Source organism: Enterobacter cloacae complex sp. 394I7, from assembly GCF_057320345.1.
Window position 1 is genome coordinate 798,950 of record NZ_JBXWCR010000001.1, and the last position, 226,229, is coordinate 1,025,178.

The window sequence follows — 226,229 nt, forward strand, 5'->3', positions numbered from 1 at the left end:
AAAGGGCGGGCGAACTAAGAGTTTTCAGATGACCTGGTTAAGGAATGCGCTATCAGAGCGATGCAGGGCGCGACGCGTGGGGGGAGGATCGGCTATCATAGAATTTTCCTGCTTCCAGAATGTGCTTTAGTGAACCCGTCGCTTATGAAACCTTTTCGTCAACAAAACCGCCCTGTCATTAGCTACGTGCCCCGCGTCGAACCCGCGCCGCCCGAACACGCCCTGAAGGTGGATGGTTTTCGTGATGTCTGGCAACTGCGCGGTAAATACGTAGCGTTTGTTCTGATGGGAGAACACTTCCGCCGTTCGCCCGCGTTTTCGGGGCCGGAGTCGGCCCAGCGATGGGCGAACCAGGTCCGCCAGGATGAAGAGATTGAAGAATAACAGCCAAAAAAAAACCGCCATCAGGCGGTTTTTTTTATTCATCCGTGATTAACGGTGCGCCAGTTCAGCGTCGTCTTCACTTTCCAGAATGGTTTTATCGGTCTGCTTCAGCCACTGGCTGGTCAACGTACCGGCGGTCATGGAACCGCTCACGTTCAGCGCAGTACGACCCATGTCGATCAGCGGCTCAACGGAGATCAGCAGGGCAACCAGCGTCACCGGCAGACCCAGGGCCGGCAGGACAATCAGCGCGGCGAAGGTTGCGCCACCGCCAACACCCGCAACGCCTGCGGAGCTGATGGTAACAATCCCGACCAGCGTGGCAATCCAAACGGGATCCAGTGGGTTGATACCCACGGTCGGAGCAACCATTACCGCCAGCATTGCAGGGTAGAGACCTGCGCAACCGTTCTGACCAATGGTGGCACCAAAGGAGGCAGAGAAGCTGGCAATAGATTCCGGTACGCCCAGACGACGGGTCTGCGCTTCAACGTTCAGCGGAATAGACGCGGCGCTGGAACGGCTGGTGAACGCAAAGGTCAGTACCGGCCACACTTTACGGAAGTATTTCAGCGGGCTAACGCCATTGACGCCCAGCAGGATACCGTGCACCACGAACATAATGCCCAGACCCAGATAAGAGGCGACGACGAAGCTACCCAGCTTAATGATGTCCTGCAGGTTAGAGCCGGCAACCACTTTGGTCATCAGCGCCAGAACACCGTAAGGGGTCAACTGCATCACCAGACGGACCAGCTTCATTACCCAGCTTTGCAGGGTATCGATAGCCACCAGCACGCGCTCGCCTTTCGGCGCGTCGTCTTTCAGCAGCTTCAGCGCCGCCACACCGAGGAAGGCCGCAAAGATCACCACGCTGATAATGGAGGTTGGGCTGGCACCGGTCAGGTCAGCAAACGGGTTCTTCGGCACGAAAGAAAGCATCATCTGTGGCACCGTCAGGTCAGCGACTTTACCCACGTAGTTGGTCTGAATCGCGGTAAGACGCGCCGTTTCAGCCGTACCCTGGACCAGACCTTCAGCGGTCAGCCCGAACAGGTTGGTGACCAGCACACCGACCAGAGCTGCAATCAGCGTGGTAAATAGCAGCGTACCGATGGTCAGGAAGCTGATTTTACCCAACTGGGTGGCGTTATGCAGACGGGCAACGGCGCTCAGAATAGAGGCAAACACCAGCGGCATAACGATCATCTGCAGCAGCTGGACATAGCCGTTACCGACGATGTTGAACCACTGAATAGAATCTTTCAGAACTGGATTATCGGAGCCGTAAATAGCCTGCAACGCCAGACCAAACACGACACCCATGGCCAGACCAACCAGCACTTTCTTCGCGAGGCTCCACTGTTTGTGGCGCGCTTGCGCGAGAAGCAATAGCAATACAACGAACACTACAATGTTCGCGATGAGTGGAAAATTCATCCCCGTTCTCCTGATTTATTATACGGTCGGTTTTTACCGATCCTGTTGGCGCAAGGTTATCAGAAGTGTGATGTGGCGCTTATATCCAAATGGAATGGGTTATGACAAATGGAAATAATTTGTGTGCTTAATGTTCAATCTGGTGATTAATGAAACGATTGAACTGAAATTGCAGCGAATTGATCATCTGGGATGACCAGCGCACTGCACTGTTTTCGGGCAAGGTTTGCGGCATCCAGACGGCGTAGGCAAAGAGCGCCATACACAACACACGCTCAAGCTGATTACCTTTCTGCGGCGCAAGAATGGGCAAACGGAAACGCCAGCGGCATGGCCAGAGCAGCGGCACGCCCGCAGGCGTCAGCATATCGGCAAGGATATGGCTTAAATAACCCAGCACCATTCCCTGGATAGCATCGGCGGGCACTATCCAGGTATCAGGGACTTTTAAATAGAACAGGGTGAGCAGGCCGAATACGGCCAGCAGGCTGTGGGTAAACCCACGGTGACCAAACGCGCGGGCGATGGGTTTTGATATCCACTTTAGCCGCTGTCCCAGGAATGACTTTGGATGGTCGATATCGGGCAGCAGACAGGTCAACACGGCGGACGGGACAATATGCCACCAGTCCCCCTGTGCGAGCACAGGGGTAAGTTCAGCGTTTTTCGCAAAAACTGCGCACGCAATGGAAAAAAGCAGATGGCCTTCCGCCGTCATGATAAAACCCACAAAACTGTCAATTCATACAGTATAGGGTTTTTATACAGTAGACGAAAGAGGTGACGGTGTAACTGTATGTCACAAACGCGCCTAGCGCGCCAGCCAGCCCCCGTCGACGGCTAACGTATGACCGTTCACGTAATCCGAGGCGGCGGAGGCTAAAAAGACCACCGGTCCCTGCAGGTCTTCCGGAACTCCCCAGCGCCCGGCAGGTATCCGGTCGAGGATCTCCTGGCTGCGCTGCTGATCATCCCGCAGTTGCTGAGTGTTGTTGGTCGCCATGTAGCCTGGCGCGATGGCGTTAACATTGATGCCGTGCGTCGCCCATTCATTCGCCAGCAGACGCGTGATCCCCAACACGCCGCTTTTGGACGCGGTGTAAGAGGGCACGCGGATGCCGCCCTGGAATGAGAGCATCGAGGCGATATTAATGATTTTCCCGCCCTGGCCCTGCGCAATAAACTGTTTAGCCACGGCCTGGGAGAGGAAAAAAAGCGATTTCAGATTCAGGTTGATGACGTCATCCCAGTCCTTTTCGCTGAACGCGAGAGCATCTTCACGGCGTATGGTCCCGGCATTGTTCACCAGAATATCGACTCGCCCCATCTCAGCAACCGCGCTGTCAACAACGTTCTGAAGACTCTCCTGCTGACTGAGATCGGCCCGAATCGCCCTGAACCGCCTTCCGAGTGCGGTAATGCAGGCAGCCGTTTCCTCCGGCGCTTTGCGGTTAACACCCACGATGTCGCATCCCGCCTGCGCCAGCGCAATGGCCATGGCTTGTCCCAGACCGGTATCGCATCCGGTGACGATGGCCACTTTTCCTGACAGAGTGAAGTTATCCAGTATCATACGCGCCTCAGAAGTAAGGTTATTGTCATTCTGACGCTAAGGATAGAAGCGGGGGATAAGAAAAGCAAACAAAATGAAACGATGTTTTGTTTTTAAAGCAGGCAGCCTGACGCTGCCTGAAAGGGGCGGGTTACTCGCCGCGCAGGTGCTGCGCCGTCAGCTCAACCAGTGAGTTCAGCTTCACGTCGGCAAGGGCAAAACGGGGATCGTGTCGGCCTTCCTCCGCGGGAACAACAATCGAGCGCATGCGCGCGGCCTTCGAGGCCACCATTCCGTTAACGGAATCTTCCAGCGCGACACAGCAGAGGGGATCAAGACCGAGCTTAGCGGCACAGTCGAGATAGACCTGCGGGTGCGGCTTGCTGTATGGCAACGTTTCCGCTGAGGCCAGCGCGTCGAAGCTGTCGCGCAGCTCAAACATGGTCAGTACTTTTTCCAGCATATGCAGCGGTGAAGCTGACGCCAGGCCAACTTTCAACCCCTGCGCTTTACACAGCGCGACGGCTTCACGCACGCCGGGCAGCAGGGGCTTGCTCTCTTCCACCAGTGAGATGGCGCGGCTGATAATGCGCGCGGTCACTTCGTCGCGATCGGGTCCCACCCACGGCTGCTGGGCATACCACAGGTCCACCACCATATCGATGCGCAGACCAAGCGTATCCGGAAGTTCATTACGGCGGCTGATATCAACGCCCAGGCTGGCGATAACGTCCAGTTCGGCGCGATCCCACAACGGTTCGGAATCGATCAGTAATCCATCCATGTCAAAAATTGCGGCAAGAATCTGGCGCGGTGTCGACATCACAACGTCTCCTTATCCAGGGTGTACGACAGACGATAAATGCTAAGTGCACTCTGCAATTTAGCATATTGCCTTTAAAGAGCGGGCGAAAATGATGGTCAGCAGGTAGACTTAGGCAGAAATAACGCGTCTTTATGAAGGGGAACTGATGACGTATCAACAAGCTGGACGCATTGCTGTCTTAAAACGTATTGCTGGCTGGGTAATTTTTATTCCAGCCGTCATTTCGACGCTGATCTCTGTGCTCAAATTTATGTACGATCACAGTGAAAAGCAGCCAGGTATTAATGCGGTAATGCTTGATTTTGCTCATGTCATGATTGAAATGATGCGTTTTAACACGCCGTTTCTGAATGTCTTTTGGTTCAATTCGCCGACGCCGAATTTTCATCAGCAGTTGAATCTCGGGTTTTGGGTGATCTACGCGCTGATCTTTATTGGTATGGCGTTGCAGGCCTCTGGCGCACGCATGAGCCGTCAGACGCGCTTTTTACGCGAAGGTGTGGAAGACCAGATGATTCTGGAACAGGCGAAAGGCCCGGAAGGAATGAGCCGCGAGCAGATTGAGTCCCGCATTGTTGTGCCGCGTCACACCATTTTCCTGCAAATTTTCCCGCTGTATATCCTGCCAGTCATTATCATCGTGGCGGGTTACTTCTTCTTTTCGCTGTTGGGATTTCTGTAACCGATGAGGGTGGCGACATAGCCACCCGTCCCGCCATTACGCGGCAAGCACACGTTCAAGTGCCCTCTGGGCATTGACCAGATGCTCTCCGCCAAACAGAATGGCGCGGTTCATCAGTGTGTAGAGCTGATACACCGGCTGGCGCTCAAGAAAACCCTGCGGCAGAGGCAGAACGGACTGATACCCGTCGTAAATTTGCGGCGGTTGCTCAGGGTGCAGTGGCAGCATCGCCAGGTCACACTCCCTGTCGCCCCAGTAACAGGCCGGGTCGAAGATATAGGGGCCGTCAGGACCCAGCGCGCAGTTATCTGACCACAAATCACCGTGCAGCAGAGACGCCTGAGGCTGGTGGGATGCCAGACGCTGCTGAATATGTTCGACGATGGCATCGATATTGCCAAACTCCAGACCTTTCTCCGCAGCCAGTTCCAGCTGCCAGCCAATGCGTTGCTCAGCAAAGAATGTCGACCAGCGTCGTTGCCAGGCATTGGGTTGTGGGGTGGTGGAGAGGTCGTTGTCAAAATCGAGACCAAACTGCGGCTGGTCGCTCCATTGATGCAGTCGCGCTAACTGTTGGCCGAGAATGAAGGCGTTATGGGCGTCTAACGGGCGGGCAGGAAGAAATTCCATGACCAGAAAACTGTAGTCGCGGTCGCTGCCCACGGCCCAGACCTGCGGGACCGTCACCGTTTTACTGCGCGACAACAGTTCCAGCTGGTCGGCTTCGGCGGTGAAAATCGGAAGCAGCTCTCGCTCATCGCATTTAACAAAGAGATCGCGCCCGGCGTAGCGTAAGTGCCATGCGGCGTGGATTTCTCCGCCTGGCAGCTCGTTCCGCAGTTCAATTTCACCTTCACCCAGTTGCTCACTTAAAAGATGACTGATAGCCTGCCACATGTTGTCTCTCCCATGTTGTCTGCCAGATCATAAAGTTAGCGCATAATTGCGGTAAAAAAATACGAACTAACGCACACCTGAGCGGTTTAAATTCATGCAGGGCACTTATTGTTCTTTTTTCTGCCAGTTTTCCCAGGTATCAAGATCAATTTCTGCTGTTTTGTCGGTCACGCTTTCGACCAGACTGGCCGCCAGAGCGTGAACCTCTTCTTTACTCAGGGCGCTGATCAGGCCAAACGTCAGGGTGCCTAAATCATGGATATTGCCCTCGTCATCCGTGAGTGTGAGCAGGAAATTGGCCCGGGTAAAGGCGTTGTTGAGCTCATTAAGCTCGGTCAGCGACGCTTGATGAATGTTGATGGTAACGACGTAGCGGGTGATGTCACCACTGCTCATAATTCACCTCATTGTTATCTTGGAAGTTTTCTTAGCATAGTCGATAGGCTGCGTTTGGCGACTATGCCGCGTATTTCCCCTTCACAGAGAAGGGGAATAGGGGGATTAATTTCGGGACAGGTAATCGACGATTTTTTGCGTGTCGCTAAGCGAACAGAGACGTGTGCCCTGGTTGATGGTGGCAGCGCTACCCGCTGCGACGCCGTAGCGTGTCATCTCCAGTAATGAAGCACCCTGGGCCAGTTTCAGGGTCATCGCTCCAACCATGCTATCACCTGCGCCCACGGTACTCTGGCTTTTCATCGGCGGCGGGACAACCTGAACGGACCCCGTTTCGTCCACGGCCAGGGCACCCTGCGGGCCAAGGGAGACCACGACCCGTCGCGCTTTGCCGCTGTGAACCAATTCCTGCGCGGCGGTGAGGACATCGTCCGGCTGGTTCAGTTCGCGGTTCACCAGCGCGCTTAACTCTTTCTGGTTGGGTTTAACCAGCTCAAGATTGCCCGGCGTCAGGGCTGCCTGCAGCGCCTCGCCGCTACTGTCGACAATGCAGCGGATACCGCGTTGCTGCGCGGCCCGAATCAGCGCCGTCAGTTTTTCCGTGCTGACACCGGGCGGCAGGCTGCCACTTATCACCAGCAGAGCACCGCTCTCAATGGCCAGCACCTTCTCTTCAAGCTGACGAAACTCATCTTCACTGAGTTTTGCACCCGGCATGACGAAACGGTATTGCTCGCCACTGGACTCCACGTGCACATGCAGGTTTTGCCGCGTCCAGTCTTTGGACTCGACGGTCTGCGAGGCCACCTGTTCATCGGCCAGCAGAGAGACCAGGTGCTCACCGGTCGCGCCGCCTGCGGGGAAAATTGCTGTCGCCTTTCCACCGAGGTGCGTTATGGCTCGCGCCACATTAATGCCGCCGCCGCCGGGCTCAAACACCGGGGCGCTGCAGCGCAATTTACCTTCCGGGTAAATCTGGGGCGTCAGGGTGGCGGAGTCGAGGGAAGGGGAGAGCGTCAGGGTGTAGATAGAAACCATCATTACCTCCTTTTAGTGTGGGTTCCTTTTAGTCTGGCACCATTTGTCAGGAAGGCAATGTAAATAACAGTATGATTTTAAATATGAATACTGACATAAAGTCTGCGGCGGCTTATATAAAATAAAACGCTTTTTGAGATCGTTCTTATTCAAAAAATGAAATAAGAAATCATTGCTATGTTATTTGCGGCTTTTTATAATTTGTTACCTTTCTCTGGACGCCTTGTCATTGATCCTCAAGAAAGTTTCCGGGACCGTGTGGTCTCTTTTTTTGTTGTACGGACTCCTTAATAAAATGAAGCTTTTGAAGACAGTACCCGCTGCACTGATGCTGGCGGGTGGCGTGTTTGCTGCAATGAACGCGACCGCAGATGATTCCGTTTTTACTGTCATGGACGATCCAGCCACCGCGCAAAAACCGTTTGAAGGTAACCTGAACGCTGGCTATCTTGCACAATCCGGTAACACGAAAAGCTCCTCTCTCACGGCGGACAGTACGCTGACCTGGTACGGTAATACCACCGCCTGGTCTCTGTGGGGAAATGCCAGTAACACCTCCGCGAATGACGAACGCTCTTCCGAGAAATATGCGGTTGGCGGACGTAGCCGTTACAACATGACCGACTTTGACTACCTGTTTGGTCAGGCCAGCTGGTTAACTGACCGTTACAACGGCTATCGCCAGCGTGATGTGTTCACTGCCGGTTACGGTCGTCAGTTCCTGAACGGTCCGGTACACAGTTTACGTTTTGAATTCGGTCCAGGTGTGCGCTACGACGAGTACACCGACGGCGAAACCAAAACTCAACCGCTCGGTTACGCTTCCGGCACCTATGCCTGGCAGATGACTGACAACACCAAATTTACCCAGGGGGTGTCTGTGTTTGGTGCCGACGATACGACGCTGAACTCAGAAACAGCGCTGAACGTGGCCATCAACGAACACTTTGGCCTGAAAGTGGCCTACAACGTCACCTGGAACTCTTCTCCTCCTGATTCTGCTCCGGATCATACCGACCGCAGAACCACGGTTTCACTGGGTTATAAAATGTAATATTCTCGGGCCGATTACGCTATCGGCCCGTTTTTTATTTTTTGAAACTGTGCTGTTTTATATTAAACACTGTTTTGAAATATCTGATCTGCTGATATCTCCATCATTTCTTCATAATGCATTTTCATTAATTTGCGGCTTATTTGACACGAATTGATAACGTAACAGGCTAGGCAAAAGTGTGATCTGGATCTACACTCTTAGCACGGGCAGAATTCGGCCTGAAGGTATTTAGCATTATTAGTATTAAATGTAGAAAGAGAAAAAACATTATGAAAAAAATCAAAACTGCCGCAGCAGCGATGGTGCTTTCCGCACTGTCTTTTGGCGTATTTGCTGCTGATGAAACCACCCCGACAGCCAGTGACACCCACAGCCAAATCGGCATTGCGAAAGCCGCTGACGTTGAAGCCGGGTCTAACATCGCGCCAGCCTCTCAGTCCACCGGTCAGTCTATGAATGATGCTTTTGACGTCCATAAACTGGTTGCAGGTGAATGGTCCTGATGGGTTTTGCCGTGTTGTTATTGACGTTTAAACGCTAATTCAACGCGCCAAAAAAACCGGATTTTGTGGTACCGGTTTTTTTAGCAGTAAACCTATTTGACGTAAACCTATCGTCCGTATTTCGTCCTGGCGGTGAATACCCGCAAAAGGGTATTACGGATAACGACGTTATTCCCTGCGCAGTTATTTATATCCCCGTTCAGCCCCAAATCATTGCCGCCCAACGCAGAAGCAGCATCGCGCCGCAGATGGCAATCAGCACCAGTACCATTTTCCAGTGTTTTACGGCAAAGCGTTTTGTTGGCATAACCTGATCCTTGTAAGTTGATGCGAACAGTCTACCAAACAGGGCGGGGAAATGCCCCTTCTCCAGTGGTGAATCAGGTTATGCCTGCTTCCGGTTCGGTTAGAACCAGTGGAATCGTTCTGCAAGAATCAACAATAAACCGGTGGCTGAAAGGATGTTCAATATCACAACCGTTCTACTTGATACGTTCATGGTATGCACCTTTGGGTTTAAAGACTTGTTCAAGAGTAGCCCAGCATCTCTGAAATGCGAGCACCGGAGATATGCGCCCTGCAAATTCATGCGAAAGTGCCAGCGCAGCAATCTGCCCGCAAAGGGTGCAATCTCTCTTTTGTTAGTGTTACCATTGCAGGGCTTGCCGTAAATCCGCATTTATCTGATTTTCGGCGGGTGAATGATCGCGAGCCAATTTGACGATTGTTGGTCAGATGGTGTCGTAATCTATTGTCAAATCACGATTATTTTCTTTGTATATGCTCTTATGTGTGGGGCATCACTGCAAATAAGGATATAAAATGCCTGTAATTACTCTTCCTGATGGCAGCCAACGCCATTACGACCACGCTGTAAGCCCAATGGATGTTGCCCTGGACATTGGTCCTGGACTCGCGAAAGCAACCATCGCTGGCCGTGTTAATGGTGAGCTGGTTGATGCATCTGACCTGATTGAAAGCGATGCGCAGCTGTCTATCATCACAGCGAAAGACGAAGAAGGTCTGGAGATCATTCGTCACTCCTGCGCGCACCTGTTAGGTCATGCGATCAAACAGCTGTGGCCGAACACCAAAATGGCGATCGGTCCGGTTATCGACAACGGTTTCTACTATGACGTTGATCTTGACCATACCCTGACTCAGGAAGATATCGACGCGCTCGAAAAACGTATGCACGAGCTCGCTGAAACTAACTATGACGTCATTAAGAAGAAAGTCAGCTGGCACGAAGCGCGTGAAACCTTCGTGAAGCGTGGCGAGAGCTATAAAGTCTCTATTCTTGATGAAAACATCTCTCATGATGACAAGCCTGGCTTGTACCATCACGAAGAATACGTCGACATGTGCCGTGGACCGCACGTGCCGAACATGCGCTTCTGTCATCACTTTAAGCTGATGAAAATCGCGGGCGCCTACTGGCGTGGCGATAGCAACAACAAGATGTTGCAGCGTATCTATGGTACCGCGTGGGCCGATAAAAAAGCCCTTAACGCCTACCTGCAGCGCCTGGAAGAGGCGGCTAAACGTGACCACCGTAAAATTGGTAAGCAGCTTGACCTGTACCACATGCAGGAAGAAGCGCCGGGTATGGTGTTCTGGCACAATGACGGCTGGACTATCTTCCGTGAGCTGGAAACGTTCGTACGCTCTAAGCTGAAAGAGTACCAGTATCAGGAAGTGAAAGGCCCGTTCATGATGGACCGTGTGCTGTGGGAAAAAACCGGCCACTGGGACAACTACAAAGATGCGATGTTCACCACCTCTTCTGAGAACCGTGAATACTGCATTAAGCCAATGAACTGCCCTGGCCACGTTCAGATCTTCAACCAGGGTCTGAAATCCTACCGCGATCTGCCGCTGCGTATGGCAGAGTTCGGTAGCTGCCACCGTAACGAGCCATCAGGTGCACTGCACGGTCTGATGCGTGTTCGTGGCTTTACTCAGGATGATGCGCATATCTTCTGTACTGAAGATCAGGTTCGTGATGAAGTTAACGCCTGTATTCGTATGGTCTACGATATGTACAGCACCTTTGGCTTCGAGAAGATCGTTGTCAAACTCTCAACGCGTCCGGAAAAACGTATCGGTAGCGATGAGACCTGGGATCGCGCAGAAGCGGATCTCGCCGTGGCGCTGGAAGAGAACGGCATTCCGTTCGAATACCAGCTGGGCGAGGGCGCATTCTACGGTCCGAAAATTGAATTTACCCTGTATGACTGCCTCGATCGCGCATGGCAGTGCGGTACTGTACAGCTGGACTTCTCCCTGCCGCAGCGTTTAAGCGCCTCTTATGTTGGCGAAGACAACGAACGTCAGGTACCGGTTATGATTCACCGTGCAATCCTCGGTTCTCTGGAGCGCTTCATCGGCATCCTGACTGAAGAGTTTGCCGGCTTCTTCCCAACCTGGCTTGCGCCAGTGCAGGTCGTGGTGATGAACATTACCGATTCTCAGGCTGAATACGTTAAAGAATTGACGCAGAAACTACAAAATGCGGGCATTCGCGTAAAAGCAGACTTGAGAAATGAGAAGATTGGCTTTAAAATCCGCGAGCACACTTTACGTCGTGTCCCGTATATGTTGGTCTGTGGTGATAAAGAGGTGGAAGCAGGCAAAGTTGCCGTTCGCACCCGCCGTGGTAAAGACCTGGGGAGCCTGGACGTAAGTGAAGTGATTGAGAAGCTGCAACAAGAGATTCGCAGCCGCAGTCTTCAACAACTGGAGGAATAAGGTATTAAAGGCGGAAAACGAGTTCAAACGGCACGTCCGAATCGTATCAATGGCGAGATTCGCGCCCAGGAAGTTCGCTTAACAGGTCTGGAAGGCGAGCAGCTGGGGATTGTGAGTCTGAGAGAAGCGATCGAAAAGGCTGAAGAAGCTGGAGTAGATTTAGTTGAAATCAGCCCTAACGCCGAACCGCCAGTTTGTCGTATCATGGACTACGGCAAGTTCCTTTATGAAAAGAGTAAGTCTTCTAAGGAACAGAAGAAAAAGCAAAAAGTTATCCAGGTTAAGGAAATTAAATTCCGTCCTGGTACCGACGATGGCGATTATCAGGTAAAACTCCGCAGCCTGATTCGCTTTCTGGAAGATGGCGATAAGGCCAAGATCACACTGCGTTTCCGCGGTCGTGAGATGGCCCACCAACAGATTGGTATGGAAGTGCTTAACCGCGTCCGTGACGATCTGAGTGAACTGGCAGTAGTCGAATCCTTCCCTACGAAGATCGAAGGCCGCCAGATGATCATGGTGCTCGCTCCTAAGAAGAAACAGTAAGGCCTTCAAGCAGCAAAACCTGTGGAGCCTTCGGGTCTCATAGGTTTTGTTCGCCTATGTTTCGTTTATTTAACAATGCGAAGTGGAAGTAATTAAGATGCCAAAAATTAAGACCGTACGCGGTGCTGCTAAGCGCTTCAAAAAAACCGGTGGTGGTGGATTTAAGCGTAAGCACGCAAACCTGCGTCATATTCTGACCAAAAAATCTACTAAGCGTAAACGTCACCTGCGTCCAAAAGGCCTTGTTTCTAAAGGCGATCTGGGTCTGGTTATCGCGTGCCTGCCGTACGCATAAGCCGTTAACGTTTAATTTTTTACTAAGAATATAGATACAGGAGAGCACATATGGCTCGCGTAAAACGTGGTGTAATTGCACGTGCACGTCACAAGAAAATTTTGAAACAAGCTAAAGGCTACTACGGTGCGCGTTCACGCGTATACCGCGTTGCCTTCCAGGCTGTTATCAAAGCAGGTCAGTACGCTTACCGTGACCGTCGTCAACGTAAGCGTCAGTTCCGTCAACTGTGGATTGCGCGTATCAACGCAGCAGCACGTCAGAACGGTATTTCTTACAGCAAATTCATCAACGGCCTGAAAAAAGCCTCTGTTGAAATCGACCGTAAGATCCTGGCTGACATCGCAGTATTCGACAAAGTAGCGTTCACCGCTCTGGTCGAAAAAGCGAAAGCAGCACTGGCATAAGCCAGTTGAAAGAGGGGGCTTCGCTCCCTCTTTTCATTTAACACCATCAGAACATTGACTTTTACCCGTGCAACCTTTTCAATAAGGTCTTAACGGTTTTTTACCACACAAGGTAACGCAAGCATGAATGCTGCTATTTTCCGCTTCTTCTTTTACTTTAGCACCTGAATTCAGGAGGCTAGCGCGTGAAAGATGAAACGAAAAACAGCGCCAGATAAGCCTCCTGATGGAGGCTTTTTTTGTGTCTAAATTCGAGAGAATAACTCCACCAAATCGGTGTCTGCACCGACATAATGAGGAAAATCATGTCACATCTCGCAGAGCTGGTTGCCAGTGCAACAGCCGCCATTAATCAGGCCTCAGATGTTGCCGCGTTAGACAATGTCCGCGTCGAATATCTCGGTAAGAAAGGGCATTTGACCCTTCAAATGACAACCCTGCGTGAACTGCCGCCAGAGGAACGCCCGGCAGCGGGTGCGGTCATTAACGAAGCCAAAGAGCAGGTGCAACAGGCACTGAACGCGCGCAAAGCTGAGCTGGAAAGCGCGGTGCTGAATGCGCGTCTGGCGGCAGAGACTATCGATGTCTCCCTGCCGGGTCGCCGTATTGAAAATGGTGGCCTGCATCCGGTTACCCGCACCATTGATCGCATTGAAAGTTTCTTCGGTGAGCTCGGCTTTACCGTGGCGACTGGCCCGGAAATCGAAGATGATTACCACAACTTCGACGCCCTCAACATTCCAGGCCATCATCCGGCACGTGCTGACCACGACACTTTCTGGTTCGACGCCACCCGTCTGCTGCGTACTCAGACCTCGGGCGTTCAGATCCGTACCATGAAGGAACAGGAACCCCCGATCCGCATCATCGCACCGGGCCGCGTGTACCGTAACGACTACGATCAGACCCATACCCCGATGTTCCATCAGATGGAAGGCCTGATTGTTGATAAGAACATCAGCTTTACCAACCTGAAAGGTACGCTGCACGATTTCCTGAACAACTTCTTTGAGGAAGACCTGCAGGTTCGTTTCCGTCCGTCCTACTTCCCGTTCACTGAACCGTCTGCGGAAGTTGACGTGATGGGTAAAAACGGCAAATGGCTGGAAGTGTTGGGCTGCGGCATGGTGCATCCAAACGTTCTGCGCAACGTGGGTATCGATCCAGAAGTCTACTCCGGCTTTGCGTTCGGTATGGGCATGGAGCGTCTGACAATGCTGCGCTATGGCGTGACCGATTTGCGTGCATTCTTCGAAAACGATCTGCGTTTCCTCAAACAGTTTAAATAAGGGCAGGACAGAACAATGAAATTCAGTGAACTGTGGTTACGCGAATGGGTGAACACCACGCTTGATAGCGAAGCGCTTTCCAACCAGATCACCATGGCGGGTCTGGAAGTTGACGGTGTTGAGCCGGTTTCTGGCGCTTTCAATGGCGTCGTTGTGGGCGAAGTGGTTGAGTGCGGTCAGCACCCTAACGCTGACAAGCTGCGTGTGACAAAAGTTAACGTAGGCGGCGATCGCCTGCTGGATATCGTCTGCGGCGCGCCAAACTGCCGTCAGGGCCTGAAAGTGGCCGTGGCGACCGTGGGGGCTGTACTGCCGGGCGATTTTAAAATTAAAGCAGCGAAACTGCGCGGTGAGCCGTCTGAAGGCATGCTGTGTTCGTTCTCTGAGCTGGGTATTTCCGACGATCACAATGGCATCATTGAGCTGCCGCTTGATGCGCCTATTGGTACCGACATCCGCGAATACCTGAAACTTGATGACAACACCATTGAAATCAGCGTGACGCCAAACCGTGCGGACTGCTTAGGCATTATCGGTGTGGCCCGCGATGTGGCCGTGCTGAACCAGACTGAACTGAACGTACCGGAAATCGTACCGGTTGACGCTACCATCAGTGACACACTGCCGATTCAGGTTGAAGCCGCTGATGCGTGCCCACGCTACCTTGGTCGTGTGGTGAAAGGCATCAACGTAAAAGCGCCAACCCCGCTGTGGATGAAAGAGAAGCTGCGTCGCTGTGGTATTCGTTCTATCGACGCCGTCGTTGACGTGACCAACTATGTTCTGCTGGAGCTGGGTCAGCCTATGCACGCGTTCGATAAAGATCGTATCGAAGGCGGTATTGTGGTGCGTATGGCGAAAGAGGGCGAAACCCTGGTTCTGCTCGACGGTAGCGAAGCAAAACTGAATGCTGATACGCTGGTGATCGCGGACCACGTTAAAGCGCTGGCGATGGGCGGTATCTTCGGTGGCGAACACTCCGGTGTAAATGATGAAACGCAAAACGTTCTGCTGGAGTGTGCGTTTTTCAGCCCGCTCTCTATCACCGGTCGCGCACGTCGTCACGGCCTGCATACCGATGCCTCTCACCGTTACGAGCGTGGCGTCGATCCGGCACTGCAGCACAAAGCGATGGAGCGTGCGACGCGTCTGCTGATCGACATCTGCGGCGGTGAAGCGGGCCCGGTTATCGACGTCACCCACGAAGCGACGTTGCCGAAGCGTGCGACCATTACCCTGCGTCGTAGCAAGCTGGATCGTCTGATTGGTCACCATGTTGCTGACGCACAGGTCAGCGATATCCTTCGCCGCCTGGGTTGTGACGTGACCGAAGGGCAGGACGAGTGGAAAGCCGTTGCGCCATCCTGGCGTTTCGACATGGAGATCGAAGAAGATCTGGTGGAAGAAGTGGCTCGCGTATACGGCTACAACAACATCCCGGATGAGCCTGTTCAGGCGGGTCTGGTGATGGGAAGCCACCGTGAAGCAGATTTGTCTCTTAAGCGTGTGAAAACCATGCTGAACGACAAAGGCTATCAGGAAGTGATCACCTATAGCTTTGTTGATCCAAAACTGCAGCAGATGATCCATCCGGGCCAGGAAGCGCTGATCCTGCCAAGCCCAATCTCCAGCGAAATGTCCGCGATGCGCCTGTCCCTGTGGACCGGTCTGCTGGGGACTATCGTTTACAACCAGAATCGTCAGCAAAACCGCGTGCGAATTTTCGAAAGTGGTTTACGCTTTGTACCGGATAATCAGGCAAATTTAGGCATCCGTCAGGATCTCATGCTGGCTGGTGCCATCAGCGGTAACCGTTACGAAGAGCACTGGGACCTGGCAAAAGGCACGGTTGATTTCTACGATATGAAGGGAGATCTGGAAGCAATTCTCGATCTGACCGGTAAATTATCTGAAATTGAATTCCGTGCAGAAGCGATCCCTGCGCTGCATCCAGGCCAAAGCGCGGCTATCTATTTAGACGGCAAACGCATTGGTTTCATTGGCGTTGTTCATCCTGAGCTGGAGCGCAAGCTGGACCTGAACGGCCGTACCATCGTGTTCGAGCTGGAATGGAGCCCGGTTGCAGACCGCGTCATTCCTCAGGCCCGCGACGTCTCACGCTTCCCGGCAAACCGCCGTGATATCGCGGTTGTGGTCGCGGAAAATGTGCCCGCAGCAGATATTTTGGCCGAATGTAAGAAAGTTGGCGTAAATCAGGTAGTTGGCGTAAACTTATTTGACGTGTACCGCGGCAAGGGCGTAGCAGAAGGTTTCAAGAGCCTCGCTATTAGCCTTATCCTTCAGGATACCAGCCGTACACTCGAAGAAGAGGAGATTGCCGCTACCGTCGCCAAATGTGTAGAGGCATTAAAAGAGCGATTCCAGGCATCATTGAGGGATTGAACCTATGGCGCTTACAAAAGCTGAAATGTCAGAATATCTGTTTGATAAGCTTGGGCTTAGCAAACGAGATGCCAAAGAGCTGGTAGAGCTGTTTTTCGAAGAGATCCGTCGTGCTCTGGAAAATGGTGAGCAGGTAAAACTCTCCGGTTTTGGCAATTTTGATTTGCGTGACAAAAACCAACGTCCGGGCCGTAACCCAAAGACGGGGGAAGATATTCCGATTACAGCCCGCCGCGTGGTGACCTTCAGACCCGGCCAGAAGTTAAAAAGCCGTGTCGAAAACGCAACGCCCAAAGCAGAGTAATATGAACTAACTAAAAAGGCCGCTCACGCGGCCTTTTTTCTTTGCGCTCTCTGGCAAACCCGCCGTAAAATCAATTACATCACACGCTACTAAAACCATGTCCATGCTTGATTATGCCCATCGCCAGCACCGTTTAGATCAACGACACCTGCTTTTGCTCGTGCTGCTGCTCATTGTTACCGCAGGCGTTAGCCTGTGCGCCGGGGAACAGTGGATAGGGCCTGAACACTGGTTTGAGCCTGAGGGGCAGCTTTTCGTCTGGCAAATCCGTCTGCCGCGCACGCTGGCAGTGATCCTGGTGGGTGCCGCGCTGGCACTGTGCGGCACCATTATGCAGGCATTATTTGATAACCCGCTGGCGGAGCCCGGGCTGCTCGGCGTATCGAATGGCGCGGGCGTAGGGCTGGTGGCGGCGGTGATGTTGGGCGGGGGGGAACTCTCCTCATGGGGGATTAGCCTCAGCGCCATTATTGGCGCGTTGCTGATAACGGTAATCCTTTTGCGCTTTGCCAGACGGCACTTATCAACCAGTCGGCTGCTGCTTGCCGGGGTGGCTCTGGGGATCATCTGTAGCGCGCTGATGACCTGGGCGGTGTATTTCTCCACGTCCTTTGACTTGCGTCAGTTGATGTACTGGATGATGGGCGGCTTCGGGGGCGTAGACTGGCGCCAGGGCTGGCTGATGGCACTGCTGATACCGGTCTTGCTGTGGGCAGGCCTGCAGGCACAGCCGCTGAATATTCTCGCGCTGGGGGAAACCTCGGCCCGCCAGCTTGGCATGCCGATAGGCTTCTGGCGTAACGTGCTGGTCATTGCCATTGGCTGGCTGGTTGGTGTGAGCGTGGCACTGGCCGGGGCGATTGGCTTTATTGGGCTGGTTATCCCGCACATGCTGCGTCTGTGCGGTATCACCAACCATCGAACCTTACTGCCGGCCTCGGCGGTTGCCGGGGCGGTAACGCTGCTGGTGGCGGATATCATCGCCCGGCTCGCCCTGACAGCCGCTGAGCTGCCAATAGGCGTGGTGACCGCCACGCTGGGCGCGCCGGTATTTATCTGGCTACTATTAAAATCCGGACGTTAAATCACTACCCGTAAGATAACCTGAGGGAATGCTATGCAGTCTGATATTTTGAATACCGAAGTGACCACCATTGAGGGTGAGAAAACCACGCTGGAAAGCTATAAAGGCAACGTGCTGCTCATCGTGAATGTGGCCTCCAAATGTGGCCTGACGCCACAGTACGAGCAGCTGGAAAACATTCAAAAAGCCTGGGAGAAAGACGGTTTCACCGTGCTGGGCTTCCCGTGCAACCAGTTCCTGGGCCAGGAGCCGGGCAGCGAAGACGAAATCAAAACGTTTTGCAGCACCACCTACGGTGTGACGTTCCCGATGTTCAGCAAAATCGACGTTAACGGTGAACATCGCCATCCCCTGTATGCGAAGCTGGTGGCGGCCGCGCCGACCGCCGTTGCGCCGGAAGGCAGCGGTTTTTATGAGCGCATGGCCAGTAAAGGACGCGCGCCGCTCTATCCGGACGATATCTTGTGGAATTTTGAAAAATTCCTTATTGGTCGTGACGGACAGGTGGTGCAGCGTTTTTCACCGGACATGACGCCTGAAGATCCGATTGTGATGGAGTCTATCAAGCTGGCGCTGGCGAAATAATGACGTTGCTGATGCAGCTCACGGACGTCGCCGATACGGGGCGTCTGGAGCCGATAACCGGTGCCATCAATGCAGGCGAAATCCTGCATCTTGTCGGGCCGAACGGCGCAGGAAAAAGCACCTTACTGGCGCGCATGGCGGGGCTGACCGCCGGCGCGGGGGAGATAACCCTGCTGGAGCATAACCTTGCTGACTGGTCGCCAGTCTCGCTGGCGCACAGGCGCAGTTATCTGGTGCAGCAGCAGGTCCCGCCCTTTGCGATGCCCGTCTGGCATTACCTGATGCTGCATCTGCACGATAAACAACATACGTCGCTGCTCACTGAGGTGGCGGCGGGATTAGGGCTAGAAGATAAACTGTCCCGGCATGCCAGCCAGCTTTCCGGGGGCGAGTGGCAGCGCGTGCGTCTCGCGGCCGTCATTTTGCAGATTCACCCGGCCGGCAATCCGCACGGCAGACTGCTGCTTCTGGATGAACCGATGAGCGGTCTGGATGTGGCACAGCAGGCCGCGCTGGACACCCTGTTAAGCTCCCTGAGCAGAAAAGGGATCGGTGTGGTCATGAGCAGTCATGACCTGAACCATACGCTGCGTCATGCCCACCGGGTGTGGCTGTTGGCGCGAGGAAAGATGATTGCCAGCGGCACGCGCGATGCGGTATTGACGCCGCCAAATCTTGCCCGCGCGTACAATATGTCTTTCCGCAGGCTGGATATAGAAGGGCATAAGATGCTGATTTCTACCGCGCAGGCGTAACCGTTTCTTGCCTGTTAACGCCGTTGCACGCTAAATTACGAAAAGAACAAAAAAAGCAGAGGATTCGTCTGAAAATGCGATTCTGGTTTCTCCTGATGGCCGCGTTATTTCTTGCGGGATGCAGTAGCCATCGTGCGCCGCCGCCTAACCCGCGGCTTTCAGATTCTATTACCGTCATTGCCAGCCTTAACGATCAGCTGAGCAACTGGCGCGGCACGCCCTATCGTTATGGCGGCATGAGCCGTGGGGGCGTAGATTGTTCTGGCTTTGTTCTGATGACGTTTCGCGATAAGTTTGATTTACAGCTTCCGCGCGAAACGCGCAAACAGGCGGAAATTGGCACGGAAATCGATAAAGATGATTTGCTGCCCGGCGACCTGGTTTTTTTCAAAACCGGCTCGGGTGACAGTGGGCTTCACGTCGGTATTTATGATACCGATAATCAGTTTATTCACGCCTCGACCAGTCGTGGGGTGATGCGCTCGTCGCTCGATAATGTTTACTGGCGTAAAAACTTCTGGCAGGCACGACGTATTTAGTCTGTCAAAGAGCAGTCTCTTATGATGGCATGATAACTAATAAATCATGCCATTTTTTCTCAAATAAGAGTTTTAAAGTTAAATTTACGAAAAATGACTTATCTCCTCAGGTGTCTGTTTTATCTAAAACTGGCTATTACTGAGCAACCAGGATAAGATTATTTTAGATTCAGGGATAAATCTGAAAAATAATACGGAACTAATGAAATTAATCTTATTAAAATCAAGACAGTGGAATTGTGTCGGCAATTGCTCCAGGATGTCCTCTCTCATCTTTAATGCGGGGCGAGTGCAATGATTATTACGCTAGATAATGCTTACCAGTCTGAACTGATGCTTCTGCCTGCCCGTAATAGCGCCGGCGAGCTTAAAGGTTTAGAAGTTCTGGTTAACTTTACTGGCGTCGGTACCCACGTTCGGATCCCCACCGAACTCGTTATCCCGCGGCTTTCGGCTGAAGAAGAGTTAGCGTTGTTTAACGAGAAATTGCAATTGCTTGATACCTGTAAACTGTTTTTTATTCAGCATCAGTTAATTGCATGGATCAATATTACACCTGTAATTGTTGAATTTTTATTAAGTAATGGGAACGCTGTTTCAATACTTGAGCGTTATCCGTTTCTTGAGTTTACTGTTAATGAGAATTATCCAGGTTTAAATAACGGGAAGGACGATCTGCAACTGGCGAGAATGGCAATCCATTTTCCGCTGGTGCTGGCAAACTTTGGCGCAGGCGCAGCGTCGTTGAAAGCCGTTTATGATGGATTGTTTAAACGGGTCATTCTCGACAAGGGATTTATCCAGCAGCGTGCTTCTGAACTCTCTTTTGAGCCTTTTATGCGCGCAATCCTCTGGCAAATAACGCCTCACTGTCAGTCCGTGCTCGTCGGCGGCATTGATGACCACGGTTTATTGCAGCGCGTCTTGTCCTTTAACTTCGGCGCAATGCAGGGGGCGCTCTGGCCAGCCGTCTCTGCAGAGCACGTCACCACGCTCGTTCAGTGATAACCCTCTCTTTCGCCCGTGTTTAAGTCCGGGTAAACCCTCTACACTAAAAGCAGGAGGACCTATGACCCTGTCTTTTACTGCTCACTGGCATGACGAGTTGCCGGGTTTTTATACCGCACTCAAACCCACACCGTTACAAAATTCCCGTCTTATCTGGCATAACGATCGGCTGGCAGATGAGCTGGCTGTTCCACCTGAGATGTTTCAGCCCTCCGACGGCGCTGGCGTCTGGGGAGGCGAAACGCTGCTTGCCGGTATGCAGCCTCTGGCTCAGGTCTATAGCGGACATCAGTTTGGCGTCTGGGCAGGACAACTGGGCGATGGCCGGGGGATCCTGCTGGGCGAACAACGGCTGCCCAACGGAGAGACGATGGACTGGCACCTGAAGGGTGCCGGCCTGACCCCTTACTCGCGAATGGGCGACGGGCGCGCGGTATTGCGTTCGACTATTCGCGAATGTCTGGCATCCGAAGCGATGCATGCGCTGGGGATCCCCACCACCCGCGCACTGTCGATTGTAACCAGTGACACCCCGGTGGCGCGTGAAACGATGGAAAAAGGGGCGATGCTCATGCGCGTTGCGCAAAGCCATCTGCGTTTTGGCCACTTTGAACACTTTTATTATCGTCGTGAGCCGGAAAAAGTCCGCCAGCTTGCGGATTATGCCATTCGTCATCACTGGTCTCATTTCCAGGACGAGGCCGATAAGTACATTCTCTGGTTCCGCGATGTGGTAGCCCGTACCGCAACCATGATTGCCCGCTGGCAGACGGTCGGGTTTGCCCATGGGGTGATGAACACGGACAACATGTCGCTTCTCGGGTTGACCTTTGATTACGGTCCGTTTGGCTTCCTTGATGACTATCAGCCGGGGTACATCTGCAACCATTCTGACTATCAGGGACGTTACAGTTTCGACAATCAGCCGGCTGTTGGCCTGTGGAACCTGCAGCGCCTTGCGCAAACTCTGTCGCCGTTTATCGACGTTGATGCCCTGAATGATGCGCTCGACAGCTACCAGGACATTTTACTGCGCGAATACGGCGCGTTGATGCGCAACAAGCTGGGGCTGGTGACGCAGGAGAGGGGCGATAACGACATCCTGAACGCTCTGTTTGCCCTCATGGAACGTGAAGGCAGCGATTACACCCGCACCTTCCGGATGCTGAGCCAGACTGAGCAACACAGTAGTGCCTCACCGCTGCGCGACGAGTTCATTGACAGGCAGGGCTTTGACGACTGGTTTGTGCTTTACCGTGCGCGGTTGCAGCAAGAGCAGGTCGACGACGCAACCCGGCAGGCGCAAATGAATGCGGCGAACCCGGCGATGGTGTTGCGCAACTGGCTGGCGCAGCGGGCCATTGAACAGGCAGAGCAGGGGGAGTATGACGAACTACATCGCCTGCATGTGGCTCTGCGTACGCCGTTTGCTGACCGTGATGACGACTATGTCAGCCGTCCGCCGGACTGGGGAAAACGCCTGGAAGTGAGCTGTTCGAGCTAGCCCGGGCGGACAAAACCTGACACCTTGCGGTGCCAGGTTTTTTTATGCCGATACCGCGGTCACTGTGCGACCCATCCGCCATCCATATTCCAGGCGGCGCCGCGGACCTGTACGGCGCTGTCACTGCACAAAAACAACGCCAGCTCGCCTAGCTGTTCCGGCGTAACAAACTCACCGGCGGGCTGTTTCTCTGCCAGCAGTTGCTCACGTGCGACATCCGGTGCGACGCCATCGGCAATACGTCTGTCGATTTGCTGCTGCACCAGCGGGGTCAGCACCCAGCCCGGGCAGATGGCATTGGCGGTAATACCGGTGCGGGCGGTCTCCAGCGCCAGGGATTTGGTAAAGCCCACCACGCCATGCTTGGCGGCAACATAGGCGGATTTCTCTTTCGACGCGACCAGCCCATGCACGGAGGCGATATTAATGATGCGCCCCCAGTTTTTCGCCTGCATCGCAGGCAGCGCCAGCCGGCTGGTGTGAAAGACGGAAGAGAGATTGATGGCGATTATGTCGTTCCATTTCTCCACCGGGAACGCATCAACAGGTGCGACGTGCTGTATACCGGCGTTGTTGATCAGAATATCGACTCCGCCATACCGGGTTTCGGCGTAGTGCATCATGGCTTCAATCTGCTGGACGTCACGCAGGTCCGCATCGTGATAGCCCGGCGTTTTACCCCGTTTCGCGATTTCGTCTCTTGCCGATTCACTGTCGCCGAAACCGTTAAGAATCAACTGCGCGCCGGCCTTCGCCAGCACGCCAGCGATCCCAAGTCCAATACCGCTGGTCGAGCCGGTCACCAGTGCGGTTTTACCGTTCAGATTCATTTTATTCTCCTTACACAATGCCGGTGAGATAGAACACGGCAATGACAAAAAGCACCGCCAGACTTTTGATGAGGGTGATAGCGAAAATGCCGCCATACGCCTGACGATGGCTCAGACCCGTAATGGCAAGCAACGTAATCACGGCCCCGTTATGGGGAAGCGTATCCATGCCGCCGCTGGCCATCGAGGCCACGCGGTGGAGAACCTCCAGAGGGATATTGGCTGCGTGGGCGGCCGCGACAAACGTATCGGCCATGGCCGCAAGGGCGATGCTCATCCCGCCCGACGCCGAACCGGTGATCCCGGCAAGCACGGTCACGCTGATGGCTTCGTTGAGCAACGGGTTCGGGATAGCGGCGAGCGCTTTGGATAAGACCAGAAAACCGGGCAGCGCAGCGATCACCGCCCCGAAACCATATTCAGATGCGGTATTCATTGCCGCCAGAATGGCGCCGCTGACCGCCGTCCGGCTGCCTTCTGCCAGCCGTCCCCGGATATTGCGAAATCCAAAAAGCAGTACCATGACAATACCCGCGATCAGCGCCGCTTCCACGGCCCAGATGGCGGTGATTTTGCTGACCTCGGTGACAATCGGCTTCGCCAGCCCGGGCAGGGTAAGCTCATGGCGCGTCCCGTACCAGCCGGGGATCCAGCGGGTAAACAGCAGGTTGAGGATCCCGACCAGCAGCAGAGGGGAAATGGCGATCAGCGGATGGGGCAGATTAATGTTGTCCGGCGTTTCAGGTTCATTTTTCAGATCGGAACCGTAACCCTCATTGTTGTTGAGCGCCTTTCGCCGCTGACGCTCCAGCCAGAGCAGGCCAAAACAGAGGATAAACAGCGAGCCAATCAGCCCAAGCCACGGGGCGGCCCAGGCGTTAGTGCCAAAGAAGCTGGTGGGGATAATGTTCTGGATCTGCGGCGTGCCGGGCAGGGCATCCATGGTAAACGAGAACGCACCCAGAGCCACGGTCGCCGGGATAAGACGTTTGGGGATGCCGCTCTGGCGGAACAGTTCGGCCGCAAAAGGATAGACGGCAAAGGCCACCACGAAGAGCGAAACGCCGCCGTACGTTAACAATGCACACACCAGCACAATGACCGGAATCGCATGGCGGCGCCCGAGGATCTGGATCGCTGCAGCGACGATAGCGCGTGAGAAACCGGAAAGCTCAATCAGCTTGCCAAACACGGCACCCAGCAGGAACACCGGGAAGTAGAGCTTGACGAAGCCGACCATCTTTTCCATAAACAGACCGGTAAACGTCGGGCCGACGGCCCCCGGATCGGTCAGCAGCACGGCACCCAGCGCCGCGATGGGGGCAAACAGAATAACGCTGTATCCGCGATAGGCCGCAAGCATCAGCAATGCCAGCGCCGCTAGGGCAATCAACACACTCATTATGACTCCTCACTATCATTGTTATATTCGGGTACCAACGAGATGTCCGGGCGCGGTTAGCGCGCAAGGGTTAATGCAATGCCTTGCCCACCTCCCACGCACAGGGTGACGAGCCCTTTTTTCGCGTCGCGGCGTTGCATCTCATGCAGCAGCGTGACGAGGATCCGACAGCCAGAAGCGCCGATAGGGTGGCCAAGCGCAATCGCACCACCGTTAACGTTCACCTTACGTTCATCCCAGCCGAGCAGCTTGCCAACGGCCAGCGCCTGCGCGGCAAAGGCTTCATTTGCTTCAATGACGTCCACTTCATCCAGCGCCCAGCCTGCCCGGGCCAGAGCCGTCTGGCAGGCGCTGACCGGCCCGATGCCCATCACCGAGGGATCAACGCCGGTCACGGCATAACTCACGACCCGTCCCAGGATCGGTAATCCGCTTTCACGCGCTTTTTCACCGCTCATCAACAGTACCGCGGCGGCACCATCGTTCAGGGTTGAGGCATTACCCGCCGTCACCGTTCCATCTTCACGACGAAAGGCAGGGCGCAACTGAGCGAGTTGCTCAGCGGTGGTTCCCGGCCGGGGTTGTTCATCACTGCTGACCAGGCGCGGCGGCTTTTTACCCTCGCTCACCGTGACCGGAGCCATCTCCGCGTCAAACAGACCGTGCTCAATGGCCGACGCCGCTTTTTGCTGCGACCGGGCGGCAAAAGCGTCCTGCTGCTCGCGGGAGATGCCATACTGGCGGGCAACGTTTTCCGCGGTGATGCCCATGTGATAATCGTTAAATGCGTCCCACAGGCCGTCCGTTATCATGCTGTCCTGCAACCCTGTATGACCAAAACGCAACCCTGACCGCGCACCGTCCAGCAGGTAAGGGGCATTGCTCATGCTCTCCTGGCCGCCAGCGATAACCACGTCGGCGTCGCCGCAGCGGATAGCCTGCGCGGCGAGCTGCACCGCTTTTAAGCCGGCACCGCACACCAGATTGACGGTTGTTGCGGGCGTACTGACGGGCAATCCGGCCGTGAGAGCGGTCTGACGGGCGGGGTTTTGTCCACACCCTGCCGTCAGCACCTGACCGAAAATCAGTTCGTCTACCTGATCTGCGCACAGCTGGCTGTTCTCAAGCAGGCGACGAACCGCTACGGCACCCAGTTCAACCGCGGAAAGGGAGGAGAGCGATCCGCGAAAACTGCCTACAGGGGTTCGCGTGGCCCCGACAATCATGACCTCATTCATGTTCAATCCTCAGTTGAAGCGCATCTCGCGCACGTCGTCCGCCACGATGATTTTCCCGGCTGTTTTACTGACGATGTCGTCAATACTGACGCCGGGGGCGTATTCCCGCAGAATGAACGCGCCGTCTTCAATCTCCAGCAACGCAAGGTCGGTTAACACCCGACGGATGCAGCCAGCGCCGGTCAACGGCAGCGTGCAGCGCGGCAGCAGTTTTGACTCTCCGTTTTTTGCGGCATGGGTCATCACCACAATGATGTTCTGCGCCCCGGCGACCAGATCCATCGCGCCTCCCATCCCTTTCACCATCTTGCCCGGGATCATCCACGAGGCGATGTTGCCTTCGACATCCACTTCGAACGCCCCGAGTACGGTCAGGTCAACATGACCGCCCCGGATCATGGCGAACGACTGGGCCGAGTCGAAAATGGCGGCACCGATCCTCGCGGTGACGGTCTGCTTACCGGCGTTGATCATGTCGGCGTCAAGGCTCTGCTCATCCGGAAAGGCTCCCATCCCCAGCAGGCCGTTTTCAGACTGGAGCATCACGTCCATTCCCGCCGGAATATAGTTCGCCACAAGGGTCGGGATCCCTATCCCCAGGTTGACGTAGTAACCGTCGCGCAGTTCTCGGGCGACGCGCATGGCCATCTGTTCACGGGTTAACATCTTCAGACTCCCTCTGCGCGCAGCGTGCGCTGTTCAATGCGTTTCTCGAACTGGCCGACAATCAGCCTGTCGACGTAGATCCCCGGGGTATGAATGGCCGACGGGGGCAGTTCGCCCGGGGCGACGATCTCTTCCACTTCCACTACCGTTATCCGGCCCGCGGTGGCCATCAGCGGGTTAAAGTTTTGCGCGGTATGGCGATAGATAACGTTGCCGTACCAGTCCGCTTTCCAGCCCTTGATCAGCGCAAAATCGCCGGTGATGGCCTCTTCGAGGACATAATGCTTGCCGGCAAACTGGCGAACTTCCTTGCCAGCAGCCACGGGGGTGCCATAGCCGGTGGCCGTGTAAAACGCCGGAATACCCGCTCCGCCAGCGCGAACCTTTTCTGCCAGGGTTCCCTGTGGGGTGAGTTCCACTTCCAGCTCGCCGCTCAACACCTGTTGCTCAAACAGCGCGTTTTCGCCCACGTACGACGCCACCACTTTTCGTACCTGGCGCGTCTCAAGGAGTATCCCGAGACCAAAACCATCGACGCCGCAGTTGTTTGAAACCACCGTCAGCCCCTGCACCTGACGGCGTCTGACTTCGGCAATCAGGTTCTCAGGAATGCCGCACAGGCCGAAGCCGCCTGCCAGCAATGTCATTCCGTCCGTCAGCCCGTCCAGCGCCTGCGCATAGCTGCCGACGCGCTTATCCAGTCCCGCCATAATCATCCCTCCCGTTATCCGTGCCGGTATCATTAGGGGCGGCGACTCATTTGTTAATTTTGAATTTGTGACCCACTCATTTGGTTTTTTTATTAATTCCCTGTTAACTAAATTTTTTCAATTAGTTAACAAGGTGAAAAATGAGAATGAGTGTCAAACAGTTACGCGCGTTTTTAGCGGTAGCTCACACTCTGAATTTCGCGCATGCCAGTGAACGGCTGAATCTTTCCCAGCCGGCGCTCAGCCTGACGATCAAGGGTCTGGAGGAGGCGCTGGGGGGACCGCTGTTGCAGCGCAGCACCCGCAAGGTGGCGCTGACGCAGGAGGGGGAGACCTTTTTACCGATGGCGCGGCAGCTGCTGGCAGACTGGGATAACGCCGAAGAGGCCATGCATCAGTGCTTTACGCTGCAGCGCGGCAAAATCTCAGTCGCGGCGATGCCGTCATTTGCGGCGAATGTCCTGCCGGAGGTGCTCAAGGCATTTCGCGATCGCCACGCCGGGATCAACGTCACCGTGCACGATGTTATCAACGAGCAGGTAATTGAAATGGTGCGGGAAGGGCGGGTCGAGATGGGGATCGCGTTTGAACCGGCGCCGACCCATAACCTGCTTTTTACGCCGTTGGGTCTCGATCGATTTGTCGCCATTGTGCCGAAATCATCCGCTCTGGCAGCCAAAAAACGCCTTTCATGGGAGGCGCTACTGACGCTGGATTTCATTACCCTGCAGCGCCCTTCGGCCGTTCGTCTGATGATGGAAGAGGAGCTGGCCCGCAGCGGTCGTAAACTGGATGTGGCGCTGGAGAGCCATCAACTGGTGACGGTAGGCAGAATGGTCGCCAGCGGCCTGGGCGGCAGTGCGGTCCCGGCACTGTGCGAGGCGCAGATGACCTCGTTAGGCGCGGTCTGTATTCCACTCGATAACCCGCCGATTGAAAAATGCATCGGCGTGATCCACCCCGGGCACACGCAGCTTTCAAAAGCGGCGCATGCCCTGCTTGAGACGCTGAAAGATTTTTATCAGCCCGGTCAGGGGGCGAGAAATACCTGCGGTGAGGCGTGAACCGGATGTGGGCCAACGTATACCTGCGCGCCATACCACCGGGCCAGCGCGTCGGCCTGTAAAACCGTTTCCGGCGTGCCCTGAGAAACCAGCGTGCCGTTATGCAGCAGCAGGATCCGGTCCGCCCACAGCGCTGCCAGATTAAGGTCGTGCAGCACCACGCACACGTGAAAATCGCCCTGACGGGTCAGGGATTTCAACAGCCGCAGCAGATGCTGCTGGTGGTAAAGATCCAGCGCGGAAGTGGGTTCATCGAGAAACAGCCAGCCGCGCGGACCGCCGTCATGCCAGAGCTGCGCCAGGGCGCGGGCGAGCTGGATCCGTTGTTGCTCGCCACCGGAGAGGGCCGAAAAGTGTCGGTCTGCGAGGGGCAGGCAGCCCGTTATCGCCATTACGGCTTCGACAACCGGGGCTTCCGGGTAGCGCGTCCAGGGCGCGCGGCCCATACCCACCACCGCGTCGACCGGCCAGTCGAACCCGAGCTGCGTATTCTGGCGCATCACTGCCCGGCGGCGTGAGAGCTTTTGCGGGTGCCACGCCTCAAGCGGCGTACCCGCCAGGCTGCATTGCCCACCTGAAGGCGTGAGATAGCCCGTGAGCAGGCGCAGTAACGTCGATTTTCCGGCACCGTTAGGCCCAATCAACGCCACCATTTCCCCCGGAGATAACGCCAGCGACACGTCGTTGATAAGCGTCCGTTGCCCGACCTGATAAACAAGGCGTGCCGCGCAGTAGCGTTCAGCCATGTGCGCCTCCACGACGAAAAATGAGCCACAGGAACCACGGCGCGCCGAAGAGACTGGTCAGTAAACCGACCGGCATTTCAGCCGGTGCGACCAGCGTGCGCGCCACCGTATCGGCAACCAGCAGCAGCGACGCCCCGGCCAGTACGGAGCCGGGGATCACGGCCCGGTGATCGGCGCCCAGCCACATCCGTATCAGGTGCGGCACCACCAGACCGACAAAACCAATCACCCCGCTAACGGCAACCGCGGCGGCAACCAGTAAGGCGCTGCACAGCAACAGGATCCGCTGTACCGTCGCCACCGCCACGCCAAGGTAGTGCGCTTCTTCTTCACCCAGCTGCAGTAAATTGAGCGCGCAGGCAAGACGCCAGATAATCAGAACGCCTGGCACCATCAGCGAGGTGACGGCCAGCAGCGAAGACCACTGCGCCTGACCCAGGCTGCCCATGCCCCAGAGGGAGAGCTGGCGAAGCTGGGCATCATTGCTGAGCCATGACAGTACGCCGACTGCCGCACCGCACAGGGCATTGAGGGCAATGCCTACCAGTAACAGACGTGAAAGTGTGCTGTTACGCTGCTGGCTAAGGACAAAAATGACGAAGGTGGCCGCCAGCGCCCCCCCAAATGCCGCGATCATGGGAGCGTAAAGCATCATCAGCGCGGGGAGCGAGAGGGGAATGACCACCCACAGCGCCACGGCCAGCGCCGCGCCGCTGCTGATCCCAAGCAGCCCCGGATCCGCCAGCGGATTACGAAAAAGCCCCTGCATTACGCAACCTGCCAGCGCCAGCGAGCCGCCGGTGACCAGCGCCAGCAGGACCCGGGGGAGACGAATGGTCAGCCAGATCTGACGCAGGGTTTCATCACTGCCGCGCCATAGCAGACTGACCGGCAGATGCAGTGCGCCAGCCCCGGAGGCCGCCAGCGTCATGATCGTCAGGATGGCGGCCAGCATCCACAGCGACAACGCGATCCGTCGGGACATCAGGGCAGTTGCTCCGCCCGGGTGCGCAATTGCTGTATGGCCTGCGGCGTGCGCACGCTAAAGCCCAGCAGCGCCATATCGTCGATGGCCAGCACCTGCCTGTTCCGTCCCGCCGGCGTTTGCGCCAGGCCGGGAAGTGTCCACACATTCGCTTCGCCGCCCAATGCCTTTACGCCATCCTGCGAAATCACCACAAGGTCAGGCTGGCTGGCAATCACGCCTTCCTGGGACAGCGGCTGATAACGGGTAAAGCCCTGCATCGCGTTTTGCAAACCCGCTGCGCGAATGGCAGCATCCGCGGCGGTCTGTTGTCCGGCAGCCATCGCGGTCATCCCGCCGTGGTTGAGGATAAACAGCACCCGTTTGTCGAGTGGCGAGGTGGGCAGGGCTGCCAGCGCCTGGCGCAGCGTAGCGCGCAATGCGTCACCCTGTGCTTCGCGATGCGTCGCTTCGGCAATGACTCGCACCTTTTCGTCAATCACGCTCAGGTCATGACTGCCGGGAACGGTGACGACACTGACGTGACTTTGCGCGACCTGTTTTAACGCCAGCGAGGGCTGCGCCTGGGCACTGGCCAGCACCAGCGTCGGGCGCATGGATAAGATCCCCTCCGCGTTAAGCTGGCGCAAATAGCCGACGTCGGGCAGGGCGTTCGCCGCCTGCGGCCACTGGCTGGTGCTGTCGCGGGCAACCAGTGACGATCCCGCGCCAAGGGCATAAACAATCTCAGTCACGTCACCCCCCAGGGCGACAATTTTCTGCGGTGTGGCCGCGAACGTCACCAGCGGCAGGGCGCCGAGCAGGGCGAGCCATTTTTTCATGCGGCCAGCCCTTTTCGGGTCAGGGCGTCGACCTGGCTGCGCCACTGACGCTGCTCTGGTTCACCTTCGCTGCGTTGACCGTACAGTTGAGCGATTTGCGTCCCGTCGGCGGCGAAGAGCTCCAGGCTGGTGACGTGCCCGTCAGCGGTGGGTTTACGCGTCACCCATGTTTCGGCGATGGACGTATCCCGCAGATGCAGGGTAAAGGTTGGGTTGAAGATGTTGAGCCAGCCTTTCATCGGGACGACGTTTTCCACCACGCCGGTAAAGATCTGCACGCAGCCGCGGTTGCCGACGAAGATCATCATTTCATTCCCCTCCAGGCGGACCGTTTCCAGCAGCTGTGCCAGAGCGGTGTTGTCTACCCTGCAGGCCAGATCGTCGCCCACCAGACGAAACGCCTGCTGGCGGCTCAGATTGTGGCGCTTCAGCAGGCCGAAGAACTGATGCACGTCGGTCATGGCGCGCCACTCCTGATCAACGAGGGCGGCATCAGCCTTTTCGTTGTGGGCAGGGACATCGGCATGCTTCAGCGCCAGTGGCGGATTATCGGCAAAGATAAAGCGCGTAAGCAGGTCGCCCCAGGCAGAAATATCGGTGTTATCGGTCGTGTAAACTTTCAGCAGGGCATCGCCCTGAAGGTCGAAGAACTGAATGCTCTGACGCTCACCGCGGGCGGTGGTTTCACTGATGTGGAACGCGCTCGCCCACTGGTTGAGAAACAGGCGCAGATCCAGCGCCCGCGGATTCAGTACCAGCCCGGCGTGGCCGCTAAGGTGTTGATGCGTAAACGCGCCCACCTGCTCGTGAACTGCATAGTCGTTACGACAGATGCATTTGGTCTCGCCCACGGCTTCCAGCGCACCGATGATTTCGCGGATGTCGCCGTGCAGGCGCCAGGCGTCGTGGCCCACGCGGGCGAAGGTCAGCTCTGCTTCGCTGATGTTCATTAAGCCTGCGATGTCACGTGCGTATTGACCTGGATTTTCTTCTTTCAGCGCAAGCCAGCGTGTGTAGTGATTCATTGTCTCTTCCTTTCGAATAAGGGCCCCGGCAGGCCGGGGCGTGGGGATTACCACTGGTAACTCACAAAAATCTTACCGTTGCGTCCGTCCTGAGGAATGCCCTGAGGAGACCAGTACGCCTTGTCGAACGCGTTACCCAGCACCAGCGTCGTGGTTACCCCTTTGAGCTGCTCCTGGCCTTTATAGCTTACGTAGAAATCGTTAACCGCATAGCCCGGCTGTTCGCTGTAGCTACTGCTGATATGGGTTGAGCGATCGACGAAGGTGCCGATCCAGCCCACGGAGAAACCGCTTTGCGCCACCGGGATATCCAGCTTGCTGGTGACGGTATCCGGGTTGATGCTGGAGATATACTCGCCCGTATCGGTATCTTTTCCCCGGGTGCGGTTGTAGGCGACGTCGAGGTTGAACAGGTCGGCCGTGTATTTCGCCATCACGTCCCAGCCCCAGATTTTGGCGTGGGGAACGTTCATGGACATGGTGGTCGCAGCCGCAAAATCGACGCTGGTGGAGATGTAGTCTTTGGCTTTGGTGTCGAAGTAGCTGGCCTTGAATTCCAGCGCATCGTTAGCAAGCATGACGTCGTCAAAGCGCAGTCCGAAGCCAAACTCCTGCGTTTCATTGGTTTCCGGACGCAGGTTCGGGTTCGGCACCCAGTAGTTAGTGTAAAAGCGGCCGATGGAGAAGTGTTTGGCGTCGTTATACATTTCACCCATGGTCGGCGCACGGAAGGCCTGTGCGTAAGAGCCGAACAGCATCAGCCAGTCGGTCGGGCTGATGGTCAGTCCGGCACGGGAGGACCATCTGTCCGCGTTCACATCGTCGTATCCTTCGCTGCTCCCGCGGTAATTATCGTAACGGGTACCGCCGAGAAGCGTGACCGGCAGGTCGCGCAGGGTGATCTCGTCCTGCAGCCAGCCGGAGCTGAAATCGATTTTAGCCTCCGGGAAGCCGGTGGTGGTGCCCCCCGGATGTTGCTCCTGATGGTAGTATTCGCCGCCATAGGTCAGAAGATGTGAGGCAAACGTGTCGCTGAACAGACGGGTGCGGTTTTCCACTTTGCCACCTTTGGTGGTCTGCTTGCGAAACTCGCCGGTGCCGTCAATGTTCTGGGCGTTAATGCGCGCTTCAGACCAGTAGAGTTTCGCATCGGCATTCAGCCAGTCGTTGCCCTGGGGAGCCAGGTGATAGCCCAGCTGAGCGTCTCGCTGAATGGTGGAGCGATCGGTCATGGGATTGCTGCTGGCGTCTGCGGCGGGGGTTTGCGGGTTTTTTGGCTCCTGCGCCGCGTTATTGTAATAGCGCAGGGATCCGCTCAGCGTCTGGGCCGGGTCGATTGCCCAGCGGCCTTTTGCCAGCATGTTGTTGATGGATTCGTCATTCGGTGCTGTTCCACCGTCGCTCTGGCGCAGATCGCCGCGATCGCGGCTCGACCAGGCAACCAGTCCGTCCAGGGTTTCGGTACGCCCGTAAGCGCTGGCCCCCATGCCCAGACTGTGATCGCCCGTCGCGCCCGTACCAAACACGCGGTAGCCGCTGTTTTTGCCCGGTTCCAGCAGGTCATTTGCATCGGCGGTGTCATACGCGATCACGCCCCCCAGCGCGCCGCTGCCGTACAGTAAGGCTGACGGGCCGCGAACCACTTCGATACGTTTAATCAGGGCCGGGTCGAGGAACGTGCTGTTCAGGTGGCCAGTGTCGGTCCCCTGGCGCACGCCATCCACCAGCACCAGCACGCCGCGGCGGTCGTAACCGCGCAGGTTGACGTCCTGACCATTGGTGCGCCCGGTGCCGTCAAGCATCAGGCCTGGGACGTAGCGCAGCAGGTCGGCGGCCGAGCTGGCGGTCTGGTTTTCCGGGGCTGCGGTGTCAATCACGCTGACCATCATCGGGGCTTCGAAGGCGCTGCGGGCGTTGCCGGTGGCGATAACGGTCATGTCATCTGTGGCCGCAAACGCGACGCCCGGCAGGGCGCTGACAACGGATAGCGCAAGGCAGGACGGGCGCAAAAATGCGGAATGCAGGTGTGGCATAGCAACTCTCCATAAAGAATCGAAAGCGCTGGCTGCCTGGGGATCACCTGGGTGGCTGGCGAAGGTATTGTGGTATTTATTTGGTGAGGATCAGCTTCCCGGCATGGGTCTGGCGCAACAGATAAAGCTGGCCGTCATGCTCGATGATCACGCGTCCCTCGTCCCCCAGCAGGCTTTTACTGTCGATCCGACGATCGGTGCGCGCTGGGGCAGGTGCTGTGTGTGTGTTTTCGGGCGTTGCCGCGTTGTTATCCGTACGTGACATAATGTTTATAAATAACAATCAATGTAACAATGATAATCATTATCAACAAAGTGAAAATTCACGGCAAGCGTTTTTGTGAAAAAACTGTGATGGGATCAAAACAGAAGAGGATGTGGCCTTGCGCGAACGTAGACCCTCTCCCGCAGGAGAGGGTAAAAGGCAAGGACTAAAAACGTGAATCGACCGCTGCCGCCAGTTTCTCCAGCAGCAGTTCGCTGTCTTCCCAGCTCAGGCACGGGTCGGTGATCGACTGGCCGTAAACCATTGGCTGTCCGGCTACGATTTTTTGCGTGCCTTCCCGGATAAAACTTTCGGCCATAATGCCCGCGATGGCGGTTGAACCGCTGACGATCTGCTGGCAGATCTCATCACACACGTCCAACTGGCGGCGATGCTGTTTCTGGCAATTGCCGTGGCTGAAATCCACCACCAGGTGTTCCGGCAGGTCGAACTCGGCCAGCGTTTCACACGCCGCAGCAATATCTTGCGCGTAGTAATTGGGCTTTTTCCCGCCACGCATGATGATATGCCCGTATGGGTTGCCGCTGGTCTGATAAATGGTCATCTGACCGCGCTTATCCGGCGACAGGAACATATGGCTGGCACGCGATGCGCGGATCGCATCAACGGCAATTCGCGTGTTGCCATCGGTACCGTTTTTAAAACCAACCGGGCAGGAGAGGGCAGAGGCCATCTCACGGTGGATCTGGCTTTCCGTGGTGCGCGCACCGATAGCGCCCCAGCTGATGAGATCGGCGATAAACTGTCCGGTCACCATATCGAGAAACTCGGTGGCCGTCGGTACGCCCAGCTCATTGACCTGCAAAAGCAGTTTACGCGCCAGCTCAATACCATAATTAACACGGTAGCTGCCGTTCAGGTCCGGGTCGGAAATCAGCCCTTTCCAGCCCACGACGGTGCGCGGTTTTTCAAAGTAGGTGCGCATGACAATTTCAAGGCGATGCTGGTATTTGTCCCGCAGTCCCTGAAGCCGTTTTGCGTAATCTATTGCGGCATCCAGATCGTGGATGGAGCAAGGGCCAATCACCACCAGAAGACGTTTGTCTTCGCCATTAAGGATTTTTTCAATGCGACGGCGGGATGCCGTGACATGTTCCGCTACACCCGCGGAAACAGGATGCCGCTGTGCCAGTTCAGCCGGTGTGACCAGGCTGTCAATGCGCGCAGTGCGGAGTTCATCGGTTTTATTCATGAAATGTCTCAGAAAAATTTTTGCTTCATCGGCAGACTACCGGGAAGTGATGGGCATCACCTTAAACCAATCCCTGCTGAATTCAAGTTCGGCGCGTCTGCGCGCCGAGGATGTGGTGATGATACCCGATTCTGAGTTATTGTACTAGCATGTTAGTACATTCGGCGGTTGAGTCCCATGATATCGAGGATTTTGGTGGCGATCTCTTCTACCGAATAGTTAGTGCTGTTTAGCCACGGGATCTGGTTTTTGCGGTACAGCGCTTCCACCTCGGAAACCTCCATTCGACACTGGCGCATTGAGGCGTAGCGGCTGTTCTCACGCCGTTCTTCACGTATTGCCGCCAGCCGTTCCGGGTTGATGGTCAGGCCAAACAGCTTGTGCTGGAGCGGCTTAAGGGCGGCTGGCAGCACCAGATTGTCCATGTCGTCAGCAATAAAGGGGTAGTTGGCGGCGCGGATACCGAACTGCATCGCCAGGTAAAGGCTGGTCGGGGTTTTCCCGCAACGCGAGACGCCCAGCAGTATCACCTGCGCCTGGTCGAGGTTACGCAGCGAAATACCGTCGTCGTGCGCCAGGGTGTAATCAATGGCGGCGATACGCGCATCGTATTTGGTCAGGTTGCCGGGGTTCAGCCCGTGCGTTCGGTGGGCGATAGGCGTCGGATCGAGTTTCAGTTCGCTCTGCAGCGGGGCCACCAGCGCCTGGACGATATCCTGACAGAACCCTTCACTTTGCAAAATAATCGCGCGAATTTCAGGGATCACGATGGAGTAGAAGACCAGCGGGCGGACCCCCGTCTGCTGGAAGATGGCGTCAATCTGGTCCTTCACCGCCTTTGCACGGCTCTCATTTTCCACAAACGGCAGCGTGATGCTGTTAATCGAAACCGGGAACTGCGACATCACCGCATGTCCCAGCACTTCGGCGGTAATCGCCGTACCATCAGAAATATAAAAAACGTGGCGATCGACAGCATTATCCATTTTACCCACCCTGAATATCGTACGTAATTGTCTGAAAGCATAAATTAAAAAAGTAAATTACACAGCAAAGAACTTATCCTAATTATAAATGAAACGGTGTTTTTGATTTTCCTGAAAAGTGGATTTCATTTTTCAATTAGCGACTTTATTTTTAGGGTTTTTGGCTGAATATATAGGAATCATCGGGTTAGCGGATGGTGGGAAAGTATCCGAAAAGTTGAAAATTTAAATTGCTTACACGATTCACCGTTTTTTTAGCGGAAATAATTATGCCAGTATAAATACGTAGTCAGGTGTTTCTTACTCCGATCAAATATCACAAAAGGATTGTTTCGATGTCCAACAATGGCTCGTCACCGCTGGTGCTTTGGTATAACCAACTCGGCATGAATGATGTAGACAGAGTTGGGGGCAAAAATGCCTCCCTGGGTGAAATGATTACAAACCTGTCGGGTATGGGTGTCTCCGTACCGAACGGGTTTGCCACAACCGCCGATGCCTTTAACCTGTTTTTAGACCAGAGCGGTGTAAACCAGCGCATTTATGACCTGCTGGATAAAACGGATATTGATGATGTGACCGAGCTTGCGAAAGCCGGTGCCCAAATCCGCCAGTGGATTATCGACACACCTTTCCAGCCGGAACTGGAAAAAGCCATTCACGAAGCCTACAACCAGCTCTCAGCGGATGATGCCCAGGCGTCGTTTGCCGTGCGTTCTTCTGCCACCGCGGAAGATATGCCCGATGCGTCATTCGCCGGACAGCAGGAAACCTTCCTTAACGTCCAGGGTTATGACGCCGTGCTGGTGGCGGTGAAGCACGTCTTCGCGTCCCTGTTCAATGACCGTGCCATCTCTTACCGCGTGCACCAGGGCTATGACCATCGCGGCGTGGCGCTTTCTGCTGGCGTACAGCGCATGGTGCGCTCCGACGTGGGCTCTTCCGGCGTGATGTTCTCCATCGACACCGAATCCGGCTTCGACCAGGTGGTGTTCATCACGTCGGCGTGGGGTCTGGGTGAGATGGTAGTACAGGGTGCGGTGAACCCTGACGAATTCTACGTTCATAAGCCGACGCTGGCCGCAAACCGTCCGGCGGTCGTTCGCCGCACGATGGGCTCGAAAAAAATCCGCATGATCTATGCGCCGACGCAGGAGCATGGTAAGCAGGTTAAGATTGAAGACGTACCGCAGGAAATGCGTGACCGTTTCTCCCTGACCGATGCAGAAGTGCAGGAGCTGGCGAAACAGGCGGTACAGATCGAAAAACACTACGGCCGTCCGATGGATATCGAATGGGCCAAAGATGGCAACACCGGCAAGCTGTTTATCGTGCAGGCGCGTCCGGAAACTGTCCGCTCCCGTGGTCAGGTGATGGAGCGTTATACCCTGCACGCACAGGGCAAAATCGTGGCGGAAGGCCGCGCGATTGGTCATCGCATCGGTGCCGGTCCTGTCAAAGTGATCCATGACATCAGCGAGATGAACCGTATTCAGCCAGGCGATGTGCTGGTGACCGACATGACCGACCCGGACTGGGAACCGATCATGAAGAAAGCGGCGGCCATCGTCACCAATCGCGGTGGCCGTACCTGCCACGCGGCAATCATCGCCCGTGAGCTGGGGATCCCTGCCGTTGTCGGTTGCGGTGATGCGACCGAACGCATGAAGGACGATCAGAAAGTGACCGTCTCCTGTGCGGAAGGCGATACCGGTTACGTGTATGCCGATATTCTCGACTTCAGCGTGAAGAGTTCAAGCGTCGATACCATGCCGGATCTGCCGCTGAAGATCATGATGAACGTTGGTAACCCGGACCGTGCGTTTGACTTTGCCTGCCTGCCGAACGAAGGCGTTGGCCTGGCGCGTCTGGAATTTATCATCAACCGTATGATTGGCGTTCACCCGCGCGCGCTGCTGGAATTCGACGACCAGGACGCGAAGCTGCAGAACGAAATCCGCGAGATGATGAAAGGTTACGACTCGCCAAAAGAGTTCTACGTCGGTCGTCTGACCGAGGGGATCGCCACGCTGGGCGCGGCGTTTTATCCGAAGCGCGTGATCGTGCGTCTGTCCGACTTTAAGTCAAACGAATACGCGAATCTGGTGGGGGGTGAGCGTTACGAGCCAGAAGAAGAGAACCCAATGCTCGGCTTCCGTGGCGCCGGACGTTATGTTTCTGACAGCTTCCGTGCCTGCTTCGCGCTGGAATGTGACGCCGTGAAGCGCGTGCGCAACGACATGGGACTGACCAACGTTGAGATCATGATCCCGTTCGTGCGTACCGTGGATCAGGCGAAAGCGGTGGTGGAGGAGCTGGCACGTCAGGGTCTGAAGCGCGGCGAAAACGGGCTGAAGATTATCATGATGTGTGAAATTCCGTCCAACGCCCTGCTGGCTGAGCAGTTCCTGGAGTACTTCGACGGCTTCTCTATCGGCTCGAACGACATGACGCAGCTGACGCTCGGTCTTGACCGTGACTCCGGCGTGGTCTCTGAACTGTTTGATGAGCGTAACGAGGCGGTGAAAGCGCTGCTGTCGATGTCCATCCGCGCGGCGAAGAAACAGGGTAAATATGTCGGGATTTGCGGTCAGGGTCCGTCTGACCATGAAGACTTTGCCGCATGGCTGATGGAAGAGGGGATTGACAGCCTGTCCCTGAACCCGGACACCGTGGTGCAAACCTGGCTGAGCCTGGCCGAACTCAACAAGTAACGCCATCAGCACCAGAAAAAGGTGAGGATATATTCCTCGCCTTTTTTTATTTCATGCCTTATTTGCTCCCCATCACAAATAAAGTAAAAAACCAAATATCATAATTTGTCTGTTAATTTAGACAATTGTTAGCGCGCAAAGCGTTGCTAATACTTGAGCCTTACCGCGCATTTCCCTCGCTGATGCGCAACTGGTTGAAATACGTTTTAACCTGATAAAAAGGCAAATAACAATGACAATCTCCTCTGTATTGCGTACCAAAGATAAAATAGGTTATGGCTTAGGTGATATGGCCAGTGCGCTGGTCTGGCAAACGGCAACCTTATTTCTCGCCTATTTCTATACGGATGTTTTCGGTTTGCCTGCGGCCATCATGGGTACCATGTTTTTAGTGGTGCGCGTGGTGGATGCTTTTGTCGACCCCTGCATTGGCGCGCTGGTCGACCGCACCCAGACGCGGCACGGTCGCTTTCGTCCCTGGCTATTGTGGTTTGCCATCCCATTTGGCGTAAGTTGCCTTATCACCTTCTATGTACCGGACGTCGGGCCGACGGCAAAAATCGTGTATGCCTGCGTCACTTACGCCATCTTAAGCCTTATTTATTCCGCGATTAACGTCCCGTATTGCGCCATGCCCGGGGCGCTGACGCTGGATCCGCGTGAGCGTCACTCGCTGCAGTCCTGGCGCTTCGGCCTGTCGTTCATCGGCGGGTTGATTGTGACGGTGATCGCCTTACCGCTGGTCTCGCTGTTAGGCCAGGGCAACGTTCAGAAAGGCTATTTCTATGCCATGAGCATGATGGGCCTGCTGGGTATTATTCTCTTCTTCTGCTGTTTCCTGATGACCCGCGAGCGTTATTCCCCGCGCAATGACACCTCGGGTTCGATGATCGGCGATTTAAAACTGCTGGCCGGAAATAGCCAGTGGCGAATTGTTTTCTTGTTTAATATTTTGCTGTTAACCGCAGTGGTGACGCGTGGTTCTGCCACCATGTATTACGTGAAATATGTGCTTCTGCGCCCGGAGCTGGTATTTGCCTTTATTGTTTCCGGGATGGTAGCGTCCTTAACGGGGGCATTATTATCTGAACGTCTGTTGGGGAAATTTGACCGCGTCCGCGCCTATCAGTGGACCATTATTTCCTTCGTGATTTTCGGCGCGCTGATTTTCTTCCTGCCGCCTTCGCAGATCTGGCTGATTTTTGGCCTCAACATTATCTTTAGCTTTATTCAGAACCTGACCACGCCGCTGCAGTGGACCATGTTCTCTGATGTGGTCGATTATGAGGAGCATCGCAGCGGCCGTCGTCTGGATGGTCTGGTCTTTTCTACCGCGCTGTTTGCCATCAAATTTGGTCTGGCGCTGGGCGGGGCGGTGGTTGGTTGGGTTCTCGGGGTGGTGGATTATGCGCCCGGTCAGGCAACCCAGGCACCGCACGTGCTCTCTACCATTAATGCGCTCTTCACCCTCATCCCCTGCGTGCTGTTCCTCTGTATGGTCGCGCTGCTGACCATTTACAAACTCAACAGCAAGCTCGTCAATTCCATCGCCCGCGAGCTGGCCAGCAAACGCGAGGTGCGAGACGAGACAGGACAACTCACCCCGGCCACCCATTCCGCAATACAGGAGTAACACATGACTGCGATTTATAAGGACGCGGGACGTCCCGTGCATGAACGCGTCGCCGACCTACTGGCACGCATGACCCCGGAAGAGAAGTTCGCCCAGATGCATGCCTACTGGTTGATCCTCGATGAAAACGGTAACCACCGCGAACGCAGCGATCTGAGCGATGAATTCGCGGGCGTGAGCGAACAGGCTGCGCTTAGCGAACGGCTGAAACTGGGGGTGGGACAGATCACGCGTCCACTGGGCACCCATATTGTTGATGCGAAAACAGGCGTGCGTGCCGCTAACCGCCTGCAGCGCATGATGATGGAAGAGACGCGCCTCGGTATTCCGGCGCTGTTCCATGAAGAGTGCCTGGTGGGGCTGTTGTGCAAAGATGCCACGCTGTTCCCGTCGTCGCTGAACTACGGTTCGACCTGGGATCCGCAGCTGGTGCAGCGTGCGGCAGAACAGATTGGCAAAGAAGCACGTTCCGTTGGCTGCCAGCAGGGGCTGGCCCCGGTGCTGGATGTCTCTCGCGACGTTCGCTGGGGACGCACCGAAGAGACCTTCGGAGAAGACCCGTGGCTGGTGGGGGTGATGGCCACGGCATACGTGAAGGGTTTGCAGGGCGATAAGCGCGATCTTCTGGCAACGCTCAAACATTATGTGGGCCACTCCTTCAGCGAAGGGGCACGCAACCACGCGCCGGTGCATCTTGGCTTTAGCGAACTGAACGACACCTTCCTGCTGCCGTTTGAGATGGCGGTGAAGCTGGCCAATGCCGGTTCGGTGATGCCTGCCTATCACGATATCGATAACCAGCCCGGACACAGCGACCACTTCCTGATGACAACCGTGCTGCGTGAACAGTGGGGGTTCGATGGGATCATCGTTGCGGACTACGGCGGCGTGAGCCTGCTGCACCAGCATCATGGCATCTCGCACGATGCCGCCGAATCTGCAGCGCTGGCCTTCAATGCCGGGCTGGATGTCGAACTACCAAAAGATGACTGCGCGCGTCATCTGGCAGAAGCCGTTGAGCGCGGACTGATTTCCATGGCGAAAGTCGATGAAATAGTGGCACGCGTCCTGACCGAAAAATTCCGTCTTGGCTTGTTTGAAAAACCGTATGCCGATGAACAGGGCATCGATTTGCAAAATGAGGCAACGCGTCAGGTTGCAAGGGAAGTGGCGACCCGTTCGCTGACGCTGCTTGAGAATAACGGCATTTTGCCCCTCGGCGGCAACCCTCGCGTGGCGGTCGTCGGGCCAACGGCAGACGATCCGCTGGCGCTCCTCAGCGGTTACAGTTTTCCGGTGCACCTAATTATTAGCGACATGGTGGAAGAGACCTCGCAGGTCACGACACCGCGCGCGGCGCTTGAGCAGTATCTGGGGGCCTCGCGGGTACGTTATGCCAAAGGCTGTCACATTATCGAAAAACGGATGGCGGGTGCGCCGGTGTTTCCGGGTGACAGCGGCGGTAAACCTATGCAGCAATCTCCGGTTTCGCAGCGTACCGACCTGATCCCTGAAGCCGTAAAAGCCGCACAGGAGAGTGACGTGGTGGTGGCCTGCGTTGGCGATCTCGCCGGGCTGTTCCAGAGCGGAACCGTCGGGGAGGGCTCTGATACCGACTCTCTGAATCTGCCGGGCGTACAGCAACAATTGCTGGCTGCGCTGGTGGCCACCGGCAAGCCGGTTATCGTGGTCATGACCGGCGGGAGGCCTTACAACCTTCAGGGGCTGGAAGATAGCGTCGCCGCGCTGATGATGGCCTGGGCGCCAGGGCAGGAGGGCGGCTGGGCGATTGCGGATGTATTAACGGGCCGCGCTGAACCGCAGGGGCGTCTGGTGGTCAGCGTGCCGAAAAGCGCGGGAGCAATGCCCTATTACTACAACCACAAGCTCAAAAGTGGCGGCACACCGTTCGCTTTCCATTTTGGCTCCCGCTATCCCTTTGGCTTCGGTCTCGGCTGGACGCAGTTTAGCTGGGGAACGGCGCGCGTGGCTGAACCCCGCGTTCCGATCGACGGCGAGGTGGTCGTAAGCCTGGATATCACCAATACCGGTGAGCGCAGCGGCAGCGAGGTGGTACAGGTCTATGTCCGGGATAACGTCGCCACGCAGGTGCGGCCACTGCAGGAGTTGAAGGCGTTCCAGCGCGTCACGCTCTCACCGGGTGAAACCGCCACGCTCACCTTTACGTTGCCCGTTGAGATGTTCAACTTTACCCGTCGTGACGGCAAACGGATCGTCGAGCCGGGTGAATTTGAGCTGCAGATTGGTGCATCGTCGGCGGATATTCGCGAGGTGGTGACGGTCAATGTGACCGGGGAAACCCGTGTATTGTCAACGGAATGGCGGATGCTCAGCACCTGTGACGTCAGCCGCGCGTAATCAGGATAAAAAAAAGCCCATCGTGGGAGATGGGCAAAGACTACACACAGCAATTCGTTGTTTCACTCAGGGGATTTCCATGCTTATAAATCAAGGTGTTGATTTATAACCGTGTCCTAATAGTAGGCATGTCAGCTTTTAGCGTCGATCAGATTCGTCTCAATAGTTAAAGAGACGTAAAGATTTCTTGAGGTTAATAGGGGACTTAGAGCCGTAATAGCGGGTCTGACCAGTGCGCAACGAATAAATACTTTAGCAACGTTTAAGTATTGAAGGGGAATATGTAGGCCGGGTACGCGACTGCGTTACCCGGCCTGTCCATTACTGCTTGTTCTTATCTTCGAGCTCTTCCAGTTCGCTCAAAATCACGTCCGGGTCCGTTCCCGGAGGCGGGATTTCGTGCACCCAGGCGGAGAACAGACGCCAGGTCACGGCCAGAAGCACCGGACCAATAAACAGACCAATCATCCCAAAGGCAATCAATCCACCAATTACGCCTGAGAGAATAAGGATCAGCGGCAGGTCTGCGCCCATGCGAATAAGGATGGGACGAATAACGTTATCCATGGTGCCGACCACGCAGCTCCAGACCAGCAGAACGGTGCCCCACGTGGTATCTCCGGTCCAGTACAGCCAGATAATGCTGGGTACCAGCACCAGCAACGGACCCAGTTGCGCAAGGCAGGTCATCAGCATGACCACGGTGAAGACGGTGGCGTACGGCACGCCAGAAATCGCAAGACCAATACCGCCCAGCACCGCCTGAACCAGCGCCGTTACCACGACGCCAAGCGCAACCGCGCGCACGGCCTGCGCCGCCAGCAGAACCGCGGCATCTCCCCGTTTGCCCGCCAGGCGAGTGGCAAAATGACGAACGCCCAAAGCCACCTGCTCACCGCGCCAGTACAGCAGGGCGCTAAAGACCAGCATCAGCGTACAGTGCATCATAAAGCGGCCAATGTGCGCCGCCTGACCCACAAACCAGGTGGTGGTAGTGCCAATATACGGGCGCACTTTCGCCATCAGCGCGCTGCCACCCATCTCCAGCAGGCCATGCCAGCCGCTGTAAAGTTTTGCGCCAACAACCGGAATGCTGTTAAGCCAGGCGAGATCCGGCGGCGTCAGATCGCCACTGGTCACGGCGCGAATCACCGGGCCGCTGGAGTCGACAAGGCTGTTGACCAGCAACGCAACGGGAATAATGAACAGCAGGAACAACAGCAACGTCATCACCAGGACCGCCAGCCCACGACGTCCGAAGAGCAGTTTCTGTAACCGTAACAGTAAAGGCCAGGTGGCAACCACAACGGTTGCAGCCCAGGCGAAGCCGAGAATGAAGGGTTGAACGATCCACAAACACGCAATAATCATGAGGGCCAGGAACAGCACCGACAGCAAAATTTGCGCAACATCCCTGGGCTGGCGAAGATTGACCATAAATGAAACTTTCCTTAATTGAACACCAGCGTGGCTGGCGGGAACGGAAAACCGCGATTCTCTAATCATTAATGATTTCAGCGATTTTTGACAGGCGAATTCTGCCTGTAATTCTGCAGAGCGTATAAGAAAAAAATGTGATAAAACTTTTACGATACACGCAAACGATTTCACACCTCTAATTAGGGTCGACAGTAATGATCCCACAGATTTCTCAGGCACCTGGCGTCGTTCAGCTGGTGCTTAATTTTTTGCAGGCACTGGAGCAACAGGGTTTTACAGGGGATACCGCCACACATTATGCCGACAGGCTGACAATGGCGACCGACAACAGTATCTACCAGCTTCTTCCCGATGCAGTCGTGTTTCCCCGTTCAACGGCCGATGTGGCGCTTATTGCGCGACTGGCAACGCAGGAGCGATTTACCTCGCTGGTGTTCACGCCACGCGGCGGCGGCACCGGCACCAATGGTCAGGCGCTGAACCAGGGCATCATCATTGATATGTCGCGCTATATGAACCGCATCATTGAGATCAATCCCGAAGAAGGATGGGTGCGTGTCGAAGCGGGCGTCATCAAAGATCAGCTTAATCAGTACCTCAAGCCTTATGGTTACTTCTTTGCCCCCGAGCTCTCTACCAGCAACCGTGCGACAATCGGTGGGATGATTAACACCGATGCCTCCGGGCAGGGGTCGCTGGTCTACGGTAAAACCTCCGATCACGTTCTTGGCGTGCGCGCGGTGCTGCTGGGCGGCGATATCCTGGATACCCAGCCGATGCCGGTCGAACTGGCGGAAACGCTGGGTAAAGACAACACGGCCAACGGGCGGATTTACCGCACCGTGCTTGAGCGCTGTCGCGATAACCGCCAGCTGATCCTCGACAAATTCCCTAAACTGAACCGCTTCTTAACCGGCTACGATCTGCGTCATGTCTTTAACGATGACCTGACGCAGTTTGATTTAACCCGCGTGCTGACCGGCTCCGAAGGGACGCTGGCATTTATTACCGAGGCGCGGCTGGACATTACGCCGCTGCCGAAAGTGCGTCGGCTGGTGAACGTCAAATACAACTCCTTCGATTCTGCCCTGCGCAATGCGCCCTTTATGGTTGACGCGCGGGCGCTGTCGGTGGAAACCGTCGACTCTAAAGTGCTTAATCTGGCTCGGGAAGACATCGTCTGGCACTCGGTGAGTGAGCTTATCACCGATGTACCTGATAAAGAGATGTTGGGTCTTAACATCGTTGAATTTGCCGGCGATGACGAAGCGCTGATTGAAAGCCAGGTCACCACGCTCTGTCAGCGGTTGGACGAACTGATTGCAGCAGGCGAAGGTGGGGTGATTGGCTGGCAGCTTTGCAGCGAACTCTCCGGCATTGAGCGTATTTACGCGATGCGTAAAAAAGCAGTGGGGCTGCTGGGCAACGCGAAGGGGGCGGCCAAACCGATTCCCTTTGCTGAAGACACCTGCGTCCCGCCTGAGCATCTGGCGGATTACATCGTTGAGTTCCGCGCCCTGCTGGATAGCCACGGTTTGAGCTACGGCATGTTCGGCCACGTGGATGCCGGGGTGCTGCACGTGCGTCCTGCGCTGGACATGTGCGATCCGCAGCAGGAGATCCTGATGAAGCAGATCTCCGACGATGTGGTGGCGTTGACCGCGAAATATGGCGGTCTGCTCTGGGGAGAACACGGGAAAGGGTTCCGCGCGGAGTACAGCCCGGCGTTCTTCGGTGAAGCGCTCTACGCTGAGCTGCGTAAGGTCAAAGCGGCATTCGATCCGGATAACCGTCTCAACCCGGGTAAAATTTGCCCGCCAGAGGGCGTCGATGCCCCAATGCTGCAGGTGGACGCCGTCAAGCGCGGCACCTATGACAGACAAATCCCGATTGCGGTGCGCGCCTCCTGGCGCGGTGCAATGGAGTGTAACGGTAACGGTCTGTGTTTCAACTTCGACGTGAAAAGCCCAATGTGCCCGTCGATGAAAATTACCAGTAACCGTATTCACTCGCCCAAAGGCCGCGCAACGCTGGTCCGCGAATGGCTGCGTCTGCTGGCCGACCGCGGGGTTGATCCGCTGAAGCTGGAACAGGAATTGCCGGAAAAACGCGCCAGTCTGCGCTCGCTGATTGAACGTACCCGCAACAGCTGGCATGCGAACAAAGGCGAGTATGATTTCTCCCACGAGGTGAAGGAGGCCATGTCCGGCTGCCTGGCCTGTAAAGCCTGCTCAACCCAGTGTCCGATCAAGATTGATGTGCCGGAGTTTCGCTCACGGTTCCTGCAGCTTTACCATACCCGCTATCTGCGTCCAATGCGTGACCATCTGGTGGCGACGGTGGAGAGCTATGCCCCGCTGATGGCGCGTGCGCCGAAGACCTTTAACTTCTTCATCAATCAGCCGCTGGTGCGAAAGCTTTCCGAAAAACATATCGGGATGGTGGACCTGCCGCTGCTGTCAGTCCCTTCGCTACAGCGTCAGCTCGTGGGGCACCGCTCGGCGAATATGACGCTGGAGCAGCTTGAGGCGCTGACCCCTGAGCAGAAAGCCAATGTGGTGCTGGTGGTGCAGGATCCGTTTACCAGTTACTACGATGCCCAGGTGGTAGCCGATTTTATCCGTCTGGTAGAAAAACTGGGCTATCAGCCGGTGGTACTGCCGTTCTCACCAAACGGCAAAGCGCAGCACATTAAAGGTTTCCTTACCCGTTTTGCGAAAACGGCGCGGAAAACCGCTGACTTCCTCAACCGGGTGGCGCAGCTAGGGATGCCGATGGTCGGTGTCGATCCGGCGCTGGTGCTCTGCTACCGCGATGAGTATAAGCAGACGCTGGGGGAGCAACGCGGTGATTTCCACGTCATGCTGGTGCACGAGTGGCTGCCGGCGGCGCTGCAACAGGCGACCGTGAAGGATGTGAGCGGTGAATCGTGGTATCTGTTCGGCCACTGCACGGAAGTGACGGCACTGCCGGGCGCCCCGGCGCAGTGGGCTTCTATCTTTGCCCGCTTCGGGGCGAAGCTTGAGAGCGTCAACGTGGGCTGCTGCGGCATGGCAGGTACCTACGGGCACGAAGTGAAAAACCACGAGAACTCGCTCGGTATCTATGAGTTGTCGTGGCATCAGGCGATGCAGCGTTTGCCGAGGAACCGCTGTCTGGCCACGGGCTACTCCTGCCGAAGCCAGGTGAAACGGGTTGAAGGGAACGGAGTGCGTCACCCATTACAGGCTTTACTGGAGATAATTGGATGATCTGGAAACGAGCCGTGACGCTGCAGGCGCTGAATGCCATGGGCGAGGGGAATATGGTAGGGCTGCTGGACATTCAGTTCACGCATATTGGCGAGGATGAACTGGAGGCCACGATGCCTGTCGATCATCGCACGCATCAGCCGTTTGGTTTATTGCACGGCGGCGCATCCGTCGTGCTGGCCGAAACCCTGGGGTCCGTGGCGGGTTATCTTTGCACCGAAGGGGAGCAAAAGGTCGTCGGGCTGGAGGTGAACGCGAACCATATTCGCTCGGTGCGAAGTGGACGGGTGCGCGGCGTTTGTCGCGCGCTACACGCCGGTAGCCGCCATCAGGTGTGGCAGATTGACATTCTTGACGAGCAGGATCGGCTCTGCTGCTCGTCGCGACTGACGACGGCGGTCGTGTAAAGTTTTCAGATGTTTTGCCTTTGGTCAAAAACTAGCCAGCCTCTTGTGATATACTGGTCAGGTTTTGTACATAAGCGAGGACATCATGGATACTGAAATAACCCCAACACAGCTGGCAATTGAATATTTACGTCGTGATAAAAGCAACCTGTCTCCGGCGCAGTACCTGAAAAAGCTGAAACAGCTTGAACTGGAGTTCACAGATTTGCTGGCGCTCTCTTCAAATGAGCTTAAAGAAGAGATCTACTTTGCCTGGCGGTTGGGCGTTCACGTCCATTGATCGTGACAGTAAAAAAAAGGCCGCGTCAGCGGTCTTTTTTGTATCTGACGTTCAGTACCGGGCAGGCAGTTTATTGATTTTAACGAGCCTGCCATCTTCTATCTCAATGAACCCGCCTGTTTTTAAATCCGCCAGAATACGCATTACCCCACTGCGCGACAGCTGGGTTTTTTCGCGAATATACCGCTCTGCGGTGATGGCGTTGCGATAACTCTCATCTTCATCCATCAGCTTTATCAATTGCTGGCGAATCATCTCATAGGCCGTGGGCGCGCCCTGAGGCATCACATTATTGTATAGCCGGTTATAAACAAACATCAGGTGCTTAGACAACAACCCCCATAACCCATTCTCTTTGATAACGGCTTCCACCTGAACGGTGGTAAGCATACCCGTCAGGCAGGGGGTCACGGTTTTAAGATAATCATTGAAGTAGATGTCTGTCAGATTGGCGAGGCCAAAAAGCGCCGGGCTACGTGCGGTGGTGAGCATCATGTTGTCGCTTCTGCGGTAGATAGCAACGGTGCCTTCGAGGATCAAATAGCACACGCTCTGGCCATTCACCTGGAGATCCAGCTGTTCGCCGGGAGCAACATTGCGCGTGGTACAGTAGGGTTGCAGGAATGAAATCAGTTCTCGCGCGTAAGGAGAACCACGATGCGTTTTTTCAGTAGAGGACATAACCTATAACCCGTAGCGATAACCCCCCTGATTATAGCGTTACTCCTTATCGTAAACACGAGGCCAATCAGTATTTACGTGGTAAATGACGGATTTCCAGCAGCACGCCACGCTCCATCGTGATGTACTTTCCGGTACGCAGTTCCGCGAGAATACGCATAATCCCACTGCGTGAAAGGTAGGTTCGACTCTTGATATACGCTGCTGCCGTGATGTTTTTCCGTACGGCATCTGGCTCCTGCATCAGTTCGACCAGCTGAAACCGGATAATGTCATAGGCTGACATCTGCGATATTTGCGCGCAGTGCTCGTATACCCGGGAGGCGGTATAGATGAGTAGCTTTGAAAAATGTTCCCATAAGTTTTTTTCCGCCACGATCTTATTAAAATTATCCAGAGAGACATGCGCTATTTCTGAGGTTTCAAGCGCTCTGACGTACAGATGTTCAGAGGAGAACTGGCTGCTGACACCCAGAATAAAAGGTGAGGACTCTGAGTTTAAAACAATACCATCGCCACGACGATGCAGCGCAACGCTGCCGTGTAACAGCAAAAAACAGAGGCGAACATCATTATTGTGATACTGAATAATTTCGCCTTTCGCGAGAATATGCCTTTCCGTAAAAGGCAGTACAGTACTGATTAACTTATCAATATGGGCATACGGCTTTAAATCCAGTACGGTAGATTTTACATCGGTGAGGACCGCTGTCATTCGCGTGTTCATAAGGTGCTCCACTGCTTTCATTGCGATCATGGGTGACCGGCGTAGAGAATTATCTTAAAAAACAGCGACTACGGGAATATGCAGCACAGGTCTAAAAGTAGACTTTCAATATTATCCTGACTAACATTTTGAATTTAATGATCTTAACACTCCGGTCTATTAATAGACTGCCTGTTATATGCATAAGGCATTCCTTATTTACAATGTTTTATTTTTGTTAATTACGGGTCTACGGAAAGACTCCGAAAATGATTGTCGACGTCAACGGAGTTGTATAAATTTTATTTCATCGACAGCAAGTCATATGCGTCTTCAGACGTTTAATGAAATAAAGTTATTTCATTTTTTTCGCTGCTGTCTGTAAAAGGCAAAACATTAAGCGGGTGAAAAAACCGACGCGTCTTTTTGTCTGAATGTTAATAATAAATAAAGTGATGCAGGATATAGCATGATGAAAAAAACACTTCTTCTGGCAACGATCGCAGCAGGTTCCGTACTGACAATGGCCAATGCGTTTGCCGCTGCAGGTACCGTTAATTTTAACGGAAATATTCTGGATTCTGCCTGTGATGTTGATGTGGCATCGCAGAACCAGGTGGTTGTACTTGGGGATTATTATAAAACAGAGTTTACCGCGACGGGGGCGAGAACCGCGGCAACGAAATTCGATATTATTTTGAAAAATTGTCCGGTCTCGGTCACGAACGCCAAAGTGCGCTTTGACGGTACTCCGGATGCGTCTAATAGCAATCTTCTGGCAATTGACACCTCCGTGGCGGGTGCCGCAACGGGCGTGGCGATCAACCTGATGACCGCGGATAAAGCCGACCTGCCTTTGCATGGCAGCAATGGTTACACCTACATGCTCAGCAGCTCCGCAGACAATACGCTCAATTTCTATGCCCAGTATATTTCGACCACGGCCAGCGTCACGGCGGGCCCGGCGAATTCTGTCGCCAACTTCTCGGTGGTTTATAACTAGCTCTTTTGCCTGAACGTCGGGGCCGCCCCGGCCCCCAATTTTATGAGGAACAGAATGTATTTTTTCAGAACCCCTTTACTGGCAACAGCGTTGTTATCTCTGATGCTGTCAACGGCTCATGCCGGCGTCATTATTGGTGGTACGCGCATTATTTTTGATGGCGCTAAAAAGGAAACGTCACTCAGTGTGAATAACCCTGATGGTACGCCGTATTTAATTCAGTCATGGATCGACGTGCAGGAAGGGGCGTCAGGCAAGGTGCCTTTTATTATTACGCCGCCTTTGTATCGTCTGGATGGCGGGCAAAAAAACGTTGAGCGCATCGTGATGACGGGGGCACTGCCTCAGGATCGGGAAAGTTTATTTTGGCTGAATATTAAAGCGATTCCGTCTGCCTCAACGCAGATGAACGCATTACAAATTGCGGTTAAAACGCGCATCAAACTGATTTATCGGCCCGCTGAGCTGCACGCGTCCACGCCTGACGAACAGGCCAGTCAATTACGCTGGCGCAGAACCGGGAATGAACTTCAGGTTAATAACCCGACCGCGTATGTCATCAATTTTAATGAAATCACCCTTGGGGGTAAAAAAATCGATGACGTGTCGTATGTCTTACCCGGTGGCTCAGTCCGTTTCACGTTACCGCAGGGGGCCAGCGGCAGTGTACTGACGTTTAAAGTGATTAATGACTTCGGCAGCCCTGGGGGCCCGCATCAGGCAACCTTATAACCGGTGAAACGCGGGCATTGCCTGTCATAAATGAGTTAAAAGCGATGGCAATACACTATTTTCGGGCTCGACCTGCACCCCTGGCGACAGTGATCGGATTAATACTTGCAGGTTCATCGCAGGCGCTTTTTGCCGGTGAGACATTTAATGCCGAACTGGTTGAACTTGATAATCCAGGAAGAGGGAGAACCGATTTATCGGCATTTGAATCCGGATCGCAGGCACCCGGCACCTATCACGTCGATATTGTTCTTGATGACCAGCTAATGGCGACCCGCGATATCACCTTTACTGCAGTAAAAGACGAAAAGGGCAATGACGTCCTCCGGCCGTGCCTGAGCCTTGACCAGTTAAAACAGTGGGGCGTGAGAACCACGCTTTTCCCGCAGCTGGCGGCGAACAACGGTGAATGCGCAAACCTTCAGGCGATCCCGCAGGCCAGCAGCGATTTTCAGTTTGGCGCACAGCGGCTGGTGATCAGCATTCCTCAGACCGCCATCGACCTGCCAGCCAGGGACGCGGTTCCGCCAGAGATGTGGGATGAGGGGATTAATGCCGCCATGCTTAATTACAGTCTGAGCGGAGCAAACGCGTGGGCGAAGAACACTCGTGGCAGCCAGAATGATAGCCAGTACGCCAACCTGCGCCCCGGGGTCAATATCGGGCCGTGGCGCTTACGTAATTACACCACCTGGTCACGGGATTCCACCGGTGAGGATCGGTGGGACAACGTGTATACCTATGCGCAGCGCGCCGTTATTCCGCTGAAAGCACAGCTGATTATTGGGGACAGTACCGCACCGGCGGATGTTTTCGACAGTATGCCATTTCGCGGCGGTCAGCTGGCCTCGGATGATGACATGCTTCCGGACTCTCTTAAAGGCTATGCGCCCGTGGTCCGCGGCATCGCGCGAACCAATGCGCAGGTGGTGGTCCGCCAGAATGGTTATCAAATTTATCAGAGCTACGTGGCGCCAGGCGCGTTTGAAATCTCGGACATGTATCCCACCGGCGGCGCAGGCGATCTGGATGTGACCATCAAAGAGGCTGACGGGAGTGAGCAGCATTTCACGCTGCCTTATGCCTCGCTGCCGGTCCTGCAGCGGGAAGGACGACTGAAGTATGCGGTGACGGCCGGGCAGTATCGCGCCTACAACAGCCGCGTGGAGAAAACGTCTTTTGGTCAAATCACCGGTATTTATGGGATTCAGCACGGCATCACCCTTTACGGTGGGATGCAGGGGTCTGATAAATACCGTTCAGTGGCGTTTGGCATCGGTAAAAACATGGGGGATATCGGCGCGATCTCTGCCGACGTGACCCAGGCCTGGTCAACGCCGAATAACACCGACAAAACATCCGGTCAGTCCTTGCGCGCGCGTTACAGCAAAAATATGGCGAAGACCGGGACAAACTTTTCAATTGCGGGATACCGATATTCAACCCGTGGCTATTACGGGATGCAGGACGTGCTGGATTCCTACGGCGACAGCAGTGCCCTGCAGGACCGGCGGCGTAACCGTGCTGAACTGACCATGAGCCAGGCGCTGGGCGGCGCGCTGGGTTCACTGACGCTCAGCGCCGCACGCGAGGATTACTGGAATTCTGGTCAGGCGATGGCCTCCTGGAGCGTGGGCTACAACAATGACTGGAACAACGTCAGTTACGGTTTGACCTGGACCTACAGCAAGAATGGACGCGGGAGCGCGCAAAACGCGGACCACGATCGGTTGCTGGCCTTTAACGTCAGCGTACCGTTGGACAAATTCTTGCCGCGTACCTGGGCTAACTATGGCATGAACGCCAGTAAGCACAACGGCACGACGCACGTGGTCGGGCTGAACGGCGTGTCTCTGGAAAACAGCGCCCTGAACTGGAACGTGCAGCAAGGTTATGGCACACAGGGCACGGGAAATACCGGCAACCTGAACGGCGACTATAAAGGCACCTATGGCGAAATTGTCGCGGGCTACAGCTACGACAAACACAACGAGCGCCTGAATTACGGGTTGCAGGGGGGCGTCATTGCTCACCGTGACGGCATCACGCTTTCGCAGCCGCTCGGTGAAACCAATATCCTGGTGAAAGCGCCGGGTGCACACGGTGTCGATATTCGCAATCAACCCGGGGTTCGTACGGATTTCCGCGGGTATACAGTGGTTAACAATCTGTCGGTATACCGAAAAAACGACATCACTCTTGAGCCGGAAACTATGCCGGATGACGTGGAACTTGAGATTAATACGCGCACCGTAACACCGACCCGCGGGGCGATAGTGGAAGCCGATTATAAGTCTAAAATCGGGCGCCGGGTGCTAATGACCCTGTCCGATGGGCAATATGCCGTTCCGTTTGGTGCGGTCGTCACGCTCAAAGGCGACAGCAACAGCAGCTTTATTGTGGGCGACCGTGGTCAGGTCTATTTAACGGGACTGCCCGGACAGGGAGAAATCGTGGCAACCTGGGGAAATCAACCCGGTCAGCAGTGCCGCGCACAGTTTAGCCTGCCTGCACAACCCACCTACGGCGGAATAACTGACGTTAACGCGCTTTGCCGCCAGGAAGGTTAAAAATGAAATTTGCTTCATCTCTGATCCTGCTCTGTTTACTGAGCGGGTGGAATAGCGCCCGTGCCGGCACCTGTACAACCATCACGCCGCAAATATCGACGATATCTGTGGGCACGATTAACGTGCAGCGTGATGCCCCTGTGGGCACCATTATTTTTTCTCGCGCCGCCTCATCAACGGGAACCTATTTAACGGGATGTTCTAACCCGCTGATGCTGGGATTCAGTATGCGATATAACAATGGGAACCTGAGCAGCTACGGTAACCATGTTTATGCCACCAATGTCAGCGGTATTGGTATTCGCTTTTCCTCGGGGAATTATTTTGAAAACCCGGCTTACACGTTTTCGTATAACGCGGTGACGTCGTATGTGGATTGGTTTGGTGGAAAAGTTGAGCTGGTGGTGACCGGCCCGGTAACGTCGGGCGCTTTAACGCCGGGCGTTATCGGAACCGTGGCGCTTCAGGGAAGTGACGGTGTTTATCGTGACGGTCTGACGGTCCAGTTAACTGACGGCACAATTAATGCGCTGGCATGCACGATAACGACGGCGCAGTTGACGTTCCCGATAGGCGATATTCCGGCCTCAACGTTTGGCTCCGTTATTGGAACCACGCCATCCGGCGCCCAAAATACGCAAAATCTGGGGTTAACCTGCAGTGCCGGCACCAATATCAGTGTGTCACTCAGCGGTATGCAAAATCCGGACAGCGCCAATACCAGCGTCATGGCATTAACCGGTCAAGGGAATGCCGGTACGGCAAAAGGGGTAGGGGTTCAACTGCTTTATAACGGTTCACCTTTGGTGATGAACGGTCGCCTGTTATTAAAACAGTCTGCGGGAGGACAGGAGACGCTTCCGTTAACCGCGCGCTATTACCAGACGTTAACCACCGTGGAGTCAGGCTCGGCAAATGCGTCAGCCACGCTCACGATAACCTATCAATAACCGGTGAGATGATGAAAATAATTCCCGCGGCGTTGCTTGTGTCAGGTTTACTGTGCGGCAAAGCGCTATGTGCAGACAGCGTAAATATCGGGGTCACCGGAAATATCGTGGCCTCACCCTGCCTGTTTAATAACGGCAATACGAATCTCGATATTAATCTGGGCAATATCCAGGCGAGTAATATGGTGACGCCTGGATCATCCTCAGACCCGGTTACGTTTGATCTGTTATTTACCCAATGTCCGGTGGGGACGCGTAGCGTCACCGCTACCTTTACGGGTACACCCGACCCTGTTGCCGGCGCCGACTATTACATTAACCGCGGTACGGCCACCCACGTGGCGATAGCAATGCGCGAGGCCGGAAGTGGCATACTGAAAGGGAACGGCTCCAGCATGACGGAATATGTTGCCTCAGACCGGACGGCGAAGATGGCCATGCAGGCTGCGGTTATATCCACCGGAGGCAGGGCGACGCCCGGCACCCTCAGCGCAGTGGTGGTCATTACGCTGCAGTACAATTAAGTCGCGCGGGATTTCTCGCGCATTTTTGCTTCCCGTCGGTGTGGTCTATGTTGAATATTTTAATTAGCGAGACGGATTCGTTATTTCAGTCTGGTCTGCAGTATTTTTTTATGGATTTCTTTTGGCGTAATTTTAATGACTGCATTCACTTTGATTATGAAATGACGCCGCATAACGTCAGCACGGCGGATATTATTGTCCTCTCTTTATGCCAGGGGGAAACCCTGACCTGTTTTCCGGAATTACAGTCACGGCAAAAAGGCATTGTGATCGGCTGGGTTGACGATGAGCAACGCTCTACGGCGTCGCAATCCTGTTATCAGGATATTATTTTCATTTCCCGCAGGGCCTCTCTTGACATGATTGGCGAGACGGTAGGGGGCGCGTGGCGTAAAGCGCAGTTGAAGGGGCATGTGCTGCAGAAAACGTCCTGTTTCGATTGCGAGCATAAGATATTATCACCGCAGCAAATACGCATCGTCATGAACCTGTATAAAGGCTTATCCGTTATGCAGACGGCAGACGCGTTACAGATCGGCTATAAGACCGTTTTTGCGCACAAATACATGATCATGCAAAAATTTAACCTGCGAAGTGATTATGAGCTTATCGCGCTGCTCAACAGGATGGTGAAGAAAAACGGCACCCCCAATATTTTTCGTGATTCTGTGAGACAGGGTTTACAGGACCGCCCCTGTCTGGAGGCGTAAAGGCACTTTTATTGATGACAGGAATAACGGAAACAAGTGTTCGGTTATGAAACTTTAGAGTTGCATCTGCAGCATGTTATTTTTACGTTTTATATAACGATTAATTAGCGATGCAAATTCATAAAACCCTGAAACCGATTTTTGTGACCAGGTTCAAGTGTGTGGGCCCGGAATGTTTAATTTCCTGCTGCCGCGGCTGGACAATTTCCATTGATAAAAAAACACATCAAAAATATCTTTCATCAACGCATCCTGGTATCGCTGCAATCGCCAAAGACAATCTGATTCTGCAGCGTAAAGGCAAAGTAAACTATTCCCGTATTAAACTGGATGAAAAAGGGGAGTGTCCGTTTATCGATGAAAATAAGCTTTGTATGGTACACCGTGATTTAGGTGAAAGTGCCTTATCGCACACCTGCAGTACTTATCCCCGAAGCTCCACCCGCTATCTGGATGAAACTCGCCACAGCATGACCCTTTCATGTCCGGAAGTGGTCAGGCGGGTTCTCTTCGACCCCGATGCGATGTTATTGCAGGAGCAGGATGAACTGCTGGCCGTTTATAAAACCAATCTGATTGGTCAGCGCCAGTCTATGCCTCAAAGCAGCCAGGTCATTCATCTCCTTGCGTGGAAAATAATCCAGTCGCCAGCGAGGAATGTTGAAGAAAATTTGATGGCGCTGGCTCAGTTGATCCTGACCTTACAGCATGTGAACTTCGATTTGCACAATCAGTATGAGCAGGTTGAACGCTTTTACGAAGCCTTGCTGGAAGCGTTGCAGAGCGGTAAATCGCTGCTCTCTGAAAGCAATGTCGGGCGATCAAATGCGATGAAATATCTGGCGTTGTCGATCCTCGGCACGAACGTGGCGCGAGATTCTGCACGGGATGGGTATATCAACGAAGGGCATCGGCAAATTGCTGACTTTTTGAATTTCAGCCATGACAGCGATCCCGCCAGGCTGGCGCAGAAATTCGACGCGATTAACCAGCAGTGGGGGAAACTTTGCCAGGAATCCTGTCTGTCAGAGCCGTACGTATTACGCAACTATCTGTTGTACAAACTCTACAGCGGCTATTTCCCGGGTAAGAATACCGCCACCATTATGCGTCAGTTTTATCGCATCGTTCTGGACTTTTTCTACCTGAAAGTTTTCCTGAGCGTCAAATCAATGGATGAACAACTGGACCAGCAGATGGTCATGAAAACCATCGCCAGCTTCTCAGAAAAGACCCTGCACAATCAGACCATTGATGCCCGTATGGATTTTGCTATCGATAAGATTAACGGTGGGGACGACCTCTCGTGCCTGCTGCTCATTGGCTAACGTATAACGAGGCTCGCCGTGGCGAGCCTCTTTTTCCTCAGACGTTCACCGCCGTGATTAACCGCGTCTTCATGGTCTGATAAGACGACGCCGCAAAGTCTTCCGCCCAGCGCTGATCTTCAATTGCCTCAAGCTTAACCGCACAATACTTGGTTTCTGGCGTTTTGGAGACCGGGTCAAGGTTATCCTGCGTCAGTTCGTTACAGGCGCCAATCCACCACTGGTAGGTCATATAAACCGCACCGGCGTTGATGCGCTCGCTGATGCTGGCACGGGTAATGACTTTGCCCCGACGGGAATGCACCCACACCAGCTGTCCGTCTTTAATGCCCAGGTTGTCCGCATCAAGGGGGTTCATTTGTACACGGCCTGGTTCGTCGGCAAGGCTTTGCAGCGCGGCGCAATTGCCGGTCATTGAACGGCAGGAGTAGTGGCCGACCTCGCGCACGGTGCAGAGCACCAGCGGATACGTTTCGTCCGGGATCTCGGCAGGCGCGCGCCAGGCTGCCGCAAAAAGCTGGCCTTTGCCGCTCGGCGTATCGAACTGGTTATCTTTATAGAGATACGGCGTCCCCGGGTGATCGAGCGTTGGACACGGCCATTGCACATGGCCCATTTCACCCATTTTTTCGTATGTCACGCCATAGAACAGCGGACAGAGCTCGCGCATCTCGTCCCAGATCTGCTGGTTGGATGCGTAATGCATCGGATAGCCCATTTCGGTAGCAAGCAGGCTGATGATCTCCCAGTCACGTTTCACGTTGCCGCTGGCCTCAATGGCTTTACCGAAACGCTGGAAACCACGGTCGGCACAGGTAAAGACGCCACCGTGTTCTCCCCACGATGTGGCAGGTAACAGAACATCCGCCACTTCCGCCGTTTTCGTCATAAAGATGTCCTGAACCACCACGAAATCGAGTGCTTCAAAACCGCGGCGCACCAGCCCCAGATCGGCTTCAGTCTGCAGCGGATCCTCGCCCATGATGTAATAGGCTTTTACCTTGCCTTCCAGCGCAAGGTGAGGGACTTCGGTGATACGCGTTCCAACCTCTTTGTCCATAATCCCGACATCGATTCCCCAGGCAGCGGCGAATTTCTGCCGGACCGCCGGGTTCGTAACGTCCTGATACCCCGGGAACATATTGGGCAGAACGCCCATATCACACGCGCCCTGAACGTTGTTTTGACCACGTACTGGCCCAACGCCGACAGCAGGTCGACCAAGATTTCCGGTCAGCAGTGCCAGGCTGGAGAGACCTTTGACCACGTCTACAGCCTGACCAAACTGCGTTACGCCCATGCCCCACATGACGGTGGCGGAAGGCGCAGCCGCGAACGTCCGCATCGCCTGACGCACATCCCGGGCTGGAATGCCGGTGAGATGTTCGACGTTTTCGGGCGCGTAGTCTTTGACCGTTTCCCGATAAGCGTCAAGCCCTTCGGTGAAGCGCGCGACGTAGTTTTTGTCGTACAGCTCCTCTTCCAGAAGGACATAGCCAAACGCATTGACCAGCGCCATGTTGCTGCCGTTTTTCAGCTGCAGGTGCTGGTCGGCAATGCGTGCGGTTTCAATGCGACGGGGATCGCAGACGATGATTTTCGCGCCATTTTCGCGGGCTTTTAAGACCCGACGGGCGACGATGGGGTGCGAATCGGCGCAGTTATAGCCAAACACCAGCAGGCATTTTGAGTTTTCAATATCGTTAATGGAATTGCTCATTGCACCGTTGCCGAGAGTTTCCTGTAACCCGGCAACAGAAGGGCCGTGACAGACGCGCGCGCAGCAGTCCACGTTGTTGGTATTCAGCACCGCACGGGCAAATTTTTGCATCACATAGTTCGTTTCATTCCCTGTTCCCCGGGAGGAACCGGTGGTCATGATGGACCGTGGGCCATACTGCTCTTTTATGCTCCTGAGTTTATGGGCGGTATAGCGGATAGCCTCTTCCCAGGTGACGGGGGTAAAAGCCTCTCCCTTGTGGTAGCGGATCATGGGCTGAGTCAGACGGGGGGTAAGCAGACGCGTATCGTTCAGGAAGTCCCAGCCATAAAAGCCTTTCAGGCACAGGGTGCCCTGGTTTGTTACGCCTTCGGCCGCTTCGGCACGGAGGATACGGTTATTTTCGACGACAAGGTTTAATTTGCAGCCTGCACCACAGTAGGGGCAGACGCTGGCGATTTTTTTCATCAATAACAGACCTGTTAAGAAATGAAGCAAAGTTGACTGGATAGCCCAGTCCCGTAAACGGGAGTAAGCAGGAACCATGCCACATTTACTTTGTAGGTTTTACAGGGTGTTATACGAGGAGGGAACGTGTCATCGTCAGCCCGATCGTCAGTTTTGACGATGACACGTTAGCCTTCACAGAGGGGAGGGTTTTTAGAGATCGTCCATGGTGTGACCCACAACGATTTCCAGGGTCTTACGAATGACATCTGCCTGCACAACGTCGTTTGTGGATTCCAGCGTCTGGATCAGCCACAGAATGATCGCTTTATTGGACAGGTGTCCTTCAGAAGCCAGAACACAGCGTACTGCAGTAGAAAAAACAGCGGACTCTTCAGCAAAACGATCGCCTGCGTGACGGAAATATTCCGACAGCGCGCTTTCTAAAAAAGCGGAATGGTATTCGGGTTGAAGCTGAATATTTTGTCTCATTTGTTCTCACCGTAGCTGTAAAATTGCAGTCAATGTATTTTCCTTGGATCGGACGGTTTTCCATTTCCAAATAACGGCACTACATTGTCTCTTTTAACGTTGAGAGATCCCTCTCTATCAGTTCGTCCTTGCGCGGTTCTGCGACGTTTCAGGGCGATGTTGTTTGAACCGATGTCGGCAATCACCATCGCAAGTGTCTCCCGCCGCTGGGGATCCTTTTCATGCGCTTTCATATCCCGCAGACGCTGAACCAGAGCTTCGGTTGTGACGGGGCCTCGCTCTTTCAAAAGAGAAAGAACGGCTTCACCGATAAGCTGGTCAATCAGTCGGTCTGCATCACTGCTGTTCATAACATTACCGTTCGAAAAGCAGACCAAGCAGCATGTGGTAATGCTGTTCCTCTTCAGGCCCATCGGCCTTTTCGAGGCGGCTTAAGAGTTTGGTACAGAGCGATTTGCGATTCAGATTTCGCCCGTCGCTAAGAATCTCAACCACGACCTGACCGAGCGTCTCCTGTTGGGTAGGAAGCGCGGCCTTCTCGAAGTAGTGCGCGATCGCTGCTGCTGAATCTGCGACATAATCCTTCTGCTGCATGTTTCGCTCCTGTAAAAAAATGTAATCACTAACGTTACATTTAAGGTATACATAATTTCCAAATCTGTACATAGAAAATGTACAATTTTTTAAAATAATTGTGATATATTTTATAAATTCTATGTTTATCAGGTGGTTGGGTCATGAAAATGAAGCATTTCCGTTACAGAATATATTGTACAATACGCACGGTGATGGATAAGTTGTACAACGCAGGAAACGGATGCGTTAGGTGCCGTAAATGGTTGAGATGTAAATTATTTGTCACGTAATTAATATGCTATAACAGATGTTTACCGACGTGTTTTTGTGGCCAACCCCTAACCCCCTTCAGGATAAGCATGCTTACAACCATCATATACCGCAGTCATATCTGCGAGGACGTTCCAGTGAAAGCGCTGGAAAACATGGTAGCTGCTGCAAATAGTAAAAACCGGCAATCCAATGTCACGGGGATCTTGCTGTTTAACGGCACGCATTTTTTTCAGTTGCTCGAAGGCCCAGCGGAAAACGTTTCATCCATTTACGAGCAGATTTGCCAGGACACGCGCCACCATAACGTGGTGGAGCTGATGCGCGATCACGGCCCCTCCCGACGCTTCGGCAAGGTTGGCATGGAGCTTTTTGACTTGCGTCAGTTCGACAGGGAAGAGGTGCTTCAGCAGGTTCTTGACAAAGGCACCAGCAGGTATCAGCTGACATATAGCGATCGCGCCCTGCAGTTTTTCCGCACCTTCGTGGAGGCCACGGAGAAAGCCAACTATTTTGAACTGCCGCCTGCAGATGCCTGGGATTTTATCCCGGAAGAGACGCCTTTATCGGCGCAACCGGAGGTGGTGGCTAAAGGTGCGGATTGCAGCTTTGCGTTCCAGCCTATCGTGGATCCGTTTATGCAGCAGGTCGTCTCCTGGGAGGCCTTGATCCGCACGCCCACCGGTGAATCGCCCGGGGCCTATTTTGCCCAAATTCCTCGTGAAGAGGTGTACGCCTCTGATTTGAAAAGCAAGCAGGTTGCGCTCTCCATGGCGAGCGCACTAGGATTACAGGATCAGACATTATCCATTAACCTGCTGCCCATGACGCTGGTCAACGTGCCTGGCGCCGTGGATTTCCTGCTGACGGCCATTGACGCGAATGGCTTTGTGCCGGAGCAGATTGTGGTGGAATTCACCGAGAGCGAAGCGATTTCCCGTTTTGAAGAGTTTACCCATTCGGTCAGGCAGCTAAAAAGTGCCGGTATCAGCGTAACCATCGATCACTTTGGTGCCGGTTTTGCCGGTCTGCAGTTACTGGCGCAATTCCAGCCTGACAGAATTAAGATTAACCGCGATCTGGTCGCGAATGTGCACAAAAGCGGCCCGCGGCAGGCCATCATTCAGGCGATTATCACCTGCTGTTCCTCGCTGGAGATCCAGTTCTGTGCCGTCGGCGTTGAGAAGCCTGAAGAGTGGATGTGGCTGGAGTCTGCAGGCATTTCCCAGTTCCAGGGGCACCTGTTTGCCAGCCCGCGTCACGGGGGAATTCCGGCGATCGCGTGGCCAGAGAAGAAGTTTGAATTTTGAGAAAGCTGTACATAAACCTGCAAGCTTGACTGTACGCGCGGCAAAATTTGTACAACAATACATTAACGGGTGAAGGAACTTGTATACCCTTCACCCGCTCAAAAAGAGGCCTTAGTTATACAAATGGTTTGTACAATCTGATAAGGTTGGTCTGGTTGGGTATGGAAGTTCTAAGCGTGAGGGAGTTAATGGCCTATTACAGTATCGGCGAAGTGGCCGAACGATGCGGTATCAACCCCGTTACGCTGCGTGCCTGGCAGCGCCGTTATGGATTGTTGAAGCCGCAGCGAAGCGAAGGGGGCCATCGTCAGTTTGACGATGAAGATATCCTGCGTATTGAAGAGATCAAACGCCTGATGAAAAGCGGCGTTTCGGTCGGCAAAGTCAAAGGCTTGCTGGAAAACAAAGAAGTGATGACTCAGGGTAACTGGGCATCAATCCAGGAAGAGATGATGACGGTTTTGCGTTATGCCAGCCCGGCAAAGCTGCGCGCCAAAATAGGCGAATTCCGCCGCGATCACGCGATGGATGCGCTTATCGATAATATTATTTCTCCCGTTCGTCAGCGAATGAATCAGGATCAAAATACGGTGCGTCATATGGCGAGCCTGCTTGACGGTGTGCTGATAGAATTTGCTGTCGCAAGCCTGGCGGAGTCACGTAAGAAAGCCGGTAAAGATGCTCTGCTTATTGGCTGGGAGTGCGATGACCGCACCCACCTGTGGCTTGAGGCTGCGCGTCTGGCACAGAAGGGGTGGCATATTGACGTGCTGGCCGACCCGATTGATTCCCCTCGTCCGGAGCTTTTCCCTGGGCAAAGAATTTTCGTCTGGACCGGTAAAGCGCCGACGCCGCGTCAGCAGGAACTGCTTGACCACTGGCGTGAACAGGGTTTTGTTGTCTCCTTTCATCATTAATTTCCGCAGGCCTTGAAGGCCTTTTTTTTTGCTCGTCGTTCCCCTGGATAAAATCTATCTTAAAAATAGGCATTTCCGATGCATATTTTACTTTTCCCCTTTACTCCGCTTTTCTGATTCGATAACCCATTATTTTTCAAAGTATTGAACAATTAAATCCATCCCGCCCGCATCCGCTGACAGGGTCTATGCTTAATAAAAGTATGCAAAAAGGGCGATTTAGCCCAATGCCCCTGCTGACAGAGGGTTGAAGTGATAATCGTTATCACTAACATGGTGTTATGCCCTGGGGCTTATTAGATGAGGTGGACCTATGGAACTGCATTCAGAAACCTTCAATCCTGCCGACTTCGCCTGGCGTGGCTTAACGCTCACGCCAGCGGCGGCGGCACATATTCACGAACTGGTGGCGAAAAAGCCAGAGATCCTCGGCGTGCGCCTGGGGGTGAAACAGACCGGCTGCGCAGGATTCGGTTACGTGCTCGATACCGTCACAGAACCCGAGAAAGATGATCTGGTATTCGAAACTGACGGCGCAAAATTGTATGTCGCCCTGCAGGCCATGCCGTTTATTGACGGCACGGAAGTGGACTACGTACGTGAAGGTTTAAACCAGTTATTCAAATTTCATAACCCGAAAGCCCAGAACGAATGTGGGTGCGGCGAAAGCTTTGGGGTATAGGCGGTACTATGTCACGTAATACTGAAGCAACGAGTGATGTTAACACCTGGAGCGGCGGCCACCTCAATTATAAAGAGGGGTTCTTTACCCAGCTGCAGACCGATGAACTGGCGAAAGGCATCAATGAAGATGTCGTCCGGGCGATCTCGGCCAAACGTAATGAACCTGAATGGATGCTGGAGTTTCGTCTGAGCGCCTTCCGGGCCTGGCTGGAAATGGAAGAACCTCACTGGCTGAAAGCGCATTATGACAAGCTGAACTATCAGGATTACAGCTACTACTCTGCGCCATCCTGCGGGAGTTGCGACGACACCTGCGCCTCACAGCCTGGCGCTGTGCAGCAAACCGGTGCGGACAACAGCTTCCTGAGCAAAGAAGTGGAAGAGGCATTTAACCAGCTGGGTGTGCCCGTTCGCGAAGGGAAAGAGGTGGCGGTGGACGCCATTTTTGACTCCGTCTCAGTGGCGACAACCTACCGTGAAAAACTGGCAGAGCAGGGGATTATTTTCTGCTCTTTCGGCGAAGCGATTCACGAGCACCCTGAGCTGGTGAAAAAGTACATCGGCACCGTGGTGCCGAGTAACGATAACTTTTTTGCCGCGCTCAACGCGGCGGTAGCGTCTGATGGCACCTTTATCTACGTACCAAAAGGCGTTCGCTGCCCGATGGAGTTGTCGACCTATTTCCGTATCAACGCGGAAAAAACCGGTCAGTTCGAACGCACCATTCTGGTGGCCGATGAAGGCAGCTACGTCAGTTACATTGAAGGTTGCTCCGCACCGGTCCGTGACAGCTACCAGCTTCACGCCGCGGTGGTTGAAGTCATCATTCATAAAGATGCAGAGGTGAAATACTCCACGGTGCAGAACTGGTTCCCGGGCGATGGCAACACCGGCGGTATTCTGAACTTCGTGACCAAGCGTGCGCTGTGCGAAGGCGAAAACAGCAAAATGTCCTGGACCCAGTCGGAAACCGGCTCTGCCATCACCTGGAAATACCCGAGCTGTATTTTGCGTGGGGATAACTCGATTGGTGAGTTCTACTCCGTGGCGCTGACCAGCGGCCATCAGCAGGCAGATACGGGTACCAAGATGATCCACATCGGTAAAAACACCCGGTCGACCATTATTTCCAAAGGCATCTCCGCCGGGCACAGTCAGAACAGCTATCGTGGGCTGGTCAAAATCATGCCGACGGCCACCAATGCCCGAAACTTTACCCAGTGTGACTCAATGTTAATTGGCGCAGACTGCGGGGCACACACCTTCCCGTACGTTGAATGCCGTAACAATACCGCCCAGCTTGAGCACGAGGCGACGACGTCACGTATTGGGGAAGATCAGCTCTTCTACTGCCTGCAGCGCGGGATCAGTGAGGAAGATGCCATCTCAATGATTGTGAACGGCTTCTGTAAGGATGTGTTCTCTGAACTGCCGCTGGAATTTGCCGTTGAAGCCCAGAAACTCCTCGCCATTAGTCTTGAACACAGCGTCGGTTAAGGAAAGCACATGTTAAGTATTAAAGATTTACAGGTTAGCGTGGAAGACAAAGAGATCCTGCGTGGTCTCAATTTTGACGTCAAACCGGGTGAAGTCCACGCCATTATGGGGCCCAATGGCTCCGGGAAAAGTACGCTCTCCGCGACGCTGGCAGGACGCGAAGATTACGAAGTGACCCACGGGTCGGTCGAGTTTAACGGCAAAGATTTGCTGGAGATGTCGGTGGAAGAGCGGGCCGGTGAAGGTATCTTTATGGCCTTCCAGTATCCGGTGGAGATCCCGGGGGTGAGTAACCAGTTCTTTCTGCAAACGGCGCTGAACGCGGTACGTAAATATCGCGGACTGGAAGCGCTGGACCGCTTTGATTTCCAGGACCTGATGGAAGAGAAGATTAAGTTGCTGAAAATGCCGGAAGACCTGCTGACCCGCTCGGTCAACGTCGGTTTTTCAGGCGGTGAGAAAAAGCGTAACGACATTCTGCAGATGGCGGTCCTTGAGCCTGAACTGTGCATTCTGGATGAAACCGACTCCGGTCTGGATATCGATGCCCTGAAGATTGTCGCCGACGGGGTGAACTCCCTGCGCGACGGCAAACGCGCGTTCATCATCGTCACTCACTACCAGCGTATTCTGGATTACATCAAGCCGGATTACGTCCATGTGCTTTACCAGGGGCGTATTGTGAAATCCGGTGATTTCACGCTGGTTAAACAACTGGAGGAGCAGGGTTATGGCTGGCTTACCGAACAGCAGTAATGCGCTCCAGCAGTGGCACCGTCTGTTTGAAGCGCAGGGCAATACGCGCTCGGAACAGGCGCAACAGCACCTGCAGCAGATGCTGCGTCTCGGTTTGCCGTCACGCAAGCAGGAGAACTGGAAATACACGCCGCTTGATGGCCTGCTGAACGGCGAGTTTGTCACCCGCCTGGCAGACATCAGCCCGGCGCAGCGCGATGCCCTGGCATTGACCGTGGATGCCGTGCGTCTGGTCTTCGTCGATGGTCAGTTCCGCCCTGAGCTGAGTGACAGCACCCAGGACAGCGGGTTTGAGATTGCCATTAACGATGACCGTCAGAGCCTGAGCGCCCCGGTACAGCCCGAGGTCTTCCTGCATCTCACCGAGAGCCTGGCGCGGAGCGTGACGCATATTCGCGTTAAGCGTAACCAGCGTCCGGTAAAACCACTGCTGCTGATGCACATCACTCAGGGAGCAGACGGCGACGAGATCAACACTGCTCACTACCGCCACCATCTTGAGCTGGCGGAAGGGGCGGAGGCCACGGTGATTGAGCATTACGTCAGCCTCAACGAGGCCCGGCACTTTACCGGGGCGCGTTTGACAATGCATGTTGCCGCCAATGCCCAGCTTCACCATATCAAACTGGCGTTTGAAAACCCGCATAGCCACCACTTTGCACATAACGACATGCTGCTTGGACAAGATGCCGCGGCATACAGCCACAGCTTTTTGCTGGGCGGCGCGGTACTGCGCCACAACACCAGCACGCAGCTTAACGGCGAGAATACAACGCTTCGCATCAACAGCCTGGCGATGCCGGTTAAAACGCAAGTGTGCGATACACGCACCTGGCTTGAGCACAACAAAGGCTACTGTAACAGTCGCCAGCTGCACAAAACCATTGTCAGCGACAAAGGGCGAGCGGTGTTTAACGGCCTGATTAACGTGGCGCAGCACGCGATTAAAACCGACGGGCAGATGACCAACAACAACCTGCTGTTGGGACGCCTGGCGGAAGTGGACACCAAACCACAGCTTGAAATCTATGCTGATGACGTGAAGTGCAGCCATGGCGCGACGGTCGGGCGAATTGATGACGAACAGATGTTCTATTTACGCTCCCGCGGTATCGACCAGCAGGCGGCGCAGCAAATGATTATCTATGCGTTTGCCGCTGAACTGACGGAAGCGCTGCACGATGGCCTGTTAAAACAGCAGGTGTTGGCCCGTATCGGGCAGCGTCTGCCTGGAGGCGAAGCATGAGTTTTCCCGTAGATAAAGTACGGGCAGATTTTCCGGTTCTGACCCGTGAAGTGAACGGTCTGCCCCTGGCGTATCTGGACAGTGCGGCCAGCGCGCAGAAACCGAATCAGGTGATCGAAGCGGAAGCGGAATTCTACCGCCACGGTTATGCCGCCGTGCACCGGGGGATCCACACCCTGAGTGCGGAGGCGACCCAGCGTATGGAAAATGTGCGTACCCAAATCGCCGCTTTCCTCAATGCACGCTCGCCAGAGGAACTGGTGTTTGTGCGCGGTACCACCGAGGGGATCAACCTCGTCGCCAACAGCTGGGGCAACGCGCAGGTCCACGCGGGGGATAACATCATCATCACCCAGATGGAGCACCATGCCAATATCGTGCCGTGGCAGATGCTCTGTGAGCGTGTTGGTGCGCAACTGAGGGTGATCCCATTGAACGTTGATGGCACCCTGCAGCTTGAGCAACTTGACGCGTTGCTGGATGCGCGTACGCGGCTGGTGGCCGTGACCCAGGTTTCTAACGTGCTGGGAACCGAGAACCCGGTGGCAGCGATTATTGAGAAAGCCCACCAGGCTGGCGCGAAGGTGCTGATTGATGGTGCGCAGGCGGTCATGCACCACGCGGTCGACGTCCAGGCGCTGGACTGCGATTTCTACGTCTTCTCCGGGCACAAGCTCTATGGGCCGACCGGGATTGGCGTGCTGTACGTGAAAGAAGATATTCTGCAGGCGATGCCACCGTGGGAAGGGGGCGGCTCGATGATTGCGACCGTCAGTCTCTCAGAGGGGACCACCTACGCACGCGCACCGTGGCGCTTTGAAGCTGGCACGCCGAATACCGGCGGGATTATCGGGCTGGGGGCGGCCATCGCCTATGTCACGTCTGTTGGCCTTGACGCGATTCAGGAGTACGAACACCTGCTGATGCACTACGCGCTGCAGGAGCTTGCCAGCGTACCGGCGCTGACCCTGTATGGCCCGGCGGACCGCCAGGGGGTAATTGCGTTCAATCTCGGTAAACACCATGCATACGATGTGGGCAGTTTCCTCGATAATTACGGCGTGGCCGTGCGTACCGGACACCACTGTGCTATGCCGTTGATGGCGTTTTACCAGGTGCCGGCGATGTGCCGCGCATCGCTGGTGATGTACAACACAACGGAAGAGGTCGACAGGCTGGTGGCGGGGCTTAAACGCATTCACCAGTTGCTGGGCTAACGGAGAGGCGAAAGATGGCAGATTTGCCGGATAAAGAAAAATTACTGCGTAACTTCGGGCGTTGCGCAAACTGGGAAGAGAAGTACCTCTATATCATTGAACTGGGCCAGCGTTTACCGCCGCTCAGCGAAGAGGCACACCACCCGGAAAATATTATTCAGGGCTGTCAGAGCCAGGTCTGGATTGTGATGGAGCAGACGCGCGACGGCGTGATCGAATTACAGGGCGACAGCGATGCCGCTATTGTGAAAGGGCTTATTGCGGTGGTATTTATTCTCTATCACCAGATGTCAGCGCAGGATATTGTCGCTTTTGATGTCCGCCCGTGGTTTGAAAAAATGGCCCTGACCCAACACCTCACCCCGTCCCGTTCCCAGGGGCTGGAAGCGATGATTCGCGCCATCCGCGCCAAAGCTGCAATCCTTAGCTAGACTTACAGAACAGCATTCATTCTGTTTCGCGAGGTGGTTCCCGCCTCGCTGGTTTTTCAGCTTTCTGGCATCCGGCCAGTGAATAAGGAATCTCAGCATGAAGCGCGCGTCTCTAATAACTCTATTACTCCTGGGTTCGTTCGGTGCTCTTAATTCGGCCCGCGCGATGGATTACCCGTTGCCGCCCGCAGGCAGCCGTCTGATTGGGCAAAATCAAACCTACACGATACAGGAAGGGGATAATAAACTTCAGACCATCGCTCGCCGGTTTAATACTGCCGCACAGCTTATCCTTGAAGCCAATAATACTATTGCGCCGGTAAACCCTGCGCCGGGGACGGTGATCACGATCCCTTCGCAGATGCTGTTGCCCGACACGCCCCGTGAGGGGATTGTCGTGAACCTGGCGGAGCTGCGGCTTTACTACTTCCCGCCGGGCGAAAACATTGTTCAGGTTTTCCCGCTCGGCATTGGGCAACTGGGACTGGAAACGCCGGTCACCACCACCCGGGTCAGCCAAAAGATCCCTAATCCTACCTGGACCCCAACACCGGGCATCAGAGCGCGCTCTCTGGAGCAGGGCATCAAATTACCGCCCGTGGTCCCGGCTGGGCCAAATAACCCGCTAGGACGCTTTGCATTGCGTTTAGGCGTGGGTCACGGGGAATACCTGATCCACGGCACCAGCGCACCGGACAGCGTCGGCCTGCGGGTCAGCTCCGGCTGTATGCGCATGAACGCGCCGGATATCAAAGCGCTGTTTGAGCAGGTGCGGGTCGGCACGCGGGTGCAAATCATTAATGAGCCGGTGAAGTTCTCCGTCGAGCCTGACGGTAAACGCTATATTGAAGTGCATCGTCCGCTGGCGCAGGTTGAGGGTGAAAACCCCCAGATGACACCCATTTCGCATTCCGCAGACTTTGCGACGTTTGTCTCGCAGTCAGGAAGTGATAAAGCGCTTATCGATAAAGCCTTGTCACGCCGCGCGGGGATCCCGGTAGCCGTGTCGGCCGATAACGGCGCGTCAGCGCGTCAGAACGTGTTGTCAGTACAGAACAGTCGGACATCCGCTGTGGTCGCGGAAAATGACGGTGAGAAGGTGACGCAGTAGGGGTTTGACGCAGACAAAAAAAATGGCGCACAATGTGCGCCATTTTATTAACAGGTACTATTACTTACGGTATTTAGTAGCCTGGTTGTCCAGACGCTGGTTAGCGCGAGCTGCGTCGTCTTTAGCAGCCTGAACGTCGGAACGCATTGCGTTCACGTCGTTGCTCAGCTGGTCAACTTTAGCGTTCAGAGTCTGAACGTCAGAAGACAGCTGATCGATTTTAGCGTTGCTGGAGCAACCAGCCAGCAGAGTAGAACCCAGGATTACCGCGCCCAGTACCAGTTTAGTACGATTCATTATTAATACCCTCTAGATTGAGTTAATCTCCATGTAGCGTTACAAGTATTACACAAAGTTTTTTAGGTTGAGAATATTTTTTTGATGGGAATACGCCTATTTTTGATCGTTCGCTCAAAGAAGCATCGAATCGGCCCTTTTTTGGCAAAAAGCTCTGTAAAAAAAGGCATTTTTCATCGGATTCATCTTAGATAATTCGCAATTAAATAGAGAAACCCGATTTGCTTTTTGAATGACTTTGGCTAATGCATGAAATAAAAAAAGCGTCCCGGAGGACGCTTTTTATGAAAATTAATTCGTTCGGGAATTATTACAGCACGTGAACAGATGCTGTGTTGGTGGTTCCGCTTGGTACCAGCGCACCAGAAACCATGACCACAACGTCGCCTTTCTGTGCCAGGCCGCTTTCCAGCGCCAGCGCTTTACCCTGAATGTAGAAATCGTCGGTAGACGCGATTTCTTTCACCAGATGCGCAACCACGCCTTTGCTCAGCACCAGCTGACGGGCAGTGGTTTCGTTGGTGGTCAGCGCCAGGATCGTCGCGTCCGGGAAGTATTTACGGACTGCGCGAGCAGATTTACCGCCCTGGGTGGCAACCACAATCAGAGGCGCTTCCAGTTTCTCAGCGGTTTCTACCGCACCGCGGCAGACTGCTTCGGTAATACGCAGTTTGCGGCTGTCGTTGTTGAAGTCCAGACGGCTGGTCATCACGCGGTCAGTACGTTCGCAAATGGTCGCCATGATGCCAACGGCTTCCAGCGGGTATTTACCTTTCGCGGATTCGCCGGACAGCATGACTGCATCGGTACCGTCGAGGATGGCGTTAGCCACGTCGCCAGCTTCTGCGCGGGTTGGGCGTGGGTTTTTGATCATGGAGTCCAGCATCTGCGTTGCGGTGATAACCACTTTACGCGCGCGAACACACTTCTCGATCATCATCTTCTGCGCGAAGATAACTTCTTCAACCGGGATTTCAACACCCAGGTCACCACGTGCAACCATGATGCCGTCTGACGCTTCGAGGATTTCGTCGAAGTTGTTCAGGCCTTCCTGGTTTTCGATTTTGGAGATGATCTGGATCTTCTCGCCGCCGTGCGCTTTCAGGTGCTCACGGATTTCAACCACGTCGGAACGTTTACGGATGAAGGATGCCGCAACGAAGTCGACGCCTTGCTCGCAACCGAAGATCAGGTCTTGTTTGTCTTTTTCAGCCAGGGCTGGCAGCGCGATGGAAACGCCTGGCAGGTTAACGCCTTTGTTTTCACCCAGGTCGCCGTTGTTCAGCACTTTACAGATAACCTTGTTACCTTCGATGGCGGTCACTTCCATGCCGATCAGACCATCGTCTACCAGCACGGTGTTGCCAACGGACAGGTCGCTGGTGAAACCTTCATAGGTGACCGCAACGATTTCGTTGTTACCGACAACAGTCTTGTCAGTGGTGAAGGTGAAGGTCTGGCCCGCTTTCAGAGAGACGTCGTTACCGCCTTCCAGTTTGATGGTGCGGATTTCTGGACCTTTGGTATCCAGCAGGATGGCTGCTTTTTTACCGGTCTTGCTCATCACGTTGCGCAAGTTCTGAATACGCTGACCGTGTTCAGCATAGTCACCGTGGGAGAAGTTCAGACGCATAACGTTCATGCCGGCGTCCAGCATTTTGCTCAGCATCTCTTCAGATTCGGTTTTCGGGCCGATAGTACAAACAATTTTCGTCTTTTTCATGACAGTCTTAGTCTTTAAGTTGGGAAGGATATGGAAATCTCGCTCCGGGGGCGCACCGCCGCGGAGTCAAACCTGTGTTGCAAAAGAGTATATGACACGCACTAAGGATAGGAGACATCAAATGAGCGTGCAGAAGAAAGTGTGCCTGAGTGACAGCCCAACGAAGGAGAGGAGTAGTTGTACGTTGTTTTTTGTATTCCAAGCGCTGAAACCATTCACCAGGGATTAGGCGCGCATTATACGCTGATTTTAAGATAAAAGGAAAATGAAAACAGCGTTTCAAAAATAATCTGTGCAGATCCACATGAGATTGTTATCAAGGCGTTAAGGTTAGATGACATCTTATCGCGGCAGGTGCGTGACCTGCCGCGTTTTGCTTAGTTTTTCAGCGCCTGGCTGAGGTCGGCAATCAGATCTTTGGCATCTTCAATGCCCACGGACAGGCGAATCAGCTGCGGTACTATGCCGTTGGCCAGCCGCTGTTCAAGCGGAATCGAAGCGTGAGTCATGCTGTAAGGCTGGCTGACCAGACTTTCCACGCCACCCAGGCTTTCGGCGAGGGTGAATAATTTCAGTGCGCGGATCACCTCTGTGGCCCGTTGCGCATCGCCTTTCACCACCAGAGAAATCATGCCGCCCGGCAGCGCCATCTGCGCGCGGGCAAGCGAATATTGCGGGTGTGATTCCAGCCCCGGATAAAATACCTTTTCGACCTGCGGCTGTTGCTCCAGCCATTGCGCAATGGCCAGCGCGTTGGTGCTGTGCTTTTCTACCCGCAGCGACAGCGTACGAATACCGCGCAGCGTCAGGAAGCTGCTAAACGGATCCAGTACACCGCCGACCGCGTTCTGCAGGTAGGCAAGCTTGTCCGCCAGCGCGGCGTTATTTCCCACAACCGCCAGTCCGGCGACCACGTCCGAGTGACCATTCAGGTATTTGGTGGCAGAGTGCACGACGATGTCGAAACCCGTTTCCAGCGGGCGATGGATGACGGGCGATGCGAAGGTATTATCGGCCACGCTGATGACGTGATGACGACGGGCGATGTCGGCGATAGCCGCCAGATCCGCCAGTTTAAGCAACGGATTGGTTGGCGTTTCAACCCATACCATCCGCGTATCCGGCCGAATGGCGGCTTCAAGACCGGCCAAATCGTCCGGCTTGACCCAGCTCACCTGCAGGCCGGTGCTACGTTTGCGCACGTTTTCAATCAGGCGCCAGGTCCCGCCGTAGACATCGTCAATGGCGACGATATGGCTGTCTTTGTCCAGCAGTTCAAGCACGGTAGAGATGGCGGCGAGGCCGGAAGCGAAGGCATAGCCGCGGGTCCCGCCTTCCAGTTCGGCGATGGCGGTTTCCAGCGCATGGCGGGTCGGGTTGCCGCTGCGCGAATATTCATAGCCGGTGTGCTCGCCAGGTGACGGTTGCGCAAACGTGGAGGTGGCGTAAATCGGGGGCATGACCGCGCCATGCCGATCGTTAAACTCACCGCTGTGTACGCTCAGGGTTGCCAGATTTTTCATCATGTATTCCTTTATTGCTGAAGACGGTTGCGCCAGGCGGTAAGAACATCGCTGCGCGTAATCAGGCCCAGGAAGCGGTCATTGTCATTAATGACCGCCACCAGACCGCGATCGAAAATGGCGTTCAGGGCGCTTTCCGGGGCGTTTTTATCGAGGAACTCCACCTGACGGGTCATTGCCGCGGTCACGGGAAGCGAGAAGCGGTCGCCATCGCCACCGATATGGCGCAGAAGATCCCACTCGTCGATGATGCCCACGACCTGACCGTTCTTCAGGACCGGCAGCTGGGAGATGTCATACAAACGCATCCGCGCCAGTACGGTGGAGAGGGTGTCATCCGGCGCGGCGGTGACGGTTGCGCCTTCATCATGGCGCAGGGCAATGTAGTCGGAGAGATCGCCAGCCTGCGGCCGGGAGATCAAACCCTGCTGGCGCATCCAGTCATCGTTGAACATCTTTGAGAGATATTTGTTGCCACTGTCGCAGGCGAAGGTCACAACCCGTTTCGGGGTGGTCTGTGCCTGGCAATATTTCAGCGCAGCCGCCAGCAGGGTGCCGCTGGAGGAGCCTGCCAGGATGCCTTCCGTTTTCAGCAGCTCGCGGGCGGTGGTGAAAGCTTCGCGATCGGTGATGCGCCAGGCACGATTCACCCCTTCGATGTGTGCCAGCGGAGGAATAAAGTCTTCACCAATCCCCTCCACCAGCCACGAGCCCGCATCCTGATAGCGTCCCGTTTCTACCTGATCGGCCAGGACCGAACCGGCCGGGTCGGCCAGCACAAATTCAGTCTGCGGTGAGTGCTCAGCGAACCACGCCTGTAGCCCACCCAGCGTCCCCCCAGACCCCACGCCGACGACGATGGCGTCAATCTTACCGTCAAGCTGTTCATACAGTTCAGGCGCGGTGGTGGTGCGGTGCGCCAGCGGGTTGGCTTCGTTATTAAACTGATCGATGTAATACGCCCCCGGCAGTTCATTCGCCAGACGTTGCGCGTAATCCTGATAGTAGGCAGGGTGGCCCTTATTGACATCGGAGCGGGTCAGTACCACCTGAGCCCCCAGTGCCCGCAGGTGGAAAATCTTCTCGCGGCTCATTTTGTCTGGCACCACCAGGATCAGCGAATAGCCCTTCTGCGCGGCGATCAAGGCCAGGCCAAGACCGGTATTTCCCGCCGTCGCCTCAATAATGGTACCGCCTGGCTGGAGCTGGCCGTTACGCTCCGCTTCGTTAATCATCGACAGTGCAACGCGGTCTTTAATCGAACCGCCCGGGTTCTGGTTTTCCAGCTTCAGAAACAACGAGCAGAGACCGGTATCAAGCTTATGCATCTGGATAAGCGGGGTGTGGCCAATCAGTTCGGTGACGGAGTGGTAAATCGTCATGGTGTTTTCCTTTCAGGAGGTCATGACAGGATGATAGGGCGGGGGAATTAACCCCTTAAAGAATCCTTCACTCCGTTTTAGAACAGAAAAGAATATAAATGTCGTTTTTGGATGGAGGGATAGCAAGACGTAAAGTGCTCTGGATGTGAGGATGGCTATATCAGTCAAAAATGCTGCAAAATTAACCGTTTTCATCAGGTGATGAACCGCTGATATGCACATGGCAGATAATCATTTCTGAAATTGGTCTAAATGCTTGCCGGTACGAAAATCGCTATTTATTCCTGCAAGTTATAACAAATTCCTTTTTGTTCATTTAAAAGGTGATAACGCCTGTTTACTATCATTTGGACATCCATACTGCTAAACCGCCATGTGCGGGACGGATTACACATAAGAATGATTGTACTCAGCAATATTTCGAAGGTTTTTGACAACGGGAAGGTTGCACTCACAGCCGTTGATAACGTCAATTTGACGATAGAGCAGGGGCAGATATACGGCATTATCGGTTACAGCGGCGCGGGTAAAAGTACTCTTATTCGTTTGCTGAATGGACTGGAAAAACCCACTCGCGGAAGTGTGACCATCAACGGACAGGACATTTCTGCCGCAAAGGGCGAAGCACTGCGCCAGGCACGTCTGAAGATCAGCATGGTCTTCCAGCACTTCAATCTGCTTTGGTCGCGCACGGTGAGTGAGAATATCGCGTTCTCAATGCAAATCGCCGGTGTGCCAAAAGCCAACATTAAGGCCCGCGTGGCCGAACTGGTCGATCTCGTTGGGCTGAAGGGACGCGAGAACGCCTATCCCTCGCAGCTGAGTGGCGGGCAAAAACAGCGTGTGGGGATTGCACGTGCATTGGCCAATAACCCCGACGTATTGCTTTGCGATGAAGCCACGTCAGCCCTCGATCCGCAGACCACCGATCAAATCCTCGATCTGCTGCTGGACATTAACCGCCGCTTCAGGCTGACCATTGTGCTGATCACGCACGAGATGCACGTGGTGCGCAAAATTTGCGACCGCGTGGCGGTGATGGAGAACGGCAAAGTGGTGGAGGAGGGGGAGGTGCTGAGCGTCTTTACCCGTCCGCAGCAGCCTATCACTCAGCAGTTTGTCCGCCAGGTGAGCCAGTATGCCGAGGAAGAGACGTTTAATACGGAGCTGGCAGCGGACCTTGAAGGTAGCGTCATCAGGTTGACCTTTACGGGCCACAGCACCCATAAGCCGATCGTGGGCGAGCTGACTCTGCGCTACGGCCTGCCGTTTAACATTCTGCACGGAAAAATGACCCAAACGGCCCACGGCGTATTTGGGCAACTCTGGGTACACGTCGTGGCATCGGATGAACAACTGAGCAATATCCTCGCCGACCTGAAGCACAGCGATATTGAAGGCGAGGTAATTAAACATGGCTGAGACGCTTTTTCCTCATCTGAAGTGGGAGCAACTCTGGGCGGCGACGCTGGAAACGCTGTACATGACTGCGCTTTCCGGCGTGGCAACCTTTGTTCTTGGGATCGTCCTTGGCCTGGCGCTGTTTTTAACCGCGCGCGGCGGGTTGTTCCACAACCGCGCGGTCTACAGCGTGATTTCAATTGTGGTGAACGTGTTTCGTTCTATCCCGTTCATCATTCTGATTGTGCTGTTGATCCCGTTCACGAAAACCCTTGTCGGCACCATTCTTGGCGCAAACGCGGCGCTGCCGGCTCTGATTGTCGGTGCGGCACCGTTCTACGCACGCCTGGTCGAAATTGCCCTGCGTGAAGTGGACAAGGGGGTTATTGAGGCCACGCGCTCAATGGGCGCACGACTGAGCACCCTGGTGTTTCGGGTTTTACTGCCGGAGTCATCACCTGCACTGGTATCAGGTATTACGGTAACGCTGATTGCGCTGGTGAGTTACAGCGCCATGGCGGGGGTGATTGGCGCAGGCGGTTTGGGAAATCTGGCTTATCTGGAAGGATTCCAGCGCAACCATGGCGACGTCACGCTGGTGGCGACGGTGACCATTCTGATCATCGTTTTCATTATCCAGTTCTGCGGCGACGTCCTGACCTCATTGTTAGATAAACGATAATCTCTAATAACACACAGGAACCATCATCATGAAAAAAACACTGACACTGATCGCCGCAGCAACCCTGAGCGCCCTGAGCTTTGCCACCTGGGCTGATACCCTGACCGTGGGGGCATCCAACACGCCGCACGCCGAAATTCTGGAGCAGGCGAAGCCTATCCTGGCGAAGCAGGGTATCGATCTGGAGATCAAACCTTTCCAGGACTACATTCTGCCCAACACCGCGCTGGCGGGTCATGATATTGACGCTAACTATTTCCAGCATATTCCTTACCTGAACAGCGTGCTGAAAGATCACGCCGGTGATAAGGATTATGATTTTGTCAGCGCGGGCGCGATCCACATCGAGCCAATCGGGATCTATTCCAAAAAATACAAATCCCTGAAAGATCTGCCGCAGGGCGGCAAAATCATCATGCGTGATGCTGTATCTGAAGAGGGCCGTATTCTCTCTATCTTCGAAAAAGAGGGGGTGATCAAACTGAAGCCGGGCATCGACAAAGTGACCGCGCGTATCAGCGATATCGTGGAAAACCCGAAAAAACTGCAGTTTACGCCTAACGTGGAAGCCTCTCTGCTGCCACAGATGTACAACAACGACGAAGGTGACGCGGTCGTGATTAACGCCAACTACGCGATTGATGCGGGCCTTGATCCTGTACATGACCCGATTGCGGTAGAGAGTGGTGAAAATAACCCATATGCCAACATCATTACCGTTCATCGTGGTGACGAGAAGAAGAAAGATATCGTCGCGCTGGTGAACGTTCTGCACTCCAAAGCGATCCAGGACTGGATCCGCACCAAATACAAAGGCGCAGTGATCCCGGTAAACCACTAATTTATTGATTTTACGAATGAAGCCCGGCGGGACTCTCGCCGGGCTTCTTTTTTGTATCCGGGCGATGAATCATTTAAGCTGAGAGTTTAGGGCAATGGAGTGATGACGATGGGTAATGTGACCAAAGACGAAGCGCTGTATCAGGAGATGTGTCGTGTGGTCGGGAAGGTCGTTCTGGAGATGCGTGATTTGGGGCAGGAGCCGAAGCATATTGTCATTGCGGGGGTGCTGCGTACGGCGCTGGCGAACCAGCGCGTAAAACGTAGCGAGTTAACCACCCAGGCGATGGAAACCGTGGTCAAAGCGCTGGCCGGTTGAAGCGCCAGCGTTTCGCAAGCTGCTCAAGGGAGCAGCAGAGCAGGTAATAGACCACACCCGTAAAGATAAAAATGGCTGCCGGGTAAATTTGCACCCGGTTGTTCACCTGGCCGGCCACCGTGGTGAGTTCAGGGACATTCACAATAAACGCCAGCGACGTATCCTTCAGCAGGCTGATAAAAATCCCCACCAGTGACGGCAGAATATTGCGCAGCGCCTGCGGCAGCAGCACGCGCGACAGCGTTTGCCGGGTACTGAAACCCTGAGACAGGGCGGCCTCGTACTGCCCTGACGGTAAGGCGCTGAGTCCGGCCAGTACTGAATGCATAACCGAGGCCGCGGTAAACCAGGCCAGGGCCAGCGTGACGGTGAGCGCCCCCGGGAGATCGCCGCCGGTGATGAGCGGCAGCAGATACCACATCCAGAAAATCACAAAGATTAGCGGGATCCCGCGAATTAATTCCGCCCATACAAAGAGCGCCTTGCGCACAAGCCCCGTAAAACGCCAGGCCAGACACGCGAGAGCAATTCCACCGGGCAGGGCGAGAGCCGCCGCGCCCAGCGCCATCAGCAACGAGAGCAAGACCCCGCCAGGCTCACCGACTGCCGCACGTCCCCAGAGCAGGTAATCCAGGTTATCGGTAATGACATTAAGTCCGGCAAGCATGGTTTCCCCTTCCTGAGATTGGGCCGAGGCGCACCAGCACCGCCCCCATCAGCATACCGGTAAGCAGGTACAGGACGGTGCCGACGGTAAACGCCTCCAGCGCATGGGCGTTGTAGCTTTCAATCTGTCTCACCTGATAGGTCAGTTCGGCAAAGCCAATGCCGCTGGCGAGCGATGAGAGTTTCATCAGATTGAGATACTGCCCGACAACGGGTTGCCAGGCGTTGGCCAGCCCTTGCGGCAGAAGGATGTAACGAAATAAGCGCCATGCGGAAAACCCCTGTGCGAGCGCCGCTTCCCGTTGCCCGGCAGGAACTGAACGTAGTCCCGATGCCACTTCCTCAATCAAGAAAGCCGAGGTGAATACGCCTAACCCCCATGCAGAGCATAAAAACTCGGGGGTAAACCACCAGACGTCACCGGGTAAAACGGACCAGCGGTGATCCGCATTCACGGCATCCCGGAACGCCTGCGGTAACCCGTTCCAGGCGGCGAAATACCAGAACAGCAGTTGCACCAGCAGCGGCGTATTGCGAAACAGCGACACCCAGCTACTGACGACCGCGTTCCCGACGCGTCCACCCGTCAGGCGCAGAAGCAGAAAAAGCAGCGCGAGCAGGGTTGCCAGCAGCATCCCCGCGAGCGTCACCCACAGGGTGGTGAGAAATCCGGATACGATCCACTGCAGGGGCTGTCCGGTCAGCACGCCCTGCCAGTCAAGTGTGGGCATTAGAGATGCTCCTGATGCAGCGGGTTCAGGACTTTTTGCAGGAATCGCTGAGCGCGTGGGTGCGACGGTTGCCTGAAAAATTGCTCCGGTGGCGCGGTTTCAAGAACGTGCCCGGCGTCGATAAACACAATCCGGTCGGCAATTTCCCGGGCAAATTGCATCTCATGCGTCACCACAATCATGGTAATCCCGCTGTGCGCAAGCGCCTTCATCACGAACAGCACTTCGCCAATCATCTCCGGGTCAAGCGCGGAGGTTGGCTCATCGAACAGAATGATTTGCGGTGAAGAGGCCAGCGCGCGGGCAATCGCCACGCGCTGTTGCTGACCGCCGGAAAGTTCGGCAGGGAAATGGTGTGCTTTTTCCAGCATCCCCACCTTTTCCAGCAGTGCCAGCGCCCGCGCCTGAGCTGGCTGGGCCTTCCAGCCGTGAACATGCTCCAGCGCCAGCGTGATGTTTTGACTGGCGGTGAGGTGGGCGTAAAGATTGAACTGCTGAAACACAAACCCGACGCGGCTGCGCAACTGACGCAGCGCGGTACCGGAGAGCCGTCCGGTGGGCTTGTTATCGATCAGGATCTCGCCACCGCTCAGGGTTTCAAGCTGATTGATAAGCCGGATCAGGGTGGATTTTCCGGAACCCGAAGGCCCGAGAATGGCCACCACTTCACCTGGCGTGATGGTGAGGTTAATGCCCTTTAAGACCTGATGGTTACCGTAATGTTTCTGCACATCGCGAAACTCGACGCTGGCGTGTTCCAGATGTGAAAAATCCGCGGCACCGGCCGCGGAGTGTGAAAAAAGCGCTGAGAGCATATTACTGAGCTTCTATTTTAAAGGCACGAGGCTGTGGGGAGGGGGTATCCGGACCGAACCAGACGTCATAGATTTTTGCCGCCTGACCGTTCTTCTCAAGGTTAACAAGCTCGTCGTTGACGGCTTTCAGCAGAGCGGTTTCGCCTTTTTTTACCCCCACGCCAATCTCTTCTTTGCTGAGCAGATCGGGCAGGATTTTAAAGTTCGCCTTGTCCGGCGCCTGCGCCAGCAGACCGGCCAGAATCGTACTGTCCTGAGTGATAGCCTGCACGTTACCGTTGCGCAGGGCCGTCAGCGCCAGCGGAATATCGTCATAAGAGAGCACGCGGGCGTGCGGGAAACGCTGGTGCAGCGCCTGTTCACCCGTTGTGCCTTTTACCGCGCCAATGCGCGCCCGGCTATAGGCATCAAGCGTATCGGCAGCTTTTACCGGTACCAGGAACTGCTGGCCGGTCACGAAATAGGGAAGGGAGAAATCAACCACCTGCGCCCGTTCCGGGGTAATGGTGATATCTGCCACAATCAAATCTGCCTTACCGGACTGCAGGAGGGGAATGCGGTTAGCCGGGTTGGTGGCGACCAGTTCAAGCTTCACGCCAAGTGCACTGGCAAGCGCTCTGGCGAAATCGACGTCGTAGCCGACAATCTCATGGGTCTTTGCATCGATGGAGCCAAACGGCGGATTGGCATCAAAGGTGGCAACTTTGACCACGCCTGCGGCTTTAATATCCGCCAGTTGATCGGCCTGCACCTGCATCGAGAACAGACCGCCTGCCGCCAGTAAGCCCAGCACCAGTGTCCTTTTTTTAAACCCTTTCGTGTTTGCTGCCATAGTGATTGTTCATCCCGTTGTTTTTGTTTTACCCCGTTACGCTCCCATAAGCGAAAGCTCTCGCCAAATAAGAAATCGTTCTTTGCTATTAGCAAAAAAGCATTAGTGAACAAGGTGTTAATGGCGAGTAAAAGAATGGAGGGCTATTTGCAAATCCTGCACATCGACAGTGGATTTTGGTATTTCCCCTGTGCGGGTGTTGGGTGTTTAACTTAGGGCAAGTGAAGCGAAAGGGGGAAAGACGATGAAAAAGTGGATAAACACGTTACGGCGGTTTTTTGCGACCCGACCAGCGAATGCGGAGAACAGCGCGCAACGTGTTCTTGAGTCCGTACTGCCTGTCGCCAGCCTGTATGGCGTAGACGTTGCCAACATTGATCCGGAGTGGTTCCATGATAAAACGTCACGCTGAACTGCGCCGCACGCGCGAAATGTACTGGAATGAGCTGTGCGAAATTTTGTTCTGACAACGGTTAACTGCTAATGTCGGCAGGATGAATCTCCTGACCCGTTAACGGAATGAATAACACTCTTTTCAGGCGCACGGTTATTGTCTGGCTCCTGGCGTGCCTCACCAGCGGCGTTTTGCTCTATGCCGAACAGATCCGCCGCCAGTTCTGGGAACGCGATCGTGAGTTTTCGACACGCTATTCCACCCTTAGCGCCGTGCTGACGCAAAATGAATCTGTTTTGCCGTTACTCAACGGCGAGGAAGACCTCGCGGCCCTGCGCAAAAAATTCCCGCACATCCTCGCCCTTGAGAAAACCTCAGGCCGTGCGCTGAACGCTGCCCGTGTGGAATCGACCCGCGATTGTCAGTACTGGCTGTATAATCCCTGGCGTCAGATCCGCGTACTTATCGATCTTGCGCCGCTGCTCAGCACCCAACATACCTTTGATGCACTTGCCATTCGCTTCAATGACGCAGATAACGCGCCCCCTGCCGGGGCTTTCTGGCACTGGCAGCGGACCTTCACGCAACCCACACAACCTTTTACCCTTATGGCCACGGCAAAGCCGCACTGGCTGGCCGTCTCCTGGTGGGTATATCCGTGCCTGTTCTTCGGCTGGGCGGTGCTTATCGCCGCGGCCAGCCTGCTGCTCTGGCAACGGCGGCAGCGCCAGCACGCCGAACAGCGCGCACACTATTACCAGCATGCAAGGCTCAACACCCTGGGAGAGATCACCGCTGGGATCGTGCATGAGATTAACCAGCCGCTGACTGCCGTTCAGACCTGGATCCAGGGGGCTCAGCGCCAGCAACAGCAGGCGAATCCGCAGGCCGTATCGCAGGCGCTGGCTGCCGCGCTGGTACAAACCCAGCGTATCAGCGCGCTCTTAACCCGCTTTCGCGAACATGTGGTTCAGGAAAAAGTCACCTTGCGCGACATCGACCTGAAACCGTGCTGGCAGCAGGTGGTCGATCTCCTGGAACATGAACGCCGCTCTGAGCATATCGCGGTGAGCCATGCGTTCGCGGCAGGTGCCACGCGGGTTCTGGCAGACCGACTCTGGCTTGAACAGGTGCTGCATAATCTGCTCAGTAATGCCATTCAGGCCCAGCAAGAGTGCGCGCAAGGGTGGGTGAAAATAACCAGCGAGAAACGGGAAAACTGGATTTATATCACCATAACTGATGGCGGACCTGGCTTTAGCCTGGAGGCCTTGCAGAACGCCTTTATGCCGTTTTACAGCGGACGGACGCAAGGAATAGGGCTGGGAATGACGTTAACGGAGTCGTTGATGACGCGCATGAATGGATCAATCACGCTGGGCAATGCGCCCCAGGGCGGGGCGCAGGTCCGGTTACAACTGGCGAGTGGAGAGGTAAATACGCGTGGATAACACAGTCTGGCTGATTGATGACGATGAATCCATCCGTGAGTCGCTGGCCTTCTTACTCTCGGGAATGGGCTGGCAGGTCAATGGGTTTGAAAGCGTGGACGCGTTTACGTCAGCGCACGGTGGGCGCGCGGCGCTCGTCGGCTGTCTGCTGCTGGATATGCGCATGCCGGGAAAAGGCGGGCTGACCTGGCTGGAGGAGGGCAACTGGCCCTGGCCGCTGTTGCCGGTTATCGTCATGACCGGACACGGTACCGTTGATGCCTGCCGCCGCGCCTTTCGCAATGGCGTCTTTGAGTTTTTCACCAAGCCGCTGGATGCCGATAAGCTCATTGAAACGGTGGGGCTCGCCTTCGAAGAGAGCCAGAGACGACTGACCCGTTGGCAGGAAACGTCGCGGATTAAAGCGCGTTTCGAACAACTGACGGCGCGTGAGCATGAGGTGCTGGCGGTGCTGATGGAAGGACGCAGCAATAAAGAGGTGGCCCTGCAGTTGAACCTCTCGCCCAGGACGGTTGAAGCGCACCGGGCCGCGGCGTTCGCCAAGCTTGGCGTGACCAGCCTGGTGCAGGCAATCCGCGATTACGACAAATTACAATCCGTATAACTACCAGGATAATTGCGTAATCAACCGAATTACGCCTCATCGCACATCTGAGTACGATTGAACGGTATTCAATCATTCGAGGACGTGCGATGAAAAAAGTAATGATGGCAGCCGCGCTTGTCGCCGGTAGCGTAAGCCTGACGGCACAGGCCGACGCGTTGAACCAGAAAAACCTCTCCCTGGCGCAGGCCAACGCGCTGGCGACCTCCGCCATTCAGGCCTGCGTAGCGAAAAACTACCAGGTGACGGTCACCGTGGTGGACCGCGCCGGTGTGGTCAAAGCGGTGCAGCGTACAGACAATGCCGGGCCACACACGGTAAAAGCCAGCGAAATGAAAGCCTATACCGCGCTGAGTGCAAAAAATGCGTCAGGCAAGGTTATGGAAGCCGCGCAGAGCAATGTCGGCGCACAAAATATGCGTGATATTCCGGGCTTCCTGCTGCTGGCCGGTGGTCTGCCGGTGAAAGAGGGGGATGAGGTGATTGGCGCAATAGGGATCGGCGGTGCGCCGGGTGGTCATCTGGATGAAGCGTGCGCGCAGGCGGCGATTGACGGGCTGAAGAAATAATATAAAAAAGCACCGGGTTTTCCGGTGCTTTATCATCAGATCTTGCAGGCATCACCGCAGTCGTCATCGGCGATAATCGACTGCGCTTTTTTATCAGCGTCGTCGAGACGTTCCGCGTTACGCTCTTCAGCTTCATCCAGCCCGTTAAAGACCAAGTTTTCGAGATCAATTTCCATATGGCACCTGCTTTGTTCGGTTTTTGATACTGGCACAGTATAGGGCAAAAAGAGCCGGCAATGTACCGCGCAGCACATAACGATAATCCCTGCCATACTCAGTGCTTTATCGCTGAGGAGAGCTCATGATTACACTGTGTAAAACCTGCGGTACCTCTTATGACGCAACGCCGGCGCGATGCCCTGTGTGCGAGGATGAACGCCAGTATGTTCCGGCCAGCGGCCAGGCGTGGAGTGATTTTGCGACGGTGACGGGCACACACAGCAATAAATGGCAGCAGCTTGAGCCGCAGCTGCTCAGTATCAAAACGGTGCCCGCTTTTGCCATCAACCAGCGCGCGCTGCTTCTGCGTACCCCCCACGGCAATATCCTTTGGGATTGCATTGCGAATCTCGACCCGGCAACCAGAACCATCATCACGGCGCTCGGTGGCATCAGCGCGATCGCGATTTCACATCCTCACTACTACACCACAATGCAGGAGTGGGCCGGGGCTTTCGATGCGCCGGTTTACCTGCACGCGAACGATCGCGAGTGGGTTATGCGCGACAGCCCGATGCTCCACTTCTGGCAGGGCGATACGCTGGACATTTTCCCCGCGGTAACGTTATTACGCCTCGGAGGACATTTCGCTGGCGGAACGGTGCTGCACTGGCAGGAGGGTGGTGGTGTCTTGCTGGCAGGCGATATTTTACAGGTCACGCCGGGCAAAGATGCTGTCTCGTTTATGTGGAGCTATCCGAATATGCTGCCGTTGCCCGCCCGCAGCGTCGAAGACGTGACCGGACGGCTGGTGGGGAAAAAATTCGCTCGCCTGTACGGCGCTTTTGAAGGGCAAAATATCCTGGCGAATGCGGATGAGATTGTGCTGCGGTCGGGCCAGAAATATATTGCTTGTCTGAAGTAAAGTCCGGTGGGTAAACTTTACTTGTGTGATCCCGATCATACCTAAACTAAAACAGATAAAAGAGAAATTGCTATGCAACATATCATTGAAGGTTTTCTCAGCTTTCAAAAAGAGATTTTCCCGCAACGTAAAGAGCTCTTCCGCAGTTTAGCGTCCAGCCAGAATCCCAAAGCGCTGTTCATCTCATGCTCTGACAGCCGTCTGGTCCCAGAACTGGTCACTCAGCAAGAGCCAGGACAACTCTTTGTCATTCGTAATGCTGGCAACATCGTGCCACCGTTCGGCCCTGAGCCAGGCGGTGTCTCCGCAACGATTGAATACGCGGTTGTCGCGCTGGGCGTGACCGATATTGTTATCTGCGGCCACTCCAACTGTGGGGCGATGAAAGCCATTGCCGACAATGCGGACCTCGAACCTATGCCGGCGGTTTCTCACTGGTTACGCTATTCCGATGCGGCAAAAGCGGTGGTTGAGAAGAAAACCTGGGATAAGCCAATCGATAAAGTGAATGCGATGGTACAGGAAAACGTGTTTGCGCAGCTGAGCAACATTAAGACTCACCCGTCAGTGGCGGTGGGCCTGCGCAACAACGCCATCCGTCTTCACGGCTGGGTGTATGACATTGAAAGCGGCAAAATCCTTGCACTGGATAAAGAGACGAAAACCTTCGTCTCTTTATCCGATAACCCGCAGGTTTACTTCGAGTAATCCCGCGTTGCAGGGCACGGATGCCCTGTCAGTCATCACTGTACGGTAATTTCCTTCTTGAACCCGATGCGGTTTTCTCTGCGGCTTTTGCCATCTCCTCTGCTATCTCTGCACATTCCGCCAGTCCCTGAACAAAAGGGTGATCGTGCATCAGCCACGGGATTGCGCCAAATGCAATGCGTCCGCGAAGCGTTTCCGGCGCTTTTAACGTGTAATCCTCGCCAATATCCGGGATCTCATCGCCCGTCGCCTGTAGCTGCTTGCGCAGCGTCGGGAAGGGCAGATCTTTTGTTTTAAGCGGCTTTTGCCCGCGGGCATCAATAAAGACGTCGAAACGGTAGGTCGTTTCTTTTGTGGCGATGACCGTCTGCGCGCTGCCAATATCCAGCGTGTAATCATCACCCAGCGCCACAACGCTAATGATGCCGGCCTCACGAAGCGCGAGAAGCCTGCGAATCGACTGCGGGGGAATGGCGGCATAGTTGTCGATAAAGACGCGTGCCAGCCCGTTTTTAAAGCGTTCAGCGTCCTTTCCGGTAAGATGAGGAACCATCTCCTGGACCACTTCATGCAGCCGAAGCACGGTGTAGCGCCAGGCCACCGTGCGCCGGTCACGTTTGTTCCGCTCGACCTCATTCAGGTTCTCTTCAGCCCAGGTAAACGGACCGTGCTGTTTTCGATCCTCAAACCACGCTTCGCGAAGGCTGTCCGCCGTCTGCATGCGCAGCGATATTTTCTCACACCAGGCCGGGTCGGCGAGTTCAAGCTCTTTCACCATCAGGGCGAAAATGCGGTCAAGCAGACCGTCTGATCCTTTGGCGATTTCGGCTTCGAGTACCGATTCGGTTAATACCGACAGCGGTTCGTACGGAATAGGGCAGTAAAAATCGGCCTCTGGCAGAATCCCGGTCCTGGACATGAGTACAATTTTTAACGCTTCACTTCCTTTATCGAGGAGGAATGTGCCGTCGCGAAACTCACCGTGCTGCATGACCACGGCCATCGCCGCGTCCAGCCCGCTTAAGGATGTTCCCATAATACCGACGCGGCAGGGGCGGATGCGGGCATCCATCAACCCTGACCACGGGCTTGGGAAATACGCGCGCGTGGCTTCCTCTTCTTCTGGCCAGACATGCCCGGTGGCGATCACGGCGAGATCGAATCGTTCCGGAAACGGCGAGTCATTGACCGAAAGCGTCACGCCGGAGGAGGACGGGGCAACATCGGTGACGGTGGCAGACGTGTGGATCTCAACCTGAAATCCCCGCCTCTTAGCTTCCTGGACTATTGTCTGGAAACTGTCGCGAAAATACTCGCCCAGCAGAATACGGGGCAAAAACTGTCTGTCATGCAAGGTGGCTTTATCAACCTTAAAGCGCGCCAGATGGGCTTCACTCTGGCGCTTAAGCCAGTCGAGGTAGGTCATAAAAAGGGGCGGGATTTCAATGCTGGCAATGTTGGCCAGCATCAGGCGAGAGTTATCGTCGTCGTTGTAGGGCATTCCCACGCCAGCTTCGTCTGCCTGTTCAAAAACGGAGACAGAGAGCGGCGACGCGTTCTTAAGAAGAGAATAAAAGGTGTAAATCCCTGTAGGGCCGGAGCCGATAATGGCGATTTTCTTCATCGACAGTCTTCCTGTTTTTTTTCCATAAGAAAAGCGTAGCAGGAGAATAATGATGAAATTGGGGTATTAAGAAAAATCAGGACTTAAGAAGAGGATTTGCACCATTTCAGGACTGAAATGGTGCGTCCGAGTGGACTCGAACCACCGACCCCCACCATGTCAAGGTGGTGCTCTAACCAACTGAGCTACGGACGCAGAATGGTGCGTTCAATTGGACTCGAACCAACGACCCCCACCATGTCAAGGTGGTGCTCTAACCAACTGAGCTATGAACGCAACGTGTTGTCGGTGACAACGGGGACGAATATTAGCGGCACAGCATCGTTGAGGCAAGAGGGAAAATGCATTTTTCTCTCTGATTTCACGCGATTGCTTTATTACCGCGCAAAGTGAAGAGAAAGTAGCCGCCAGCTGGCGGCTACTGCGTATTTAACGTGCAGCGCGTTGCAATATTACCGAGGATGACTGGCGTTGCAGGAAGCGCATGCGCAGCATCATCATAATTGCCGCAGAGGTTAAGCCGATGATAAAGCCCATCCAGAATCCTGCCGGCCCCATGCGGTCAACCACCAGATCGGTAAGCGCCAGGATATAACCACACGGCAGACCCAGCACCCAGTAAGCGATGAAGGTGATAAAGAAGATCGAACGCGTATCTTTATACCCACGCAGTACGCCGCTGCCAATCACCTGTATGGAGTCGGAGATCTGGTACACCGCGGCAAGCAGCATCAGATGGGAGGCCAGGGCCACCACTTCCGGGTTGTCGTTGTAAAGCAGGGCAATTTGCTCACGCAGCGTGATGGTAAACAGTGCCGTACAGATGGCCATACAGACACCGACGCCAAGCCCCGTGCGGGCCGCCGTTTGCGCATCCAGCGTCGAACCTTGCCCCAGACGAAAGCCCACGCGAATGGTCACCGCTGCGGCCAGCGACATCGGCAATACGAACATCAGGGAACTGAAGTTCAGCGCAATCTGGTGACCGGCTACATTCACAATGCCGAGCGGAGAAACCAGCAGGGCGACCACGGCAAACAGCGTCACTTCAAAGAACAGCGCCAGCGCAATCGGCAGGCCTAACTGCACCAGACGCGTCATGATGTTCCAGTCCGGCGTGCTGAACGAACGTTCATTGCGGATATCGCGCATTGAACGGGCACGTTTCACATAAGAGATCATACTGAAGAACATCACCCAATAGACGGCAGCCGTCGCCACGCCGCAGCCGACGCCGCCGAGCTCCGGCATACCGAAGTGACCATAGATGAAGATGTAGTTCACCGGAATATTCACCAGCAAGCCGATAAAGCCCATCACCATTCCGGGCTTGGTTTTCGCCAGACCTTCACACTGGTTACGCGCGACCTGGAAGAACAGATAGCCAGGCGCACCCCACAGCAGGGCCCGCAGGTAGCCGACGGCTTTGTCAGCCAGAGCCGGGTCAATATTATGCATGGCGCGGATGATATGACCGGCATTCCACAGCACAACCATTATCAGCACGGAGACAAACCCTGCCAGCCAGAACCCCTGTCGAACCTGATGGGCAATACGTTCACGTCGCCCTGAGCCATTTAGCTGAGCGATAACCGGGGTGAGGGCGAGCAGCAGGCCGTGGCCAAACAGGATGGCCGGAAGCCAGATCGAGGTGCCTATTGCCACGGCGGCCATATCGGTGGCGCTGTAGCCACCCGCCATTACCGTATCCACAAATCCCATTGCGGTCTGGGCCACTTGCGCGATGATCACTGGTATAGCCAGTGCCAATAACTGGCGCGCTTCATTCATGTACTTCTGCACGTGAACACCTTTATATTCTAGTTATTTGAGAGACTAAAAAGGCCGCCGTAACTGGCAGCAAGAAGAAAATGCAGGGGGGTGCCAGCTATTGTAGCGGGGTTTAGCTATTTATCTAGTGAAAAAATCGCCACAAAATGCGCTCCGCTGGCAACCTGTTTTTCCAACTGTTATTGTGGTGGGATTAAACGGTGTCACCACCGTCCGGAAAATACAGGAGTTGTAAGCATGTTTACTGGTATTGTGCAGGGCACCGCCAAAGTGGTGTCCATTGATGAAAAACCTAATTTCCGAACTCATGTGGTTGAGCTTCCGGAATATATGCTTGATGGCATTGAAACTGGCGCCTCGATTGCACATAACGGCTGTTGCCTGACGGTAACCGAAATTAACGGGAACCAGATTAGCTTTGATTTAATGAAAGAGACGCTGCGCATCACCAACCTGGGCGAGCTGGTGGTGGGGGATACCGTAAACGTAGAGCGTGCGGCCAGGTTCAGCGATGAGATTGGCGGCCATCTGATGTCAGGCCATATTATGACCACCGCGGAAGTGGCGAAGATTGTCACCTCGGAAAATAACCGTCAAATCTGGTTTAAAGTGCAGGATCCTTCATTAATGAAATACATCCTGTATAAAGGATTTATTGGTATTGATGGGATTAGCCTGACGGTTGGGGAAGTGACGCCGACCCGTTTCTGCGTGCATTTAATTCCTGAAACTCTCCAGCGTACAACCCTGGGGGCGAAAAAACTGGGGCATCGGGTTAATATCGAAATCGATCCGCAGACTCAGGCGGTTGTGGATACCGTTGAGCGGCTGTTGGCGGCAAAAGAAGCCGCAATAATAAAGACCGCAGAAGAAGAATAAAATGAACCCCGGATTTCCGGGGTTTTTTTTAGCGTGCGACCCGCAAACCGTGTTCTATCCCTCGGCTGAAAACAACCTGCCAAAGTTGAATATCACGCGCGCGAAAGGCGCCTGCGCAGGCATTGAGATAATAGCTGAACATCCGTTTAAACCGTTCAGAATAGTTGTCCGCAATTTCTGGCCAGGCTTCCTGGAAACGTGAATGCCATGCCATCAACGTGGTGTCATAATCCGCGCCAAAGTTATGCCAGTCTTCCATAATGAAATGAGGTTCACTGGCGTTAGCAATCTGGCGAACGGACGGCAAACAGCCATTCGGAAAGATGTATTTGTTGATCCACGGATCGACGTTATTGTCGGTGCGCTTAGAACCAATGGTGTGCAGCAGGAAGATGCCGTCAGGTTTCAAGTTACGGTCCACCACGCTGAAGTAGGTGTCATAGTTTTTCGGCCCCACGTGTTCGAACATGCCGACGGAGACTATGCGATCAAACTGCTCGTTCAGGTCGCGATAATCCTGAAGGCGAATATCCACATCAAGGCCCTGGCAGCGCTCCCGTGCCATTTTTTGCTGTTCAGCTGAAATGGTCACACCGACCACGCTGGCACCATAATGCTTCGCCATAAAATAGGCCAGACCACCCCATCCACAGCCGATATCCAGCACACGCATGCCCGGCTGTAGCTGCAGTTTTTCACAAATCAGACGTAGCTTAGCCTGTTGTGCTTCTTCAAGGGTTGAGGCCTCTTTCCAGTAGGCGCAGGAATATTGCATGAAAGGATCGAGCATGCGGCTGAACAGGTCATTACCGAGGTCGTAATGCTCCTTGCCGACGATCCACGCCCGTTTTTTGCTTTGCAGATTAAACAGCCGGGCGGAGGCGACACGTAATGTATCTTTCAGATTGCGGGGGAGCTGGTTTTCCAGACCGGCGCGTAAAACGCTGGAGAAAAACATATCCAGCCGTTCACACTCCCACCAGCCGTCCATATAACTTTCCCCCAGGCCTAACGATCCCTCCCGCAATACGCGTTTAAAAAAGTCGGGATGCTTAACCTGTGGATCGGATGGCGAAGATCCATTAATAGTGATGCCTGCACGACCTAACAGTTCACTGACGATCCGGGACCAGTTATCGTCCGGAACGCTGACTTCTTCTATACACGATGAACTCATAGCTTCTCCATCACCTTACTGTGATCAGAACCTTCAAACAGCGTAGACGCTTTTTATGGTTTGTGAGAAATCTCACGGTATTTCCCCGTGAGGCTAGTATCCGACGTAGAACAGAGGAAGGGAGATAACCCTTGCCGAAATGCCTTCCATGGTAAAACGGGAGCGCTCCGGCTCCCGTTAACACATAATATTTATCGTATTTAATCGAACCAAATTTAGTATAGGCCTCAAAATTTGGTGATTCAATAGAAAATTCTTAGCAACCTAATCACTGATATTTAACATAATTTCTGGCGCGATTATGCATGCGAGGTTTTCACCTCTGCGCGGTCATCCTGCTCACGTTGTGCCGCAGACTGCATACGGTATCCCAGAAGGGCCAGCGCAACCGTAACCAGCATGACGCTGGTGGTGGTCAGGAGCGGCGTGGCAATCAGCGCAGAGACCACCAGGCTTGCCAGGAAGCACAGACCCAGCTGCAGGGTATTCTGAAGCGCGGCCGCACGACCTGTTGCCTGTGGGAACGGACGTAACGCCTGGGCTACGACGATAGGGTAAATCGCACCGTTCGCCACGGCCATCACGCAGAATGGAATCAGAATTTCTGCCAGACCGGCGCCCGGGATAAAGCCCACAGCCCAGGTGGCGATCACGCTCAGCGCGTAGAGTACCAGCAGCCAGGGCAGCATCTGCTGACCTTCCCATTTTTGCAGCGCCGCGCGACAGCCATAGCCCCCGACCAGAAACGCGATGGTCTGCGGGACATAGCTCAGACCGATGGCGGCCGGGCTGTAACCCATATCGTGAAGAATGAACGGCGAACCGGTCAGCCACGCGAAGAAACTCGCCGAGCAGGCGGCATAAATCAGGACATTACCGCGGTACGCTTTGGTGCTCAGCAGAGAGGTGAAGGTCACCGGTGTTGTGTCAGCAGGCGTCTCTTTCTTATGTGCCGCTTTGAGTGTGAATGCCGGGATCATCAGGACCAGCGTGATGGCAAACAGCGTAGCGAAAATGGCCTGCCAGTCGAAATGCGCCAGGATCCAGCTCCCGAGCAGCGGGGCGAGGGCAGGCGAAAGCCCTACCAGCGGCATAATGGTGGCGAAAATGCGGTTTGTACGGTTGGCCGGATAGTAGTCGGTGACCAGCGCCTGCCAGGTCACCGCGGCAGCACAGACGCCAACGGCCTGCACGAAGCGCAGTACCAGCAGCCAGGTTGCATCGCGTACCCATAACATTCCCAGACAGCCGACGGCAAAGATAGCCAGCCCCAGCAACAGCACCGGTTTACGGCCAAAGCGGTCAGAGAGAGGCCCCCAGAGCAGCTGCGCGAAGGCAAAGCCCGCGAGGAATAAGCTCAGGCTGGCGCTGATGGCTGCCGCCGGGGTCTGTAAATCTTCCTGCATTGCGGCGAAGGCGGGCAGGTACATATCAGTGGCTAAAAAGCCCAGCACGCTTAAACCACCGAGCCAGACTAAAAATCCTTTCCTGGGTTGCATTGTTTTTTTCTCCTGAGGGAGGCAGGTCTATGTTTGCGCAGAGTGTAGGGAGTGCAAAGCAGCTTGTGAAACGCTAATATTTGGCGAGTGCATTCAAAATTTTTGCAGGCAGAAAATGTGGTCAGATTATTCTCTTGAAGTGGTCGATGCTGTTGCACGCAACGGCAGCTTTAGCGGTGCAGCGCAGGAGTTGCACCGCGTCCCCTCGGCAATCAGCTATACGGTGCGTCAGCTTGAAGAATGGCTGGCCGTTCCGCTGTTTGAACGGCGTCACCGTGATGTGGAATTAACGCCCGCCGGGGCATGGTTTTTGAAAGAAGGGCGTTCTGTTATCAAAAAAATGCAGATCACCCGCGAACAGTGTCAGCAGATCGCTAACGGCTGGCGAGGACATCTTTCCATTGCCGTGGATAACATCGTAAAACCGGAACGTACCCGGCAGATGATTGTCGATTTCTATCGCCATTTCTCGGATGTCGAATTGCGGGTATCCCAGGAAGTGTTTAACGGCGTCTGGGATGCGCTGGCGGATGGCAGGGCAGAGATGGCGATCGGTGCCACGCAGGCGATCCCGGTTGGGGGACGCTTTGCCTTTCGCGACATGGGCATGCTCAGCTGGAAATGTGTGGTGGCAAGCGATCATCCGCTGGCGGCCATGGACGGGCCGCTCAGCGACGAAACGCTCCGTAACTGGCCCTCGCTGGTGCTGGAAGATACCTCGCGTTCGTTGCCCAAACGCATTACCTGGCTGCTGGATAACCAGCGACGGGTGGTTGCGCCGGACTGGGAATCCTCAGCAACATGCCTCAGCGCAGGGCTGTGCGTTGCCATGGTCCCTGGCCATTTTGCACGGCCCCGAATCGACACCGGTGAATGGGTTGAACTGACGCTGGAAAATCCTTTTCCGGATGCGGCCTGTTGCCTCACCTGGCAACAAAATGATGTGTCGCCCGCAATGGCCTGGCTGCTGGATTACCTGGGAGACAGTGAGACGCTTAACCGGGAATGGCTACGGGAGCCAGTATAACTGGCCCCGTAAAAGATTAACGACGATAGTCGCGGAACGGGCCATCCGCAACGGAACGGCGTTCGATAAGACGCGGGTGAACTTCAATAGACTGAGACTCTTCACGCTTGTTGACGATCCTGTCCATCAGCATATTGAAGGCCGTTTCACCCAGCGAGTCTTTTGGCTGGTGGATGGTGGTCAGCGCCGGGGTAAAGAAGCGCGCGTTGCGCACGTTGTCATACCCGATCACGGAAATGTCCTGCGGCACGCGCAAACCCAGTTCATCGGCGGCACAGAGAGCACCCATCGCCATAATGTCACCGCCACAGAAAACGGCTGTCGGGCGATGCGGCTGGGAGACAATCTGCTGCATTGCGCGGTAACCGGATTCCGGTTCAAAGTCACCCTGCACGATCCAGTTTTCCGGCACGGTAATCAGCGCCTCTTCCATCGCTTTCATAAACCCGGCCAGACGCCCGGCTCCGGTGTTGCGCTCCAGTGGACCCGGGATCACACCAATCTCACGGTGACCGCGTTCAATCAGATAACGGCCTGCCATATAGCCGCCTTCAAACGCGTTATCGATGACGGAGTCGGTGAAGTCTGCACGTGCTTCGCCCCAGTCCATGACCACCATAGGAATATGGCGGTACTCTTCCAGCATGGAAAGCACGGACTCCGGATACTCTGAACACATCACCAGCAGGCCATCCACACGCTTTTGTGCCATCATGGAGAGATAAGCGCGCTGTTTTTCAATGCTGTTCCACGCGTTGCCCAGAATCAGGGTATAGCCTTTCTGGAAGCAGTTTTTCTCGACCGCTTCAATGATCTCGGCAAAATAGGCCGCTTCACTGCTGGTAGCCAGCAAACCAATGGATTTGGTGTGATTAACTTTGAGGCTGCGCGCCACCGCACTCGGTGAATAGTGTAATTCTTTGATTGCCGCCCAGACGGCGTTGCGCGTCTCTTCCGCCACAAAGCGGGTTTTGTTAATTACATGTGATACGGTTGTAGTGGAAACGTTTGCGCGTTTTGCTACGTCTTTAATTGTTGCCATTAAATGTCACTCCAGACCATATCCTAAACTCCTGAAAAACTTGAAGGTAAACGTTTGCCTTCTCTCACCCTTATCACGCAATCTTGAATTGCGGCACGCCGGGAAAACGACACAGGACGTCAGGAGGGGGTCAATGGCCGGTACGCTAATAAATTTAGCGTGGAATTTTGTCCTATCTTGATGAAAAGGGGAAGAGCTAAAGTGGTTATCAGTTTAAATCCAGGAAGATTTTTGAACTAAACTGTGTAAAAATGAGCAGGCTCACTTTTCGTGGGGAGATTAAAAGGAGAAAAATTGATGAGCTACGATCTGAAGTTTTCGCTGGTGACCACCGTTATTGTACTGGCTCTGATTGTTGCGGCGGGTCTGACGGCTGCATTGCATTGATTTACACGGAGGGAGAGCTCTCTCCCTCTCAGTTTTCCTGATTGTTACGCCTGCGGCAAAAATCTTTTGCCAATTTGTTAACTTCTCATTTTTTGTGATTGATGTCATGCTTTCGGCTTCTTTGTTCTGTGTCACGACATGACACGGCATCCGGAGTTGACGCATGAAAATCAATTTTCCCCTGCTTGCCCTGGCGATTGGCGCTTTTGGGATTGGCACCACTGAATTCTCCCCGATGGGGTTACTGCCTGTTATCGCCCGGGGCGTGGATGTTTCTATCCCGGCGGCCGGGATGCTCATCAGCGCCTACGCCATTGGCGTGATGGTGGGGGCACCGCTCATGACGCTTCTGCTTTCACACCGCGCGCGCCGCAATGCGCTGATTTTCCTGATGGCGATATTTACGCTGGGCAACGTGCTCTCCGCGATTGCTCCGGATTACACCACCCTGATGTTGTCCCGCATTCTGACCAGTCTTAACCACGGCGCGTTCTTTGGGCTGGGATCGGTTGTGGCCGCAAGCGTGGTGCCAAAACACAAGCAGGCGAGTGCCGTGGCAACCATGTTTATGGGTCTGACGATTGCCAACATTGGCGGTGTACCTGCCGCAACCTGGCTGGGTGAGGCGATCGGCTGGCGCATGTCGTTCCTGGCGACGGCCGTGCTGGGTGTTATCGCCATGGTGGCGTTGTACTTCTCCTTGCCGAAAGGCAGCGCTGGTGAACGTCCTGACGTCCGCAAAGAGCTGTCGGTACTGATGCGCCCGCAGGTGCTCTCCGCGCTGTTGACCACCGTACTGGGGGCGGGCGCCATGTTTACCCTGTACACCTATATTTCACCGGTGTTGCACGATATCACCCACGCGACGCCTCTCTTTGTGACCGCGATGCTGGTGCTGATTGGTGTCGGGTTCTCTATAGGCAACTATCTCGGCGGGAAATTCGCCGATCGTTCCGTGAGCGGGACGCTGAAAGGCTTTTTAACGCTGCTGATTGTCATCATGATCGCCATTCCATGGCTGGCGCGTAATGAGGTCGGGGCGGCGATGGCGATGGTTGTCTGGGGGGCTGCGACCTTTGCCGTGGTTCCGCCGCTGCAGATGCGCGTGATGCGCGTTGCCCATGAGGCACCGGGTCTCTCGTCGTCGGTCAATATTGGCGCGTTTAACCTTGGCAATGCGCTTGGAGCCGCTGCCGGTGGAGCCGTCATTTCTGGTGGCCTGGGATACAGCTTTGTGCCGGTGATGGGGGCGATAATTGCCGCGCTCGGCCTGCTGTTAGTGATGATGTCTGGCCGTAAACAGCCGGAAGCAGCGTGCGCTGCTGAATAATTAAAAAACGCAGAAGGGCAACCCCTTCTGCGTGTCTCTTACGCGGCGAAGTTCTTCGCCACAAACGCCCAGTTAACCAGTGCCCAGAAGTGCTCCAGGTAGTTCGGACGCGCGTTACGGTAATCAATGTAGTAAGCGTGTTCCCAGACGTCCACGGTCATCAGCGGCGTTGCGCTGGTGGTCAGTGGCGTACCCGCGTTCGAGGTGGAAACGATAGCCAGTTTGCCATCCGCGTCTTTCACCAGCCACGTCCAGCCAGAACCGAAGTTCTTGACTGCAGCATCCGTAAACTTCGCTTTAAAATCAGCAAAGCTGCCAAATGCCGCGTTAATCGCGCCAGCCAGTTCACCCGTAGGTTCGCCGCCTGCATTCGGTGCCAGGCAGTGCCAGTAGAAGGTGTGGTTCCACACCTGAGCGGCATTGTTAAAGACACCGCCCTCTGAACTGCGGACGATCTCTTCCAGCGTTTTGCCTTCAAAATCGGTGCCCTTGATCAGGTTGTTCAGATTGGTGACGTACGTCTGGTGATGTTTGCCGTAGTGATACTCCAGGGTTTCCGCAGAAATGTGCGGGGCCAGGGCGTCTTTTGCATATGGTAGTGCAGGTAATTCGAACGACATTGCTTCTCTCCTTATTGTTTTTTATGTTGCCAATAACCACACAGACAACAGGGACAGAATAGCAAATTGAAAGGGTATGCAAAAGAGGAACTTACCCTGCCACGGCTGTGGCAGGGCAGGGGTTAGCGAATGGTTTTTGGCGTCATCACGCGGCGTGCGCCGACATAGTGACGTACCCAGTAGTCTTCACTGAGAGAGGTTATCTGGATGTCCTGGCCGCTACGTGGGGACTGGATAAATTTCCCGTTGCCTACATATACGCCAACGTGGTCAGCCGTGCCGCGCCCCTGAGTGCGGAAGAAGACGAGATCGCCATTCTCCAGTTCACCGCGGTTGACCGGTGACGCGTCGCGCAGGTGATACATCTCATTGGCGGTACGTGGAATTCGGAACTTCACCAGATCTTTATAGGCGTAATAGACGAGGCCGCTGCAGTCGAAACCGGTACGCGGTGAGCTGCCGCCCCAGCGATAGGGTTTGCCAATCTGCCCCATCAGTTTGTTCAACGCCGTTTTTTGCGCTTTCTGTACGCGAACCTTATGCACTTCCGCTATTTTCGTGACCTTCGTGCATTTCGCTTTATGACCTTTGCGGGGGATGCATTTTTCCGTCACGAGATTAGCTGCAGTTTGCGAGGCTTTGCTTTTGGTTGCGTGGGCAGTGCGGGAAGGTTTTGTTTTCGTCTTGCTGGAGGCGGTCTTTTTAGTCTGGGTGGTGGTCTTTTTCTTGTCGTTCTTGCTGGTGGTTTTTTTCTTACGGTCTGTGGTTTTGGCCAGATGCGTTTTTTGTACAGCAGAGTGCCGCGCCTGTTGAGAGGCGTTCGCCACTGGCGTGAAAGTGAGTGTTGTAAACAGTAAAGCACAGAGCGTGATCGAGATTTTATTTATCCGCGCCACTGGGCAGTCCCCTGATAAATGCAGGTCATCAATAATACCCGCGAATGATTTACAAAGCCCGTCGATTCTAATCTATAAAAACCCGATAAGTTAATAGCATTTTTCAATCTACAATCCTGTTTCGTTAGCAAGTGCAAAAAAATTCATCAATCTGTCGCACTATTGTTCACTCCCTAAACAAAACCCTGAGTGCCGCAGGGTTAAACACCATTTGCAATGCAACTTTTCATCACTCGCGGTAAAATAAGAAAGACGTGACAAAAATGTTATTTTCCGATGGCAGTCTGAACCGCTACAATGACAGACGAATGCCGTAACAGAAGTTAAAGGAAGCAAGACATGAGCACCACTATTGAAAAAATCCAGCGCCAGATCGCTGAAAACCCGATTCTGCTGTATATGAAAGGTTCTCCGAAGCTGCCAAGCTGTGGCTTCTCCGCGCAAGCGGTTCAGGCGCTGTCTGCCTGTGGTGAGCGTTTTGCTTACGTTGATATCCTGCAGAACCCGGACATCCGCGCTGAGCTGCCTAAATACGCTAACTGGCCGACGTTCCCACAGCTGTGGGTAGACGGTGAGCTGGTCGGCGGTTGCGATATCCTGATCGAAATGTATCAGCGCGGTGAACTGCAGCAGCTGATCAAAGAAACGGCTGCGAAGTACAAAACGGAAGAGCCAGACGCGGAGTAAGTTATCTGCGAAGACAAAAAAGCGACCTCATGAGGTCGCTTTTTTTTATTCTTCACTGTCACCCATAGGCAGCGGCCAGCCGCCCAGACGCTTCCAGCGGTTCACAATTTCGCAAAACAGTTCCGCCGTCCGCTCGGTGTCATAAAGCGCGGAATGTGCCTGCGTACCGTCAAACTCAATGCCTGCCGTAATACATGCCTTTGATAATACCGTTTGTCCCAACGCCAGACCGCTCAGTGCCGCGGTATCGAAGGTCACAAACGGGTGGAAAGGGTTACGCTTGAGCGACGCGCGCTCGGCAGCGGCCATGGTAAAGGTGTGATCGAACGTGGCGTTATGCGCCACCATAATGGCGCGGCTGCAGTTGCTCTCTTTCATACCTTTACGCACCATTTTAAAAATGGCGTGCAGCGCGTCATATTCACTTACCGCACCACGCAGCGGGTTATGCGGATCGATGCCGTTAAAGGCCAGCGCCTCGGGCTGTAAGTTGGCCCCTTCAAACGGTTCAACGTGGAAATGCAGCGTGGTGTCCGGTGTAAGCCATCCCTGTTCATCCATCTTCAGCGTGATGGCGGCAATTTCAAGCAGCGCATCGGTTTTAGCGTTAAATCCGGCTGTTTCAACATCGATCACAACAGGATAAAAACCACGAAAACGGTCGCACAGACCGCTAAATTGAGCGTTATCGGACATCAGGGTCTCTTACATGGGGAAAAAAGCAGTGCGCATTATGGCAAATTTTGGATGGGGATGCAGTAAAAGTACGGGCGCATGTTGCGCCCTGCGGGATCAGTTGCCCAGACCGCGACCAGCGTCTTTGGCTTCAATCAGCTCGATTTTGTAGCCGTCCGGATCTTCAACAAACGCGATCACGGTGGTGCCGCCTTTGACCGGGCCAGCTTCGCGCGTCACGTTACCGCCGTTGCTGCGAATACGTTCACAGGCTTCGGCTGCGTTGTCCACTTCCAGCGCGATATGACCATAAGCGGTGCCCAGCTCATAGCTGTCCACGCCCCAGTTGTAGGTCAGTTCGATGACCGCTTCGTCCGTTTCCGGGCCGTAACCCACAAACGCCAGCGAGTATTTATATTCCGGGTTTTCGCTGGTGCGCAGCAGTTTCATACCCAGTACGTTAGTGTAGAAATCGACAGAACGTTGCAGATCGCCAACGCGCAGCATGGTGTGAAGTAGGCGCATAATTTCCTCATTAACCAATGGAATAGAATATCTATTTGAACAGAAACGATGTTTTAGTATAGCGGCGAAAGGTCGCCGCTATCAATGAGCAATGAAGAGATTACAGGGTAGGGTAGTCGGTATAACCTTCAGCGCCGCCGCCGTAGAAGCTTTCCGGACGCTGAGGGTTCAGCGCGGCTTTCTGCTGCAGACGGGCGACCAGATCAGGGTTAGCGATAAAATCGCGACCAAATGCAACGGCGTCGATCAAACCTTTGCTAATCAGATCTTCAGCTTTCTCAGGGGTATATGCACCTGCACCGATGATCACACCGTGGAAGCGTTCGCGTACTTTCTGACGGAAGGCTTCAGTGTAAGGCTGACCACCGGCCCAGTCTGGCTCGGACATATGCAGATACGCGATACCCCGTTTTGCCAGCTCTTCAATCAGATAAAGGGCATCCGCTTCTTCGTCCGGGCCGTTATCAACGTTCTGGAAAGAACCAATCGGGGACACGCGGATACCAATGCGGTCCGGGCTCCACTCCTGACATACGGCATCCACCACTTCCAGCACCAGGCGCGCACGGTTTTCAACGCTGCCGCCGTACTGGTCGGTACGATGGTTAGAGGACGGTGACAGGAACTGGTGCAGCAGATAGCCATGCGCGGAGTGCAGTTCAACCAGGTCGAAACCGGCTTCACGCGCATTCGCCACGGCCTGGCGGAAATCGTTAACAATCCCCGGGATCTCGTCCAGTTCAAGAGCGCGCGGCATAGACGTATCAACGCGGATCGCATTGCCGTTTTCATCACGCAGAGAGGTGCGGGTGTTCGCGCTCAGGGCAGAGGCGGAAACCGGTGCCTGACCGCCAGGCTGGATGCTGCTGTGAGAGATACGACCGGTATGCCACAGCTGGACGGCAATACGACCCTCTTCAGCGTGAACGCCAGCCGTGATTTTTTTCCACGCGGCAATCTGTTCCGGGCTGTGCAGACCTGGTGCGCCAGCGTAACCCTTAGCCTGAGCAGAAATCTGAGTGGCCTCGGTGATGATCAGGCCAGAGCTTGCGCGCTGACGGTAATATTCACCCATCAACGGGGTAGGGATATCACCCGGCTCAATGCTGCGCAGACGGGTAAGCGGGGCCATGAACACACGGTTTGGCGCGGTAACGGCACCCACTTTCAAGGGGGTAAATAATTTTTCAGCGGACATAAAGGCTCCTGAGTAGACCAGTCGTCTAGTAATTACGTAAATAAAAACGCCTGCTATACGCGAGGCGTAGTAATGCTGCTTTTTACATGTGCCAGTGCGCTTTCAAGCGGCACCGCACTGCGAGAAATCTTGGCCTGCAGGTTCGCGCCTAACCAGAGGGCGTATAAAACCTGCGCCTGGGTTAAAGGTTCGCCGGGAAAAGTCAGCGTTTTTTCATCGCGGCCTTTCTCCAGCGCCTGTGCCATGAGGGCGATAACCCCGCGGGCCCCTTTATCCATTGCTGTGCGCATATCTTCTGAAAGATCGCACACTTCGGCAGAAAGTTTTACCGTCAGGCAACCGCTGATGATGCCCTGCTGACAGAACTGGTTCAGCGTTTCCTGATAGAAGTGCAGAACACGATCGCGATAATTACCTTCGCCCGTGGCAAAGTGCGCTGCCAGGCGCTGATGGTAGCTGGCATAGTGCCGCTCCAGCATTGCCACGCCAAACGCCTCTTTGGACCGGAAGTAGTGATAAAACGACCCCTTCGGTACCTCAGCGGTTTTTAATAACTCGCTCAACCCCATACCGGTGAACCCGCGATGCATGCAAAGTCGCTCGCCGGTCGCCAGTAAATGTTCTCGGGTATCGTGTTCTGTATTTCTGCTCATGGCCGCACTCTAATAGACCGTTCGGTCTATTGCAAGCGTGTTCAGTGGCGACATGCGTTCAGAATATCCAGCTGCTGTTGATAAACCTTTGATTTAATGTCCATCATACCCAATACGGTAGAGAACAAATTGTCCTGCGAAACCGCATTTTTTGCTGCATGGTCACGTAAACACTGCGCGTTGACGCCGAAATTTTTCGCATAGTCTGGTGATAACCAGAACATAAACGGAATGTGCGTTTGTTGCTCTGGGGCCAGCAGATACGGCGTGCCGTGCAGATAAATCCCGCTTTCGCCCAGCGACTCCCCGTGATCCGAAAGGTAAATCAGGGCGGTATTCATGCTCGCCTGACGCGCTTTTAGGGCATCGATGGTTTTACTGACCATGCTGTCGGTATACAGGATGGTGTTGTCATAGGTATTCATCAGCGCCTGGTGATCGCAATCCTGAATTTCATTGGTATCGCAGGTTGGCGTAAATTTGCGGAAATTATCCGGATAACGGCGATAGTATGCCGGGCCGTGGCTGCCCATCAGGTGGATGACCAGTACGGAGTCCTGCTTCAGGCCATCCAGAACATTGTCCAGACGGGTGAAGTTCACATCGTCAATGCAGGAGTTGTCTTTGCAGAACTGATCGAGTTTCCACTGGGTCATGTCGGTATGGGGAACGCGATCGCAGGCGCCTTTACAACCGCCATCATTGTCACGCCACAGCATATTGATCCCCGCATGGGCGAGCACGTCCAGCAACCCTTCCTGGTGATGGGCCAGGTCGGCATCGTATTTACTGCGCGTCATACCGGAGAACATGCAGGGCACGGAGACGGCCGTTTCGGTGCCGCAGGAGGAGGCCTGCGGGAAGTTAATAACATCCTGCTTTTTCAGCTCGGGGTTTGTTTCACGCCCGTAGCCATTCAACGAGTAGTTCGCGGCGCGTGACGCTTCACCGATGACCAGCACCAGAACGGTTTTCTTTTGTTGGCCTGTAATCAGCGGCCCTTTATGGGCATCTTCACCGATCCGGACCAGCGTTTGATCGCCTGCAAACCAGCGCATTTTGCTGTATTTGACCATCGCGCTGACATAGTTCGCGGGGGTCACCATTTTGACGATGCTTTTGTTATTGCGAAACAGCGATGCGTAATCTTTATAAAACAGGGCGGCGATGAGGATGATAACCAGCAGGGCGCCGAGCATTGCGGCAAAACGGGTCAGCAGGGCGTACCACCATTTCCCGGTGCGAATGCGGATCATGGCCAGCACCACGGACGGAACAAGACCGGCAACGACAATCCACAGGATCATCTGCGGCGTCACCAGGGCGGTGGCTTCCTGAGAGTTGGTTTCGAACACGTTAACAATCATGTTCTGATCGATAACCGCGCCGTAGGTATACATAAAGTAAGTCGCGGCGGCGCATCCGACGGTCAAGACAATCAGCAGCGGCTTACGGATAAACGGGATATTAAGCAGACTAAAAACAATGACCCAGCCGCAAAACAGCACCAGTGGAACGGACGCGGCAAAGAGGACGTCATGGATATGCGCGGGCGCGATAATTGCCCAGCTACGCTGAATAAACAGCGCGTTTAATACGGTAAAGAAAAGTGCACAGCCCAGAGTAAATTTTATATCGTTACATTGTAACTTTTTGATTAGCCACATCGATCAGAAAACCTGCAATTTTAATGATGGGGCGAGTATAGAGAACGAAGATTAGTGAAACCTTAATGCCACAAAACTGTGGTAAAGCCCTTGCACGCGGGACGTTTACCGTCTTCACTGTAGGTGATAGTCGTTATCGGGAGGTGAGTGTGGCAGAGCAACTGGAGTTTTTCCCCATCCAGAGCCCGTGCCGGGGTATTTGTCAGGTGGATGAACGCGGATATTGCCGTGGCTGCATGCGCACGCGCGATGAGCGTTTTAACTGGCAACACTTCAGCGACACGCAGAAACAGGAGGTGCTCCGTCTCTGTCGACAGCGACTTCTGCGCAAAATACGCGCAAACAAAGCCGGTGACACCGAAGAACCCCAGCAACCTTCACTGTTTTAACACGGTAATTGCGTATACTCATGACATCACGTCCTTGAGGAAAATGTTATGGTTCAGCGAATTACCCTTGCCCCCCAGGGGCCAGAATTCTCCCGCTTTGTGATGGGCTACTGGCGCCTGATGGACTGGAATATGTCCCCCCTCCAGCTGGCAAGCTTTATTGAAGAGCATCTCGACTTAGGGATCACCACGGTCGATCACGCTGATATTTACGGCGGCTATCAGTGTGAAGCCGCGTTCGGCGAGGCACTCAAGTTGGTTCCTGCGTTACGCGAACGCATGGAGATCGTCACCAAATGCGGGATTGCCACGACGGCAAAACCGGAGCATGCTCTCGGCCATTACATTACCGACAGCGCGCACATCATTAAGAGCGCCGAACAGTCGCTGGTTAACCTGGCGACCGATCATATCGATCTGCTACTGATCCACCGCCCCGATCCGTTGATGGATGCCGATGAGGTGGCCGAAGCGTTTCTGAATCTGCATCAAAGCGGCAAAGTGCGTCATTTCGGCGTATCAAACTTTACCCCTGCACAGTTTGCGCTGCTGCAGTCTCGTCTGCCGTTTACCCTGGCCACCAACCAGGTTGAAATTTCTCCGGTTCATCAGCCGCTGTTGCTGGATGGCACGCTCGATCAGCTTCAGCAGTTGCGTATCCGTCCGATGGCGTGGTCGTGTCTGGGCGGCGGACGTCTGTTTAATGATGATGAATTCCAGCCGCTGCGCACTGAGCTTGAGACCATTGCCCGCGAACTGAATGCCGGGAGCATCGAACAGGTGGTGTACGCGTGGATCCTGCGTCTGCCGTCAAAACCACTGCCGATCATTGGCTCGGGCAAAATTGAACGCGTACGCGCCGCCATTGCCGCGGAAGAGTTGCAGATGACCCGTCAGCAGTGGTTCCGCATCCGCAAAGCGGCGCTGGGTTACGACGTCCCGTAACCGGTAAAACGTGACTTTCCGGTGAAATCTTTGCCCCTGGTATAAACTTAAGGGGCAAAAAACAACCCGTGGAGGTCATATGAAGCGTTTTACTCTGGCTCTCGTCACGCTGGTGGTCTGTGCAGGTGCGCAGGCGGCCAGTGATGAAGTGGAAATGAATCTCGTCACCTCTCAGGGTGTAGGTCAGTCCATCGGCACGGTGAAAATCACTGAAACCGACAAGGGACTGGAATTCGCGCCCAATCTCAAAGCCCTTCCTCCTGGCGAACATGGTTTCCATGTCCATGCTAACGGTAGCTGTCAGCCCGCATTAAAAGAGGGTAAAGCCTCGGCTGCGGAGGCGGCAGGCGGCCACCTCGACCCACAACATACCGGTAAGCATGAAGGTCCTGACGGTATGGGACATCTGGGCGATTTGCCGGTGCTGGTGGTGAATAACGACGGCAAAGCCACGGATCCCGTCGTCGCGCCGCGGCTGAAAAAGCTGGATGAAGTGAAAGGCAAGGCGCTGATGATCCATGTCGGCGGCGACAATATGTCCGATCAGCCAAAACCGCTTGGCGGTGGCGGGGCTCGCTATGCCTGCGGGGTGATGTGATCCCCAATTGTACCCGGAGCCGGTGCCTGTTCCAGCTGCGACAGTGAGCAGTGCAGGCGCCAGATTATCGAGGCTAAATCTCGTGCTGCAGGCGAGTGGTGGTGCGCAAGGGTATCGCAAATTCGCTGAAGTTCAGCAAGCGTGGTTTCCAGTGGACGCTGCTGGACACCGCGTTCGCTCATGACATCGCGTAGCAGGGTGATGCAGACATCACGAACCTGCGACAGCGGGTCGGACCGTGTTTCCCATGCCCTAAGTTGCCAGACCACGTGAGAGCAGTTCAACAGCACCACGCCCCAGCGCAACAGCCAGCGGCGCGAAAGGGAGTCCTGGCTGTTATTGAGCTGGCTGACATAGTGATAGACCAGCGATTCATACTCACTTTCACGTAAATGCGGTTTTCGACTCAACTGATCGACAAAACCTCTGCGTAACTCGCGGATATGCCGGCGACTCTTGCGCGCATCTGAACCCGGACGTAACACCGCAAATGCCAGCCACGCCAGCCCAACGCCAAGGATCTTCGCCAGATTATCATTGAGAAAATCGGCGTAGTCATAAACCGGCGGGTTAGTGACGGAGATAAACGAGCCCATAAATACAATCAGCTGTCCCCACAGCCCCGCGAGTTTGGGCATTTGCAGCTTTAGCAGCTGCATGGTGGTTAACAGCGGGAACAGGAACAGAAGGAACTGCCACAGGTCGCTTATCTGCACCATCAACCCAAACTTCACGGCAAAACTAAACAGCGAAAGCAGCACCAGGGTGCGCAGCAGCAGCGTGAGGGAGTTGAACGGTGACGCGGCGACGGAGTACAGCACGCAGCTGATAGCAGCAAGCGTCAGGGCCGCAGGGCCTGACTCCCACTGGGTGGTGATACTCCACGCGCCGACCAGCGTGAGCGCGCAAAAGGTACGAAAACCGCTCCACAGTGCCTCCATCGAGTCTGTGTGTCGTGCCAGCGCCGGGCTACCGGGGACAGCGAACTCGGTGACCGGGGTGGCATTTTCCACGGCGTTAATCCAGCGGCTGCTGCGCAGATACAACCGGCAAAAATAGTTGAGACGCTGCCAGAAGGCGCGGTGACGGTAATCGTACTCATCTACTGGCGCGAGCGGGGCGATAATCTTCGCGACGGTGTAGATGTCGGCATCCGGGCGTGCAAGCGCCGCAAGCAGCGTTTCAATCACGGCGCGCGTATGTGCAGGGGGCGTGGGCCAGTTGAGCAGCATCCGGCGCAGGCTGGAGATTGAGCTGGTCATACGCAGCTGCTGATGCAACAGATAGTTCAGCAGGGTGTTCTGACGACGAAAGCGATAGTGGCTCCAGAAGGCCTGAATGCGTAACAGATTCATGGTCAGGATCTGGCCGATCACCTTTTCGTGCGCAAGACGGATGTCGTCGTTGGTATCCGGTTGCCAGAGCAGGCTTGCGTGCTCCAGTAAACGGGTATGCATGGTCTTCAGGGCGGTAATAAGCGCGGTGCCATCGGAAGTGCTCGGCAGGATCATCATCATGAAACCGCCGCTCAGAATACCGACAATCACTTCGCAGACGCGCGCCTGTGCGATGTCCCACAGCTCGGTGGTATCGAGCACATTCACCACCGGAAAGGCGATAATGGCGGCGGTATAGCCGGCCAGCTGGAAGGCATAGGCAACATTATTCGTAAAGTGCGCGCAGGCCCAGGTACAAAAGCCCAGCCATATCGCCATGCTCAACAAAAAAAGCCACGGATCGTTCAGCGTATGACCTGCAATGATTAACGCTGCGGTGGCACCCAACAGGCTGCCGGCAATACGTCCAAGACTTTTGCTGATCACCCCGCCGACGGTGGGGAAACTCACCACCGCGGCAGAGGTCATTGCCCAGTAGGGCTGATCAAGGTTGAGGTAATAGGCGACAGTCAGCGCCAGACACATCGCAATGCCATTACGCAGCGCATAGCGCCACTGCGGACGTGTCGCTTTCATCCACGGCGTATTTCGCCAGGAGAAGGCCTGCAGGTTCATCAACGGGTCCCGATGGCGACGGTGCAGGTTGTGCCGGAGACCAGCGTCATGCCCTGCGGTAAACGATCAAACTCCACACGAACCGGTACGCGCTGGGCCAGACGCACCCACGGCACGTTCGGTTTGATGTCCGGTACCAGGCCTGAATCCATTTCAACACTCTGATCGTAAATGGCGCGGCCAATGCTGGAGACGTGACCCTGTAACCGCTGCGAGCCGCTGTAAAGCGTAATGGTAGCGGGAGACCCTTCGCGAATATGGCGAAGCTTGGTCTCTTCAAAATAACCCACCACATAGAACGAGTGGCTGTCGACAAGGGCGAAAACGGGTTGCCCGGCGGTGGCATAATTCCCCACGCGGGCTGACAGGTTGGTGATCCATCCATCGACTGGCGCGGTAATAACGGTTTGTGTCAGCTCCCACTGCGCCTGTTTGAGCGTAGCCTCCGCGACGTTCACGCTCGCCTGCATGGCCTTAACGTTGATATTGGCAGTATCTAAATCTTCTGCGGAAATATAGTTGCGCGACAAATGCCGGCGGCGATTGGCTTCGTTATTGGCTTTTGCTAAATCAGACTGGGCCTTCGCCAGCTGTGCCTGGGCGTTAAGGATCGCAATATGATAGGGGGTGTCGTCGATACGGAATAACACGTCACCCTTTTTAACGTACTGGTTATCTTTCACAACAAGCGTCGTAATGCTGCCCGAAACCTGTGGGGTAATGCTGACCTGCTCAGCCCGCACTTTGCCGTCACGTGTCCAGGGTGACTGCATATAAAAATTCCAGAGCCACCACCCGGCAACCAGGGCCAGAGCAAGAACAATCAGCGTGGAAAAGTACTTCAGCGTTTTCAGGGGCATATTCACCACACAATCAAGACAGCTAGGCCCAGGCATACGGAAAGGGCAAACAGGGAGAGATCCATTAACATGGGGTGCCAAATCTCGCCGGAGTACATCCAGTCGCGAAGCAGGCGATGGGCTATGAGCCAAATCATAAAGCCGACCAGGACGGCCTTAAACAAGGGCGGAAAGTAGACTGACGCACCGAAAATCAGGTCCTGAAGGGGGAGTCCCACGGAGCTTTGAAAAAACGTCACGGGCAGAGATCCTTTGCAGTGAACAAAATGCCGCGAGGGCGAGTCTTAATCTGATGGAACATCACAATTCAGTGTAAGTCATCCTTTTAAGTTCGATGAATGCAGTATTGCATTTGTTTTGCCAATACAAATGCTGCACACTATTCTAAAATCAGTATAATAACTTAGCAAGCTAATTATAAGGAGATGAAATTGGAATCGCCATTAGGTTCTGATCTGGCAAGGTTGGTACGCGTCTGGCGTGCTCTGATTGACCATCGCCTGAAACCTCTGGAATTGACACAGACGCACTGGGTCACGCTGCATAACATTCATCAGCTGCCACCCGACCAGTCACAAATTCAACTGGCAAAAGCGATCGGCATTGAGCAACCATCACTGGTACGTACGCTTGACCAACTGGAAGAGAAAGGACTCATCTCCCGGCAAACCTGCGCCAGCGATCGTCGCGCTAAGCGGATTAAGCTCACTGAGAAAGCGGCACCTATCATTACTGAAATGGAAGCCGTTATCACCAAAACGCGCGGCGAAATCCTTTCCGGGGTTTCACCCGCAGAGCTTGAACTGCTCATCAGCCTCATTGGACGCCTCGAGCAGAACATCCATGAGCTGCAGTCACGCGACTGACACCATCATAAGGCCTTGCAGCAGCAAGGCCTTTTTTACCTCGACACAACGACACGGTTACGCCCGGTCTCTTTCGCTTCATACATCGCCTTGTCAGCATTCTCCACGCACGCTTCAGCGGTCGTCGTCGGAGAGGTGGCGGTAAATACCCCCATGCTAATCGTGATGGATTCAGGTAACTGACCCCCGCTGCTGACCTTATCAAAACTGCTCAGCTTTAGCCGTATGCGTTCAGCCACCTGGTACGCTGCCTCCGACGAAGTATTGGTCAGCATCAGGACAAATTCTTCCCCACCAATACGTGCCGCAATGTCCTGCGGGCGGACGGAATCCATCAGCAGGTTGGCGACAAACTGCAATACTTTGTCTCCCTGCAGATGGCCGTAGCAGTCGTTGATGCGCTTAAAACGGTCGAGATCGCTGACGATAACCGACACAGGGTGGTTGGCTTTGCTGATGTTGAGTGCCTGATTTAAGGCGTCGTAAAAATAACTGCGGTTGTAGAGGCGCGTCAGCGGGTCGCGGATCGAGTTCTGATAAGACTGCTGATACTTTATGTGCGAGTCGCGATACAGGTTAAAGACGTCGTACAGCAGGACAAAAATAATCATCAGCGTCGCCACGGTTTCGAATAAGCGAGCGTGATACCAGGACGTGTCCTCAGCATGCCCGCCGGCTAACAGTAATGAGAGCGTCAGGACATAACAGACACATAAGAAATTACCGCCAACCCAAAAAAGATTCCGCACCCGGGTAATCGTCATTAACGTTGCTAATGCCACAACCCAGAGAAGAATCAAAAAGATATTTATGACCTGGCTCCAGAGAACCATAAATTGCCGGGTTTCATTATCTACCAGATCCAGCGTTATCAGTGCCGAGTGGCTGGAGCAGAACCAGGCCAGGGCGACCATAGAAACCGTAAACAGCATTGTACCGATAACCACGGCAATATGCGCGGGGCGTGAAAGGGGATAATCCCGAATAGAATAGAGCAAAGCTGAGACTATTATCAGCACCGCCATAAGAATATGACGGAACATAAAGAAGATCATGGCGTCGTTATAGTCGACAACATTGAACTGATAGAGATCCAGCCATGACGGGAAGCTGGAGAGGGTACCGGCCATCAGCATCGTCGACCCGGCGAAGGCCGAGGCGAGGGCGATAAGGTACAACCGCCGTCTGTCGCACCAGTATTTCATGACCATGAAGCAGGCAATAAACAGGTGGAATACCAGCAAAAATATGGTAAGTGTCGGGAATAGCAGCGGTGAGAATGAAGGGACTAATTCGACCAGTTTTACAAAGAGACCTTGTAATATTCCAACGACGACGATGCATCCAAAACAGAATGTAATATAAGGGTTCTTAAAATATCGTTGTAGTGCAAGCATAGGGATTTGACGGAATAATAAAATTAAAAAATGTAAAGTAAGAAAGAGAGTAACAGGCGTGGAGAGTAAATACTTTGCGCAGGAACAAGATATACCGCGCTTAATGATTCATGGCGGGAATGTTTTTTGTAAATATATTGCTGGTAATTATATTATATGTAAATAGATTTGTTTACGGGCTTCGCTAAACAGATTTGTTAAATGGATTTGTTAAATGGATGTGGTCTGATGACCACATCCAGTTTGAATTAGCGTGGAGAAACGGTGACCTGGCTTCCGTTGCTCGCCAGAACAACGCGCTGGCCGGCAGAGAAACGGGTATTACCTTGTTTCTGTACTACCATGATGGTGCTGCCGTCATCTTTACGGATTTCCAGTTCTACGCCCTGGCTTTTGTTCATTGCACCCTGAACGCCCTGGCCTGCAACACCACCCGCAACGGCACCTGCTGCCGTGGCCAGCGAACGGCCCGTGCCACCGCCTACGGTATTACCGAGGAAGCCACCCAGCACAGCACCGCCGATGGCACCCATCACGTTGCTGTCATCGCCACCCTGAATTTGTACAGGGCGTGCGTTAACAACGGTACCGTAAGTGACGCTCTGAACCTGTTTGGCTTCAGAAGCGCTGTACACGTCGCCAGAAAGTGAACTGTCATTCACACAGCCTGCAAGGGTTAAACCGATCAGCGAAACGCCCAGTACACGTAAAATCATTTGAATCTCCTGTTCACCAAAAACGCCCGATGGCGGGCATCCGTTATGGCTAAATTATATGGCATAAGGGGCCATAGTTCATATCTTTGCACTAACAATAAGAAAATTGTACTTGAATTTAACTTAACGAGACATAAACGGGCACCCGGCAGGTTACCTGTCTGAGATTGTTAAAAAATATTATCGCCGGATAGCAAAGCGGCGCTGTTTATGGTTGAGTGGAGAGCATTAGCCCACGCAACGTAAGGAAAGCGCATGAAATCGGGTCGCTACATTGGTGTGATGTCGGGTACCAGTCTGGATGGCGTAGACGTCGTTCTGGCCGCTATTGATGAAAACATGGTGGCACAGCAGGCGAGCCTGACCTGGCCTATCCCCCTGGCGCTGAAAGAGGACATTCTCAGTGTCTGTCAGGGGCAGCAACTGACGCTTTCTCAGCTTGGTCAGCTTGATGTGCGGCTGGGGGCGCTGTTTGCCGATGCGGTACTGGCCCTGATGCATAAAGAAAAGCTTCGCCCGCAGGATGTCGTCGCTATCGGCTGTCACGGACAAACGGTCTGGCATGAGCCGGTCGGCGATGCACCGCATACCCTGCAAATTGGCGACAACAACCAGATTGTGGCGAAGACGGGCGTGACCGTAGTCGGTGATTTTCGGCGTCGCGATATTGCGCTTGGCGGGCAGGGCGCGCCGCTGGTGCCCGCTTTTCATCAGGCATTGTTGACCCATCCGACAGAGCGCCGAATGGTGCTGAACATTGGCGGTATCGCCAATCTGTCTCTGCTTATCCCGGATCAACCCGTACGCGGCTATGACACCGGCCCGGGTAACATGCTGATGGATGCCTGGATCTGGCGTCAGCGTGGTCAGGCGTATGATAAAGACGCGCAATGGGCCAGCGAAGGCAAAGTGATCATCCCGCTGTTGCAGTCCATGCTAAGCGATCCGTACTTCGCTTTACCGGCACCCAAAAGCACGGGGCGCGAATATTTCAATTATGGCTGGCTCGAACGTCAGCTGGCGCAGTTCCCGGCACTTGCACCGCAGGATGTCCAGGCGACGCTCGCCGAGTTAACGGCGGTTTCGATATCGGAACAGGTTCTTCTCAGCGGTGGATGCGAACGTCTGCTGGTGTGCGGCGGTGGCAGCCGTAACCCGTTGGTGATGGCACGTCTTGCCGGGTTATTGCCAGGTACCGAGGTGACGACCACCGATGAAGCCGGCATCAGCGGCGATGATATGGAAGCGCTGGCCTTTGCCTGGCTTGCCTGGCGCACCATTGCTGGGCTTCCGGGCAATTTGCCGTCGGTGACTGGCGCACGTGAGGCCAGCGTCCTCGGGGCCATTTTCCCGGCGAATCCACGTCATAATCAGAGTTAACTGAAATTCAGCGCTGCGTGTGGTCGTTAGAATGGAATGAAACAGGAGGGCAGCCATGCCCTCCAGGACCAGGAAAGTCTTCGGAATACGCCCATGAAAAAACTTCTTCTTATTGCCGCGCCTTTATTGCTGTCAGGATGCAGCGTCTACAACCAGTTCCTTGATCGCATGCAGACCGATACCCTGGAGTATCGCTGTGATGAAAAACCGCTGACCGTTAAGCTGAACAATCCGCGTCAGGAAGCCAGTTTTGTCTACGACAACAAATTGCTCACCCTCAAGCAGGGCATTTCTGCCTCCGGCGCACGCTACACGGACGGAATTTATGTCTTCTGGTCGAAAGGCGACAGTGCCACCGTCTACAAACGAGACCGTATTGTGCTGAACAATTGCCAGCTCGAAAATCCGAAGCGTTGAGATTTTTACAGGGGCGGCGCACAATAGCGCCACCCAATGTCAATGTCAGCTAACGCCATGTCAGATAACGACGAACTGCAGCAAATTGCGCATCTGCGCCGTGAATACACCAAAGGCGGCCTGCGTCGCCAGGATCTTCCCGCCGAACCTCTCGTGCTTTTTGAACGCTGGCTGAAACAGGCCTGCGAAGCGAAACTCGCCGACCCAACGGCAATGGTTGTCGCAACGGTAGATGAAAACGGTCAACCGTATCAGCGTATCGTCCTGCTCAAACATTATGACGAGAAAGGCCTGGTGTTTTACACCAACCTGGGCAGTCGTAAGGCACACCATTTAGAAAACAATCCTCGTATCAGCCTGCTGTTCCCGTGGCATATGCTGGAGCGTCAGGTGATGGTCACCGGCAAAGCAGAGCGTCTCTCCACGCTGGAAGTGGTGAAGTATTTCCACAGCCGTCCGCGTGACAGCCAGATTGGCGCCTGGGTCTCAAAACAGTCCAGCCGTATTTCGGCGCGTGGCGTGCTTGAAAGCAAATTCCTCGAACTGAAGCAGAAATTCCAGCAGGGCGAAGTCCCGTTGCCCAGTTTCTGGGGGGGCTTCCGCATTCCGATCGAGCAGATGGAATTCTGGCAGGGCGGTGAACACCGTCTGCATGACCGCTTTTTATACCAGCGTGAAAATGGCGGCTGGAAAATCGACAGGCTGGCACCGTAATCGCCGAAATTTGTTGATTTAAGCGCTAGCGCAGGCCGCGCTTGCGCTTTATTCTATGTACCTTTCGCATCAGGCGAAAAGTCGTGTACCGGCAAAGGTGCAGTCGTTTATACATGGAGAATTTGATGGCAAGCAGTAACTTGATTAAACAATTGCAAGAGCGGGGCCTTGTGGCTCAGGTGACGGACGAGGAAGCGTTAGCAGAGCGACTGGCGCAAGGCCCGATCGCGCTCTATTGCGGCTTCGATCCTACCGCTGACAGCTTGCATTTGGGGCATCTTGTTCCATTGTTATGCCTGAAACGCTTCCAGATGGCGGGCCACAAGCCTGTCGCACTGGTTGGCGGCGCGACCGGTCTGATTGGCGACCCAAGCTTCAAAGCTGCCGAGCGTAAACTGAACACCGAAGACACCGTGCAGGAGTGGGTGGATAAGATCCGCAAACAGGTTGCGCCTTTCCTCGACTTTAACTGCGGTGACAACTCTGCGATTGCGGCCAACAACTATGACTGGTTTGGCGGCATGAACGTGCTGACCTTCCTGCGCGACATTGGCAAACACTTCTCCGTTAACCAGATGATTAACAAAGAAGCGGTGAAGCAGCGTCTGAACCGTGACGACCAGGGCATCTCCTTTACCGAGTTCTCCTACAACCTGCTGCAGGGTTATGACTTTGCCTGCCTGAATAAACTGCACGGCGTCTGCCTGCAGATTGGCGGCTCTGACCAGTGGGGCAACATCACGTCGGGTATCGATCTGACGCGTCGTCTGCACCAGAACCAGGTCTTCGGTCTGACCGTTCCACTGATCACCAAAGCCGACGGCACCAAATTTGGCAAAACCGAAGGCGGCGCGGTATGGCTTGATCCGAAGAAAACCAGCCCGTACAAATTCTACCAGTTCTGGATTAATACGGCGGATGCCGATGTTTATCGCTTCCTGAAGTTCTTCACCTTTATGGACATTGAGACGATCAATGCTCTGGAAGAAGAAGACAAAACCAGCGGTAAGGCACCACGTGCTCAGTACGTACTGGCTGATGAAGTGACCAAACTGGTTCACGGTGAAGAAGGTCTGGCCGCGGCAAAACGTATTACTGCAAGCCTGTTCAACGGGACGCTGAGCGATCTGAGCGAAGCGGACTTCGAACAGCTGGCGCAGGATGGCGTGCCGATGGTTGAGATGGAAAAAGGTGCCGACCTGATGCAGGCGCTGGTGGACTCCGAGCTGCAGCCATCCCGCGGTCAGGCGCGTAAAACCATCGCCTCGAACGCTATCACCATTAACGGTGAAAAACAGGCCGACCCGGAATACACCTTCGCTGACAGCGATCGTCTGTATGGCCGCTACACGCTTCTGCGTCGCGGTAAGAAAAACTACTGTCTGGTCTGCTGGAAATAATTAAAAGTATCCAGGGGCGTGGGAAACCACGCCCCTTTTGTTTTTTCAGGGTTTGGTAAGTAAAAATGAAGAACATCCTCGCCATTCAGTCCCACGTGGTCTTTGGGCATGCTGGTAACAGCGCCGCGGAATTTCCGATGCGCCGCCTCGGTGCCAACGTCTGGCCCCTCAATACCGTGCAGTTCTCAAACCATACACAATACGGTCAATGGACCGGCTGCGTGATGCCGCCTTCGCACCTCACCGACATTGTGCAGGGCATTGCCAATATCGATCAGCTAAAACGCTGTGATGCGATACTGAGCGGATATCTCGGTTCGGCAGAGCAGGGAGAGCATATCCTGGGCATTGTCCGCCAGGTGAAAGCGGCAAACCCGGCGGCGAAATACTTTTGTGATCCTGTTATGGGGCATCCGGAGAAAGGCTGTATCGTGGCCCCCGGCGTGGCTGAATTCCATGTGCGTCACGCGCTGCCGGCCAGCGATATTATTGCGCCGAACCTGATTGAGCTGGAAATTCTCTGCGAGCATCCGGTGAATAGCGTAGAAGAGGCGGTAAGCGCTTCTCGCGAGTTAATAGCCCAGGGGCCGGAGATTGTCCTGGTGAAACATCTCGCGCGCGCAGGGCTGAGCAGGGACCGTTTTGAGATGCTGCTGGTGACGAAAGACGAAGCCTGGCATATCAGCCGTCCGCTGGTGGACTTCGGCATGCGTCAGCCGGTGGGTGTCGGTGATGTGACAAGCGGTTTGCTGCTGGTGAAATTACTTCAGGGAGCCACGCTGCGGGATGCGCTTGAGCATGTGACTGCTGCGGTGTACGAAATCATGAAGGCGACAAAAGAGATGCAGGAGTATGAACTGCAGGTGGTCGCGGCACAGGATCGTATCGCGAAACCGGAGCATTACTTCAGCGCGACCCGGTTATAACGGTTCACGTTCCTGTCAGCCGGGTAGCGACAGCGCCACCCGGCAATACAGTGCGCCGGTCAGTTCAACCCTTCTGCTTTAAGCGCTGCAGCCACCGCAGGACGCGCGGCTACGCGATCCATGTACGATGCAATGTGGTCCAGCCCGTCCATGTTGAGCTTAATGGCCCGCGCCCAGCGCAGCACGGTGAACAGATAGGCATCGGCAATCGTAAAACGCGCGCCCCCAATCCACTGATCGTCTTTCAGCGATGCGTTAACGTACTGCAGTTTTTTCTCCAGTTGAGCACGTACGGTCGGTTTGTACTCTTCCGGCGTCTCCGGACGGAACAGCGGCGTAAAGCCTTTGTGCAGCTCGGTCGCAATGTAGTTCATCCACTCCAGCGTTTTGTAGCGAGAAACCGTGCTTACCGGTGCCAGCAATTGCCTGTCGGGCACGCTATCGGCGAGGAACTGCATAATCGCCACGCCTTCGGTCAGCAGGGTACCGTCATCCAGCAGCAGAGCCGGAACTTGTCCCTTCGGGTTAATAGCAAAAAAATCATCGCCGTTTTCCAGGCGTTTTTCCATCAGGTCAACGCCATCCAGCGTGAAATCTTTGCCGCTCTCGCGCAGGGTAATATGGGAAGCAAGAGAGCACGCGCCCGGTTTGTAGAACAGTTTCATCGGTAACTCCTTTTTGCTGAGGTTTCAGCTATGTTAGTGCGCGAACGGGTAAAAAAAAAGCCGCTAATACATTAGCGGCTTCTGTTCAGTCGTTTCTCAGTGACATTATGCGGTAGCGGTTTCGGTCGCTTTCGCCGTCTTGTCGTCGTCCTGAGTCATGCGATTCAGCTTCGGCGCAGTCAGCATCATCAGAACCGCGATAACCGCAGTAGCAATACCAATCTGCATGAACACGGTACCGTAGACGTTCAGAGAGACCAGTGGGTCAGTCACGTTATCCGGCACGGCCATCAGGTTTGCAATTTTACCTGCGATGATGGCGGCACCCGCAGTGGTCAGGAACCAGCTACCCATGATGAAGCCCATCAGACGCTGAGGAACCAGTTGTGCAACCATCGCCAGGCCCAGACCGGAGATCATCAGTTCACCGATAGACTGCAGCGCATAGCTCAGGATCAGCCAGTTAACGGAGACGATACCGGCGTCAGTCGCAAATTTCGTACCCAGCGGCAGTACCAGGAATGCGCCAGAACACAGCAGCATACCGATAGCAAATTTGTGCGGCATCGGCAGACGGTCGCCCATCTTGTTATAGATAGCAGCCAGAATCGGGCTACCAATCATGATCCAGAACGGGTTCAGGGCCTGATACTGCTCCGGCTCGAACGCGATACCCAGGATTGAGTGTTCAACGTTACGGATAGCGAAGAAGTTCAGAGACGTTGGCATCTGGCTGTACAGAACGAAGAAGATAATCGCTTCCAGCATCAGAATGAAGGCCACAATCATCTTACGACGAGCGGCACCCTGCATGGCGAAGGCTTCTTTCGCGAAGATGATCACGATACCCAGCGCAACCACACCCAGAACGGCACGCGCGATGCCCTGGTTATGCAGCAGCCAGGTTGCGATTGCCGCGAGGATCACCACGCCGACAATGGTCGCCAGCAGTTTGCCAATGTGAACCGGTTCGAAGTCTGGTTTGGAGCCGTAGTCTTTTACCCAGCGTTTGCAGAAGGCAAAGTTAACCACGGTGATCAGCATACCGACAACGGACAGGGAGAACGCAACGCTCCAGCCGAATTTAGCGGCCAGCCACGGGGTTGCCAGCATGGAGAAGAAGGAACCGATGTTCACGGACATGTAGTACATGGTGAATGCACCGTCCAGACGCGGGTCATCTTTGTTGTAACAGGTAGAAAGCAGGGAAGACGGGTTCGCTTTGAACAGACCGTTACCGACGGCGATAGTCGCCATACCCATATACACCACAGCGGCATCGTGACCAGACCATGCAACCAGTGCATAGCCAACGGCCAGGACAATCGCACCCAGCATAATGACACGTTTAGTCCCGAGGACTTTATCACCCAGCCAGCCGCCGATAGCGACCAGACCGTACACCAGGGCACTGAAAGAGGAGAACAGCGTAATGGAATCTGCTTCGGACATACCCAGCTGTTTTACCAGGTAAACCGCCATGATCCCTTGCAGGCCGTAATAACCAAAACGCTCCCATAACTCGATAGAGAAGATGAGATAGAACGCTTTAGGTTGTTTAAAAGCGTTAAGACTTACGCTTTCATCTGTTGGTTTATTGTTTGCAGTCGACACATATACCTCTTTTTTTACATCCCATATTAACGGGGGTGTTCATCGCGTGATGGCCGTAGTCCATCCGCCTTATAGTTATATTGGGAGGAGAAACGGCGGGTAATGTTCACTATCCTGCACCGTCTGGCAATACGTTTGTAATAATCTGTTACATATAACTGGGCCGCTATAATCGGCGGTTCATACAAATGTTATTCAGCGTTAAATTTCATACGATCTGTAAAGGGAGTTTTTTTGACTGGCATTCACCCGTATTTTGCCCTCAGTGGCGATATGTTCTGCTATTTGAGGTTTATTGCAGTGATATAGCCCATATTCTGGAAAATAGCTGGTCTTATGTGTTGCTCGTGATGAGTTTGATCTTGTCTGGCAAAGGGTTTACGCCGCTTTTAACAACAAAAATTCAACACGAAGTTATCAGGGTGATCTTGATCACATATGTATAGAAATTTTCGGCTATGAAAAAAGTATTAACCTGTTTGAGCGTTAAAGGCTCGAACAAGTGATAAGGGAAGCGGTAATGAAGGCGGATAAATTATGGTCAAAAGAAGGTCTTCTGGTAGACCCTCTTTTGGTAAGGAATTGCCGTTGCGTCAGAAAACGAAAAGCGCAAGATATCAGGGATACACTTTCTCTTTGTACTCGCAGAGATCTTCGATGATACAGGAGCCACAGCGAGGCTTACGGGCAATACAGGTATAACGGCCATGGAGAATGAGCCAGTGATGGCAATCCACCTTAAATTCGGCGGGAACCACTTTTAGCAGTTTCTCTTCAACCTGCTCGACATTCTTGCCCGGTGCGAAGTTCGTGCGGTTAGAGACGCGGAAAATATGGGTATCAACGGCGATAGTCGGCCAGCCAAACGCGGTGTTAAGTACCACATTCGCAGTCTTGCGTCCCACGCCGGGTAATGCTTCCAGCGCGGCGCGATCTTCCGGCACTTCACCCCCGTGCTGTTCCAGCAGGATCCGGCAGGTTTTGATCACGTTCTCAGCCTTGCTGTTAAACAGACCGATGGTTTTGATATAGGACTTCACCCCGTCCACGCCCAGTTCCAGCATCGCCTTTGGCGTGTTGGCGACCGGATAAAGCAGGGCGGTCGCCTTATTAACGCTCACGTCGGTAGCCTGCGCAGAGAGCAGCACGGCGATCAACAGCTCGAACGGGGAGTTAAAATTCAGCTCCGTCGTCGGATGTGGGTTCTCATCCCGCAGACGGGTCAGGATCGCAATGCGCTTTTCTTTATTCATGAGGCCTTCTCGGGTATCCCTTCCTGTACGCTGCGCTCAGCCGCGCGACGCTTACGTTTTTCATCAATCAGGTATTTTATCGCCAGCATCATGCCGAGGCCAATAAACGCGCCTGGCGGCAGCATGGCCAGCAGGAACGGCGTATCGGTGTGGAAGACTTCGATGCGCAGCGCTTTAGCCCAGCCGCCGAGCAGCGCATCTGCGCCATCAAACAGCGTTCCGTTACCCAGGATCTCACGCATTGAGCCGAGCACGAACATGGCACCGGTTGCCCCCATACCAATAGAGAAACCATCCAGAGCCGACATCGCCGGGCTGTTTTTTACGGCAAAAGCTTCCGCGCGTCCGACCACAATACAGTTGGTTACGATGAGGGGAATAAAGATCCCGAGCGACTGATACAGACCGAACGCATAAGCGTTTATCAACATCTGGACGATACTCACCACCGACGCGATGATCATGACGTAAATCGGAATACGGATTTCCGATGGCGTCCAGCGGCGCAGGGCAGAGATGGACAGGTTGGTCAGGGTGAGAACCAGCGTGGTTGCCAGCCCCAGACCCAGTGCGTTGGTGGCGGTGGATGTCACTGCCAGCAGCGGACACATCCCCAGCAGCTGTACCAGCGCGGAGTTGTTTTTCCACAATCCCTGGACGATAACCTCTTTAACCTGGCTCATGATTACTCCTCACAGGCCGGAAGATTGTTCATCTGCGCGGGCAGCGTTTCCGCATACAGCCCGGCTCGTTTTACGGCATTGACCACGGCCCGTGGGGTAATGGTTGCCCCCGTGAACTGGTCAAACTCGCCGCCATCCTTTTTCACAGCAAATGCAGGATCCGCTTCGCCGTGGATCACTTTTCCGGCAAAATGCAAAATCCAGTCGCTCAGACGGGTTTCAATTTTATCCCCCAGGCCTGGCGTCTCATGATGTTCCGTCACGCGCGTACCCAACACGGTACCGGAGAAATCGCTGCCGACCAGCAGTTGAATCGCCCCGGAGTAGCCATCGGGCGCCGTCGCTTCCATTACCGCGCCTACCGCGTTATCCCCCTTACGGGCAATAAAGACGCGGTGCGGGCCTTTGCCTAACTGAGGTGCCTGGACCACGAAGCAACTTTTCTGCAGGTCATTATCGTAGAAATCAGGGGGGATCACCTGATCGAACAGGGCTTTTTGCTGCTTCACCGCCTGTTCGTCGATGGTCGATTTGGTCAGGTTGTTCACCAGGGCCGTCAGTCCGGTGAGGACCGCGGCGAAAATGGCCAGCGTGACGCCGTGTTTTTGCATTGTTTTCAGCATCGCGAAACCCTTAACGGTGGCCGTACACGCGCGGACGCGTGTAGTAGTCGATGAGCGGAACGGTGATGTTTGCAAGCAGAACCGCGAATGCCACACCGTCCGGGTAACCGCCAAAGCTGCGGATGAGCCACACCAGCAAGCCGGCCAGTGCACCGAAGATCAGGCGGCCACGGTTCGTGGTAGATGCCGTTACCGGATCGGTCAGGATAAAGAACGCACCCAGCATGGTTGCCCCCGAGAGCAGATGCATCTGTGGGCTGGCGAGCGATTCTGGCGAGAACACCCATCCCAGTGTGGCGCAGACCGCCAGCGTCACGAGGAAGCTGACCGGAATATGCCAGCGGATCGCTTTCTGCTGCAGCAGGAACAGCCCGCCCAGCAAATAAGCAAGGTTCACCCACTGCCAGCCCGCGCCCGCCAGCATGCCGCTGAAGATGGCAGATTTCATAATCTGATCGACGGAGTGCCCGGCATGCAGGGAGGTTTTAAACGTATCGAGTGGTGTGGCCTGGCTGATGCCATCCACGCCCATACGCAGCGCGTTCATATCCGCACCGAGCGCGGTATGGCCGGTAAAGATAACGTGCAGGGCATCCATAAAGCCGGGTACCGTCGCGGCAATGTCATGCGGCGGCAACCAGCTGGTCATCTGAACCGGGAAGGAGATGAGCAGTACGACGTAGCCAATCATCGCCGGGTTGAACGGGTTATGGCCCAGCCCACCATAAAGCTGTTTGGCAATAATGACTGCAAACACCGTACCGAGCACCACCATCCACCACGGGGCAAACGGCGGAATACTGATTGCCAGCAACAGGCCAGTCAGCAGTGCTGAGTTATCGGCAAGGATGCGGGAAACCGCCAGCTTACGCAGTTTAAGCACCAGGGCTTCTGCCCCTAAGGCGCTGGCACAGCCCAGCACTATCTGGAACAGCGTTCCCCAGCCGAAAAACCAGCACTGTACGGCAATGCCCGGCAGCGCCGCCAGGCACACCAGCATCATGATGCGTGATGTCTGGCGCTGATTATGGGTGTAAGGGGAACTTGCGATTCTGAAAACCATTTAATCCTCGTTAACTGCTTGCTGTGCGGCTTTCTTCGCCTGAACGCGCGCAATGGCGGCGGCGATTGCGGCTTTGCGTGGGTCGTCGTTTGCGGCCGGTTGCTGTTCTTCCTGCTGCGCTGCTTTGCGGGCCTTGGCGCGGGCAATAGCGGCTTCGACAGCCGCTTTACGCGGGTCGACAGGTGCTTCAGGTGCAGCGGCTTCAGGCTGCGCCGCCGCTTTACGCGCTTTGGCACGGGCAATGGCGGCTTCGACAGCCGCTTTACGCGGGTCGACGGGGGCTTCAGGCGTAGCGGTTTCAGTCTGCGCCGCTGCTTTGCGCGCTTTAGCGCGCGCGATCGCCGCTTCAACAGCCGCTTTACGGGGATCTACGGCCTCCACTTCTTGCTCAACCACCACGTTTTGCTCGCCGACTTTGCGCGCTTTGGCGCGCGCGATCGCCGCTTCAACAGCCGCTTTACGGGGATCTACGGCCTCCGCTTCTTGTTCAACTACCACGTTTTGCTCGCCGGCCTTACGGGCTTTGGCGCGGGCAATGGCGGCTTCAACGGCGGCTTTACGCGGATCGATCTCAGCGTCAGAGGAGGCTGACTGTGCTTTTTCTGCCTGACGGGCGCGCGCAGCCGCTTTACGCGCTTCGCGGGCGGCAATCGCTTCGCTGTTATCCGGTTTTTCACCGGCCGGGATCACCACGGTCTGGGCTGCCGTCGCTTTTTTCTCCCGCACGCGTGCCAGTGCGGCATTAATCGCATCCTGGTCTTTTTCGCCGGGCTGAACTGCTGCCTGTTTGTGACGCGCCTGACGGGCCAGTTTTTCACGTTCCAGACGAGCCTGACGCGCTTCAAAACGCGCTTTCGCTTCGGCTGCGCGTTTCTCTTCCATGGAGATGGCATAAATCTCGGCCTTCTCCTGGCGGAAGTACTGCACCAGAGGAATGTTACTTGGGCAGACCCAGGCGCAGGCACCGCATTCGATGCAGTCGGCCAGGTTATGGGCCTGCGCTTTATCGTGCAGCTGACCTTTGCTGTACCAGTACAATTGTTGCGGAAGTAAATCCGCCGGACAGGCATCGGCACAGGCGCTGCAGCGGATACAGCCTTTCTCCTCCTGCTCTTCACCCATTTCGGTCGGGGAGGGGGCAAGCAGGCAGTTTGTGATTTTTACTACCGGGACATCGAGCCACGGCAGGGTAAAGCCCATCAGCGGGCCACCCATGATCACCATCTGGTCGCTGCCCGGGCAAAAATCAGCCTGTTCCAGCAGATGACGAACCGGCGTACCCAGACGCGCCCAGACGTTGCCCGGACGTGCGACAGATTCACCGGTCAGCGTAACCACGCGCTCGGTCAGCGGTTCACCGTCCACCACCGCACGTTTCACGGCGTAGGCTGTCCCGACGTTTTGCATCAGCACCCCGATGTCCGAAGAGCGTCCGCCATGCGGAACCTGCTTGCCGGTCAGAATTTGCGTCAGCTGTTTGGCACCGCCAGAGGGGTACTTGGTTGGGATAACGCGCAGGCCGATATCGTGGCTGCCGTTGAGGACGGCACGCAGCATCGAAATAGCCTGTGGCTTGTTATCTTCAATGCCAATCAGCACTTCGCGCGGCTGCAGAATATGGGCAAGAATGCGGATCCCTTCCACGACCTGCGCGGCGCAGTCTTGCATCAGACGATCGTCAGCGGTGATGTAGGGTTCACATTCTGCTGCATTGATGATCAGGGTCTGAATTTTATCGCCGCCGCCGTGCAGTTTGACGCCGGTAGGGAACCCTGCGCCGCCCAGGCCGGCAACGCCGAATTGATGAATACGCTCGATAAGCGCTTCGCGGCTCCGGTTGCGGTAGTCGCTCCAGCCGTCACGGTCTATCCAGCGGTCTTCTCCGTCGGCTTCAATAATGACGCTCAGTTCGGAGAGCGCAGAGGGGTGTGCAACGGTATGGGGGGCGATCGCCACCACTGTACCGGAGGTCGGAGCGTGGACCGGCAGCATACGTCCGCGACCGAACGTTAACGGCTGGCCGCGAAGGACGGTATCGCCTTCTTTCACGCACAGTTCACCCTCAGCACCGATATGCTGTTTCAGCGGCATGACGTAACGGGACGCCAGCGGAATTTGGCGCAGCGGCGTGCCGTTGGACTGGGTTTTCATTTCAGGTGGATGGATACCACCGTCAAAGTCCCAAATCTTCTCTTTTCTGAAAGCAGAAAATAACTTAAGCATGTTGTTCCACAGGAATGATGCGAACCGGAATGGTTTGAAGATCCCACTTCCAGCTTTCGGTAGTCGGTTCAACCGGGCGCAACGTTATACATTGCGTCGGGCAGGGTGCCACGCAGAGGTTACAGCCGGTGCACAGATCCGCCACGACGGTGTGCATGGCACGGGTTGCGCCAACGATGGCGTCGACAGGGCATGCCTGAATGCATTTTGTGCAGCCGATGCAGTTCGCTTCGTCAATCACGGCGAGGGCGCGAACCGGCTCCTGCACATCTTCATCGCCGTCAACAGGTTGCGGGTCAACGTTAAGCAGGGCGGCTATTTTCAGCATTACCGCTTCACCGCCGGGTGCGCAGCGGTTAATTTTTTCACCCTGCACGCCTACCGCTTCGGCATAGGGGCGGCAGCCAGGATAGCCACACTGCCCGCACTGGCTTTGCGGCAGAAGCTCATCGATTTTTTCTACAACAGGATCGTCCTCTACCGCGAAACGGCGGGAGGCGTAACCCAGAATAAGGCCAAACACCAACCCCAGCACGCTGATAGAGGCGATGGCTATCCAGACAGTACTCATTACAACTTCACCAGACCACTAAAGCCCATAAAGGCCAGAGACATTAAACCTGCTGTCACCAGGGCGATCGCGTTACCGCGGAATGGCGCAGGGATATCCGCTGCTGCCAGGCGCTCGCGAATCGAGGCGAACAGCACCATCACCAGAGAGAAACCGACGGCGGCAGAAAAACCGTACAGCGCCGATTGCATGAAGTTATGCCCAAGGTTGATGTTCAGCAGCGCCACGCCAAGTACTGCACAGTTGGTGGTAATCAGCGGCAGGAAGATACCCAGCAGGCGATAGAGAGCCGGGCTGGTTTTACGCACCACCATTTCTGTGAATTGCACTACCACCGCGATGACCAGAATAAAGGACAGCGTACGCAGATAGATTAAATCCAGCGGGATGAGGATCCAGTTATCAATCAACCACGCGCAGATAGACGCCATCGTCATCACGAAGGTGGTGGCCAGCCCCATGCCCATCGCAGTTTCCAGCTTTTTGGAAACTCCCATAAATGGACACAGGCCAAGGAACTTCACCAGGACGAAGTTGTTAACCAGCACAGTGCCGACAAAGAGCAGTAAGTAATCGGTCATTATTTAGCCTGAAATAAAAAAGCCGCCTATTATCGGACAAACCACCGCAGGCGACAACAGGTTATCTGTAAGGTTATTACGGGTTCACAAAGGTGTTCTTCACCCGCGCCGAACGCTTGAAATAGGGCACCAGCAGCGCCGCGGCCAGTAACGGGAAAAGCAGCTGGCGAACGGCCAGGGCATCAGAAACTGGCGAAAAAGCAAAGGCTTTCACCGCCAGCAGGACCGAAATCAGCAGCCAGATAATGTAGTGTTTAGGGACACCCTTACGACGCTTAAAGAAGGCAATGGTCAGCCATAGCGTGTAGTACCACATCCCGATCGCAAAAACGAACGACACAAACCACATCGTAATATTAAGCACACTTTGCGACATCAGGGTCTGGATTGCATGAGGTGTAATCAGTGCGGTGGTATAAAGCAGCAGCGCAAGTGATGCGCTTAATAAGGCAACCAGCAGCCATGCCAGTGGGGCGATTAACCAGCCTCCAATTCGTTCTCCAGGCGTTGCGGTCATGAACTCTCCCATAATCTGCGCGAAATGTTGTACAGCCAGTTTGCAGGGCGGAGAGTATATAACATTTCGCGCGGATGGCTACTTTCTTATAAAACGTAGCGCCATACAGACTTAGGCACTTCACCGACGTTGAACAAACGGCCACCGGAGACCAGCTCCGCACGGCGGTGGTCAGCGGCGCGATACATATTGATGATTTCCTGATTATCCGACAGCGTGTAGTTCAGATGGTCAAACAGTTTTTCCAGGCTCTCAAGCGAATTGATCTTGCGAAATTTTAATAAATAGTCCTGAACTGTCATATTAATAAGTTTCCATATAAAAGTGAGTAATACCAGTTAAGGTAATTCGTCCGAATAATAAACGGATTAATAAAGACGTAAACAGCCCACTCAGATAACGCGACTAAATTAGGAGTTTTCTTTGCTGAAAGTACAGGCATCAGACGATGCCTGTAAGAGAAGGTTAACCGTGTTCACCAGGGCTGGCAATAAGTAACTGACATATTATGTCACTCTTTATTGCGGTAACCGGTTACTTAGGTTGGGCGACGGTGACAGGCTCCGGCGGCTGGTAGTTATCGATATGGCTGGCAACGCCAAGCAAAATGACCGATACCCCAAGGACAATCCATCCCGCTAATTCAATGATTCGATTAATAATTGACGTCATGACTGGTACGTGTAATTTATCCATAAATACAGGTTGCAAATGTTACAGCGCCGTTTCCCCCGCCGCAAGTGCTTTGGGAACGGTTCCCCTAAACAAAATCAGAACGTTAAATCTATGTAACAAAAACAACCGGCATAGCCTGCTATTTTACGTCATATGGCACATGATTAATCTGTAAGAACGTCAGAGTAGCCAGTGTGAAATAAGATAGTCATAAAAGAGGGCAACATTATGAGTGATAGCATCCGCGTCGGGCTTATTGGTTACGGGTACGCGAGCAAGACTTTTCATGCGCCTCTGATTGCCGGGACGCCGGGCATGGCGCTTGCGGCAGTTTCCAGTAGCGATGCCACGAAAGTGCATGCCGACTGGCCCTCCGTGCCGGTTGTTTCTGAACCTAAGCATCTTTTTAACGACCCTAATATTGATCTGATCGTCATTCCCACCCCCAATGACACGCATTTTCCGCTGGCAAAAGCCGCACTGGAAGCCGGTAAGCACGTTATTGTCGATAAACCCTTCACGGTGACGTTGTCACAGGCACGCGAACTGGATGCGCTGGCAAAAAGTTTTGGCAGAGTGCTTTCGGTATTTCATAACCGCCGCTGGGACAGTGATTTCCTGACGGTAAAAGCGCTCCTTAATGAAGGTACGCTGGGCGAAATCCTCTTTTTTGAATCGCACTTTGACCGGTTCCGCCCTCAGGTCCGAAACCGCTGGCGTGAGCAAGCCGGGCCGGGCAGCGGCATCTGGTACGATTTAGCGCCGCATCTTCTCGATCAGGCCGTAAATTTGTTTGGCCTGCCGGTCAGTATGACGGTCGATCTGGCCCAGCTCAGACCCGGAGCGCAAACCACCGATTACTTTCATGCCGTCTTGAGTTACCCGCAGCGGCGTATTGTACTGCACGGGACAATGGTGGCAGCCGCCGAATCAGCGCGTTATATCCTCCACGGTACCCGCGGGAGCTTTGTGAAGTTTGGTCTCGATCCTCAGGAAGAACGCCTGAAAAACGGCGAGCGTTTGCCGCAGGAAGACTGGGGCTATGACATGCGGGACGGGGTTGTGACGCGGGTGGAAGGCGAGGAAAGGGTTGAAGAAACGTTACTGACGATCCCGGGTAACTATCCGGCGTATTATGCCGCTGTCCGTGATGCGCTAAACGGGACGGGGGATAACCCGGTTCCGGCCAGCCAGGCGATTCAGATTATGGAATTGATTGAACTGGGGATTGAATCAGCCAAACACCGCGCAACGCTCTGTCTGGCGTGATTCTGGCAAAGCCGGGTAAGGGGACGACCCCACCCGGCAACGGGCTTAGCCGCGGGCGACCTTATCCCGCAGCGCCTGTTTCTCTGCTGGCGTCAGGAAGGCGATGTCCAGGCCGTTAATCTGCGCCTGGCGGATCTGATCCTGACTCAGGCCAGCCTGCGGTGCGGCGACGGTGTACTCATGAATAATATCCACGCCCTGTACTGCCGGATCGTCCGTGTTCAGTGAGGCCAGAACACCGTGCTCCAGGAAGGTTTTCAGCGGATGATGCGCCAGTGATGCCACTGTGCTGGTCTGAATATTGGACGTCAGACACGATTCAATACCAATACGCTGCTCGGCAAGGAAATCCATCAGGGCGCGATCTTCAACGGCTTTGACACCATGACCGATACGCTCTGCACCCAGCTCACGGATGGCCTGCCAGATGCTTTCAGGGCCTGCCGCTTCACCGGCATGCACGGTAATGTGCCAGCCGGCGTCACGCGCGCGGTTGAAATGAGAAAGGAACAGACTGCCCGGGAAGCCGAGTTCATCACCCGCCAGGTCAACGGCAGCGATCGCATCACGATGCGCCAGTAACCCTTCCAACTCCTGCAGACAGGCCGCTTCACCGAAGGTGCGGCTCATAATGCCAATCAGGCGAGCCTGAACGTCGAAGGTTTTACACCCTTCGCGCACGCCGTCAATTACCGCTTCAACCACGCCTGCAACGGGCAGGTTGTGGGTCATCGCCATATAGCCTGGCGAAAAGCGCAGTTCAACATAGTGCAGGCCATTACGGGCAGCATCTTCAATATTTTCGAAAGCAACACGGCGGCAGGCATCCAGCGAGGCCAGCATCTTCACGCCCCAGTCGAGTTTGCTCAGGAAACTGACCAGATCCGGTTCATTTGAGGTGACCTGAACGTGGGGGATTAGGGTCTCAATCGTTTGTGCAGGAAGCGTGAGATTGTACTGGCGGCCAAGATCGAGGATGGTTTGGGCACGAATGTTACCGTCAAGATGGCGGTGAATATCAGTTAGTGGCAGGCGTGTATCAATCATGGTCGCACTCTTTTCTGGTTAAAGTGCGTCATATTATAAAAACAAAACGAGGTAAAAAGCTATTTGCGCAAGGGAATATTCCGTTGCGCAATCTGATTACAGGAGCGTCGTTATGCCATCGATCAGCCGTTGAACCCCTTGCTCAAGCTTGCTACGCGGGCATCCCGCGTTCAGACGGACAAAACCGTTTCCCTCTTCGCCGTAGGTGTATCCCGGCATGATGGCGACCTTTTGCTGCTCAATCAGGACTTTTTGTAGCATTTTATCGTCAAGGCTGAGTGAGCGTAAATCGATCCAGGCCAGATACGTGGCTTCGGGTGGCTGCCAGTTAAGCGTCGGAAACGCGCGGTGTAATTCGCGTGCAATGTACAACAGATTTTCCTCCAGATACGCCCGCAATGCATCCAGCCATGGCTCTCCCTGCTGATAGGCAGCAATGTGGGCCGTCAGCGCCAGTACGGAAGGGGAAGAGAGCCCGTCACGACCTTTTAATGCGCTGAGGTAACCGTTACGACTCTCTTCATCGCCAATCAGCCCCCAGGCACCGGTGAGCGCCGGTATGTTAAAACTTTTTGAACCAGAGCTCAGAAGTGCCCATTTGCCGCGTGCCACTTCATTCCACGGCGTATGGCGACGGCCTCCCCACACCATGTCCATATGAATTTCATCGCTGATCACCGCCACGTCATAACGGGCGCACAGTTCTGCCATGTGACTCAGCTCTTCACGGGTCCAGACTTTACCCGTGGGGTTTTGCGGGCTGCACAGCAGCAAAATTTTGTTTTCCGGTTTTGCCAGTGCCGCCTCAAGTGCGGCCCTATTTCCCTGCCAGCCCGTGGCATGTTTTTCCATCGCCACGCCGACCACCTGGCGGGCATTCCCCTCGATGGCCTTATAAAACGCATCGTAAGCGGGGGTATGGACCACCACGCCGTCGCCGGGAGTTGACCAGAGGCGAATCAGTTCGGACACCATATAAATAACGGAAGGCCCGTACACGAGCGAGTCGGTATCAATGTGGCTGTTAAAGCGCTGCCGGAACCAGTGCGCCACAGCGGCGAGAAACTCTTCATTTTTCCAGCGGCTGTAGCCAAACACCCCGTGATGAATACGCTGGTGCAGCGCTTCGGTGATGCAGGGCGCGGTCGCGAAATCCATATCAGAGATGGTGAAGGGCAGCAGATCGGCCGCGCCGAAGCGGTCGGCGACATAGTCCCACTGCGTGCACCAGGTGCCGTGTCGATCCACGACGGTTGAAAAATCGAACATGACTCAAGTCCTTAAAGAAAAACCCCCTCAGCGCGAGGAGGTGAGGCATCAGGCTTCCACTGTACGCATCAGGGTTGCCAGCTCATCTTTCACTGACTGGACCTGCGGGCCGATAACCACCTGCAAATTATGTTGATTTAACTGTACCACGCCGATCGCCCGGTTGGCTTTCAGGGCATTCGTGTCCACTTTCGACATATCCGCCACCGACAGGCGCAGTCGGGTGATGCAGTTATCCAGAGAGGTAATGTTATCCGCACCGCCCAGCGCCGCCAGAATAGCAGGGGTGTTATAGCCGGACTTACCCACGGTACCTGCAACAGCCTGCTCAACGCTGCTGGTGGTATCGGTATCCCGTCCAGGCGTTTTGAGGTTAAAGCGGGTGATGGCGAAGCGGAAAATGCCGTAGTACACCGCGAACCAGATAGCGGCGACCACCGGTACCAGGTACCACTTGGTCGACAACCCGTGCAGGATCCCGAACACTACAAAGTCGATGACGTTGCCGTCGGTATTCCCGATGGTGACGCCCAGCACCGCCATCACAGTGAAGCCCAGACCGGTCAGTACCGCGTGGATGAGATACAGCACTGGCGCGACAAACAGGAACAGGAATTCGATTGGCTCCGTTGTACCGCCCACGACACAGGCGATGACCCCGGAAATCAGCAGCCCTTTAATTTTATGGCGGTTTTCCGGACGAGCACAGTGATACATGGCCAGCGCCGCACCCGGCAAGCCGCCGAGGAAGGCCGGCATTTTACCCTGTGACAGGAAGCGGGTCGCACTTTCAGAGAAGCCGTGCGTGGTCGGGCAGCTCAGCTGTGCCTGGAAGATGGTCAGCGCACCGCTCACATCGTGTCCGCACACCTCCATTGTGCCGCCCGCTTCGGTAAAGCGGATCAGCGCCACCAGAATATGTTGCAGACCAAACGGCAGCAGCAGACGTTCGCCGGTTCCGAAGATCATCGGACCAAAATCGCCCGCACCGTTGATGATGCGACCAATCCCGTTAATCCCCAGCGCAAAGACTGGCCAGATCAGCGGAATAATAAGGCCAAACAGACCCATGACCACAAGGGTTACAATGGGTACAAAGCGGGTGCCCCCGAAGAACGCCAGCGCATCAGGCAGGCGGATATTGTGGAAGCGCTCATGCAGCATCCAGATAATCACCCCGGCGATCACCGCGCCGAGGATCCCGGTATCAATGGACTGAATCCCGATAACGCTCTGAATGTTGTTCGCTTTAAGCACGGCGGCATCGGTGGTGGGCAGAATGCCTTTAGCCGTCAGCCAGAAGTTCACCGCAAGGTTCATTACCGCATAACCGACAAACCCGGCAAAGGCGGCCACGCCTTTGTTCTCGCGTGCCAGACCCAGCGGGATAGCAATACAGAACATCACCGGCAGGAAGCTAAAGGCGAAGGAGCCGACTTTACTCATCCAGATAAAGATCGCCTGCAGCACAGGTGTCCCGAGGAACGGGATCAGCGTGATGACGTCCTTACTGCTCAACGAACTGCCGATCCCGAGCATGATCCCGCAGAACGAGAGGAGTGCCACGGGCAGCATAAAGGTTTTACCCAGTTGCTGGAAAAATTCCCACAGCGATATTTTTTGTGCTGCTTTCGCCGTCATAAAACGACTCCTTTATTGTTAAAATCAGTTTATCTGCTTCAATGCTGCGAGAAGATAAAACGTTTTATCAAAGTTTAGTGCGCTCTGAATCACATTCTCAGGCTTTGACTGGTAGTATAAAGATTACATTTTGATAAAACGTTTTACCGATCTCATTTCAGGGAGTCACGCCGACACATGGCTGTAGCGAAAAAAATCACCATCAACGATGTCGCGCTGGCGGCGGGGGTTTCCGTCAGCACCGTTTCACTGGTGCTCAGCGGGAAAGGACGCATTTCTCCCGCGACCGGGCAACGGGTTAACGAGGCGGTTGAGCAACTGGGCTTTGTACGTAATCGTCAGGCATCAGCGCTGCGCGGCGGCCAAAGCGGTGTGATCGGTTTGATTGTGCGTGACCTGACCTCTCCCTTTTATGCCGAACTGACCGCTGGCCTGACCGAAGCGCTTGAAGCGCAGGGACGGATGGTCTTTTTGCTTCACGGCGGTCGCGAGGCCGATCAGCTCCTTTCCCGTCTGGATATGCTGCTTACGCAGGGCGTCGACGGGGTGATCGTCGCCGGCGCGTCGGGTGTGAGTAATGACTTGTGCGAGCGCGCCGCCGAAAAAGGCGTGCCGCTGGTGTTTGCCTCGCGCGCCAGTTATCTGGACGAAGCCGATACCCTGCGACCGGACAACATGCAGGCCGCACAAATGTTGACGGAGCATCTCATTCATCGTGGGCATCAGCGCATTGCCTGGCTTGGCGGAAAAAGCTCGTCCCTGACGCGAGCCGAGCGGGTAGGCGGTTACTGCGCGACGCTGATTAAATACGGCCTTCCGTTCCACAGCGAATGGGTGGTGGAATGCGAATCCAGCCAGAAGAAAGCCGCGGAAGCGATAAACGCGTTATTACGGAGTAGCCCGACGATAAGCGCCGTGATTTGCTATAACGAGGTGATTGCGATGGGAGCCTGGTTTGGCCTGATCCGCGCCGGGCGTCAGAGCGGAGAGGGTGGGGTTGAAACCTTCTTCGGCCACCAGGTGGCGTTAGGGGCATTTGCCGACGTCGGTGAAAACGCGCTGGACGATCTGCCCATTGTCTGGGCCACCACACCAGCCCGGGAGATGGGTTACACGCTGGCGGACAGGATTATGCAGCGCATCGAGAAAGCAGACGTGCAGGCCGGGCACCAGATTGTGTCGGCACGGTTAGTGACGGTGAAATAGTATTTCGTGGCACCAGGCTGAGTACCTGCAACCGGTAATAAAAAACCCCTCAGAGAGGGGTTTTGATGATTACTGCTGTGGTGCAGCGGGTGCAGCGGGTGCAGCGGGTGCAGCGGGTGCAGCGGGTGCTTCAGGCACGGCCGGCGCTGCAGGTTCAGCCGGTTCCGGCATCCCCAGGGCAGGCATACCAAACATCCCGACAAAATCTTCCAGCGGCATTTTATCGCCGTTCAGCGTGACCTGACCGTTGGCGTACTGCAGGCTGGTGGAAATGGTGTTGTCTTCCATCTTCGTGATGCGGAACATCTGGCCCATTGCCGCCAGGCCTTTCACCTGCTGGCTCGCTAGCTTGCCGGCATCTTCATCGCCATACCCTTCAAGCTTCGCAATCTGGGTCATAAACTCGGTCGCCATATCCACAGGGATGGCCAGCTTGCTGTCGAGTGACTTCACGCTGCGATCCACTTCCTGCGCCAGCGTCTGAGGTTCACCCGTTGCGGTTGCCGGGTCTTTCAGGAACAGGGACAGATTAAAGTTGGTTTCGCCTTTGCTGTTTTTCCAGCTCAGCGGGGCCACGGTGATAACCGGCTCGCCTTTCAGCAGGATGGGCAGGTTGTTCATCAGCACCGCCATGGCCTGCTGCTGGTAAACTTCCGGATTCTGCTGCAGCGCGGCATTGCTCAGCAGTGCCTGGCTCTCTTTGCTGTATTTCTGGCTAAATTCATGCCATGCCTGACCGTCGATATTGCCAATCTTCAGCGACAGTTTACCGGTCCCGAGATCCTGGTTCTGCACTTTCAGGCTCTTCAGGGCGTAATCCAGTTGGGTATTGATGCTCTTACCGTCTTTAGACACGTCGGATTTGCCGTCCACCTCCATGCCTTCCAGCACGGCCATCTCTTTCCCTTCAACCGCGATAGCAATCTTGTCAAAAGAGAGTTTCTGATTACCGATACGCTCTTTAAAATCGGTCATCTTGCTGTCGCCGTCGGCTTTCAGGTTATTGAACGTCAGCTGAACCTTTTGACCGTATTCATTGACGGCATTGATCAGGCCGCTCTCTGCTTCACCGGTCAGGGAGAAGACATTTCCATCGCGGTCAGCATCAACCTTGAAATTCCCCCCGCTAAAGGTCACTTTCTCGTTATCTTTCTCGTAGTTCAGTGCTTTCAGATCGATACTGGAACGTGTGTCACCGGCGTAGCTGATGCGGGTGTTAACCTCGAAAGGTGACTCATTCTTTGCCAGATCAAACAGAGGTTTGGTTAAGTCGTTATTCACCAGTACAGTATGAACGGACGCCATCGACGGGATCAGGTTAAAAGACGTTAACTGTGCCAGCGGGAACGGACCGTGGCTGACCACTTCATCCAGCACCACGCTTTGGCCCGGTTTCAGCCAGCCATTTTCATTACCGGCAACAGGCTTGACAACCACCTGCATATGGCTGGTAAAGATACCACGCTGATAATTCTGGTAGGCAAGCTCCACGCCTGCTTCCGGCGCACCACGCTTAAGCTCTCCGTTAGCCTGTGCCACCATCTCAGCCAGACGGCTTTCCAGCTGTTTCCCGGTAAACCAGGAGGCACCTGTCCAGACCACGCCTAACGCTACAATCACTCCTACCGCTACGACCGATTTTTTCATTGCGACTATCCCTAAAATGAAACCAGGCGGTAGAAACCGCCCGGTGATGTAAAGTCTTCAACTAGCTTAGCAAGAGTTGTTAAAAAATTCAGTAAGTGCTTATAGCTTATTAAAAACACGCGCCAGACGACCGGTACCGCTCACGCTCACCGGCGACTCGTTTGCCGCTACAAATGCCGATTCGCCTGGCTTGAGCACCAGACGCTCGCCACCTTTATGCAGCGTTGCTTCACCCTCAACGCAGAACAGGATTGCTGCGCTCTCCTGCGCGATGGCGGTTTCTGCCGGGCTCAGGTCATGCAGTGAGAAGGCAAAATCATCCACCGGGATCGGGAAGTCCAGCTCCGCACCCTGTTTAACAGGCTGAGTCAGCAGGTGATCCGCAGGCTTCGCCTCAAACTTCACGTTGGCAACCAGCTCAGGGATATCAATGTATTTCGGCGTCAGGCCTGCACGCAGTACGTTGTCTGAGTTGGCCATCACCTCCAGCGCCACGCCCTGCAGGTAGGCGTGCGGGGTTTCAGCAAACAGGAACATCGCCTCGCCCGGGTTCAGCTTCACCACGTTCAGCAGCAGAGGGGAGAAAAGGCCGCTGTCGTCCGGGTAGAATTCAGAAATCAGGCGGATAGTATCCCACGGCTCACCGTGCTGGCTGTCCAGCGCCGCTTTCAGCACCGCCAGGGCGTGAGATTTCTCTTCTCCCTGCATGTTCAGCAGGCTGGCGAAAAGCTGGCTCAGGCCTTCTGCATTCGGGTTTTCCAGGAAGTGAGCGATCGCGTTGTTAGCACCCGCCACCGGCTGCAGCAGAGAGATAATTTCTGAGAACTCGCGAAATGCATTCATCGCCAGGAAGGGGGTCAGCGCAAAGACCAGCTCCGGCTTGTGGTTAGGATCTTTGTAGTTACGCTCGGCGGCATCTAACGGAATACCGGCCGCGTTCTCTTTCGCAAAGCCCATCTCAGAGGCTTTTTTATTCGGGTGAACCTGGATGGAGAGCGGCTGGTCGGCGCACAGCACTTTAAACAGGAACGGCAGCTCACCAAAACGGCTGGCAACCTTGTCACCCAGCAGGGTGGCTTTGTCGGCATCAATCACGTCGCGCAGAGAGCGAACCTGGCCGCTTGCGTCTTCAATTTTTGAGCTGCTCTTCGGGTGCGCACCCATCCACAGTTCTGCCATTGGCAGGTTGTTTGGGTTCGCGATACCGTAGAGATCCGTTAACGCAGTTTTACTTCCCCAGGCGTAGTTTTGCACTGAGTTAATGAGTTTTTGCATTATCAAGCCCTGATTCAATGGTGGAATTAACTCCGGGTATTAAAGCAATAAACCACATGGAAGTAACCTGTGGATGTAAAAAGTCGTACTAGTCTCAGTTTTTGTTAAAAAATTGTGTAGGATAAGCTGACTCGCTTTTAAGCGGGCAGCGGAACATCTGCCCAAATAATCAGACTGAAGCAGTAAGTGAGAGAACAATGTCGAACAAACCCTTTCATTACCAGGATCCTTTCCCCCTCAGTAAGGATCAAACCGAATATTACCTGTTAACCCGCGATCACGTCTCCGTCTCTGAATTCGAAGGGCAGGAGATCCTCAAGGTCGATCCGCAGGCGCTGACGTTACTGGCGCAGCAGTCTTTCCACGATGCCTCGTTTATGCTCCGCCCTGCGCACCAGCAGCAGGTTGCCGATATCCTGAGCGACCCGCAGGCCAGCGAAAACGACAAATACGTCGCCCTGCAGTTCCTGCGTAACTCGGATATCGCGGCGAAAGGTATTTTACCTACCTGCCAGGACACCGGCACGGCCATCATTGTGGGTAAAAAAGGCCAGCGCGTCTGGACCGGCGGCGGCGACGAAGCGGCGCTGGCGCACGGCGTGTACAATACCTACACCGAAGACAACCTGCGCTACTCGCAAAACGCGGCGCTGGATATGTACAAAGAGGTCAACACGGGCACAAACCTGCCTGCGCAGATTGACCTGTATAGCGTGGACGGTGATGAATACAAATTCCTCTGCATCGCCAAAGGTGGCGGTTCAGCGAACAAAACCTATCTCTACCAGGAAACCAAAGCGCTGCTCACACCGGGCAAGCTGAAGAATTATCTGGTTGAGAAAATGCGCACGCTCGGCACCGCTGCCTGCCCGCCGTACCATATTGCCTTTGTGATTGGCGGTACGTCAGCAGAGAGCACCCTGAAAACGGTGAAGCTGGCGTCGACCAAATATTATGACGGCCTGCCTACCGAAGGGAACGAGCACGGCCAGGCGTTCCGCGATGTTCAGCTTGAACAGGAACTGCTGGAAGAAGCGCGTAACCTCGGCCTGGGCGCGCAGTTCGGCGGCAAATATTTTGCCCATGATGTGCGTGTGATCCGTCTGCCGCGCCACGGCGCCTCCTGCCCGGTCGGGATGGGGGTCTCCTGTTCTGCGGATCGTAACATCAAGGCGAAGATCAACCGCGAAGGCGTCTGGATCGAAAAACTGGAGAACAACCCAGGGAAGTACATTCCTGAAGCGTTGCGCAAAGCGGGCGAAGGTGAAGCCGTTCACGTTGACCTGAACCGTCCGATGAAAGAGATTCTGGCGCAGCTGTCTCAGTATCCGGTGTCGACCCGTCTCTCTCTTAACGGAACCATCATCGTTGGTCGTGACATCGCTCACGCGAAACTGAAAGAGCGTCTGGACAATGGTGAAGGGCTGCCGCAGTACATCAAAGATCACCCGATTTACTACGCAGGCCCGGCCAAAACGCCAGAAGGCTACGCCTCTGGCTCGTTAGGCCCGACCACCGCAGGCCGTATGGACTCGTATGTTGACCAGCTGCAGGCCAACGGCGGCAGCATGATCATGCTGGCAAAAGGAAACCGTAGCCAGCAGGTGACAGATGCCTGCCATAAACACGGTGGCTTCTACCTGGGCAGCATCGGCGGTCCGGCTGCCGTACTCGCGCAGGGCAGCATCAAGAGCCTGGAGTGCATTGAATACCCGGAATTGGGTATGGAAGCTATCTGGAAAATTGAAGTGGAAGATTTCCCGGCGTTTATCCTTGTGGATGACAAAGGTAACGACTTCTTCAGGCAGATCCAGTCCTCTCAATGTTCGGCGTGTGTGAAGTAATCTACTATAGCCGGGTGGCGTTCACGTCACCCGGCACATCAAAGAGCGCACAAAGCGCCATATCTTTTCTGTAAAGCAATCAATACTTATCTCTGAAGCATGTGAGCAATCCCGACAGTGTTATCAAGGAGAAAGTAATGACTACGGTACGCCGTGAGAAAGACTCTATGGGCGCGATCGATGTCCCGGCTGACAAGCTATGGGGCGCGCAAACCCAGCGTTCGCTGGAACATTTCCGTATTTCGACCGAGAAAATGCCCGTCTCGCTGATTCAGGCGCTGGCGCTCACTAAACGTGCGGCCGCCAAAGTGAATCAGGATTTAGGCCTGCTGGCGGCAGATAAGGCCACCGCGATTATCACTGCTGCCGATGAAGTGCTGGCCGGCAAGCATCCCGATGAATTCCCCCTCGCCATCTGGCAGACCGGTTCTGGCACCCAGAGCAACATGAATATGAACGAAGTGCTGGCGAACCGGGCAAGCGAACTGCTGGGCGGCGTGCGCGGTACGGAGCGTAAGGTTCACCCGAACGATGACGTAAACAAAAGCCAAAGTTCGAACGACGTCTTCCCGACGGCGATGCACGTGGCGGCGGTGATTGCGCTTCGTGAACAGCTGATCCCGCAGCTCAACGTGCTTAAAACCACCCTTGGCGAGAAGGCGCAGGCTTTCAGCGATATCGTCAAAATAGGGCGTACTCACCTGCAGGATGCCACGCCGCTGACGCTCGGCCAGGAGATTTCCGGCTGGGTGGCAATGCTAGAACATAACCTCAAGCACATCGAGTACAGCCTGCCGCATCTTGCAGAGCTGGCGCTGGGCGGAACGGCGGTCGGTACGGGGTTAAATACCCATCCGGAATATGCGGTGCGCGTTGCCGACGAGCTGGCGGCCATCACCGGGCAGCCGTTTATCACGGCGCCGAATAAGTTTGAAGCGCTGGCCACCTGTGATGCGCTGGTTCATACCCACGGTGCCCTCAAGGGGCTGGCAGCGTCGTTGATGAAAATCGCCAATGATGTGCGCTGGCTGGCCTCGGGTCCCCGTTGTGGTATCGGTGAAATTAGCATTCCGGAAAACGAGCCGGGTAGCTCTATCATGCCGGGCAAAGTAAACCCGACCCAGTGTGAAGCCATGACCATGCTCTGCTGCCAGGTAATGGGTAACGACGTTGCCGTTAACATGGGCGGCGCATCCGGTAACTTTGAGCTGAACGTCTATCGCCCGATGGTGATTCACAACGTGCTTCAGTCCATACGCCTGCTGGCGGACGGTATGGAGAGTTTCAACGAGCACTGTGCGTCAGGCATTGAGCCAAACCGCGAGCGCATCAGTCAGTTGCTCAATGAGTCGTTGATGCTGGTGACCGCGCTGAATACCCATATCGGCTACGACAAAGCCGCCGAGATTGCGAAAAAAGCGCATAAAGAGGGGCTGACGCTGAAAGCCTCCGCTCTGGCATTGGGTTACCTGACGGAGGCTGAGTTTGATGCATGGGTACGCCCGGAATCGATGGTCGGCAGCCTGAAATAATCACTGCGCCACATACAGGTGCAGCCGCGGAATAATCAGCTGCAGCGGTTGCGCCTGAGGTCTGTAACGATGCTGGACATTTTCAGCATCGTAATTCAGCAGTTCGCCAATATCCGGCACAATGGCCCCCTGATCGGCATCATAAAGAGCGATCAGCGGCGTCGGGCAGGCATACTGTACCTGCTTTTGCTGGCCGGAATACCAGACGCGTGCGATAGGCTGCACCTTCACCGGACGCTTAATCTTAAGCCGGGTATCCGCCGGCAGTGAGGCGATGCTGTGGTACTCCTGCTCAAGCCGTTCAATCCACTGCTCGCGTGACCACGGTGCGACAGTCCGCGGTGCCTTCAGACTCTTTTCCAGCTGCGCCAGAATGTCATCCCGGGTGAAGTTTTTAATGATGTGCTTGTTGGCCCAGCCGAAGCGAAGCGTAGCGGGATGACGCAGTACCGTCAGCGTACGGTAGGCATTCAGGGTGATTAATCCCGGTAGCTGTCGGTGCACCCATTCAAAGCGTGCGGCAGGGGCCAGACCTGACTCTTCAGTGATGATCTTTTCAAACGTCGCCTTAAGCGTGTTGATATGCGCAATCTGGTTTTCCAGCGCTTCTCGCGTTGTTGCATCAGTTTGCAGGCAGATTACGCCCGGCAGACGAACGGCCGCCTTACTGCTGCGGTTTTCTGACTGCTGCTGGATAAACAAGCGACGGTAGTGCCGCAGCGTCAGTTCCAGCGCCGCTTTGCCGATATGCTGCTGTACCTCTATGGTTTCCAGCGGGTCGTGTTCAGCGCCTTTCACCACATCCGGCAGGGTAAAGACGCGCGCGGCTAACAGACGGCAGGTCTGCAAACGTTCGGTCAGGGTCAGTAACTCGTGTTCAATGTCGCGGAACGTGCTGTTCAGCCTTTCGATGAGATCGTACGTCGCCATGATAACTCTTCATTAGTTACAACATACTTATCATATAGCACAGCACGCCGGGTCAGGCCAGCGTGCGATAAAGGTCAGGCAGGGACGGGAAGGGTAATGTTGTGATATACCGGCCAGCTAAAGCAGAAGCGCGCGCCGCCGAGTGCGCTCTCTTCACAATGCACCGTGCCGCCCATCGCCTGCGCGATGGAGTAGACAATTGCCAGCCCGAGCCCACACCCCCCCGTGGCACGATCGCGGCTGGGGTCGAGGCGTACAAACGGCTCAAACACCGTTTCACGCGCTTCCGGGGCGATGCCCGGTCCGTCGTCCTCAACCGTCAGACAGGCCTGACTACCCTGTAAATCTAAGCCAATCTGCAGCGTGCTCTCGCTATAACGCATGGCGTTGTTCATCAGATTATCCAGCACGCGTTCCATCAGACGCATATCCAGTGCGCCATAATCGCCGGGCGTGACGCGTGTCAGTAGCGTGCGTTGCGGGTTTACGCTCTGGACATCATCGATATGGGTTTGTAACCAGCCGGGCAGGTCCGGTGTACTGAGGTTCAGTTCGTTTTGCGGGCGATCGAGGCGCGCGTAGGTCAGGAGCTCCTCAATGAGGCCCTCAAGCTGACCAATGTCGCGGTTCAGCGCCTGAGACTCGGCCTCCGTCAGGTTTTCGCTCATCTCCAGCCGATAGCGCAGGCGTACCAGCGGCGTACGCAGCTCGTGAGCAATTCCGTCAATGAGTTGTTTTTTACTGATAATCAGCGCATTGATGTTATCGGCCATCTGGTTAAACGCCACGCCAAGACGCTCGAAGCTGGAACCGCTGTCGAAGTGAATGCGCTCGGTAAAATGTCCGTCACCAAAACGTTGCGCAGCAGATTCCAGTTTCAGCATGTCCTGCCAGTGTGGCCTCATCCAGATAAAGACCGGGAACGCGAGCGAAATGGCAATGAAAGCCAGCAGGGCAAGGTCCAGCAGGCGCATCTGGTGCAGATAATAGAGATAAGGTACCGGCCCCACGGCCAGAACGTAATGGCTCCGTGGAATGCGCTGGATAAAGGTATATTTCTCATCCAGCGCCACAATGTCCCCGTCACGCAGTCGCTGCATGGCGGGTGGCTCTAAATCGAAATCCTTCATCGGCTCGATGCGCAGATCAAACGACAGGTTCAGATCCAGCTCTTTTAAGGTCTTGGCCCAGTCGTGTGGCGGGATCTCTCGCAGCTCGCTGCGCATCAGGTAGAGCGAGCTTTTCATTAAATCATCCAGTGACTGCCTGCCCGCACGTTCGGCGGTGAATTTATAGACCAGCCCAACCAGCATGGTCATCACCAGGAAGCAGACAAACAGCAGGAGATAAAACTGTACGAACAGCTTTTTCATTCAATCTCACCGAAAATCAATACGTTAACAACCTGCGTCGAAGACAAACACGCAAACCCAAACTAGTTACACATACCGCTCGGTTTTTTACGGGGCCCGCATTGTGAGTAATCCCACAGAACGTACCCTTTTGATTTCATACAGTCTTCTATTTTTTGGATCCTGGAATCCTGCTGTTCTATCGTTTCGCCCGGCAGCAGGCGGTTACGACTGAAGTTTTCGTCCCATGAATTGAGCGAATACTTTCGATCAACGCCGCAGGCGTACAAATCCTCACGGCGTTGTTGCACATTGGTATGGCCCGGGGTCCTGGGATTCTGGATAGTCTGAATATACGGAACATAGTCATAATGACTTGAATCCATATCTGCGACAACGCACCCGGTTAACCCAAAACAGCAGATCAGGCTGAGTGTTCTTATTTTATGCAACTGTCAGACCTCGTCTGCGTAATGTTTTAAACGGTGTCGTTCGGGGAACCGGCATCAGGTTTCCCAGGCGTGAGGCGCGAACAGATAGCCCTTGTTACGCACGGTTTTAATGCGGTACGGCTCAGTGGCATTATCCTGCAGTTTTTTACGCAGGCGCGAAATAGCCACGTCAACGCTGCGATCCATTCCGTCGTAGCTGACGCCGCGCAGGTTTTTCAGTAATGCATCGCGGTCCATGATCTGCCCGGCGTGGGTTGCCAGTTCCCAGAGCAGGTCAAAATCTGCGGTGGAAAGGGCGATAAGCTCGCCAGAAAGCAGAACCTGACGGTTAATCGGATCAATAGACAAGGTACCAAAACGCATCGCTTTGTGCGGGGTCAGCGACTGAGCAGGCGCTTCACGTTCAACGCTGGCACGCTGGCGTAAATGAAGGCGCAGACGAGCAAGGAGGACGGCAGGGGGCGTGGTTTTCAGAATGTAGTCATTGGCACCCATTTCGAGTGACAAAATATGGTTCATGTCGCTGTCCAGCGAGGTCAGCAGCACGATAGGGCCCTCCCACCGGGCGCGCAGATCGCGGCAGACCGTCATGCCATCTTTGCCGGGCAGCATAATGTCCAGCAGCACCAGGTCCGGGTTTTCACGTAAGACCACCTCTTCGGCACGATCGCCACGAGGCTCAACAATGACGTCCATATCATGCTTACCCAGATAGGCGGCGATCAATTGCCCCACTTCGGGCTCGTCTTCAACATAAACAATCTTATTCATACAACGTCTGTTATCGCGAAAAAAGCCAACATACACCGCACAACCTTAACGTTCCATTAATCTTTCATAATTAACGCCAGTTCCGTTATTCTGGCTCATAATGTTATTTGATTGTTATAGGGAAAAAGATGGGGCTGGTGATAAAAGCCGCGTTGGGTGCGCTGGTGGTGTTACTGATTGGTGTTCTGGCTAAAACCAGGAATTATTATATTGCCGGGCTGATCCCACTCTTCCCGACCTTTGCGTTAATAGCGCACTATATTGTCGCCTCAGAACGAGGCACGGAAGCATTGCGTACGACTATCGTGTTCGGGATGTGGTCGATCATCCCTTATTTTCTCTATCTGCTTTCGCTCTGGTACTTCACCGGTTTTATGCGACTTCCCCTGGCGCTGAGCGGGGCCGTTGTCTGCTGGGGGCTCAGCGCCTGGGTGCTGATCTTCTTCTGGAGCCGCTTTCACTAGCGCAGCGGTCGACCGCCGTCCACGGCAAAGGTTCTGCCAGTGACGTAGCAACTGGTGAGCAGATAATCGATAAGATCGATAACCTCTTTTTCACCTGGCGCAATTTTCATCAGCGATTTATTTAGCGCCTGCTGGCGATACTCCGCATCATCGTCTTCGTTGAATAAAATCATCGCCGGGGCGATGGCGTTCACCTTAACTTCAGGGGCAAGTTTACGGGCGAACGAGCGCGTCATGTTATCGAGTGCGGCTTTACTGGCCGCATAGGCGATGTGCTTGTCGCTGCCGCGCTCCACGACGTAATCGGTGAAATGAATAATATCACCCGCCGCATGTCCGTGACCGCGCAACAGGTCGAGCAGGGCATGGTTCAGCAGATAGGGCGCATTGACGTGGATCTGCAGCATGCAGGAGAGCGTATCGCTGAGTGGCGTACCGGATTTTTCGGGAAGCCAGGCGCTGGCATTATGGATAATGGCGCGCAGCCCGGGGGTGGTAGATTTTACTTTTTCAGCGAAGGCCAGAATACCGTCATCGGTTGAGAAATCGGCCTGAATGCAGATCGCACCGGCTTTGCGTAGCCCCTCAATCGAGGGATATTCGCTGCGGTAACTGATGATGACCGGATGGCGAAGATTGAGAAAGTGATGGGCAAGGGCGAGGCCGATACGACGGCCTCCACCAGTAATCAGTATTGGGCGTTGCTGCGCGTTTCCCATCGTGTTCTCCTTTTCAGTTCAACAATGGGAAAGGCGATTCTATCCCATTAACATCCAGGTTGCCGGTACGGCAGCAACCAGTAACAGCCCGATTAAGGCCATCTCACGGCGTCTAAGCGCGTTCTCTAACTGATGCGTGCGGCGGGCGTAGATAAACACCAGCAGACCCGGTGCATACAACACCACCGACAGCAGCAGATGCATAGGCCCGGAAGCATACAACAACCACAGGCCGTAAATACAGGCTCCGACACCCACCACATAGTGCGCCGGACGTGTGGCGATTTTTAACAGATACGCACCTACTAAGAAATAGGGTACCAGAATCATCTCCGAGGCGATGGTCAGCAGAGTGTTATAGTCTGAACCTGTGAGCCAGATCAGCACCAGACAGACCTGAACGCTGATGTTGGTCAGCCAGAGTGAGGCCGACGGCGCGCTGTTTTTATTTTGACGAGCAAACAGGCGTGGAAATGCTTTGTGCGTTGCGGCCAGAAACGGCACTTCTGCCGCCATAATGGTCCAGCTCAGGTACGCGCCGCACACGGAGATAATCAGCCCCGCGGCAATCACCACGTCACCCCACGGTCCGAACATTTTCACCATCAGGCCCGCCATCGACGGGTTACGCATTTCGGCCAGTTCAGGACGCGCGACCACACCCAGCGACAGCAGCGTCACCATCAGATACACGCCCAGCGCCGCCAGTACCGCCAGCAGCGTGGCGCGACCCACATCGCGCTTATTCCGCGCCCGGGCAGAGACCACGACGGCCCCTTCAACACCGATGAAGACCCACAGGGTGATCAGCATGGTGTTTTTGACCTGCTCCCAGACCGGTACGCCCAGCGCGACACCGCTGAAATCGAGACTGAACACATCGAGACGGAACGCCATAAAGGCCAGCACGATAAACAGGCCGAGCGGAACCAGTTTGGCCAGGGTTGCCACCAGGTTAATGCTGGCCGCCGTCTGTACGCCACGTAGAATCAGCCAGTGAACAACCCACAGCAGTACCGAGGCGCCCACAATGGACTGCCAGGTATTGCCGTCGCCAAAGAACCGCAGTTCAGGGGTATCGGTAAAGAAACTGAGCGCCGAAAAGACGATCACCAGGTAGGAGACGTTTGCGATGACCGCACATAGCCAGTAGCCCCATGCGGAACAGAAGCCAATCAGTTCGCCGAAACCTTCACGGGCGTAAGTGAAAATCCCCCCATCCAGATCCGGGCGGATGCGGGTCAGCAGCAGCATTGCGAACGCCAGCAGCAAAATCCCGGCCCCCGTGATGCCCCACCCTATAAGCAGTGCGGCAGGGCTGGCGACCGCCGCCATATTCTGCGGTAAGCTGAACACGCCCGCACCCAGCATTGAGCTCAAAACGAGTGCAGTCAAAGCACTCAGGCCTAGTTTCTTTTCCATTGGCTTCCTGTTATGAAAGGTCCAAATCCAGAATAATTATTTCGCACAGGCGCATAAAAATGGTGGATCACACTAAGGCGCGGGATTTTACGGAGTGTCACGAAAGCATGCAATGACGTGGGGCCGAATTTCAAAAAAAAGTAACAAAAAAGGCGGCATTGCGCCGCCTCGGGTCAACCGTTCTGTTACTTGTACAGGTCGGCGCTGATGGTCACGTTGTTACCACGTTCCTGCCACTGGCGGGTGATGTGGTAATACTTCGCCCCTTTCTTCGCCGCACGTTTCGCGACCTGATAAGAGACTTCCGTCATGTTGCCGTAGTTGCCGGTAAATTTAATGCTGTCGAACGGCACCATCTGCGCTGCAGTGGCTTTGTTCAGCTCTTCAATTTTGGTTCCGTCTGGCAGGGTAACGGAGTAACGGCCACCTTTGGTGGATTGCGTTTCGAAGAAACGGCCCACTTCAGCGCTTGGTGCGGCAGAGGTGGCTACGCCTGGAATTTCCACTTTCTTCGCTTCTTCGCCGCCTTTCGCTATCGCCGCACGACCCGCTTCGGAATCAGCAGGGATGGCGTCCGGGCTTTGCAGAACGCGTTTTTTCGCATCTTCTTTATAGATGAACGCGGTAATGCGCTGGTTGCCACCCTGGTTAGCATCGACCTGACGCACGATAAAGAAAGAGTACGCGCCTTTTTCTTTTGCGGCTTTGGTGATGGCATCATTCACTTCAGGCTGGCTGCGATAGAAGCCCTGCACGGTGACGGTGTCATAAGGTTCCAGCTCAATCGCCTGATCTTTCGGTAATTCAACGACGCCGTTAATCACGCGGTTTTTCGGTGCGTCAGCTTTCGGCGCATTGTCTTTATACAGCGCAATGGTCACGCGCTGGTTACCGCTGTTGCCGGAGTCAGACTGATCAACAACGTAAAACGAGGCCGCACCGTTTTTATCGGCGGCTTTTGATGCGGCGGCGACGGCATCGCCAATAGAATTATAACGACCCACAATGACCGTATGGTCAAAAGGTTTTAACGCTGCCGCTTGCTCCGGCGTTAACTCTGTCGCGGCATTCGCAGACAGGGCGGTCGCGGAGAGAAGTGCGGACGCCAGGAGTGTGTTCTTAAGCTTCATAAAAATAATCCTTCGCCTTGCGCAAACCATGTACTGGTATTGTTGTTAATTTGAGACGGTCCCGATTATGGCATTTAAAACCCGTCGCTGTCTGCGCCATTTTTCACAGCCTGTGCTCACTGAATCATCTGATTTGATAACATTTAGTGATATGTTGAAAAAACAGGCGTCTGACAAGCAAAACTGATAAAGCTTATGACTTTTACAAGTTAATTTAATGTTAATAAGTTGTTCTCTAATGGCGCTATATCATGTTTTTACCGCTTCGCTTGCGCTATTTATCGGTCTCAGCGATGAATTTAAGGTAAATATCACTGTCAGCGACGCAGATCACTTATTTTTCACAGATAAAGTAAGAAATAGTGTTTTCTGGCGGTAGATCACGGGCGTTATTTTCAGTAGGTTATAGAAAGTTTGTTACTGTTTTATTTTCTGGGGTTAATCATATGTCGTCGCTGTCCTGCTGGCGAAAGTTGATACAAACCGCGGGCATTTATCGACAAACCATCATCAAAAACCGATGGAAGGGAAAACTATGCGTATTGGGGTACCAAAAGAACGGTTAGCCAATGAAACCCGCGTAGCGGCAACACCGAAAACGGTGGAGCAACTGCTTAAACTGGGTTTTACCGTCGCAGTTGAACGCGGCGCGGGCAAACTGGCGAGTTTCGATGACGAGGCCTTTATTCAGGCTGGCGCGGAAGTGGTGGACGGTGCTGAAGTCTGGCAGTCGCCCGTTATTCTCAAGGTTAATGCGCCGGAAGAGAGCGAGATTGAACTGCTTAATCCTGGCACGACGCTGGTGAGCTTCATCTGGCCTGCACAGAATCCTGAGTTGATGGAGAAGCTGGCAGCACGTGGCGTGACCGTGATGGCCATGGACTCCGTGCCGCGTATTTCGCGCGCGCAGTCGCTGGATGCCTTAAGTTCCATGGCGAATATCGCCGGTTACCGCGCGATTGTTGAGGCGGCGCATGAGTTTGGTCGCTTCTTTACCGGTCAGATCACCGCGGCAGGGAAAGTGCCTCCGGCGAAAGTGATGGTGATTGGCGCGGGCGTGGCGGGTCTTGCGGCTATCGGCGCGGCAAACAGCCTGGGCGCTATCGTACGCGCTTTTGACACCCGTCCTGAAGTAAAAGAACAAGTACAAAGTATGGGTGCCGAATTCCTTGAGCTGGACTTCAAGGAAGAAGCGGGCAGCGGTGACGGTTACGCGAAGGTCATGTCCGAAGCCTTTATCAAAGCGGAAATGGAACTCTTCGCCGCGCAGGCCAAAGATGTCGACATCATTGTCACTACCGCGCTTATCCCCGGTAAACCCGCGCCGAAGCTGATTACCCGTGAGATGGTTGACGCCATGAAGTCGGGCAGCGTGATTGTGGACCTGGCGTCGCAGAACGGTGGCAACTGTGAATACACCGTGCCAAATCAGGTGATCACAACTACTAACGGCGTGAAGGTGATCGGGTATACCGATTTGCCGGGCCGTCTGCCAACCCAGTCTTCTCAGCTGTACGGTACCAACCTTGTTAACCTGCTGAAATTGCTCTGCAAAGAGAAAGACGGCAACATCACCGTTGATTTTGACGATGTTGTTGTGCGTGGCGTAACGGTGGTGCGTGAAGGCGAAATCACCTGGCCTGCGCCACCGATTCAGGTGTCCGCGCAGCCTCAGGCGGCACCGAAAGCGGCGCCTGAGCCTAAAGAGCCAGCTAAACCGGCTTCTCCGTGGCGCAAGTACGCGATCATGGCGCTGGTCATTATTCTGTTTGGCTGGCTGGCAGATGTCGCGCCGAAAGAATTCCTCGGCCACTTTACCGTCTTCGCGCTCTCGTGTGTGGTGGGGTACTACGTCGTGTGGAATGTCTCCCATGCGCTGCATACGCCACTGATGTCGGTCACTAACGCCATCTCCGGGATTATCGTGGTCGGGGCGCTGCTGCAGATTGGCCACGGCGGCTGGGTAAGCTTCCTGAGCTTTATCGCGGTGCTGATCGCCAGTATCAATATTTTCGGTGGGTTCACCGTGACTCAGCGCATGCTGAAAATGTTTCGTAAAGGCTAAGGGGTAGCATATGTCTGGAGGATTAGTCACAGCCGCATACATTGTTGCTGCAATCCTGTTTATTTTCAGTCTGGCGGGACTTTCCAAACACGAAACGTCTCAGCAGGGAAATAACTTTGGTATCGCCGGGATGGCGATTGCGCTGATTGCCACCATCTTCGGGCCGGACACCGGCAACGTTGCATGGATCCTGGTGGCGATGATCATCGGTGGCGCGATTGGTATTCGCCTGGCGAAACGCGTTGAAATGACCGAGATGCCGGAGCTGGTGGCCATTCTGCACAGCTTTGTGGGGCTGGCGGCGGTGCTGGTGGGCTTCAACAGCTACCTGTACCACACACCCGGTCTGGAACCGATTCTGGTCAATATCCATCTGACGGAAGTGTTCCTCGGCATCTTCATTGGTGCGGTGACCTTCACCGGCTCAATTGTCGCGTTCGGCAAACTGCGCGGTAAGATCTCTTCTAAACCGCTGATGCTGCCAAACCGTCACAAGCTGAACCTGGCGGCGCTGGTCGTGTCCTTTGTGCTGCTGGTGGTCTTCGTGCGCACTGAAAGCGTGGGCCTGCAGGTGCTGGCGTTACTGGTGATGACCCTGATTGCTCTGGCCTTTGGCTGGCACCTGGTGGCCTCCATTGGTGGTGCCGATATGCCAGTGGTTGTCTCCATGCTGAACTCCTACTCCGGTTGGGCCGCGGCAGCAGCAGGCTTCATGCTGAGCAACGACCTGTTGATCGTCACCGGTGCGCTGGTCGGTTCTTCTGGTGCGATCCTGTCTTACATCATGTGTAAGGCGATGAACCGTTCGTTTATCAGCGTTATCGCGGGTGGCTTTGGTTCTGACGGCTCCTCAACCGGTTCTGACGAAGAAGTGGGTGAGCACCGTGAGATCACCGCGGAAGATACCGCAGAGATGCTGAAAAACTCACACTCGGTCATCATTACCCCAGGCTACGGCATGGCGGTGGCGCAGGCTCAGTATCCGGTTGCGGAGATCACCGAGAAGCTGCGTGCGCGTGGTATCAAGGTTCGCTTTGGCATTCACCCGGTAGCGGGGCGTCTGCCAGGCCACATGAACGTGCTGCTGGCGGAAGCGAAAGTGCCTTACGACATCGTGCTGGAGATGGATGAGATCAACGATGATTTCACCGATACCGACACCGTCCTGGTTATTGGTGCCAACGACACCGTTAACCCGGCGGCGCAGGACGATCCGCGTAGCCCAATCGCCGGTATGCCGGTTCTGGAAGTGTGGAAGGCGCAGAACGTGATTGTCTTCAAACGTTCCATGAACACCGGTTATGCAGGGGTTCAGAACCCGCTGTTCTTCAAAGAGAACACGCACATGCTGTTTGGCGATGCAAAAGCCAGTGTCGATGCGATTCTGAAATCGCTGTAAATCAGCGACAAAAAAAACCGCCGGAAACGGCGGTTTTTTTATGTCTGAACTTAGTCGTCTTCCGGGTCGTCCAGTTCAACCGGTGTCTGATACTCATCCGGCTTGATGACCAGCAGGTCACAGCGCAGATGGTCGATCACCTGTTCGGCGGTATTGCCCAGGAACGCGGCAGAAATACCGGTCCGGCCAATGGTACCCAGTACCACAATCCCCGCCTGCAGATGTTCTGCTAAATCCGGGATCACCTCTTCAGGCAACCCTTTTTCCACATGTGTCATTTTCTCATCGATGCTGAATTTCTGACGTAACGCCTTCATGGCCAGCAGGTGCTGCCCCCGGATCGCATCGTTATACACGCTCGGGTCAAATTCAGGCAGCTCGATGGCAATATTAATCGGTGTTACCGGGTAAGCGCCCACCAGATGGACTTCAGTGTGGTTAACCTGCTCGGCAAGCTGGATCGTCTCCTTGACCAGCTTTTCATTGAGCGAATTGTGATAATCCTCCTCGCTCGCCAGGTTGACTGCCACGACGGCCTTGCCGCCTTCTGGCCACGGCTGGTCTTTTACCATCCACACCGGGCAAGGGCATTTACGCAGCAAGTGCCAGTCGGTAGGGGTAAAGATCACGGATTCCAGCTTGTCGTGCTGGTGCGTCATTTTCAGCAACAGGTCGTGCCCACCGGCGACCACTTCCTGGATAATGGCTTCGAAAGGTCGGTTATGCCAGACCACTTTAATATCGATAGGAACACCCGCTTCCAGGTAATATTTGGCCTGTTCACGGATCCACGCCGTACGCTGGCTGATCACTCCCTGACGCATTGCGGTGCGTTCGTCAGGCGACAGAAGGGTGGTCATCTCATATGAGAAGTCATAGATCGGCAAAAACGCTTTGATTTTGCCACCAATCCGTTGATGTAGATACACAGCACGTCGTAATGCCGGCTGATCGTCCTGGTTAGGATCGATAGCCACCAGCATGTTTTGATACTTTGCCATACAGGTCTCCTTACTACTGTCACCACAGTCTGTAATTAAAAGAGTAACCTATATATCTTGAATGAAACAGGGGGGAAGTTTTTGTCAGATCAATAAATCATGAAAATCTGTCACAGAAAAAGAACCGTTGTCGTTACCGCGATAAAGGCAATCAGCAGCAGTACCATCACCGCAATCGCAAACGTCGTTGAATCCTGTACGTAGGTTTTTTCTTCACCCTTCATTGGCCCGACAAGCATGATCCAGATGAATATGAAGGTCACTGAGGCGATAACGACTGAAACGAAAAATAAACTTTCTCTCAATTCATAACCTCAACAAGAACCTTTCAGGGACTGAGTGGGGCGGTGCCAGGGAAACGTGGTGAAACGGAAGTGGTGACGTACCAGACCAATAAATCATAAAAATTTATCGGTCTGGCATCAATCATGCGGGGGCGTTATGCCACGTTGCGGGAGTGACCGGCAAGAACGGCCAGAGCTTCACCGTTTTCGATGGTAATGTATTTACCCTTAACGGCCAGCATTCCGCTTTTCTGGAAACGACCCAGCAGGCGGCTGATGGTTTCCACGGTCAGGCCCAGGTAGTTACCGATATCGCCACGCGTCATGGTCAGACGGAATTCACGCGGGGAAAAACCGCGCTCCGCGAAGCGGCGTGAGAGGTTATAGATAAACGCGGCCAGGCGTTCTTCTGCATTCTTTTTAGAAAGCAGCAGAATCATGTCCTGATCGCCTTTGATCTCACCGCTCATCAGACGCATCATCTGCTGACGCAGATTGGGCATTTTACCTGAGAGATCGTCCAGCGTTTCAAACGGGATTTCGCAAACCATTGAGGTTTCCAGCGCCTGAGCAAAGCTCGGGTGATGGCCAGTACCGATGGCATCAAAGCCAACCAGGTCACCCGCCAGATGGAAGCCGGTGATCTGCTCATCACCCTGTTCAGTGATGGTGTAGCTTTTGATGGTGCCAGAACGGATAGCATAGAGCGATTTCAGTTCGTCTCCCGCTTTAAACAGCGTCTGCCCTTTCTGAATAGGCTTTTTGCGCTCGATGATATTATCAAGCTGATCGAGTTCATGCTCATTCAGAGTAAACGGGATACAGAGCTGGCTGATGCTGCAATCCTGGCAATGGATAGCACAACCGCCAGACTGAATGCGTCGTATAATTCGCTTTTCCGGGATCATAGGTTTGCTCAAGCCTTAATTGATATTGGTCAATTTTAACATCTTTTTGGTAAGTACGTAAGCCTGCCAAACCATCAATAAGGACAAGAGACGGCAACCTGTTGCCATCTTCTTGAAATTCCACAGCTTGATTATGGATTTTTAGCCTAACCGGAAGAAAATTAAGCACTAAAAGCCTGGAAACTAGAGCAGGAGATACCCCTCGTGACGCAGTAACCACTCCTTGCGCTGCACGCCACCGGCATAGCCGGTCAGGGTGCCGTTACGGCCAATCACGCGGTGGCAGGGGACCACAATACTGACGGGGTTAGCGCCATTTGCCGCGCCGACCGCGCGGGCCGCACCGGCACGGCCGAGTTGCCCGGCGAGCTGGCCGTAATGCATGACCTGTCCGCACGGAATACTGCGCAGCGCCTGCCAGACTTCGCGCTGGAAAGGTGTGCCTGCCGTGGCGGTCGGCAGGGTGTCAATGATGCTGAGATCGCCCTCGAAGTACGCCGTCAGTTTGTCGCTCAGGCCGCCGGGGTTGGTGGCGCTGATACGTTCATAACCCTGCGCGCGATAGTGCACGTTGAGCAACGTGTCCATCCTGTCGCTGTGTTCTTCCCACTCAACGGCGCGCAGACAGAACTGCTCGTCTGCAATCACCCACAGTGGACCAAGCGGCGTGGCAATTTTATCTTCGAGTAATCTCAGCATCGATAATCCTTTAGTGCAGCCTTGGGTAAATCCCCGGCCCAATCGGCAGACCGACAAGATACCATGCCACCAGCATCACCAGCCATACCCCTAAAAAGATAAGCGGATAGGGTAAAACCAGCGAATAGTAGGTACCCAGTTTTGCCTCTGGTTTATAGCGCTGCAGGAAGCCTAAAAACAGCGGAACAAACGGTGAGACCGGTGCCAGCGGGATGACGGAGGAGTCTGCGATACGGAACAGGATCTGGGCAAACGCCGGGTGGAACCCCAGCATCATAAACATCGGCACAAAGATGGGAGCCAGAATCGACCAGATTGCCGAGCCGCTGGCGATAAACATGCACAGCAGTGACGACAGCAGCGCAAGGCCGACAAATGCCGGGACGCCGCTTAACCCCGCCGCTTCCAGCGCATCGGTCAGACCCACGGCCATAAATTTGCCCATGTTGCTCCAGTTAAACATCGCCACGAACTGCGCCAGCGGGAACACCATCACAATAAAGCCCGCCATCTCTTTCATGGGTTCGATCATCAGCTGCGGCAGATCGCCCTGACGGCGAATTTTGCCGGTGGCGATCCCATAGGCGAGCGAAACGACAAAGAAAAACAGAATAATCAGCGGCACAATGCCCTGAATAAACGGCGAGGGGAGAACGGTATGTTTAACCGGATCGCGCAGGATGCCGTTTTCCGGTACCACCATCAGCGCGACCGCGGCAATAAACGCCAGCGAGACCACGCCTGCCACGCGCAGGCCAACGCGTTGCTCTTTACTTAGCGTCTCCAGCTTCTCATCGCTTCGGCCTTCCCATTTCCCTAAACGCGGCTCAATGAGTTTATCGGTAATCAGTCCGCCCACCAGGGTCAGCAGGACCACCGAGCTGGCCATAAAGTACCAGTTGTCGATGACGCTGACGTGCATCGCGGTGTCGATGGTTTTGGCCGCCTCCGTGCTGATGCCTGAGAGCAGGACATCGGTGGTCACGATCAGCAGGTTGGCGGTAAAGCCGCAGCCTACGCCCGCAATCGCCGACAGCAGACCCGCCACGGGATGGCGTCCGACGGCGAGGAAAATCAGAGCGCCCATGGGCGGCATGATCACCAGCGCGGCATCAGAGGAGATGTGGCTAAAGAAGGCGATAAACAGCACCATGTAGCTGGCGTAACGTGCGCTGACGTGGGAGGCCATTTTCACCATCAGCGCCGGTAACAGACCGACACGCTCGGCAAGCCCGGCACCCAGTACCAGCGCCAGAATGGCCCCCAGCGGGGCGAAGCCGCTGAAGTTTTTAACCACATTCGGTAAGAACCAGTGCAACCCTTCGACGCTCAACAGGTTCTTGACCGCCACCATACTGCCATCGGCCGGACTGCGCACGCTGACATCAAAGGCGGACAGCACCGCTGTCGCCACCATCAAAACCACGATCAACCAGATAAAAAGCAGGAAAGGGTGCGGCACTTTATTGCCGATCCTTTCAACCCAGCCATAGAGCTTACCGGATGGGGAATGCGAAGGTATGGAAGACATACTCATGGGCGTTCCTCGGGACTGTTGTTGTGTTGTTGTGTTGTGTTTTATTATTTTAAAGGTGACGGTGTCACGCCTGTCGGAATCGGACACACGTACGGTTTTTCGGTGATTTGTTGTTCGAACTCTTCCCGGCATTGTTGCAGCAGCGTTGCATCCTGGAGCAGATTTAACGCGGTTGCGCCCATCACTTTTCCGGCCAGCAGCATGCCTTTATGAGCAATTGAGGTTCGCCCCTGAGCCACGAGTTGCCAGGTATGCAAAGGCGTTCCGATGGTAAAGCAGGGGCTGAAACACTGTGCCACCGGCATTTTCCAGCTGACATCGCCCACATCGGTTGACCCGGCCAGTACGTTATCGGTAATGGCATAAGGTGCGACCTCATCTGTCAGTAACTTCTCCTGCTGACGGCGCGCAAAAGCGTTACCGGCTTCTCCCCCCGTCGCGGCAATGTTCTTCAGGCTGTTTTGCAGGTCATTTGGCGTTAGCGTGGCACGAATATCCTGCGCAAACTGGCGCTCTTCTTCCGTCCATTCCGGCGTGCCGTAATGCTGCAGGGCGCGATACATCGCCGCTTCGAGCGTGCGGTTGGGCAGGTAGCTGGAGCAGGCTTTATCAAAGCGACACGCAACGGTGGTTTCGGTCATCATTGCCGCGCCCTGAGCGATTTTCTCGATACGTTCGTAGATCTGCTGCGCATCGGCCATTTCCGGCGCGCGGATCAGGTACAGCACTTCAGCCTGCGCCTGCACCACGTTGGGTGAGATTCCACCGGTATCGGTGATAGCGTAATGAACGCGCGCTTTCTCAATGATGTGTTCGTTGAGGAAATTGGTGCCAGTGGTCATCAGCGTTACGGCATCCAGCGCGCTACGCCCCAGATGTGGCGAGTTAGCAGCATGCGCCGCCACGCCGTGAAACCGCCAGGCGGCCTGAATATTGGCCAGCGTGCTGACGTTAAACATGCCGGCAAATGCTTCAGGGTGCCAGGTGACGGCGGCATCAACGTCATCAAACAAACCTTCGCGCACCATAAAGGTTTTCCCTGAACCACCTTCTTCACCAGGACAGCCGTAGAAACGCACGGTGCCGCTCCCCCCGTGCTGCTCCAGCCAGCTTTTCACCGCAATGGCACCCGCCAGCGCTGCCGTTCCCAGCAAATTGTGGCCACAGCCGTGGCCGTTGGCACCCGGCGTGGCGGACTGTGCCGTCGCGCAGTGTGCCTGCTGGCTCAATCCGGCCAGAGCATCATATTCCCCCAGCAGGGCGATAACGGGTTTACCGCTGCCGAAGCTGGCGATAAAGGCATTCGGAATCCCGCCGGCTTCACGGGTCAGATTGAAACCTTCCGCTTCCAGCGCGCCGGCAATCCGTTCCGCGGACCAGAACTCTTCAAAACGCGTTTCAGGGTGATCCCAGATGTCGTCGGCAATGTCGGTTAACAGCTGACATCGCGTGTCGATGGCATCGGCAATAAAAGCGTAGTTCTCCTGCATTACACACCTCGCGTCCACGGGAAATTAAGCGCAGTGCGCGCCAGCGTTTCGATAGCGAGGTTCATGACCTGCTCATCAAAATCAAATTTTCATTGTGATGACCTGCGCTTAACTCGGTACCGAACACCATATACGACGCCATTCCGCCGTTCTGTTGCACGCGGGCCATCATCAGCGTCGCGTCTTCGGAACCTGCGGGGGCGTTGACTCTGTCAATGGCCTGCACCACGCCGGTCACCTGGCTTGCCTGCTGGCGCAGATAATCTACCCAGGCCGGTGTAGGGGCACTGGCGGTGGCGGCGCCCATCAGACGCATCTCGACGCTCACGCCGTAGAGTGCCGCCGCACCGGTAATCACGGCCTGCGCGCGTTCAAAGACGTACTGGTTAATGGCTTCGCTTACACCGCGGGTTTCAACCTTGAGCAGGGCGTTAGCCGGCACGACGTTGCGTCCGCTGCCGGCCTGCATCACGCCGACATTCACCCGCGATGCACCTTCGCTGTGTGGGGCAATGCTGTGAAGCGCGATAGCGGCCTGAGCTGCGGCGAGCAGGGCATTCCGGCCGTCCTCCGGTTTACCGCCGGCGTGTGCGGCAACCCCGGTAAAATGCACATCGAACTTGGTGGTGGCCATAAAATTATCGCTGCCGCAGATCACCACACCGGCGGGCACACCGGTGCCAATGTGAATCGCGGTGAAGTAGTCCACATCGTCGAGCGCCCCGGCAGCCACCATGGCGCGAGCGCCTCGGGTGCCTTCCTCGGCAGGCTGGAAGATCAGTTTGATGGTGCCATTGAGTTGCGATTCATTCTGCTTAAGCACGTGCGCCAGCCCCAGACCAATGGTGGTGTGACCATCGTGGGCGCAGGCGTGCATCATCCCCGGGTTGCAGGAGGCAAACCCGTCGCGGAACGGGCGATGGCTGTCATCGAGTGCTTCGCTTAAATCCAGCGCGTCCATATCCACGCGAAACGCCAGCGTCGGTCCTGGGCGGCCGGTATTCAGGGTCGCCACAATGCCGGTAAATCCCCCTTCAAACGGGGCCAGCCATTTCTCTGGTGCGCCTTGCGCCCGGGCGCGGGCAAACTCTCGCGCCAGCGTGGCGTCATCGGGTAATCCCATACGGCTTTCGGCGTCCACCACGTCGCGGCCCATCGCCAGCGAATAACCCAGCTGGTCTAAGATTTCCGCGACTTTCGCCGCCGTGCGAAATTCGAGCCATCCGGACTCCGCGAAATGGTGAAAATCGCGACGCCATGCGCTCAGTTGTGGGGCTAATGTCTGGATGTACTGCGCCAGTGATTCCATATCTGTTCCTGTCATCATTAAAATATGTGAACTGCTTCACGCTGTGATAGTTTTTACTTATCACTAACCGTTTTTTCACAGTTTTAACCGTTCAGGAATTACCCTCGCACATCCATTTCCATTAAAGTAGATGACAGTTTCTTTACTCTGATAAACAACGGTTATCGGTCGGGCTATGTCATTTCAGATTAAATTTCATCAAATCCGGGCGTTTGTTGAAGTCGCGCGTCAGGGCAGTATCCGCGGTGCCAGCAGGACGCTTAATCTTTCGCAACCGGCGCTGACTAAATCGATCAAAGAGCTGGAAGAGGGCATGGCGGCGCAGCTTTTTGTGCGCAGGAGTAAAGGCGTCGCATTGACCGAGTGTGGGGAAGGGTTTTACTCGCGCGCCAGGCTGATTCTGGAAGAGTTACGCGCGGCGCAGGATGATATCCGCCAGCGCCAGGGGGAACTGGCCGGGCAGATTAATATTGGAATGGGAGCCAGTATTTCGCGAAGCCTTATGCCCGCGGTGATCACCCGCTTTCATGCACAACATCCGCAGGTAAAAGTCCGGATTATGGAAGGGCAACTGGTGTCGATGATCAATGAATTACGCCAGGGCGAGCTGGATTTCACCATCAACACCTATTATCAGGGGCCGTACGATCATGAGTTTACGTTTGAAAAATTGTTTGAAAAGCCTTTCGCCGTATTTTGTCGGGAAGGGCATCCGGCGACGGGCGCGACATCCATTACCGAATTGCTTAATTATAACTGGACAATGCCGACGCCACGCGGGAGTTATTATAAGCAATTAGAAGATGTGTTTACTCATCGCTCGCAAATACCGCGCATTGACGTTGTCTGCGAAACGTTTTCTTCCTGCATTAGCCTTGTTGCACAAAGTGATTTTTTAAGTATCCTGCCAAAGGAACTGGGCTGTGACCCGCTGCTGGCGCACCGTCTGGTTATGCTGCCCGTTGTCGAATCGCTACCTAAAGCGGCCTATTATTTAATTCAGCGCCGTGATTCTCGTCAGACACCCCTGACCGAATCGTTAATTACGCAATTCAGAAGAGAGGCGCGGAAAATAGTATCGGAGTGAAGCGGGGAGTAAAATAAAAAAACAGAGCCTGTCCGACATCAGACAGACCCTACAACACACAGCAGTGCTTCCCTTCGCAGATCCTGAATGTTATATCCGTGAAGCAGGTTTATTTAATTATAACAGCCCACCCTCAAAAAGATATGTTTTAGCATGATTGATTCCACATTTTTTTAACCTAAACTTTCTGTTTTATGCGTGCTGAAATTTAAGATAAGTCGCGTTTAACTTTTGCGGAGAAATAATTTTTATATTCATCAGATTAATATTTATGCCCTCATCCTGGGGGGCGGTTATTGAGGCCCATGCCTGGCGCAGGTATAGTACAGGCTCAGATGTAGCGGGAGGATGTCCATGAACCCTGACGACAAATCACTTTTTCTTGACGCCATGGAGGGTATCCAGCCCCTGAAGCGCTGCACGGATATTCACTGGCAGCCGAGCCGCAACACGCGAACGCGTCAGGAGATTGATACCGAGCAACTGGATAACTTCCTGACCCTGGGCTTCCTGGAACTGCTGCCCCTGGAGGAGCCGCTGGCGTTCAGACGGGAAGGGGTGCAACAGGGCGTTATTGATAAGCTCCGCTCGGGTAAATATTCCCGCCAGGCCAGTTTAAATCTGTTACGCCAGCCCGCCGAGCGTTGCCGGCAGATGCTGTTTTCCTTTATCCGCCAGGCTGGACGCGATGGATTACGTAACCTGGTGATCATTCATGGAAAAGGGCGGGAGCAGAACGCCCATCCCAACGTGGTACGCAGCTATCTGGCGCGCTGGTTAACCGAGTTCGAGGAAGTGCAGGCCTTTTGCGTGGCGCTGCCGCATCACGGCGGCAGCGGAGCATGCTATGTTTCGCTACGAAAGTCTGACGAAGCGAAACAGGAGAACTGGGAACGGCACGCTAAGCGCAGCCGTTAAGCGTTTCTGGCGGGCGAGACGTTCGCCCGCCTGTCACTCAGAAGGTTTCCCAGTTGCTGTCGGTGGCGGTGTTGGCCGTTGCCGGGCGTAACAGCTGTGGGGTTTTCACCGTGGCCGGGCGGGGCGCGGTGGCTTTTTCCTTTCCGTTCAGGCGAAACGCTGCCACAGCCTGGCGCAGTTGTTCCGACTGATCTTCCAGGGCCGCCGCCGCCGTGGCGGATTGCTGTACCAGCGCGGCGTTTTGCTGTGTGACGCTGTCCATCTGCGAAACGGCCAGGCTCACCTGTTCAATGCCGCGGCTCTGTTCATCGGACGCCGACGAAATCTCGCCCATGATATCGGTCACGCGGGTGACGGCCGCGACAATCTCCTTCATGGTTGCGCCCGCTTCGCTGACCTGCTCTGAACCGGTATTCACCCGGCTGACGGAGTTCTCAATCAGCCCTTTGATCTCTTTCGCCGCCTGCGCACTGCGGCTGGCCAGCGTGCGGACTTCACCTGCAACGACCGCAAAGCCACGACCTTGCTCCCCGGCACGCGCGGCTTCCACCGCCGCGTTAAGCGCCAGAATGTTTGTCTGGAAGGCAATGCTGTCAATCACGCCGGTAATGTGCGCAATTTGCTGCGAGCTGTCGGCGATTTCGGTCATGGTACGGACAACGTTATCCACCACGTGACCGCCACGGGCCGCCGTTTCTGAAGCGTTCTTCGCCAGTAGCGTAGCCTGACGGGCGTTGTCGGAGTTCTGTTTAACCGTTGCGGTCAGCTCTTCCATGCTGGCAGCCGTCTCCTCCAGCGAAGCCGCCTGTTGCTCGGTGCGGGCAGACAGATCGTTGCTTCCGGCGGCAATTTCACCTGCGCCTGTGTAAATGGAGTCGGTGCTACCACGCACGGCGCTGACGGTGGTCACCAGCGACTGTTGCATCTCATGCAGACCCGCTGCCAGCTGACCCATCTCATTGCGGCCAGACAGGGCGATATCCTGCGTCAGATCGCCGCCCGCAATGGCGCGAATATGGTTCATAATCATGTGGAGCGGTTTTAACAGCAGGTGTTGTAAACCCTGCCAGATCACCACCAGCACCGCGATCACGGCCAGGAAGATCGCTGCCAGCGTCCATTGCATCTGGGTAAAGCTGCTCTGGTTCTCTTCGGTTGCGGCTTTCAGCAGGGTGTTGTTTTCGGCGCGCCAGCGGTTATAAACCCCTTCCATATCGTCCTGGGCCTGTTGGGCATCCAGATCGCCATAGGCCTGGTAGTTGTCGGCACGCAGATACGCAATGGAGAGACGCATCACTTCATGCATCTGGCTCCATGATTTCTGCATTTCATCGGTTAATGCCGCGTTCTGGCCGTTAACCTGCGGCATTTTCTGCCACTCTTTGTTATAGGCTTCAGCTTTAGCCAGAGAATCAGCCGCGGTGCCAAGCAGTTTGTTGATCGCCGCAAGGGACGCCGGGTCGCGCTGGTTTTTCAGGTAGCGGATCGCCACGCGGGTGACGGTGACGCGCGTTTTGATCAGCGTGTTCACGCTGTCGCTCAGACTCTCCTGCTGGGCATTGAGCACCCCGGAGTTCTGGAAGTTATGGCGGTCGTTGCTGACGGCAGAGTAGAACAACCCTCCCGTGACAACTTGCAACAGACAGAATATGGTGAGAGCAAAGATAATACCGGTAATCACGTGCAGATTTTTCAGCATAGCGGTCGTCCGTTAGAGAAGATGCAGGGTTACACAAATACTATCGTCGTAGAGAAATTAAACTTTAATTTAACTCGCGCTTAACTACGGGGTCTGTTAAGGAACTCGTTGTAAATCCGGATCATTTTTATGAGGAAGGTCGACATGAGCAGCATTGATAAAAGCGGGACGTACGCACTGGGGTCGCGGACGGTTAAACGGCTTGGCTATGGCGCGATGCAGCTTGCCGGGCCGGGCGTGTTTGGTCCTCCAAAGGACAAAAATGCTGCGCTGAATGTGCTCCGCGAAGCGGTGGCTGCTGGGGTGAATCACATTGATACCAGCGATTTTTACGGGCCGCATATCACCAACCAGCTGATCCGCGAGGCGCTTCATCCGTACCGCGACGATCTGACGCTCGTCACCAAGATCGGTGCCCGTCGCGGCAGTGATGCCTCCTGGCTGCCGGCCTTCTCCGCGCAGGAACTGACGCAGGCGGTACATGACAATCTGCGTAATCTGCAGCTGGATGTGCTGGATGTGGTTAATCTGCGCATCATGTTCAGCGCACACGGTCCAGCAGAAGGCTCAATTGCTGAACCTCTCGCCACGCTGGCCGAGTTACAACAGCAAGGTTTGGTGCGCCATATTGGCCTGAGCAACGTCACGGCCACCCAGGTTGCGGAAGCGCAGAAGATGGTGCAGGTGGTGTGTGTGCAGAACATGTACAACATCGTGAACCGTGGCGATGATGCGCTGGTGGATTCGCTGGCGCAGCAGGGGATTGCGTATGTACCGTTCTTCCCGCTGGGCGGTTTTACACCCCTGCAATCATCCGGGCTGCAGGCGGTCGCTGATTCGCTGGGCGTAACGGCAATGCAGGTCGCGCTGGCGTGGTTGCTGCAACGTTCGCCGAACATCCTGCTGATCCCCGGCACCTCCTCCGTGGCGCATCTGCGACAAAATCTTGCGGCGGCGGAGCTGGTGCTCCCGGCTGACGCGCTGGAAACGCTCGATTCGCTGGCGGATTAAGCCAGACAGGCATAAGCCCAAAGCAGTGCTTTGGGCTTTTTTGTCCCTCTTGAAACCTGAATGTCGCTGCCGCAGGCGTTATCTGGCTATTCTTTCGCCGATGCGCAGGATACGGCTGAATTAAATCCGCTCACACTTCAATGCGTTTGGGGTAACCCCCGTAAAGGACCTTGATCCTTGTCCATAATCCGTAATACTGTATTTATATACAGTATCTGGCGAGAAAGGCATTTATGGACACTCTCTTTTCTTATTATCCAAAGCAACCCCTTGAATTACCGTTATTTGTAGAACGCGTAGCGTGTGGTTTTCCAAGCCCGGCGCAGGATTATGTGGAGGATCGTCTCGATCTTAACCGCCTGGCCGTCAGGCATCCCAGCGCGACCTACTTTGTGAAGGTGAGCGGAGACTCGATGATCGGCGTTGGGATCGGCGATGGCGATCTGCTGGTCGTCGATCGTTCGTTAAACGCCGTGCACGGGGATATTGTGGTGGCATCCGTCGCGGGTGAGTTTACGGTCAAAGAGCTGCAGACCCGTCCGATCCTGAGGTTAGTGCCGCATAACGTTCGCTATCAGCCGATCACGTTTCAGTCCGAAGAGGAACTGCAGATCTTCGGTGTTGTCACCCACACACTCAAAACGCATAAACATGTTCGCGCTGGTTGATGTGAACAGCTTTTATGCCTCCTGCGAGACGGTGTTTCGGCCCGATCTGCGGGGCAAACCCGTGGTGGTGGTCTCCAATAACGACGGCTGCATTATTTCGCTGTCGCGGGAGGCAAAGCAGTTCGATATAAAAATGGGCGAGCCGTATTTCAAATTCAAAGAGAAGCGCTTTCCCGCGCGGGTTTACGTCTTTAGCTCGAACTATGCGCTTTACGCCGATCTCAGCAGCCGGGTGATGCAGACGCTGACCGATTTCGCCCCGGCCATAGAGATTTACTCCATTGATGAGGCGTTTGTGAACGTTGCTGGCGTCAGCAACTGCATGGCGCTGGAGGCGTTTGGTCATCATATGCGCACACAGGTGTTTAAAAATACGGGATTAACCGTTGGCGTAGGCATTGCCCCCACGAAAACGCTGGCGAAGCTGGCCAACTATGCGGCAAAGCGGTGGAGGAGCACGGGAGGCGTAGTGGATTTATCGGATCGCGAGCGGCAGCGTAAATTGCTGGCGCGCGTACCGGTAGAGGAGGTGTGGGGCGTCGGGCGGCGCATTACCAAAAAACTTAATGCGATGGGCGTCACCACGGCGCTGGAGCTGGCACAAGCTTCCTCGTGGGTCATTCGCAAACATTTTAACGTTGTCCTGGAGCGCACGGCGCGCGAGCTGCGCGGCGAGCCCTGTCTTGATCTGGAAGAGTTTACGCCCACGAAGCAGCAGATTATCTGTAGCCGCTCGTTTGGACACCGTATTACGCAATACGAGGAGATGCACCAGGCCATTTGCGCCTACGCTGAACGGGCTGCGGAAAAGCTGCGCAGCGAGCATCAATATTGTCGCTTTATCAGCGTGTTTTTGCGTACCAGCCCGCATGCGGACAACGAGGTTTATTACGGCAATCAGGCGTCTGTCACCCTGATGACGCCCACCAATGACTCGCGCGATATCATCCGTGCCGCCACCGATGCGCTGGGGCGCATATGGCTTGACGGCTATCGCTACATGAAAGCGGGGGTGATGCTGGCGGACTTTTTCAGTAGCGGCGTCGCCCAGCTGAATTTATTTGACGATAACCGTTTGCGCGCCAACAGCGCGGCGCTGATGGCGCTGATCGACAGCGTGAATCATTCCGGGAAAGGGAAGATATGGTTTGCCGGGCAGGGGATTGAGAAATCCTGGGCGATGAAGCGCGAGATGTTGTCACCGGCTTATACGACGCGGTACGCGGATTTGCCGGTAGCGAAGTAGACGCCGGTTATTTGGCAAGGGTCGGCAGGATTTGTTCGATCACCTGTATCACGCTTCTGACGCGTTGTGGGATAAAGCGGGCGTCGGGGTAGACGGCATAGAGATACCGGTCAGGTAACCGCCAGGCCGGTAATACCGGCACCAGCGTGCCGGCTTGCAACGCCTTTGCCGCAAGCGGCAGCTGCACGCCGCCAATCCCGATGCCTGACTCCAGCGCCTGTAACAGGGCGTCACTGGTGTTGGCACGAAAAACGGTATGCACTTTCACGTCAATTGTTTCCTCACCGGCGATCAACCGTAGAGGCGCATCCCGCGGGATGCCGCTAAATCGCACATGGGGATGTGCCGCCAGTTCGCTGACGGAGTGTACCGCCTGAAAGCCGGGAGCAGCGAACAGCGCGGTTTCAATCCGCATCAGAAGACGTGCCGCATGCGATTGCGGAGGCTCAGCGCTAAGGCGTAGCGCGACATCCACCCCTTCGCTCACCAGGTCGGCGATGCGGTCATCCAGGGACAACGTCAGGTGCAATGCCGGATGCAGGCGCTGAAGCGCCAGCAGAGGGGGCAAAACGATCTGCCCCAGACCGCTTGGCAACTGAACATGGACGCTGCCCTGAAACTGATGATCGGCAGGATTCAACCGTCTCTCCGCTTCCTGCATGGCATCCAGCAAAAGCTGCATATCACGGCGATAACGTTCACCCTGCTCGGTGAGCTTCATCATTCGCGTTGTCCGATGCAGTAATACCACCCCGAGCTCCTGTTCCAGGGCGGCAATCTGCTGGCTGACGGCAGACTGCTTCATTCCGCTCTGGCGAGCGGCTGCCGAAAAGGAACCCGCTTCTGCGACGCGCAGAAAGGTGGAAATGGCGTTGAGCTTATTGTTCATTTAATGTTTTTTCTTATAAGTGCCATCGAATTCAGGGGATATGTAGGGAAAAAATAATATATCACACTGTGTCTGTCACCCTAACTGGAGAAACACCGTGAATAAGATGCAGCCACAAAACGTCGCGCTGGTCGCTGGCGCCAGCGGGATCGTAGGCAGACAGCTCGTCAAAACGCTCCTGGACAACAAATGGCAGGTGATTGGCCTGAGCCGCCATGCCTTATCCCATCCTGATGCTATTTCGCTGATCAACGTGGATTTACTGGATGCGGAGGATAGCGCCAGGGCTTTGCAAGCCGCTGGCGAGATCACCCATATTTTTTACAGTGCCTGGATGAATGCCGGGAGCTGGACGGAAATGGTTGAACCGAACGTCACGATGTTGCGCAACCTGGTCAGCAATATTGAAAAAACGGCGCCTTTGCAGACGGTAAGCCTGATGCAGGGATACAAAGTGTATGGCGCGCACCTGGGACCGTTCAAAACCCCGGCACGCGAAAGCGATCCGGGCGTACCCGGGGCAGAATTTAACGCCGCTCAGCTCGCGTGGCTCCGTGATTTTCAGCGGGAAAAACGCTGGCACTGGAATGCCATCAGGCCAGGCGTGGTGGGCAGTTCGGTGCCAGGCAATACCATGAACCTTGCGCTGAGCATCGCACTGTATGCGTCCCTGTGTAAGGCTCTGGGTTTACCTCTGCGTTTTCCCGGTTCGGAACAGACCTGGCACAGCATTGTTGATCATACTGACGCCGGATTGCTGGCGGAGGCAACGCTGTGGGCAGCCACATCACGTAGGGCTAACAACCAGGCTTTCAACGTGAATAATGGGGACATCTGGCGCTGGAGCGAGCTGTGGCCGCGCATCGCTCGCTGGTTTGAACTGGACTCTGCGCCGCCGGTCAGATTGTCATTCCATCAGCTGTTTAAGGACTATCGTGCGTTATGGCGCGACATTGCCGGGGATCGGTTGGTGGAGGCGGATATTTTGCAGCTGAACGACGGGCATTTTGCCGATTTTGTCTTTAGCTGGAATTACGACATGTTTGGCGACGGCAGTAAGCTCCGCCGGTCAGGGTTCACGCGAATGCAGGCAACCGATGAGATGTTTTTCAGCCTGTTCTCGCAGCTAAGAGCGGCACGTATTATTCCGTAAAAAAAGGGAGTGCGTTTCTGACGGCAGTAAAAAACGCGAACCCGGATGCAGGGAGTAAAGAGCGCTCAATGTTCCCTTTCTGGAATAGGGCCAGAGGAGCCGGCCAGTTCATGACAAAGTGCGCCAATCCGATCCACCGCATTCAGCAGGAGGGGCGTGGGTTCGTTGGCACAATTTAATCGCAGGTAATTCGTTAAGTGTGCGCGGGGGGAGAACAGCGGCCCGGGGCTAACGCCGATGTTCAGTGTCAGCGCGCGGCGGTGCACCTCCAGTGCATTCACCTGGTGTGGAAGTTCAACCCACAACAGGAAACCGGCAGCCGGCACGTTAACGCGTGTGCCGGGAGGGAAGCTTGCCTTGACGCGCGCAATGACGGCACCAATCCCTTCTGCGATGCGCCGCTTTAGCCGCCGCAGATGACGATCGTAGTCGCCACTGGCCAGGATTTCGCTCGTTGCGGCCTCAAACAGCGGCGCGCCTGCCCAGTCTCCGGCCATACGCGCCTGCAGGACCTGGGCGTGGTAACGTCCGGGCGCAATCCAGCCGATGCGCCATCCGGGCGCAAGCGTTTTAGACAATGAACTGCAGTAAATGACATTCCCGCTCTGGTCGAACGCTTTACAGGCGGGAGGACGTTGCCCTTCGCCGACCAGATCGCCATAAACATCGTCCTCAATTAACGGGATGTCTGCATCTTCCAGCAGGGCAACAAGTTCCTGCTTGCGGGTGACGGACATACTGGCGCCCAGCGGATTTTGCACGGTGGGCGAGGCCAGAACGGCCGCTGGATGATGGCACCGAATAGCATCGGCGAGCGGCGCCAGCAACAACCCTTCCTCAGGATCGGTTGGGATCTCCAGCGCCTTCAGGCCCAAATCTTCCAGCAGCAACAGCGTACCGAAATAGGCGGGTTGTTCTATCGCTACTACGTCGCCAGGCTGGCACACAGCCCGCAACGCCAGACGAAGCGCCTGTGTCGCGCCAGCGGTGATGATGAGATCCTCTGCACCAAAACGGCCACCCCATTGCGCTGCCCGGGCGGCAATCTTACTGCGCAAATCAACCCGTCCCGGAGGCAGACTATAGCTTTGCCCACGCGCTTCCAGACGTCGACCTGCAGACTGCAGCGCACGTTGCAGGGTATCGCCTGGTAGCCACGCGGGGTCGGGCAAGGCAGCCCCCAGCGGTACCAGTCGGGCTTCTGCACTACTGAATAACGATCGCGCGACGGCTGACATTGTCACAGGCACGGGGCCGGACAGGGAACGGGTGGGCTGCACGCATCGGGACAGGCGGGTCTGACGGACGTAGTAGCCCGAACGCGGACGCGCAACGATCAGGCCTTCGGCCTCAAGGCAGCGGAGTGCTTCCAGTGCTGTCGGGAGACTGACCTGTTCGCGCTCGGCCAGTTTACGTGCAGAGATCATCCGGTCGCCGATTTGCAACGCGCCTGAAGCCAGCGTAAGACGCAGCATCTCAGCAATCCGACGGTAATGGGGGGACGGGGCGGCCATGGGGATCTGTGCAGTCAAATTTTCGATAAAACTGACTATACAGCCAATGAAGTGCCCCATCTATAGTGTCCGGCATGTTCCACACAAGGAGGCACTATGCACAGCGACAATTTCGATATTTCTGCCTATTTCAGGCGCATAAACTATACCGGTCCGGCGGCTGCCGATACTGCAACCCTGCATGCGCTTATGCGCCATCAGCTCTTTTCGATACCCTTTGAAAATGGGGATGTACAGGCGGGTAAAGTCGTCTCGCTGGTCCCCGAAGACATTGCCGATAAGCTGTTGAGGCAGAAGCGCGGCGGTTACTGCTATGAGGTGAATGGGCTATTTGCGATGGCGCTGGAGGCATTGGGCATTCACTGGCGTTTTGTCGCGGCGCGCCCGATGTTCTACCCGGTGCGTCGGCCTAAAACCCATATGGCACTCATTGCTGAGATTGACGGTCGTCAGTGGCTTTGTGACCTCGGGTTCGGTAGCTACGGCATCCGTGCGCCGATGGCGTTAGACATGCTTGATACGGATATCCGGCAGGATTTCGACACGTTCCGGCTGACCCGTAACGCTGAGGGTGAGTATCTGCTTCAGGCATGGGTGGAGGGTAAATGGGCCAGTCAGTACGGCTTTGACCTCTCTCCTCAGGAGTGGATTGATTTTGTGCCTGCCAACTACCTTAACTCCACGCACCCGGACGCCATTTTTGTGCAGAAGCTGCTCGTCGTACAGCATCACCCGGAAGGGCGTCAGATTTTGCTGGGTAATGTGCTGAAAACGATCACCGCGCAGGGCGTGGAAACGCAGAAGCTGGCAGAAGATGACATTGCCTCTGTACTGAAAAATTGTTTCGCGCTGACGGTTGAGTGATCCGCAGGGGGACGCTGGACTGTATCGAGTCTGCGCATGCGTCCCCGGCTTATCATCGACAATGCGGACTGTTAAATACAGAGGCTACCTGAGACGTCTTCAGGGCAGAAACCGTATCCGCTACGTAAAAAGCGTCGTAATAATCACCCCTATAATATACAGGGAAAGGATGCCCTGAATGCTACTTAAAGCCCACCGCAAATAGCGCCACTGGTAGCGTTCTCTGGCATTGGCCTCGGCAATGGGGCCGGTAGCGTCAGGGGCTTCTTTTCTGAAGCGCTGCAGGGTTTGATGACACCACCACACCAGCAGTAATACCAGCACGGTTTTCGTGAGCAGTGAGCCATAAGCATTGAAAAAAACGTCCCAGTAGCAACGGAGTGTATCCATATCCTTTTACCTGTAACTGTGAGGCCCATATGACGAAGAGGGGCAATATTAGGGAATTATTTTTTCTTATTCATCATCGCTTTTAGATCGGCAAACGGGTTGAAAGTGGCCACGCCCATGTCTTTTTGCGCGTCTTCACCCGCCACAACGGTAGTACCGTACTGATCTGCTTCGGTGTATTTCGAGTGTTCATGGTCGTGGCAAAACAGGCACAACAGCTCCCAGTTGCTGCCATCTTCCGGGTTATTAGTATGATCGTGATCGATATGGTGAACCGTGAGCTCGCGCAGGTTTGAATAGACGAACTCGCGTGAGCAGCGTCCACAGACCCAGGGATAGATTTTTAATGCCTTTTCACGGTAGCCACTTTCCAGTCGCGCGTAGTTTTTAGGGATCAGAGCCATTGCCGGTTTTACCTGCCAGGGAAAAAGAAAGACGCACTATATCTCATTATGGGGCGTCATTGCGATCCGCTCAATTCTGTCAATTTATTTGAATTATTCCGTTAAATAAAGGGCATTTATTCTCCACGGGTAATGCGTAAAGTAGAGATAACGCAAAGCATCATCAGGATATCTCGTTATGAAAAAGATCGGCTTTTTGTCATTTGGTCACTGGACACCGTCACCCCAGTCCGGCACGCGTTCCGCGGCGGACACCCTGTTGCAATCCATCGACCTGGCCGTCGCCGCTGAAGAGCTGGGCGCAGACGGTGCCTATTTCCGTGTGCATCATTTTGCCCGTCAACTCAGCTCTCCGTTCCCCTTACTGGCGGCGATCGGTGCCAAAACGAAAAGCATCGAAATCGGTACTGGTGTGATCGATATGCGCTATGAAAATCCGATGTACATGGCGGAAGATGCGGGCGCGGCGGATTTAATCTCCGGCGGACGTTTGCAGCTGGGGATCAGCCGGGGCTCTCCGGAGCAGGTCATTGATGGCTGGCGTCATTTTGGTTATGTCCCGCAGGAAGGGGAAAATGAATCAGATATGGCACGCCGACACACCGAGGTACTGCTTGAGGTGCTGCGCGGAGAAGGGTTTGCAAAACCGAACCCACAACCCATGTTCCCAAATCCACCGGGACTGCTGCGCCTGGAGCCACATTCCGAAGGTTTACGTGAGCGCATCTGGTGGGGCGCAGGGTCGAACGCGACAGCGGTATGGGCTGCAAAACTGGGGATGAACCTGCAAAGCTCAACTCTGAAAGATGATGAAACCGGTGAGCCATTCCATATTCAGCAGGCAAAACAGATCCGCGCTTACCGACAGGCCTGGGCGGAAGCCGGGCATACTCGTCAGCCGCGCGTCTCGGTCAGCCGCAGTATTTTCGCGCTGATGGACGATCGTGACCGTATGTACTTCGGCGCAAGCCGGAATGACAGCGATAGCGTGGGTTACCTTGATGAGAAAACGCGCGCAATTTTCGGACGCAGCTATGCCGCTGAGCCTGAAAAGCTGATTGAGCAGTTGAAACAGGACGAAGCGATTGCCGAAGCGGACACCTTATTGCTCACCGTGCCGAACCAGCTCGGAGTGGATTACAACGCGCATGTTATCGAATCCATTCTGAAGCATGTTGCACCGGCAATGGGATGGCGCGAGTAGCCATTTTGTTGTGCGCCGAGCGCGAAGGCCGTAACGCCTGCCTGTCTCGTCACCCCCGGTAAGGGGGACGAGGCAGGCATCTGCGGAGGTTATTCGACTGGCTTATGGCTCATATCGCTCAGCAGCACGGCGATACTTTGCCCGCCCGCCGTCTGTTCGAGGCCAATCTTCACAATGATGGTCAGCGGAACGGAGAGCAACATGCCGACCGGGCCGAGCAGCCATCCCCAAAATATAAGGGACAGAAATACCACCAGCGTGGACAATCCCAGACCGCGCCCCATCATGCGTGGCTCAAGAATATTCCCGAACACCAGGTTAATCACCAGATACCCGGCCAGCAGAATCAGCGCATCATAGAACCCACTGAACACCAGCACCTGCAGAATAGGGGGAATAGCGGCCAGTACCGAACCGATGTTGGGGATATAGTTGAGCGCAAAGGCCAGTAATCCCCAGACGAACGCAAACCGGACATCCAGCGCCATCAGCATTCCCCAGACCACGGCCCCGGTGACCAGGCTAATGGCAGTTTTCAGGACCAGATAGCGGGAGACGCTATCCAGCGCGCGTTGAATCGCCCCCATGCCTTCAACCGGACGGACCATTATTTGCTGCAGTTTTGCGGGCAGTTGCGGCACTTCCAGCAGCATGAACACCACCGTTAAAAACAGCAGGAAAATCGAGGTCATGGCGTTAGAGAGCTGCGCCAGCAGGCCGGTGACGAGGGTCATGGCGGCATTTGGATCAATGTACTTCAGCAACTCCTCAACGGACACTTCGATTCCCGCACGCTGCAGCCAGGGTTCAAGCTGCAACAGCGGTATCGCCAGCGACGAGCGGTATTTCGGTAACGTTCGCGTCAGTTCATTCAGGGAGGTGCCGAGATAAGCGACCAGCAGCACCATGGCAATAATAATGATGCTGATAAGCATCGTGATTGCCAGCACGCGCGGGATGCGGAACCGCGTCATGCGCTGTATGAGCGGGTTAAGGATCACCGCAATAAACAGGGCCAGAATAAACGGCACGATGATGTCGGCGGCAAAACGAACGCCCGTCAGTATGATCACCAGCATGCCCAGCATGATGACAATTTTTAGCCCGTTCAGGGTAATGATGGGTTTAGCCATGGGGGTTCCTGAATAATATTTTTATTTATAATAAAGGCGAAAGCCGTTTCAATAAACTAACCAAAATCAAACGGGATGGGTAAAGAATTGAAAAGACTTTGAGTAAAAGCCTTACTTATGGTACAAATTTGGCGTGTTCAACTACCGAGGACAATTTTCATCCGCAAAGACGAGAAGCAACAACGCGGATAATTGTAATTTTATGGACAATTTGTTCAGGACGTATTCTTCAAACAACACCGCTGTATTTTTCACTTCCTTCTGCCTTCTTTCTGGTGAGCAACACTGGCGCAACGCGCTATAGTCACATCTTCTGCCTGAGCTGGCGCTACGCGCTTAGCTGTCTGATTTAATTTCATATTTTTGGGTTTGCTGCACGCAGCAGGCCACGATGGATTATATTCTCAAGCAGGAGAAAAACATGTTTTACTGGATTTTATTAGCCCTTGCTATTATCGCTGAAATTACCGGCACGCTGTCGATGAAATGGGCAAGCGTCAGCGATGGTAATACCGGCTTTATTTTAATGCTGGTGATGATTTCACTTTCCTATATTTTCCTGTCGTTTGCAGTGAAGAAAATTGCGCTGGGTGTGGCCTATGCGCTGTGGGAAGGGATCGGTATTTTGTTGATCACCCTGTTCAGCGTCTTATTATTTGACGAAACATTATCAACAATGAAGATTGCCGGGTTGACGACGCTGGTAGCAGGTATCGTGCTGATTAAATCGGGTACACGCAAACCGACTAAGCAGCCGAAGGAGCAGACCCATGCAGCAGTTTGAATGGATCCACGCGGCCTGGTTGGGGTTTGCCATCGTGCTGGAGATTTTAGCGAACGTCCTGCTAAAATTCTCTGACGGTTTTCGTCGTAAAATTTACGGACTGTTGTCGATTGCCGCCGTACTGGGGGCGTTCAGCGCCCTGTCACAGGCGGTGAAGGGTATCGATCTGTCCGTGGCCTATGCGCTGTGGGGCGGGTTTGGTATTGCCGCCACCCTGGCAGCCGGCTGGGTGCTGTTCGGTCAGCGTTTAAATAACAAAGGTTGGATTGGACTGATATTGCTGCTTGCCGGCATGATCATGATAAAACTCGCCTGATACACGTTAAGCCATTATTTACAGGCAGCGAAATTCGCTGCCTGTATTACTCTTAAAAAAAGCAAAACATTGAAGAGGATGGCTAATGTATCGCACATTAAGCTGGCGCAATATTCCCACCGCGAGAACATTGTTTGCCATGATCTTCATGGCGGGGATCGGCTTAATCATCTCCATTGTCGCGCTGCTCTATTTATCTCTGCACCTGATCAGCACCAAAACCAATGAAATTGACGAGCACCGCACCACGCTTTCCGTGCAGGGTGCGATACAAACGTCGGTTAACCGTGTCTCGACCCTGGTGATTGATAATGCCGTCTGGGACGATGCGGTACGCGAGGTCTACCGCCCAAAGCTCGATACCGAATGGTTATACAACACCTGGGGAGCGGGCTTTAAAGTCAATAACCTCTATGACGGCACTTTCGTGCTGGATGAGCATTTCAACGTTATCTGGGGATCGTTTCAAAGCCAGCCTTTTGCGGAGACGAATCTCGACTTTTTTGGCAAAGGCCTGCAAGCGCTTATTCAGCAGCACGGACGTGAATTACCCAGCCAGAAGAATATTTATGCCGGGATCACCCGAACGCGTCACGGCGTCGCGTTTGTCGGAATAGGGCTGATCCGACCGATGATCGGGCGATTGCAGGTTAACGACGGTACACGCCGCTATCTGGTGATTACCCGCCATTTGAATAGCGGCATATTATCCGATCTGGGGCAGACCTTTCAGATTGATAACCTCAACTTTACCCCGGATAAAATCAACAGTCTGAGTATGCCGCTGCGCAGTTCTGCTGGGGAGTTACTGGGTTACCTCAACTGGCAGGCACGCCTTCCTGGCGCGCAGGCGGCCCGGGCCGCATCATCCGATATTACGCAGATAGTGGTGCTGGCATCGGTGCTGATCCTGCTGTTTATTATGGTGAGCTGCGTGGGCCTGTACAAACTGGCCCGCGGAGAAAGCCAGGCGCGTCTGGTCGCCAGAACGGACTGGCTAAGCCATCTGCCGAACCGCCGCGCACTCATTGAAGCGCTGGACCGCGTGAGTTTGCGTGGCGATATTGACGTCAAAAGCGTGGTGTTTATCGATCTGGATGGCTTCAAGGACGTCAACGATATCTACGGCCACAGCCTCGGTGACGATCTCATTGTGACCATTGCCAAAACGCTGAATGAATGCGTTCCACCGGGCGGGATGCTGGCGCGCATGGGAGGCGATGAGTTTGCCATGACCATCGGCGGTGAAGGGGCAGAAGCGCTGGCGACCACCTTTGCTGAATCCGTACTGGATTTTCTCAATACCCCTATTCGTCTGGGGGAGCGCACCATTCATATCGGCGCCAGCATCGGGATTGCCAGCGGAACCCTGATTGAATGCACCAGTTCCGAGCTGTTTCGCCGCGCCGATATCGCCATGTACCATTCCAAAATTAGCGGGAAAGGGCGTGTCACCCACTATGACGCGGCGCTGAATAACGCCCGGGAACGCAAGCTTGCGATTGAAAACCAGATCCGTAACGGACTGGAGCGAGACGAGTTTGAGGTCTGGTACCAGCCGATTATTGACGCCCGCAGTCAGAAAATGAGCAGTGTGGAAGCGCTGGTTCGCTGGCCGCGTCGTCCGGAAGGTGAACTCGGTCCGGATACCTTCATTTCCATTGCGGAAACGAGTGGGCTGATTTACAAACTGGGCCAGTTTGTTTTGCAGCGTGCCTGCCAGGATCTGGAGCCGTACAGCGAATTGAAGCTCTCCGTTAATATCTCCCCGGCGCAGTTTCGCGACCCTGAATTCGAAGAAAAAGTGGCCTGGGTTCTGGAAAGCACCCGTTTCCCGGCCAGGCGACTCCAGCTCGAAGTCACGGAGACCTATGTACTGGAAAACCCCGAGCGTGCCCGCACGGCGATTGCCAACCTTAAAGCGCTGGGCACCGCGGTGGCGCTGGATGATTTTGGCACGGGCTATTCGAGTATCGGCTATTTGCGGCGTTTTAATTTCGACACCATTAAGATCGATAAATCACTGGCCGGGCTGGTGGACAACGATGAGCAGGCGGCGGCGCTGGTGAGCGGTACGGTGAGGATCGCCAATGCCCTGGGCATGGCGGTGGTCGCAGAAGGGGTGGAAAACGAAAAGCAGATGAAATTGTTACGGCTGGCTGGCTGCGATCAGCTGCAGGGGTTCTGGTTCAGCCAGCCGATGCCGATTGAATCAATCAGGGCGTTACGTCAGGTCAGACAGTGCTGAGCTACTGCTGCGCCAGTGCTTCCAGCTTGTCACGAAAACCGGTCACGGCTAAGGCCCGGTTATCTGCACGCCATCTGTCTTTTGCCGCTGGCGCAGAGCTTTGAACCCCAATCAGCTGCCAGCCGTTATCCGTTTTTAACATCAGCGGCGAGCCGCTGTCACCGGGTAACGTATCGCACTGATGTGAGAGCACGCTGTTTTGCGCCCATCCTGTGACAATACAGTCCGTGTGGGTGTAAAGCGCGTCCAGATGATCGACAGGGTAGCCTGATTGCGTCACCTTACGGTCGGCGGCTTTCAGTGCGGCAGTGAGCGCGGCTTTGTCTCCGTCAAATAACGGAAGCGGGGTAATGCCAGAAGGCGGGTAGCGCAAAATGATCAGGCCAAAATCCCAGGATGCCGCTGACGGAGGCACTATCCAGCCGTCACCGTCAGGCTTCAGACGTTTGCCGAGAGAAGCATCAACGCGTCCCTCAATACCGTGAATTTCATAACGCCACATCCCTTTTTGCGACACAAATCGCAGGGCAACGGCTTTGTCTGGCTTGCCGTCTGGCGGTGTCAGCAGGCAGTGGCCTGCCGTCAGGGCAAGTTGCGGCGTAATCAGCGTAGCGGTACATAAATTACCGCTGGCGGTTTCCAGTTGCCCGATAGCGTCCCAGGGTGCCTGGGTAGGATCGGCGACGCGCGTACGATCGTCATGACCGAAAAACAGCGTTTTAAGCTCTTTCGCGCTAATGGTTTCATCACCGCCATCATCCGCATGTGAGAATCCAGAAAAAAGACCAAACGTTCCCAGTAACAACACAACAGATTTACGCATATCACACTCTGGTGGGGGCAATTATGATTATTAAAAGTGAACCCTATGAAAATACTATAGACGGGACAGCGCTAAAGTGGGAGTAAAATCAGCGTGCTACGATCAGGAAAGATAAAAATGGCTTGCGATGAGCGCGCATAAAATAAGCAGGATAAGAATCAGCTCAAACCGATAGCGCCGCAGCATACGCCCTCCGGATAAAAAAAACGGCGCTGGACCTTTCCGGTTCAGCGCCGGTTTACCAACGTGCCCCGAAAGGCACGGTTAAGCTTGTACTCTTACGCAGCTGGCTGTGCAGCTGGTTTAGCAGCTTCGTGTTTTACTGCTTTTTTGTGATGCTTTTTAGCCGCCTGGGCTTTCTGTTCTACAGCAGGTTTGGTCGCTTTTTTATGGTGCTTTTTAGCGGCCTGCGCTTTCTGCTCTACAGCCGGTTTAGCGGCATCTTGTTTAACGGCTTTTTTGTGGTGTTTTTTAGCAGCCTGGGCTTTTTGCTCTGCAGCAGGTTTAGCGGCTTTATGGTGTTTCTTGTGGTGTACGGTTTTTGCCGGAGCAGCAGTCGTTGTTGCAGCTGGCGCAGCAGCAGCCGGTGCAGCAGTGGTTTCAGCAGCAAACGCAGCAGAAGACAGACCCATAGCAGCGGCAACAACCAGAGCTAATACTTTTTTCATGTTCATACCCTCGAATTTGGTTTTTCATTTAACCCCACTGCGGGGCCGTTGAAAGAACTATATCCCTGTAAATTCGGGGTTTCCGTGAGTGATTGGTATCGGCGTGTAACGGAATGTACAAAGGGCGGTAAAGGGTGCGCAAAAGGAAAACGGCCGGAGCGTACTCCGGCCGCTGGATTACAGATAACGGGACGTCAAATGCTCGCGGAAGTAACGGATATTCAGGTCTTCACCCGTCGCCTGGGTAATCAGTTGCGAAGTGGTGAAGCGGCTACCGTGCTGCCAGATGTTCTGACGCAGCCAGTCAAACAGGGCGGAGAAATCGCCCTCAGCGATGGAGGACTGCAGACCCGGCAGCGCCGTTTTGGCCGCATGGAACAATTGCGCGGCGTACATCGCGCCGAGCGTGTAGGATGGGAAGTAGCCAAAACCGCCGTCGGTCCAGTGAATGTCCTGCATACAGCCGTTGCGGTAGTTATCTTTGGTTGATAACCCGAGCCAGGCCTGCATTTTCTCATCCCACAGCGCCGGAATGTCATCCACCTCGATATCGCCATTGATCAGCGCACGTTCAATTTCATAGCGCAGCACCACATGTGCCGGGTAGCTGACTTCGTCGGCATCGACGCGGATATAGCCCGGTTTCACGCGCTGGTTCCAGGCAATAAAGTTCTCTTCACTGAACGCCGCCTGACTGCCAAAACGGGCGTGAACCGCAGGGAGGAGATGTTTAAGGAAAGCGTCGCTGCGCCCCAGCTGCATCTCAAAGAACAGGCTCTGGGATTCGTGGATCGCCGTTGAACGGGCCAGCGCGACAGGTTGACCGGCCCACGTTCGCGGCAGGTTTTGCTCGTAGCGCGCGTGTCCGGTTTCGTGGATCACGCCAAACAGCGCGCTGAGCAGCTCGTCCTCATCATAACGCGTGGTGATGCGCACATCTTCCGGCACGCCACCGCAGAACGGGTGTGCACTGACGTCCAGGCGACCGCCGTTAAAATCAAAGCCGAGCATCTTCATGGCTTCAAGCCCAAGTTCACGCTGCGTTGCCGTCGGGAAGGGGCCCTGCGGCGGAACGAACGACTGCTGAGCCTGTTTTTCCACAACGTTTGCCAGCAGGTCCGGCAGCCAGGATTTCATATCCGCGAACAGTACGTCCAGACGCGCGCTGGTCATGTCCGGCTCGAAAATATCCAGCAGCGCGTCGTAAGGGCTGCAGCCTTTGGCTTCAGCACGCAGGCGAGCCTCCTCGCGGCTCAGTTTGACGACCTCTTTCAGGTTGGCGGCAAACCCCTGCCAGTCATTGGCCGGGCGCTGGGTACGCCAGGCGTGCTCACATTTGCTGCCTGCCAGCGATTTGGCTTCCACCAGCGCTTCCGGCAACAGCGACGCCTGCTGGTAATGACGCGTCATTTCACGCAGGTTGGCTTGTTCAATATCATTCAGGTCCTCACCGGCCGCGGCGGTGAGCCATTCACCCACCTTTTTATCGGTCAGGATCTGGTGTTGCAGAACGCTCATTTCGGCCAGCGCTTCACCGCGCGCGGCACTGCCGCCCGGCGGCATCATGGTAAACATATCCCAGCTGGCGATGGAGGAGAGGTGGGAGAAACGGGAGAGGCGCTGGAAGGTGCGGGTGAGTTGTTGGTAGTGGCTGTTTTCGCTCATTTCGTTTTCTCTTTGCAAGGCGATGTTTCAGGCATGAAGAGTGAGTAGTATCAAAATTCCCGCCTGAATCCAAGCCATTACCCCTTAGAGTTTGGTGCTATTTCGTTCAGTAACGCTGTGTTATAACCCTAAAAAAACGACTGCCGGATGGAAAATGAACAAGGTTGTGAGTGTAGGGATTGCAGTGTTGCTGACGGGGTGCCAGACACATCATCATGACGTGATCCCGTTCAACACCGAAGAAGACTCCGCGCACGCATGGGCGTTTGCGTATGTGGAAACAGTGAAACAAAGGATGACGACCACAGAGCAGTATGAAGGGAAGCTCTGCTCATTAAAGATTCACCAGCCCAAAGGCGCGACCTATGTGACCCACATTCAGGTGGTAAAAGGCAGCGATCCTGAGCTGTGTAAGGCCGCCATTGCGGCCTTACAGTCTGCCAGTGACGATCATGTGCTCCCAGTGGTACCTGATGAGCGTATCGGGGAAAACTACACGCTCGATTTCAAACCCTGAATCAGTGCAGCCGCTGGTGTAAACGGGTCCCTACCAACAGCGCCCCGCAGAGCATGAGCGCAATAAAACCGCCCACGCCGTTCCAGCCATAGTTATGCCAGAACACCCCACCCAGCGTCCCCGCAAAGCTGGAACCGAGGTAATAGCTGAACAGATACAAAGACGACGCCTGGCCTTTGGCCCGGCGAGCGCGTGGCCCAATCCAGCTGCTGGCCACCGAGTGAGCGGCGAAGAAACCGGCAGAGAAAAGCAGCATCCCGGCGAAGATAAGCCACAGGGAGGCGAAAAGGGTCATCAACAGGCCGAGCAGCATGACGGCCGTAGAGACCAGCATAACCGGACCGCGTCCAAAGCGGGCCGTCATCGCTCCGGCTTTAGGTGAACTCCACGTACCGGTGAGATACGCTACAGAGAGCAGACCCACCACCGCCTGGCTCAGGTGCCACGGAGATAGCATCAGGCGATAGCCGATATAGTTAAACAACGTAACGAATGAGCCCATCAGCAGAAAGCCGGTCAGGAACAGCAGCGGCAACCCTTTGTCACGCCAGTGCAGACGGAAGTTGATGAACAGCGTTTTCGGGCGCAGGGAGGTGGAACGAAAATGACGTGATTCCGGAAGGATTCTCCAGAACATCAGCGCAGACGCAAGGGCAAAGCAGCCGATCACCGCCAGCGCAATACGCCAGTTAAAGAAGTCCGTAAACACCCCGCTCAGCAGACGTCCACTCATTCCGCCAATCGAGTTCCCGCTGATGTACAGCCCCATAGAGAAGGCGACAAAGCTCGGGTGGATCTCTTCGCTGAGATAGGTCATCCCGACCGCCGCCACGCCGCTCAGGGATAACCCAATCAGCGCGCGCATCACCAGGATACCGTGCCAGCTGGTCATCATCGTGGAGAGTAACGTACAAATCGAAGCCAGCATCAGGGCGGTAACCATCACCTGTTTACGGCCAATGGCGTCGGATAGTGGCCCGGTGAAAAGCAGACCAATCGCCAGCATGCCGGTAGAGATGGAGAGCGAAATACTGCTGCTGGCAGGCGATACGCCAAATTCATGGGAAAGAACGGGCAGGATCGGCTGAACGCAATAGAGCAGGGCGAAGGTTGCCAGACCCGCTGAGAAAAGCGCCAGCGTGACGCGCATGAACTGGGGGGTACCACGTTTAATGAACTGAACCGGCTGCGATGCTGCGGGTAAATCATCAATATCTCTGGCCGGATCGATATCAATGGTAGATGTACGACTCACACAATGTCCTTGCTTAAACATCCCCGTGGTTTCGGGTGACGGGTATGACCACACGATCAGAGTAGGAAAATGTAAATATTCTGTCTAATATATTAATAATCTCAAATGATACTTTAAAAATATGAATATCGAACTGCGTCATCTGCGCTACTTTGTCGCCGTCGCTGAAGAGCTTCATTTTGGCCGCGCGGCGGCAAGACTGAATATCTCACAACCCCCGCTAAGCCAGCAGATCCAGATCCTTGAGCAACAGGTCGGGGCGCGCCTTCTGGCACGGACCAACCGCAGCGTGAGCCTGACGGCGGCCGGGAAGCAATTTCTGGCCGACAGCCGACAAATTCTCAGTATGGTGGATGAGGCGGCAGCCCGGGCAGAGCGGCTTTATCTCGGGGAAACCGGAGAGTTGCGGATTGGGTTTACCTCGTCTGCACCGTTTATCAGCGCTGTTTCGCAGACCCTGTCGTCGTTTCGCCGGCATTTTCCGGATGTGCATATTCAGACGCGCGAAATTAATACCCGCGAGCAAATCGCTCCGCTGAATGAAGGTTCTCTTGATTTAGGTCTGATGCGTAACACCCAACTCCCGGATACGCTGGCGTGGCAGGTTATTCTGCGCGAACCGTTAATGGCAATGATCCCGCACGATCATCCGCTCGCCTCGCGTTCGGCGGTCACGCTGGCAGAGCTGGCAAAAGAGCCGTTTGTTTTTTTCGACCCGCAGGTAGGTACCGGTCTGTACGACGATATTCTGGGCCTGTTACGACGCTACGATCTTGCCCCGATCATTACGCAGGAAGTCGGGGAAGCGATGACCATCATTGGGCTGGTCGCGGCGGGGCTGGGTGTCTCTATTCTTCCGGCCTCGTTTAAACGGGTACAATTGCGTGAAATGCGCTGGGTTGCTATCGCCGAAGACGATGCTGTTTCGGAAATGTGGCTGGTATGGTCGAAACATCATGAGCAGAGCCATGCAGCGCAGCGGTTTAAAGCACAGCTGTTAAGCGCCTCTGCAGGACAATATTTAGAGGGAAAAGTGGGTAAAAATGTGCAGTAAATCACATGGCTAAGTAAATATTTGACGACGGCCATTGAAGTGCTTCACCATAGCCCACAGTTTATTTCGATGCTCGAAAATAAGGGAGTACGAGGTGGTTGCTGATAGTCAGCCAGGGCACATTGATCAGATTAAGCAGACCAACGCTGGCGCGGTTTATCGCCTGATTGATCAGCTTGGCCCGGTTTCGCGTATCGATCTTTCGCGCCTGGCACAACTGGCACCTGCCAGTATTACCAAGATTGTTCGTGAAATGCTGGAAGCCCACCTGGTCCAGGAGACGGAAATTCAGGAGCCGGGCAGCCGCGGCCGTCCGGCGGTCGGCCTGGTGGTGGAGACCGAAGCGTGGCACTACCTGTCACTGCGCATTAGCCGGGGAGAGATCTTCCTTGCCCTGCGCGATTTAAGCAGCAAGCTGGTGGTTGAAGACCGGCTGGAACTGCCGCTCAAGGCTGAACAATCGCTCCTCGATGCCATTGTCACCCATATCGATCACTTCTTTATTCGCCATCAGCAACGCCTTGAACGCTTAACGGCTATTGCGATCACCATGCCGGGTATTATTGATACCGAAAATGGAATCGTGCACCGCATGCCGTTCTACGACGATGTTAAAGAGATGCCGCTGGGCGAGGTGCTGAAAAATCACACCGGCGTGCCGGTCTATATTCAGCATGACATCAGCGCCTGGACGATGGCGGAGGCGCTGTTTGGCGCATCCCGCGGCGCAAGGGACGTGATTCAGGTGGTGATTGACCATAACGTCGGGGCGGGCGTCATCACCGACGGACGCCTTCTGCATGCCGGAAGCAGTAGCCTGGTCGAAATCGGTCACACGCAGGTCGATCCCTACGGCAAGCGCTGTTACTGCGGCAACCATGGCTGTCTGGAAACCATCGCCAGCGTGGAAAGCGTGCTGGAGCTGGCGCAGGTCAGGCTCAGCCAGTCCATGAGCTCTTCGCTGCACGGACAACCGTTGACCGTCGATTCACTCTGCGCCGCAGCGCGTCAGGGGGATCTGCTGGCAAAGGATATTATTACCGGAGTGGGGAATAACGTTGGCCGCATTCTGGCCATTATGGTGAATCTCTTCAACCCGCAAAAAATCCTGATTGGCTCACCGCTGAGTCAGGCGGCGGAAATCCTCTTCCCGGCTATCTCGGCCTGTATTCATCAACAGGCGCTCCCGGCCTACAGCAAAAATATTGCCGTGGAAAGCACCCAGTTTTCCAATCAGGGCACCATGGCTGGTGCAGCCCTGGTCAAGGACGCCATGTATAACGGCTCGCTGCTGATCCGCCTGTTACAGGGTTAACTCTTTTCCGCAGATGTACGAAAAATTGCGCTATCTCAAGCTGGGTAGCGCACGCATCCCGTAGACTTCCCCCACTGAATTATTTCTCTGGTTTATATTTTCGAAGCATACCCAAGAGGTGGAATGAGTCATGCTTAAGCGTTTCTTTGTTACGGGTACAGATACCTCTGTCGGCAAGACCGTTGTATCCCGCGCGTTGCTACAGGCTCTGGCAGCAAGCGGTAAACGCGTTGCAGGGTACAAACCGGTCGCAAAAGGCAGTAAAGAGACGCCCGAAGGATTGCGGAATAAAGACGCCCTGGTGTTACAAAGCGTCTCGTCACTGGAACTGCCATATCACGCGATCAATCCCATTGCCTTAAGCGAAGATGAAAGCAGCGTGGCGCACAGCGGTCTGATTAATTACACCCTGTTGTCCGACGGTCTGGCGAACCTGAGCGAGATGGCCGATCATGTCGTGGTGGAAGGTACCGGCGGATGGCGCAGCCTGATGAACGATCTGCGCCCGCTTTCTGAGTGGGTGGTGCAGGAGCAACTGCCGGTGATCATGGTGGTCGGTATTCAGGAAGGGTGCATCAACCATGCGCTTCTGACGGCGCAGGCGATTGCCAATGACGGATTGCCGTTGATTGGCTGGGTCGCAAACCGTATCAACCCGGGCCTGGCGCACTACGCGGAAATCATCGACGTGCTGAGCAAAAAACTGCCGGGACCGTTGGTGGGCGAGCTGCCTTATCTGCCACGTGCCGAACAGCGTGAATTAGCGCAGTACATCGATCTCTCTTCCCTCGGTCGCATGTTGTCCGTAGATCGAGTCGTGGCGTAACGTCCGCGACAAGACGGACGCGATCACGCAGGCAATCAGCAAACCGGGCAGCAAAAAATACTGCCCGGTCATTTCACAGACCATCAACGCAGACATAATGGGCGCATGGGTCGTCGCGGCGAGTAACGTCGCCATGCCTGCCAGCCCCAGCAAAATCACCGTTTCAGACCCCGGAAACCACAGCCCGAAGAGTTGTGCAAACAGCATTCCTGTGGCCAAGCCGACAAACAACGTCGGTGTGAAAACCCCGCCCGGCGCGCCAGAACCGCTGCTTGCCAGTACCGCCAGCAATTTACAGATAAATACACCTGCTATCACGGACAGCAGCGGTGGGGCGAGCAGAAAAGCCTGAACCACGCTGTAGCCATTCCCCCACACGTCAGGCGTCAGGAGCGACAGCAACCCGACGATCGCTCCGCCGAGCGCCAGTTGCCAGGGCGGCGAGAGCCTGAGACGCAGAAATAACGAATGGCTGAACGCCATAAGCCACATCAGCAGCGGTCCGCACAGTCCCGCCAGCAGGCCTGTCACGACAAGCAGGCCATAATCTGTCGCACTGAGTAGGCCACTCAGATGGACGTCATAGAGCGTACCGGCACCGGGCGCTAAGAGTCGCGTGGTAAGCAGGGCTACCACCGCCGCAATCACCACCGGCCCGAGCGAGGCCAGCATCAGCGTGCCAAACAGAATTTCGGCAATAAACAGGCTGCCGGCCAGGGGCGCGTGATAGGCGCTGGCCATCCCGGCCGCGGCTCCGCAGGCAATCCATAATTTCCATTCGGATTTCGGCGTAAAGCGTTGGGCGAAAAAGGAGGCGGCCAGTGCCGCAAGCAGGATCATGGCACCTTCGCGGCCGATGGCGCTCCCGCTGGAGACAACCAGCAGTGACGCAAGGGATTTTACGAGGCTCGAGCCATAATCAAACTGGCCGTCGCCCGTCTCCAGTGCTTCCATATAATCTGTCGGCGCATGAGGACGTTGCGCCGTAAGCCGCTGCCATCCCCACAACAATAACCCCGCCGCCAGCCCTCCCAGCGCGGGCGTGAGCGCGCGACGCCACGGGGATAACGCAGCCGCGGCATTCACCAGACTGCCGCTGTTGTTACTGAGAAACAGCCACTCCAGCAGATACATGCTGTGGCGGAACACCGCGACGGCCAGCGCGGCCAGTATGCCGGTAAGGGTGGCAATCAGAAGTCTGAGAAACATCGCGCGGATGTCGGGATAAGCGTGAAGACGTTGCATGGGCCGCAATTAAACGTGGGAGATACAATATTGTGAGGGGAAATCGCGGGGTTAGCAAAAGGTATGCGTGCGATGAACCGTGTTGGCCTGAGCAAATGCGCTGTGGGGGAGCGTGCCGCCGGGCAGGTCAGCGCCATACGTCTGGCCCGCCCGGCGGAGTGTTTTCGCTTAACTCTCGCTGTGAATATTCAGCGCCCGGCGCGTACGGCCGGAGCTGAGATACTCGGCAATATAATCCTGTGAGATCTCGCCGTTATAGCGGCCCTCTTCGTCGACAATCGGCATCCAGCTGGTGTTGCTCTCATACAACCGTGAAAGCACCACGCGCAGGTTATCCTCCGCTTTGCCGGTCATACGGAACGGATGCAGGATATCGGCACAGGTGCCGCTGGCATTACGCGCTTCCCGACGCTTCACAAAGCCCAGCGGTTTACCCCGATCGTCCACGACGGTAATGGCGCGAATATCGTTGTCATCCATGGTTGCAAAGGCCTCAGAAAGCAGGGTAGAGCCGCGCACGGTGAGGGTCGGTTGCTGGTCGGTGACATCGCCTGCCGATACCAGCAGCAGACGCTTGAGCGTACGGTCCTGGCCGACAAACGAGCCGACGAACTCGTTCGCCGGTTTTGCCAGCAGTTCGTCCGGGCTGGCGCACTGGACAATACGCCCCTGGCGGAAGACGGCGATACGATCCCCAAGCTTCAGGGCCTCGTCGATGTCATGGCTGACCAGCATCACGGTCTTTTTCAGTTTGCGCTGCATCTCCAGGAACTGGTTCTGGATCACCTCGCGGTTTATCGGGTCCACCGCACCGAACGGTTCATCCATCAGCAGTACCGGAGGATCCGCCGCCAGGGCACGGATCACGCCGATACGCTGCTGCTGACCGCCGGACATTTCACGCGGATAGCGGTTGAGAAATTTATGCGGGTCCATGGCCACCATATCCATCAGCTCTTCAGCGCGGGTTTTACACCGGGCTTTATCCCAGCCCAGCATGCGCGGCACCACGGTGATGTTCTCCTCAATGGTCATGTTTGGGAACAGACCAATCTGCTGAATAACGTAGCCGATATTGCGGCGCAGGGTCACGGTATCCATCCCGCTGGTGTCTTCGCCGTTAATCAGGATCGTGCCGCTGCTTGGTGCGATCAGACGGTTAATCATCTTCAGGGTGGTGGTTTTCCCACAGCCTGACGGGCCGAGCAGGACGCACATTTCCCCTTCAGGCACGTTGAGGTTGACGTTGTCGACGGCCTTAACGCTCTGGCCGTGTTTCTGCGAAAATTGTTTGGTGAGGTTTTCCAGTTTTATCATTATCGTATCCCCTTTGGAGTCAGAACGACCTGCAGACGATGCAGCAGCCAGTCGAGCACAATCGCTAAAAGACAGATCATCAGCGCACCCGCAATTAACATACGAATATCACTACCGCCGATGCCGTTAAGCAGCAGCAGGCCAAGGCCGCCAGCGCCAATCACTGCGGCAATGGCCATCACGCCGATGTTCATCACGACGGCGGTGCGGATACCGCCAAAAATCACCGGCAGTGCCATCGGGATTTCAACCCAGCGCAAACGCTGCCAGAAGGTCATCCCGATACCGCGTCCGGCTTCACGCAGGCCCGGCGGCAGGCTGTCCAGCGCGGTATGGGTGTTACGCACAATTGGCAGCAACGAGTAGAGAAACACCGCCGTGATAGCGGGCAGGGCACCAATACCCTGACCGATCAGCGAAAAGAGCGGGATCATCAGGCCAAACAGCGCAATGGACGGTATCGTTAGCACGATGGTGGCAATCCCCAGCACCGGCGTCGCCAGCCATTTGTGGCGGACAATCAAAATCCCCAGAGGGACGCCGATGAGTATGGCTAGCCCAACCGCCAGCGCCACCAGCCACAGGTGTTGCAGCGTCAGGGTTAACAGATAGTCCCAGTTATCCAGAATGTAGTGAATCGTCTCCATAGCGCCTCCTACAGCAACTGTTTGCTACGCAGGAAATCACGGGCGACCTGCTGCGGTGACTGATGGTCGATATCCACCTTCTTATTCAGTTCGGTGATAACGTCGTTATTGAGCTGGGCGGAGAGAGTATTCAGCGCCTCTTTCAGACCCGGATTGGCGTCAAGGGTGTCTTTACGCACCACGGGAGTGACCGCATAGCTCGGGAAGAAGCCTTTATCATCTTCCAGCACCTTCAGGTCGAAGCCTTTTACCCGCCCGTCGGTGGTATAGATAAGCCCGGCATCGACGAAACCGTCCCGCACCGCGTTATAGACCAGGCCCGGGTCCATCTGGCGGATCTGCGGGCGATCCAGTTCCATGTTGTATGCCGCCTGCAGCGGTTTCATCCCGTCGCTGCGTCCGGCAAATTCGAGGTCCAGACCCAGCAGCCAGTTTTTATCCGGATCGGTTTTACGGGTCTGCTCAATCTTTGCGACCATTTCAGACATGGTGTTGATGTGTTCCGCTTCGGCGCGTTTACGCTGCATGGCGAAGGCGTAGGTATTGTTCATATCGGCGGGGTTGAGCCATACCAGACCGTGCTTCGCGTCCAGGCGTTTCACCGTCTCGTAAGACTCCTGTGGCGACATGCGCTTGTTGATGTGGTTAAAAATGATTAACGACGTGCCGGTGTACTCCCAGGTCATATCAATTTGTTTGTTGATCATCGCGTTGCGGGAAATGACCGTGGCAATATTGGTCTGTGGCTGGACCTGAAATCCCTTTTTTTGCAGATACTGGACGGTCATGGCCGAGAGAATGTGCTGCTCGGTAAAGCTCTTGGTCGCCAGGATCAGCGGGGCCGCTATCGCCTGGCTGGTGAACAGTGCCGCGGCACACAGCGCCGTCAGGCTGGATATCAGTCTCATAAAAGCTCCTTGTTATTGTTATCGAGCGAGATGTGGACTCATCACGCGACCCAGCGCAGCCAGCAGGGTGTCGAGGATCAGAGCAAACAGGGCGGTGGCCGCCGCGCCGAGGATCAGCGTCGGGAAGTCGTTGAGGTAGATACCGGGAAAAATCAGTTCGCCGTAGCTGCTGGCACCAATCAGGAAGGCCAGCGGGGCGGTACCCACGTTGATGGCGGTGGCAATGCGGATCCCGGAGAGCATTACCGGCCAGGCGTTGGGAAGTTCGACCTGGCGCAGACGCTGCCATTTCGTCATCCCAATGCCATTAGCCGCTTCCAGTAACGACGACGGAACCGAGCACAGTCCGGCATAGGTGTTTCGCACTATCGGCAGCAGCGAGGCGAGGAACAGGGCGATAATCGCAGGCGTATCACCGATACCAATCACCACCATTGCCAGCGCCAGAACGGCCAGCGGCGGCAGGGTATTACCGACATTAAAGATTTGCATCACGTATTCAGCGATACCGCGTGCTGACGGGCGGCTCAACAAAATGCCGCTGGGAATACCCATCAGCAGGGCAAAGAACATGGATGAGAATACCAGGATTAAATGCTGTTGCCCGAGGTAAATCAGGTCAACCTGACGCGCCTTAATTGTATCCAGCCCAATTCCCCAGGTGAGGAGGGCAACGACCACAATAATGGCGCCGACAAAAAGCAGCGAACGTTTGAGTAATGGGTGCATTGCGATGTGTCTCCCTGTGCGCATGCGTTATAGCAACCACGGGTTGCCTGTTGTTATGCCATGTTTCGGCAGGGGTAGATGACCTATAGCAAGCGTTTGGGATGGGTTCCAGCGAAGGGGGAAAATCAGTAACCCTATGAAATTAGTGACAACCTTAGGTTAAGCCTTATGGAGCAAGGGCTGGCTGTGGTGCAGACAGAATTGTCCTAAAGCGTAATTTAAAATGTGACAGTGTCACATGGCGTGAGCGTCTCCTCACGCCTGCGACCCTCATTATCGGCTGAAGGCGGCGCGCACCCGGCGAACGCGCACTGAGGTGCTGATGATGGAAAAGGCGGCGACAACGACGAGCATCACCCCAAGCGCCAGCATGGCGTTAAACCCAATCCACCTGAACAGGATCAGCCCGGCGATACCGCCGGTAATAAACGAGAAAATGGTGGTTAAGTGGGTTTTGAGCTGACTTTTTTGCGCTGCCGTATCTTTGGAATAATCCCGGCGGAGCATCGCCACCAGGACCGAGGCCAGGGATATTCCCGCGTCCGTCAGCGTGCCGGTAATATGGGTTGATCTTACCCGGCCGCCGGAAAGCTGGGTCGACGTTGAATTATGAATCCCCATCAGACCACAAAGAAAGATAATAATTTCACGGTTAGTCGTGAGGGCATGGAAATACATCTCGTAACAGGAAACGCCGGTCAGTAATAATCCCTCGACCAACAGTATCTGGCAAAAAACCAGCCTGATATTATGGATAATCCCCCATAACACGATGATACGGGCCATGATTGCGCCGGCAACAAAAGACAGAATAAGGGTGCCAAAGAACAAAATATCATTCAGATCGGTAGAGGAAACTTCGCTGGATAATTGGGAGGTATTGCCGGTCATATGGGAGGGAAAAAAGCCAAATGCCCCGAGGGCGATGGCGTTGAGCAAGCCTGCAGAGGTCGCCAGCCAGAGTGCGAGCAGGCGATCCTCCTGATGCGTTCGTTCTTTTTTGAGTTTAATCAGCAAGAATACCTCCGGGTTGAGCTTTGCCTGACTATTCAGGCTAGCAAAGCGGTGCAAGGGGCTGTCCAGGATATTGCTTAATTATTATTCCTGATAACGGCATTCAGGGTTTTGTAATTAAATAAAATATCCTTGCTGAATGTGTGAGGGCTGAAAAACTTACACCATACCGTTATTCCCGTGACGTAAAAATGCCGGTCGCTGATTAAGTCGTTCGAACCAGGCGTTAATTGCCGGCACATCAGGCTTATCAAATGGCGTCATTTTCCAGCGGTTCACCGAGAGACCAAGTACCACGTCTGCAAGGGTAAACACCTCGCCCGCCGTATAGGCTGCGGTGCGTTGCAACTGCTCCTCCAGAATAGCGATGCAGTGGTTCCACGCTTTAATTCCGGCGGCAATACGCTCCGGGTCGTTATAGTCCGGGTTATTGCGTCCCAGTGCCGGAAAGACATACCGCCAGGCATTGTTAAATTCGCTTGCCTGCCAGTCCATCCAGCGTTCGATGTTGGCGCAGGCCTGCGGTTCCGTTGGCAGGAGATCCTCACGGCCGGCTTTACGGGCCAGATAACGGCAGATTGCGTTAGATTCCCAGAGGACGAACTCGTCATCGAGCAGCACGGGAACCATGGCGTTGGGATTCAGGGCGCGGAAGGCAGCGGTTTGCGTGGAGGCAAAACCGCTGCCGTAGTCTTCCTGGTGATACTCGATACCCGCTTCTTCGCAGGTCCAGAGCACTTTACGTACGTTGATCGAGGTTGTCTTGCCCAGGATGCTTAACATGATGCCGGTGTCCTTTTAGAGATGCAGTGTTTAAAAACTCTACACCGGTTCTGGCGAACGGGTGGAGAAATCTGGAAACGATATCGCAGGGAAGGAAACGAAACGCTTAGTCTGTGGTGACAACGAACATTTTTGCCTGCTGTGCCAGCTGGCGTTCAGCTTTGATCGGGGCATATTTTTCCGAATGATAAAACGCCAGCGCCTGCTGCAGTGAAGGGAACTCAAAAATGCCAGCAAAGGGTAGCGGTTCTTCATCGCCTTCAAGGACTTCGACAACAGGACCAAAATGCAGAATTTTGCCGCCGGCCTCTTCAAGTGCCAGTCTGAAGCGAGGGGCAAGATTGGCCTGCCGTGCAGGGTCGATAACACGTAAATTGATATGGATAAATGCGGGCATCATGATACCTTGAATAGCGTTAATAGTGTATATACACTATTTTATCTCACCGTATCTGTCGAGCGTAAAGTATGAACACTGTTGATCTGGCGTTACTAAAAACCATCCCCGAAACCTGTCCGGCGTATCAGGCACGTGCAACAGCACGGGCTATTACGCGTTATTACAACGCCTGCTTCAGACCTTATGAATTGACGGCAGAACAGTTCAGCCTGCTGGTGGGGATCGGCGGTGGCGTAAATGAAACGGTGGCAGGGCTTGCATCAAAGGCCGGGGTGGATGCAACCACACTGAGCCGAAACATACGGATTATGGAGTCCCGTGGGGTTATTGAATCAACGGGGGGGCGCGGGCGCCGTGGAAAACAACTTAGCCTGACCGCGCAGGGGTGGGCGCTTCTGACATCCGTGATCCCCGTATGGCAGTCCGCGAGAGAGGAATTGTCACGTAAAATGGGAAGCGAGCAGCTCAGCCTGACGACGACGATGATGAAAGACCTGGCAAAAACCAGCACATCGTTTTGAGCCTTTCCTGCTGTCGCAGACACGTACTGTGGGCAACGCCGTCAGCACCACGCGTCATCCCAAAGAGCACCAGCACGGTGCACTCAACTCGCCTTGTCTCACCAAAACGGTGAAACAGCCTGCACAGGCAGACTTAACAGTTTAATAATTAACATAAAAAATTCTGGCATATCCCTTGCAACGCTAAACACTGAAGGGCAGCACACCACAATTTGAAAAATAGCTGGCTAGGGTTCCGGTTCACTGCGGTGAATGGCTGGTCCAAGAGCTGGCGACCTCTGAGAGGTTACACGGCGGGACAAAAGCCCGGGAGACAGCAGCACCTGAAGGTGTCGCGCTGCCCCCTAATTTTGTGCCACTCAGAGGTCAAGCATGAAGAAAACGCCATTATTCCGCACCCTGGTACTCTCCCTGGCGATGCTGGTCAGTCTCCCCACCTTTGCTGCGGTGAAGAAAGAGTTCAACGTCTGCTGGACCATCTACGCCGGCTGGATGCCCTGGGGCACCCTCAGCAGTAGCAAAATCATCGATAAATGGGCCGATAAATACGGCATCAAAATCAACGTTGTTCAGCTCAACGACTATATCGAATCCATCAACCAGTACACTGCGGGCCAGTTTGACGGCTGCACCATGACCAATATGGATGCGCTGACCATACCGGCCGCGGGCGGCGTTGATACCACGGCGCTGATCCTCGGCAGCTATTCAGAAGGCAACGACGGCGTCGTGATGAAGGGCGAGGGCAAAACGCTCAACGACCTGAAAGGGATGAAAGTCTACCTGCCTGAGCTCTCTGTTTCCCACTATCTGCTGGTGCGCGGCCTGGAAAAAGCCGGCCTGGCCGAAAAAGACGTCACTGTGGTAAACACGTCTGACGCGGACATCGTCTCCGCCTTTGGCACGGCAAATGTGCAGGCAGCGGTAGCCTGGAACCCGCAGCTGTCGGTCATCAAAGGCACGCCAAAAACGACAGAAGTGTTCAGCTCCTCTCAGGTACCGGGTGAGCTTATCGACATGATGGTGGTCAACAGCGAAACCCTGAAAGACAACCCGGCGCTTGGCAAAGCATTAACCGGCGCATGGTACGAGATGATGGGGCTGATGAAAGCGCAGGATGCCACCGTGCTCAACGCAATGGCCACCGCCTCCGGTACCGATCTGGCCGGTTATCAGGCGCAGCTGAAAACAACCCACCTGTTCTATACCCCGCAGGACAATATTGCCTTTTTAACGTCGCCGGAACTGGCGAAAACCATGCAGCGCGTGGCCACGTTTTCGTTCGATAAAGGGCTGCTGGGCGATGGGGCGCAAAGCGCGGATTTCATCGGCATGCGCTTCCCGGGCAATGTCACCCAGGGCGATGCCAGCAACGTGAAGCTGCGCTTTGACGACAGCTTCGTGAAAATGGCCGCTGCCGGCACGCTGTGATAACGGACGGAACATCCATGCGACAAATTAATCGCCATCCCACGCCCGGCATGCGGCTGATGCTCGTGATGCTGCCTTTCGTCCTGCTGCTGGCCGCATACTTTTTCGGTTCCGCGGTCAGGCTGGAGGCTAACCCGCAGGACAAGCTGCTGCCTGGCCTGCAGCAGATGCTGGACGCGCTATCACGCATGGCGTTTACCCCGGATAAACGCAGCGGTGACTATCTGTTCTGGGTGGACACGCTGGTGAGCCTTGCCCGTCTGCTGACGGGGCTGGTCATCGCCTCGATCATCGGCCTCTGTGTTGGCGTCACCGCCGGTGTTTTCCCGCTGTGGCGCGCGTCGCTCTCGCCGCTGATGACGGTGCTGTCGATGATCCCACCGCTGGCGATCCTGCCGGTGCTATTTATCGTTTTCGGGCTGGATGAACTGTCGAAAGTGATGCTGATTGTCATCGGCATCACTCCGATGCTGGCGCGCGATCTGGAGCATCGCGCGTGCGAAATCCCACCGGAGATTCTGATCAAAGCCCAGACGCTGGGTGCCAACAGCTGGACGCTGGTGTTGCGCGTGGTACTTCCGCAGCTGCTATCGCGGCTGCTGACCTCGCTGCGTCTGCTGCTGGGATCGGCATGGTTGTTTCTCATTTCGGCAGAGGCCATCTCCTCAACCGCCGGGCTGGGCTATCGCATTTTCCTCGTGCGCCGCTATATGGCGATGGATGTGATCATTCCGTACGTCCTGTGGATCACGCTGCTGGCCTGGCTGATGGATCTGGCCCTGCGCCAGTTACATAAAACCTGGTTTCCCTGGGCGGAAGGAGGGAAGGCATGAGCTTTATCACCATCAACAATATCTGGCAGGAGTACGGCGACCACGTGGTGCTGGAGCGCCTCAATCTGCAGGTGAAAGAGGGCGAGTTCTGCTCAATGGTGGGGGCCTCTGGCTGCGGAAAATCCACGTTTTTGCGCCTGCTGCTCGGTCAGGAAGCGCCCAGCCGAGGGTCCATTACGCTCGACGGTAAACCGCTGCACGCCGAGCCGGACAGCAGCCGGGGCGTGGTGTTTCAGCGCTACTCCGTTTTCCCGCATCTCAGCGTGCTGGATAACGTCACCATAGGGCTCGAACTGCCGCAAGCGCCGCTGTTCGGGCGACTGTTTGGGGCAAAGAAACGCGCGGCGCGTGAGCGAGCCACCGGGATGCTGGAAAAAGTCGGTCTCGGGCATGCGATGCACAAATACCCGGCCCAGCTTTCCGGCGGTATGCAGCAACGTTTAGCCATTGCGCAGGCCTTCATCATGCAGCCGCGCGTGTTGCTGCTGGATGAGCCGTTTGGCGCCCTGGACCCGGGTATCCGTAAAGATATGCACGCCTTGTTGCTTCAGCTGTGGGGGGAGACCCGCATGACCGTCTTTATGGTCACCCACGATCTTTCGGAAGGCTTTAACCTCGGCACCCGCTTACTGGTGTTCGACAAAGTGCGCCTCGACCCGCAGGCGCCCAACGCCTTTGGCGCCCGTATTACCTACGACATTCCGCTCAACGAGACGCGGCTCTCCGCGCTGAGTGGAACGGCTCCCGATAACGTTTATGCATTAAGGGGTTAACACCGTGAATACGATGACCATGTTACGCGAAGAGATCCTGCCCGGCGGCGGTCACCTCTCGTTTGTGCTTAAGCGCGGGCAGATCCTGCGTATGACCGACATTGAAGGTGGAGCAAACGTCAGCCTGCTGATGCTGAATCCGCACGAGAAAAGTGAACGTCTGAACCTGCCCGACACCCTGAAAGGCCAGCACACCGCGCGTCTGACCGCCGGACACTGCTTTTACTCCGACATGGGACGCGTGCTGGCAGGCATCACCGCAGATACCTGCGGCTGGCATGACCCGTTTGGCGGCGTACTGAACGCCGCCGAGGTGACTGAAAAGTATGGCCAGGGACGCTATCAGGAACTGCGCAACGGGTTTTACCGAAACGGAACGGACAACCTGCTGGTGGAGATGGGGAAGTGGGATCTCAATCTCGAAGATCTGCTGATGGTGGTCAACTTATTCAGCAAAGTCACCGTCGATGACCGCGGTCAGTTCACCTTCCACGGCGGCTATTCGCAGCCGGGCAGTTACGTGGAGCTGTACGCGCCCATGGACACGCTTGTGGTGATGACTGCGCTGCAGCATCCGATGGATCCGTCCCGGGAATATGCCCCACGACCGGTCGCGCTGAGCTGGCGACAGGCTGAGGATGAAGAGGGGGCCGTTAACGCGCTTCTGACGCGCCCGGAAAACGAACGCGCCATGACCAATACCCGGCTTTTCGCCCTGTAAGGAGCAGTAAAATGACCATGATCTCTGAAAAGCATGTGCAAGACGCGGTATTTCGCCACGTGATCCCGGCAGGTGAACCGTACCTGTTCGAGGTGAAACAAGGGCAGACGTTGCGCCTGCTCGACCTGGAAGGTAACCAGGCGGTCGACACGCTGTTCTACAATGCCGATAACCCGCGTGAACGTTACGATGCGCAGCGCACATTGCGCCGTCAGAACAACGCCTATCTCACGCGTGGCAGCGTCCTGTACTCCAGCCTCGGTAACCCCCTGCTGACCATTATCGACGATACCTGCGGGCGTCACGATACACTCGGCGGGGCCTGCGCCCAGGAGAGCAACACCGTGCGATACGCCCTCGATAAACGCCATATGCACAGCTGCCGCGATAACTTCCTCTGCGCCTGTCTGCACGATGGGCGTCTGCAAAAACGCGACATCACGGCCAACATCAATTTCTTTATGAACGTGCCGGTGACGCCAGAGGGCGGGCTGACGTTTGAAGATGGTATCTCCGCGCCGGGGAAATACGTCGACCTGCGCGCCGAGTGCAACGTCATTGTCTTGATCTCCAACTGTCCACAGCTGAATAACCCCTGCAACGGCTGGAACCCAACGCCTGCTGAGGTGCTGGTATGGAACTGACGCCCACCCGCTGGCAGCGACTGCGCCAGGCGCTGTACCGCCTGTTTGAAGTTCGTGCCGGACGCATTCTGCCGTAACCGCTTTTTCCCCATGGACGACCATGGGTGAGCCGATTTTCGGCGGGACGACCCGCCACGATTGAGTCTGACCTATGTTGACGACACTCCTGATTGCGAACCGCGGGGCGATAGCCTGCCGCATTTTACGCACCCTGCGCACCATGAAAATTCGTGGTGTGGCAGTCTATTCCGAGGCGGATATCAGCAGCCTGCATATTCGCGAGGCCGATGAAGCGCTGAGTCTGGGCGATGGCCCGGCGGCGAATACCTATCTGGATAGCACGAAGATCATCGCCGCCGCGAAAGCCAGCGGCGCACAGGCTATTCATCCGGGCTACGGCTTTCTCTCGGAAAACGCCGCGTTCGCCGAAGCGTGTGACGCCGCGGGGATTGCCTTTGTGGGCCCCACGCCGGAACAGCTGCGTCTGTTTGGGCTAAAACATACCGCTCGCGCGCTGGCGAAAACGCACGGGGTTCCGATGCTGGAGGGCACCGACCTGCTGGCCGATGTTAACCAGGCCGTCAACGCTGCCGCCGAAGTGGGATATCCGGTGATGCTGAAAAGCACGGCGGGAGGCGGCGGCATCGGTATGCGCGTCTGCTATGACGCAGAAGCGCTGCGTGACGCGTTCGATGCGGTAGTGCGTCTGGGGAAAAATAACTTCAGCGACGCGGGTGTATTTATCGAAAAGTACATCGAGCGGGCGCGTCATCTGGAAGTTCAGCTGTTTGGCGACGGCAAGGGCGAGGTGATTGCCCTCGGCGTGCGCGACTGCTCTGTGCAGCGGCGTAACCAGAAAGTGCTGGAGGAGACGCCCGCGCCAAACCTGCCGGCGGGCATGGCGCAGGCACTGTGCGAGGCGGCGATAACGCTGGGTAAAGCGGTCAACTACCGCAGCGCGGGCACCGTTGAATTCGTTTATGACAGCGACGCCGCCCGCTTTTACTTCCTTGAGGTGAATACCCGTTTGCAGGTGGAGCACGGCGTGACCGAACAGGTGTGGGGCGTGGATCTGGTGCGCTGGATGATCGAACTTGCCGCCGGAACGTTGCCGCCACTGGCGACACTGCGTGACACCCTGAAACCGAAGGGGCATGCCATTCAGGCCAGGATCTATGCCGAGAACCCGGGCCGCCAGTTCCAGCCTTCACCGGGACTGCTCACCGACGTGGCTTTCCCGCCCGATGACCGCGTTACGCTGCGCATCGACAGCTGGGTTGAGGCCGGATGCGAAGTCCCGCCGTTTTTTGACCCCATGTTAGCCAAAATGATCGCCTGGCAGCCGACACGCGAAGCCGCCATCCGCGTGCTGCATTCCGCGCTGGGGGAGACCCGTCTTTATGGCGTTGAAACCAACCGCAGTTATCTGCAGCAGATCCTGACCTTCGCGCCGTTTGCCGCAGGTGAGCCCTGGACCCGCTGTCTTGAGCATCTGATGTACCAGGCGTCCACGCTGGAGGTGCTCAGCGCCGGTACGCAGACCACGGTGCAGGATTACCCGGGACGCACAGGCTACTGGGCGGTTGGCGTTCCGCCATCCGGGCCAATGGACAGCGTGGCGCTGCGTCTGGGTAACCGTCTGCTGGGCAATAAAGACGATGCCGCCGCGCTTGAGATCACCCTCAGCGGCCCGACGCTGAAATTCAACTGCGATGCGCAGCTGGTGGTGACGGGCGCTGAAATTGCGCTCACGCTGGACGGTGAACCGCTGGCCAATCATCACGTTTTTCGCGTACGTGCGGGCATGACGCTGCGTATGGGCGAGATCCGCGGTGCGGGCGTGCGCAGCTATCTTTGCCTGCGCGGCGGGTTTAACGTGCCGGAATATCTGGGCAGTAAAAGTACCTTCACGCTGGGGCAGTTCGGGGGGCACGCCGGACGGGCGCTCCGCACAGGTGACATTTTGCACCTGGCGCCGTTAACCGAGCCGGTTGCGGATGCGCCGCTGCCGCAGGCGCTGCACACGAGGCTGGACGCGGTGCGCGAACTGCGGGTGATTTACGGCCCGCACGGTGCGCCGGAGTATTTCACGCCGGATTACATCGCGACGTTTTTCGCCACCGAATGGGAAGTGCATTTCAACTCCAGCCGGACGGGGGTACGCCTGATTGGCCCGAAACCGGAGTGGGTTCGCGACAGCGGCGGCGAGGCGGGTCTGCATCCGTCGAACATTCATGACAATCCGTATGCCATCGGCGCGGTGGATTTTACCGGCGATATGCCGGTGATCCTCGGCCCGGATGGCCCAAGCCTGGGCGGGTTTGTCTGTCCGGTCACCATCATCGAGGCCGATCTGCACGCGGTAGGGCAACTGAAGGCGGGAGATTACGTTCGCTTTGTGCCGGTGGATATTGCCACCGCGCGACGGCTGGCGCAGGCGCAGGAGCGCCAAATCGCCAGCCTGACCCCGCAATCAGTCACATGGCAACCTGCCGGTCTGGACTCACCGATTGTGCTGACGCAGGGGACGGACGATAAACGTCTGGTGGCGAGAGTGTCGGGTGATACCCATCTGCTGCTGGAGATTGGCGAGCCTGAGCTGGATCTGGTGCTGCGTTTTCGCGGCCACGCGCTGATGCAGGCGCTGGAGGGCCGGGCGCTGAAAGGCGTTATCGATCTCACGCCGGGGATCCGCTCCCTGCAAATTCATTATCAGCCGGAAACGCTGCGCCTGGATAGCCTGCTGGAGGTGATCGCCGGGCTGTGGCAGGGCGTTTGTGACCAGGACTCGCTGGACGTGCCGTCGCGCATCGTCTGGCTGCCGCTCTCCTGGGACGATCCGGCGTGTCAGAAAGCCATCGACAAATACATGACCACCGTGCGCCGCGATGCGCCGTGGTGCCCGAGCAACCTGGAGTTTATCCGTCGCATAAACGATCTGGCTAACATTGATGAAGTGTATAAAACGGTGTTCGACGCCCGTTATCTGGTGATGGGGCTGGGGGATGTCTACCTCGGCGCGCCGGTGGCCACGCCGCTCGACCCGCGACACCGTCTGGTGACCACCAAATACAATCCGGCGCGCACCTGGACGGCGGAGAACTCGGTGGGCATTGGCGGGGCATACCTCTGCATCTACGGTATGGAAGGGCCGGGCGGGTATCAGTTTGTGGGGCGAACCCTGCAGATGTGGAATCGCTATCGCACGGTAGAGGATTTCGGCGGCAAGCCCTGGCTGCTGCGTTTCTTCGATCAAATTCGCTTTTATCCGGTTTCAGCCGAGGAGTTGCAAACCATCCGCCGGGATTTCCCGCTGGGGCGTTATCCGCTGCGTATTGAACACACCACGCTGAAACTGGCGGAGTATCAGCAGTTTCTGGCTGACGAAGCACCTGAGATTGAGGCATTCCGTGCGCATCAGCAGGCGGCGTTTAACGCCGAGCGTGAGCGCTGGATAGCGGGCGGGCAGGCGCATTTTGACAGCAGCGACGAAACGACGGATGACGGTGACGACGCGCCGTTACGGTCGGGAGAATCCGGTGTTGAAAGCCCGGTTGCCGGCAACCTGTGGCAGGTGAACGTTGTGGTCGGCAACACAGTGCGCGAAGGCGATGTGCTGGTGGTGCTGGAGTCGATGAAAATGGAAATCCCGTTAGTTGCCACTCAGGACGGCGTGGTCAGTCAGGTCCGTGTCCAGCCGGGGTCGTCGGTGCGGGCGGGCCAGTGCGTGGTCGTTCTGGAGAAAACAGCATGAAGCCTCTTTATGATTTACGTCTCTCTGCGCTGGCAGAGGCATACCGTGAAGGCCAGATCGCCCCGCGTGAGGTGATAACGGCCTTACGCGAGCGCGCGCTGGCGCTGAACCCGTCATTTAACGCTTTTATTTATCTGCTCACCCCTGAAGAGCTGGAGCCGTACCTCGCCGCGCTGGAGGGCGTAGCGCCGGACACGCTGCCGCTGTTCGGCGTGCCCTTTGCCATCAAAGACAATATCGATCTGGCGGGTATCGACACCACCGCCGCCTGTCCGGCATTTGCGTATCGGGCAGAACAGGATGCAACGATAGTTTCGCAGCTGATTGCGCTGGGGGCGATTCCTCTGGGGAAAACTAACCTCGATCAGTTCGCTACCGGCTTAAACGGTACGCGTTCGCCGTATGGCCCATGTCGTAACAGCGTTCATCCGGATTACCCGTCCGGTGGATCCAGCGCGGGGTCGTCGCTGGCGGTCGCCCTGGGTCTGGCGAGCTTCGCGCTGGGAACGGACACGGCCGGCAGCGGGCGCGTACCGGCCTCGCTGAATAATCTGGTCGGCCTCAAAGCAACCAAAGGTCTCATCTCCACGGCAGGGGTTGTGCCTGCCTGCCGCACGCTGGACTGCGTCACGTTTTTCACCGCGACGGCAGCAGAGGCCAGCCAGCTGCTGGCACTCACGGCGCGACAGGATCCGCGTGACGAATACAGCCGGTCCAACCCGACGTGGAACGGCCCGCAGGCTTTTGGTGTCCCTGCTGCGGGCTTTCGCTTTGGCGTGCCGGAGACGCTGGAGTTTCTCGGCTGTGCAGAAAGCGAGGCGCTGTATCACCGCGCGAAGACGGGGCTTATCGCGCTGGGTGGCGTGCCCGTGACTCTCGACTTTGCACCGTTTCTGGCGGCCGCGAAACTGCTCTATGACGGCCCGTGGGTCGCCGAGCGTTATCACCTCGCGGGTGCGCTGATTGAACGCCAGCCGGACGCGGTGTTGCCGGTTATCCGTGATGTCCTGCAAAACGCGCCTACAGCCACTGCGGTGGCGGCGTTTGACGCGCAGTACAAACTCCAGCGGTATAAAGCCGAGTGCGATGCCATGATGGCCGACCTGGATTGCGTATTAATCCCGACGTATCCCCGCCCGGTGAGTCTGGCTGAGCTGGCCGATGAACCGGTTAAAAGCAACTCGGCGCTGGGCATCTATACCAATTTTATGAACCTGCTCGACTATGCCGCCGTAGCGGTCCCGGTCGGTGAAATGAACAATGGGCTGCCATCCGGCGTCACGCTGTTTGGCCGCGCGTTTACCGATCAGTATCTGCTTAGCCTGGCCGATGCGTTACAACGTCACACAAAATTAACGTTACCGGGCAACCGCGCCATGCTGGACGACGCGCCGACCTGCACCGCAACCCATGACCGCCTGCGGATAGTGGTCTGCGGTGCGCATATGGACGGTCTGGCGCTCAATGTTCAGTTACGAGAGCGCGGAGCACGCCTTGTCGACGCGACCACCAGCGCACCTTATTACCGTCTGTATGCGCTGGCGGACGGTAAACGTCCCGGAATGGTTCGGGTGGCAGACCAGGGGGCCGGGATTGCGGTCGAGGTCTGGGAGCTACCGCACAGCGAAGTGGGGTCGTTTCTCGCCGGGATCCCCGCACCTCTGGGGCTGGGAAAAATCGAGCTGCAGGATGGACGGTGGTTGACCGGGTTTATCTGCGAGGCGTATGGCCTGGAGGGGGCACGGGATATCACCGAATTTGGTGGCTGGAGAGCCTGGCTTGCCCGGAAACGGTGAGCAAGCCAGGTGCTGGCGTTAGCGGTAGAGCGTTTTTTCCGCGACCGGAATAATTAACGTGTCCTGCCAGTCCGCGAGCGTCAGCTGTGCGAGTTTGCCCAGTGCGGTGTAGAACGGATGCCCGGCGTTTTCAACAAACACGGACAGGAAGCGGGTACTCCACGGCAGCAGGTGCCATGCCAGAAGCTGGTCGCGTTCAGCGTCGCGGCCATTTTCTGCCAGCCACGCGGCCAGTAACAGCAGGGTACCGATGTGATCTTCCGGTTCGTTCTGCTTCATCTCGAAGGCAATGTTGTTTTCACGCATCCACTGGCGCAGCGCGAGGGTGGAGTCGCCGAAGAGCACGGATTCCCGATCCAGCCAGACGGAACCCCACGGCGGTGACGGCAGGGCGTAAGGGCCAATAAACAGACGTTGCCAGGCATCTTTTAACGCTTCATCGGATGGCGTTTTGAACGCATCTGCAACGGGCTGCAGCGTTTCCGGCGCCAGCGGCCAGTCCTGAATCCAGTCGCCTGCGGTGAGCGCCTGCACCAGCGGCGCAGTCTGCTCGCTATCCGGAGCAAAATAAAACAGCGCGCCCAGTACCCGGGCGCTGAACGCGAACGAATCACGCTGTGAGACTTCTTTCATGACTACCTTCCTTGCTCGCGCGGAGTAGCCCGCGCGACTGTGTTAACCCGCAATCGCCATACCTGCGGTCATGTGCAGACCATAGAAAAGACCACGGCCAATCAGTTCACCCACGACGACCAGTAACACGCCTGCAAAAAGAGCGAGGGCTTTAGGCTCCTGCCGACGCATCAGCGGGCACAACCAGCAGCCGAGTCCGGCGGCAAGCAGTACGATACGCCAGATTTGCAGCGCGCCATAGTCAGGCAGCAGGGCACTCGCCTGTTGAACGGAACTGTGGATTGTCGCCAGGTCATTACTCTGCAGCACGATGACCGCCACGCAGGCCAGGAGTGCCAGCACGCTGACAGAGGCCGCGAATGTGCTTTTATATGTCGTGTTTGCCACGCGCAGCAACAGGGCTGCAAACAGCGGCCCCCCCAATACCAGCGTCAGGAAAAAGCCCACCGTGGTGTAACCCGTGTACCAGGTCGGTACGGTATCAATTTGATAAACCCGGGTCATCGCCCAGACAAAGACAACGCCCAGGATCTGGCTAACGACCAGCCAGATTTTACCCAGTGCCGGGGGCATTTTACCGATAACGGATACCAGCCACCAGAAACCGCCAACGGCAAAGAAAATGGATCCCGCGGCAATTTCGTTACTGAGCGCCGAAGCACCCACGCGGTTGAGCGAGTTAAAGGCCCGGAGCGGGGAGCCAAGGTGCAGCACGGACGCCAAAAATCCGATGCCCATCACCAGCCACAGAAAGAACATACTGCGGACAAGGCGTGTTTTCACCGCGTCGTCTTTTTCAGTAAGCCAGACGAGCCCCATAACGATCAATGCCCCGGCGACGCACTGTCCGAAGACCGTGAAGATCACCAGCGGCCATTCATGCCATCCACTTCCCATCTCACACCTCTTTCGGGTTTGCCAGGTAGCCGGTGGTATCCCCTGTCGGGCGACTGTTGGCGTTAGGTTTAATCACGATGCTTGGCTTCGTGAAGTGCGCGGACGGCAGCGGCGCGACGGCCGCCAGCTGACCATGTTTTTCACGCAACTCGTCGATAGGACCGAAATCCAGCGCGCGCAGCGGGCAGGACTCCACGCAGATCGGCTTTTTGCCGTCTGCCACGCGGGTGTGGCAGCCGTCACACTTGGTCATATGGCCTTTGGCGGCATTGTATTGCGGGGCACCGTACGGACAGGCCATGTGGCAGTAGCGACAGCCGATGCAGACATCTTCATCCACCACCACGAACCCGTCGTCACGCTTGTGCATCGCCCCGCTCGGGCAGACCTTGGTGCAGGCCGGGTCTTCGCAGTGGTTGCAGGCAATCGACAGGTAGTAGGCAAACACGTTCTGGTGCCAGACACCGTTGTCTTCCTGCCAGTCACCGCCCGCGTATTCGTAAATACGGCGGAAGCTGACGTCCGGGGTTAAATCTTTGTAATCCTTGCAGGCGAGCTCGCAGGTTTTGCACCCGGTGCAGCGGCTGGAATCAATAAAAAATCCATACTGAGTGGTCATCACTTACTCCTTACGCCTTCTCGATCTGCACCAGATTGGTGTGCTGCGGGTTACCTTTGGCCAGCGGTGACGGGCGGTGCGTGGTCAGGGTGTTGATGCATGAACCGTGGTCGATACGATCGCCGTTCATATTGGCGTCATGCCAGGCTCCCTGGCCCATCGCGCTTACGCCGGGCATGATGCGTGGTGTGACTTTCGCTTCGATGCGTACCTCGCCGCGATCGTTAAACACGCGCACCGTATCGCCATTTTTGATGCCGCGTTGCGCCGCGTCCACGGGGTTAAGCCAGACCTCCTGACGGCAGGCGGCTTTCAGCACGTCGACATTGCCGTAGCTGGAGTGGGTGCGGGCTTTGAAGTGGAAGCCGAAGAGCTGCAGCGGGAATTTATGGCGTTCCGGGGCGTCCCAGCCGTCGAAGGTCGAGGCGTAGACCGGCAGCGGGCTGATGGTTTCGTCGTCGGCGAGCTCCCAGGTAGCCGCAATCTCTGCCAGCTTGCTGGAGTAAATTTCAATCTTGCCCGAGGGGGTGTTGAGCGGATGAGCCTGCGGATCATCGCGGAATTTTTTATAGGCCACGAAGTGCCCGGCCGGATCTTTACGCTTATAAATACCCCTCTCTTTCAGTTCCTCATAGGACGGCAACTGCGGATCTTTTTCGAGCATTTTGGCATACAGATACTGCAGCCACTGCGCCTGGGTACGTCCTTCGGTAAATCGCTGATGAATATCCGGGCCGAGGCGTTTCGCCACTTCACTCATGATCCAGTAGATCGGTTTGCGCTCAAACTTCGGTGCGGTCACGGGCTGAAGGAAAATCAGATAGCCCATGTTGCCTGCATAATCGTTAGGAATAATGTCTTCCTGCTCAACGGTCATTAAATCGGGTAGCAGGATGTCAGCATATTTCGCCGACGAGGTCATAAAGTTGTCGATCACCACGATGGTTTCGCATTTACTCTCGTCCTGCAGAATATCGTGGGTTTTGTTGATGTCGGAATGCTGGTTGATTATGGTGTTGCCGGCGTAGTTCCAGATGAATTTGATCGGCACATCCAGCTTCTCTTTTCCCCGCACGCCGTCGCGCAGGGCGGTCATTTCGGGTCCGCGCGCGATGGCGTCGGTCCAGCTAAAGCATGAGATTTGCGTTTTCACCGGGTTATCCGGCAGTGGCATACGCTCAATGGTGATCGTGTAGGTCGATTCACGCGCGCCGCTGTTACCGCCGTTGATACCGACGTTTCCGGTCAAAATCGGCAACATGGCAATGGCGCGGGAAGTCAGCTCGCCGTTGGCCTGGCGTTGGGGGCCCCAGCCCTGACAGATGTAAGCCGGTTTGGTACTGCCAATTTCTCGTGCAAGCTTGATGATGCGATCGGCCGGTATGCCTGTGATGCGCGAGGCCCATTCCGGCGTTTTGGCGATGCCATCGTCACCCTGACCGAGAATATACGCTTTGTAATGTCCGTTAGCAGGCGCACCTTCCGGCAGCGTTTTTTCGTCATAGCCGACGCAGTACGTGTCGAGGAACGGCTGATCGACAAGGTTTTCGTCGATCAGTACCCAGGCGATACCCGCGACCAGCGCGGCGTCCGTCCCCGGGCGAATCGGGATCCACTCGTCTTCGCGCCCGGCGGCGGTGTCGGTATACCGCGGATCGATGACGATCATGCGCGCGTGAGAGCGCTCGCGGGCCTGCTCGAGATAATAGGTTATCCCGCCGCCGCTCATTCGCGTCTCTGCCGGGTTATTGCCGAACATCACCACCAGCTTCGTGTTTTCAATATCTGAGGTGCTGTTGCCATCGTTGCTGCCGTAGGTGTAGGGCATTGCACAGGCTATTTGCGCGGTGCTGTAGGTGCCATAGTGGCTTAAAAAGCCGCCGTAGCAATTCATCAGACGCGCGACCAGCGAAGCATAAGGGGAGGAGCGGGTGATATTGCCGCCCACAATGCCGGAGGAGTAGTTAATGTAGACCGCTTCGTTGCCGTATTTTTCGACGACATCTTTCAGGCTGCGGGTAAGGGTGTCCAGGGCTTCATCCCATGAGATACGCTCAAATTTGCCTTCACCGCGTTTCCCTACGCGCTTCATGGGGTAGTTCAGACGATCGGGGTGATTGATCCGACGGCGAATAGAACGCCCGCGCAGGCAGGCACGAACCTGATGATTGCCATAAATATCCTCACCGGTGTTATCCGTTTCGACCCAGTAAACTTCTTCATCACGGACGTGAAGACGCAGCGCACAACGGCTCCCGCAGTTGACCGAGCAGGCACCCCAGACCACTTTGTCTTCAGCGGGCTTTACGGCGTTTTGTACCGCGGCAGCGGCGCGTTTGAGGCCAAAAGGCAGTGAAATCCCCCCGGCGGCAAGTGCCAGAGAGCCTATTGCAGTGGATTTAACCAACGTTCGACGGCTGATCCCGCCGTGATTTTCGACATCGGACATAACTCACCCCATCATTTTAATTGCGTATAATTTTCGCCCGTGATTACAACCGGGCTAATGATGGGGTGAATGTTACTTATTTGGAGGTATTAAATATTAATCCTCATCAAGTCAAAGGGAATTGGCCGCGAGAAAGTGATTAAAATCACTGAGGTTCGCCCTGACCATTATCCTGCACCCCTGATGCGGCACCGCTACCGGTGCGGGTATAGAGAATTTTAAAAGTATCGTTCGCACAATGACCGACTACCTGTGCATCCGGCTGGTCAGCCTGATCGTTTGGCACAATATTTAACGTAAAGCCGGACTCGGGCACGCCGTTATTGATGATTTTCTGCTGAATATCGCTTTTTACGCGCTCGCAGGAATCCGGGGCAGCCAGAGCCGCTGTAGAAGCGCTCATTAACAGCAGGGCGGTAATCCAGGGTAACCGTTTCATCTGTAGCTCCTTTTCTCTGTGTGTCGGTTAAGCTTAGCAGGGTTCGTGTAAGCTTTTGTTATTGGGAATACCTTTCTGAACAATCTTATACAGGCTTCCTGCGCTCATTTTCCCCAATTTCAATTTCCATCAACATGTCCTGCGGGCGGTTATACCCGCCCGGCATCACGATGCTAAGCGCGGTGCGTTTTGCTCTGCACCTGGCGTTCGCCGGAGTGATGCCGTAAGTCATCACACATCGCCTGTAACTCATTGAACAATCTTGCCACATGGAAACCATCGCACACGGAATGATGGACCTGCACGGCGAGGGGCAACAATACTTTTCCACCCTGGTTGACGTATTTTCCCATAGTGAACATGGGGGCAAAAAAGCTCTGCATATTGGCTACGTTGATATTAAAACTGGTAAAACTTGACCAGGGGATCGCCGACACAAAAAATACATTTTCCCGCGACTCTTCCTTCGGCCAATAAGAAAGGCTATTACCATAGCGAGCAACATCTTCCGAATAAACGTTCTGGAAATGATCAATATTGCCATCGAAGTGACTCCATAATGAAGAAAAGGTCTCCGTTTCATTATGGAAAATGGTATAGCTTGGATGAATTTCATTCCATATGACAAGTTCATTGTTCTTCATGGCCATACGGAATTCCGAATGGTTGTTGACGATTTTAGAAAGGAGGGAAATCATCGTCGGATAAAATTTCCAGCCCAGTTCTTTTATATCCTTGAGCAATGCGGTGATGTCTATTTGAACAGTTTGATTAAATGTAGATTGAGCAAATGACTGAAATACCTCGAAATGTTCTTTTCTGGCCCAACGTGATAAGTCAACAGGCGTATATTCTGGGATTGTTTTTTTCATTTTTTAACCTTTGATGAGCAATCAAAAATCAGCGTTTTGCCTACGTTTTTTCATGAATAAAGAAAGCATAGAGATTCCAGGCGGTTTTGGACGCGAACGCATTTGTGAGGGTAGCGCATCCTTATAGAGGAAGAAAGGGGATGGTAAACATTTAATATATCAAAGAAAAAAGTTAGATGGCGCAATCTGCCGGCGTTTTCATGTTGTTAATATGTCACAGAATATCCGTCATGTGCTCAAAGCAGGTGTGTTTCCTGTTCAACAGCGGGCACAGCGCCTTCTCATTCTTGCGAGGTTTTGCAGAGGGCAAGAGAGATTAATGCATTGATTGTACGTCTCTTTTCGCCTGACATTTTGCTATCGTGTGAACAACGGTATTTGCTAATATGATCGGGAATACTCTCCCTGATTCGGTAAATGATGTGAAGAACTACGCAGCGATAACGCTACTGGCAGCAACACTGGTGGGGTGCGACAATCCTTCCGCGCCGCTGTCGTTTACGCCCGAGATGGCGAGCTTCTCCAATGAATTTGATTTTGACCCTCTGCGCGGCCCGGTAAAAGACTTCACCCAGACACTGTTCAATGACAAAGGTGAAGTCTCCAAACGGGTAACCGGTACGATGTCGACGGAAGGGTGTTTCGATACCCTCGAACTGCACGACCTCGAGGCCAATACCGGCGTGGCGCTGGTACTGGATGCTAATTACTACCTTGATGCGGAAACCCAGCAGCGAAAAGTGAAACTGCAGGGGAAATGCCAGCTGGCCGAATTGCCGTCGGCGGGCGTAACGTGGGATACCGACGATAACGGGTTTGTGGTGGCGGCGCACGGCAAAGAGATGGAAGTGAAGTACCGCTATGATGCGGATGGCTATCCGCTGGGGAAAACCACCGTCTCCGGGGACCAGCATTTATCCGTCCAGTCGACGCCGTCTAAAGATCTTCGCAAAAGAATGGATTACTCCGCCGTGAGCATGCTGAATGACAAGCCGCTGGGCAACGTCAATCAGAGCTGTGATTACGATCGACACAATAATCCGGTGAGTTGCGATCTGACGATCACCGACAACAGCGTGAAGCCCGCCGTTGAGCGCAAGTACACCATTAAGAACAGTATTGAATACTACTGAGAAAAAGCCGCGCAGGTTACTGCGCGGTGGGTTTCAGCAGGCTGGCGCCTGACGGTTTGTGTCCGGCCAGGTGCTGATGCTGGAAGATGCACATGCGAATGGTGTTGCGGTATTCACCGTTGATAAAGAACTCGTGAACCAGCTCGCCTTCCACCATAAAGCCCAGCTTGCGGTAGATATGGATAGCTTTCTCGTTCTCTTTATCCACGATGAGATAAAGCTTGTAGAGATTCAGGACGTTGAATCCGTAATCCATCGCCAGCTTCGCCGCCCTCGTGGCAAGACCTTTCCCCTGATGCTCAGGTGAAATGATAATCTGGAATTCTGCCCGACGATGAACGTGGTTGATCTCAACCAGTTCCACCAGACCGGCTTTTTCACCTTCACACTCCACGACAAAACGGCGTTCGCTCTGATCGTGAATGTGCTTATCGTAGAGATCCGACAGCTCCACAAACGCCTCGTAAGGCTCTTCGAACCAGTAGCGCATCACGCTGGCGTTATTGTCGAGCTGGTGGACGAAGCGCAGGTCTTCACGCTCCAGCGGGCGGAGCTTAACGTCACAATGCACTGACATTATGGCGTGACCGTGCGGCCAGTTCGACGATCCAGGCAGCGCAGGGTATTTGGCTCCCAGTAGGCGTTAACGTTGGCACTTTGCTGACACTTATCGCGCGCGTCGAAAGCGACATCTTCTTTGTCCCACTCTTTTTCAACACGTTTGTTCACCTTCTGGCGAAGGCTACGGGTGTCATTCCATTGTTCTTTGTCCATCGCGGCGTTCTGACGGCTTTGCGCGCTGTCGCCAGACTCAATAATGAGTTTGCTGGTTTCGGCGGTGGCAGAGGCGGCAAAGGCGAACGATGACAGCGCCAGCAGGGCTGTCAGACAAAGGCGTTTGCTTAATGTAGTCATAGCGTTTCCTTTTAAATGGGCGCAGATAATTAAGTTATCCCGTTCAGATTCTACACCAAAGAGAAATAACGGCATACCCGCGACACGGGTATGGAAAAGTAAACGATATCATCAGGTATGATGTCTAAATAAATCATCACATGACCGTAAATATGCTCAAAACCACTCTGCTTTTTTTTGCCACTGCGCTGTGTGAAATCATCGGCTGCTTCCTTCCGTGGCTCTGGCTGAAGAAGGGGGCAACCGTATTCCTGCTGATCCCGGCGGGCATTGCGCTGGCCCTGTTTGTCTGGCTGTTGACGCTGCACCCGGCGGCCAGCGGGCGCGTCTACGCCGCTTATGGTGGCGTTTATGTCTGTACCGCGCTGCTGTGGTTACGCATGGTGGATGGTGTGAAGCTCAGCGCCTATGACTGGGCCGGGGCGCTGGTTGCGCTGTGCGGCATGTTGATTATTGTTGCCGGATGGGGGCGCGCCTGAGCGCCCGATTTTTTGTGACCGTTCGCTGATTTTATGATCATTATACTTGTATGGTAGTAGTGCAGAAGAGTAAGTTTCCAGCATCACAATGAGCGATGTAAGGAAATGGATTATGAAGATTGTCGGGGCTGAAGTCTTTGTTACCTGCCCGGGGCGTAACTTTGTCACCCTTAAAATTACCACCGACGAGGGCATCGTCGGCCTGGGTGATGCCACCCTCAACGGACGTGAACTTTCAGTGGCCTCTTATCTGAAAGATCACCTTTGCCCGCAGTTGATCGGCCGTGATGCGCACCGCATTGAGGATATCTGGCAGTTCTTCTATAAAGGCGCCTACTGGCGTCGTGGTCCGGTCACCATGTCGGCCATTTCCGCCGTGGATATGGCACTGTGGGATATCAAAGCCAAAGCGGCCAATATGCCGCTCTACCAGCTGTTGGGCGGCGCATCCCGGGAAGGGGTGATGGTCTATTGTCATACCACCGGACACTCCATTGATGACGTGCTGGAAGATTACGCCCGGCATAAAGAGATGGGCTTTAAGGCGATCCGCGTTCAGTGCGGCGTGCCGGGTATGAAAACCACCTATGGCATGTCGAAAGGAAAAGGGCTGGCCTACGAGCCCGCCACTAAAGGTGACTGGCCGGAAGAGCAGCTCTGGTCCACCGAAAAATACCTCGATTTCACACCGAAGCTGTTCGATGCGGTGCGCAATAAGTTTGGCTTTAATGAGCATCTTTTGCACGACATGCACCACCGTTTGACCCCGATTGAGGCGGCGCGATTCGGTAAGAGCATTGAAGCATTCCGTATGTTCTGGATGGAAGATCCTACACCAGCGGAAAACCAGGCCTGCTTCCGTCTAATCCGTCAGCACACGGTCACGCCGATTGCGGTTGGAGAAGTGTTTAACAGCATCTGGGACTGCAAGCAGCTTATTGAAGAGCAGCTTATCGACTATATCCGCACCACCATTACCCACGCGGGCGGCATCACCGGCATGCGGCGCATAGCGGACTTCGCCTCGCTTTATCAGGTGCGTACCGGCTCACATGGACCGTCGGATCTGTCGCCTGTTTGCCACGCCGCCGCGCTGCATTTTGACCTGTGGGTGCCAAACTTTGGTGTACAGGAATATATGGGTTACTCCGAACAAATGCTGGAGGTCTTCCCGCACAGCTGGCGCTTTGATAATGGCTATATGCATCCGGGCGACAAACCCGGGCTGGGTATTGAATTTGACGAAAAACTGGCGGCGAAATACCCGTACGATCCTGCCTATCTGCCGGTTGCCCGTCTCGAAGATGGCACGTTGTGGAACTGGTAAACGAGGAGCGAACGATGAAAAGCGTAGTGATTCAACAACCCAATGCACTGGTGATTGAAGATCGTCCACTTCCGGAACCCACGGCAGGTGAAGTGCGCGTCAACGTCAAACTGGCCGGTATTTGCGGTTCAGACAGCCATATTTACCGCGGGCATAATCCGTTTGCCCGATACCCGCGCGTGATTGGCCATGAATTTTTTGGTGAGATTGATGCCGTTGGTGAGGGTGTTGACCCGGCCCGCGTGGGCGAACGCGTCTCGGTTGACCCGGTGATCAGCTGCGGACACTGCTATCCGTGCTCCGTGGGCAAACCCAATGTCTGTACCTCTCTGGTGGTGCTGGGCGTTCATCGCGACGGAGGCTTTAGTGAATATGCCGTCGTACCGGCAAAAAATGCCTGGGTTGTTCCGGATGCTATTCCAGATAAACACGCGGTAATGATCGAGCCGTTCACGATTGCCGCTAATGTGACGGGGCATGCACAACCCACCGGGCAGGATATCGCCCTGATCTACGGCGCAGGTCCCATGGGGCTTGTCACCGTCCAGGCGCTGAAAGGTGTCTATAAGGTGAAGCAGGTTATCGTTGTGGATCGGATCAATGAACGGCTGGCAATGGCGCAACGCAGCGGCGCGGACTGGGTGTTCAACAACGCAGAGCTGTCGTTACAGGCGGCGCTGGAAGAAAAAGGGATCAAACCGACGCTTATTATTGACGCAGCCTGTCATCCGACAATTTTACAGGAAGCCATCACCATTGCCTCTCCGGCGGCACGCATCGTGCTGATGGGGTTTTCCAGCGACCCAAGCCAGATTGTTCAGCAGGGGATCACCGGAAAAGAGCTGGCGATATTCTCATCACGGCTGAATGCCAACAAATTCCCCGTCGTCATCGACTGGCTGGAAAAGGGGCTGATCGACCCGGACAAACTGATTACCCACACTTTTGACTATCACCACGTAACAGACGCCATCGAACGGTTTGAAAAAGATCAGCGGCAGTGCTGCAAAGTCTTACTCACGTTCGGGCAATAATAATTCACGCGGTTAAGAGCCTGCGCAGACAGGCTCTGAGTGGTACGCATCTTACCTTGCAGAGATAGCCATTATGACGCAAACACAACCACAAAGAACGACTTCAGATCTGGTGAAAGCCGCCGTTTCCGGCTGGCTGGGTACCGCACTGGAGTTTATGGATTTCCAGCTCTATTCGCTGGGGGCCGCCCTGGTATTCCATGAGATCTTCTTCCCGGAACAATCGGCCGCAATGGCGCTGATTCTGGCGATGGGGACGTACGGCGCAGGCTATATCGCGCGCATTGTCGGCGCCTTTATCTTCGGGCGAATGGGCGACAGCATTGGCCGTAAAAAGGTGCTGTTTATCACCATTACTATGATGGGGATCTGCACGACCCTGATCGGGGTCTTGCCGACCTACGCGCAGATTGGGATTTTCGCGCCCGTCCTGTTAGTGACGCTGCGTATTATCCAGGGGCTGGGGGCAGGGGCTGAAATCTCCGGTGCCGGGACCATGCTGGCGGAGTACGCCCCTAAAGGGAAGCGCGGCATTATCTCTTCGCTGGTGGCGATGGGCACCAACTGCGGGACGCTAAGTGCAACGGCTATCTGGGCAATTATGTTCTTCGCCCTCGACCGCGAACAGTTGGTTGCCTGGGGCTGGCGTGTACCGTTTCTTGCAAGCGTGGTGGTAATGATCTTCGCAATCTGGCTGCGAATGAACCTCAAGGAGAGCCCGGTATTTGAAAAAGTGAACGAGGCTGAGACAACCGCACCGGTGACAAAACATGATTTATCATTTGCAGCGATGGTGAAGAGTAAGTCCTTCTGGCTGGCAACCGGGCTGCGTTTTGGTCAGGCGGGGAATTCGGGTCTGATCCAGACGTTTCTTGCCGGGTATCTGGTTCAGACGCTGCTGTTCGATAAAGCGATCCCCACCGATGCGCTGATGATAAGCTCAATTCTCGGGTTTATATCTATCCCGCTGTTGGGCTGGCTCTCCGATAAAGTAGGGCGTCGTCTGCCGTACATTCTGCTCAATATCTCCGCCATTATTCTGGCGTACCCGATGCTGTCGATTATCGTTGATAAGAGCTATGCGCCGGGTGTGATCATGCTTTCCATCATCGTTATCCATAATTTCGCCGTACTGGGACTGTTCGCCCTGGAAAACATCACGATGGCGGAGATGTTTGGCTCGCGTAACCGCTTTACCCGGATGGCTATCTCAAAAGAGGCGGGCGGGCTGGTGGCGGTAGGCTTTGGGCCAGTGCTCGCCGGGATCTTCTGCAATATGACCGGTTCCTGGTGGCCAATTGTCGCCATGATGATCGCCTACTCCGTGATTGGGCTGCTCGCCGCCATCTGCATGCCAGAGGTCTGCGATCGTGATTTGAGCGTGGCGGAAGATGCGGCGGAGGAGCCGGCACGTGATTCCGTTGGCTATGGGGCGGTTTCATCGCGACGGTAATGGTTTATACCTTTAGTGACCTGTCACACAACTTTATGTTCATGTCACACCACATGCGTAAAAGTTAATATAAATCAAAATCTCAAACTGCAGGATCAGTATGGTTAATGGCAGTTCTTTTTTACCCCGACTGCCATTCTAGTTGGTGTAGTCAGCAGGCGCTGCTGCTCGTTTAGAGCGGCAGCGAATCCCAGCGTACATAACTTAACGAGTCTTAATCATGGAAAACCGGTTATTACAGGCGAAAGCGACGCTTCCTCAGTACGATCGCGAACGCCTCAAGGCACGCATTGTTCATTTAGGGTTTGGCGCATTTCACCGTGCGCACCAGGCGGTGTACGCCGACATTCTCGCCGCGGAACACAACAGCGACTGGGGTTACTGTGAGGTAAACCTGATTGGCGGTGAACAGCAGATTGCCGATCTGAACGCACAGGATCATCTCTACACCGTGGCGGAAATGTCTGCCGATGCGTGGACATCGCGGGTGGTGGGCGTGGTCAGGAACGCACTGCATGCACAGGTTGACGGGCTGGAACGCGTGCTGGCCGCACTGTGTGAGCCGCAGGTGGCGATTGTCTCACTCACCATTACTGAAAAGGGATATTGCCACTGGCCGGCGACCGGGAAACTGATGCTCGATCACCCGTTAATTGCCGCCGACCTGCAAAACCCGCATCAGCCGAAATCTGCGCCGGGTGTGGTCGTGGAAGCACTCGCGCGACGCAAAGCTGCCGGGCTGCCCGCGTTTAGCGTCATGTCCTGTGACAATATGCCGGAGAACGGTCACGTCATGCGTAATGTGACCTGCGCTTATGCCCGCGCGGTCGATGGCGAGCTGGCAGACTGGATTGAATCCAGCGTCACTTTCCCGTCCACCATGGTGGATCGTATTGTTCCCGCGGTTACACCGGAGACGCTGGATAAAATTGAACAGCTGACTGGCGTTCGTGACCCGGCAGGCGTGGCGTGCGAACCGTTCCGTCAGTGGGTGATTGAGGACAACTTTGTTGCAGGCCGTCCGCAGTGGGAAAAGGCCGGGGCGGAGCTGGTTTCAGACGTCATTCCGTTTGAAGAGATGAAGCTGCGCATGCTTAACGGCAGTCACTCTTTCCTCGCGTATCTTGGCTATCTGGCGGGGTACCCGCATATCAACGACTGCATGGAAGACGAACACTACCGTACTGCCGCCCATGCGCTGATGCTGAACGAGCAGGCGCCAACCTTAAAAGTGAAAGGCGTTGATTTAGGCCACTATGCTGACCTGTTGATTGCCCGCTACAGCAACCCGGCGTTACGTCACCGTACCTGGCAAATCGCGATGGACGGCAGCCAGAAGCTCCCGCAGCGTATGCTCGATTCCGTGCGCTGGCATCTGGTGCATCAAAAAAGCTTCCCGCTGCTGGCATTAGGCATTGCAGGCTGGATGCGGTATGTCGGTGGTGTCGATGAGCAGGGCAACGCTATCGACGTGAGCGACCCGCAGCTGGCGGTCATTCAGGCGGCGGTGAAGGGAAGTGCTGAGGGCGAAGACCGGGTGAAGGCGCTGCTGGGCATTGAGGCCATTTTTGGCAAAGAACTCCCGCATGAAACCGTCTTTGTGGATGCGGTAATGCGTGCTTACCAGACGTTAGTGCAAAAAGGTGCAAAAGCCACGGTCGCAGAGTACGCGGCGAACGGCTAAGTCATCACATGCCGCCGCGTGCGGCGGCATGATGTCGCATGAATCAGTGCATACCCAGGCGAATCAGTTCAATCGGTTCGAACTTACCTTCGCAACCTTCCACTTCTACCGTTTTGCTGCGACGCACCTGCGCGGCATCCAGCCCTTCGCTGTGGATCGCTTTAATCACGCCGGTGTGTCCTGTGCCATTGATCATTACACGGCTGCCGGTGGTAATTGCGTTACGGTTACGGTCGTATGTCATCATGGTATTTTCTCCTCTCTCACTTATCCGTTACGGCGCTATTTCAGGTTTCACCGTTCACGGGGCACTATAAATACGCCTGTCTGCATCTCATTTTTTTGTTTTTGATCAAACTCACACTTTTTTCTCAATATTGTTGGGTGCTGACGGTTCACGACAGCAATTTACAAAGCCCACATTTATTTTCCTTTATTGATAGTTTCTGCAGGCAAGCGTTTAGGGTTTGTTTATATTCCGGCTGTCATTCTTGAAGCAGGGAATACCCCTTTCACAGGAATAAGGAGTCAGGCTTATGTATAAGAAGATTTTAATGCCTGTTGATGTATTTGAAATGGAATTGAGCGACAAAGCGGTTCGCCACGCGGCCAACCTTGCAAAGGCGGAAGGCGCGTCGATTACGCTGGTGAACATTCTCCCCAACAGCAGCCGCTCGTTGCTGCGCGGATTCAACGCCGATATCAAAAAGTTTGAAGCGTTTATGACCGCTGAATCCGGGAAGAAAATGAACGAGCTAAAAAGGCTGTTTGAACTCCCCGGGGAGAATATCCACAGCCTGGTCTGCTTTGGCAACGTGCGTGACGAAATTATCAAACTGAGCAAAGAAGGGGAATATGACGTGATCGTCATCGGGTCGAAAAACCCGAGCATCAGCACCCATCTGCTCGGTTCAAATGCGGAATCTATCCTGCGCTATGCGAGTATTCCGGTGCTGGTGGTTCGCTAATCTCTTCGCCGCAACCGAAACGGGGGCGGCGTATTTTACTCTTCGCTAAACCAGTCGCTGTTTTCCTGACGAATTAACTGTACGGATTCGCTGATTTCCTGCAGGTGCAGCGTCATCGCTTTTTCTACACCGTCCTGATCGCGTTTTTCCAGCGCACTGAAAATATCATGATGCTGTCGGAGCAACATTTCCGGTGGTGAGACGTGGTCGAGGCTCATATAGCGCACGCGGTCGATGGTGGCTTTGATGTTTTCAATCGTGTCCCAGGCCAGCTGACAGTCTGCAATTTGCGCCAGCTTCTGGTGAAACTCGTCATCAAGCTGGAAGAAGTCGTTGAGCTGTTTGCGGTCAATCGCAATACGCTGCTGATGCAGGTTTTGCTCCAGCAGGTAGCACTGGTTGTCATCAATCAAGGATGCGGCACGGCGCGCCACCGCGCACTCAATGGCCTGACGGACAAAACACCCGTTACGCACCTGGGAGAGCGAGATTTTGTTCACATAGCTGCCACGCTGCGGGCGGATCTGAATCAGACCGTTTTCTGCAAGCTTGATAAACGCCTCACGCACGGGCTGGCGGGACACGTCAAACCGCACGGACACCTCTTTTTCAGAGAGCGGCGTTCCGGGTGGGATCAGGCAATGGACAATATCACGTCGCAAAATGCGATAGATTTGCTGGTTTACGGGCTGGGTAGGATTGAGTTGCGATTCAGCGGCCATGAGTTGTCATTTCTCAGAGAGTTAGCCTGAACATACTACCATTCTTTTATGGCCTGAAACAGACCCGGCCCGCAGGCCGGGAAGGGCAATGTTAGCCACGATGGACGCTAAGTCCGCCAAAACTCTGGCTGACTGGCATCATTTCTACGGTGTTAATGTTGACGTGTTTTGGCAGTGTTGCCACCCACCAGACCGCTTCGGTGACATCTTCCGGCGTCAGGGCGTTCGCATTCTCGTAGGTTTTGTCTGCTTTCGCGTCATCACCTTTAAACCGAACGTTGGAAAATTCGGTTCCGCCTACCAGGCCCGGCTCAATATCGGTCACGCGAATGGCGGTGCCGTGCAGGTCGGTACGCAGGTTAAGGCTGAACTGACGCACGAAGGCTTTGGTCGCGCCATAAACATTACCGCCCGCATAAGGCCAGCTTCCGGCGGTCGAACCGATGTTAATAATGTGGCCGCGATTGCGCTCAACCATGCCTGGCAGCACGGCGCGGGTCATGTACACCAGCCCTTTGTTGTTCGTGTCGATCATGTTTTCCCAGTCTTCGACGCTGGCTTTGTGGGCAGGCTCCATACCGAGCGCCAGACCGGCATTGTTGACCAGCAGGTCAATGGCACGCCATTCGGCCGGCAGGTTAGCAATCATCTCTTCGATGGCGGCACGGTTACGGACATCAAGCTGCGCGGTCAGGATGCTGTCACCCAGCTCATCTTTCAGCTCCTGCAGACGCTCCTGACGACGACCCGTCGCAATCACCTTATGCCCGTTGGCGACGAAGCGACGCGTGATGCTTTCACCAAAACCTGCCGTTGCCCCGGTAACTAAAATAATCATCTCACTGTTCCTCAACGCTTTTTGTGTTGTACTAACATAGCACGGCCGCGAAGGATGCGTTAAGGCAACATTTGTATGACGGCATTGCAGGCAGTGGCGGCCTGGCCTACTCTGGGAAGATAACCGTACTCAGGAGTGAAAGATGTCGGCCACTAATCCCTTTTTTGAAAGCAGCCTGTTGCCTTATCAGGCACCCCGATTCGACGAAATCAACGACGGCCACTACCGCCCGGCATTCGATGAAGCGATACGCCAGAAGCGAGCCGAAATTGACGCGATTGTCGCGCAAACGGCCGCCCCCGATTTCAACAATACCGTGCTGGCGCTCGAAAAAAGTGGTGCCATGCTCTCGCGTGTCAGCAGCGTTTTCGTCGCCATGACCTCTGCGCACACCAATGATGACTTACAGGCGCTTGAGGAGCAGATCTCTACCGAGCTTGCTGCCCTGGCGAACGATATCTGGCTTAACGACACGCTGTTCTCTCGCGTGGAGAGCGTCTGGCAGGATTGTGCTGCGCTGGACGCCGAATCCCGTCGGCTGGCAGAAGAGACGTACCAGCACTTTGTGCTGGCCGGTGCGCGGCTGAATGATGCAGAAAAAGCGGAGCTGAAAGCGCTGAATACCGAGGCGGCTACCCTCACCAGCCAGTTTAATCAGCGTCTGCTGGCCGCCACCAAAGCCGGTGGGCTGGTCGTGGATTATGCTCATCAGCTTGATGGACTCAATCCTGACGAGATTGCGACGGCTGCCCATGCCGCCGCGGAGAAAGGGCTGAACGATCGCTGGTTGATTCCGCTGCTGAATACCACTCAACAACCCGCACTTTCCGCGCTGCGTGACCGTCAGACGCGCGAAAATTTGTTTAACGCGGGCTGGACGCGTACCCAGAAAGGGGATGAAAACGATACCCGGGCACTGATCCTGCGTCTCACCGCGTTGCGTGCGCGTCAGGCAAAATTGTTGGGATTTGAGAACTACGCAAGCTGGAGTATCGCCGATCAAATGGCGAAAACCCCTGCCGCCGCGTTGGCTTTTATGCGCGGAATTGTGCCCGCCGCACGCACCCGAGCAACGCTTGAGCAAGCCGATATCCAAAAAGTGATTGATGACGAGCAGGGCGGGTTCACCGTGCAGGCGTGGGACTGGGCCTTTTATGCCGAGCGTGTGCGCCAGGCGAAATATGCCCTCGACGAGTCGCAAATTAAGCCGTACTTTGCGCTCAACACCGTGTTGCAGGACGGCGTATTCTGGGCTGCAAGCCAGCTGTTTGGCCTCCGCTTTGTCGAGCGTTTCGATATTCCGGTTTACCATCCTGATGTCCGCGTGTGGGAGATTTTCGACCACACCGGCGAAGGGATGGCGCTGTTCTACGGTGATTTCTTTGCCCGCGAATCGAAAGCCGGTGGGGCGTGGATGGGGAATTTCGTCGAGCAATCGTATGAGTTTGCCTCGCGCCCGGTTATCTACAATGTCTGCAACTATCAAAAACCGGCTAACGGTCAGACGGCGCTGATCTCCTGGGACGATGTGGTCACCCTGTTCCACGAGTTTGGTCATACGCTGCACGGTCTGTTTGCCAGCCAGCGCTACGCCTCCCTCTCCGGCACCAATACGCCGCGTGATTTTGTCGAGTTCCCATCGCAAATCAACGAGCACTGGGCGAGCCATCCGCAGGTGTTTGCCCACTATGCCCGCCACTATCAGACCGGAGAGCCGATGCCGGAGGCGCTGCGCGATAAAATGCTTAACGCGACGCAGTTTAATAAAGGTTATGACATGACCGAGCTGCTTAGCGCTGCGCTGCTGGATATGAACTGGCACGGCATCAGCGAACCCGTGGACGATGTTGACACCTTTGAAGCGGCAGCACTGCACAAAGAGGGGCTGGATCTGCCCGCCGTTCCACCGCGCTATCGCAGCAGCTACTTCGCCCATATCTTCGGCGGCGGCTACGCGGCGGGATACTATGCCTACCTGTGGACGCAAATGCTGGCAGACGATGGCTACCAGTGGTTTGTTGAGCAGGGCGGGTTGACGCGTGAAAACGGACAGAAATTCCGTGAAGCGATTTTGTCGCGCGGGAACAGCACTGATTTAGCTGAACTTTACCGGAACTGGCGTGGCCACGATCCGAAGATTGAACCGATGCTGGAGAATCGTGGATTGAGTGCTTAAGGTTTTTTTTAGTGTGGGAACTGAACCGGGCGCGATGCTCGGTTTTTTTTGACCGATTTTGTCTTCCCCAAATCATTAACGCCACATAAAGTGCCTGGATAAAATCTGGAAGGATGGCCATCGTTACCAGAAAGCCGGAATAATGTTGGGTGACTTCTTCAGCCAGGGGGTGGCCCAGCTCAACCTTTTCGATGAGAACACACCGTATGCTGGCAGCGAAAAGTTGATTGAGGTGCTCGAACACCTGAATGCTAAAGAGGGAAAGGCACGCTTTATTTTGCAGGACAGGGCATACAGCAGTATTGGCAGATGAAACGTGAAATGCTGTCGCCGAGATATACGACTAGATATTCAAATTTGCTAAGGGTCCGGTGATTTTCCCAATTTCTAGGGCCGTTATGTGCCAAAAGCGGACATTGCTAGAAATAATGTTGCGTAGCGGAAAAACGCAATTAAACATATTTGGGTTGGAAATTAACTGGTTCAAGTCCCTAGAGTATGCGCGGTACAAAATCGAGGCCTAGCGCATACACTATACCCAGAGACGTCCCCATCCTGAACAGGAATGGATGACCTCATCCGAGTTTGCTGAAAAGCCTGCCGGTTGCCAGGATACGCAGCCAACATGGGGCCGGTTGTTCCTGATTATGACTAGTATATATTTGGATTCAGGATCATGAGTAAATATTGCTCATACCACATATTTTATCGATGGACAATCAATCCTAAAGTTGATAATACTAACTTACATTTTTAAAGGAAAAAGCGGATTTTATGGAAATCGAAGAATTTACTGACACATATTCAGACGATATTATTTATTTAAGAGAAGCAAGAGAGGCGCTTCTGACACACCCTCTTCGTTCAGAAATGCCTAATTATTGCAATGCGTCCCTGAGCAGGCTATATGCAATTGTAATGATTGGCAGCATTGAGTCAATGCTGGAAAGATGGCTTGACCGTGATAACCTTGAAATACTAAGCGTTTATTTTAAGCCGAAAGTAACCAATACCGTTCGCATTAACGGCTTATGTTCGTCTTTTATCTCGAAAGGCATCAATGTTAATAAAGATGTATTTGATGATTATTTGGCGATAAAATACATACGTAATGCGATAGTACATGCCAGTTGGGCGAAACAATCCGGTGGTCTGAAACAAGATGAAATAGACTGGATTCATAGTCGTGGATTCCCCACTGACACCCGCAAACTCAATTCAACGCACTGGCAGCGATTTGAATGGGTTAATGAAAACATGATGCTCTACATTGCACTTTCAGGATTGGCAACAGCTCCACCTGCTCATCATGCGGGTACAGTAGGTATTGATATTAAGCCGTTGCCAGATACCAGTGGTATCATAAACTGGTCAGACTGGCCCAGACTCTACTGGTCGAATCTTGAACGCATCTCTGAATCATTAAGCACAAGCATAGAACAAGGGATTAGCCAAAATGAAAGTAACTGGTCAGAAAAATTCGCTGGCTCAGATTTCAACAAATTAACATCCTTTCAAAAAAGTCGTCATCTCATTCTGTCTGCTTTTACTTCAGTTAAAAATGGGGAGCGTATAGTACATAATAAACTCAAGATTTCAGAAAATGTATCCATGTGCTGGGACCAATTTGTTGCCCATCGCCCTGAATTTAGAAGTTTAGAAAAGGTGGAAGTCAGGTCTGCAATAAGTACTCTTTTTATCATGCATCAAAAAAATATTCATCCTATAGGTCATATTTTCCCGGAGCTTAAGGAAGACGCCCCATTCAAGGTACATGAAGATTTGGTTTCAATGTGTTTTGAAAAAACAGATCTACTCACAATTACTGATATTGCCAAAGCTTATAAGCTGGGAAGAATGGCATATCGTGTAATGCCAAACATTATGCCGCTAAAATTATTCTCTTATTTAATGCCAATTTGTTCCCCTGAAAGAATTCAGGAATGGCATCATAAATCAAATTATATTTCTGATATTTACAAATTAAACCGCCTCTGGTATACATCCATTGAAGGGCGTCAGTTGAATCTTGATGAAATCGATTATTACCAAGATTTAATTAAAGACTTCAGCAAAATAACACGCACATACATTCAATAGGTCAGGCGATTGTCTGACCATTTTTAATCAACACCGTTTGGCGAGGTTGATTAACCTGCCCCCGTTAATTAATGCTTGGCAATATTAATAATGTATTTTCGGATCCGCTCCTCGCTCAAAGCAGACCTACGATTCAGTTAGCCTCCGCTCTGTGTCAGAAGTGGACGTTACTAACAGCGTAGTGTGTTAATCTATACGGCGCAGATCAGCTTATCTCTCATCAACTGTTTGAATTCTTGAGGAGCAGTAATATGGCAGTAGTTCCTAGACAAAATGCACCAAGTAAAAAAATGATCTGGCAGTACTGGATTGACAATGGAATTCAAAGAGGTTTGGATGATACGCGCTATGATAATGCGTGTGATTTTAATATATGTGTATGTTGTGGCCGCGAATCCTCAAAATTGGAGAGGGCGCATATTATCCCTCACTCACTAGGCGGAAGTAATGATGTTTCAAATTATATTCTGCTATGCAGTAAATGCCATAGAGAAAGCCCAGATATTGCTAATGAATCTGCGCTTATTGAATGGATGAATGAGCAACCTACTGAAATGGAAAAGATGTTAAGACTAATCCAACAGGAAATGGATAAATATCATAAAGAAACTCAAATGACAGTTAATGAAATTCTTATCAAAGAAACTTTCAGTGAGTTGTTCAAAAAAGCAGGAACACATGGTGGTAGATATTCTGATGCAACCAAGGTGTATATTATCAGGGAAGCTTTGAAAAAAATATTTATTCAGACTATTTGAGGAATTAAATTACTTGTAGTTATCCAGGTTAACCAGTCAATTTAATGTTAAATTTTATTTTACCTTAGATTTAAATTTTCTTTTAAGGAAATGTCCACTCCTCGCTCATAAGGGACAACCATACTCAAATCTCCCACATTGCAGGAGATTTGAGTATGAACACGTCACCGTGGAACAAAGACCGTATCATCGGCCAAAAAAGACCACTTCAGATATCTCATATCTGGGGGATCCGAATCCGGCTTGAGCCGGAAGGTAAAACGCGCGATTTAGCTCTGTTCAATATGGCCTTGGACAGTAAGCTTCGAGGCTGTGATCTGGTCAAACTCAAAGTATCTGATGTGGCATATGGTAGCTTGGTTTCAAGCATAGCAACGGTGTTGCAACAGAAAACCGGTAGTCCTGTGCAATTTGAGATAACCAAAGGAATAAGAGAAGCTGTTGCTGCATTGATAAAGCTTGGCAAGTTGCACAGTAAAGACTTCTTGTTCCGGTCTCGGGTCGGAACTAATCAGCACATATCAACCCGACAATACAACCGAATCTTTCATGGGTGGGTAGAAAAGCGTGGTCTCGAAGATTCGCTTTACAGCACACATTCCATGAGAAGAACAAAACCTTACCTGATCTACAAGAAAACCAAGAATCTTCGGGTGATCCAACTTCTGTTGGGCCATAAGAAACTGGAAAGCATAGTCCGCAATCTGGGCATTGAAGTAGATGATGCGTTAGAGATCTCTGAATCGATTGAAGTCTAAGGTTGTCAGGGCTGCAACAGCAGGCCTGTGCCAGAAGCGGACATTTCTCGCTGTTAGGAGCAGGAAAAATCGTTTTTTTAGGCTTAGGAAAAGGCATAGGGGTATGCCTTTTCTGAAAGCCTAAATCCTGATAGTTTTTCTCCAGTTGCCGCCACTAAACTAATTACAATTCCTGAGCCGTTGGTCTGAAAATAATTTCACTTACACCAACATCTTCTGGTTCATTAATTGCGAAGGCTACCATGCGTGCAAAGGTTTCTGCTGGCACGCCAATATTTTCAACGTAATCCTGGTTTGCAGCCTTAACATCTTTATCCGTTATATGCTCCAGCAGTTCTGTTTTAACAGCACCGGGGGAGACTAACGTGACGCGAATGTTATGTGCCGCCATTTCCTGGCGCAAACCATCGGTTAATGCACGAACAGCAAATTTTGTCGCCGAATAGACAGCAGAACTCTGGAAGACAAGGTGTGCAGCAACAGATGCGGTGTTAATGATATGACCTGTTTTTTGTGATTTCATATAAGGCAACACCGCAGCAATCCCGTGTAGAACCCCGCGCAGATTGACATCAATCATTTGATTCCATTCATCGACATTTCCCTGTTCAAGGCGGGAAAGTGGCATCAGGCCGGCATTATCGATAAGAACATCTACACGATCGAATTTGTTGACCGCAGTCTCAATGAGGTTGTTTACGTCATCAAGTTTCGTCACATCGGTTGCTACGGCGATGGCTTCTTTATTCTGCTTTTGGATCTCACTCGCAATGGCCTCTATGCGATCTATTCTCCGCGCAGCCATCACAACCTTTGCTCCTTTTTCAGCAAGATAACGTGCAGCCGCTTCACCCATACCGCTTGATGCGCCCGTGATTACAATTACTTTGGCTATGATGTTATCTGTCATTTTTACTCTTCTTGAATAGGAGATGGGCTGTTGTCACCACTATCAGACTGAGATCAGGTTCAATCTCTTCAGACTTCAGTGACACATTCCTGAACAGGGATAATCTTAGCAGTAGAGCATTAATTCGATAATGCGTATAAATTTATATTGATTATGAGTACAGCTCATTAATTGGAGATACCTTACGGGTAGTTCGTATGAGCAGGAGGAGCTGCAGCCGTTATTCCCACGCCGATATTGCCTGGCTGAGAGCCGGTTGCGCCCCCTGGTTTAGCCTCCGCACGGGTTAAACTCCCTTCGCGGGTGACGGTAATGAAATAAAGGAGGTCATTCAGATTACGTTTCATCAGTGAAATACTCGCAAAACATAACTATAGCTTATAAGCCCATTAAGCATTCATTAGCTAGTCAGCATACTTCTTTCGTGTAGAATTTCCAGTAAAAGAGGAGTCAGGAGATAAGCATACGGATCTGAACCCATTTGATAAATTGACTTCTTTTTAAAAGGTTATCTAAAATAATCATTGATGCTGCACCTGAAAGGTGCAGCACATTTACGGGAGAGAATCTGGATGAAAAAAATATTATTCCTGTTATTTATTATCATCGCGAGCTTTTTATTCCCGGTTCGTGCCAGTAATTCTTTGCAGCCAGGCAAGGAAGAAGCCGTGACCATTAAAATGACTATCAATCAGCAAACTTTTTACATTGAACTTAAGAATAATCCAGCCGCACAGGCATTTATTGAACAGCTTCCCCTGACTCTAGCGATGGAGGAACTTAACGGGAACGAGAAATTTGCTGATCTGCCCCGTCCCTTACCGACCCGCCAGGTCAAACCTGGAACCATTAATCAGGGCGATCTCATGTTATATGGCCATCGTACCCTGGTACTTTTTTATGAGACCTTTCAGACAAACTACGGATACACACCCGTTGGCAGAATAATAGCGCCAGAAAATCTTGGTAAAATTGCAGATGAAAAAGAAGTAATAGCAAGGTTTACCACAGATAAAAAAGGTTGATCTGTATTATCAAACACTGAATCTGGATTACCTATAGACGCAAATGCTCGCAGACGATGGCTATCAGTGGTTTGTTGAGCAGGGCGGCTTAACCCGCGAGAACGGGCAGACATTCCGCGAGGCGATTTTGTCGCGCGGGAGCAGTAGTGATTGAGCTGAACTTTACCGCCAGTGGCGTGGGCACGATCCGAGGATTGAACCGATGCTGGAGAATCGTGGATTGAGTGCGTAGCGCTTATTCAGGTCAGAAACCAAACCGGGCGTGATGCCCGGTTTTTGTTTGATTATGTCTTACCCATAACTTTAATTATTTATGCCGTGTAAAAGGTATAAAAATTTCTGATGCCGTATGAAACATTTTAATAATGGCCGAATGTGATGCAATTCGTAATGACCATTAATGTGGGATGAGATATAACATGGTTTGAAAATTAACATTCTCATAACGTCATTAAGGTTAAGCAAATGAAGCAGGTTGGTATTGTTGGTTGGCGAGGAATGGTGGGCTCTGTTTTGTTACAAAGAATGGTCGAAGAGAACGACTTCGACAATATTTCCGCGCATTTTTACAGTACTTCCAGTGCAGGTGCCGCTGGTCCCGTCATTGGTGGCGTCAACCACACACTCAAAGATGCTAATTCTATTAGCGCCCTGGCCGAAATGGATATCATCATAACCTGTCAGGGCGGGGATTATACCAAAGCAATTTATCCGGCGTTGATTAGCCATGGCTGGCAAGGCTACTGGATTGATGCGGCCTCAGCGCTACGGATGGATGAAAAAGCCTGCATTATTCTCGACCCGGTCAACCGCACAAATATCGATCGTGCCATCAAAGAGGGAATTAAACTTTTTGTTGGGGGCAACTGTTCCATTACGCTGAGTCTTATGGGACTGTCAGGGTTAATTAAAGCTGACCTGATAGAATGGATGAGTGTGATGACCTATCAGTCTGCATCCGGAGCGGGTGCTAAATATGTCCGGGAGTTAATTGCTCAAAGCGCTTATATCAGTAAACATTTATCTGCTGATGAACTGGAATCCTCAGGTTCAGTGCTTCCTTTAGTCAATAAAGTGAGTGAATTAATTAACAGTGCTAACATGCCCATCCAGAATTTCGGCGCGCCTTTAATGGGCAGTATTATTCCATGGATTGACAGCGATTTAGGGGATGGTAATAGCAGAGAAGAATGGAAGGGTGAGGCAGAAACGAA

225 protein-coding genes, 2 tRNA genes, 1 other RNA gene, 4 pseudogenes, 1 riboswitch and 1 other annotated feature (1 of these 234 cut by a window edge) are annotated in these 226,229 nt (G+C 54.6%); of the genes and pseudogenes, 111 read left to right on the top strand and 121 right to left on the bottom strand.

All coding sequences use genetic code 11. The features are described from left to right. The first annotated feature begins 129 nt into the window (after positions 1 to 129). Positions 130 to 384: a cell division activator CedA gene (gene cedA / locus AC2FAP_RS03870; RefSeq protein WP_071605472.1), complete on the top strand. Its 255-nt coding sequence runs from the start codon at positions 130 to 132 to the stop codon at positions 382 to 384. A gap of 48 nt (positions 385 to 432) precedes the next feature. Here cedA and AC2FAP_RS03875 read toward each other — a convergent pair whose 3' ends face one another. The 4 genes from AC2FAP_RS03875 to hxpB all read right to left on the bottom strand — a co-directional run bounded on the left by AC2FAP_RS03875 (position 433) and on the right by hxpB (position 4,199). After that, a complete protein-coding gene (locus AC2FAP_RS03875) occupies positions 433 to 1,824 on the bottom strand; it encodes an L-cystine transporter (RefSeq protein ID WP_449541570.1) in 1,392 nt (463 codons plus the stop codon). Between the two features lie 127 nt (positions 1,825 to 1,951). Beyond that, positions 1,952 to 2,542, bottom strand: a complete 591-nt coding sequence (locus AC2FAP_RS03880) for a metal-dependent hydrolase (protein ID WP_047955477.1) — start codon at positions 2,540 to 2,542, stop codon at positions 1,952 to 1,954. A 93-nt stretch (positions 2,543 to 2,635) separates the two neighbouring features. After that, positions 2,636 to 3,397, bottom strand: a complete 762-nt coding sequence (kduD, locus tag AC2FAP_RS03885) for a 2-dehydro-3-deoxy-D-gluconate 5-dehydrogenase KduD (RefSeq protein ID WP_219372915.1) — start codon at positions 3,395 to 3,397, stop codon at positions 2,636 to 2,638. 130 nt (positions 3,398 to 3,527) lie between these two features. Next, positions 3,528 to 4,199 (bottom strand): hexitol phosphatase HxpB, encoded by a 672-nt coding sequence (gene hxpB / locus AC2FAP_RS03890; RefSeq protein WP_025204401.1) that lies wholly within the window; start codon positions 4,197 to 4,199, stop codon positions 3,528 to 3,530. Between the two features lie 148 nt (positions 4,200 to 4,347). On the opposite strand from hxpB, the gene AC2FAP_RS03895 reads away from it, so the two are divergent. Next, positions 4,348 to 4,884 (top strand): YniB family protein, encoded by a 537-nt coding sequence (locus tag AC2FAP_RS03895; protein WP_014169686.1) that lies wholly within the window; start codon positions 4,348 to 4,350, stop codon positions 4,882 to 4,884. A 36-nt stretch (positions 4,885 to 4,920) separates the two neighbouring features. Here AC2FAP_RS03895 and AC2FAP_RS03900 read toward each other — a convergent pair whose 3' ends face one another. The 3 genes from AC2FAP_RS03900 to pfkB all read right to left on the bottom strand — a co-directional run bounded on the left by AC2FAP_RS03900 (position 4,921) and on the right by pfkB (position 7,215). Beyond that, positions 4,921 to 5,781, bottom strand: a complete 861-nt coding sequence (locus AC2FAP_RS03900) for a fructosamine kinase family protein (RefSeq protein WP_449541571.1) — start codon at positions 5,779 to 5,781, stop codon at positions 4,921 to 4,923. A gap of 105 nt (positions 5,782 to 5,886) precedes the next feature. After that, complete coding sequence (ghoS, locus tag AC2FAP_RS03905; protein ID WP_032681208.1) at positions 5,887 to 6,177, bottom strand: type V toxin-antitoxin system endoribonuclease antitoxin GhoS; 291 nt, start codon at positions 6,175 to 6,177, stop codon at positions 5,887 to 5,889. A gap of 105 nt (positions 6,178 to 6,282) precedes the next feature. Next, a complete protein-coding gene (gene pfkB / locus AC2FAP_RS03910) occupies positions 6,283 to 7,215 on the bottom strand; it encodes a 6-phosphofructokinase II (RefSeq protein ID WP_032677972.1) in 933 nt (310 codons plus the stop codon). A 295-nt stretch (positions 7,216 to 7,510) separates the two neighbouring features. Here pfkB and AC2FAP_RS03915 point away from each other — a divergent pair, with 295 nt between their 5' ends. Together AC2FAP_RS03915 and AC2FAP_RS03920 are read left to right on the top strand one after the other, a co-directional pair. Beyond that, the gene (locus tag AC2FAP_RS03915; protein WP_025204400.1) at positions 7,511 to 8,269 is read left to right on the top strand and encodes a DUF481 domain-containing protein; all 759 of its coding nucleotides are present in this window, start codon (positions 7,511 to 7,513) and stop codon (positions 8,267 to 8,269) included. 272 nt (positions 8,270 to 8,541) lie between these two features. Further along, positions 8,542 to 8,775 carry a YdgH/BhsA/McbA family protein gene (locus AC2FAP_RS03920; RefSeq protein ID WP_020884407.1) on the top strand — a complete coding sequence of 78 codons (234 nt, stop codon included), beginning with the start codon at positions 8,542 to 8,544 and terminating at the stop codon, positions 8,773 to 8,775. Positions 8,776 to 8,974: 199 nt separating this feature from the next. Here AC2FAP_RS03920 and yniD read toward each other — a convergent pair whose 3' ends face one another. Both yniD and yncL read right to left on the bottom strand, forming a co-directional pair. Next, positions 8,975 to 9,082, bottom strand: coding sequence for a small membrane protein YniD (gene yniD, locus AC2FAP_RS03925; RefSeq protein WP_008500658.1), 108 nt, complete (start codon positions 9,080 to 9,082; stop codon positions 8,975 to 8,977). Between the two features lie 99 nt (positions 9,083 to 9,181). Further along, the gene (gene yncL, locus AC2FAP_RS03930; RefSeq protein WP_332909104.1) at positions 9,182 to 9,454 is read right to left on the bottom strand and encodes a stress response membrane protein YncL; all 273 of its coding nucleotides are present in this window, start codon (positions 9,452 to 9,454) and stop codon (positions 9,182 to 9,184) included. A 143-nt stretch (positions 9,455 to 9,597) separates the two neighbouring features. On the opposite strand from yncL, the gene thrS reads away from it, so the two are divergent. From thrS to selO, 14 genes are all read left to right on the top strand, one after another. Next, positions 9,598 to 11,526 (top strand): threonine--tRNA ligase, encoded by a 1,929-nt coding sequence (thrS, locus tag AC2FAP_RS03935; protein WP_014169692.1) that lies wholly within the window; start codon positions 9,598 to 9,600, stop codon positions 11,524 to 11,526. A gap of 3 nt (positions 11,527 to 11,529) precedes the next feature. Then, positions 11,530 to 12,072, top strand: coding sequence for a translation initiation factor IF-3 (gene infC, locus AC2FAP_RS03940; protein ID WP_023616141.1), 543 nt, complete (start codon positions 11,530 to 11,532; stop codon positions 12,070 to 12,072). Positions 12,073 to 12,169: 97 nt separating this feature from the next. Beyond that, on the top strand, positions 12,170 to 12,367 hold the full coding sequence (gene rpmI / locus AC2FAP_RS03945; RefSeq protein ID WP_003030583.1) for a 50S ribosomal protein L35: 198 nt from the start codon (positions 12,170 to 12,172) through the stop codon (positions 12,365 to 12,367). A 50-nt stretch (positions 12,368 to 12,417) separates the two neighbouring features. Then, positions 12,418 to 12,774, top strand: a complete 357-nt coding sequence (rplT, locus tag AC2FAP_RS03950; RefSeq protein WP_000124850.1) for a 50S ribosomal protein L20 — start codon at positions 12,418 to 12,420, stop codon at positions 12,772 to 12,774. 118 nt (positions 12,775 to 12,892) lie between these two features. Beyond that, positions 12,893 to 13,017, top strand: a sequence feature (Phe leader region). Continuing rightward, positions 12,898 to 12,942 (top strand): pheST operon leader peptide PheM, encoded by a 45-nt coding sequence (pheM, locus tag AC2FAP_RS03955; protein WP_001386830.1) that lies wholly within the window; start codon positions 12,898 to 12,900, stop codon positions 12,940 to 12,942. (Overlaps the previous feature by 45 nt.) Positions 13,018 to 13,079: 62 nt before the next feature. Then, on the top strand, positions 13,080 to 14,063 hold the full coding sequence (gene pheS / locus AC2FAP_RS03960; RefSeq protein ID WP_020884406.1) for a phenylalanine--tRNA ligase subunit alpha: 984 nt from the start codon (positions 13,080 to 13,082) through the stop codon (positions 14,061 to 14,063). 15 nt (positions 14,064 to 14,078) lie between these two features. Then, on the top strand, positions 14,079 to 16,466 hold the full coding sequence (gene pheT, locus AC2FAP_RS03965; RefSeq protein ID WP_025204398.1) for a phenylalanine--tRNA ligase subunit beta: 2,388 nt from the start codon (positions 14,079 to 14,081) through the stop codon (positions 16,464 to 16,466). Between the two features lie 4 nt (positions 16,467 to 16,470). Then, the gene (gene ihfA / locus AC2FAP_RS03970; protein ID WP_003857805.1) at positions 16,471 to 16,770 is read left to right on the top strand and encodes an integration host factor subunit alpha; all 300 of its coding nucleotides are present in this window, start codon (positions 16,471 to 16,473) and stop codon (positions 16,768 to 16,770) included. Between the two features lie 103 nt (positions 16,771 to 16,873). Beyond that, positions 16,874 to 17,854, top strand: coding sequence for a vitamin B12 ABC transporter permease BtuC (gene btuC / locus AC2FAP_RS03975; RefSeq protein WP_449541778.1), 981 nt, complete (start codon positions 16,874 to 16,876; stop codon positions 17,852 to 17,854). Between the two features lie 33 nt (positions 17,855 to 17,887). Continuing rightward, complete coding sequence (locus AC2FAP_RS03980) at positions 17,888 to 18,439, top strand: glutathione peroxidase (protein ID WP_014169696.1); 552 nt, start codon at positions 17,888 to 17,890, stop codon at positions 18,437 to 18,439. Beyond that, the gene (gene btuD, locus AC2FAP_RS03985; RefSeq protein ID WP_020884404.1) at positions 18,439 to 19,194 is read left to right on the top strand and encodes a vitamin B12 ABC transporter ATP-binding protein BtuD; all 756 of its coding nucleotides are present in this window, start codon (positions 18,439 to 18,441) and stop codon (positions 19,192 to 19,194) included. The genes AC2FAP_RS03980 and btuD overlap by 1 nt, the downstream gene beginning before the upstream one ends. Positions 19,195 to 19,268: 74 nt before the next feature. Further along, positions 19,269 to 19,733, top strand: a complete 465-nt coding sequence (locus tag AC2FAP_RS03990) for an NlpC/P60 family protein (protein ID WP_020884403.1) — start codon at positions 19,269 to 19,271, stop codon at positions 19,731 to 19,733. Between the two features lie 294 nt (positions 19,734 to 20,027). Further along, a complete protein-coding gene (locus AC2FAP_RS03995; RefSeq protein WP_020884402.1) occupies positions 20,028 to 20,738 on the top strand; it encodes an EAL domain-containing protein in 711 nt (236 codons plus the stop codon). Between the two features lie 64 nt (positions 20,739 to 20,802). After that, complete coding sequence (gene selO, locus AC2FAP_RS04000; protein WP_449541572.1) at positions 20,803 to 22,245, top strand: protein adenylyltransferase SelO; 1,443 nt, start codon at positions 20,803 to 20,805, stop codon at positions 22,243 to 22,245. A 59-nt stretch (positions 22,246 to 22,304) separates the two neighbouring features. Here selO and AC2FAP_RS04005 read toward each other — a convergent pair whose 3' ends face one another. Genes AC2FAP_RS04005 through AC2FAP_RS04025 form a run of 5 tightly spaced genes read right to left on the bottom strand, consistent with a single transcriptional unit; the run spans position 22,305 to position 27,091 of the window. Beyond that, entirely contained in the window at positions 22,305 to 23,075 is a 771-nt protein-coding gene (locus AC2FAP_RS04005; protein ID WP_032681201.1) for a 3-hydroxybutyrate dehydrogenase, read from the bottom strand. 10 nt (positions 23,076 to 23,085) lie between these two features. Continuing rightward, positions 23,086 to 24,480, bottom strand: a complete 1,395-nt coding sequence (locus AC2FAP_RS04010) for a GntP family permease (protein ID WP_223145393.1) — start codon at positions 24,478 to 24,480, stop codon at positions 23,086 to 23,088. A gap of 53 nt (positions 24,481 to 24,533) precedes the next feature. After that, positions 24,534 to 25,715 (bottom strand): acetyl-CoA C-acetyltransferase, encoded by a 1,182-nt coding sequence (locus AC2FAP_RS04015; protein ID WP_181240914.1) that lies wholly within the window; start codon positions 25,713 to 25,715, stop codon positions 24,534 to 24,536. Between the two features lie 9 nt (positions 25,716 to 25,724). Next, the gene (locus tag AC2FAP_RS04020; protein ID WP_014169704.1) at positions 25,725 to 26,381 is read right to left on the bottom strand and encodes a CoA transferase subunit B; all 657 of its coding nucleotides are present in this window, start codon (positions 26,379 to 26,381) and stop codon (positions 25,725 to 25,727) included. Between the two features lie 2 nt (positions 26,382 to 26,383). Next, entirely contained in the window at positions 26,384 to 27,091 is a 708-nt protein-coding gene (locus AC2FAP_RS04025; protein WP_032677981.1) for a CoA transferase subunit A, read from the bottom strand. Between the two features lie 140 nt (positions 27,092 to 27,231). Here AC2FAP_RS04025 and AC2FAP_RS04030 point away from each other — a divergent pair, with 140 nt between their 5' ends. Then, positions 27,232 to 28,155: a LysR family transcriptional regulator gene (locus AC2FAP_RS04030; RefSeq protein WP_020884395.1), complete on the top strand. Its 924-nt coding sequence runs from the start codon at positions 27,232 to 27,234 to the stop codon at positions 28,153 to 28,155. Here the strand turns inward: AC2FAP_RS04030 and AC2FAP_RS04035 are convergent. The 8 genes from AC2FAP_RS04035 to ppsR all read right to left on the bottom strand — a co-directional run bounded on the left by AC2FAP_RS04035 (position 28,122) and on the right by ppsR (position 36,229). Next, a complete protein-coding gene (locus AC2FAP_RS04035) occupies positions 28,122 to 28,901 on the bottom strand; it encodes a heme ABC transporter ATP-binding protein (RefSeq protein WP_449541573.1) in 780 nt (259 codons plus the stop codon). The two genes, AC2FAP_RS04030 and AC2FAP_RS04035, sit on opposite strands and share 34 nt — an antisense overlap. Continuing rightward, positions 28,894 to 29,886, bottom strand: coding sequence for a FecCD family ABC transporter permease (locus tag AC2FAP_RS04040; RefSeq protein ID WP_449541574.1), 993 nt, complete (start codon positions 29,884 to 29,886; stop codon positions 28,894 to 28,896). The genes AC2FAP_RS04035 and AC2FAP_RS04040 overlap by 8 nt, the downstream gene beginning before the upstream one ends. Then, positions 29,886 to 30,707, bottom strand: a complete 822-nt coding sequence (locus AC2FAP_RS04045; RefSeq protein ID WP_449541575.1) for a heme/hemin ABC transporter substrate-binding protein — start codon at positions 30,705 to 30,707, stop codon at positions 29,886 to 29,888. The genes AC2FAP_RS04040 and AC2FAP_RS04045 overlap by 1 nt, the downstream gene beginning before the upstream one ends. Next, positions 30,704 to 31,732, bottom strand: coding sequence for a hemin-degrading factor (locus AC2FAP_RS04050; protein ID WP_059305555.1), 1,029 nt, complete (start codon positions 31,730 to 31,732; stop codon positions 30,704 to 30,706). Before AC2FAP_RS04050 ends, AC2FAP_RS04045 begins: the two co-directional genes overlap by 4 nt. 47 nt (positions 31,733 to 31,779) lie before the next feature. Beyond that, positions 31,780 to 33,765, bottom strand: coding sequence for a TonB-dependent hemoglobin/transferrin/lactoferrin family receptor (locus tag AC2FAP_RS04055; protein WP_449541576.1), 1,986 nt, complete (start codon positions 33,763 to 33,765; stop codon positions 31,780 to 31,782). Between the two features lie 76 nt (positions 33,766 to 33,841). Beyond that, positions 33,842 to 34,030, bottom strand: coding sequence for a hemin uptake protein HemP (gene hemP, locus AC2FAP_RS04060; protein ID WP_020884389.1), 189 nt, complete (start codon positions 34,028 to 34,030; stop codon positions 33,842 to 33,844). Positions 34,031 to 34,196: 166 nt separating this feature from the next. Beyond that, positions 34,197 to 35,243, bottom strand: a complete 1,047-nt coding sequence (gene aroH, locus AC2FAP_RS04065; RefSeq protein WP_449541577.1) for a 3-deoxy-7-phosphoheptulonate synthase AroH — start codon at positions 35,241 to 35,243, stop codon at positions 34,197 to 34,199. A 152-nt stretch (positions 35,244 to 35,395) separates the two neighbouring features. Further along, complete coding sequence (gene ppsR, locus AC2FAP_RS04070) at positions 35,396 to 36,229, bottom strand: posphoenolpyruvate synthetase regulatory kinase/phosphorylase PpsR (protein WP_020884387.1); 834 nt, start codon at positions 36,227 to 36,229, stop codon at positions 35,396 to 35,398. A gap of 335 nt (positions 36,230 to 36,564) precedes the next feature. On the opposite strand from ppsR, the gene ppsA reads away from it, so the two are divergent. The 3 genes from ppsA to AC2FAP_RS04085 all read left to right on the top strand — a co-directional run bounded on the left by ppsA (position 36,565) and on the right by AC2FAP_RS04085 (position 42,955). After that, complete coding sequence (ppsA, locus tag AC2FAP_RS04075; RefSeq protein WP_020884386.1) at positions 36,565 to 38,943, top strand: phosphoenolpyruvate synthase; 2,379 nt, start codon at positions 36,565 to 36,567, stop codon at positions 38,941 to 38,943. A gap of 232 nt (positions 38,944 to 39,175) precedes the next feature. Further along, positions 39,176 to 40,576 carry an MFS transporter gene (locus AC2FAP_RS04080; RefSeq protein ID WP_449541578.1) on the top strand — a complete coding sequence of 467 codons (1,401 nt, stop codon included), beginning with the start codon at positions 39,176 to 39,178 and terminating at the stop codon, positions 40,574 to 40,576. 3 nt (positions 40,577 to 40,579) lie between these two features. Then, a complete protein-coding gene (locus tag AC2FAP_RS04085; RefSeq protein WP_449541579.1) occupies positions 40,580 to 42,955 on the top strand; it encodes a glycoside hydrolase family 3 N-terminal domain-containing protein in 2,376 nt (791 codons plus the stop codon). A 5-nt stretch (positions 42,956 to 42,960) separates the two neighbouring features. On the opposite strand, the gene rprA is transcribed toward AC2FAP_RS04085, so the two are convergent. Next, positions 42,961 to 43,068: antisense sRNA RprA (gene rprA / locus AC2FAP_RS04090), an RNA gene on the bottom strand. Between the two features lie 208 nt (positions 43,069 to 43,276). Further along, the gene (ydiK, locus tag AC2FAP_RS04095; RefSeq protein ID WP_020884383.1) at positions 43,277 to 44,392 is read right to left on the bottom strand and encodes an AI-2E family transporter YdiK; all 1,116 of its coding nucleotides are present in this window, start codon (positions 44,390 to 44,392) and stop codon (positions 43,277 to 43,279) included. Between the two features lie 197 nt (positions 44,393 to 44,589). Here ydiK and ydiJ point away from each other — a divergent pair, with 197 nt between their 5' ends. The 3 genes from ydiJ to AC2FAP_RS04110 all read left to right on the top strand — a co-directional run bounded on the left by ydiJ (position 44,590) and on the right by AC2FAP_RS04110 (position 48,333). Next, entirely contained in the window at positions 44,590 to 47,646 is a 3,057-nt protein-coding gene (gene ydiJ, locus AC2FAP_RS04100; protein WP_047744520.1) for a D-2-hydroxyglutarate dehydrogenase YdiJ, read from the top strand. Beyond that, entirely contained in the window at positions 47,643 to 48,053 is a 411-nt protein-coding gene (gene menI / locus AC2FAP_RS04105; RefSeq protein WP_040017277.1) for a 1,4-dihydroxy-2-naphthoyl-CoA hydrolase, read from the top strand. Before ydiJ ends, menI begins: the two co-directional genes overlap by 4 nt. 85 nt (positions 48,054 to 48,138) lie before the next feature. Beyond that, on the top strand, positions 48,139 to 48,333 hold the full coding sequence (locus AC2FAP_RS04110; RefSeq protein WP_003857766.1) for a YdiH family protein: 195 nt from the start codon (positions 48,139 to 48,141) through the stop codon (positions 48,331 to 48,333). A gap of 51 nt (positions 48,334 to 48,384) precedes the next feature. Here the strand turns inward: AC2FAP_RS04110 and AC2FAP_RS04115 are convergent, their stop codons facing one another. Next, the gene (locus AC2FAP_RS04115) at positions 48,385 to 49,014 is read right to left on the bottom strand and encodes a winged helix-turn-helix transcriptional regulator (RefSeq protein ID WP_044867629.1); all 630 of its coding nucleotides are present in this window, start codon (positions 49,012 to 49,014) and stop codon (positions 48,385 to 48,387) included. 67 nt (positions 49,015 to 49,081) lie between these two features. Beyond that, complete coding sequence (locus AC2FAP_RS04120) at positions 49,082 to 49,741, bottom strand: winged helix-turn-helix transcriptional regulator (protein WP_025204381.1); 660 nt, start codon at positions 49,739 to 49,741, stop codon at positions 49,082 to 49,084. Between the two features lie 451 nt (positions 49,742 to 50,192). Between AC2FAP_RS04120 and AC2FAP_RS04125 the strand changes: the two genes are divergently transcribed. From AC2FAP_RS04125 to fliB, 7 genes are all read left to right on the top strand, one after another. After that, a complete protein-coding gene (locus tag AC2FAP_RS04125) occupies positions 50,193 to 50,723 on the top strand; it encodes a fimbrial protein (protein ID WP_020884377.1) in 531 nt (176 codons plus the stop codon). A 54-nt stretch (positions 50,724 to 50,777) separates the two neighbouring features. Then, the gene (locus tag AC2FAP_RS04130; RefSeq protein ID WP_149376634.1) at positions 50,778 to 51,455 is read left to right on the top strand and encodes a fimbrial biogenesis chaperone; all 678 of its coding nucleotides are present in this window, start codon (positions 50,778 to 50,780) and stop codon (positions 51,453 to 51,455) included. A gap of 44 nt (positions 51,456 to 51,499) precedes the next feature. Then, positions 51,500 to 54,025: a fimbria/pilus outer membrane usher protein gene (locus AC2FAP_RS04135; RefSeq protein WP_449541580.1), complete on the top strand. Its 2,526-nt coding sequence runs from the start codon at positions 51,500 to 51,502 to the stop codon at positions 54,023 to 54,025. A gap of 2 nt (positions 54,026 to 54,027) precedes the next feature. Then, positions 54,028 to 54,975, top strand: a complete 948-nt coding sequence (locus AC2FAP_RS04140; RefSeq protein WP_449541581.1) for a fimbrial protein — start codon at positions 54,028 to 54,030, stop codon at positions 54,973 to 54,975. 8 nt (positions 54,976 to 54,983) lie between these two features. Further along, on the top strand, positions 54,984 to 55,499 hold the full coding sequence (locus AC2FAP_RS04145; protein ID WP_014169728.1) for a fimbrial protein: 516 nt from the start codon (positions 54,984 to 54,986) through the stop codon (positions 55,497 to 55,499). 47 nt (positions 55,500 to 55,546) lie between these two features. Further along, the gene (locus tag AC2FAP_RS04150) at positions 55,547 to 56,209 is read left to right on the top strand and encodes a response regulator transcription factor (RefSeq protein ID WP_047744524.1); all 663 of its coding nucleotides are present in this window, start codon (positions 55,547 to 55,549) and stop codon (positions 56,207 to 56,209) included. A gap of 110 nt (positions 56,210 to 56,319) precedes the next feature. Beyond that, a complete protein-coding gene (gene fliB, locus AC2FAP_RS04155; RefSeq protein ID WP_047357325.1) occupies positions 56,320 to 57,537 on the top strand; it encodes a flagellin lysine-N-methylase in 1,218 nt (405 codons plus the stop codon). Between the two features lie 37 nt (positions 57,538 to 57,574). On the opposite strand, the gene fdhF is transcribed toward fliB, so the two are convergent. From fdhF to ycgZ, 4 genes are all read right to left on the bottom strand, one after another. Then, positions 57,575 to 59,725: a formate dehydrogenase subunit alpha gene (gene fdhF / locus AC2FAP_RS04160; RefSeq protein ID WP_020884370.1), complete on the bottom strand. Its 2,151-nt coding sequence runs from the start codon at positions 59,723 to 59,725 to the stop codon at positions 57,575 to 57,577. Positions 59,726 to 59,917: 192 nt separating this feature from the next. Further along, positions 59,918 to 60,196 carry a biofilm development regulator YmgB/AriR family protein gene (locus AC2FAP_RS04165; protein WP_014169732.1) on the bottom strand — a complete coding sequence of 93 codons (279 nt, stop codon included), beginning with the start codon at positions 60,194 to 60,196 and terminating at the stop codon, positions 59,918 to 59,920. 29 nt (positions 60,197 to 60,225) lie between these two features. Next, on the bottom strand, positions 60,226 to 60,546 hold the full coding sequence (locus tag AC2FAP_RS04170; protein ID WP_020884369.1) for a hypothetical protein: 321 nt from the start codon (positions 60,544 to 60,546) through the stop codon (positions 60,226 to 60,228). A 4-nt stretch (positions 60,547 to 60,550) separates the two neighbouring features. Next, positions 60,551 to 60,790, bottom strand: a complete 240-nt coding sequence (gene ycgZ / locus AC2FAP_RS04175; protein ID WP_020884368.1) for a regulatory protein YcgZ — start codon at positions 60,788 to 60,790, stop codon at positions 60,551 to 60,553. 341 nt (positions 60,791 to 61,131) lie between these two features. On the opposite strand from ycgZ, the gene AC2FAP_RS04180 reads away from it, so the two are divergent. The 9 genes from AC2FAP_RS04180 (at position 61,132) to ldtE (ending at position 70,211) form a co-directional block, all read left to right on the top strand. Further along, a complete protein-coding gene (locus AC2FAP_RS04180) occupies positions 61,132 to 62,352 on the top strand; it encodes a diguanylate phosphodiesterase (RefSeq protein WP_025204373.1) in 1,221 nt (406 codons plus the stop codon). 188 nt (positions 62,353 to 62,540) lie between these two features. Beyond that, entirely contained in the window at positions 62,541 to 63,269 is a 729-nt protein-coding gene (locus AC2FAP_RS04185) for a MerR family transcriptional regulator (protein WP_020884367.1), read from the top strand. A gap of 313 nt (positions 63,270 to 63,582) precedes the next feature. Continuing rightward, on the top strand, positions 63,583 to 63,951 hold the full coding sequence (gene sufA / locus AC2FAP_RS04190) for a Fe-S cluster assembly scaffold SufA (protein ID WP_008500631.1): 369 nt from the start codon (positions 63,583 to 63,585) through the stop codon (positions 63,949 to 63,951). An 8-nt stretch (positions 63,952 to 63,959) separates the two neighbouring features. Continuing rightward, positions 63,960 to 65,450 (top strand): Fe-S cluster assembly protein SufB, encoded by a 1,491-nt coding sequence (sufB, locus tag AC2FAP_RS04195; RefSeq protein WP_020884366.1) that lies wholly within the window; start codon positions 63,960 to 63,962, stop codon positions 65,448 to 65,450. A gap of 9 nt (positions 65,451 to 65,459) precedes the next feature. Then, a complete protein-coding gene (gene sufC / locus AC2FAP_RS04200; protein ID WP_020884365.1) occupies positions 65,460 to 66,206 on the top strand; it encodes a Fe-S cluster assembly ATPase SufC in 747 nt (248 codons plus the stop codon). Next, entirely contained in the window at positions 66,181 to 67,452 is a 1,272-nt protein-coding gene (gene sufD, locus AC2FAP_RS04205) for a Fe-S cluster assembly protein SufD (protein WP_449541583.1), read from the top strand. The genes sufC and sufD overlap by 26 nt, the downstream gene beginning before the upstream one ends. Further along, on the top strand, positions 67,449 to 68,669 hold the full coding sequence (sufS, locus tag AC2FAP_RS04210; protein WP_449541584.1) for a cysteine desulfurase SufS: 1,221 nt from the start codon (positions 67,449 to 67,451) through the stop codon (positions 68,667 to 68,669). The genes sufD and sufS overlap by 4 nt, the downstream gene beginning before the upstream one ends. A 14-nt stretch (positions 68,670 to 68,683) precedes the next feature. Continuing rightward, positions 68,684 to 69,100, top strand: coding sequence for a cysteine desulfuration protein SufE (sufE, locus tag AC2FAP_RS04215; protein ID WP_422711966.1), 417 nt, complete (start codon positions 68,684 to 68,686; stop codon positions 69,098 to 69,100). 97 nt (positions 69,101 to 69,197) lie between these two features. Further along, a complete protein-coding gene (gene ldtE / locus AC2FAP_RS04220) occupies positions 69,198 to 70,211 on the top strand; it encodes a L,D-transpeptidase LdtE (RefSeq protein WP_078773942.1) in 1,014 nt (337 codons plus the stop codon). A gap of 60 nt (positions 70,212 to 70,271) precedes the next feature. Here ldtE and lpp read toward each other — a convergent pair whose 3' ends face one another. From lpp to AC2FAP_RS04245, 5 genes are all read right to left on the bottom strand, one after another. Continuing rightward, positions 70,272 to 70,508 (bottom strand): murein lipoprotein Lpp, encoded by a 237-nt coding sequence (gene lpp, locus AC2FAP_RS04225; protein WP_001082307.1) that lies wholly within the window; start codon positions 70,506 to 70,508, stop codon positions 70,272 to 70,274. Between the two features lie 310 nt (positions 70,509 to 70,818). Then, positions 70,819 to 72,231: a pyruvate kinase PykF gene (pykF, locus tag AC2FAP_RS04230; protein WP_014169744.1), complete on the bottom strand. Its 1,413-nt coding sequence runs from the start codon at positions 72,229 to 72,231 to the stop codon at positions 70,819 to 70,821. Positions 72,232 to 72,238: 7 nt separating this feature from the next. Continuing rightward, on the bottom strand, positions 72,239 to 72,535 hold the full coding sequence (ynhH, locus tag AC2FAP_RS04235; protein ID WP_419145756.1) for a protein YnhH: 297 nt from the start codon (positions 72,533 to 72,535) through the stop codon (positions 72,239 to 72,241). Between the two features lie 73 nt (positions 72,536 to 72,608). Beyond that, positions 72,609 to 73,754 (bottom strand): trans-sulfuration enzyme family protein, encoded by a 1,146-nt coding sequence (locus AC2FAP_RS04240; protein ID WP_063214535.1) that lies wholly within the window; start codon positions 73,752 to 73,754, stop codon positions 72,609 to 72,611. Between the two features lie 11 nt (positions 73,755 to 73,765). Then, complete coding sequence (locus AC2FAP_RS04245) at positions 73,766 to 75,136, bottom strand: pyridoxal-phosphate dependent enzyme (protein WP_449541585.1); 1,371 nt, start codon at positions 75,134 to 75,136, stop codon at positions 73,766 to 73,768. Between the two features lie 399 nt (positions 75,137 to 75,535). Here AC2FAP_RS04245 and AC2FAP_RS04250 point away from each other — a divergent pair, with 399 nt between their 5' ends. From AC2FAP_RS04250 to fumD, 4 genes are all read left to right on the top strand, one after another. Beyond that, on the top strand, positions 75,536 to 76,558 hold the full coding sequence (locus tag AC2FAP_RS04250) for a methionine ABC transporter ATP-binding protein (protein ID WP_020884357.1): 1,023 nt from the start codon (positions 75,536 to 75,538) through the stop codon (positions 76,556 to 76,558). Then, complete coding sequence (locus AC2FAP_RS04255) at positions 76,551 to 77,219, top strand: methionine ABC transporter permease (protein WP_025204366.1); 669 nt, start codon at positions 76,551 to 76,553, stop codon at positions 77,217 to 77,219. The genes AC2FAP_RS04250 and AC2FAP_RS04255 overlap by 8 nt, the downstream gene beginning before the upstream one ends. 28 nt (positions 77,220 to 77,247) lie before the next feature. Then, the gene (locus AC2FAP_RS04260) at positions 77,248 to 78,060 is read left to right on the top strand and encodes a MetQ/NlpA family ABC transporter substrate-binding protein (protein WP_020884355.1); all 813 of its coding nucleotides are present in this window, start codon (positions 77,248 to 77,250) and stop codon (positions 78,058 to 78,060) included. Between the two features lie 108 nt (positions 78,061 to 78,168). Further along, positions 78,169 to 78,378, top strand: coding sequence for a fumarate hydratase FumD (gene fumD / locus AC2FAP_RS04265; protein ID WP_014831602.1), 210 nt, complete (start codon positions 78,169 to 78,171; stop codon positions 78,376 to 78,378). Here the strand turns inward: fumD and AC2FAP_RS04270 are convergent. Genes AC2FAP_RS04270 through AC2FAP_RS04285 form a run of 4 tightly spaced genes read right to left on the bottom strand, consistent with a single transcriptional unit; the run spans position 78,359 to position 81,422 of the window. Then, a complete protein-coding gene (locus AC2FAP_RS04270) occupies positions 78,359 to 79,045 on the bottom strand; it encodes an amino acid ABC transporter permease (protein ID WP_020884354.1) in 687 nt (228 codons plus the stop codon). The two genes, fumD and AC2FAP_RS04270, sit on opposite strands and share 20 nt — an antisense overlap. Beyond that, positions 79,029 to 79,775: an amino acid ABC transporter permease gene (locus tag AC2FAP_RS04275; RefSeq protein ID WP_032681174.1), complete on the bottom strand. Its 747-nt coding sequence runs from the start codon at positions 79,773 to 79,775 to the stop codon at positions 79,029 to 79,031. Before AC2FAP_RS04275 ends, AC2FAP_RS04270 begins: the two co-directional genes overlap by 17 nt. Further along, the gene (locus tag AC2FAP_RS04280; protein WP_014169754.1) at positions 79,775 to 80,590 is read right to left on the bottom strand and encodes an amino acid ABC transporter ATP-binding protein; all 816 of its coding nucleotides are present in this window, start codon (positions 80,588 to 80,590) and stop codon (positions 79,775 to 79,777) included. Before AC2FAP_RS04280 ends, AC2FAP_RS04275 begins: the two co-directional genes overlap by 1 nt. Position 80,591: 1 nt before the next feature. Beyond that, complete coding sequence (locus AC2FAP_RS04285; protein WP_049022388.1) at positions 80,592 to 81,422, bottom strand: ABC transporter substrate-binding protein; 831 nt, start codon at positions 81,420 to 81,422, stop codon at positions 80,592 to 80,594. 244 nt (positions 81,423 to 81,666) lie between these two features. On the opposite strand from AC2FAP_RS04285, the gene AC2FAP_RS04290 reads away from it, so the two are divergent. The 4 genes from AC2FAP_RS04290 to AC2FAP_RS04305 all read left to right on the top strand — a co-directional run bounded on the left by AC2FAP_RS04290 (position 81,667) and on the right by AC2FAP_RS04305 (position 84,440). Then, a complete protein-coding gene (locus AC2FAP_RS04290) occupies positions 81,667 to 81,834 on the top strand; it encodes a hypothetical protein (RefSeq protein ID WP_014169756.1) in 168 nt (55 codons plus the stop codon). 107 nt (positions 81,835 to 81,941) lie between these two features. Then, the gene (locus tag AC2FAP_RS04295) at positions 81,942 to 83,267 is read left to right on the top strand and encodes a sensor histidine kinase (RefSeq protein ID WP_449541586.1); all 1,326 of its coding nucleotides are present in this window, start codon (positions 81,942 to 81,944) and stop codon (positions 83,265 to 83,267) included. Continuing rightward, positions 83,260 to 83,871: a response regulator transcription factor gene (locus AC2FAP_RS04300; protein ID WP_086532633.1), complete on the top strand. Its 612-nt coding sequence runs from the start codon at positions 83,260 to 83,262 to the stop codon at positions 83,869 to 83,871. The genes AC2FAP_RS04295 and AC2FAP_RS04300 overlap by 8 nt, the downstream gene beginning before the upstream one ends. 89 nt (positions 83,872 to 83,960) lie before the next feature. Next, complete coding sequence (locus AC2FAP_RS04305) at positions 83,961 to 84,440, top strand: GlcG/HbpS family heme-binding protein (protein WP_257806310.1); 480 nt, start codon at positions 83,961 to 83,963, stop codon at positions 84,438 to 84,440. 35 nt (positions 84,441 to 84,475) lie between these two features. On the opposite strand, the gene AC2FAP_RS04310 is transcribed toward AC2FAP_RS04305, so the two are convergent. Continuing rightward, positions 84,476 to 84,616, bottom strand: a complete 141-nt coding sequence (locus AC2FAP_RS04310; RefSeq protein WP_020884349.1) for a hypothetical protein — start codon at positions 84,614 to 84,616, stop codon at positions 84,476 to 84,478. A 125-nt stretch (positions 84,617 to 84,741) separates the two neighbouring features. Between AC2FAP_RS04310 and AC2FAP_RS04315 the strand changes: the two genes are divergently transcribed. Continuing rightward, positions 84,742 to 85,524, top strand: coding sequence for an MBL fold metallo-hydrolase (locus tag AC2FAP_RS04315; protein WP_449541587.1), 783 nt, complete (start codon positions 84,742 to 84,744; stop codon positions 85,522 to 85,524). Between the two features lie 72 nt (positions 85,525 to 85,596). Beyond that, positions 85,597 to 86,232, top strand: a complete 636-nt coding sequence (locus AC2FAP_RS04320; RefSeq protein WP_014169762.1) for a carbonic anhydrase — start codon at positions 85,597 to 85,599, stop codon at positions 86,230 to 86,232. 28 nt (positions 86,233 to 86,260) lie between these two features. On the opposite strand, the gene AC2FAP_RS04325 is transcribed toward AC2FAP_RS04320, so the two are convergent. The 4 genes from AC2FAP_RS04325 to mdtK all read right to left on the bottom strand — a co-directional run bounded on the left by AC2FAP_RS04325 (position 86,261) and on the right by mdtK (position 89,659). After that, a complete protein-coding gene (locus AC2FAP_RS04325) occupies positions 86,261 to 87,856 on the bottom strand; it encodes an FAD-NAD(P)-binding protein (RefSeq protein ID WP_449541588.1) in 1,596 nt (531 codons plus the stop codon). A gap of 118 nt (positions 87,857 to 87,974) precedes the next feature. After that, positions 87,975 to 88,051 (bottom strand) — tRNA-Val (locus AC2FAP_RS04330). Positions 88,052 to 88,055: 4 nt separating this feature from the next. Next, positions 88,056 to 88,132: transfer RNA gene (locus AC2FAP_RS04335), tRNA-Val, on the bottom strand. Positions 88,133 to 88,285: 153 nt separating this feature from the next. Then, the gene (gene mdtK, locus AC2FAP_RS04340; protein WP_014169764.1) at positions 88,286 to 89,659 is read right to left on the bottom strand and encodes an MdtK family multidrug efflux MATE transporter; all 1,374 of its coding nucleotides are present in this window, start codon (positions 89,657 to 89,659) and stop codon (positions 88,286 to 88,288) included. Between the two features lie 225 nt (positions 89,660 to 89,884). Between mdtK and AC2FAP_RS04345 the strand changes: the two genes are divergently transcribed. Continuing rightward, complete coding sequence (locus AC2FAP_RS04345) at positions 89,885 to 90,526, top strand: riboflavin synthase (RefSeq protein ID WP_020884345.1); 642 nt, start codon at positions 89,885 to 89,887, stop codon at positions 90,524 to 90,526. Positions 90,527 to 90,554: 28 nt separating this feature from the next. On the opposite strand, the gene cfa is transcribed toward AC2FAP_RS04345, so the two are convergent. Next, complete coding sequence (gene cfa / locus AC2FAP_RS04350) at positions 90,555 to 91,703, bottom strand: cyclopropane fatty acyl phospholipid synthase (protein ID WP_014169766.1); 1,149 nt, start codon at positions 91,701 to 91,703, stop codon at positions 90,555 to 90,557. A gap of 299 nt (positions 91,704 to 92,002) precedes the next feature. Next, positions 92,003 to 93,202 carry a purine nucleoside transporter PunC gene (gene punC / locus AC2FAP_RS04355; RefSeq protein WP_014169767.1) on the bottom strand — a complete coding sequence of 400 codons (1,200 nt, stop codon included), beginning with the start codon at positions 93,200 to 93,202 and terminating at the stop codon, positions 92,003 to 92,005. Between the two features lie 115 nt (positions 93,203 to 93,317). Here punC and punR point away from each other — a divergent pair, with 115 nt between their 5' ends. Next, positions 93,318 to 94,229 carry a DNA-binding transcriptional activator PunR gene (punR, locus tag AC2FAP_RS04360; RefSeq protein ID WP_044857172.1) on the top strand — a complete coding sequence of 304 codons (912 nt, stop codon included), beginning with the start codon at positions 93,318 to 93,320 and terminating at the stop codon, positions 94,227 to 94,229. Positions 94,230 to 94,245: 16 nt separating this feature from the next. Here the strand turns inward: punR and purR are convergent, their stop codons facing one another. After that, a complete protein-coding gene (purR, locus tag AC2FAP_RS04365) occupies positions 94,246 to 95,271 on the bottom strand; it encodes an HTH-type transcriptional repressor PurR (protein WP_010430302.1) in 1,026 nt (341 codons plus the stop codon). 297 nt (positions 95,272 to 95,568) lie between these two features. Here purR and cydH point away from each other — a divergent pair, with 297 nt between their 5' ends. Both cydH and AC2FAP_RS04375 read left to right on the top strand, forming a co-directional pair. Continuing rightward, positions 95,569 to 95,658 carry a cytochrome bd-I oxidase subunit CydH gene (cydH, locus tag AC2FAP_RS04370; protein ID WP_032670423.1) on the top strand — a complete coding sequence of 30 codons (90 nt, stop codon included), beginning with the start codon at positions 95,569 to 95,571 and terminating at the stop codon, positions 95,656 to 95,658. A 163-nt stretch (positions 95,659 to 95,821) separates the two neighbouring features. Beyond that, the gene (locus AC2FAP_RS04375) at positions 95,822 to 96,988 is read left to right on the top strand and encodes an MFS transporter (RefSeq protein ID WP_014169771.1); all 1,167 of its coding nucleotides are present in this window, start codon (positions 95,822 to 95,824) and stop codon (positions 96,986 to 96,988) included. A 38-nt stretch (positions 96,989 to 97,026) separates the two neighbouring features. On the opposite strand, the gene sodB is transcribed toward AC2FAP_RS04375, so the two are convergent. Both sodB and AC2FAP_RS04385 read right to left on the bottom strand, forming a co-directional pair. After that, complete coding sequence (gene sodB / locus AC2FAP_RS04380; protein ID WP_020884341.1) at positions 97,027 to 97,608, bottom strand: superoxide dismutase [Fe]; 582 nt, start codon at positions 97,606 to 97,608, stop codon at positions 97,027 to 97,029. 122 nt (positions 97,609 to 97,730) lie between these two features. Then, on the bottom strand, positions 97,731 to 98,504 hold the full coding sequence (locus tag AC2FAP_RS04385) for a C40 family peptidase (protein ID WP_014169773.1): 774 nt from the start codon (positions 98,502 to 98,504) through the stop codon (positions 97,731 to 97,733). 339 nt (positions 98,505 to 98,843) lie between these two features. On the opposite strand from AC2FAP_RS04385, the gene grxD reads away from it, so the two are divergent. Beyond that, entirely contained in the window at positions 98,844 to 99,191 is a 348-nt protein-coding gene (gene grxD / locus AC2FAP_RS04390; RefSeq protein WP_003832760.1) for a monothiol glutaredoxin 4, read from the top strand. 45 nt (positions 99,192 to 99,236) lie between these two features. Here grxD and rnt read toward each other — a convergent pair whose 3' ends face one another. From rnt to eptA, 5 genes are all read right to left on the bottom strand, one after another. Then, positions 99,237 to 99,887, bottom strand: a complete 651-nt coding sequence (gene rnt / locus AC2FAP_RS04395) for a ribonuclease T (protein WP_014169774.1) — start codon at positions 99,885 to 99,887, stop codon at positions 99,237 to 99,239. Between the two features lie 96 nt (positions 99,888 to 99,983). Then, the gene (gene gloA, locus AC2FAP_RS04400) at positions 99,984 to 100,391 is read right to left on the bottom strand and encodes a lactoylglutathione lyase (RefSeq protein WP_020884340.1); all 408 of its coding nucleotides are present in this window, start codon (positions 100,389 to 100,391) and stop codon (positions 99,984 to 99,986) included. Between the two features lie 100 nt (positions 100,392 to 100,491). Next, on the bottom strand, positions 100,492 to 101,589 hold the full coding sequence (nemA, locus tag AC2FAP_RS04405) for an alkene reductase (RefSeq protein ID WP_020884339.1): 1,098 nt from the start codon (positions 101,587 to 101,589) through the stop codon (positions 100,492 to 100,494). 53 nt (positions 101,590 to 101,642) lie between these two features. After that, positions 101,643 to 102,242, bottom strand: coding sequence for a TetR/AcrR family transcriptional regulator (locus AC2FAP_RS04410; protein WP_014169778.1), 600 nt, complete (start codon positions 102,240 to 102,242; stop codon positions 101,643 to 101,645). Between the two features lie 41 nt (positions 102,243 to 102,283). Then, the gene (gene eptA, locus AC2FAP_RS04415; protein ID WP_182268507.1) at positions 102,284 to 103,909 is read right to left on the bottom strand and encodes a phosphoethanolamine transferase EptA; all 1,626 of its coding nucleotides are present in this window, start codon (positions 103,907 to 103,909) and stop codon (positions 102,284 to 102,286) included. Between the two features lie 149 nt (positions 103,910 to 104,058). Here eptA and AC2FAP_RS04420 point away from each other — a divergent pair, with 149 nt between their 5' ends. The 3 genes from AC2FAP_RS04420 (at position 104,059) to sodC (ending at position 105,841) form a co-directional block, all read left to right on the top strand. Then, positions 104,059 to 104,298, top strand: coding sequence for a DUF1289 domain-containing protein (locus AC2FAP_RS04420; protein WP_020884337.1), 240 nt, complete (start codon positions 104,059 to 104,061; stop codon positions 104,296 to 104,298). Between the two features lie 48 nt (positions 104,299 to 104,346). Beyond that, positions 104,347 to 105,243 (top strand): aldo/keto reductase, encoded by an 897-nt coding sequence (locus tag AC2FAP_RS04425; protein WP_014169781.1) that lies wholly within the window; start codon positions 104,347 to 104,349, stop codon positions 105,241 to 105,243. A gap of 79 nt (positions 105,244 to 105,322) precedes the next feature. Further along, a complete protein-coding gene (gene sodC, locus AC2FAP_RS04430) occupies positions 105,323 to 105,841 on the top strand; it encodes a superoxide dismutase [Cu-Zn] SodC (RefSeq protein WP_020884336.1) in 519 nt (172 codons plus the stop codon). Here sodC and AC2FAP_RS04435 read toward each other — a convergent pair. Genes AC2FAP_RS04435 through AC2FAP_RS04445 form a run of 3 tightly spaced genes read right to left on the bottom strand, consistent with a single transcriptional unit; the run spans position 105,820 to position 108,952 of the window. Next, complete coding sequence (locus AC2FAP_RS04435; RefSeq protein WP_047366454.1) at positions 105,820 to 107,853, bottom strand: FUSC family protein; 2,034 nt, start codon at positions 107,851 to 107,853, stop codon at positions 105,820 to 105,822. The two genes, sodC and AC2FAP_RS04435, sit on opposite strands and share 22 nt — an antisense overlap. Further along, positions 107,853 to 108,713, bottom strand: a complete 861-nt coding sequence (locus tag AC2FAP_RS04440) for an efflux RND transporter periplasmic adaptor subunit (RefSeq protein ID WP_182268662.1) — start codon at positions 108,711 to 108,713, stop codon at positions 107,853 to 107,855. The genes AC2FAP_RS04435 and AC2FAP_RS04440 overlap by 1 nt, the downstream gene beginning before the upstream one ends. A gap of 2 nt (positions 108,714 to 108,715) precedes the next feature. Then, positions 108,716 to 108,952 carry a DUF1656 domain-containing protein gene (locus tag AC2FAP_RS04445; RefSeq protein WP_020884333.1) on the bottom strand — a complete coding sequence of 79 codons (237 nt, stop codon included), beginning with the start codon at positions 108,950 to 108,952 and terminating at the stop codon, positions 108,716 to 108,718. Positions 108,953 to 109,138: 186 nt separating this feature from the next. Between AC2FAP_RS04445 and slyA the strand changes: the two genes are divergently transcribed. Beyond that, the gene (gene slyA, locus AC2FAP_RS04450) at positions 109,139 to 109,579 is read left to right on the top strand and encodes a transcriptional regulator SlyA (protein WP_014169785.1); all 441 of its coding nucleotides are present in this window, start codon (positions 109,139 to 109,141) and stop codon (positions 109,577 to 109,579) included. Positions 109,580 to 109,614: 35 nt separating this feature from the next. Here slyA and AC2FAP_RS04455 read toward each other — a convergent pair whose 3' ends face one another. Beyond that, positions 109,615 to 110,976: a sensor domain-containing diguanylate cyclase gene (locus AC2FAP_RS04455; protein ID WP_182268508.1), complete on the bottom strand. Its 1,362-nt coding sequence runs from the start codon at positions 110,974 to 110,976 to the stop codon at positions 109,615 to 109,617. 248 nt (positions 110,977 to 111,224) lie between these two features. Beyond that, positions 111,225 to 111,692: an outer membrane lipoprotein SlyB gene (gene slyB / locus AC2FAP_RS04460; RefSeq protein ID WP_014169789.1), complete on the bottom strand. Its 468-nt coding sequence runs from the start codon at positions 111,690 to 111,692 to the stop codon at positions 111,225 to 111,227. Between the two features lie 255 nt (positions 111,693 to 111,947). Here slyB and anmK point away from each other — a divergent pair, with 255 nt between their 5' ends. The 5 genes from anmK (at position 111,948) to pdxY (ending at position 116,529) form a co-directional block, all read left to right on the top strand. Continuing rightward, positions 111,948 to 113,072 (top strand): anhydro-N-acetylmuramic acid kinase, encoded by a 1,125-nt coding sequence (gene anmK, locus AC2FAP_RS04465; RefSeq protein ID WP_020884330.1) that lies wholly within the window; start codon positions 111,948 to 111,950, stop codon positions 113,070 to 113,072. Positions 113,073 to 113,165: 93 nt separating this feature from the next. Further along, positions 113,166 to 113,489 carry a C-type lysozyme inhibitor gene (gene mliC, locus AC2FAP_RS04470; protein WP_020884329.1) on the top strand — a complete coding sequence of 108 codons (324 nt, stop codon included), beginning with the start codon at positions 113,166 to 113,168 and terminating at the stop codon, positions 113,487 to 113,489. Positions 113,490 to 113,546: 57 nt separating this feature from the next. Next, positions 113,547 to 114,203 carry a pyridoxamine 5'-phosphate oxidase gene (pdxH, locus tag AC2FAP_RS04475; protein WP_025204349.1) on the top strand — a complete coding sequence of 219 codons (657 nt, stop codon included), beginning with the start codon at positions 113,547 to 113,549 and terminating at the stop codon, positions 114,201 to 114,203. Between the two features lie 125 nt (positions 114,204 to 114,328). Next, the gene (tyrS, locus tag AC2FAP_RS04480; RefSeq protein ID WP_032678025.1) at positions 114,329 to 115,603 is read left to right on the top strand and encodes a tyrosine--tRNA ligase; all 1,275 of its coding nucleotides are present in this window, start codon (positions 114,329 to 114,331) and stop codon (positions 115,601 to 115,603) included. A gap of 65 nt (positions 115,604 to 115,668) precedes the next feature. Beyond that, positions 115,669 to 116,529, top strand: a complete 861-nt coding sequence (gene pdxY, locus AC2FAP_RS04485) for a pyridoxal kinase PdxY (protein ID WP_014169794.1) — start codon at positions 115,669 to 115,671, stop codon at positions 116,527 to 116,529. A gap of 59 nt (positions 116,530 to 116,588) precedes the next feature. Here pdxY and gstA read toward each other — a convergent pair whose 3' ends face one another. The 12 genes from gstA to blr form a co-directional block, all read right to left on the bottom strand. Then, complete coding sequence (gene gstA / locus AC2FAP_RS04490) at positions 116,589 to 117,194, bottom strand: glutathione transferase GstA (RefSeq protein ID WP_485452842.1); 606 nt, start codon at positions 117,192 to 117,194, stop codon at positions 116,589 to 116,591. A gap of 105 nt (positions 117,195 to 117,299) precedes the next feature. Then, positions 117,300 to 118,808: a dipeptide/tripeptide permease DtpA gene (gene dtpA / locus AC2FAP_RS04495; protein WP_014169796.1), complete on the bottom strand. Its 1,509-nt coding sequence runs from the start codon at positions 118,806 to 118,808 to the stop codon at positions 117,300 to 117,302. 617 nt (positions 118,809 to 119,425) lie between these two features. Continuing rightward, positions 119,426 to 120,061, bottom strand: coding sequence for an endonuclease III (nth, locus tag AC2FAP_RS04500; protein ID WP_014169797.1), 636 nt, complete (start codon positions 120,059 to 120,061; stop codon positions 119,426 to 119,428). Then, the gene (locus AC2FAP_RS04505; protein ID WP_020884326.1) at positions 120,058 to 120,744 is read right to left on the bottom strand and encodes an electron transport complex subunit E; all 687 of its coding nucleotides are present in this window, start codon (positions 120,742 to 120,744) and stop codon (positions 120,058 to 120,060) included. Before AC2FAP_RS04505 ends, nth begins: the two co-directional genes overlap by 4 nt. A 2-nt stretch (positions 120,745 to 120,746) precedes the next feature. Further along, the gene (gene rsxG, locus AC2FAP_RS04510) at positions 120,747 to 121,367 is read right to left on the bottom strand and encodes an electron transport complex subunit RsxG (protein WP_020884325.1); all 621 of its coding nucleotides are present in this window, start codon (positions 121,365 to 121,367) and stop codon (positions 120,747 to 120,749) included. 10 nt (positions 121,368 to 121,377) lie between these two features. After that, positions 121,378 to 122,430 carry an electron transport complex subunit RsxD gene (gene rsxD / locus AC2FAP_RS04515; RefSeq protein WP_014169800.1) on the bottom strand — a complete coding sequence of 351 codons (1,053 nt, stop codon included), beginning with the start codon at positions 122,428 to 122,430 and terminating at the stop codon, positions 121,378 to 121,380. Continuing rightward, positions 122,431 to 124,653: an electron transport complex subunit RsxC gene (gene rsxC, locus AC2FAP_RS04520; protein WP_449541589.1), complete on the bottom strand. Its 2,223-nt coding sequence runs from the start codon at positions 124,651 to 124,653 to the stop codon at positions 122,431 to 122,433. Next, positions 124,646 to 125,224 (bottom strand): electron transport complex subunit RsxB, encoded by a 579-nt coding sequence (gene rsxB, locus AC2FAP_RS04525; RefSeq protein ID WP_020884322.1) that lies wholly within the window; start codon positions 125,222 to 125,224, stop codon positions 124,646 to 124,648. Before rsxB ends, rsxC begins: the two co-directional genes overlap by 8 nt. Next, entirely contained in the window at positions 125,224 to 125,805 is a 582-nt protein-coding gene (gene rsxA / locus AC2FAP_RS04530; RefSeq protein ID WP_014169803.1) for an electron transport complex subunit RsxA, read from the bottom strand. Before rsxA ends, rsxB begins: the two co-directional genes overlap by 1 nt. Positions 125,806 to 125,881: 76 nt before the next feature. After that, on the bottom strand, positions 125,882 to 126,322 hold the full coding sequence (locus AC2FAP_RS04535; RefSeq protein ID WP_223398042.1) for a DUF2569 domain-containing protein: 441 nt from the start codon (positions 126,320 to 126,322) through the stop codon (positions 125,882 to 125,884). 86 nt (positions 126,323 to 126,408) lie between these two features. After that, the gene (ydgT, locus tag AC2FAP_RS04540; protein ID WP_006174966.1) at positions 126,409 to 126,624 is read right to left on the bottom strand and encodes a transcription modulator YdgT; all 216 of its coding nucleotides are present in this window, start codon (positions 126,622 to 126,624) and stop codon (positions 126,409 to 126,411) included. Between the two features lie 232 nt (positions 126,625 to 126,856). After that, entirely contained in the window at positions 126,857 to 126,982 is a 126-nt protein-coding gene (gene blr / locus AC2FAP_RS04545) for a division septum protein Blr (RefSeq protein WP_168112406.1), read from the bottom strand. Positions 126,983 to 127,225: 243 nt separating this feature from the next. Here blr and AC2FAP_RS04550 point away from each other — a divergent pair, with 243 nt between their 5' ends. Further along, positions 127,226 to 128,266 (top strand): oxidoreductase, encoded by a 1,041-nt coding sequence (locus tag AC2FAP_RS04550; RefSeq protein ID WP_449541590.1) that lies wholly within the window; start codon positions 127,226 to 127,228, stop codon positions 128,264 to 128,266. Between the two features lie 45 nt (positions 128,267 to 128,311). Here AC2FAP_RS04550 and add read toward each other — a convergent pair whose 3' ends face one another. The 3 genes from add to malX form a co-directional block, all read right to left on the bottom strand. Further along, the gene (add, locus tag AC2FAP_RS04555) at positions 128,312 to 129,313 is read right to left on the bottom strand and encodes an adenosine deaminase (RefSeq protein WP_014169807.1); all 1,002 of its coding nucleotides are present in this window, start codon (positions 129,311 to 129,313) and stop codon (positions 128,312 to 128,314) included. Between the two features lie 96 nt (positions 129,314 to 129,409). Beyond that, entirely contained in the window at positions 129,410 to 130,582 is a 1,173-nt protein-coding gene (locus AC2FAP_RS04560; RefSeq protein ID WP_423398975.1) for a MalY/PatB family protein, read from the bottom strand. A 48-nt stretch (positions 130,583 to 130,630) separates the two neighbouring features. Then, positions 130,631 to 132,223: a maltose/glucose-specific PTS transporter subunit IIBC gene (gene malX, locus AC2FAP_RS04565; protein ID WP_449541592.1), complete on the bottom strand. Its 1,593-nt coding sequence runs from the start codon at positions 132,221 to 132,223 to the stop codon at positions 130,631 to 130,633. 177 nt (positions 132,224 to 132,400) lie between these two features. Between malX and AC2FAP_RS04570 the strand changes: the two genes are divergently transcribed. Further along, entirely contained in the window at positions 132,401 to 133,429 is a 1,029-nt protein-coding gene (locus tag AC2FAP_RS04570) for a Mal regulon transcriptional regulator MalI (RefSeq protein WP_014169810.1), read from the top strand. Positions 133,430 to 133,498: 69 nt separating this feature from the next. On the opposite strand, the gene AC2FAP_RS04575 is transcribed toward AC2FAP_RS04570, so the two are convergent. Beyond that, positions 133,499 to 135,076 (bottom strand): YdgA family protein, encoded by a 1,578-nt coding sequence (locus AC2FAP_RS04575; protein ID WP_485452843.1) that lies wholly within the window; start codon positions 135,074 to 135,076, stop codon positions 133,499 to 133,501. Between the two features lie 99 nt (positions 135,077 to 135,175). Next, entirely contained in the window at positions 135,176 to 136,351 is a 1,176-nt protein-coding gene (manA, locus tag AC2FAP_RS04580; protein ID WP_020884317.1) for a mannose-6-phosphate isomerase, read from the bottom strand. Between the two features lie 197 nt (positions 136,352 to 136,548). Here manA and fumA point away from each other — a divergent pair, with 197 nt between their 5' ends. After that, positions 136,549 to 138,195, top strand: a complete 1,647-nt coding sequence (fumA, locus tag AC2FAP_RS04585; protein WP_449541594.1) for a class I fumarate hydratase FumA — start codon at positions 136,549 to 136,551, stop codon at positions 138,193 to 138,195. Positions 138,196 to 138,332: 137 nt separating this feature from the next. Further along, on the top strand, positions 138,333 to 139,727 hold the full coding sequence (gene fumC / locus AC2FAP_RS04590; protein ID WP_449541595.1) for a class II fumarate hydratase: 1,395 nt from the start codon (positions 138,333 to 138,335) through the stop codon (positions 139,725 to 139,727). On the opposite strand, the gene tus is transcribed toward fumC, so the two are convergent. The 3 genes from tus to rstA form a co-directional block, all read right to left on the bottom strand. Beyond that, entirely contained in the window at positions 139,728 to 140,657 is a 930-nt protein-coding gene (gene tus / locus AC2FAP_RS04595) for a DNA replication terminus site-binding protein (protein WP_014169815.1), read from the bottom strand. 74 nt (positions 140,658 to 140,731) lie between these two features. Next, positions 140,732 to 142,030 carry a two-component system sensor histidine kinase RstB gene (gene rstB, locus AC2FAP_RS04600; protein WP_059306021.1) on the bottom strand — a complete coding sequence of 433 codons (1,299 nt, stop codon included), beginning with the start codon at positions 142,028 to 142,030 and terminating at the stop codon, positions 140,732 to 140,734. 485 nt (positions 142,031 to 142,515) lie between these two features. Beyond that, a complete protein-coding gene (gene rstA, locus AC2FAP_RS04605) occupies positions 142,516 to 143,232 on the bottom strand; it encodes a two-component system response regulator RstA (RefSeq protein WP_025204337.1) in 717 nt (238 codons plus the stop codon). A gap of 128 nt (positions 143,233 to 143,360) precedes the next feature. Between rstA and AC2FAP_RS04610 the strand changes: the two genes are divergently transcribed. After that, positions 143,361 to 143,696, top strand: coding sequence for a GlpM family protein (locus tag AC2FAP_RS04610; RefSeq protein ID WP_025204336.1), 336 nt, complete (start codon positions 143,361 to 143,363; stop codon positions 143,694 to 143,696). On the opposite strand, the gene folM is transcribed toward AC2FAP_RS04610, so the two are convergent. From folM to ydgH, 3 genes are all read right to left on the bottom strand, one after another. Next, on the bottom strand, positions 143,693 to 144,415 hold the full coding sequence (gene folM / locus AC2FAP_RS04615) for a dihydromonapterin reductase (RefSeq protein ID WP_284942329.1): 723 nt from the start codon (positions 144,413 to 144,415) through the stop codon (positions 143,693 to 143,695). The genes AC2FAP_RS04610 and folM overlap by 4 nt on opposite strands. A 39-nt stretch (positions 144,416 to 144,454) precedes the next feature. Next, positions 144,455 to 145,837 carry an amino acid permease gene (locus AC2FAP_RS04620; protein WP_020884310.1) on the bottom strand — a complete coding sequence of 461 codons (1,383 nt, stop codon included), beginning with the start codon at positions 145,835 to 145,837 and terminating at the stop codon, positions 144,455 to 144,457. A 185-nt stretch (positions 145,838 to 146,022) separates the two neighbouring features. Then, the gene (gene ydgH / locus AC2FAP_RS04625) at positions 146,023 to 146,967 is read right to left on the bottom strand and encodes a DUF1471 family protein YdgH (RefSeq protein ID WP_020884309.1); all 945 of its coding nucleotides are present in this window, start codon (positions 146,965 to 146,967) and stop codon (positions 146,023 to 146,025) included. Positions 146,968 to 147,502: 535 nt separating this feature from the next. Here ydgH and pntA point away from each other — a divergent pair. After that, positions 147,503 to 149,032 (top strand): Re/Si-specific NAD(P)(+) transhydrogenase subunit alpha, encoded by a 1,530-nt coding sequence (gene pntA / locus AC2FAP_RS04630; RefSeq protein WP_449541596.1) that lies wholly within the window; start codon positions 147,503 to 147,505, stop codon positions 149,030 to 149,032. Positions 149,033 to 149,042: 10 nt separating this feature from the next. Next, a complete protein-coding gene (gene pntB, locus AC2FAP_RS04635) occupies positions 149,043 to 150,431 on the top strand; it encodes a Re/Si-specific NAD(P)(+) transhydrogenase subunit beta (RefSeq protein WP_025204333.1) in 1,389 nt (462 codons plus the stop codon). 50 nt (positions 150,432 to 150,481) lie between these two features. On the opposite strand, the gene uspE is transcribed toward pntB, so the two are convergent. The 7 genes and pseudogenes from uspE to AC2FAP_RS04670 all read right to left on the bottom strand — a co-directional run bounded on the left by uspE (position 150,482) and on the right by AC2FAP_RS04670 (position 157,659). Next, the gene (gene uspE / locus AC2FAP_RS04640; RefSeq protein ID WP_449541597.1) at positions 150,482 to 151,432 is read right to left on the bottom strand and encodes a universal stress protein UspE; all 951 of its coding nucleotides are present in this window, start codon (positions 151,430 to 151,432) and stop codon (positions 150,482 to 150,484) included. 110 nt (positions 151,433 to 151,542) lie between these two features. Next, positions 151,543 to 151,695, bottom strand: coding sequence for a hypothetical protein (locus AC2FAP_RS04645; RefSeq protein WP_223398027.1), 153 nt, complete (start codon positions 151,693 to 151,695; stop codon positions 151,543 to 151,545). Between the two features lie 176 nt (positions 151,696 to 151,871). Then, positions 151,872 to 152,624, bottom strand: a complete 753-nt coding sequence (gene fnr, locus AC2FAP_RS04650; RefSeq protein ID WP_014070017.1) for a fumarate/nitrate reduction transcriptional regulator Fnr — start codon at positions 152,622 to 152,624, stop codon at positions 151,872 to 151,874. A 183-nt stretch (positions 152,625 to 152,807) separates the two neighbouring features. Then, the gene (gene ogt, locus AC2FAP_RS04655) at positions 152,808 to 153,323 is read right to left on the bottom strand and encodes a methylated-DNA--[protein]-cysteine S-methyltransferase (protein ID WP_020884306.1); all 516 of its coding nucleotides are present in this window, start codon (positions 153,321 to 153,323) and stop codon (positions 152,808 to 152,810) included. A 10-nt stretch (positions 153,324 to 153,333) separates the two neighbouring features. Next, positions 153,334 to 154,860, bottom strand: a complete 1,527-nt coding sequence (gene abgT / locus AC2FAP_RS04660; RefSeq protein ID WP_020884305.1) for a p-aminobenzoyl-glutamate transporter — start codon at positions 154,858 to 154,860, stop codon at positions 153,334 to 153,336. Between the two features lie 44 nt (positions 154,861 to 154,904). Next, on the bottom strand, positions 154,905 to 156,350 hold the full coding sequence (locus tag AC2FAP_RS04665) for a M20 family metallopeptidase (RefSeq protein WP_449541598.1): 1,446 nt from the start codon (positions 156,348 to 156,350) through the stop codon (positions 154,905 to 154,907). Beyond that, a pseudogene (locus AC2FAP_RS04670) lies at positions 156,350 to 157,659 on the bottom strand (M20 family metallo-hydrolase). The gene AC2FAP_RS04665 and the pseudogene AC2FAP_RS04670 overlap by 1 nt, the downstream one beginning before the upstream one ends. 175 nt (positions 157,660 to 157,834) lie before the next feature. Here AC2FAP_RS04670 and AC2FAP_RS04675 point away from each other — a divergent pair. Together AC2FAP_RS04675 and smrA are read left to right on the top strand one after the other, a co-directional pair. Beyond that, positions 157,835 to 158,746: a LysR family transcriptional regulator gene (locus AC2FAP_RS04675; protein ID WP_014169834.1), complete on the top strand. Its 912-nt coding sequence runs from the start codon at positions 157,835 to 157,837 to the stop codon at positions 158,744 to 158,746. 354 nt (positions 158,747 to 159,100) lie between these two features. Next, entirely contained in the window at positions 159,101 to 159,664 is a 564-nt protein-coding gene (smrA, locus tag AC2FAP_RS04680; protein ID WP_020884302.1) for a DNA endonuclease SmrA, read from the top strand. A gap of 37 nt (positions 159,665 to 159,701) precedes the next feature. Here smrA and tcp read toward each other — a convergent pair whose 3' ends face one another. Beyond that, positions 159,702 to 161,363 carry a methyl-accepting chemotaxis citrate transducer gene (gene tcp, locus AC2FAP_RS04685; protein ID WP_014169836.1) on the bottom strand — a complete coding sequence of 554 codons (1,662 nt, stop codon included), beginning with the start codon at positions 161,361 to 161,363 and terminating at the stop codon, positions 159,702 to 159,704. A 144-nt stretch (positions 161,364 to 161,507) separates the two neighbouring features. Here tcp and AC2FAP_RS04690 point away from each other — a divergent pair, with 144 nt between their 5' ends. From AC2FAP_RS04690 to umuC, 3 genes are all read left to right on the top strand, one after another. Next, entirely contained in the window at positions 161,508 to 162,374 is an 867-nt protein-coding gene (locus tag AC2FAP_RS04690) for an aldo/keto reductase family oxidoreductase (protein WP_251884759.1), read from the top strand. 233 nt (positions 162,375 to 162,607) lie between these two features. After that, complete coding sequence (gene umuD, locus AC2FAP_RS04695; protein ID WP_014169838.1) at positions 162,608 to 163,042, top strand: translesion error-prone DNA polymerase V autoproteolytic subunit; 435 nt, start codon at positions 162,608 to 162,610, stop codon at positions 163,040 to 163,042. Beyond that, positions 163,026 to 164,288, top strand: coding sequence for a translesion error-prone DNA polymerase V subunit UmuC (umuC, locus tag AC2FAP_RS04700; protein ID WP_333168376.1), 1,263 nt, complete (start codon positions 163,026 to 163,028; stop codon positions 164,286 to 164,288). The genes umuD and umuC overlap by 17 nt, the downstream gene beginning before the upstream one ends. 7 nt (positions 164,289 to 164,295) lie before the next feature. On the opposite strand, the gene AC2FAP_RS04705 is transcribed toward umuC, so the two are convergent. After that, the gene (locus tag AC2FAP_RS04705; RefSeq protein WP_449541599.1) at positions 164,296 to 165,177 is read right to left on the bottom strand and encodes a LysR family transcriptional regulator; all 882 of its coding nucleotides are present in this window, start codon (positions 165,175 to 165,177) and stop codon (positions 164,296 to 164,298) included. Between the two features lie 97 nt (positions 165,178 to 165,274). On the opposite strand from AC2FAP_RS04705, the gene AC2FAP_RS04710 reads away from it, so the two are divergent. Next, on the top strand, positions 165,275 to 166,330 hold the full coding sequence (locus AC2FAP_RS04710; protein WP_047744566.1) for an SDR family oxidoreductase: 1,056 nt from the start codon (positions 165,275 to 165,277) through the stop codon (positions 166,328 to 166,330). A gap of 65 nt (positions 166,331 to 166,395) precedes the next feature. On the opposite strand, the gene AC2FAP_RS04715 is transcribed toward AC2FAP_RS04710, so the two are convergent. After that, entirely contained in the window at positions 166,396 to 167,904 is a 1,509-nt protein-coding gene (locus AC2FAP_RS04715; RefSeq protein WP_449541600.1) for an aminotransferase-like domain-containing protein, read from the bottom strand. Positions 167,905 to 167,940: 36 nt separating this feature from the next. Here AC2FAP_RS04715 and AC2FAP_RS04720 point away from each other — a divergent pair, with 36 nt between their 5' ends. Next, positions 167,941 to 168,708: an arylamine N-acetyltransferase family protein gene (locus AC2FAP_RS04720; RefSeq protein WP_449541601.1), complete on the top strand. Its 768-nt coding sequence runs from the start codon at positions 167,941 to 167,943 to the stop codon at positions 168,706 to 168,708. A 120-nt stretch (positions 168,709 to 168,828) separates the two neighbouring features. Here AC2FAP_RS04720 and AC2FAP_RS04725 read toward each other — a convergent pair whose 3' ends face one another. Together AC2FAP_RS04725 and yajD are read right to left on the bottom strand one after the other, a co-directional pair. Continuing rightward, the gene (locus AC2FAP_RS04725; protein ID WP_449541602.1) at positions 168,829 to 169,098 is read right to left on the bottom strand and encodes a hypothetical protein; all 270 of its coding nucleotides are present in this window, start codon (positions 169,096 to 169,098) and stop codon (positions 168,829 to 168,831) included. Between the two features lie 56 nt (positions 169,099 to 169,154). Beyond that, positions 169,155 to 169,502 (bottom strand): HNH nuclease YajD, encoded by a 348-nt coding sequence (gene yajD / locus AC2FAP_RS04730; protein WP_014169845.1) that lies wholly within the window; start codon positions 169,500 to 169,502, stop codon positions 169,155 to 169,157. A 178-nt stretch (positions 169,503 to 169,680) separates the two neighbouring features. Between yajD and AC2FAP_RS04735 the strand changes: the two genes are divergently transcribed. Then, complete coding sequence (locus tag AC2FAP_RS04735; RefSeq protein WP_014169846.1) at positions 169,681 to 170,706, top strand: LLM class flavin-dependent oxidoreductase; 1,026 nt, start codon at positions 169,681 to 169,683, stop codon at positions 170,704 to 170,706. Between the two features lie 89 nt (positions 170,707 to 170,795). On the opposite strand, the gene AC2FAP_RS04740 is transcribed toward AC2FAP_RS04735, so the two are convergent. Then, positions 170,796 to 171,839, bottom strand: a complete 1,044-nt coding sequence (locus AC2FAP_RS04740) for an AI-2E family transporter (RefSeq protein WP_014169847.1) — start codon at positions 171,837 to 171,839, stop codon at positions 170,796 to 170,798. Between the two features lie 133 nt (positions 171,840 to 171,972). Between AC2FAP_RS04740 and AC2FAP_RS04745 the strand changes: the two genes are divergently transcribed. The 4 genes from AC2FAP_RS04745 (at position 171,973) to AC2FAP_RS04760 (ending at position 175,187) form a co-directional block, all read left to right on the top strand. Continuing rightward, positions 171,973 to 172,143 carry a protein YdgV gene (locus tag AC2FAP_RS04745; RefSeq protein WP_086463355.1) on the top strand — a complete coding sequence of 57 codons (171 nt, stop codon included), beginning with the start codon at positions 171,973 to 171,975 and terminating at the stop codon, positions 172,141 to 172,143. A gap of 117 nt (positions 172,144 to 172,260) precedes the next feature. Beyond that, a complete protein-coding gene (mdtJ, locus tag AC2FAP_RS04750; RefSeq protein ID WP_025204323.1) occupies positions 172,261 to 172,623 on the top strand; it encodes a multidrug/spermidine efflux SMR transporter subunit MdtJ in 363 nt (120 codons plus the stop codon). Further along, on the top strand, positions 172,610 to 172,939 hold the full coding sequence (gene mdtI / locus AC2FAP_RS04755) for a multidrug/spermidine efflux SMR transporter subunit MdtI (protein WP_014169849.1): 330 nt from the start codon (positions 172,610 to 172,612) through the stop codon (positions 172,937 to 172,939). The genes mdtJ and mdtI overlap by 14 nt, the downstream gene beginning before the upstream one ends. 85 nt (positions 172,940 to 173,024) lie before the next feature. Beyond that, entirely contained in the window at positions 173,025 to 175,187 is a 2,163-nt protein-coding gene (locus AC2FAP_RS04760; protein ID WP_449541603.1) for a bifunctional diguanylate cyclase/phosphodiesterase, read from the top strand. Position 175,188: 1 nt separating this feature from the next. Here AC2FAP_RS04760 and AC2FAP_RS04765 read toward each other — a convergent pair whose 3' ends face one another. The 4 genes from AC2FAP_RS04765 to AC2FAP_RS04780 all read right to left on the bottom strand — a co-directional run bounded on the left by AC2FAP_RS04765 (position 175,189) and on the right by AC2FAP_RS04780 (position 178,343). Continuing rightward, positions 175,189 to 176,010: a trypsin-like serine peptidase gene (locus AC2FAP_RS04765; RefSeq protein WP_020884292.1), complete on the bottom strand. Its 822-nt coding sequence runs from the start codon at positions 176,008 to 176,010 to the stop codon at positions 175,189 to 175,191. A gap of 102 nt (positions 176,011 to 176,112) precedes the next feature. Continuing rightward, positions 176,113 to 176,196 (bottom strand): small membrane protein YdgU, encoded by an 84-nt coding sequence (gene ydgU / locus AC2FAP_RS04770; protein ID WP_021241182.1) that lies wholly within the window; start codon positions 176,194 to 176,196, stop codon positions 176,113 to 176,115. A 92-nt stretch (positions 176,197 to 176,288) separates the two neighbouring features. Next, entirely contained in the window at positions 176,289 to 176,678 is a 390-nt protein-coding gene (gene asr / locus AC2FAP_RS04775; protein WP_032670412.1) for an acid resistance repetitive basic protein Asr, read from the bottom strand. Positions 176,679 to 176,855: 177 nt separating this feature from the next. Continuing rightward, positions 176,856 to 178,343 carry a carboxypeptidase M32 gene (locus AC2FAP_RS04780; RefSeq protein ID WP_059306010.1) on the bottom strand — a complete coding sequence of 496 codons (1,488 nt, stop codon included), beginning with the start codon at positions 178,341 to 178,343 and terminating at the stop codon, positions 176,856 to 176,858. Positions 178,344 to 178,497: 154 nt separating this feature from the next. Here AC2FAP_RS04780 and AC2FAP_RS04785 point away from each other — a divergent pair, with 154 nt between their 5' ends. Then, on the top strand, positions 178,498 to 178,860 hold the full coding sequence (locus AC2FAP_RS04785; protein WP_059306009.1) for a cell envelope integrity TolA family protein: 363 nt from the start codon (positions 178,498 to 178,500) through the stop codon (positions 178,858 to 178,860). Between the two features lies 1 nt (position 178,861). Here AC2FAP_RS04785 and AC2FAP_RS04790 read toward each other — a convergent pair whose 3' ends face one another. Continuing rightward, the gene (locus tag AC2FAP_RS04790; protein WP_020884288.1) at positions 178,862 to 180,115 is read right to left on the bottom strand and encodes an MFS transporter; all 1,254 of its coding nucleotides are present in this window, start codon (positions 180,113 to 180,115) and stop codon (positions 178,862 to 178,864) included. Between the two features lie 121 nt (positions 180,116 to 180,236). Here AC2FAP_RS04790 and AC2FAP_RS04795 point away from each other — a divergent pair, with 121 nt between their 5' ends. The 3 genes from AC2FAP_RS04795 to bioD all read left to right on the top strand — a co-directional run bounded on the left by AC2FAP_RS04795 (position 180,237) and on the right by bioD (position 183,310). Then, the gene (locus AC2FAP_RS04795) at positions 180,237 to 181,169 is read left to right on the top strand and encodes a LysR family transcriptional regulator (protein ID WP_020884287.1); all 933 of its coding nucleotides are present in this window, start codon (positions 180,237 to 180,239) and stop codon (positions 181,167 to 181,169) included. Between the two features lie 94 nt (positions 181,170 to 181,263). Continuing rightward, positions 181,264 to 182,484, top strand: coding sequence for a sugar metabolism global transcriptional regulator Mlc (mlc, locus tag AC2FAP_RS04800; RefSeq protein WP_020884286.1), 1,221 nt, complete (start codon positions 181,264 to 181,266; stop codon positions 182,482 to 182,484). Positions 182,485 to 182,614: 130 nt separating this feature from the next. After that, on the top strand, positions 182,615 to 183,310 hold the full coding sequence (gene bioD, locus AC2FAP_RS04805) for a dethiobiotin synthase (RefSeq protein WP_014169857.1): 696 nt from the start codon (positions 182,615 to 182,617) through the stop codon (positions 183,308 to 183,310). On the opposite strand, the gene clcB is transcribed toward bioD, so the two are convergent. The 8 genes from clcB to AC2FAP_RS04845 form a co-directional block, all read right to left on the bottom strand. After that, positions 183,245 to 184,555 carry a voltage-gated ClC-type chloride channel ClcB gene (gene clcB / locus AC2FAP_RS04810; protein ID WP_449541604.1) on the bottom strand — a complete coding sequence of 437 codons (1,311 nt, stop codon included), beginning with the start codon at positions 184,553 to 184,555 and terminating at the stop codon, positions 183,245 to 183,247. The genes bioD and clcB overlap by 66 nt on opposite strands. A gap of 168 nt (positions 184,556 to 184,723) precedes the next feature. Then, positions 184,724 to 185,872, bottom strand: coding sequence for an osmoprotectant ABC transporter ATP-binding protein OsmV (osmV, locus tag AC2FAP_RS04815; RefSeq protein WP_047357361.1), 1,149 nt, complete (start codon positions 185,870 to 185,872; stop codon positions 184,724 to 184,726). Beyond that, positions 185,872 to 186,519, bottom strand: coding sequence for an osmoprotectant ABC transporter permease OsmW (osmW, locus tag AC2FAP_RS04820; RefSeq protein ID WP_014169860.1), 648 nt, complete (start codon positions 186,517 to 186,519; stop codon positions 185,872 to 185,874). The genes osmV and osmW overlap by 1 nt, the downstream gene beginning before the upstream one ends. Before the next feature lie 8 nt (positions 186,520 to 186,527). Continuing rightward, positions 186,528 to 187,427 (bottom strand): osmoprotectant ABC transporter substrate-binding protein OsmX, encoded by a 900-nt coding sequence (gene osmX / locus AC2FAP_RS04825; RefSeq protein WP_073396666.1) that lies wholly within the window; start codon positions 187,425 to 187,427, stop codon positions 186,528 to 186,530. A gap of 18 nt (positions 187,428 to 187,445) precedes the next feature. Then, positions 187,446 to 188,156 (bottom strand): osmoprotectant ABC transporter permease OsmY, encoded by a 711-nt coding sequence (osmY, locus tag AC2FAP_RS04830; RefSeq protein WP_059306006.1) that lies wholly within the window; start codon positions 188,154 to 188,156, stop codon positions 187,446 to 187,448. 273 nt (positions 188,157 to 188,429) lie between these two features. Then, on the bottom strand, positions 188,430 to 189,173 hold the full coding sequence (locus AC2FAP_RS04835; protein WP_032681132.1) for a YoaK family protein: 744 nt from the start codon (positions 189,171 to 189,173) through the stop codon (positions 188,430 to 188,432). A 156-nt stretch (positions 189,174 to 189,329) separates the two neighbouring features. Continuing rightward, on the bottom strand, positions 189,330 to 189,953 hold the full coding sequence (locus tag AC2FAP_RS04840; protein WP_346589360.1) for a glutathione S-transferase family protein: 624 nt from the start codon (positions 189,951 to 189,953) through the stop codon (positions 189,330 to 189,332). Between the two features lie 106 nt (positions 189,954 to 190,059). Further along, positions 190,060 to 190,353 carry a DUF1330 domain-containing protein gene (locus AC2FAP_RS04845; protein WP_196480812.1) on the bottom strand — a complete coding sequence of 98 codons (294 nt, stop codon included), beginning with the start codon at positions 190,351 to 190,353 and terminating at the stop codon, positions 190,060 to 190,062. 68 nt (positions 190,354 to 190,421) lie between these two features. Between AC2FAP_RS04845 and AC2FAP_RS04850 the strand changes: the two genes are divergently transcribed. The 8 genes from AC2FAP_RS04850 to atzF all read left to right on the top strand — a co-directional run bounded on the left by AC2FAP_RS04850 (position 190,422) and on the right by atzF (position 200,826). After that, positions 190,422 to 190,874: a MarR family winged helix-turn-helix transcriptional regulator gene (locus tag AC2FAP_RS04850; RefSeq protein WP_014169866.1), complete on the top strand. Its 453-nt coding sequence runs from the start codon at positions 190,422 to 190,424 to the stop codon at positions 190,872 to 190,874. 216 nt (positions 190,875 to 191,090) lie between these two features. Then, a riboswitch (guanidine-I (ykkC/yxkD leader) is annotated at positions 191,091 to 191,189 on the top strand. A gap of 57 nt (positions 191,190 to 191,246) precedes the next feature. Further along, on the top strand, positions 191,247 to 192,305 hold the full coding sequence (locus AC2FAP_RS04855) for a putative urea ABC transporter substrate-binding protein (protein ID WP_149376601.1): 1,059 nt from the start codon (positions 191,247 to 191,249) through the stop codon (positions 192,303 to 192,305). A gap of 17 nt (positions 192,306 to 192,322) precedes the next feature. Next, positions 192,323 to 193,138 (top strand): ABC transporter permease, encoded by an 816-nt coding sequence (locus tag AC2FAP_RS04860; protein WP_014169869.1) that lies wholly within the window; start codon positions 192,323 to 192,325, stop codon positions 193,136 to 193,138. Continuing rightward, entirely contained in the window at positions 193,135 to 193,911 is a 777-nt protein-coding gene (locus AC2FAP_RS04865) for an ABC transporter ATP-binding protein (protein ID WP_449541605.1), read from the top strand. Before AC2FAP_RS04860 ends, AC2FAP_RS04865 begins: the two co-directional genes overlap by 4 nt. A gap of 13 nt (positions 193,912 to 193,924) precedes the next feature. Next, complete coding sequence (locus AC2FAP_RS04870) at positions 193,925 to 194,632, top strand: urea amidolyase associated protein UAAP1 (RefSeq protein WP_449541779.1); 708 nt, start codon at positions 193,925 to 193,927, stop codon at positions 194,630 to 194,632. Between the two features lie 11 nt (positions 194,633 to 194,643). Then, positions 194,644 to 195,276, top strand: a complete 633-nt coding sequence (locus AC2FAP_RS04875; protein WP_025204312.1) for an urea amidolyase associated protein UAAP2 — start codon at positions 194,644 to 194,646, stop codon at positions 195,274 to 195,276. 151 nt (positions 195,277 to 195,427) lie between these two features. Next, entirely contained in the window at positions 195,428 to 199,030 is a 3,603-nt protein-coding gene (gene uca, locus AC2FAP_RS04880) for an urea carboxylase (protein ID WP_449541606.1), read from the top strand. Beyond that, positions 199,027 to 200,826 (top strand): allophanate hydrolase, encoded by a 1,800-nt coding sequence (gene atzF / locus AC2FAP_RS04885; protein WP_449541607.1) that lies wholly within the window; start codon positions 199,027 to 199,029, stop codon positions 200,824 to 200,826. The genes uca and atzF overlap by 4 nt, the downstream gene beginning before the upstream one ends. An 18-nt stretch (positions 200,827 to 200,844) precedes the next feature. Here the strand turns inward: atzF and dmsD are convergent, their stop codons facing one another. From dmsD to catA, 6 genes are all read right to left on the bottom strand, one after another. Next, positions 200,845 to 201,459, bottom strand: coding sequence for a Tat proofreading chaperone DmsD (dmsD, locus tag AC2FAP_RS04890; protein ID WP_020884270.1), 615 nt, complete (start codon positions 201,457 to 201,459; stop codon positions 200,845 to 200,847). A gap of 42 nt (positions 201,460 to 201,501) precedes the next feature. Continuing rightward, the gene (locus AC2FAP_RS04895; protein WP_447861819.1) at positions 201,502 to 202,356 is read right to left on the bottom strand and encodes a dimethyl sulfoxide reductase anchor subunit family protein; all 855 of its coding nucleotides are present in this window, start codon (positions 202,354 to 202,356) and stop codon (positions 201,502 to 201,504) included. A gap of 1 nt (position 202,357) precedes the next feature. Next, positions 202,358 to 202,975, bottom strand: a complete 618-nt coding sequence (locus AC2FAP_RS04900; protein WP_447861817.1) for a DMSO/selenate family reductase complex B subunit — start codon at positions 202,973 to 202,975, stop codon at positions 202,358 to 202,360. A 10-nt stretch (positions 202,976 to 202,985) separates the two neighbouring features. Then, positions 202,986 to 205,424: a selenate/tellurate reductase subunit YnfE gene (ynfE, locus tag AC2FAP_RS04905; RefSeq protein WP_252068108.1), complete on the bottom strand. Its 2,439-nt coding sequence runs from the start codon at positions 205,422 to 205,424 to the stop codon at positions 202,986 to 202,988. A gap of 145 nt (positions 205,425 to 205,569) precedes the next feature. After that, positions 205,570 to 205,863 carry a DUF1161 domain-containing protein gene (locus AC2FAP_RS04910; RefSeq protein ID WP_044867985.1) on the bottom strand — a complete coding sequence of 98 codons (294 nt, stop codon included), beginning with the start codon at positions 205,861 to 205,863 and terminating at the stop codon, positions 205,570 to 205,572. 173 nt (positions 205,864 to 206,036) lie between these two features. Continuing rightward, complete coding sequence (catA, locus tag AC2FAP_RS04915; protein ID WP_449541609.1) at positions 206,037 to 206,735, bottom strand: type A chloramphenicol O-acetyltransferase; 699 nt, start codon at positions 206,733 to 206,735, stop codon at positions 206,037 to 206,039. 386 nt (positions 206,736 to 207,121) lie between these two features. Between catA and AC2FAP_RS04920 the strand changes: the two genes are divergently transcribed. Further along, on the top strand, positions 207,122 to 207,868 hold the full coding sequence (locus AC2FAP_RS04920) for a YnfC family lipoprotein (RefSeq protein ID WP_032670404.1): 747 nt from the start codon (positions 207,122 to 207,124) through the stop codon (positions 207,866 to 207,868). Positions 207,869 to 207,884: 16 nt separating this feature from the next. On the opposite strand, the gene speG is transcribed toward AC2FAP_RS04920, so the two are convergent. Together speG and AC2FAP_RS04930 are read right to left on the bottom strand one after the other, a co-directional pair. Then, entirely contained in the window at positions 207,885 to 208,445 is a 561-nt protein-coding gene (gene speG, locus AC2FAP_RS04925) for a spermidine N1-acetyltransferase (RefSeq protein ID WP_014169885.1), read from the bottom strand. After that, a complete protein-coding gene (locus AC2FAP_RS04930) occupies positions 208,445 to 208,783 on the bottom strand; it encodes a DUF1283 family protein (RefSeq protein ID WP_449541610.1) in 339 nt (112 codons plus the stop codon). Before AC2FAP_RS04930 ends, speG begins: the two co-directional genes overlap by 1 nt. Before the next feature lie 152 nt (positions 208,784 to 208,935). On the opposite strand from AC2FAP_RS04930, the gene AC2FAP_RS04935 reads away from it, so the two are divergent. From AC2FAP_RS04935 to AC2FAP_RS04955, 5 genes are all read left to right on the top strand, one after another. Continuing rightward, entirely contained in the window at positions 208,936 to 209,262 is a 327-nt protein-coding gene (locus tag AC2FAP_RS04935; RefSeq protein ID WP_183516402.1) for a YnfA family protein, read from the top strand. Positions 209,263 to 209,374: 112 nt separating this feature from the next. After that, the gene (gene rspA, locus AC2FAP_RS04940; RefSeq protein WP_041162574.1) at positions 209,375 to 210,589 is read left to right on the top strand and encodes a starvation-sensing protein RspA; all 1,215 of its coding nucleotides are present in this window, start codon (positions 209,375 to 209,377) and stop codon (positions 210,587 to 210,589) included. A 14-nt stretch (positions 210,590 to 210,603) separates the two neighbouring features. After that, entirely contained in the window at positions 210,604 to 211,623 is a 1,020-nt protein-coding gene (locus AC2FAP_RS04945; RefSeq protein ID WP_410377421.1) for a Zn-dependent oxidoreductase, read from the top strand. Between the two features lie 73 nt (positions 211,624 to 211,696). After that, a complete protein-coding gene (locus tag AC2FAP_RS04950; RefSeq protein ID WP_079231092.1) occupies positions 211,697 to 213,076 on the top strand; it encodes an MFS transporter in 1,380 nt (459 codons plus the stop codon). A 220-nt stretch (positions 213,077 to 213,296) separates the two neighbouring features. Then, complete coding sequence (locus AC2FAP_RS04955; protein WP_485452844.1) at positions 213,297 to 214,760, top strand: mannitol dehydrogenase family protein; 1,464 nt, start codon at positions 213,297 to 213,299, stop codon at positions 214,758 to 214,760. Between the two features lie 43 nt (positions 214,761 to 214,803). Here the strand turns inward: AC2FAP_RS04955 and ydfZ are convergent, their stop codons facing one another. After that, on the bottom strand, positions 214,804 to 215,007 hold the full coding sequence (ydfZ, locus tag AC2FAP_RS04960; RefSeq protein ID WP_013096785.1) for a putative selenium delivery protein YdfZ: 204 nt from the start codon (positions 215,005 to 215,007) through the stop codon (positions 214,804 to 214,806). A gap of 289 nt (positions 215,008 to 215,296) precedes the next feature. Between ydfZ and AC2FAP_RS04965 the strand changes: the two genes are divergently transcribed. After that, on the top strand, positions 215,297 to 215,728 hold the full coding sequence (locus AC2FAP_RS04965) for a universal stress protein (protein WP_252068103.1): 432 nt from the start codon (positions 215,297 to 215,299) through the stop codon (positions 215,726 to 215,728). A gap of 35 nt (positions 215,729 to 215,763) precedes the next feature. On the opposite strand, the gene AC2FAP_RS04970 is transcribed toward AC2FAP_RS04965, so the two are convergent. Continuing rightward, positions 215,764 to 216,450: a GntR family transcriptional regulator gene (locus tag AC2FAP_RS04970; protein WP_014169893.1), complete on the bottom strand. Its 687-nt coding sequence runs from the start codon at positions 216,448 to 216,450 to the stop codon at positions 215,764 to 215,766. A gap of 91 nt (positions 216,451 to 216,541) precedes the next feature. Next, positions 216,542 to 217,288, bottom strand: coding sequence for a bifunctional NADP-dependent 3-hydroxy acid dehydrogenase/3-hydroxypropionate dehydrogenase YdfG (ydfG, locus tag AC2FAP_RS04975; RefSeq protein ID WP_020884259.1), 747 nt, complete (start codon positions 217,286 to 217,288; stop codon positions 216,542 to 216,544). Positions 217,289 to 217,430: 142 nt separating this feature from the next. On the opposite strand from ydfG, the gene dcp reads away from it, so the two are divergent. The 5 genes and pseudogenes from dcp to AC2FAP_RS05000 all read left to right on the top strand — a co-directional run bounded on the left by dcp (position 217,431) and on the right by AC2FAP_RS05000 (position 223,080). Next, entirely contained in the window at positions 217,431 to 219,464 is a 2,034-nt protein-coding gene (gene dcp / locus AC2FAP_RS04980) for a peptidyl-dipeptidase Dcp (protein WP_485452845.1), read from the top strand. A gap of 85 nt (positions 219,465 to 219,549) precedes the next feature. Next, positions 219,550 to 219,839, top strand: a pseudogene (locus AC2FAP_RS04985) (DUF4113 domain-containing protein); the annotation flags it as partial. Between the two features lie 399 nt (positions 219,840 to 220,238). Then, positions 220,239 to 221,564 carry a hypothetical protein gene (locus tag AC2FAP_RS04990; RefSeq protein ID WP_449541612.1) on the top strand — a complete coding sequence of 442 codons (1,326 nt, stop codon included), beginning with the start codon at positions 220,239 to 220,241 and terminating at the stop codon, positions 221,562 to 221,564. A 251-nt stretch (positions 221,565 to 221,815) separates the two neighbouring features. Then, positions 221,816 to 222,322 (top strand): HNH endonuclease, encoded by a 507-nt coding sequence (locus tag AC2FAP_RS04995; RefSeq protein WP_449541613.1) that lies wholly within the window; start codon positions 221,816 to 221,818, stop codon positions 222,320 to 222,322. A gap of 155 nt (positions 222,323 to 222,477) precedes the next feature. Then, positions 222,478 to 223,080, top strand: coding sequence for a tyrosine-type recombinase/integrase (locus tag AC2FAP_RS05000; RefSeq protein ID WP_438369169.1), 603 nt, complete (start codon positions 222,478 to 222,480; stop codon positions 223,078 to 223,080). Between the two features lie 163 nt (positions 223,081 to 223,243). Here AC2FAP_RS05000 and AC2FAP_RS05005 read toward each other — a convergent pair whose 3' ends face one another. After that, entirely contained in the window at positions 223,244 to 223,990 is a 747-nt protein-coding gene (locus tag AC2FAP_RS05005; protein WP_449541614.1) for an SDR family oxidoreductase, read from the bottom strand. Positions 223,991 to 224,213: 223 nt separating this feature from the next. Further along, a pseudogene (locus AC2FAP_RS05010) lies at positions 224,214 to 224,337 on the bottom strand (LysR family transcriptional regulator); the annotation flags it as partial. Positions 224,338 to 224,562: 225 nt separating this feature from the next. Between AC2FAP_RS05010 and AC2FAP_RS05015 the strand changes: the two are divergent. From AC2FAP_RS05015 to asd, 3 genes and pseudogenes are all read left to right on the top strand, one after another. Then, positions 224,563 to 225,015, top strand: a complete 453-nt coding sequence (locus AC2FAP_RS05015) for a cyclophilin-like fold protein (RefSeq protein WP_449541615.1) — start codon at positions 224,563 to 224,565, stop codon at positions 225,013 to 225,015. 37 nt (positions 225,016 to 225,052) lie between these two features. Further along, positions 225,053 to 225,247, top strand: a pseudogene (locus tag AC2FAP_RS05020) (M3 family metallopeptidase); the annotation flags it as partial. Between the two features lie 233 nt (positions 225,248 to 225,480). Continuing rightward, positions 225,481 to 226,229, top strand: the 5' portion of a protein-coding gene (asd, locus tag AC2FAP_RS05025; RefSeq protein WP_449541616.1) for an aspartate-semialdehyde dehydrogenase. Its footprint extends 370 nt past the window's final position; only the first 749 of its 1,119 coding nucleotides appear in the window; the start codon lies at positions 225,481 to 225,483; its stop codon lies off the right edge, out of view.

Coding starts and splice junctions, on each gene's coding strand:
- AC2FAP_RS03875 (WP_449541570.1), bottom strand. CDS start 1,824: ATGAATTTTCCACTCATCGCGAACATTGTAGTGTTCGTTGTATTGCTA.
- AC2FAP_RS03880 (WP_047955477.1), bottom strand. CDS start 2,542: ATGACGGCGGAAGGCCATCTGCTTTTTTCCATTGCGTGCGCAGTTTTT.
- kduD (WP_219372915.1), bottom strand. CDS start 3,397: ATGATACTGGATAACTTCACTCTGTCAGGAAAAGTGGCCATCGTCACC.
- hxpB (WP_025204401.1), bottom strand. CDS start 4,199: ATGTCGACACCGCGCCAGATTCTTGCCGCAATTTTTGACATGGATGGA.
- AC2FAP_RS03895 (WP_014169686.1), top strand. CDS start 4,348: ATGACGTATCAACAAGCTGGACGCATTGCTGTCTTAAAACGTATTGCT.
- AC2FAP_RS03900 (WP_449541571.1), bottom strand. CDS start 5,781: ATGTGGCAGGCTATCAGTCATCTTTTAAGTGAGCAACTGGGTGAAGGT.
- ghoS (WP_032681208.1), bottom strand. CDS start 6,177: ATGAGCAGTGGTGACATCACCCGCTACGTCGTTACCATCAACATTCAT.
- pfkB (WP_032677972.1), bottom strand. CDS start 7,215: ATGGTTTCTATCTACACCCTGACGCTCTCCCCTTCCCTCGACTCCGCC.
- AC2FAP_RS03915 (WP_025204400.1), top strand. CDS start 7,511: ATGAAGCTTTTGAAGACAGTACCCGCTGCACTGATGCTGGCGGGTGGC.
- AC2FAP_RS03920 (WP_020884407.1), top strand. CDS start 8,542: ATGAAAAAAATCAAAACTGCCGCAGCAGCGATGGTGCTTTCCGCACTG.
- yniD (WP_008500658.1), bottom strand. CDS start 9,082: ATGCCAACAAAACGCTTTGCCGTAAAACACTGGAAAATGGTACTGGTG.
- yncL (WP_332909104.1), bottom strand. CDS start 9,454: ATGCGGATTTACGGCAAGCCCTGCAATGGTAACACTAACAAAAGAGAG.
- thrS (WP_014169692.1), top strand. CDS start 9,598: ATGCCTGTAATTACTCTTCCTGATGGCAGCCAACGCCATTACGACCAC.
- rpmI (WP_003030583.1), top strand. CDS start 12,170: ATGCCAAAAATTAAGACCGTACGCGGTGCTGCTAAGCGCTTCAAAAAA.
- rplT (WP_000124850.1), top strand. CDS start 12,418: ATGGCTCGCGTAAAACGTGGTGTAATTGCACGTGCACGTCACAAGAAA.
- pheS (WP_020884406.1), top strand. CDS start 13,080: ATGTCACATCTCGCAGAGCTGGTTGCCAGTGCAACAGCCGCCATTAAT.
- pheT (WP_025204398.1), top strand. CDS start 14,079: ATGAAATTCAGTGAACTGTGGTTACGCGAATGGGTGAACACCACGCTT.
- ihfA (WP_003857805.1), top strand. CDS start 16,471: ATGGCGCTTACAAAAGCTGAAATGTCAGAATATCTGTTTGATAAGCTT.
- btuC (WP_449541778.1), top strand. CDS start 16,874: ATGCTTGATTATGCCCATCGCCAGCACCGTTTAGATCAACGACACCTG.
- AC2FAP_RS03980 (WP_014169696.1), top strand. CDS start 17,888: ATGCAGTCTGATATTTTGAATACCGAAGTGACCACCATTGAGGGTGAG.
- btuD (WP_020884404.1), top strand. CDS start 18,439: ATGACGTTGCTGATGCAGCTCACGGACGTCGCCGATACGGGGCGTCTG.
- AC2FAP_RS03990 (WP_020884403.1), top strand. CDS start 19,269: ATGCGATTCTGGTTTCTCCTGATGGCCGCGTTATTTCTTGCGGGATGC.
- AC2FAP_RS03995 (WP_020884402.1), top strand. CDS start 20,028: ATGATTATTACGCTAGATAATGCTTACCAGTCTGAACTGATGCTTCTG.
- selO (WP_449541572.1), top strand. CDS start 20,803: ATGACCCTGTCTTTTACTGCTCACTGGCATGACGAGTTGCCGGGTTTT.
- AC2FAP_RS04005 (WP_032681201.1), bottom strand. CDS start 23,075: ATGAATCTGAACGGTAAAACCGCACTGGTGACCGGCTCGACCAGCGGT.
- AC2FAP_RS04015 (WP_181240914.1), bottom strand. CDS start 25,715: ATGAATGAGGTCATGATTGTCGGGGCCACGCGAACCCCTGTAGGCAGT.
- AC2FAP_RS04020 (WP_014169704.1), bottom strand. CDS start 26,381: ATGTTAACCCGTGAACAGATGGCCATGCGCGTCGCCCGAGAACTGCGC.
- AC2FAP_RS04025 (WP_032677981.1), bottom strand. CDS start 27,091: ATGGCGGGACTGGATAAGCGCGTCGGCAGCTATGCGCAGGCGCTGGAC.
- AC2FAP_RS04030 (WP_020884395.1), top strand. CDS start 27,232: ATGAGAATGAGTGTCAAACAGTTACGCGCGTTTTTAGCGGTAGCTCAC.
- AC2FAP_RS04035 (WP_449541573.1), bottom strand. CDS start 28,901: ATGGCTGAACGCTACTGCGCGGCACGCCTTGTTTATCAGGTCGGGCAA.
- AC2FAP_RS04040 (WP_449541574.1), bottom strand. CDS start 29,886: ATGTCCCGACGGATCGCGTTGTCGCTGTGGATGCTGGCCGCCATCCTG.
- AC2FAP_RS04045 (WP_449541575.1), bottom strand. CDS start 30,707: ATGAAAAAATGGCTCGCCCTGCTCGGCGCCCTGCCGCTGGTGACGTTC.
- AC2FAP_RS04050 (WP_059305555.1), bottom strand. CDS start 31,732: ATGAATCACTACACACGCTGGCTTGCGCTGAAAGAAGAAAATCCAGGT.
- AC2FAP_RS04055 (WP_449541576.1), bottom strand. CDS start 33,765: ATGCCACACCTGCATTCCGCATTTTTGCGCCCGTCCTGCCTTGCGCTA.
- hemP (WP_020884389.1), bottom strand. CDS start 34,030: ATGTCACGTACGGATAACAACGCGGCAACGCCCGAAAACACACACACA.
- aroH (WP_449541577.1), bottom strand. CDS start 35,243: ATGAATAAAACCGATGAACTCCGCACTGCGCGCATTGACAGCCTGGTC.
- ppsR (WP_020884387.1), bottom strand. CDS start 36,229: ATGGATAATGCTGTCGATCGCCACGTTTTTTATATTTCTGATGGTACG.
- ppsA (WP_020884386.1), top strand. CDS start 36,565: ATGTCCAACAATGGCTCGTCACCGCTGGTGCTTTGGTATAACCAACTC.
- AC2FAP_RS04080 (WP_449541578.1), top strand. CDS start 39,176: ATGACAATCTCCTCTGTATTGCGTACCAAAGATAAAATAGGTTATGGC.
- AC2FAP_RS04085 (WP_449541579.1), top strand. CDS start 40,580: ATGACTGCGATTTATAAGGACGCGGGACGTCCCGTGCATGAACGCGTC.
- ydiK (WP_020884383.1), bottom strand. CDS start 44,392: ATGGTCAATCTTCGCCAGCCCAGGGATGTTGCGCAAATTTTGCTGTCG.
- ydiJ (WP_047744520.1), top strand. CDS start 44,590: ATGATCCCACAGATTTCTCAGGCACCTGGCGTCGTTCAGCTGGTGCTT.
- menI (WP_040017277.1), top strand. CDS start 47,643: ATGATCTGGAAACGAGCCGTGACGCTGCAGGCGCTGAATGCCATGGGC.
- AC2FAP_RS04110 (WP_003857766.1), top strand. CDS start 48,139: ATGGATACTGAAATAACCCCAACACAGCTGGCAATTGAATATTTACGT.
- AC2FAP_RS04115 (WP_044867629.1), bottom strand. CDS start 49,014: ATGTCCTCTACTGAAAAAACGCATCGTGGTTCTCCTTACGCGCGAGAA.
- AC2FAP_RS04120 (WP_025204381.1), bottom strand. CDS start 49,741: ATGAACACGCGAATGACAGCGGTCCTCACCGATGTAAAATCTACCGTA.
- AC2FAP_RS04125 (WP_020884377.1), top strand. CDS start 50,193: ATGAAAAAAACACTTCTTCTGGCAACGATCGCAGCAGGTTCCGTACTG.
- AC2FAP_RS04130 (WP_149376634.1), top strand. CDS start 50,778: ATGTATTTTTTCAGAACCCCTTTACTGGCAACAGCGTTGTTATCTCTG.
- AC2FAP_RS04135 (WP_449541580.1), top strand. CDS start 51,500: ATGGCAATACACTATTTTCGGGCTCGACCTGCACCCCTGGCGACAGTG.
- AC2FAP_RS04140 (WP_449541581.1), top strand. CDS start 54,028: ATGAAATTTGCTTCATCTCTGATCCTGCTCTGTTTACTGAGCGGGTGG.
- AC2FAP_RS04145 (WP_014169728.1), top strand. CDS start 54,984: ATGATGAAAATAATTCCCGCGGCGTTGCTTGTGTCAGGTTTACTGTGC.
- AC2FAP_RS04150 (WP_047744524.1), top strand. CDS start 55,547: ATGTTGAATATTTTAATTAGCGAGACGGATTCGTTATTTCAGTCTGGT.
- fliB (WP_047357325.1), top strand. CDS start 56,320: ATGCAAATTCATAAAACCCTGAAACCGATTTTTGTGACCAGGTTCAAG.
- fdhF (WP_020884370.1), bottom strand. CDS start 59,725: ATGAAAAAAATCGCCAGCGTCTGCCCCTACTGTGGTGCAGGCTGCAAA.
- AC2FAP_RS04165 (WP_014169732.1), bottom strand. CDS start 60,196: ATGAGACAAAATATTCAGCTTCAACCCGAATACCATTCCGCTTTTTTA.
- AC2FAP_RS04170 (WP_020884369.1), bottom strand. CDS start 60,546: ATGAACAGCAGTGATGCAGACCGACTGATTGACCAGCTTATCGGTGAA.
- ycgZ (WP_020884368.1), bottom strand. CDS start 60,790: ATGCAGCAGAAGGATTATGTCGCAGATTCAGCAGCAGCGATCGCGCAC.
- AC2FAP_RS04180 (WP_025204373.1), top strand. CDS start 61,132: ATGCTTACAACCATCATATACCGCAGTCATATCTGCGAGGACGTTCCA.
- AC2FAP_RS04185 (WP_020884367.1), top strand. CDS start 62,541: ATGGCCTATTACAGTATCGGCGAAGTGGCCGAACGATGCGGTATCAAC.
- sufA (WP_008500631.1), top strand. CDS start 63,583: ATGGAACTGCATTCAGAAACCTTCAATCCTGCCGACTTCGCCTGGCGT.
- sufB (WP_020884366.1), top strand. CDS start 63,960: ATGTCACGTAATACTGAAGCAACGAGTGATGTTAACACCTGGAGCGGC.
- sufC (WP_020884365.1), top strand. CDS start 65,460: ATGTTAAGTATTAAAGATTTACAGGTTAGCGTGGAAGACAAAGAGATC.
- sufD (WP_449541583.1), top strand. CDS start 66,181: ATGGCTGGCTTACCGAACAGCAGTAATGCGCTCCAGCAGTGGCACCGT.
- sufS (WP_449541584.1), top strand. CDS start 67,449: ATGAGTTTTCCCGTAGATAAAGTACGGGCAGATTTTCCGGTTCTGACC.
- sufE (WP_422711966.1), top strand. CDS start 68,684: ATGGCAGATTTGCCGGATAAAGAAAAATTACTGCGTAACTTCGGGCGT.
- ldtE (WP_078773942.1), top strand. CDS start 69,198: ATGAAGCGCGCGTCTCTAATAACTCTATTACTCCTGGGTTCGTTCGGT.
- lpp (WP_001082307.1), bottom strand. CDS start 70,508: ATGAATCGTACTAAACTGGTACTGGGCGCGGTAATCCTGGGTTCTACT.
- pykF (WP_014169744.1), bottom strand. CDS start 72,231: ATGAAAAAGACGAAAATTGTTTGTACTATCGGCCCGAAAACCGAATCT.
- AC2FAP_RS04240 (WP_063214535.1), bottom strand. CDS start 73,754: ATGAAAAATCTGGCAACCCTGAGCGTACACAGCGGTGAGTTTAACGAT.
- AC2FAP_RS04245 (WP_449541585.1), bottom strand. CDS start 75,136: ATGACGATTTACCACTCCGTCACCGAACTGATTGGCCACACCCCGCTT.
- AC2FAP_RS04250 (WP_020884357.1), top strand. CDS start 75,536: ATGATTGTACTCAGCAATATTTCGAAGGTTTTTGACAACGGGAAGGTT.
- AC2FAP_RS04255 (WP_025204366.1), top strand. CDS start 76,551: ATGGCTGAGACGCTTTTTCCTCATCTGAAGTGGGAGCAACTCTGGGCG.
- AC2FAP_RS04260 (WP_020884355.1), top strand. CDS start 77,248: ATGAAAAAAACACTGACACTGATCGCCGCAGCAACCCTGAGCGCCCTG.
- fumD (WP_014831602.1), top strand. CDS start 78,169: ATGGGTAATGTGACCAAAGACGAAGCGCTGTATCAGGAGATGTGTCGT.
- AC2FAP_RS04270 (WP_020884354.1), bottom strand. CDS start 79,045: ATGCTTGCCGGACTTAATGTCATTACCGATAACCTGGATTACCTGCTC.
- AC2FAP_RS04275 (WP_032681174.1), bottom strand. CDS start 79,775: ATGCCCACACTTGACTGGCAGGGCGTGCTGACCGGACAGCCCCTGCAG.
- AC2FAP_RS04280 (WP_014169754.1), bottom strand. CDS start 80,590: ATGCTCTCAGCGCTTTTTTCACACTCCGCGGCCGGTGCCGCGGATTTT.
- AC2FAP_RS04285 (WP_049022388.1), bottom strand. CDS start 81,422: ATGGCAGCAAACACGAAAGGGTTTAAAAAAAGGACACTGGTGCTGGGC.
- AC2FAP_RS04290 (WP_014169756.1), top strand. CDS start 81,667: ATGAAAAAGTGGATAAACACGTTACGGCGGTTTTTTGCGACCCGACCA.
- AC2FAP_RS04295 (WP_449541586.1), top strand. CDS start 81,942: ATGAATAACACTCTTTTCAGGCGCACGGTTATTGTCTGGCTCCTGGCG.
- AC2FAP_RS04305 (WP_257806310.1), top strand. CDS start 83,961: ATGAAAAAAGTAATGATGGCAGCCGCGCTTGTCGCCGGTAGCGTAAGC.
- AC2FAP_RS04310 (WP_020884349.1), bottom strand. CDS start 84,616: ATGGAAATTGATCTCGAAAACTTGGTCTTTAACGGGCTGGATGAAGCT.
- AC2FAP_RS04315 (WP_449541587.1), top strand. CDS start 84,742: ATGATTACACTGTGTAAAACCTGCGGTACCTCTTATGACGCAACGCCG.
- AC2FAP_RS04320 (WP_014169762.1), top strand. CDS start 85,597: ATGCAACATATCATTGAAGGTTTTCTCAGCTTTCAAAAAGAGATTTTC.
- AC2FAP_RS04325 (WP_449541588.1), bottom strand. CDS start 87,856: ATGAAGAAAATCGCCATTATCGGCTCCGGCCCTACAGGGATTTACACC.
- AC2FAP_RS04345 (WP_020884345.1), top strand. CDS start 89,885: ATGTTTACTGGTATTGTGCAGGGCACCGCCAAAGTGGTGTCCATTGAT.
- cfa (WP_014169766.1), bottom strand. CDS start 91,703: ATGAGTTCATCGTGTATAGAAGAAGTCAGCGTTCCGGACGATAACTGG.
- punC (WP_014169767.1), bottom strand. CDS start 93,202: ATGCAACCCAGGAAAGGATTTTTAGTCTGGCTCGGTGGTTTAAGCGTG.
- punR (WP_044857172.1), top strand. CDS start 93,318: ATGTGGTCAGATTATTCTCTTGAAGTGGTCGATGCTGTTGCACGCAAC.
- purR (WP_010430302.1), bottom strand. CDS start 95,271: ATGGCAACAATTAAAGACGTAGCAAAACGCGCAAACGTTTCCACTACA.
- cydH (WP_032670423.1), top strand. CDS start 95,569: ATGAGCTACGATCTGAAGTTTTCGCTGGTGACCACCGTTATTGTACTG.
- AC2FAP_RS04375 (WP_014169771.1), top strand. CDS start 95,822: ATGAAAATCAATTTTCCCCTGCTTGCCCTGGCGATTGGCGCTTTTGGG.
- sodB (WP_020884341.1), bottom strand. CDS start 97,608: ATGTCGTTCGAATTACCTGCACTACCATATGCAAAAGACGCCCTGGCC.
- grxD (WP_003832760.1), top strand. CDS start 98,844: ATGAGCACCACTATTGAAAAAATCCAGCGCCAGATCGCTGAAAACCCG.
- rnt (WP_014169774.1), bottom strand. CDS start 99,887: ATGTCCGATAACGCTCAATTTAGCGGTCTGTGCGACCGTTTTCGTGGT.
- gloA (WP_020884340.1), bottom strand. CDS start 100,391: ATGCGCCTACTTCACACCATGCTGCGCGTTGGCGATCTGCAACGTTCT.
- nemA (WP_020884339.1), bottom strand. CDS start 101,589: ATGTCCGCTGAAAAATTATTTACCCCCTTGAAAGTGGGTGCCGTTACC.
- AC2FAP_RS04410 (WP_014169778.1), bottom strand. CDS start 102,242: ATGAGCAGAAATACAGAACACGATACCCGAGAACATTTACTGGCGACC.
- eptA (WP_182268507.1), bottom strand. CDS start 103,909: ATGTGGCTAATCAAAAAGTTACAATGTAACGATATAAAATTTACTCTG.
- AC2FAP_RS04425 (WP_014169781.1), top strand. CDS start 104,347: ATGGTTCAGCGAATTACCCTTGCCCCCCAGGGGCCAGAATTCTCCCGC.
- sodC (WP_020884336.1), top strand. CDS start 105,323: ATGAAGCGTTTTACTCTGGCTCTCGTCACGCTGGTGGTCTGTGCAGGT.
- AC2FAP_RS04435 (WP_047366454.1), bottom strand. CDS start 107,853: ATGAACCTGCAGGCCTTCTCCTGGCGAAATACGCCGTGGATGAAAGCG.
- AC2FAP_RS04440 (WP_182268662.1), bottom strand. CDS start 108,713: ATGCCCCTGAAAACGCTGAAGTACTTTTCCACGCTGATTGTTCTTGCT.
- slyA (WP_014169785.1), top strand. CDS start 109,139: ATGAAATTGGAATCGCCATTAGGTTCTGATCTGGCAAGGTTGGTACGC.
- AC2FAP_RS04455 (WP_182268508.1), bottom strand. CDS start 110,976: ATGCTTGCACTACAACGATATTTTAAGAACCCTTATATTACATTCTGT.
- slyB (WP_014169789.1), bottom strand. CDS start 111,692: ATGATTTTACGTGTACTGGGCGTTTCGCTGATCGGTTTAACCCTTGCA.
- anmK (WP_020884330.1), top strand. CDS start 111,948: ATGAAATCGGGTCGCTACATTGGTGTGATGTCGGGTACCAGTCTGGAT.
- mliC (WP_020884329.1), top strand. CDS start 113,166: ATGAAAAAACTTCTTCTTATTGCCGCGCCTTTATTGCTGTCAGGATGC.
- pdxH (WP_025204349.1), top strand. CDS start 113,547: ATGTCAGATAACGACGAACTGCAGCAAATTGCGCATCTGCGCCGTGAA.
- tyrS (WP_032678025.1), top strand. CDS start 114,329: ATGGCAAGCAGTAACTTGATTAAACAATTGCAAGAGCGGGGCCTTGTG.
- pdxY (WP_014169794.1), top strand. CDS start 115,669: ATGAAGAACATCCTCGCCATTCAGTCCCACGTGGTCTTTGGGCATGCT.
- gstA (WP_485452842.1), bottom strand. CDS start 117,194: ATGAAACTGTTCTACAAACCGGGCGCGTGCTCTCTTGCTTCCCATATT.
- nth (WP_014169797.1), bottom strand. CDS start 120,061: ATGAATAAAGAAAAGCGCATTGCGATCCTGACCCGTCTGCGGGATGAG.
- AC2FAP_RS04505 (WP_020884326.1), bottom strand. CDS start 120,744: ATGAGCCAGGTTAAAGAGGTTATCGTCCAGGGATTGTGGAAAAACAAC.
- rsxG (WP_020884325.1), bottom strand. CDS start 121,367: ATGCTGAAAACAATGCAAAAACACGGCGTCACGCTGGCCATTTTCGCC.
- rsxD (WP_014169800.1), bottom strand. CDS start 122,430: ATGGTTTTCAGAATCGCAAGTTCCCCTTACACCCATAATCAGCGCCAG.
- rsxC (WP_449541589.1), bottom strand. CDS start 124,653: ATGCTTAAGTTATTTTCTGCTTTCAGAAAAGAGAAGATTTGGGACTTT.
- rsxB (WP_020884322.1), bottom strand. CDS start 125,224: ATGAGTACTGTCTGGATAGCCATCGCCTCTATCAGCGTGCTGGGGTTG.
- rsxA (WP_014169803.1), bottom strand. CDS start 125,805: ATGACCGATTACTTACTGCTCTTTGTCGGCACTGTGCTGGTTAACAAC.
- AC2FAP_RS04535 (WP_223398042.1), bottom strand. CDS start 126,322: ATGACCGCAACGCCTGGAGAACGAATTGGAGGCTGGTTAATCGCCCCA.
- ydgT (WP_006174966.1), bottom strand. CDS start 126,624: ATGACAGTTCAGGACTATTTATTAAAATTTCGCAAGATCAATTCGCTT.
- AC2FAP_RS04550 (WP_449541590.1), top strand. CDS start 127,226: ATGAGTGATAGCATCCGCGTCGGGCTTATTGGTTACGGGTACGCGAGC.
- add (WP_014169807.1), bottom strand. CDS start 129,313: ATGATTGATACACGCCTGCCACTAACTGATATTCACCGCCATCTTGAC.
- AC2FAP_RS04560 (WP_423398975.1), bottom strand. CDS start 130,582: ATGTTCGATTTTTCAACCGTCGTGGATCGACACGGCACCTGGTGCACG.
- malX (WP_449541592.1), bottom strand. CDS start 132,223: ATGACGGCGAAAGCAGCACAAAAAATATCGCTGTGGGAATTTTTCCAG.
- AC2FAP_RS04570 (WP_014169810.1), top strand. CDS start 132,401: ATGGCTGTAGCGAAAAAAATCACCATCAACGATGTCGCGCTGGCGGCG.
- AC2FAP_RS04575 (WP_485452843.1), bottom strand. CDS start 135,076: ATGAAAAAATCGGTCGTAGCGGTAGGAGTGATTGTAGCGTTAGGCGTG.
- manA (WP_020884317.1), bottom strand. CDS start 136,351: ATGCAAAAACTCATTAACTCAGTGCAAAACTACGCCTGGGGAAGTAAA.
- fumA (WP_449541594.1), top strand. CDS start 136,549: ATGTCGAACAAACCCTTTCATTACCAGGATCCTTTCCCCCTCAGTAAG.
- fumC (WP_449541595.1), top strand. CDS start 138,333: ATGACTACGGTACGCCGTGAGAAAGACTCTATGGGCGCGATCGATGTC.
- tus (WP_014169815.1), bottom strand. CDS start 140,657: ATGGCGACGTACGATCTCATCGAAAGGCTGAACAGCACGTTCCGCGAC.
- rstB (WP_059306021.1), bottom strand. CDS start 142,030: ATGAAAAAGCTGTTCGTACAGTTTTATCTCCTGCTGTTTGTCTGCTTC.
- rstA (WP_025204337.1), bottom strand. CDS start 143,232: ATGAATAAGATTGTTTATGTTGAAGACGAGCCCGAAGTGGGGCAATTG.
- AC2FAP_RS04610 (WP_025204336.1), top strand. CDS start 143,361: ATGGGGCTGGTGATAAAAGCCGCGTTGGGTGCGCTGGTGGTGTTACTG.
- folM (WP_284942329.1), bottom strand. CDS start 144,415: ATGGGAAACGCGCAGCAACGCCCAATACTGATTACTGGTGGAGGCCGT.
- AC2FAP_RS04620 (WP_020884310.1), bottom strand. CDS start 145,837: ATGGAAAAGAAACTAGGCCTGAGTGCTTTGACTGCACTCGTTTTGAGC.
- ydgH (WP_020884309.1), bottom strand. CDS start 146,967: ATGAAGCTTAAGAACACACTCCTGGCGTCCGCACTTCTCTCCGCGACC.
- pntA (WP_449541596.1), top strand. CDS start 147,503: ATGCGTATTGGGGTACCAAAAGAACGGTTAGCCAATGAAACCCGCGTA.
- pntB (WP_025204333.1), top strand. CDS start 149,043: ATGTCTGGAGGATTAGTCACAGCCGCATACATTGTTGCTGCAATCCTG.
- uspE (WP_449541597.1), bottom strand. CDS start 151,432: ATGGCAAAGTATCAAAACATGCTGGTGGCTATCGATCCTAACCAGGAC.
- fnr (WP_014070017.1), bottom strand. CDS start 152,624: ATGATCCCGGAAAAGCGAATTATACGACGCATTCAGTCTGGCGGTTGT.
- ogt (WP_020884306.1), bottom strand. CDS start 153,323: ATGCTGAGATTACTCGAAGATAAAATTGCCACGCCGCTTGGTCCACTG.
- abgT (WP_020884305.1), bottom strand. CDS start 154,860: ATGAGTATGTCTTCCATACCTTCGCATTCCCCATCCGGTAAGCTCTAT.
- AC2FAP_RS04665 (WP_449541598.1), bottom strand. CDS start 156,350: ATGCAGGAGAACTACGCTTTTATTGCCGATGCCATCGACACGCGATGT.
- AC2FAP_RS04675 (WP_014169834.1), top strand. CDS start 157,835: ATGTCATTTCAGATTAAATTTCATCAAATCCGGGCGTTTGTTGAAGTC.
- smrA (WP_020884302.1), top strand. CDS start 159,101: ATGAACCCTGACGACAAATCACTTTTTCTTGACGCCATGGAGGGTATC.
- tcp (WP_014169836.1), bottom strand. CDS start 161,363: ATGCTGAAAAATCTGCACGTGATTACCGGTATTATCTTTGCTCTCACC.
- AC2FAP_RS04690 (WP_251884759.1), top strand. CDS start 161,508: ATGAGCAGCATTGATAAAAGCGGGACGTACGCACTGGGGTCGCGGACG.
- umuD (WP_014169838.1), top strand. CDS start 162,608: ATGGACACTCTCTTTTCTTATTATCCAAAGCAACCCCTTGAATTACCG.
- umuC (WP_333168376.1), top strand. CDS start 163,026: ATGTTCGCGCTGGTTGATGTGAACAGCTTTTATGCCTCCTGCGAGACG.
- AC2FAP_RS04705 (WP_449541599.1), bottom strand. CDS start 165,177: ATGAACAATAAGCTCAACGCCATTTCCACCTTTCTGCGCGTCGCAGAA.
- AC2FAP_RS04715 (WP_449541600.1), bottom strand. CDS start 167,904: ATGGGGCACTTCATTGGCTGTATAGTCAGTTTTATCGAAAATTTGACT.
- AC2FAP_RS04720 (WP_449541601.1), top strand. CDS start 167,941: ATGCACAGCGACAATTTCGATATTTCTGCCTATTTCAGGCGCATAAAC.
- AC2FAP_RS04725 (WP_449541602.1), bottom strand. CDS start 169,098: ATGGATACACTCCGTTGCTACTGGGACGTTTTTTTCAATGCTTATGGC.
- yajD (WP_014169845.1), bottom strand. CDS start 169,502: ATGGCTCTGATCCCTAAAAACTACGCGCGACTGGAAAGTGGCTACCGT.
- AC2FAP_RS04735 (WP_014169846.1), top strand. CDS start 169,681: ATGAAAAAGATCGGCTTTTTGTCATTTGGTCACTGGACACCGTCACCC.
- AC2FAP_RS04740 (WP_014169847.1), bottom strand. CDS start 171,839: ATGGCTAAACCCATCATTACCCTGAACGGGCTAAAAATTGTCATCATG.
- mdtJ (WP_025204323.1), top strand. CDS start 172,261: ATGTTTTACTGGATTTTATTAGCCCTTGCTATTATCGCTGAAATTACC.
- mdtI (WP_014169849.1), top strand. CDS start 172,610: ATGCAGCAGTTTGAATGGATCCACGCGGCCTGGTTGGGGTTTGCCATC.
- AC2FAP_RS04760 (WP_449541603.1), top strand. CDS start 173,025: ATGTATCGCACATTAAGCTGGCGCAATATTCCCACCGCGAGAACATTG.
- AC2FAP_RS04765 (WP_020884292.1), bottom strand. CDS start 176,010: ATGCGTAAATCTGTTGTGTTGTTACTGGGAACGTTTGGTCTTTTTTCT.
- ydgU (WP_021241182.1), bottom strand. CDS start 176,196: ATGCTGCGGCGCTATCGGTTTGAGCTGATTCTTATCCTGCTTATTTTA.
- asr (WP_032670412.1), bottom strand. CDS start 176,678: ATGAAAAAAGTATTAGCTCTGGTTGTTGCCGCTGCTATGGGTCTGTCT.
- AC2FAP_RS04780 (WP_059306010.1), bottom strand. CDS start 178,343: ATGAGCGAAAACAGCCACTACCAACAACTCACCCGCACCTTCCAGCGC.
- AC2FAP_RS04785 (WP_059306009.1), top strand. CDS start 178,498: ATGAACAAGGTTGTGAGTGTAGGGATTGCAGTGTTGCTGACGGGGTGC.
- AC2FAP_RS04795 (WP_020884287.1), top strand. CDS start 180,237: ATGAATATCGAACTGCGTCATCTGCGCTACTTTGTCGCCGTCGCTGAA.
- bioD (WP_014169857.1), top strand. CDS start 182,615: ATGCTTAAGCGTTTCTTTGTTACGGGTACAGATACCTCTGTCGGCAAG.
- clcB (WP_449541604.1), bottom strand. CDS start 184,555: ATGCAACGTCTTCACGCTTATCCCGACATCCGCGCGATGTTTCTCAGA.
- osmV (WP_047357361.1), bottom strand. CDS start 185,872: ATGATAAAACTGGAAAACCTCACCAAACAATTTTCGCAGAAACACGGC.
- osmW (WP_014169860.1), bottom strand. CDS start 186,519: ATGGAGACGATTCACTACATTCTGGATAACTGGGACTATCTGTTAACC.
- osmX (WP_073396666.1), bottom strand. CDS start 187,427: ATGAGACTGATATCCAGCCTGACGGCGCTGTGTGCCGCGGCACTGTTC.
- osmY (WP_059306006.1), bottom strand. CDS start 188,156: ATGCACCCATTACTCAAACGTTCGCTGCTTTTTGTCGGCGCCATTATT.
- AC2FAP_RS04840 (WP_346589360.1), bottom strand. CDS start 189,953: ATGTTAAGCATCCTGGGCAAGACAACCTCGATCAACGTACGTAAAGTG.
- AC2FAP_RS04845 (WP_196480812.1), bottom strand. CDS start 190,353: ATGATGCCCGCATTTATCCATATCAATTTACGTGTTATCGACCCTGCA.
- AC2FAP_RS04850 (WP_014169866.1), top strand. CDS start 190,422: ATGAACACTGTTGATCTGGCGTTACTAAAAACCATCCCCGAAACCTGT.
- AC2FAP_RS04855 (WP_149376601.1), top strand. CDS start 191,247: ATGAAGAAAACGCCATTATTCCGCACCCTGGTACTCTCCCTGGCGATG.
- AC2FAP_RS04860 (WP_014169869.1), top strand. CDS start 192,323: ATGCGACAAATTAATCGCCATCCCACGCCCGGCATGCGGCTGATGCTC.
- AC2FAP_RS04865 (WP_449541605.1), top strand. CDS start 193,135: ATGAGCTTTATCACCATCAACAATATCTGGCAGGAGTACGGCGACCAC.
- AC2FAP_RS04870 (WP_449541779.1), top strand. CDS start 193,925: ATGACCATGTTACGCGAAGAGATCCTGCCCGGCGGCGGTCACCTCTCG.
- AC2FAP_RS04875 (WP_025204312.1), top strand. CDS start 194,644: ATGACCATGATCTCTGAAAAGCATGTGCAAGACGCGGTATTTCGCCAC.
- uca (WP_449541606.1), top strand. CDS start 195,428: ATGTTGACGACACTCCTGATTGCGAACCGCGGGGCGATAGCCTGCCGC.
- atzF (WP_449541607.1), top strand. CDS start 199,027: ATGAAGCCTCTTTATGATTTACGTCTCTCTGCGCTGGCAGAGGCATAC.
- dmsD (WP_020884270.1), bottom strand. CDS start 201,459: ATGAAAGAAGTCTCACAGCGTGATTCGTTCGCGTTCAGCGCCCGGGTA.
- AC2FAP_RS04895 (WP_447861819.1), bottom strand. CDS start 202,356: ATGGGAAGTGGATGGCATGAATGGCCGCTGGTGATCTTCACGGTCTTC.
- AC2FAP_RS04900 (WP_447861817.1), bottom strand. CDS start 202,975: ATGACCACTCAGTATGGATTTTTTATTGATTCCAGCCGCTGCACCGGG.
- ynfE (WP_252068108.1), bottom strand. CDS start 205,424: ATGTCCGATGTCGAAAATCACGGCGGGATCAGCCGTCGAACGTTGGTT.
- AC2FAP_RS04910 (WP_044867985.1), bottom strand. CDS start 205,863: ATGAAACGGTTACCCTGGATTACCGCCCTGCTGTTAATGAGCGCTTCT.
- catA (WP_449541609.1), bottom strand. CDS start 206,735: ATGAAAAAAACAATCCCAGAATATACGCCTGTTGACTTATCACGTTGG.
- AC2FAP_RS04920 (WP_032670404.1), top strand. CDS start 207,122: ATGATCGGGAATACTCTCCCTGATTCGGTAAATGATGTGAAGAACTAC.
- speG (WP_014169885.1), bottom strand. CDS start 208,445: ATGTCAGTGCATTGTGACGTTAAGCTCCGCCCGCTGGAGCGTGAAGAC.
- AC2FAP_RS04930 (WP_449541610.1), bottom strand. CDS start 208,783: ATGACTACATTAAGCAAACGCCTTTGTCTGACAGCCCTGCTGGCGCTG.
- AC2FAP_RS04935 (WP_183516402.1), top strand. CDS start 208,936: ATGCTCAAAACCACTCTGCTTTTTTTTGCCACTGCGCTGTGTGAAATC.
- rspA (WP_041162574.1), top strand. CDS start 209,375: ATGAAGATTGTCGGGGCTGAAGTCTTTGTTACCTGCCCGGGGCGTAAC.
- AC2FAP_RS04945 (WP_410377421.1), top strand. CDS start 210,604: ATGAAAAGCGTAGTGATTCAACAACCCAATGCACTGGTGATTGAAGAT.
- AC2FAP_RS04950 (WP_079231092.1), top strand. CDS start 211,697: ATGACGCAAACACAACCACAAAGAACGACTTCAGATCTGGTGAAAGCC.
- AC2FAP_RS04955 (WP_485452844.1), top strand. CDS start 213,297: ATGGAAAACCGGTTATTACAGGCGAAAGCGACGCTTCCTCAGTACGAT.
- ydfZ (WP_013096785.1), bottom strand. CDS start 215,007: ATGATGACATACGACCGTAACCGTAACGCAATTACCACCGGCAGCCGT.
- AC2FAP_RS04965 (WP_252068103.1), top strand. CDS start 215,297: ATGTATAAGAAGATTTTAATGCCTGTTGATGTATTTGAAATGGAATTG.
- AC2FAP_RS04970 (WP_014169893.1), bottom strand. CDS start 216,450: ATGGCCGCTGAATCGCAACTCAATCCTACCCAGCCCGTAAACCAGCAA.
- ydfG (WP_020884259.1), bottom strand. CDS start 217,288: ATGATTATTTTAGTTACCGGGGCAACGGCAGGTTTTGGTGAAAGCATC.
- dcp (WP_485452845.1), top strand. CDS start 217,431: ATGTCGGCCACTAATCCCTTTTTTGAAAGCAGCCTGTTGCCTTATCAG.
- AC2FAP_RS04990 (WP_449541612.1), top strand. CDS start 220,239: ATGGAAATCGAAGAATTTACTGACACATATTCAGACGATATTATTTAT.
- AC2FAP_RS04995 (WP_449541613.1), top strand. CDS start 221,816: ATGGCAGTAGTTCCTAGACAAAATGCACCAAGTAAAAAAATGATCTGG.
- AC2FAP_RS05000 (WP_438369169.1), top strand. CDS start 222,478: ATGAACACGTCACCGTGGAACAAAGACCGTATCATCGGCCAAAAAAGA.
- AC2FAP_RS05005 (WP_449541614.1), bottom strand. CDS start 223,990: ATGACAGATAACATCATAGCCAAAGTAATTGTAATCACGGGCGCATCA.
- AC2FAP_RS05015 (WP_449541615.1), top strand. CDS start 224,563: ATGAAAAAAATATTATTCCTGTTATTTATTATCATCGCGAGCTTTTTA.